Below are 230686 nucleotides of genomic sequence, written 5' to 3' on the forward strand. Positions count from 1 at the left end.
AGTATCGCTTTTGCCCTATGGCGTAGCCAAAAGCCGTTCGATTTAAATCGTTTTTTACTGAAAAAGGCTTGATTAAAACTATAGAATCTCAAACAAAAACAGTTCGAGTCGCTTAGTGGATTCCTTATCCGACAGGCTCGTCCGAGCGTAGCCAACCGGCCAGGCTCCAGCGCGTTTGCTGGCATGGCAGTACGGCGTGCGGAATCAGGCCGCTGTGAAAAACCGCCAACCTCGCTCCCATCGGTGGGATTCGCCGTATTTCCACATTGGGATCATCGGGCTCGTACAGGCAAAGCTCGCCGCCATGCATGGGATTCCACTGCAGGTTTAAATACAGCACGATCGATATTTTCCGGTGATCGCTATCGCGATGCTGGTCGATGTGCTTTATGTAGCCCTTGCCCTTGCCATAACGCGCAAAGTGAAACTCCTGGCTGCGCAGGCCAAGGTGGTAGCGCTCGTTCAGCTCTTGGCGAAACTGCGCCATCCATCTGAAAAAAGGGTGGTTGGCTTGAGGCGAATTGGGGTAGATCCAGCAGATCGTGTCGCCGCGGATGTCGGGTCGCCGTGCATCGCTTGCACTGCGGCCAATCCCCTCCATGTAGAAGTGCCCGGTTTCCCACAGATGCCAGCCCTGCATCAGCAAGGTAATGTGCCACGACAACGGAATGACGGAGTCGGAAATAGCCCAGCCCTGCGTTTCCAGTGACCGGAATATCTCTTCATGGTCGTTCATAAAGCTCACTGCTCCCTGGCCAAAACGGTAGTATGAGCAAAAATTTTACCCCGGGCGGGGGAAGCCCGTTTGTGAGCGCTGAGCAACCGTCTTTACGTGGGCTTAAGACCTTGAAAAGCCTGTACCGTTGGAGTGATTAGTAGTCCTAGCAGTTGCGCAAAAGTTATTTGCGTTTGCGTGACGTGCTCGACGCGCGATAGAAAATTCAGGGTGCCCAGGCATGTGTCTTTGGATACCAGGGGGACATTGATGACAGAGCGTAGGCCCAGGGCAATAATCAGCTCATGGTCGTCGAACGATTTCTTGATGGCGGCTGTTCCTTCGCCCACAAATAGTCGTTTATCCAATAACACATGGCGCCCCCATCCCGTATCGGATTTTGATTTGGTACCGCCAATAGGGTACTTCTTGGTGTCCGAACTATAAAGCCGCGTGAGTTGCATTTTTTGCGCGTCAAAGCGGTTGATGGTGCATTGCGAATGTCTCAAAACAGGGAAGGCACAGGCATCGGCGGCGGCAAACAGCTCCAAGGGAGCCTCATCATTGAAGGATTTTGCCTTGATGCAGATAAAATTTTCGGGCGATTGCATGTTGTTTACCGTCGGTGTTTGCTGGGATGGCATCATTCCACAGTGATCCCTAATTCGTGGATCAATTTGTTGTATTTGTCGGCATCGTGTCGCAGCGTCTTCGCGAACTGTTCGGGGCTGGAGTTGACCAGCACCACGCCGATATCGTTCATGGCCTTTATGACCTCGGGTTGCGCCAGAATTTGGTTGGTTGTCTTGTTTAAACGTGCAACCAGGGCCGGGTCCATACCTTTGGGCCCGAAAAAACCGTACCACACCGTAAGCTCATAGCCGGGGAGGGTTTCACCAACGGTCGGGACTTTCGGGAACAGGGTCGAGCGCGTCCCCTCTGTAACGGCAAGTAGCTTCAATTTTCCAGACCTGACGAAAGGAAGGGACTGAGTCGATGCCGTGAATAATACTTGCGTGCGATCGGCCACCGTGTCGAGCACGGCCGGCGCCCCGCCTCGATAGGGGATATGCATCATCTTTATACCTGCATCCCTGTCGAACAGAGCGGCCGATAGGTAGTTGGTCGATCCAATTCCGGCCGAGGCGAATGCCAGTCGACCCGGGTTGGCTTTCGCATATTGTATGAACTCGGCTACGGTGTTGACCGGCAGAGAGGCATTGACGACCATGGTGTTGGTGACCAGAGCCAGCTCCGCGATGGGAGTGAAGTCATTGACCCCGTCAAATGGCATGTTTGTATATAACGCTTGATTCATCGTGTGGGTGCTCATCGAGCCCACAAGCAGGGTATAGCCATCCGGCTTTGCTCTGGCGACGATTTGTGAACCGATATTTCCAGAGGCACCTGATTTATTTTCGACGATGACGGATTGGTCCAACGCCTTGGTGAGTTTTTGCGAGAGGAGTCGTGCAAGGATATCTGTTGAGCCTCCCGGCGCCCAGGGCACAATGATTGTGATGGGTTTGTCTTTGGGCCATTGCGCGAGCGCCAGCGACGGAGCAAACAGCAGGCTGAGCAGGACGGCACGTAGTGGTTTCCATGTAAGAAAATTCATGTTCAACCCTTCCCTTCATAGGTTTCTTGGTTAAATAAAAAGAAATCGTTAACGGCCGACCGCATAGCCCTGCATGCCGCGGGGGTTTGCCGCCGCGCGCAATAACAAGTGGCCGTTTTTTGTAAATTCACGTGTGCAGGCGCTGATCCGCCCTTCGGACCAGGGATCCCCGATTTTTACGTTGTGACCTGCGGCTCTTAGCTCCGCGATGCAGGCCTCGTTGAATCGGGATTCGAGAGTGATGTGGTTCAAGGTCGTCGCACGCGGCCAGAACGAGCCCGGAAAGTGGTTGATATGCCAGGATGGCGCATCGATTGCTTCTTGCAGATTCATGCCCATGGTGGTGTGACGCAGAAAGAAGGCCAGCGGCCATTGGTCCTGCTGATCTCCGCCTGGTGTGCCAAATACCATATAGGGCTGGTTATCCTTAAGCGCCAGGCTGGGCGAGAGTGTGGTGGTTGGCCTGAACCCGGGCCGTAAGGCTCCAGGGAGGTTTTCTTCCAACCAGGTAATTTGCAAGCGTGTGGTGATCGGGAAGCCGAGCTCGGGTATAACCGGGCTGGAGGACAGCCATCCGCCGGAGGGCGTTGCCGATACCATATTCCCCTGTTTATCGATGACATCCAGATGGCATGTATCACCCACAAAAATCTCTTTGTCAGCCCATGTTTCGACAGGCGGCAGATCCGCAAATGTTGGTTCGCCAACGCCGAAACGTATGTCGGAGCTTGCCAATGTGCGTTCCGATGCTTTCAGGTCGGGTAGAACCGGACTGTGCCCTTCGGGGCTCCCAGGCCGCAATATGTCTGAGGCTTTGTCGCTGATCAGCTTGGCCCGTTTCCTGGAATACTCCTCGGATAGCAGAGCTTGGATCGGGACGCGAACAGCCAGTGGGTCGCCGTACCACGCTAGCCTGTCGGCGTAAGCCAGTTTTGCCGATTCAGCCAAACAATGTATGAATTGTGATGAATAGGGGTCCATTCCCGCAACGTTGAAGTGGCGCAATAGGGATAGTTGTTGGAGGAATACGGGGCCCTGAGACCAGGGCCCGCATTTGGCAACGGTGTATCGACCATATTGCAACGTGACGGGTTCTTCGTAAGCAGGCCTCCATTCCGCCATGTCTTCCAAGCGTAATAAGCCCGAGTTCCGTTCTCCCGTGGTGTCTCGAACCGCGTGGGTTTTGTAATAACGATCGATGGACTGGGCGACAAACCCTTCTTGCCAGATTGACAGTGCCGCATCAATCCGCTCGCGCCGGGTGTCCGCTTTGCTATTGGCTTCGTTGATCAGGCGTGTGTATGTTGCGGCGATCGCGGGCAAACGAAATAGCTCATTCGAGTCTGGGATTTTGCCGTTCGGTAGCCAAGTCGCCGCTGAATCGGGCCATTCCTTGCGAAAGAGATCTTGGACGGCAACAACGGCTTGTACGATTCGAGGAACTAGCGGGAACCCCTGGCTGGCGAGTTCTATGGCTGGGCGTAGGACATCGCCCAGTTCCCATGTTCCGTAATCGCGCAGCAAGGTCAGCCAGGCACTGAATGCGCCTGGCACGCAGGCTGGCAGAAGACCGATTCCAGGCACCAGGTCCAGGCCTTTGTCGCGAAAATACTGCGCATTGGCGAGTTTCGGAGCGGGCCCTTGCCCACATAAGGACAATACCCTTTTTTCTTTTTCGCTCCAGAACAAGATGGGGACTTCACCGCCTGGCCCATTCAGGTGTGGTTCGACGACTTGCAGCGAGAAACCGCCCGCGACCGCCGCGTCGAACGCGTTTCCACCTCGTTCCAATACTCCCATGGCCACCTGGGACGCGATCCAGTGGGTGGAGGATACGACGCCGAACGTCCCCTTGATTTCGGGTCTGGTTGTAAACGAATCAGGCATAGTGGGCCGGTCTAAAAATGATAGCTGTTGAAGGTCAGTATACGGATTTAAAATAACCCAGGCATCGTTATTTTTTATAAATTCATAACCGATTGATTATGGCGATTCAGCATGCAAATAATAAGCGACCGACTCACGTCCAGGCTAAAAATACGGTATCTGGTATTAATACTGCAAATCTCGAAACAGGGCTCCTTGACGCGCGCGGCCGACGCTTTGGGATTCAGCCAGCCCGCTGCCAGCAAGGCGCTGAAAGATATTGAAGAGATATTCGGGTCGCCGCTTTTTTCCCGATCGCCCAGTGGCCTGACGCCGACGCCTTTGGGGGAGCTGGCACTGCGCCGCGCCAGGCACATGCTTCGGGATATGGATAATTGGGGACGTGAAACTGAGGCCGTGCTTGCCGGGCACACGGCGCATTTAAATGTGGGAGCGATTCCATCGGTGTCCGGTCGCCTGCTCTCCAGAGCGATTCAGGAAATATATACGTTGCACCAAGTCACGATTTCACTGCACAGGGCGACAAGTGATCAGTTGGTAAAGCTTATGCGGCAGCGTGAGCTGGATTGCATGATCGGTAGGGCAACTGTTATTGAGGCGGACGATAAACTGGGGCAGGAAGTTTTGTATTCACAGCGTCCGGTGCTGATTGCCAATGTTGAATTGGTTACGCGACTGGAAAAGGAAAATATTTCTTTGAAGACCCTTGCCGCAATGGATTGGATATTGCCGTCTTTTGCGACCCCAACGGGGAAAATGATTACGGGAATCTTTATCAAAGCGAATGTGCCGCCGCCTTTTCCGAAAATTGAAACTTATTCGGCTGATGTCATAGAGGATGTATTGCAGACTTCCGTATCCTTTTTGTCTTTGGTGGCCGAAGATATTGCAGCGGATATTTGCAGAAACCGAAAAATTGCACTTCTACCTTATCAGTTTGAGGAAAGGCTACCGCCCATCAGTCTTATTACGCAAAGACGTGAGGCGGTTATACCCGCTGAGGAAAGCTTTGCGGATATTCTCAAGAGAGTGTGCCTTGATTTTGTTAGGGTATGAACGGTTGAAAGGATAAATATTGGAGGGCGAACGTCGCGCGCGTTTTTGAACGCGGTGCAATGGGCGTAATGATCTTTTTCGCCATGGCCCGACCTTGTAAACAATGAGAAAAAGGGATTGAAATGATAGTAACAAGCGGTGAGGCACACGGTGCGGATGGCAGCTATCCCGTCTCCGAACACGTCGATCATGTGGTCATTCATGTGGGCCAGAGCCTGGACGAGGCCCAGGCGCAGTATGCCCGGCTCGGGTTTCATCTGACGCCACGTGGCCACCATTCGCTGGGTTCCAGCAATCACCTTGCGATATTCGGATCGGACTATTTTGAGCTGATGGGTGTCGAGCCGCGCAACGTGGCCAAATTTGCCAATGGCTGGGGTCATCCTCTTGGGCTGTCCGGGCTGGTGTTCAAGGCATCGGATGCGGCCGCATTGTGGCAACGGCTCGTGGCGCGCCAGGTGCCGTTGGAAGGAAACGGGCCGAACGATTTTTTCCGCCCGGTCGACTTGCCCGATCATGGTACACACGATGCCCGCTTTCGCACGGTGCGCATTGCGGCAGACAGCATCCCCAATGGCCGTGTTTTTTTCTGCGAGCACTTGACGCCGAACCTGGTCTGGCGCACTGAATGGCAGCGGCATGCAAACGGTGTGAATGGAATTTTGGAATACGTGTACGTCACGCAGGACCCGGCGGCGTCAGCCGCGATACTCGATCGGGCTTTTGGCCCGGGTGCTGTGGTGCCGGTCGAACATGGGCTGCGGCTCCAGGCCGGCGGCGTGTCGGTGCTTTATCTGCTTCCCCAAGGAGTCGCCGCGCGGTTCGGCGACGATGCCGGCGCGTTGCCGGAGCAGGGCGAGCGCGCCGTGGCCTTGACGCTGCGCACCGGCTCATTGCAGCGTGCGCGCGATGCGCTGCGTATAGGGCGGATCGAGCACGTTCGGGAAGTCGGCGGGCGGATCATTGTGCCAGCGGCTCAAGCCGCCGGTGTCATTCTGGCGTTCGAAGAGCGTTAGGCAATGCAAGAAAGGCGACAACTGAACCCGTACCAAGACGATATCCTGGCCTATATGACCAGGCTTCGAGAATCTGCTACCGGATAGCCAGAACGTCCCAGATCGCTATGCATGGCTGGCCACGGTCATCTCGATCGTTTCTGCCAGCTGACGCGTAGCGGGGCCGGCCTGGCCCGGACAACCAAAGGTCAAATACAGTGAAGCCCGGCGAACCCGGCCCTCGTTTAACGGCAAAGGCCACAGACTGCCTTCCTCCAGGCGTTTCTGAATCATGTGCCGGGGCAGCCAGGCAAATCCCAACCCGGCCTCTACCATTGCCATCGATGTCTCCACGCTGGTAACCGTCCAGCGCTGCGGCGATCCCAGCCACCCCTCGTTGCGCGGTTGCAGGGTGCCTGAATCGCGGGTCACAATCTGCATATGCCGCTTCAAATCGTCGACCGTGAGTTCGCGCTTCAGGCTGTGTAAGGGATGGCTGGGATGCGCCACCGCTACGAATTCCACATCCAGCAGCAAATTACTGAGATACCCTTCAGGAACGCGGGTACCAATGACAATATCGGCGCTTTGGTTAAGCAGGGCCTCGTCGGCACCGGACAGTACCACTTCGGTAAGCTGCACCCGTGTGTGCCCGGCCAGTTGAGTAAATTGCGTCAGCGCCTGCAGCAGCAACGCCGTGGGAAACGCCACGTCGACGACCAGGCGCACCTCGGCCTCTCGGCCCTGGCCCAGGCTTTGAGCCAGTTGCTCGAGACGCTGGGCGTCATCCAGCAAATCGATCGCCGCGGCCAGCAAGGCCTCGCCATTATCGGTGAGCCTGGCCTTGCGGCCCTCTATGGTCAACAGTTCGACTTCGACCTGTTCCTGCAGCCGCGCAACCGCATAACTGACCGATGACTGGCTGCGATGCAGGGCCTCGGCTGCCTGAGCATAGCCGCCATACTTCACAATGGCCTGCAATACGCGCCATTGCTCGAGTGTTGTTTTGGGAATTCGCATTGTTATCTAAAAATCAGATCAATTAAATCAAATAATAACGCTTTTTTATCTAATTTATAAGAAATAGAATAGGCAAATGGAAGCAAAACTCCCTCATCACTGGAGATCACAATCATGATCGAACTGCGCAAAGCCGCCGATCGCGGACACGCCCAACATGGCTGGTTAAATAGCCATCATACGTTTTCATTTGCAGAGTACTTCGACCCAAAACAAATGGGCTGGGGCGCCTTGCGCGTCATCAATGACGACACCGTACAGCCCGGCGAAGGCTTCGGCACGCACGGCCACCGCGACATGGAAATTATTTCCTATGTTCTGGAAGGCGCCCTGGAACACAAGGACTCCATGGGTTCCGGTTCGTTCATCCGTTCGGGTGACGTACAGGTCATGAGTGCCGGTACCGGCGTACGCCACAGCGAATTCAATCACTCACACTCCGAACCGGTGCATTTTCTGCAGATATGGATCGTGCCCAAGTTCACCGGCATCAAGCCCAACTACCAGGAAAAGTTCTTCGACACCGCCGACAAGCGCGGCAAGCTGTGCCTGGTGGCCTCGCCCGACGGCCGAGACGGTTCGCTGACGGTTGTGCAAGATGCCCTGATGCACGTCGCGCTGCTTGATGGCGACGAGCGCATCGACTACGCGTTGGCGCCAGGGCGGAAGGCTTATGTGCACCTTGCGCGCGGCGCGCTGACGCTAAACGGCCAGCCCATGGCTGCCGGCGACGGCGCCAAGATTGCGGACGAAGCGGCATTGGACTTTTCGAACGGCCATGACGCCGAAGTGTTGCTGTTCGACCTGCCCTGACCAGATTGGCCATCGCAACGATGGCCAATCTGGTCACCTGAAACCGAATCATCTGCGAGGGTATTGCAATGATGCCTCAGGGCATTATTGCAAACCTTCCCGGCCCGGTAATGGCGAGTAGCAGCAGCCCACCCATAATGCTCATGTTCTTGAAGAAATTGATTTGGTTCTCATGGCGCGCTGCGCCTTCGAGAGTCCAATAGCGGTGTCCCACCAACGCAGTCGCCAATACGAAGACCACATACAGCAAGGCCAACTGGCGGGTAAACACGCCTATGATCAGCGCAATGCCGACGAAAAACTCCATGATGATCGAGATGATTGTCGACAGCGTGGGCGCCGGCGCACCGATCGAGCTCATGTAGGTGACCGTGCCCGAGAAGTTGGTGAGCTTTTGCCAGCCGGTAACCAGAAACAATGACATCAGCAATAGGCGCGCCAGCAGAATCAGCACATCGCTATTGGCAACTAGCAGATTACTTGACATAAATCCTCCTTGGGGGGACCCAGGCGTGTTAAAGGCAAGTACTCGCACAATCGATGTTGAGCAATTCTACGTTCGATTTTTACGTTTAACCAGAAGTTTATTGATCCACATTGCAGAAGAGGGTTCGTAATGCCGCCGGCACTGGGCACTGAATGAAAGTATGCGATTCAACTCGGGATCAACTAAAATCGACCGCCAGCGGGTTAATCCAGGAGTAATCCTGCATGCGCGGTCGGATCAGAGAACATAATCGCTATTGCCTCGAAAGAGGAGGTGCACATGGTCAATAACTTTGGTTTTCCCCACCGCTGGGCTTGTTGCTTCCTGGCTGCGGGGCTTTGGATTTCTGTGCCTGCAACCCGGGCGGAATCGGCAAAAGATGTGGGTCAAACCATAGCATCGTCCGGAGCCAGCGGAATTCCTGCCTGCGCCAGTTGTCACGGTGCAAAAGGGGAAGGCATGGCCGCGGCCGGCTTTCCGTATCTGGCCGGACAGGGCGCCGCTTATCTGGTGTTGCAACTGCAGGGCTTTGCAAGCGGAGAGCGGAGCAATCCGATCATGGCGCCAATTGCCAAGGGGCTGAGTGCCGAACAGATAAAAGCGGTTGCAAGCTATTACTCGGCACTGCCTGCGCCGTTCAATACGAAAGCGTTGAGCCGGCTCGTCGACACGTATCCTCAAAAAGATGCGGTGGGTGCGTGGCTGGCCAGCCGCGGTGATTGGGGCCACGATATACCCGCCTGCTTTCAGTGCCACGGGCCGGGTGCCGTAGGCGTGGGCGAGCATTTCCCCGCGCTTGCCGGCTTGTCCGCCAACTATATCCAGGAGCAACTGATAGCCTGGCAAGAAAAGAAGCGCGCTCCGGGCCCTCAGGCCCTGATGGGCGATATTGCCGGCCGCATGAGCAAGGTCCAGATTTCGGCAGTCGCGAGTTATTTGTCGAAACTCCCCGAATCGGCGCCCACCGCCATTGAACCAAAAGGAGCAAAGCAATGATCCCCATCGGCATTCGTTTTGCGCCAGGAGTTGTGGCATTGTCGCTGTTGGGCGTTTCCTTTCCGGCAGGAGCGCAAACGGCTGGCCCTGCGGCCAGGACGGTTGCGAAATCCTCTGCGGCTTCAGAGCCGGAATTTACTCCTCCTGCGGCCGATGCCATTCCGGAGGGCGAGTTTGGAAAAATGGTCCGCAAAGGGCAGGATATTTTTCTGAGAACGTCCGAGCATGCGGGCCAGTATGTGGGAAACGGCATGAACTGCGTCAGTTGCCATATAGATGCGGGCCGTCGCAAGAATGCATCGCCGCTTTGGGCCGCCTATGTGTTGTACCCGGCCTACCGGGCCAAAAATGGTCACGTCAACACTTTGGCGGAGCGCCTTCAGGGCTGTTTCCGTTACAGCATGAATGGCGCCATGCCACCGGCCGACAGCGAAACCATTGTGGCCCTGGAGTCTTATATGTACTGGCTTGCAAAGGGGGCGCCTACCGGTGTGAAGCTTGCCGGACAGGGGTTCAAGAGCCTGCCGCCACCGGCGCAAAAAGCCGATTACACCCGCGGACAGAAGGTTTTCCAGGAAAACTGCGTTCTGTGCCACGCCGCCAACGGCCAGGGTCAAAGTGCTGATGGTCATATGGTGTTTCCGGCGCTATGGGGCGACGACTCGTATAACTGGGGCGCAGGCATGCACAGCGTTGCGACAGCGGCGGCTTTCATCAAGGCCAATATGCCTTTGAGCAAAGGCTATTCCCTGACCGATCAGCAGGCCTGGGATGTGGCTTATTTCATGAATGCCCACGACAGGCCGCAAGACCCTCGATTTGAAGGCTCAGTGGAAGAAACCCGCAAAAAATACCACGACTCGAGTTCCGACCTGTACGGCCAGACGATCAACGGCAAGGTTTTAGGCGCCGGTGCGACTCCAGCGGGAGGCACGTTGCGAAAGCAATAAGGCAATTTGCCGAGCGCCTGCGAGAATCCACCAGAGCCGACTACTGAGGCCGATAGTTTATTGACTTCAGTAGCGCCGCCTGCTTTTGATAAGCCTCTTGCAAATCGGCCGTGAGCTCCTCCGATGTCATCGCACCTCCCGGCTCCATGCCCAGCGCCCTGATACGTTTCTGGACGTCGGGCTGCTGAAAAAACGCAAGCGTGACGTCGCGTAATTTTTGCTGAATTTCGACAGGCGCATCGGGTCGTGACCATACGCCGAACCAGCCCGCTTTGGATAGTTGTGGGTAACCCAGTTCTTTGAAAGTGGGTACATCGGGCAATTCTTGAATCCGTGTCGGGTATAGGACTGCGATCTCGCGCTATTGCAAGCAATATCCGTCTACGAAGCACTGGTCCGTCAAGAGATACAGCCATGACCCCGGAAAATCACCGCGATAAAGCAGAACGTATTGAGCAGTCACTGGCCAGGCTTACTGACTCGGACTGGGAAATCCGGATTGAGGCGGCCATGCTTGCGGGTACGCATTGGGTCAACTTTGTTTTGCATGAAATCGGCGTAAGCGAGGTGTCGGAAGACATGGTGCATGCGTCCATGTGCATGGTCAGCGTACTTCGCAAATACAAGCTTGCCGAGCCTGAGTTGATAGCGCAGCTTGAAGAAATTGAGGAGCTTCGCCCCCTGTTCGTCCGTGGAGACATGGACGGAGGCGCGAAAGCAGCGGATAGAGCGCTCGAATTGCTGAGATCAATAGGAGGGCGGGCGCGAAAATTGGCCTGAGGGGGTCAACTGGAAACCCGGTTGAGCACCCTGGGCTGGGAATTTGGTGGATTAATGCGAAAACAGGATCGGCACGGTCATCGATTGGAGCAGAGTTTTCGAGGTGCCTCCCAGTAACCATTCACGCACTCGGCTGCGGTTATAGATGCCCATGACGACTAGATCGCAGCCATAGTCGGTTGCTGCGTTAAGTATGGAGTTTCCAATACTCGCGTCTTTACTGCTCTTGTGAATTTCTTTGGGTGCAGGATAGCCGTGCTCGGCGCAGTAGGTGCGCAGGTCGTCGGGCTCGACGCCCCGCGAACGCAGCATTTCGGGTTGAGGATCAACGGTAAGGATGGTTAGTTCCGAGGCCATGGAAAGTAGCGGGGCGGCATCGGCCAGTGCTCGCGCGGCACGCCGGCCGTAGTCCCAGCAAAACAGTACGTGCTGACCGATAGGGTGTTGCATGGTTCCGATATACGGAATCATCAGGACTGGCCGGCCCGCTGAGGTAATGACCGATTCGGCGACGCTCGCCTGTATTGCCCATGCCGATTCGGCATTATCGGTTTGGCTCATTATCAGCAAGTCGGAAAAACGCGCCTGCAGAGCCAGAACTTCGTCAACGGGGCCTGTGGGCATACGGCATTGGGCTTTGATGCCGGCCGCCGCGGCTTCTTTCAGGAAATATTCTTGAGTCTCGGTTTTATCTTCCTCGATTCGTTTAAACAGCGGGGTCATGATCTTGTCGGGTACCCCATCCTTGTCGTACATGTAGCGAGGAGTCTGGGGGGTGGTGCAAACCCCGATGAGCTTGGCCTTGTGGTGGGCGGCAAGGAGTATGGCCGTTTGTATGCGAGCCGCCTGGTTAGGGTCTCGGGTTAAATCAAGTGCGATACGTCCAAGCATGGCAATCTCCTGAGGCTAAGCGATTACATATCGATGTTTCAATTTATGCTAATACTGAATCAAAGGATTTGATTTGGCTCAAGATATAGGTGGGCCTCCCGGCTTGCGCTGTTATCAATGCAATTATGAATTTAATTCATAGGCTCATGCTGATTATGGTGACTAGTCAGTTGAATCCATACCCGGTAAATTCTCAAGTGAGAAATTGCCAACTATCGCGTGACGGCAAGCCAAGCCGAAAAACCTTCCCTTGCGTCGAACACTACTAAGCAAGCAATTGATTGCAGACCAACGCAATCGAACTCAACCCATCACGAATAAATATGAGGCCGAAATGACCATGAATGTTCTTGGATACGCCACTCACTCGCCCACCGATGACTTGGCTCCCTATCGATTCGAGCGCCGCGAACCGCGCACGGACGATGTCGTAATCGAAATCCTGTATTGCGGGGTATGCCATTCCGACCTTCACAACGCCCGCAATGACTGGGGTCACGCTGTTTACCCCATGGTGCCGGGTCACGAAATCATTGGCCGCGTCCTGAGCGTCGGGCCTACTGTTACCCGCTTCAAGCAGGGAGATCATGTCGGCGTGGGGTGTATGGTCGATTCCTGCCAGCACTGTGAAGCCTGTGAAAAAGGTCACGAACAGTATTGCGATGAGGGTTCGACCTACACCTATGGCGGCATTGACAGGCATGACCGCATGCCCACCTATGGCGGGTACTCCGAGAATATTGTTGTGTCGGACAAATTCGTATTGAAGGTCCCTGATGGTCTGGATCTGGCGGGCGCCGCGCCTTTGCTGTGCGCGGGCATCACGACCTGGTCGCCGCTACGCCACTGGAAGGTCGGCAAAGGCAGCAAGGTGGCCGTTGTCGGCCTGGGCGGCCTTGGGCACATGGCGCTGAAACTGGCCAATGCCTTGGGCGCCGACGTTACGTTGTTCAGCCGCTCGAAGGGCAAGGAACAGGACGCGGGCCGCCTGGGGGCGCACAAGGTTGTGCTTTCCACGGAGAGCGAACAAATGGAAGCGGTCAAGGGTCGTTTCGACCTGATTATCGACACGGTGCCTTACATCCATGATGTCAATCCTTATCTGTCGACGCTATCGATTGACGGAACGCTGGTTTTGGTCGGATATCTGGGTGGCTTGGAGCCGCTGCTGAACACGATCCCGATGATTATGGGGCGCAAGTCCGTTGCCGGCTCGCTGATCGGCGGCATCGCCGAAACCCAGGAGATGCTGGATTTCTGCGGGCAGCACGGCATTACCTCGGACATCGAAGTGATCAAAATCCAGGAGATCAATGCCGCCTACGAGCGCATGTTGAAAAGCGATGTGAAGTACCGCTTCGTGATTGACATGGCTTCCCTGAAAGGCTGACCACACCACCGCTACAAAACCGCAATCGTCGTTAATGCAGTGGCAGCTCTTGTGGCTGCCAAAACCCCCGACGATCTCCTACCGGCCAACCCGTTTTTGCAAATGCTCCGGATACCGAGCCCCCTGCACCGTCACCTTGGCGAGAACGCCCTCGATGGCGCGTAGATCATCGGGCGTCAATTCCAGGGCCGCACCGCCGAGGTTTTCTTCCAGACGATGCAGCTTGGTGGTACCGGGGATGGGCACGATCCAGGGTTTCTGCGCCAGCAGCCATGCAAGGGCGATCTGCGCCGGCGTAGCCTTCTTTTGGCCTGCGATCTCGCCAAGCAGAGTGACCAGTTCCTGGTTCGCCTTCCGTGCATCTGCTGTGAAACGTGGAACGACATTGCGGAAATCTGTGCTGTCGAACGTCGTGTTCTCGTTGATGGCGCCGGTGAGGAAGCCCTTGCCCAGAGGACTGAAGGGGACGAATCCGATCCCGAGTTCTTCAAGCGTCGGCATGATCTCCTTCTCGGGCTCGCGCCACCACAGCGAATATTCGCTTTGGAGGGCCGTGACCGGTTGGACGGCGTGAGCGCGGCGGATTGTTTGCGCGCCCGCCTCCGAAAGCCCGAAGTGCTTGACCTTGCCTTCCTGAATCAGGTCTTTTACCGCTCCTGCGACGTCTTCAATGGGCACGTCCGGGTCGACGCGGTGCTGATAGAACAGGTCGATCACGTCGGTCTTGAGGCGCTTGAGCGAGGCCTCGGCGACCTGTCTGATGTGCTCCGGACGGCTGTCCATGCCGCTCTGCCCACCCTTTGCGTCGAATTTAAAACCGAATTTTGTTGCGATGACGACTCGGTCGCGAAATGGCGCGAGCGCTTCACCTACGAGTTCTTCGTTGATGTAAGGGCCATATGCCTCGGCGGTGTCGAAAAGCGTGACACCGCGCTCGAAAGCCGAGCGGATCAGCGTGATCGCGTCCTGCTTGTTCGCGGCCGGGCCATAGCCGTAGCTCAGCCCCATGCAACCTAAGCCGAGAGCCGACACTTCCAGACTGCTGTTTCCTAGTTTGCGTTTTTGCATTTCCATTACCCCTTTTTTCGTTCTGGCCACGCGCCGGGCGGTTGTGGCTAGTCGTGCTGACATCACAAGTCCCGCGCAATGATGTCAATTTACTGGGTGGCTGATTATCTGACTAGATAGTAGAATCGGCATGCAGATATGAATTATTTTCATTAATACCGTTGAGGTCCTTCATGCCCCGCGAAAATTTCAACGATCTTTTAGCGTTTGTGACGGTTGCTCGCGAAGGAAGCTTTACCAGGGCTGCCGCGCAGCTTGGTGTGTCCCAATCAGCGTTGAGCCATACCATGCGGGGGCTTGAGACGAGGCTCGGCATTCGGCTTCTGACACGTACCACGCGCAGCGTCTCACCGACTCAGGCGGGAGAACGTCTGCTCAAAACCTTGGCGCCGCGGTTCGAGGAGATCGAAGCCGAGTTGTCGGCCTTGAGTGAGCTTCGGGATAAACCCGCAGGCGTTATTCGGATCACGACGGCCGAACACGCAGCCAATTCCGTCCTGTGGCCCAAACTGGCCAAATTTCTGCCCGACTACCCGGACATCAAGGTAGAGATCACGATCGACTACGGGCTGACCGATATCGTTTCCGACCGGTATGACGTGGGTGTCCGTCTTGGCGATCAGGTCGCAAAAGACATGATCGCCGTGCGCATAGGGCCGGACATGAGGATGGCCGTCGTCGGGTCGCCCGCCTACTTCTTGCGGCGGGCGCGGCCCAAGACGCCTCGAGATCTTGCCGCCCACGACTGCATCAATCTACGGCTCCCGACCTACGGGGGGCTCCTTGCCTGGGATTTTGAGAAAGGAGGAGACGCGCTGAATGTGCGTGTTGAAGGCCAGTTGGTGTTCAACAGCAGCACCCCAATACTTAAGGCGGCGTTGGCTGGATTCGGCCTGGCTTTTTTACCGGAAGATCTGGTGCGAGAGCAGGTTGCGGAGGGACGTCTTAAGCGCGTGCTGGAAGACTGGTGCCCTACCTTTCCCGGCTACCATCTCTACTACCCAAGCCGGCGCCAGTCATCGCCGGCTTTCAATCTGGTGGTCGATGCGTTGCGCCACCGGCTTTGATGCGTTGAGCGGGTAAGTCAGTTCGGCCCATTTCCATCGCGGATGTAGAATGCGCTGCGTCGGCACGCACCACGCCGGCACCTCGTCAACTCCTCACCAATTACCCTCATGAAAAACACGCTCGACTCGCGAGAGTCACCCAATCCCGTCGTCGGATTGGCGGTCTTTGCATTGATTGCCCTGGTTGGCTTGTTCTATGTCAAGTGGTTTCCGTATTACAACCGCGCCTTCGCGGCAGCCGACAGTCACTCGATCGGCACGTCGATCTTGATGGGCCACGCCGCCAACGCGCCCGAGCCATCGTTGTCGGCGGCGCTCGATTATGCACTGGTCTACGGCAAGGCGATCTGGCAGGCGATGGTGTTGGGGCTGCTGCTCGGTTCAGCACTCCAGGCGTTGCTGCCGCGTCATTGGGTTGCAAAGGCGCTGGGCGGAACCGGCTTTGGCAGTGTGGCTGCGGGGGGCCTGATGGCGCTGCCCGCAATGATGTGCACCTGCTGCGCGGCGCCGGTCGTCGCGGGGCTGCGTCAGCGAAATGCGTCGCCCGGAGGTGCACTGGCATTTTGGCTCGGCAACTCGGTGCTCAATCCGGCCACGCTGGTTTTTATGGGGTTCGTTCTGGGTTGGCAGTGGGCCGCCTTGCGCCTGGTTCTGGGCGTCCCGATGGTGTTCGGCATCGGTTATCTGATTAATCGAATGATTAAACCCGCCGAGGTCGATATCGAGCGCGAAGGTGCTGCGTGCGTGCCTGCCGAGGTTGCGCCGCGGGGGGCGTTGTCTTATTGGCATGGCGCTTTCGTACGTTGGGGCCAGATTCTGGCACGCATGGCCTTGCGTCTGGTGCCTGAATATATCGTTCTGGTCCTGTTGCTCGGCGCGGCCCGCGCATGGCTGTTCCCGCAGATCGGTCCGGACATCGGCAACCATATATTCTGGATCGGCGCACTGGCGGTAGCGGGTGCGTTGTTCGTGATTCCCACGGCTGGCGAAATACCGATCATCCAGGCGATGCTGTCGCTGGGCATGGCGGCCGGCCCGGCCGGTGCGCTATTGATGACCTTGCCGCCGATCAGCCTGCCTTCGCTGGCGATGGTCGCTAAATCGTTTCGTCCCCGAGAACTGGTGACGGTGAGCGCGGCTGTGGTGGCTTTTGGGATCGCCGGTGGTGGACTGGCCGTTGCTCTGGGTTTCTAGGAGCAAGGTTGTCGGAAATTAATTTATGCCGGAATAGCGCGTTGGAGTTATCGGTTGTATAAAAACTTGAAGTTTTAAAGCTTCTGTAGATTCCAGTAGGGGCCTCCGCCAAAAGGCCGATGCGGGACAGGTATCTTCAGGCGTACGCTCCCACAATGGCGGCTTGGTTCCGCTAATCGGGAGGAATACGATCATGCGCACACTTGTGAATGTCCACATACCGCACGAGCCGTTCAACACGCTTATGCGCAATGGCAGCGTTGGCGCCGTCATTGAGCAGATAATTCAGGAATGCAAGCCGGAAGTCATCTATTTCACTGAACAAAGCAGGCGGCGCGGCGCCGTGCTGGTGGTTGATATTGCGCAACCCGGCGATCTTCCGTCGATCGCCGAGCCGTGGTTCCTTAAGTTCAATGCCGAATGTGAGTTCCGGATAGCGATGAAGCCGGAAGATCTGCAAAAGGCCGAGCTCGATCGGCTCGGCGCGAAGTGGAAGTAGCGTGCTGCGTGGCCGAGGCTCAGCAGGCCTGAAGAACATTGACCACGCGGTTTGCCAGCAATGGCGCGGTATTGCGTCCATATTCGGCCATGTGCGGAGAAGCCGCGTGCGCTTTCAGTGCTTGGGCGCTTTCCCATTGCTCGATCACGGCAAACGTGTCGTTCCCAAGAGGTGTCTGCAGCTTTCCAAAATCCGGTACGTCAACAACGGCCTCGTAGCTGACACATCCTTTTTCGGCAAGCACCGCCGGGACGTTCTTCTTGAACAGTGCCAGCACGGTGTCGCGCTGGCCGGGTTGTGTGGTAATGGTAGCAATGACATGGATCATTCGGGTTGCCTTTTGGGTGCGGATTGCGAGCCTGTCATCATAATCGAGTCGTGATTCCGGCGTTGACCAGCGCAGCGGTAGTCCATGTGCGGCAGAAGCAGTTGTACGGCCGCGGGGACTGTGACAGCGTGCAAAAACACCAGCGGGTGTCGACGGGCGTTATGCAAATACAGGCGGGCACCGATTTCAGCCAGTTCGCCCAGTGCTTCGAAAATATCCGCGGGTGGGGCAAGACGCTGAACGGCATCGGCAAAATCAGGGCTCGCTTCGGCGAAATTCACAAAGCCTATACCACCCGTCTGCGCACGCTGATCGACAGCGAAAAATCCGTCCAGGCAGTGGCCGGTTCTGTGGATTCGGCTGCCGCCGCGGCACGCCGCAAAACGCTGCGTTGACTACTTCAACTGCTCCCGTAGTTCTCGCTTGAGCACTTTCCCGTAGCTGTTCTTGGGTAATGAGTCGATAAAGATATAGCGCTTGGGGCGTTTGAATCGAGCAATGCTCTCCAGACAGTGCGCACTGAGCGATTCTGCGCTGGGGCTTTTGCCGGGGTTGGCGACGACAAAGGCGACGACGATTTCGCCCCATTCCGCATCGGGTTGGCCCACCACGCAAGCCTCTGCCACATCGGGATGTGAAAGCAGGGCTTCCTCGACTTCGCGCGGGTAGATGTTGGAGCCGCCGCTGATGACGACGTCTTTGGAGCGGTCGCGCAGGGTCAGAAAACCCGTTTCGTCCAGCATGCCCATGTCGCCGGTGTAGAGCCAGCCGTCGCGCAGCGCCTGCGCGGTCTCGTCCGGCTTGCCCCAGTAGCCGGACATGACGGAATCGCTGCGGCAGATGATCTCGCCAATTTCGCCGGTGGGCAGCGGCTCGCCCTGCTTATTCACAATGCGCACCTCGACGCCGGAACGCGGGAATCCGACCGAGCCCAGGATGCCGTCGCCGGCATGGATGTGGTCTTCCTGGCGCAGGCCGGAGATGGTCATGGGGATTTCGCCCTGGCCGTAGATTTGCGCAAAAATCGGGCCGAAAAGGGCCAGCGATTTCTTGATTTCATCGATATACATGGGGCCGCCGCCATAGACGATGCAACGCAGGTTCTTGGGCCGCAGGCCCGATTTCTCGGCTTCCATGCGCAAGCGCTGCACCATGGTCGGCGCCAGAAAAGCGCCGCACGAGGGATGCGTATTGCAAAGCGCCAGGAATTCATCGGGCTCGAACGCGCCGCTGGCGGGGATAACCTGCCGCGCTCCGCGCGACATGTAGGCGGGGATATAAAGCCCCGAGCCGTGGGACATGGGCGCAGCATGGATCTGGCTGGCATTTTCGTCCAGGTGTTCGATATCGGCCAGGTGGCATATGGTCATTGCCATCAGGTTTCGATGCGACAGCATCGCCCCCTTGGGGCGGCCGGTGGTCCCGCTGGTATAGAACAGCCATGCCAGCGTTTCGGGCGTTGTCGTGGCGGGCGGTTCAGGAGCTGCGGCAAATAATTCGGCATAGGTGTTCTGCCCTATGGTTGCAAGACGGCACGATCCGGCTTCCAGTACGCCGCTCAAGTCGCCGGCCAGCCGGGGCGAGGCAAAGACCATGGACGCCCGGGCATCGCCGATGATATGTGCCATTTCCTTGGCATGCAGCTTGTAGTTCAGCGGGACGAAGACCATGCCGGCCGCCCAGATGCCGAACATCAGCTCGACGATTTCCGGCCGGTTCTCGCTGGCAACGGCAATGCGCGCGCCTGCTGGAAACAGATGCCGCAACGCGGTTGACAGGGCCAGGGCACGTTGATGCAGCTCGGCGTAGCTGCGGATTTTCGTGCTGCCTTGGTAGATCGCGCCTCGGTCTGGGAAGCGGCGGGCTGAATGTTCAAGTACAGAAAAAAGGTTCATGTCTCCTACCGTATATTGCGTGCCGGGTGACGTAATGCTAGTCAAAAAACTTTGACAGTGCCATAAACCGAGAATACTCTACCACCCGGAGGTAGACATTTTCGGTTGCTAAGAACAGTATGCCCCCGTCCATCACATCTGTCGGTAAACACTCTCAGGAGGAGATTATGTCTGACATGAAAGATGACAAAAGCATAGGCATTACCCGGCGTGGAATACTCAAGGCCGGCGCGGCTGCAGGACTGTTGAGCGGTATTGCCGGCGTGGGCCCGTTCATTCGGACAGCCCGTGCGGCGGAGGCGATCAAACTGGGTGTGTTGCTGCCCAAGTCGGGCACGTATGCGGTACAGGGCGAACAAGGCCATAACGGCGCCACCATTGCCATAGACGATGTCGGCGGCAAGATTCTGGATCGTCCCGTAGAGCTCGTGTGGCTGGATGAAAATGGGCCGCAGACGACGCAGCAGAACATGCACAAGCTGATTCAGGAACAAAAGGTCGTTGCGGTTCAGGGCGGCGTCTCCAGTGGCGATGTCCTCGCCATCATGCCCGTGGCCGAACGCGAAAAAATTCTGCTGATGGCCACCGGCCCCAACGCGACAGAGATCACCGGCGCCAAATGCGGCCGGCATACTTTTCGCATAGACCTGCCCAATTATGAGACGGTACGCAGTATCTATCCGTCGCTGTCCAAGCATGGCAAGAGCTGGTATTTCCTGTATGCCTCGTACGCCTGGGGCATCGACGGCTACAAGCAGATGAGCGAGGTGCTGCTCAAGGACGGCGGCAAAGTCGTGGGCGCGGATCAAACGCCGCTGGGCACCACCGACTTCAGTTCCTACATCCTCAAGCTCATGGCGGCCAAGCCGGACGTTGTCTTTCTGGGGCTGGGCGGCGGCGATATGACCAACTTCCTCAAGCAGTTCCACCAGATGGGGCTTACGGGCAAGATTCCGATATCGTCCTTGATCTGCAACGACACCGATATGTGGGCGGCCGGACCCGAGGCGGCCTCCGGTGTCTATCCCAAGATCTGGAACTACACAGGAGCCCAGAACACCAGCATCAGCGAGCAGTTCGCCAAGAAATATCAGACCAAGTTCGGCAAACCGCCGGAATCGGAGGCCTGGCAGGATTGGTTTGGGTGCACGGCGATTCTCGCGGCCATCAAGGAAACAGGATCCACCAAGACCGAGAAACTGCTTGATTTTCTGGAGAGCCATAAGTTCGAAGGGTACAAAGATCGTCCGATGTACTTCCGTTCTTGGGATCATCAGTTGATACAGCCCACTCTGGTAGCCCAGATCAAGCCGAAGATCACGAGCCAATACGACTATTTCGATATTATGGCGGTTGCGCCGCCCAAGGATCAGCCGCTGGAGGCCCTGTACGGATCGAAGCCCGAGACTGAGTGCAAGATGGCCTAGGGCCTGATGCATAACCCTGTGTAGCGCAAGCGGCAAGACTGCGTGCGCTACGCTCCGAGTGCGAGGAGATGCCCGGTGGTAGATGTTACGCTGTTCGCGTCACAACTCATGAACGGCTTGGTGCTGGGTTTTCTGTTCGTGCTTATTGCGGTCGGCATGTCGATCATTTTCGGCATGTTGGGGCTGGTGAACTTTGCTCACGGCGCATTTTTTGCCCTGGGTGCTTATCTTGCCCTGACACTGCGGCCTTATATCGGCTTTGTCGGTGCTCTGGTCCTGGCGCCGATTCTGGTGGGCGCTATTGGCCTTGTCGTAGAGCGTTTGCTGCTGCGCCCGCTCTACAACAAGGAACCTCTGTTGAGCCTGTTGTTGACCTTCGGCCTGGCGCTCTTCATCGAAGAACTGCTGCGCACGATATGGGGCGCCATGGGTCACCCGTTCGACACGCCCTCGTTTCTCTCGGGATTTGTGCATTACGGTCCCGTGTTCGTCACACGCTATCGCCTGGCCGTGCTGGTCATCACTATTGGGCTGCTTGCCGCGATCTGGCTGTTTCTGGAGAAAACCCCATTTGGCCGTATCGTTCGCGCAGGCTCGCGCGACCCTGAAATGGTGAGCATGCTGGGCATCAATCTGAAACGTGTGTTCATGTTCATCTTCGGCCTGGGTTGCCTGCTTGCCGGTGCGGCCGGCGTGCTTGCTGCGCCGCTCTGGAGCGTCATGCCCTCGATGTCCGAACAGGCCATCATGCCTGCATTCGTGGTGGTGGTCATCGGCGGCCTGGGTAGTTTGCGCGGGGCCATCGTCGCCGGACTGATGGTGGGCGTCGCGGTGGCCATGACCATTCAGTTTTGGCCGGTAGCGTCAACTTCGATTATGTACGCGCTCATGATTGTGGTGCTTCTGACGCGGCCGCGAGGCCTGTTCGGCGAACAATGGGAGCGTTTCGAGTGAGCCGCCTGCGCCAGACCCTGACTCATCCTCTCGTGGTGCTCGCCGTGGTCTTTGTCGTCCTGCCGACGGTAATGTCGATGGCGGGTTCGACGACCAGCCTTGCCACACAGGTGGTGATCTACACGCTCTACGGCCTTGCCTATAATTTATTGCTTGGCTACACAGGCATGGTGTCCTTCGGTTCGTCGGTCTTCTTCGGCATGGCCAGCTATGCCAGTGCGCTATTCGCCATCCACGTCTTTCAGAATGTCGCGCTGGCCCTGGTTGTGGGCACGGTCTTCGCGGCGCTGCTGGGCCTGGTGCTGGGCCTGCTCATCCTGCGCCGGCGCGGCCTTTACTTCGCTTTGCTGACGTTGGCGTTCACCCAGTTGTTCTACGAGATATGTTTTCGCTGGACCAATCTGACCGGCGGAGAGAACGGTTTGCAGGGCGTGGATCGGCCTGGCCTGGAAAGCGCGTCCAGCTATTACATCTTTTGCGCCGTGCTGGTGCTGGTGTGTGCCTGGCTGCTTTATCGCGTGGCGCATTCTCCCTTCGGGCGAGTGCTTCAAGCCATACGCGACAACGAAAAGCGCGTGCAGTACCTGGGCTATAACCCCTGGGGCTACAGGCTTAGCGCCCTGGTGCTGCATGCGGCCTTTATCGGCCTGGGCGGCGGCTTGCTCTCGTTCCTGATCCACGGCGTGTACGCCGACAACATGAATTGGCAACATGCCGGCGATCCGGTGATGATGACACTGCTGGGCGGCATACATCATTTTCTGGGCCCGTTGTGGGGCGCGATCATTTACATCAACCTCAGCGATCAGCTCAGTTCAGTCACCGAGCACTGGTGGCTGTTCTTCGGTGCGCTGATCATGGGCGTGGTGCTTCTTTCGCCGGAAGGGCTTTGCGGTATCTATGCGCGCCTGCGCGGCAACACCCATTGGGGATTGACGCGCACGCCCCTGCCGCCATGTCCCGCTACGCTGCCGGACCTCTTTTCAGGCCGCGCCGCGTCTTCCGGAGAGGTGCTGCTGCAGGTGCGTAATTTGTGCAAGCGCTTCGGCCGTGTGGTGACCGCGGACGATGTCAGCCTCGATATCCGGCCAGGTACCATTCACAGTCTGATTGGCCCGAACGGCGCCGGAAAAACAACGTTCTTCAATATGCTCACGGGCCTGATCCCCAATGACAGCGGGCAGATTCAGTTCAAAGGCCAGGACATCAGCAAATTGGCTGTGCATGAGCGAGTCCGCCTGGGCATGTCGCGTTCCTTTCAAATTGTCAGCCTGCCCGGCAATCTTACGGTTTTCGAGGCCGTGCGCATCGCCGTCCAGGCGCGCTCGCCCATGCGGCCCTCGTTGTGGCGCGATGCCTATAGCCTGACGGATTTGACGGATCATGCCTGGGCGTTGCTGCATGCCGTGGGTCTGGAAGACCGGGCCGGCGAAATCACGCTTAACCTGCCGCACGGCGAACAGCGCTTGCTCGATATCGCCGTGACCATGGCAACCGGGTCCGAGCTGCTGCTGCTTGACGAGCCGCTGGCCGGCCTGGCGGACGCGGAGCGCGAGCGTATCAGTTCGCTGATCCGCCGCCTGGCGGGCCAGCATACTATTTTGCTGATTGAACACGACATCGACCGCGTGGTTTCCTTGTCCGACCGGATTACCGTACTGCATCAAGGGCGCGTCATCGCCGACGGCACGCCCCAGGCCGTAGTCAATAATCCTCAGGTGGTTGAGGCTTATCTCGGGGAAGTAGTTGAAGATGACAAAGGTGTCGCGCAGCCTGTCATTGCGTCAAGGCAGGCCGGTCAGGCCAAGGTGAGCCGGCCCATCTTGCAGTTGCAGAATGTGGCTTCCGGGTATGTGGGCAGTCGCATTCTCGATGGACTGTCGCTGGAGGTGGGAGAGGGCGAAGCTGTCGCATTGCTGGGCCGCAACGGAGTGGGCAAGACCACCACGCTGCACACCATCATGGGCCAGTTGCAGGCCAGCGCCGGGCACATCCGCTTCGACGGCACGGACATCGCCGGCTGGGCGTCCAATCGTGTCAACCGGCTGGGTTTGTCCATTGTCCCTCAGGGGCGGCGCATTTTCCCCAACCTCGATGTCGTCGACAATCTGCTTATCGCGCGACGGCCGGGCGGCTGGGAGCTGGGTCAGGTGTTCGAATTGTTTCCGAAGCTGGGGGCGCTACGCGATTCCGTTGGTGGGAACCTGAGCGGCGGCGAGTTGCAGATGCTGGCGATTGCTCGCGCGCTCATGGCGCCGACGCGGCTCATTCTTCTGGACGAGCCGTTCGAAGGCCTGGCCCCGTCGGTGGTCAATGAAGTCCTGGATGCGGTGGTTCACCTGCGGGAGCGCACCAGCATTCTGCTGGTGGAGCAGCGTGTGGATCTGGCCTTGCGCATGGTCGACCGCGCTTACATCATGGTCAACGGCCGCATCGCCTACGAAGGCGGCGCCGAAGATCTCAAGGCAAACAAAGAGCTCCAGGTCAAACTATTGGGTGTATAACGCGTTGCGGCCGGCTTGCGGAATGATGCACAAGCCAGGATTCGCATCGTTCTCGAGGAAGGAGGGGTATCCATGTTCGATTTGTCTGGACAGGTCGCGCTCATTACCGGTTCGTCGCGCGGAATCGGGTATGCGGCCGCCCGGGCTCTAGGCGGGCAAGGGGCCGTTGTGGTGATCAACGGCCGCGATCCTGCAGCGCTTGCGCAGGCCGCTACAGAATTGCGCGGCGAGGGCATAACCGTACATGCCCTGCCTTTCGATATGTCGGATATCGACCAGGCTGTCAAAGCCATCGATGAGGTATTGAAAACCGTCGGTAGAATCGATATCTTTTTTGCCAATGCCGGCATCCAGCACCGTGAACTTCTTTTGTCATTTCCCCTGCGGGAATTCGAACGTGTGATATTTGCGAATCTGACCTCGCAGTGGGCGCTGGGGCGGCACATTGCCCAAGGCATGGCAAGTCATGGTTATGGCCGTATTGTCTTCACCGGTTCGGTGACAGCGCTGCTGGGGCGGCAGGGTGTTACGGCCTACACAGCCGCCAAGGCCGCCCTGCACGGCCTGGTCAGGCAGTGGGCGGCCGAGTTGTCGGAGTCGGGCATTACCGTCAATGCTATTGCACCGGGCTACATCAAAACGGAGCTCACCAAGAACCTTTGGGATGACGCAAAGTTCACCGCTTGGCTGCAAGACCGGGTTCCGCAAAAAAGGTGGGGTGTGCCCGATGATCTGGCCTCCGCCCTGGTATTCATGGCCGCTCGCGAATCGGGGTTCGTAACCGGTCAGATCCTGGCTGTGGACGGCGGTATGTCGTCTACCATGTAGCCCGCTTCAAGATAAAGCTGCCGGTAGGCCTGTACGAGATCATCCAGCTTGAATGCGCGGTTCAACCCGCTGGGATTGGGCAGCACCCACGCCTTTGCGCCCGCGAAAGCGGCGGGCTGCGGCCCCCATTCGACCTTTCGCTGACCGGATATCGTCGAATAGGCGGCTTTGCCTAAAAAGGCGATGTGGCGCGGAGCGTACCGTTCAATTTTCTGCCCCAGTGCGGCCGAGGCGGCGAGGAATTCATGCCGGGATAGTTCGTCGGCGCGCACCGTAGGGCGTTCTACTGCCGTCGTCAGGCCGCAGCCATAGGTCAGCAGTGTGCGATCATTCTCGGCGCGTATCTGCTCCGGCGTGAATCCGGCCAGATGAATCACGCGCCAGAAGCGGTTGCTGCGGTTCGCGAAATGATGGCCGGCTGCCGCCGAGCCCAGGCCTGGATTGATGCCGCAAAAAACCACGGTCAGATCTTTTGCGATGATGTCTGGAAGCGTTTGCATTGGCGTGATGGTCACGCAATCCCGGTAACGACCAGTAAAGCCCGTTCCACCGCCCGCATTTTGTCCGCATCCAGGCGCCCGAAGGCCGCCCCGATTTTTGAGCGAGGCAGCGTGGCAACCTTGTCTACCATCACCTGGGAAATCACCTGTAGACCATTAAGCCTGTCGGCCTCGACGGTCACGCGAAACATGGCATCCCGTATTTCACTCGTTACCGGGCAAATCATCACACTATCCAACTCGTTAAGAAGGTCGGACTGGATGACTAGAGCAGGTCGGGGCTTGCCATAATTACCTTGCAATGACACTACAACGAAATCACCTCGATGGATCATTCCCAGCCCTTAATGTCGCTGGCTGCTGCCTCGGTGAAGGCAAGAACGTCAAGCTCGGCCGGGTCATTTTGCAAGGCACGGCACTGGCGTTTGATGCGGCTGGCAAAATCGGATGCACGAGTATCAGGAACCCATAGCTGAATTGGCCTCATGCCATTAGCACGCAATCGGGCACGATGTCGTGTCACTTTATCCGTTGATACATCGCTCATAAGGATTTCTTCCAAACCATAGAAAACATGGTTTCATGTTACCTTACGTGATACCTATAACGCAACTAATGCTTATTAGATATTAATGAACCGACGGTAGCTACCGTTCGAATTACTGGCCGCTACCGTGGGTGAGACGGTGGTATTGCGCGTTCCAGGGCGTTGGTGCCAAGGCCAATCATCGAGCGGAGGCCCCGCGCCGGGCAATCGCCGCGTTCATGGTCTTAATCGTGACGGTTTTCTTGGGTGCTCCAAACATGCCTTTGAGTTCTGTGACATCGCGTGTCGCCGCGACGAATTCATAGCGTCCTGGAGCCACCAGAACGAATTCGACGCGATCTCCTGCATCAACCTTCAGTTCGCGCCGAATATGGGCCGGGATGGTAATCTGGCCTTTGGATGTGAGTGTTGCAGCGGTCATGTCTAGCTCCATTTTCCTTACCACGAGGTAAGGAGTTGCCTGTGTCAAATTTATGCGCATACTTGGTGGACTCAGCCAGGATCGCTAATCCTGAACCACTACCGCCGGCTTACAACCAAGGAGGCGGAATTTCGCGCCACTGGCCGGGCAGCAGCCCATCGAGGCTCCACGGCCCGATCTGGATGCGCACCAAGCGCAAGGTGGGCAAATTCACCGCGGCAGTCATGCGCCGCACCTGGCGATTGCGCCCTTCGTAAATAATCAACTCCAGCCATTGGGTCGGTACACTCTTGCGAAAACGCACAGGAGGGTGGCGCTTCCATAATGGTGGCTCATCAAGCAAGCGGGCTTGGGCGGGCAGCGTGGGGCCGTCCTTGAGTTCGACGCCGGCACGCAGCTGTTGTAGCTGCTCCTCGGTTGGCTCGCCTTCCACCTGAACCCAATAGGTTTTTGCCATCCGGTATTTGGGTTGGGTGATGCGTGCCTGCAAACCGCCATCGTTGGTGAGCAGGACCAGGCCTTCGCTGTCGCGATCGAGCCGCCCGGCGGGATAGACATCGGGCACATCGACGAAATCCTTGAGCGTGGCCCGGCCCTGGTCGTCGTTGAACTGGGTCAGCACGTCGAAGGGCTTGTTCAGCACCAGCAAGCGGGGTTCGGCGGGGGGCGCTTTGGCAACGCGGCGCACAGCAGGTCTGCCAAGGCGAGGAGAGAGCGTTGAACGAGACGGGGACGGCATTCGGTAACCTTTGGTGAATAGGGGGTGAACCATCCCTGTAGATTCCGGTCTGACTGGATTTTGCAGAGAAAAATCCACAGTATGGGCCAGGTTTCGCGCCCAATCTCTGTTTCCATTTATGAACGATGGCCACCTATGTCTGGCCTAAGTGTAGCGGACCATACTTCGTGTTGATGGAAAACGGAATGGCGCAGCAGCCATAAAACGTGGAAATTAAATGGAGTCGATGTGAACAATTCAACTGTACGCGCCTTGAGCAAGGTTCCCGAGGTCACTTTGATTTTCTGGGTCATAAAAATTGCCGCCACCACGCTGGGTGAAACGGGCGGCGATTCGGTGACTATGTCGATGAATCTTGGGTACCTGGTCGGGACGGCGATCTTTGCGGTCATTTTCCTGGCTGCCGTGGCGGCTCAAATCAATGCAAAGGGCTTTCATCCGCTACTTTACTGGGTCACGATTATTGCAACGACAACTGTGGGAACCACGTTGGCCGATTTTGCGGACCGTTCCCTTGGAATTGGCTATGCCGGCGGGTCGTCCTTGTTGTTTATCCTGCTGATAGCGTCACTATTCATCTGGCATCGTTCGCTTGGTACGGTGTCGGTCGATACCGTCAGTTCTCCAAAAGCAGAGATGTTCTATTGGGTGACAGTCATGTTTTCTCAGACCCTGGGGACTGCGTTAGGTGACTGGACCGCCACCACGGCCGGGCTCGGCTACGGAGGCGGCGCCGTGGTATTTAGCGCGTTGCTGGCACTGGTGGCCGTGGCGTACTACCGAACAAAGATATCTCGTACTGCTCTGTTCTGGGCGGCGTTTATTCTTACGCGCCCACTGGGAGCGGTAGTTGGCGATTTTCTTGACAAGCCGCTTAATGCCGGGGGGCTGGCGTTGAGCCGCTATTCCGCTTCGGCTGCCCTGTTTGCATTTATGTTGACTTGCATTTTGTTTTTCAAGCAAAGGGCGGCAGAAAAGGCTCATTGACGTGCCGCGCCAATTGCCGATTTACTCAAGGTCCGCGAGCCAAATGGTTGCCGCTGAATAAATCCCGATCCTGGATTTCTGCCGTTTCAGCCCGCTTCGTCCTCGCGTATCATGGCGGCGGCCTTTTCGCCGATCAGGATGGCGGGCGCGTTGGTGTTGGGGGACACGAGCGACGGCATGATCGAAATGTCGGCCACACGCAGGTTTCGTACGCCTCGCACCCGAAGCCGATCATCCACGACAGCCTGTGGATCCACGCCCATCCTGCACGTGCCGATCGCATGCCAGGCCGTCTGCCCGGTTTGGCGTATGTATTCGATTAGATCGTCATCGGCGACGACTTCCGGGCCTGGCCTGGTTTCGCGCTTGATGAACGGCGCAAGGGACGGGCTGGCAGCAATCTTGCGCATGAGCTTGACGGCGCGCTTGTAGGTTTCGACATCGCCCGGATGGGTCAGGTAATTCACTTTCATGGCTGGGTGGGTCAGGGGATCAGCCTCTTTCATGTGGACACTGCCGCGCGATTCAGGCCGGATCTTGAATGTCCCAATCGAAAACCCCGAAAACGGATCGATACCTGCCGCCTTGCTGCGTGCCAGCCGGTCCTTGCCGCTGATCAGCGCAAGCTGGATTTTCAGATCAGGGCTTTCCAGGGAAGGATCGGAACGTGCCAGGGCATGAACCGTAGAGGAGGTGCCGCTTAGCAGCCCCCTGCGCGTGACGAAATATTTGACGCCCTCCCAGAAGCGCCACACGCGGCTCGTCATGATGTCGTTGATCGTGATCGGCTGGGTGCATTCATAGCTGAAGCGGAATTGCAGATGCTCGCTGAGGTTCTCCCCCACCTTCGGGTTCGCTGCGACGACGGGAATGCCGAATTTTGCCAATAGCGCGGGGTCTCCGACTCCGGACAATTCCAGCAGATGCGGAGATTTGATGGTGCCGCAGGACAGCACCACCTCGCGACGCGCTCTGGCCTGCTTTTTCTGCCCGCCTTGGACGTATTCGACGCCAACCGCCCGCGTTCCGTTAAACAGTACGCGGGTTGCGGTCGAATTTGTCAATATAGTTAGGTTCGGACGCGACGATGCGGGCCGCAGGTAGGCCGTCGCAGCGCTGCAGCGCCAGCCGTTTCGAATACTTTGCTGTAGATAGCCCACGCCTTCGAACTTGCGGCCGTTGTAATCGTCGTTCTCGGGAATGCCGGCCTCTATACAGGCCTTGCGATACGCCTCGGAAAGCGGATCGGGATCCCAGATGCCGCGGTTGATGATTTTCATGGGGCCGCCGCGGCCGCGGACTGTCGGATCGCCAGGGGGGTAATCCTCCAGCTTTTTGTAAAAAGGCAGTACGTCTTCGAAGGCCCATCCGCGGTTACCTTGGGCCCGCCAACGGTCGAATTCTTCGGGCTCCCCGCGTACCCAGGCCAGGCCGTTCACCGAGCCCGATCCACCCAGTACCTTGCCGCGCAGCTGCGAAATCGTCTTGCCGTGCAGTTGTTCTTCCGGCTCGGTGAAGAAGGGCCAAATCAGTTTCTGATTGGGTAGGATCTTGCCCACGCCCAGTGGTATGTGTATCCAGAGATTCCGGGTGTCCGTCGAACCCGCTTCGATAATCAGGACGCGGCAATCCGGTCGTTCGGACAGGCGCGTGGCGAGCACGCAGCCGGAAGATCCGGCACCCACAACGATGTAATCAAATTCCGTAGTATTCATGTGCGAGGGTGTGCGTAAGTTGGGGAATGGCCTGGGCCCGCGCTGACCACGAACCGCAAGACCGCTGGAATCATGATCGTCATGCGCTGTGCAGCGGTTCGGCATCGAGTCGCACGATGCCGTCCACACCGGGCACCGCCAGGGGAAACCGCCGCAGAACCAGGGGATCGTGGCCTGGAATGATGAGGTTCTCCGCGCTGGCCAGTTCCCTGAGCCGCGCATAGGCTTCCAGGCTGTCCGGTACATTGGTCAGGAAGGGGAATGGCCGTCCCTGCTCCATGTTGGCGTAATAGTGGGCGACGTCGGAAGCCAGCACCATGTAGCCGCGCCGCGTATAGACGCGGACACATTGAATGCCGTCGGTATGGCCGCCCATGTGGTGCACGGAAATACCGGGTGCGATTTCGCGCGCGCCGTCGTGAAAGCGCACCCGCCCCGCGAATACGCGGCGCACCATCTGGACCACGTCTCCCTCCTCATAAGGAAGCCGCATGCAGCAATGACACATCGCCCTGCCCGTGGCGTAGGCCATTTCACGGTCCTGCAGATGAAAGGTCGCGTTCGGGAACAGATGATGATTTCCGGCATGGTCGTGATGCAGGTGCGTCACGATGACGTCGCGGACTTTCTCGTGGCTGATGCCGAGGGTCTGCAAGGCGCTTTCGGGCGCAAGAAGGAATTCCCGTCCCCTTTTCTTTGCCATCGCCTGGTCAAAGCCGGTATCCACGATATACACAATATCAGGCCCCTTGATGGCCCAGAGGAAATAATCCATGGGCATGGGGCCGTCGTCCGCATCGCCGCCAAGAAAATTCTGGCTCGCCCGTCGCTCGTGATGCGCATAGCGAATTGCGTAGACCTCGTATGGGTGCATCTTGATCTCCACCTTCGTAATTCATCTAATGATGAAACGAATGATCATCCCGCGCGGCGAAGGGGCGCAAAGTATATCTGTTATTTGCTTGGTTTCAGGGCCGGCTACTTGCCAATGCTCGGGTGTGGTGGCAGATTAGATAACATTGCGGGTCTGCGCATCGGCAAGACATTCGAAGAACCCGGCACCTCTTGGCAAGGCAGCCTTGGCGCAACAACAAAGGACTGCCGTCAACGGCAGCAAGAATCACTACATGAACACTCAAGGATGGAGGCAACATGAGAGTAGGGAGTCATCAGGAAGAGGCAAATAGCCGGCACGAGGCGCACGTGTGCATCCGCGATCTGGAGCATCGTTTTCCCTCCGGTTTGACGGCTGTGAATGATGTGAGCCTGAACGTCGGGGTCGGCGAACTGGTGGTCATCGTCGGGCCGAGCGGCTGTGGCAAGACGACCATACTCAATGTGGTTGCCGGCCTGCTGCCCATTCAGAAAGGCGATGTTCTGATCAAAGGAAGTGTGCCGCTGGCGGGCCGCAAGGATACCGCCTACATGTTTGCCCAGGACGCGCTGCTGCCCTGGCGCACAGTCATGGAGAACGTCGTCTTCGGCGTCGAGGTGCGCGTGGGCAAAAGCAGCATCGATTCGAAAACCAGGGACAAGGCGCGCACCATCATCGCCAACGTTGGGTTGAAGGGGTTCGAGGATGCCTATCCGCGCCAGCTTTCGCATGGCATGCGGCAACGCGTGGCGTTGGCTCGAACCTTCATGATGGACAGCCCGTTGCTGCTCATGGACGAACCGTTCGGCGCCCTGGATGCCCACACCAAACTGACGCTCGAACAGGAACTGCTGCGTTTGTGGGAACAGAGCCGCCGCACAGTCCTTTTCATTACCCACGATCTTGCGGAGGCCATTTTCCTGGCCGACCGCATACTGGTGTGTTCCGCGCGGCCCGGCCATATCGTATCCGAGATCGAAGTTCCCTTTCCGCGCCCGCGCGACCTCAACGCGTTGCAGCAGTGCGAGGAGTACCACCGGCTTTATCAACGCATATGGGTCGATCTCTCCAAGGAAATGGTGAAGCAAGTATGAATGACTCTCTTTCACTGAGCCGGGCTGAATCCCCGCCATCGCCCGCAAAGAAGAAATGCTGCAGGACATTGGGACTCTACGTGGGGCGACTGTGCATTGGCCTCGGGTTTTGCGCACTCTGGTGGGCGCTGGTGTATTTTGGCGTCATTCCGAGGTTTTTCGTCAGCACGCCAGACGCCGTGGTCCGCTATCTGTGGGACAACCTGGGCGGAGAACTGGTGCCCAACGGCCTGGATACCCTGTCCGCCATGCTGATCGCATTTGCCCTGTCGGGCATCACCGGCATCATGGGCGGCTTGCTCCTGGTGGAAGTTCCGCTGCTGCGACGCTTGATCGACCCCTACCTCACGGGGCTCAACAGCATGCCGCGAATCGCGCTCGCACCCATCTTCATCCTGTGGTTCGGCATCGGCATAGGCTCCAAAGTGGCGCTGGCGTTCTCGCTGGGTTTTTTCATCGTGCTCAACAGCACAATCGCCGGCGTGAGGAACATCGACCCGGTCCTCATGCGCCTGAGTCATACGCTGGGTTGTTCGGGCATACAGCGGTTCTGGAAGATCACGCTTCCCTGGGCTGTGCCCAGTGTGTTCGCGGGGCTGAAACTCGCGCTGATCTATTCCTTTCTGGGTGTGGTCACGAGCGAAATGATCGCCTCGCGCTCGGGCCTGGGTTATCTGGTCATGTATTACTCCGGCATCTTCCGGATGGATGCAATTCTGGGGATTCTGTTCATCATGGCCCTGGCTGCAATCGCGATCACCATGATCGCGGATGCGATAGAAGCAAAACTGGTGGGCAACTGGACCGAACCCCTGACGCGCACCGGCGTTTAACTGAAATCACACCAACCAGGAGACACTACAAACATGGCTCATGCTCTCAAAACCAAGGCCACCTTCACGGTGGCGGCCCTTGCACTGTCGTCGCTCAGCGTTGCAACGCACGCCAAGGAAATCAAGATCGGTTATTACGCTGGCGCAGTGATGACGATACCCAGCTGGATCGCCGTAGCCAAAGGGTTCTATGCCGACCAGGGCCTGGAACCCACGCTGATACCTGTTGCCAGCGGCCCGCTGATGTCATCCAATACCGCCAGCGGTGCGATCGACATCGGCTACAACTCGCCCAGCAATGTAGGCCTTACTCGGGAACAGGGTTTCAACCAATCCATCGTGCTGGGCAACATGATCATGCCTATCGTGATCCTGGCGCGCTCTGGCGTGAAAACACCGCATCTAGGCAAGTATCCGGACATTTTCCGGGATATGAAGGGGCTGAATATCGGATCCTACGGGCGTGGCTCCGATATCGAAAACATCATGCGCGTGATGGTGTCCGATGCCGGCCTCAACCCGGGCAAGGACGTGACCTGGATTGGCGTGGGCCCTCCGCCCACAGGTCTGCCCGCTTTGCAGACCGGCCGTGTCGATGTCTATGGAACCACGATGCCGGCTTCCGAAGTAGCCGTCGCCGCCGGTTATGGCAAAATCATCGTGGACATGCGTAAGGGCGAGGGGCCTGGCGACTTCCGCAACTCCGTATACAGCATCCTGCTTGCTTCGAGCAGCCGGCTGCAGAAAGAGCCGGAACTGTTCAAGAAAGTGATCGAAGCCCACAAACGCGCCTTCTGCTGGCTGAAAGATCCCAAGAATCTGATCGAGGCCGAGAAGATCATCAAGTCCAAAATGCCCGTCGCCGGGTTGTCGGACAAGCAATACAGTGACTTGGTGAAAAACGCGATCGGTCTCGTGACCGTGAAGTACCCGGCTTCAGGATTGCAGGGCTGGAACAATGTCATGGTCAAGGGCGGCATTCTGAAGCAGCCCATTCCCGACAGCGTGGTCTGGGATCAGGCACCCAAGGAGGACCCGTCATGTAGCTGAGTTCTCCCTGCCGGGAATAGTCTATTTTCCTATAGGCCGTGTACACTGGCAGGCCGAACCCGCATCGCCTTGTCCCGATCATGTTCAAGTCATCCACCGCGAACTACCTGAATCTGGAACACTTGTTCTGGTTTACCCGGATCGTGGAGGCGGGGGGCCTGCATCGGGCCAGCACCGCGTTCGTTGTCCCATTGAACATCCTGGAGCAGCGGGTACGAGATCTGGGCCGCGAGCTCGGCGTGGAATTGTTCACGATCAAAGGCAGCACCGAGGTTCTTACCGAGGCCGGCACGCGACTCTACGAGCATGCGGTCGATCTGCTGTCTCGAACCCGTACGGCGTGCAACCAGGTCGAGCGGGTTGCACGCAACCCTGCGGAAATGGCCATCGTCGGCCTTCCCCCTACGCTGGCCCTCTCGCTGACGGCTGCCATGTCGCGCGAATTCCGCAAGGCGCTGCCAACCGCCAAGCTGCGATTCGTTGAAGGCATGAGCGGGTATATTCGCGAATGGCTGGCTACCGGGCGGATCGATGTCGGGGTGTTGTACGACTCGCCCAACGTGCTGGGAGAAAAGCTCTGGAAGGAGGCGCTCTATGTTATAGGCGACCCCTCCCTGTTGCCCGAAAACGGCGACTTTCCGTTTACCGGGCTCGGCTCGCTGCCGCTGATCCTGCCCAGCCCGGCGCACGGCCTGCGCCTGCTCATCAATCGCTATGCCGAACAGCACTCGATGAAGCTGAACGTCATCCTGGAGGCGAGCAGCCTCAACATGACGCTGGATCTTGTCGCGCAAAAGCTTGGTTGCACCATACTGCCCCACACCGTTCTGTGCGATACGCATCCGGTCTACGCGGGCCTAAGATGCCGGATGCTGACGAATCCGTCCATTTACCGCGGCATCGTGCTCGCCACGTCCACCAACAAACCTGTATCGCCCGCTATACGCGCCCTGCTCCAGGTGGCACGCGCGGAAATCCGCCGACTGAATTCGGCAAACCAGCTTTTGTGCTGATTGCTGTTCAGCCGGCGGGCTTCACAACGCCGGCCGGGTGCCGCTACCGCATCAATCCGGAGCAAATGGGTTCGGGTCGGTAATCTGCCGGTAGTCAAAGAACACGCGCCGCCATCTCGTTACCTCCATCGTTTCGTACAGGCCGGCCGGAACGAAAGGATCCGCATTCGCAAAAAGCTCGGCCTCTGCCCTGTCTGCAACATTGACGATCAGCAGGCCGCCCTGGACATGCTGGTTCCGGTCGTCGACCTTGCCGCCGGCCGCAAGAATAATATGCTCGTTGTCTTTGAGCCAGGCAATGCGTCGAGCCCGAAGTTCGTCGCGCTTATGTTCCAGCCCGGGTTTGTCGTTGGCGATGATCAGGAAATACAAGGTGCGTCTCCTCAGGATTTTGCGGCCCGGTGCTTGAACGAATCGCTGCGGAAACTCACGATGGAATCGGGGTCAACCTTGACATGGACAATGGAAGGCAGACCCGATTTCAGGGCTTCACGCACGGCGTCTGCGGTTTCGCCCGGCTCGGTAGTGCGCACACCGAAACCGCCGCAACTGCGGGCGAATTCATCATAGGGTGGACTGGTGATATCGGCGCCGATATAGCGCTTGCCATAGAAATCGCGCTGATAGGCTTTTTCCGCGCCCCAACAACCGTTATCCATGACCACGGTAACCGTCGGGATGTCATGCTGTATCGCGGTGGTGAACTCGGTCATGCCGATGCCGAATCCACCATCGCCCATCAAGGAAACCACCGGACGGTCGGGCGCGGCCAGCTTTGCCCCGATGCCGGCGGCAAAAGACATTCCCACAAGCCCGAAATCCAGCGGGGTGATTAGCGAAGGCGGCTCGAAATAACTGAGCTGGTCCGTGGCCTGCATACACAGCGTTCCCGCATCCAGCGTAATGATTGCATCGCGCGGCATCACCGATCGCAGCTCCGCAAACACCTGTGCGGGATTCAGGGGGGTGTTCTTGCTGGCGCCTAGTTCGGCGCGCTTGTCCAGCAAGGCCTTGCGGTCTTTCAAAAAGCGTTCGTTGCGGGCGCGCCACGGCGCCTGTGATGCATCGAACCCTTCGAGTGCCTTCAGCAGGGCGGCGGTCGCCAGGCCGGCGTCTGCGACCACCCCCAGCTCGATGGGATAGTAGCGCCCCACGGCCAGTGGATCGATATCTATATGCACGATCTTCGCGGATGGGCTGAAGTTCTCTTCGAAGAAAGTCGTGTTGAAGCCTAGGCGGGTGCCGATGGCCAGAATCAGGTCTGCGTCGTGCGCCAGGCCGCTGGCCACCGCATTGCCGCGCGGCCCTGCCTGCCCCGCGAACAAGGGGTGGTCATTGGGTACGACGTCTGTGTTGCCGGCCGAAGCCGCAACCGGTATGCCGGTCTTTTCGGACAGCGCGACCAGGTCGGCGCTGGCTCTTGCCGCCTTGATCCCGCCGCCCGAAATGATGAGCGGCGCGTTCGCCTTGCGGATGAGCTGCACGATCTGATCGATCTGTGCGGGGGCGGGCGTGCCCAGATGTATGTTTGGACGCGGATCCCACATCTTCTGCGGCGTCTCCACGGACTGCGCGAATAGATCGCGTGGAATGTTCAGGACCACGGGGCCCTTGCGACCGAGCGATGCATAGCGGAAAGCCTCGCGCACGAATTCCGGAATACGGTCGACCTTGGGCACGTTCCAGGTTCGCTTTGTAATGGGGGAGAACAGTCCATGCTGGTCAAACTCCTGCAAGGTGTCCCGGCCTATGTGCGAACTGGAAACCAGGCCTGTAATGGCGACGACCGGCGAAAACGCCAGGCTTGCCTGTATCAGGCCCGTGACGAGATTCGATGAACCCGGTCCCGCCTGGCCTGCCAGTATCACGCCCGGTTGGCCCGAAATCCGGCCATAGCCGTCTGCCATATGTGTTCCGGAACGTTCGTCCCGCACTCCGATATAGCGGATGGTAGGATGCTCAAAGAGCGCATCGTAGACTTCCATCGTCGAAGAACCGAGAAGCCCGAATACATGCCGGACTCCCGCCTCTTCGAGCGCCGCAACGAGCGCCTCTCCACCTGTATTCATTGCCATGCTTTATTCTCCAATTAAAATGCCTATGGGAAGATTACAGAAAGAGCTTATCGTCAATGGCTTGCCGTATCAGGCCATATCAGTTATACATTGAACAGAACGACAGGACGGACAATGATGACAACCGCAGACGCTCCCGGCTTCGAGACAGTGGATCTGCAATCGCTCGAATACTTCGTATACATCAGCGAGCTTGGGAGCTTTTCCAAAGCGTCCTCAATCGTCAATATTTCCCAGCCCACCCTCAGCCGCCATATCCAGCAGTTGGAACAGCAACTGGGCACGCGGTTGTTCGGGCGGACCGGGCGCGGCGTCGTGTTGACCGAAGCCGGCGATACCCTGTTGCGGCACAGCAGGACCATATTGCGCCAAGCGAAACAGGCATACGCGGAGGTTTCCGATATTGGCGATAGCCCCTCCGGAACGGTGATTCTCGGACTCGCGCCGATCGCCACGAAAATATTGGGCGCGCCCGTGGCCCGGCAATTTTTGCGTGCGGCTCCCGCCGCCCGCCTGCAGATCGAGGAGTATTTCACCGGCTTTGTCCAGGAGTGGCTGAGCAAGGGCCGCATCGACATCGGCATTTTCTATGACGATGGAATGAATACCTCTCCCGAAGGCGAAATCCTCTGGGAAGAAAAATACGTGCTCATTGGCAGGCGCGATGTGAGCTGGGCGGACAGGCCCTCCATCAGGTTCGCCGACCTGACGAGCATACCTCTGGTTCTTCCGAGCGGCCCGCACGGCTTGCGCACCCAGATCGACCGGACTACCATTTCGACCGGCACATCGCTGAACATCGTCCACGAGGTCGACGGGCTGAATGCAATCCTCAAACTGGTGCACGAGGGTATCGGCTCCACAATACTTACGCCTCCCGCCCTGAGCAACTTCAATCATCTCGAGGACATCATCGCGCGGCCTATCATCGAGCCCGGTATATCTTCGACGGTCGTCGCCGTGCCGTGCTCCACCCGCCCCATGACGAACGCAGGCCGGCGACTGCTGCGCATCATACGCGACGAAGCGTGGCGGATACGATCCGCCGACAAGATCAACGATCTACCGCTCGACACGCCGCACAGCTACTAGCGCGGCCTGCGGATCACTACCTGGCCGCACACAGCAAGCTGCTGATTTTCCTGACCTCGTGTTCCTCCAAGGCATTGATCGCGCCGACGATCGCGGGACCGGGCACGTCCATTCCTGCGACGTTGCCGAGAAATTTCTCTTCCAGTGCCGACTGCGACAGCGGGTTGGCGGGTGTGCCCAGATTCTGGTCCATCCGCTCTTCGAGCGTATCGCCATTCTTCAAATGCGCGTATAGCCATCCCGGGAAATACTCAGGGAACGTGGTTTCCCCGGGTGCGGCCGCCCGATATTCCACTTTCGCAGCAAGGCCGAGCACGTCTTTGCGCGCAATGCTTTCTTGGGTGAACGTGTCGTGGCTCACCTTGCCGTCGATCAGGCCGGCCGCCACCATGAACGGCAGGCTGAACTTGGCGGCGTAGGGCGACGTTGGCGAGCGCTTGATATCCTTGGGTTCGCACACCATGGGTATTTCCAGTTCGGGCACCACGCATTCGATCCGCGCGATGTCGTCCGCTTTTACGCCTTGCTCGAACAGCCTGGCTGCGCAGTCGATGAAGGCGTGCGCAAAGTGGCAGCACGAATAGGGTTTGATCGAGATCAGCGCGGTTTCCCAGCGCAGGCCGAGCCCGCCGGTCAGTTGCGCGATATCCGATTGACGGATGTCGCCGTAGGCATTTAAGAACCCGAGCCGACCTTCGAAGATGCTGGCGGGGCCGGTCATGCCTGCGCGAGCCAGATAGGCCGCGGCAATGCCGGCGTGCGCCGCCCAGCCGGTGTGCAGGATTTTGGAAGCGGACCCGTCGGTCTGGTATTCGTTGATTCCCGACGCCTGGCTGCCGGCGAGCGAGATGGCGCACTGCAGTTGGCGCGGCGACAGCCCGAGCAGTTTGCCGGCGGCCGCCGCCGCTCCGAAAACGCCCGCCGTCGACGATGTATGGTACCCGCGGTGATGCATCGTGCCCTTTGCGGCCAGTCCGACGCGGGCGGCTACCTCCCAACCGGCCACGAACGCGGTGATCAGGTCGCTGCCCGACAGATTGAGTTCATCGGCCATGGCGAGGACGGTCGGCGCCAGGATGGCGCTGCCATGGACGATGCCTGCCGTATGGGTGTCGTCGAAATCCAGCACGTGGCAGGCAATGCCGTTGGCCAGCGCCGCGTAGGGCGCGGCTAGCGATACGGAGGTACCCCACACTGTCGTGCGGCCGGCCGAGCCGGGGATGGCGAGGATTCCGTCCAGGGCTTTGCGCGGCATTTCCTGCTCCGAGCCGCGCAGACCGACGCCGATGGTGTCCAGAAGGTGGCGCCGCGCCGCATTGATGACTTGCATGTTGAGCTGCTCGAAGCGCAAATCATCCACGAAGCGGGCCAATGTCTGTGCCGGCGTGCTTTCGGCCGCCGCGAACGGTGGTGCGTGATCGTCGTGATTGGGAGCGCCTTTGGCGCCATGTTGAGGCTTCGCCTCGTTTTGCCGGCCCTGGCGAGCGGGGCTGGCGCTTTGGCCTGTGGTCATCTTGCTCTCCGTTTGGATTGAATCCTTTCTTGACGACAGCCCGCGATCTGATGACCGCAGGCCCATGAGTTCCTGATGCGATTCTGACCCGGGAGAGCGCAATCCGCTGCGAATAACAGATATGTTTTGCATCCATGCCGATAGTAAATAATGATTGGCTCACCAGCATCCGTTTTTTCTTTCCCCACACTTCATCTCCATACGTAGGGGCCGACACAGTCGAAGGAGTCGAATTGGACTTGAAAATTAAAGGTTGTCGCGCGCTCGTCACTGGCGCGAGCGCAGGTATCGGCGCCGGCATTGCCGAGGTGCTGGCCGGCGAGGGGGTGCATTTAGTTCTTGCCGCACGCAATATGGAGCGGCTGCAGCGAGTCGCGGACGTGATTGCATCGCGGTGTCACGCCGCCCCGTATCTGCTGCGGGCCGATCTTGCGAATGAACAGGAGACGGCGCGCCTGGCCGGCACTGCGTGCGAGGTGCTCGGTGGAATAGACATACTCGTGAATTGCGCTGGCGGGTCGCGTCCCTTCAGGGGCGACGCCAGCGAAAACGAGTGGGCCGAAGCCATCACACTGAACTTCACTGCCATGCGCCGACTGGCGCTCGCGGTGCTGCCCGGCATGGTGGAGCGCAGGTATGGGCGCATCATCAATTTGTCGGGGTCCATGGAGCCGCGTGGCGTGAATGGCGCGAACGTGGCCAAGGGGGCTCTGCACTTGTGGTCGAAGGGATTGTCGTGCGAGGTGGCCAGGGACGGTGTAACCATTAATTGCGTTGCACCTGGCCGCATTGAGAGCGACCAGGTGCGCAACAGCTTGCACCCTACACAGGAATCTCGCGATGCCTTCATTCGGCAGCATATACCTGCCGGCAAATTCGGCGATCCCCAGGACGTGGGCCACCTGGTGGCCTTTCTGTGCTCCCCGCTGGCTTGCTATATCACGGGTGCCGTCATTCCCGTCGATGGCGGGATGCATTATTTCGCTCATTAGTGAGGGGTTATCCCATTGAAGTGTCACGGATGGCCCAAAGGAAGATAAACTGGCGTCTTCTTGCGCGGCCTCGACGCGCGTCATTCCAGCCAGGCGGATGATTTGACTGAATTCCAGATTGCGCTGCTAGCGTTCACCGTGTTTGTCGCGGCTGTCACCCAGGGCACCACCAGTATGGGATTCGCGTTGATTTCCGCGCCGGTGGTTGCGTTGATCGATCCCGGTTTGCTGCCGGTCTGGCTGCTGATCATGATGGTGCCTTTGAACCTTTATGTGGTGCTGCGCGAACGGTTCGCCATCGATTACTACGCCACGCAATGGATTTCGCTGGGGCGCATCGCGGGCACATTTGGCGGCGTATGGATTCTTGTCGCGATCCCCCTGTCCTGGCTAAGCGCGCTGATCGGCGTCGCCATTATTCTTGCGTCGCTCGCATCTTTCCTGATTCCCGTCTTCAACCCCGGCAAAAAGGCACTGACAGTTGCCGGGGTCATTACCGGGGTCGTGGAAACGGCAACGGGCATTGGCGGGCCGCCTTTGGCCATTGTTTGCCAGCACATGCCGGTCGCCACTTTGCGTGCGACGGCGGCGCTGTGTTTCCTGATTGGGCAAATCGTGTCGCTGGCCGTTCTGGCGTTAAGCGGCCACACAAGCTTGCATCAATTTACGGCGGCGCTGGCCATGATGCCGGCATTGCTGGCAGGGATGTGGGTCAGCCACCTAATCCATCATCGCGTTAACGCAAGAGTCCTGCGCAAGGCAGTGCTGATCTTTGCGCTGATATCGGGCGCTATTATTTTGCTGCGCGCTTAGGCGCGGCCCACTGGAGTATTTGGAATGAACGAGCCAGTACTGGTTGTAGGAGCGGGTCCTGTGGGTCTGACGATGGCGCTGGCACTCAAGCACCGGGGTGTCGAGGTGCGGATCGTCGACAAGGCGGCGGCGCGAACCGACAAGTCCAAAGCGCTGGTGCTTTGGCCGCGCACACTGGAAATGCTGGATATGCAAGGTTGCGTACAACCCTTTGTGAATGCCGGTACGAAGGCCGTGGGCGCACGCATTCTCGCTCAAAAAAATGTCTTGGTGCATATTCGGCTGGATACGGTTCGCGGCGCTTATCCCTATGCACTGATGATCCCGCAAAGCGACACCGAGCGTTTGCTGGAAGAACAACTGGCGCTGATCGGCGTTCACGTAGAGCGGCGCGTTGAACTCGTCTCGTTCGTCGATAACGGCGATGACATCACAGCGGTTCTGCGCCATGCCGATGGGCACGACGAAACGGTCACTTCCCCTTATCTCGCTGGCTGCGACGGCGCACATAGTACCACCCGGCATACGCTTGCCGCGCAGTTCGAGGGCGACACACTGCCCTCGGGCTGGATGCTGGCCGATGTGGAACTCGATGGCGAAATTTCGCAAGACGAGTTGACGATTTGCTGGACGCCCGATGGCGTTCTCCTCTTCGTCCCGATCAAGGGGACGCGGTTCCGCGTCATTGCCGATGTTGGCCTGACGCCTGCCGTCGATGCGTCGCCATTAACGCTGGAAGAAGTCCAAACGCTGCTTGACTTGCGAGGGCCGTCGGGCCTGCGGGCGCACGATCCGGTGTGGATGAGCCGCTTTCGTATCAATGAGCGCAAGGTCAGGGATTATCGCCAGGGGCGGGTGTTTCTCTGCGGCGATGCGGCGCATGTGCATAGTCCGGCAGGTGGACAGGGCATGAATACCGGGATGCAGGACGCTTTCAATCTGGCGTGGAAGCTTGCGATGGTTTGGCATGGCCAGGCGTCGCCGGCGCTGCTCGACAGTTATTCCCCCGAGCGCAGCGCTATAGGCGATCAGGTTCTGCGTAACGCCGGCAGATTGACCAAAGTGGCGATCTTGCGCAATCCGATCCTGCAGAAGATCCGCAATCTTGCCGTGGGTGTTTTGGGTCGCGTTCCGAAGGTGCGTCAGCGTATGGTGGATCAGTTGGCCGAGATGGATCTGCACTATCGCAATAGTTCATTGACAGTAACGCCTCAGGGGGCGGCGCGGCATCCGGCGCCGGGCGAGCGCGCACCCGATGTCCCTCTTGCCGCCGGGAGCGGCGGGGCGTCGCGGCTGCATGACGTACTCGCCACCGGGAAGTTCGCGGCGCTATCCGTTGCGGCGGCGGCTGTGAATGTGCCCGATGCCTTGCAATCCATCGCCACCGCTGCCGGCGCTGGCGCCGATCAATATTACGAGGCCGGCTACGTCTATCTGATTCGGCCGGATGCGTACGTGGCAATGAGCACGAAGAGCGACAATGCTGCTGCAATCATTTCAGCCCTGGAGCGGCTCGCGGCCGGCGCATAGATATCATTTAACGGGAATGAAATCATTATTGGCCGCTTGGCTAAAGAAAGCGCCGGCATTGCCGTTAACTTGACCGATAAGGCAGGGGTTACCTCTATCACTGCCGTCGCCCCGGTTCCTTTTGGTTGTGTCAAGGGGGGAAAAAGACCGTCGAAGGCCTGCCCCCCCACACGCCGGGACTGGGTCGACAACGCGGTGTCTTAACCTCCACCCCACTTTATAAAAGGGCCATTGGCGATGAAAAAAATCGGATTCCTCTCAAAAATAAAAATTCGCACCAGCCTGATCCTGGTGTTGGCCTTTTTCCTGATCGCGCTTTTGTTGGGCGCTGCGGTGGGCCTGTGGTCGATCTACACGGATAATCAAGTACTGCAGCGCCTGTCGCAGAACCAATCGGCGGATCTGACACTGAACCAGGCGGTGGTGCAGTACAAGAACGCTCAGGTCGCTCTGGGGCGGGCGTATGCGAGCTATATCGCCAATGGGGATGCCTCCAAATATGTCGCGGACAAGGCCGCCGGTGGTGATCGCGCGCAGTATGCCTCGGTGCTGGGGCTTGACACCAAGGGGCATATGGATGACGCCAAGCAGGCCATCCGCACGTCGACGGAGAGCTTTCAGTCTTACATGAAAATGATCCAGGCGGGGCGCGCTTCGGTTCACGACAAACTGGCCAACGCCTATGACACACTCATGAAGCAGGGGGTGGCCCCGCTGGTGGAGGATCTCGAGGCGGGAAAGCCCGCTGCCTTTGTCGATCACCTTTCAAAGGTCACCCGTCCGGCTGAGAACGCTTTTTCCCAGGCATTGGGATTCGTCCATGGGCGGGAGTGGAGCAGCATGAGCCAGATCCGGGAGAATCAAGCGACCTACTACCAGCGATTGATGCTTGGGGTTGGCATCTCCATGGCCATGTGTCTCCTGATGGCGGTGGTGGCGTACTTGTTCCTCGGGCGCGTGGTGCTGCGTCCGTTGCATACAGCCCGCTCGCATTTTGCACGGATTGCCAAGGGCGATCTGACCGATCGCATCGAGGTCTGGTCGAAAAATGAAATTGGGCTGCTCTTTGAAGAACTGCGGCGCATGCAGCAGTCGCTGGTGCACACGGTCTCGACGGTGCGCGAAGGGGTGAGTGAGATCACGCTCGGATCGCGCGAGATTTTCACCGGCAACACGGATTTAAGCAGCCGCACAGAGCAGCAGGCGGCTTCCTTGCAGGAAACCGCGGCCAGCATGGAGGAGCTCTCGAGCACCGTCAAGCAAAATACGGACAACGCAATGCAGGCCGATCAACTCGCCAAGAAGGCCTCTGAGGTCGCGCAGCGTGGCGGTGCGGCAGTAACCGGCGTTGAGGGATCCATGGAAAAAATTTCGGCCAGTGCGAACAAGATTTCCGAAATCGTGAGTGTGATCGATGGCATTGCGTTTCAGACCAATATCCTGGCGCTGAACGCGGCCGTGGAGGCCGCACGAGCGGGCGAGCAGGGCAGAGGCTTTGCGGTGGTTGCCGCCGAGGTTCGCTCGCTGGCGCAACGCAGCGCCCAGGCTGCCAAAGAAGTCAAAGTGCTGATCGAGGAGTCCATGACGTGTGTCAAGGCGGGCTCCGACCAAGTATATCAGGCGAGAGCGATCATGCAGGAGGTGGTCGAATCGGTAGCCGGCGTGACGACTATTATGAACGAGATCGCCTCAGCGTCGCGCGAGCAGTCCGAGGGTATTGGGCAGGTTAACCAGGCGGTTTCGCAAATGGATGCGGTGACGCAACAAAATGCCGCGCTGGTGCAAGAGGCGGCAGCCGCCTCCGGCTCACTTCGGGATCAGGCTGCGCGGCTGCACGAGGCGGTCGAGATTTTCAAGCTGAACGCCGCTCCTGTCCTGGAAGGGGATGGTCCTGGGGTGCGCGCCGAAGTGCCCGCGCAAGCCGCGGTGCCGGCACTAGAGCTTGCGCAAGTGGCGCCGCCGGCACCGCGCCAAAAAGCCGCAGCCTTGCGACCTGCCCTTGCGGCGGCTGGCGCGGCGGGAGACGAGTGGACGGAGTTCTAGGCTACCAGGACTGTTGCTCTTTAGGCGCGTTGAATCCAGGTGGGGGCTATCGAAGTGCCCAACCCGGCGCCGTAGCCTAGATAAATGTTCAGGCCGCCCAGCGGTTCCAGGTAACGGGCATTTTTCAAGCTACCCGCATCCACGGTTTTGAAACCTATGCTCTCGGCCAACTGGCTGGCGGTTTGCCGGGCGCGTTCGTTGTCGCTCGCCACAAACACCGTTACCTTCTGGCCGTTGCCAAAATCGGCGCCTTCAGCCAGGACTTGGGCAAACACCGTGTTGAAGGCCTTGACCACATTGGCCTGCGGTACGGCCTTGGCGATTTCTTCCGCTGCCGACGTGCTGTAGCCCAACGTCAAACCCATGAAGTCGGCGGTTAGCGGGTTGGTAATGTCAATCACGACCTTGTTGGTCAGGTCGCCCACCGATTGCAGTGCGCCGACGGCATCGCCGAAGCCAGTGGCGAGGACGACGACCTCGGCTTGGGCCGCAGCGTTGGCCGTCGCAACGGCTGTGGCGCCCGGATTGGCGGCTGCAACAGCCTGGGCCTTTTCAAGATTGCGGGCGGTCACGGCGACCTTGTGGCCGGCGCGGGTGAGTTGTTTGACGAAGGCTGAGCCCATGTTGCCGGCGCCGATAACGAGGATGTTCATGATGTCCCTTTACGTTGAGTTAAACCGCCTGTTGTCGGGCGGTGTTGCAAATTCGTATTGCACAGGACAAACTATATTAGCTCTTTAATTTGAGATAAATATCATAATCATAGATATATTGTTCCATAAATATGCATAATTAGTGCTGAATTTGCCATAAAGTCGGAAGGAACCGATTAATCGCCGCCTATGGATCAATGAGATACTGAATGGGTGCCATTAGCGCCCAGCAAATTCCTTATCACAACTATCGGCACGTATTTCGCATTCATTTGGCCAATGCGCAAAATGCCGCCTGCGCGGCGCGTACCAAAGAGGGGTGCAGCATGCCAAGCCGGGGTATTTGGCCATGCGGTGCGGTGGGCGGCACGGAGAACCACTCGGTGGTGTAGGGCAGGTCTATGGCCTGCCTCAGATTGAACTTTGTGTCGTAACTTAGCCCGGCCGCCTCGTAGGCGGCCGGATTGCGTTCACGCAGGATCGAAAATTCGCCGCGATACAGCGCCGTGGTTCGTTGGCTGGTGCCGTAGGCGACCTGCACATGAAAGTGGGAAGCGTCATCGTCGAAGACGGCCAGGACTAGAGCGGGCCGCGGTTTTGGTCGTGGATTGATGCGATCAGGAAAATGGCACCAGACAATTTCGCCGGCGCTCGGTTCCATCCACCAGGAGGGCGCCATGCGGATTTATACGTCGAACAGACGTGAACGCACCGAGTGTTTGCTGCCTTGCGGCACGTGTTTTTTGATTTGGCGAACCTGGACGGCGGTTAGCGGGCCGTCGTCAGCGTCATATTGGGGCAACACCTTGATGGCCAGTTCGTGTAGAGCCCGGTGGATGGCCTGGGTTTCGTCCACGCCCAACCGTTCGGCCAGGCGCTTGGCGGTTTCACGTGTGATGCCGGTTGCGCTGTCGACGGTGCGGTAGCGAAAGGCGATTTGATCGGATGTGGTGCGCATATTCGAACCCGTTCTCTATTTGATGGATATCTTTAAGATATCTAATATTTTCGAGCCAGTCAAGCGCAGTGCGGCAAAGTTGCCCATGGCTTCCAACTCCTCCAGCCTGGTGCGGCTTAATAATACAAACGCCCCGTGAAAATCCGCCAATGCGTTGACTTGATACACTCTCTCAACAAACAAATTCAATCAAGTTAAAAGCGTAAGAATGTCGCAATATCTTTTGTCGCTGTGCAGGCGCAGCGGACATATGTTTTGGGCCGTGGCCAAGGTGATGCTTCCGGTCATGCTGGGTGTCGAGATTGCCGAGCGCTGGGGGCTGATACAGGCGGCGGGGCGGGTTATTGCGCCTGGCATGGCATTGTTGAATCTCCCGCCCGAAGCCGGCCTGGTCTGGATTTCCAGTGTCTTTGTCGGGACTTACGGCGGCATTGCCACGTTGGTAGCGGTATCGTCGTCCATACATCTCAGTCTGGGCCAGCTTAACGCCTTGTGCGTCATGCTGCTGATCGCGCATTCGATTCCGGTCGAACAGGCCATTGTGCGGGCGGCCGGTGCCAGTTTTTCCGCCACGGCCGCACTGCGCTTGAGTGTGGCCCTGTTATATGGCGCTGCGGTTGCATGGCTTAGTCGACTGACCGGCTTGATGACCGAACCTGTTTCGTTGACATGGCTTCAGGGTTCGGGATCCGTTCGGGATGCGGCAACGGGCAGCTATTGGGCGTGGGTGCAGTCGACTGCCACAACAATGCTGATGCTGCTGGCCATTATTTTTGTACTGGCCTTGTTGCTCGATACGCTGGAGCGTCTTCGCATTACGCCGCGCATTACGGCTTTGCTTTCGCCCTTGCTTAGGCTGTCCGGGCTCGATTCACGGGTGACGCCGGTGACGACGGTGGGCGTGCTGCTTGGGTTGACTTATGGCGGCGCGCTGATTATCGAGGCAGCCAAAAAGCATCGGCTCGATGCGCGTGCACGGTTTTTGGCGTTGGCGTGGCTTTCGCTTTCCCATGGCCTGATCGAAGACACTATCGTGGTGCTGGCGCTTGGCGCCAATGTCTGGATAGTATTGGTGGGGCGCCTGGCCATAACCATGCTGATCGTGGCCTTGCTGGCAAAATTTACTTATCGCGATTTAATCCCCCGTTTCGCTCCTTAGCTGCGTGGGCTTTGCGGGTCCGGCGCCTGGTAGTATTTGAATGAACCCACGGCTGTTGCCAGCAGCAGCGCGTCGTCCAGCCATACCTCGGCGCGCGAGAAGTAAATACTGCGCCCTTTGCGCTCGACGCGGCCCTTGGCGATCAGCACGGCGCCCGCGCCGCTATCGATGAAATTGGTTGTCAGCGACAGGGTCACGCCGCGTAAAGGGAGTTCTCCGGGGGGTGAGTAAAGCCCGCAATAACCCGCTACAGAGTCGAGCAGGGTGCAAAGGACTCCGCCGTGAACCCGGTTGGTTCGATTCTCCAGCTTTGGCGTTACCGGCAGCCGCATTTCGGCGTAGCCCGGCGACCAGTCGGTGAGGGTGACTCCGAGCCATTCAAGAAAGGGGTTTTGGATGGGTAGCTGCGCCATGATTGATAGGTAGTCTTAGGGCTGAAAAGACTGTATCGTACTTGAAAGCACGGGTTCCACGGTATGAGAAACGCAATGAACGACGCCAAAAGACGAAAGGAACACAAGAGAAAACCGCCTCTTTATATTCGCTTTTATCTAGGCGGGATTGTGATTCTGGTCGTTGGCTTAATAAGCGCTGTCCTGACGTATGTGCTGGCGACAGACGATAAGGCCTATGAAATTGCGGGCGGCAAACAGTACAATTTTCAGGTGGAGCGCATAGGCGGAAAATTGGCGGTCTGGGCGGTTCATTTCAATCAATGGTTTGGTAGTTTGTGGCACGGAAAGCCGCTGGCGTTTACGCTGGCTTTTATTTCTATCGGAGCCGCCCTGGTGTGTTTTCTGATAGCCCGAAGTCTGTCTTTTAATATGTCGTTCAAACAAGATGATTCCTGATCCTCATGGACAAATTCTGATGAGGGCCGTCCAGGCCCCCGCATTCTCGCTCGATCAATTGCGTATCGTTCAACGGCCGGTTCCTGTGCCGCGGCGCGGCGAAATTTTGTTGCGCGTGAAGGCGGCAAGCCTTAATTATCGAGACCTGGCCATACTCGCGGGCACCTATCTCCCCAATTTACCTTTGCCTTTCACCCCTGCGTCTGACGCCTGCGGGGTTGTTGAGGCGGTCGGAGAAGGCGTGAGCAGGTTTGCGGTGGGGGATCGGGCGATCCCGTGCTATATCCAGGGCTGGCACGATGGCGCACTGACGTTCGAACAGCGTTCCGGGGGGACGTTGGGCGGTCCTTTGCCAGGCGTATTGCAGGAATATGTGGTGGTGCCTGCCGAAGATGCCGTCGCCGCGCCGGCGTACTTAAGCAATGAGGAAGCCAGCACGCTTCCCATCGCTGCGCTGACGGCATGGTCTTGCCTGATGGAGGGTGGAGTGAAAGCGGGCGATACCGTGCTTGTCCAGGGTACGGGGGGCGTGGCCTTGTTCGCCTTGCAATTTGCACTGGCCTGCGGCGCGCGCGTTGTCGCCCTGACCTCAAGCGATGCGAAGTCCAATGTACTCCGTCAAATGGGGGCCGATGCCGTCATTAATTATCGCCGGACGCCCGAATGGGCATCGGCGGTGCGTGAGGCCACCGAAGGCCGCGGCGTGGATATCGTGGTGGAAACCACGGGCACCAGCCTGGCCCAATCCCTTGCGGCCGTCGCCTTTGGCGGGTTTGTGGGCGTAATAGGCTTTGTCGGCGGATACGAAACCCCGCTTAATATTCGCCAGCTTATCGGGCCCATGGTTCGCATGCAGGGCATTGTCGTGGGTTCTCGAGCACGCCTTGAAGGCTTGATCCGCGCCATGTCCAGGCATAACATCAAGCCGGTTGTCGACTCTGTTTTTGCGCTCGACGATATCACCACGGCTTTTCATCATATAAAGAGCGGGGCGCATGTAGGGAAGGTTGTCATTACGCTATAAACCCAAGCGCACCCAGTCCACTGGAAACCCCATTATGCAACGCACCATTGAAACCATCCTTCCCTCCCAGCGCGTCATCGATGATGGCGATATGCGCTTGTGGCGCGCCTTGCCCCTGCCGGCCCGGACGTCGCTCGGGCCGTTCGTGTTCATTGATCATTACCGGCACCACAGCCGACGCGGCATCGGCGACTCGCCCCATCCTCATGCGGGCATCGAAGTCATCAGCTATCTGCTGGAGGGTGGAGTCGAGCATCGCGACAGCCTGGGCTTTAAAGATCGTCTGGAAGCGGGCGACGCCCAATGGATCCGTGCCGGACGCGGCATGCTGCACGCCGAACAGCCCAGCGGCGGGCGCCATGGCCTGCAACTCTGGACGAGCCTGCCGCCTGAGCAAAAACTCGCGGAGCCGGCGTACGCCTCGTTTCGCGCCGCGGACATTCCCGAGATCAAACGTGCAGGTGTGCAGGTTCGGGTGGTTGCGGGCAGGCTGGAAGGTGTGGAAGGCCCAATGAAAACCACCAGCCCGACTCTTTTCGCTCATGTACGACTGGACCCGGGAGCGAGTATTACGTTGCCGGTGGGTGACGTGGCGGAACTGGGCCTGTATGTGCTGGACGGCCGCCTCGATCGGGAGGGCGACTCCCCGCTTGGCCCAAGCGCCCTGGCGGTGCTGACATCGGGTGAGCAAATCACCTTGACGGCCACGAAGGACCAACGCGCCGATGTCGCCTTGCTGGGCGGTGCTCCGGTCCAGGGAGCCGTCCTGTTCGGCGGCCCGTTCGTTATGGATACACCCGAACGCCTGGCCCAAGCCAAGCGGGACTTTGCCAGCGGCAAAATGGGGCGGCTTGATGGCGTTCCGTTCTAATCCGGCGGTGTCTACATTAGCCCTTCGCAGTTTTTTAAATTTCACTTCGTAAACGGGAAACCATGCTCCGCGTCATCTCAGCCAATCTTAACGGAATCCGTTCCGCCGTCAACAAAGGCTTTCTTGAATGGCTTCCGAAGCAGGAAGCCGATTTTGTCTGCCTGCAGGAACTGAAGGCGCAGGCCGACAACATGTCCGACGGCATGCTGAACCTGCCGGGCTACGACAGTTATTTCCACTATGCTGAAAAAAAGGGCTATAGCGGCGTTGGCTTGTATGCCCGCCACAAGCCGCTGCGGGTGATCGAAGGCCTGGGCGTCCCCGAAATCGATGCCGAAGGCCGCTACCTGGAGCTGGTGTACGACAAGCTTTCGATCATTTCCCTGTACTTGCCGTCGGGTTCCAGTGGTGATCACCGCCAAGCGGCAAAGTACGTTTTCATGGAGCATTTTTTCGGGCATCTTGAAGAACTTGCTCGTTGCGGGCGGCAAGTCATCCTGTGCGGCGACTGGAACATCGCCCATAAGGAAATCGATCTGAAAAACTGGAAAGGCAATCTCAAAAACAGCGGGTTTCTGCCTGAAGAACGAGCGTGGCTCACACGCGTATTCGATGACATAGGCTGGGTAGACGTCTATCGCCATCTTTATCCCGACGCGACCAGCGAAGCGTATACGTGGTGGAGCAATCGCGGCCAGGCCCGCGCCAAAAATGTCGGCTGGCGTATCGATTATCAGATTGCAACCAAAGAGATTGCCGCCACGGCGAAAGCGGCTTCAATTTATAAGGAGGCCTGGTTTAGCGACCATGCGCCGCTGACGATAGATTACGGTTGGGAGCTTTAATTCGCGAGGCATGCCATGTCGAAACTTCGTGTCAATAGTTTTGCGGTTTCAATCGATGGTTACGGTGCCGGACCGAACCAGGATCTTCAACATCCGCTTGGTGTAAGAGGGCCTGAATTGATGGAATGGTTTTTCCACACTCGAGTATGGCGCCAGATGCACGGCGGGGAGGGTGGAGAGACCGGGGTCGATAACGGCATGGCAGAACAAGGCTTTGCTGGAATCGGTGCCTGGATTCTTGGACGCAACATGTTCGGCCCCGTGCGCGGCCCCTGGCCGGATGACAGCTGGAAAGGCTGGTGGGGTGATGAGCCGCCCTACCACACGCCGGTTTTTGTGCTGACGCATCACCCGCGGCCTGTGCTCGCCATGGCTGGCGGTACGGAATTCCATTTTGTCACAGGGGGCATTCATGCCGCTCTGAAGCTGGCTACCGCCGCAGCGAATGGCCGAGATGTTCGCCTTGGAGGAGGCGTATCCACCGTTCGGCAGTATTTGCGCGCCGGTTTGATTGACGAGCTGCATCTGGCCGTCAGGCCAGTCTTCCTCGGCTGCGGCGAATCTCTATGGGAGGGTATCGATATGCCGGCACTGGGCTATGAATGTGCGGACTCTGTCGTCGGAGAGCGTGCAACCCACGTCTTTTTGCGCAAACGGGCATGATCTTTACACCAAAGTACTATCAACTCCAGATAGATACTTAGTGTTAATTATTGCAAATATTTCCTATGAAAGATTACACTACAAAACCTTGGACTGCATAATTCGAAAAACATGTGGCAAGTGCCTGACAAACGCACTACTGCGATCTTCGGCTGCGGTACGAGCATGGGGAAACAGGAATGGATCGTGCGTACAGGCTGGTGTTCAACCAGGCACGCGGTGTATGGCAGGCGGTCAGTGAATTGGCGCGAGGATGGGGAAAGTCGGGCACGCGAGCGGGTCGGCGCGCGAAGGTGTCCGGCGCTGCGACAGGCGCACTGGCGGTTTGCGGCGTATTGATGCTTTGCGTCAGCCCGGCGTCGGCTCAAAGCCTGGGTGGCGACGGTGGCGTGCACGGCGACAGCCCGCCCATAAACGGAGGGGCGGGCGGCGTTGGATCTCCCTATGTGGGCGGTGGCGGTGGCGGTGGTGGCGGCACCAATGCCACCGGCGCAGGCGGCGGATCCGATACCGGCTTGGGCGGGACCGGCGGCAGCGGCAAGCATGCTCATGGCGGCGGTGCGGGCGGGGCGCCTGGGTTCGGTTCGCCCGGACAGGGGGGAGGCATTGGCGACAATGGCGCCAATGGTGGGGGGAAAGGCTGGGAACCGTCTCCCGGCAACTTCGGCCATGACGGAGGCAGCGGCGGAGGCGGAGGGGGCGGCAGCACCGGGATGGTCCAGGTATCCGGCCAGATTGTCAACTTGGCGGCTTTCACCAGTGTCCTTGGCGATGGCGGCGGCGGCGGCGGCGGTGGCGGGACCGGCGGCATTGGTTATTCAGCGGCCTGCTACCCCTTCGACTGTGCCTACCTGGTGGGACAGGGCGGTGGGGGCGGCGGCGGAGGTGGTGGGGGTGGCGGCGGTGCAGGTTTGGCGTTCGTCACTGGGCCCGGCTCCCAATTGCCCGCCGGCAGCATTGCCGTGAATTTCTGGAACGGCGTCGTGGTCAAGGGAGGAGCCGGCGGCACGGGTGGTAATGGCGGCCAGGGTGGCGACGGCAAAGTGGGGGCCAGCGACGCTGCGGCCTTGGGCAACAACGGCGGTGCGGGCGGCAATGGCGGCGAAGGCGGTGCTGCGGTCGATACGCAAGGCTACATCGCGACCTTGTATTTTGGCCAAAATACGGCCGTTTCCGGCGGCTCTGGCGGCTCGGGCGGCTCGGGCGGCAATGGTGGCAATACCGGCAACCCTGGCAACTCTGGCGCGGGCTGGCAAACGGGCAACGGCGGCAATGGCGGTCATGGCGGCGACGGCGGCGCGGGCGTATCTGGGGCCAATGGCACCCTCTATCTTGACTCCGGCGGCTCGATCCGCGGCGGCGCGGGTGGCGCGGGCGGGTACTTGGGCGGCTTCGGTTTCGTGGAGGGGAGCGGCGGCACCGTATCGGTTAATGGCAACAGCGGCAACGGAGGCAATGGCGGCTCCGGAATCCGGGTTTCTTCCGGAGGTACTACCCAAATCTCGGTTGTCGCCGGCGCGACCGTGTCCGGCGGCGATGCCGGTCCGGCGGGCCAGGATGATCCAAGCGCGCTCCCGGGCCAGGCCGGCAGCGGCATCGGTGGTTCGATCAGTAATTCCACCATCATCAATGCCGGCCTCATCGAGGGCGGTTTGAACGCCGACAATACGCGCGCGGCGGCCATCAACTGGCTCGGAACCGGCAATGTGCTGGAGCTGCGCAACGGCGCTCAACTGATCGGTTCGGTCACCGTGGGCAATAACGGCACCCTGGCGCTGGGCGGAAGCACCAACGGTGCCTTTGACCTGACGACGTTGAGCCCCCAATACCAGAATTTCGCCACACTGGCCAAGACCGGCACATCCACCTGGGCGGCCACCTCCCCCGTCGGCAGCTCATTCAATGGCCTGGTTCGTGTTGATTCGGGCACGCTCGCCTTCAGCGGCCCGGGTACATTTTCCAGCGCTTCGACCGAGGTTGACGCGGGTACGCTGAGTATCGATTCGCAAAGCACGCCCGGCGCCGCGTGGCGGACTGGGAGCATGACCGTGGGCAACCAGGGTTCCGGCACGCTTGAAGTGACAAACGGCGGCAGCTTGTTCGTGAATCAGGATTTGACCGTCGGCGGCATGCAATCGGGCACGTTCAATCTTGATGGTGTGAACTCACGAGTGAGCGCACTCAACATCGATGTGGGGGCCGGGGCTGTCGGCGTCATGAATGTCAGCGGCGGCGCCTCGGTCTATGGCGGCCTTACGATGGGCGACTCAGGCATGGGCAGCGTCACGCTCGATGGCAGCGGTACTCGCTGGTCCATGCCCGCAGGTGTGCAGACGCGTATCGGCTGGAGCGGCACAGGCCAGTTGCTGATAAGGAATGGCGCGCGCCTGGATTCCGTCGCGGCCTCCATCGGGGGCCGCGACGGGGGTAGCGGCACGGTCGCCGTCTCGGGCGCCGGCTCGATCTGGAACAACGCCGGGGTTTATATCGGCAGGCCGGTCGATACGGCTGTTGATGGCGGAACGGGGGCGCTGACGGTTTCCGACGGCGCAATCGTGAACGCTGGACAGGGCGCCATTACCCTGGGGGGCAACCAGGTGATCAACACCAACGTGCCTGTCCTTAATATCGGCTCGGCCGCCGGGGCGCCGGCAAGCAATCCCGGCATCGTGAAGGCGAGCGCCATCGATCTGGAGGTTCCCTCTGCTTCGGCGGTATTCAATCACCTGAGCAGCAGCTATGACTTCGCGGTGCCCTTTACCGGTACTGGCCAGTTGTCGTTCCTGGGGGGAACTACGCAGTTGACCGGCGATAGTGCAGCGTTCAGCGGGGCCTCCACCGTATCCAACAGCACACTGGTGCTGGCGAACACCGGCAAGCTTGGCGGCTCGCTTGCCATTAATGGCGGGGGCCGGCTGCAAGGCTTCGGCAGTGCAGGGGCCACTGCCGTTAACTCCGGTGGGGTGATTGCCGCCAGGCAAACCGGCGGCCTGACCATTGATGGCGCGCTGAGCCTCAACACCAACTCAGCCTTCGAATACAATTTTGGCCAGGCAAGCAGCCCGTTTTCGCTTGCCTCGACGGCGCTGACAGTCAATGGCAACTTGACCCTCGATGGCGCCAAGCTCAATCTGCCCAGCAGCGCCGCGCCGGAGGATATCGGCTACAACCGCCTGATCAACTACACGGGAGCGCTGTCGCTAACGGGTGCTGGCTTGACGCTGGGTACAGTCGCGTCGGGTTCACCTCTTGCGTACACATATTCAATTGATACCACCCCGGCGCACGCGGTCGATTTGCTCGTTCAGCCCAACGGCATCGATGTGCTGCAGCGTTGGGGGGCAGGCATTGGCTACGGTAGCGGCACATGGAACGCGGCCAACACGAACTGGGGCAACCTGGACGGCACAAGCCCTGTTATCTGGGGGAAGGCTTATGGTGTTTTTCGCGGGCCAGGCGGCACGGTTGCGGTGCAGGGCCAGCAGACGCTGGTGGGCTTGCAGTTCGCCGGCGGCAGCTACACGCTGAATTCCTCTGGCGGCGCGGACTCGCTGCTTTTGAAGAGTTATACCTACCCAAGTCCTCCCCCCGTTTTCAGTATCACGACCCCCGATATTCGCGTATTGGCCGGCGAAACGGCCACGATCAACCTGCCAATGCAGGGCACCAGCGGTTTCGCCAAGACCGGCGACGGTATCCTGATCCTAGGCGACGCCAATAGTTACACGGGCGGAACCCAGATCAACGGCGGCACCTTGCAGGTGTCCGGCGATAGCAATCTTGGCGATTCTTCGGGCTTCGTATCGTTGAACAATGGGGCCTTGAGCACGGTGGGCACGTTCAACTCGAACCGTGCCATATCGTTGCTGGGTGCGGCTGGGTTCGATGTAGCCACGGGCACGACATTTGGCGCCGCCGGCAATATCATCGGCGCGGGCGGGCTGATCAAGCTCGGCCCGGGCCGGTTGGAGTTAAGCGGCGTCAACGCCTGGTCCGGCGGCACCCTCGTAGCTGACGGCACCTTGGCGGCGTTAAGCAGTACCGCACTGCCAGCGGGGAAAGATTATCTGCTGACGGGGGGCACGCTCGACCTGAACGGCAATGGCCTGACCATGAGTTCGCTCGTGGGGACCGGCGGTAATATTGCATTGGGATCGGCGGCTCTTAATATCGACCAGGCTGTGGACACCTTTTATGCGGGTACCCTTTCTGGACCGGGTAGTTTCGTGAAAGCGGGCACGGGCACTTTGCTGCTGACCGGTACGAACTCCTACCAGTCGGGCACGACGATTCAGGGTGGGACCTTGGCCATCATTGCCGACAACAATCTCGGTTCGGCGGCGTCGGCCATCACCTTCAGCGGCGGCACGCTCGCCACCCTGACCGATATGGCCAGCCAGCGGCCGCTCATATTCAATGCTGCGGGCACGATCGACACGCTGACTGGGACGACGTTCAGCGTTTCTGCTCCGACCTCGGGCTCCGGTTCGCTGATCAAGGAAGGGGGCGGCACGCTGGCGCTTGGCCAGGATGGCTTGCATAGCGGCGGCACGACGATCAACGCAGGCACCTTGCGTATCGGTACAGTGGGTGCACTGGGCACTGGAAGCGTGTCCATAGGCGCGAACGGTACGCTTGCCTTCGCGCCGACAGCAAGTGCCAATCAGACCTTCTCTAATGCGCTAAGTGGTGCGGGTACCTTGACGGCCAATCTCAACAGCGGCGGCGATAGCCTCGCCTTTGCCAATTCGGTGGGGTCGGCCTTCAGCGGTACGTTCGACATGGGACAAGGACGTTTCGACGTCGCGGGGGCGAGCACACAGGCGTTGACGAACGCGCACCTGCGCGCCGATGTGGGGTCCTTGATCAGCGTAGGCGCCGGCACACAGGCCATAGGCGGCCTGGTCTATAACGGCGGCACCACGGTATTTAGCACGACGGTGCCGGCCGATGGCAGCGCGGACGGCATTCTGTCGGTGGGTACGCTGGACGTCTCCGGCAGCGGTACGCTGCGGGTCGCCTTGCCCTCTTTGCCGGTACCCAATCCTGGGCCACCCGGCTCGGTGAATCTTCTAGGTCAGGACGATACCGTTCTGGTCAAGGCGGTGCAGAGCGCCGGCGGCGCTGTCGGGAGCGCGGGCAATATGCTCTTGCAGGACATGAACGGCCAGACTATCTCTTCAGCACAGCAGTTCGCCATTGCGGAGCAGGGTCGGACTGTGGCTACCGGCACCTACGATTACCGCTTGACCACTGGCACGGGCGACGGGCTGTACGTCGGCTATGGGTTGACGCAGCTTGCCATTGCCAGTGGCAAGACCCTTACCTTGACGCCCGATGCGGGCGCAACAGGTACTGCACGAGACTTTTCAGCAAGGCTTACCGGCGGCGGCACACTCGGGGTCGATGCCGGCGCCGGCCGGAAAGTGTCTCTGTCCAATGCGTCCAACGACTACACCGGCGGCACACTCGTCAAGAGCGGCACGCTGGCGGTGGCGGCTGGCGGGCGCCTTGCGAGTACCGGTGCGGTGACGCTGAACGCCAATACGGGCTTAGATATCAGCGCGGCCTCTAGTGACCAGACCATAGGTGCGCTGACCTCCAGCGCCAGCTCGACCGTCGTGAATCTTGGCGCACGCACGCTCGCTTTCGGCGACAGCACCGACCAGGTTTACGCTGGCAGTGTTTCTGGCGGCGGCAGCCTGATAAAGCAAGGCACGGGCAAGCAGGTGCTTGATGGCCTGACTTCGGTAGGCAGCGTCACGGTGGCCGCCGGGACGCTCATCGTAGGCGCCAACGCCGGCAGCCTCGCGCAGCTTGCCAGCGATGTGGGCGTAGCGCAAGGAGCCACGCTGGGCGGTCACGGCTTGGTGGCCGGCAATGTGAATGTAGCGGGCGGCGGCACGCTGTCCCCAGGCAATTCCATCGGCACGTTTACTGTGACCGGCGATGTCAGCTTCGCGGCGGGTTCGACGCTTGCCATCGAGGCCCAAGCCAATGGCGCCAGCGATAAGCTGGTGGTCAGCGGCGCAGCCAGCCTGGGCGGCGCCACGCTGCAGGTGACGGCCGACCAGGGCAACTGGGCTCCGGTAACCAGCTACACCGTGGTGCAGGCCGGCGCGCTGACCGGAACTTTTGGCACGGTGACGTCCAGCCTTGCTTTCCTCTCCCCACATGTGGCGTACACGGGCACGACCGCCAATCTCAGCCTGCTGCGCAACGACCTGAATTTCGCCAGCGTTGCAAGTACGCCCAACCAGCGCGCCAGCGCCGGCGGCATCGAATCGCTGGGCGTGGGCAGTTCGATCTACGACGCCATCCTGGGCATGAGCGCCGGCCAGGCCCGCGATGCCTACGACAATCTGTCGGGCGAGATGCACGCCAGCACCACTACCGCCTTGTTCGATGACAGCCGCTACCTGCGACAGGCGATCAACCAGCACTTGGGCAGCGACGCGGGGCGGGACGTTGGGCTCACCCCGGGCGGTGCTACGGTCTGGGCGCAGGCATACGGCGGCTGGGGCCGGCACGGCGACACGGGTAATACCGCTACGCTTTCGCACGACACCGCCGGCGTGGTGCTGGGCGTGGATGTGCCGGTGAGCGAACGTTGGCGCGTGGGCCTCGCCGGCGCCTATGGCTATAGCCGGCTGGCGGCGGATGCGCGCAACGCCCAGGCCGCTATCGGGAGCCGCTCGCTGTCGGCCTATCTGGGAGGCCGCTTCGGCCAGTGGCGCCTACGGGTGGGATCGGCCTATTCCTGGAACTCGATCAACACGACCCGGCATATCCAGGCGGGTTCCGTGGGCGGCTCGGCCAAGGCCCAATACGACGCGAGCACCATGCAGGTCTTCGGCGAGGCCGGCTACGAAATCGCGGCGGGTGGCTTTCGGATTGAACCCTATGTAGGGCTGGCGCATGTACGTGTCTCAAGCGATGGCTTTGCCGAAGACGGCAGTGTGGCTGCGCTGACGGGTGAGCGCGCACGTGGGCACATAACCTATAGCACGTTGGGCGTTCATATCGCTACACCCGCGTTCGGCGTGGGCAAGGCCGAGGTGGTCGGGCGCGTCAGCGTTGGCTGGCAGCACGCGTTGGGCAACGTGAATCCTGTTCGAACGCTTGCCTTCGCCGGCGGCGACCGCTATTCGGTCGACGGCGCACCGCTGGCGCGCGACAGCATGCTCCTGCGCGTGGGCGTGCAAGCCCAGTTGACGAAGTACAGTAGCCTGAGTCTGGACTATGCCGGCCAGTACGGCGGCGGCTATCTGGACAACGGCGTGCGTTTGAACCTTCGGGTGGCTTTTTGAATTCTTGAGCGGCCGTTTTAGCCAAGCTGATTTTGCTCGGGTCGCTGCGGCGTCAAGGCTCAATTGATGGCTGGGCAGCGAGACCTTTATTTCGTTCGGCAAGCAGCTTACGCGGCGAATTTTTTTGCGCCGCCAACGCAAATCACTGCGCCAAGAGTCGCGACCAGCATTGTCCCGCTCACCGTCTCGTGGAGAAACAGCGATGCAAGGCCGAAACCGAAAAATGGCTGTAGCAACTGAAGCTGGCCGACCGCCGCGATGCCGCCCAGCGCCAAACCCCGGTACCAGAACACGAAACCAATCAACATACTGAACACCGAGACATAGGCCAGTCCAAGCCACGCTGGCGCACCGACATGATCGAACGACGCCGGCATGGTGAGCAGGGCAATAGGAAGCATGATGGGCAAGGACAGCACTAGCGCCCAACTGATGACCTGCCAGCCACCAAGCTTGCGCGATAGACGTGCGCCTTCGGCGTAACCAAGGCCACACACCACCACTGCGGCCAGCATCAGCAGGTCGCCCTGAAGAGACGCCTTGATTCCGCCCTGAACGGCATAGCCGACGACAAAAGCGCTTCCAAAAATCGAGAACGGCCAAAAGAGCGGCCGGGGATGGTCGCCGCCGCGGAGCACGCCAAAAATCGCCGTGCACAGCGGCAAAAGCCCAAGAAAGACCATTGAATGCGCTGAGGACACATATTGCAGCGCCAGTGCACTCAGCAGTGGAAAGCCGACCACTACGCACAAGGCGACGACCGCAAGCAAAGGGAGGTCACGCCGGTCCGGGCGGCGCTGACGAAGTACCAGCAGAAGCGCCAGCCCCAGCAGGGCGGCAATGCTTGCCCGTGCGCACGTCAGAAACGTCGGGCTCAAATCGATGACCGCAGCACGCGTGGCCGGCAGCGAGCCAGCGAAGATCACCACTCCAATAAAGCCATTAATCCAGCCATTCGCTGCTTTGTCCACCGTATTTCCTCCTTGTGTGCCGTCAAGAATCGCCTCACGCTCCTATGTGCCTGGGATACGGCTTCCTTCCGTGCGGGTACAGGCGATGATTAAATCCGTCACTCGACTTGAAGCGCTGGGAATCACCCCTTGACTTGTGCCGCAGGCAGGCGTGTTCCTTTGGTGCCGGCTGCCGCAGGGCATGGATGCGGCCATCATTGTCCGTGCCGCCAAACGATCCAGGACCCCACCCAACTTTGTCCTGTTTTCCGTTATCTAGTGCGCGAGCACCGTGCCGAGATCGAGTTCATCGGCAACTTTCTTCAATCGTTTATCGCGCGTCCATATGGTGATGCCGGGTTGTAGGCGTGCGGACGCCAGCAGTGACGTGTCGACATATCCGATTCCACGATTGAACAAACCTTCGTGTTCGATCAGATAAAACGTTTCCTCCGGTGTTGCAAGTGGCGCGCGCGGCAGATCGAGCAACGCGCCAAGCACGATGTCACGGTCACGCAGGCTACCGAGTGAAATCTCGCCTATCACATATGGATGAGCCAGTACACGCTCTTTGGCAAGCAGGCTAATCAGTGTCGGATCAGAAGCATTGATGTGGTCAATCCAGACCGACGTGTCGACAAGAATCATTCGATATCCTGTCGGCGACGTGGCGCCCCTGTGATGCCCGGTTGGCTACCGCCAAGATTCGCGAGTCGTTTCGCGGCTTCACGCTGAATCAAGGCCTTTAGCGCTTCGCGCACGAGCGCTGTTTTCTCCTCCACGCCCGTATAGGCTTGAGCCTTGGCGACCAAGTCGTTGTCAAGCGCAATCGTTGTACGCATAGGTGCCTCCGTAAGCATAGGCACTAATTATAGCATCGTTTGATGCGTATAATAGTGTATTCCGCCATCGCGTAATAAGCGCATTTTGCCCCCAACCTTCCGATACCGTTACACGTGAGAGCAGCGAAAACCGCCCGCGAACACAGATTTTGTCTGAAGAAGTAGAAGAGATAAATCGACGGTTCATCGACGGTGAATTGTCGGGCGATGAACATATGGCAACCATCAAGGCTCTGTATTTTGAAAGAGGCACACACCATGCACAAAAAAGTGCAAATGACGTTCCGTGTTGGCTGCGTTGACACTCGGTCGACACTTGCACCGGGCACAGACGAAAAAAAAGACCGATCAATTAAGACAGGTCTTTGATTTTCAGACTAATTCACTGGTGGCCTGGGGCGGAATCGAACCACCGACACAAGGATTTTCAATCCTCTGCTCTACCGACTGAGCTACCAGGCCAACAAGAAGGCGAAATGATACACGAAAATCCCAAGGCGTGCGTTGCCGCAACGCTCGCGCCCCGCTGGTTTTGCCTGGAATTTCTATAAAATTCAAGGGGGGCTTATAATCTTATGCTGTCTGGATTGTGCCATTTCGGCTCTGTAAATAGAGTGGCCTGCTAACTATACATGTCTGTTGATGTCCTAACCTTCGGTCTGAATCACGTTTCCGCTCCGGTAGCGGTAAGAGAACGTGTGTCCATGCCGCTTGACCTGCTAAAGCCCGCGCTCGATGGCCTGCGTTCGGCGTTTGGGTCTTCGGTCAAGGAAGCAGCCATTCTGTCTACCTGTAATCGCACCGAAATCTACTGTGCGGCGGAGCCGCAGGTGTCCGAGCGCCTGCCGTCCTGGATGGCCGAATTCAATCGGCTCGAGGCGGGCAGCCTGCAGCCGCATTTATATCGGTATCAGAAAAATGAGGCGGTTCGCCATGCGTTTCGCGTAGCCAGCGGCCTGGATTCAATGGTGCTGGGCGAACCGCAAATTCTTGGGCAGATGAAGGATGCGGTGCGCGTGGCCAACGAGGCGGGCGCGCTGGGCACGACGCTGCATCAGCTGTTTCAACGCACCTTTTCGGTAGCCAAAGAGGTGCGGTCGCAAACGGCCATCGGGGCGCATTCGGTATCGATGGCGGCGGCGGCCGTGCGTTTGGCCGAGCGCGTGTTTGGTGATTTGTCGCAAGCCAGTGTGCTGTTTATTGGCGCGGGTGAAATGATCGAGCTTTGTGCGACGCATTTCGCCGCGCTTAACCCGAAGCAAATCATGGTGGCCAATCGCACGCTGGAACGGGCCGATTTGCTGGCGGCGCATTTCATGGCTAAAACCATGAAACTGTCCGAGCTACCCGACAAGCTGGCCGATTTCGATGTCATTGTGTCCTGTACGGCAAGCTCCTTGCCCATCCTCGGTCTGGGGATGGTGGAAAGGGCTACGCGTCTGCGCCGCCATCGCCCCATGGTGATGGTCGATCTGGCCGTGCCGCGCGATATCGAAAATGAGGTCGGGCGTCTTGCGGACGTTTATTTGTATTCGGTCGACGATTTGGGCCGCATGGTGCAAAGCGGTACGGACGCGCGCCGGGCGGCCGTGGTACAGGCCGAGGCGATCATCGAGACACGGGTGCAGAATTTTATGCACTGGCTGGAAAATCGTGAAATTGTGCCGGCCATTATCGACATGCAGCAGGCTGCCGATCGGGTTCGCCTGGCCGAGCTCGATCATGCGCGTCGCCTGCTGGCGCGCGGCGAATCGCCCGAGGTGGTGTTGGAGCAGCTTGCTTATGGGCTGACCCAAAAATACTTGCATGGCCCTCTGGCGGCGCTGAATCAGAGCGAGGCCGCCGAGCGCGAACAACTGCTGGCGCTGTTGCCTCGCCTGATGCCCGGCGTCAGCCGTCGGCGTTAGCGGCGCTGTCGCCGCGTTTATCGGCGCGCTCTTTCGCGCCAGCCCTCTAATCCCATTCCCCCTCCCTACGTTATGAAAAGTTCCATGCGCAATCGGTTGGAGCAGTTTGCCCGCCGTCTAGTCGAAGTTGATGCCCTGTTGGCCGAGCCCGAGATCGCCCACGATATGGATCGGTTCCGCAAGCTGTCGCGCGAGCGTGCCGAGCTCGATCCGGTGGTCGAGGTGTTTGGCGCTTATACGGCGGTTGAACGCGATATCGAGACGGCGCAAGAAATGCTGAGCGACCCGGACATGAAGCTTTTGGGAGAAGAGGAAATCAAGACGGGCAGGGCGCGGCTGGAAGAGCTGGACGGCGAGTTGCAGTTGCTTTTGCTGCCGCGCGACCCGGATGATAGCCGCAGTGTATTTCTGGAAATCCGTGCAGGTACGGGGGGCGATGAAAGCGCGCTGTTTTCGGCCGATTTGTTGCGCATGTATACGCGCTACGCCGAGCAGGAACGCTGGAAGGTCGAGCTGATGTCCGAAAGCGTCTCGGAGCTGGGCGGGTATAAGGAAGTGATTGCGCGCATCGAGGGCGATGGCGTGTATGGGCAACTGAAGTTCGAGTCCGGTGCTCATCGCGTGCAGCGCGTGCCGGCCACTGAAACGCAAGGGCGGATCCATACCTCGGCGTGTACGGTGGCGGTGTTGCCCGAGGCCGATGCGCAAAGCGATATTGTGATTAATCCGGCGGATTTGCGCATCGACACCTTCCGCGCAAGCGGCGCCGGTGGGCAGCATATCAACAAGACGGATTCGGCGGTGCGCATCACTCATTTGCCGACCGGCCTGGTGGTGGAATGCCAGGATGACCGCTCGCAGCACCGCAATAAGGACAAGGCCATGCAGGTGCTGGCAGCTCGTTTGAAGGACAAGCAGCAGCAGGAGCGTCATAGCAAAGAGGCGGCGCAGCGCAAAAGCCTGGTGGGGTCGGGCGACCGGTCGGAACGGATACGCACGTATAACTATCCGCAAGGACGGGTGACTGATCATCGCATTAATCTGACGCTCTACAAGTTGCAGCAAATCATGGAGGGCGGCCTGGATGAACTGACGGGCGCTTTGCGTGCCGAGCATCAGGCTGAACTGTTGGCTGCGCTGGGCGACGAGTAACGTGATCAGCGTACGTGACCTGCTGGCCGAAAACCGTTTGCCGCGGCTGGAGGTCCAGATGATTTTGCAGCACGTGCTGCGCGTCGCACGCACTTGGCTAATCTCGCACGACACCGAGCCTTTGCCGCCCGAGGCGGTGGCTCAGTGTCAAGGTTTGATCGATCAGCGCGTGGCAGGGCAGCCCATGGCCTATTTGATGGGAACGCGCGAGTTCATGGGGCACGAATTTACCGTGTCGCCGGCGGTATTGATTCCGCGCCCGGATACGGAGTTGCTGGTGGAAACGGCCATTCAATATCTGCAGGGGTTCGGGTCTGCACGGGTTCTGGATCTGGGTGTGGGTAGCGGCGCGATTGCGGTATCGGTGGCGCTGGCTTGCCCGCAGGCAACAGTGGTGGCTACCGATCTGAGCCCCGTGGCGCTGCAGTTGGCGCAGGACAATGCGCAGCGTTTGTCCGCGGCGGTCGAGTTTTTATGCGGAAGTTGGTACGATGCCTTATCGGGTCAAGCCCCTTTTGACTTGATTTTGTCCAATCCGCCTTATATTGCCACCAACGACCCCCACCTGGCCCAGGGCGATTTGCGCTTCGAACCGGCAATGGCACTGACCGATGGCGCCGATGGCCTGCAGTCCTTGCGGCAGATTGTGGCGGGCGCCGGGCGCTGGCTCAGGCCCGGCGGTGCTTTATGGATGGAGCATGGCTGGGATCAGGCGGGCGCCGTACGGGGTTTGCTGCAGCGCGCCGGGTTCGACAAAGTGACGAGCAAGCCGGATTTGGCGGGCATTGAACGGATATCCGGCGGAATTATCTATAATTAACTATCTTTCCAGACAACGAGAGCATCATGAGCGAAGTTCAAGAGTTTATCCGTCAAACCGTGACCGGCAACCCGGTCGTATTGTTTATGAAGGGCACCGCCCAAATGCCCCAGTGCGGCTTCTCCGGGCGTGCGATTCAGATATTGAAGGCGGCCGGGGTGACCAAACTGGTCACCGTCAATGTGCTGGACGATGATGAAGTGCGCCAGGGGATCAAAGAGTTCTCCAATTGGCCGACAATTCCTCAGCTTTATGTGTCGGGTCAGTTCGTGGGTGGCTCGGACATCATCGCCGAAATGAACGAAAGCGGCGAGCTGCTTACAACGCTTAAAGACGCCGGCGCCCTTGCCTAAGCGTATCGGCTTGCGGCTAATGCGGCCGGACGTGCCCCATGAGCGGTAAACGCCGTTTTGTCATTGGCATTACCGGCGCCACGGGCGCGACCTACGCGCTGCGCATGTTGCAGGCCCTGCGCGGCGTGCCCGATGTAGAGTCGCACCTGGTCGTGACGCCTTCGGGCCTGCTTAATATCAAGTACGAACTGGGCCTGTCGCGCCAGGACGTGCAGGCGCTGGCCGACCGGGTATACAGTTTTCGCGATGTCGGCGCAACGCTGGCCAGCGGCGGTTTTGCCACGGTTGGCATGGTGGTGGTGCCGTGCTCCATGCGCACATTGGCCGCAGTGGCCCATGGCCTGTCCGACAATCTGGTGACGCGCGCTGCCGATGTGACGCTCAAAGAGCGCCGGCGCCTGGTGCTGATGGTGCGCGAAACACCTTTGAACCTGGCGCATTTGCGCAATATGACGGCGGTGACCGAAATGGGCGGAATAATCTTCCCGCCGCTGCCGGCGTTCTATCATCATCCGAAAACCCTCGACGAAATGGTCGACCATACCGTCGCCAGGGTGCTGGAGCTATTCGATATCCACGTTCCCGGCCCTCACTGGGAAGGTGCGTCGGGGTCGGATTAAAACGACTGGCGGGGGCAGGATATCGGTGGCACCCACAAGGGGTGCCGCTACATTATTCACAGGTACGTATTTGTAGCGCCACCCCTTGTGGGTGGCACCCGCACCCCTAAATCACCCGCTACAAATTAATATCGCGCAAATCCGTCACAAGGGTAGCTTTTCTACCCGCCCCAAACGATTCATCGCCATCAGCGTCGCCATTGTCGTCATTCCTCACATCAACCGGCGCGTGGGGTTCAAAAACTTCCCCATCAAAGGCCCGGTCGCCGTCGGCGTCGGCCACACCGGTGGTTTGCAGGCCCATAAAGTCGAACAATTGGCTGTCCATCAGGTGGCTGGGCACCACGCGCGACAAGGCGCCGAACACATTCCAGGATCGGCCGGGGAATTTCTTGTCCCATTCGGCAATCATCCGGCTGACTTCCTTGCGCTTGAGGTTTTCCTGCGAGCCGCAAAGATTGCAGGGGATAATCGGAAACTGTTTAAGCGCGGCATAAGCGATCAGGTCTTTTTCGGGCACATAGGCCAAAGGGCGGATAACGATATGCCGGCCGTCGTCGGACATCAGCTTGGGCGGCATGGCCTTCATGCGCCCGCCGTAGAACAGGTTCAGGAAAAAGGTACCCAGGATGTCGTCGCGATGGTGCCCTAGCGCTATTTTGGTGGCGCCCAGTTCGCTGGCGACCCGGTACAAAATGCCGCGGCGCAGGCGTGAGCACAGCGAGCACATGGTCTTGCCTTCGGGAATGACACGCGTCACGATCGAGTAGGTGTCGCGCGTTTCGATATGAAATGGCACCCCTAGCGAACTCAAGTATGCGGGCAGGATATCGGCCGGAAAGCCGGGTTGCTTTTGATCCAGATTGACCGCAATAATGTCAAAGTGAATGGGTGCGCGGCTTTTCAGCGTAAGCAGGATGTCGAGCAGGCTGTAGGAATCTTTGCCGCCCGATAGGCAAACCATGACCTTGTCGCCGTCCTCGATCATGTTGAAGTCGCTGATGGCTCGCCCGGTTTCGCGAACCAGGCGTTTGCCCAGTTTATTATCGTCCACGCGTTGCTTGGCTGAACGAGGGTTGGAAGTATCGGTTTGCATGATTATTGGCGTTTGCGCTCGACCTCGATGCCCACGGCTTCGCAGTCGGAAAAGGCAAGCGGCTTGCTGATTCGAATCTTGACCCGGCACACATCCGGAAAGTCGCGCAGCAGCCGGTCTACGACTTGCTCGCTGAGAGTTTCGAGCAGATTGACGTGAGTTTGGGTGCATTCCTCGACGATGGCGTTGCGCAGCAGGCGATAGTCCAGGACGGTGTACAGCCGCTGGTCGTGTACTTGTTGGGTGACGTTGACGTCGAATTCGGCGTCAACGTGCAGAGGCTGCGTGGTGCGCAGTTCGTGTTCCAGGATGCCGATGTGGGCGTCCATGGCGAGCCGCGAAAAGAAAATACGACGAGTGGCCATGAGGTCAACCTTATTCAAGTACTTGAATTGTAGTGCCAGAACGTTCATGGCTCGCTACAATTTGCGCTGATAAATCGGGGAGCAGGCATGGGGGCGGAAAAGCACGAGGTCGATGCGATCATCGTCGGGGGTGGTCCGGCGGGCGTATCGTGCGCGGTCTGGCTGGCGCGTTTGGGCCTGGCGCCCGTTCTGCTCGAGGCCGGTGCGCAGGTGGGTGGCTTGTGTCGCCAGAACCCGTTTTACGACGAATGGAATGCAACCTTGCCCGGCATGACAGGCGCGCAGGTGGCTGACAACATGGCAATAAGCCTGGAGAGGGCAAACGTGCCGGTGCGGCTGTCTTCTCCCGTGGGCCGGATACAGCACGACTCAGACGGTTTTACCGTCGTGTATAGCGATGGCAGCGCGTCGCTGTCGGCGCCGTATCTGGTGTTGGCGACCGGAGTGACGGCGCGCTCCTTGCCTGAGCTCGACCCCTTGTTTCCTCGTTTGGCTTCGGCCGGGCAGATATTGATTGGCCCGGGCGAACATATTGTGGCTCACGATTTCCGCTATAAACGTGTAGCGGTGCTGGGTGGCGGCGACAACGCGTTTGAAAATGCGCTGTATGCGGCGGCGCACGGGGCATCGCTGGTGCATGTTTATGCGCGGCATGTGCGCGCCCAACAGCAGTTCGTGCGCCAGGTGTCGCCGGTCAACATCGCCATGGGCCATTACAAGGTGGACGCGGCGACCATGACGATCAACGACCGATTCTACGACACGTTTCTGGTTTTTTACGGTTGGGAGCCCTGCGTGGGTTTTGCCGAAAGCCTTGATCTGCAACGCTCCAGCCTGGGCTTTATCGCCACGCATGCCCTGACGGCCGAAACCAGCCGTGCGGGGGTTTACGCCATCGGCGAGGTGGCGCAGCGCCAGCATCCTTGCGTGGTGACGGCGCTGGCCGACGGCATCGCAGCCGCCAAAGCCATCCAGGTCCGGATCGAGAACCAGCTGGATCCCGATGTGCCTGCCGAACAAGACCTTATCGTTGATAACTGGCGGCATTAGGGGGGCGGTAGGTTTCAGGTGCCGCCGGGTGCCGGTTGGTTGCCGATATGGCACCCACAAGGGGTGCCGCTACAAAAACGTACCCGCCGCTCATGTGGCGGCACCCCTTGTGGGTGCCATTCCCTCAAAATCCTCAAACCCCGTCAAATAACCGCCAGCGTACACTCGCTTTCCGTCTGCGCTGCCAGCGTTACCCGGAATACCCTCAGTTCGTCGCGCCGGAATACATGGATCAGCACCGCGTCGCCGGCTTTATAACGATGCAGCAGCTTGTCCAGGCCGCCGGGTTCGGTCACGCGCAAACTGTCTACCGCTACCAGAATGTCGCCCGCCGACAGGCCTCCGGCATGCGCCGCGCCGCCTTCGAATACATTGGCGATCTGCGTCTCGCCCGGTGCCCCGCGAGTGCGGATATTCAAGGTGGGGTCGCTCGATGCCGGCTTCCACGTCATCGCGATGCCTTGTTGCGGCAACAGGCGGTCTAGCGGTATGTCTTCGCAACCCTCGACGTGGCGTTCGATAAACGTGGCAACATCGACTCCGGTTGCCTCGCGTATCAGGCGAACCATCGAGGCCTCGCCTATACCCGTGCCCGCTCCCTGATAAAAATCGCGACCGAAGCGCTCCCAAAGCAAACGCATCACGTCGTCGAGCGACCGCGTGCCTTGCGAACCCTGGCGGATAACGATATCCAGGCCCAGTGCGATAAGCGAACCCTTGGTGTAGTAGCTGACCAGCGTATTGGGCGAATTTTCGTCTTGCTTGTAATAGCGCGTCCATGCGTCAAACGAGCTCTCGGCCACCGATTGCTTATGCCGGCCGGCGCTTCTGTGTACCGTGCTGATGGTTTTACCCAAAAGGCGCAGATAATCGTTTTGCCCGATGACCCCCGAGCGCAGCAGCATCAGGTCGTCATAGTAAGAGGTAAAGCCTTCGAAGACCCATAGCAGGCGCGTGTGGTTTTCACGGCTCAGGTTGTAGGGCGCGAAGGCGGCCGGTTTGATGCGCTTGACATTCCAGGTGTGAAAATATTCGTGGCTGACAAGGCCCAGAAAGGTCTGGTAGCCTTCTCCGGGCTCGACACCCAGGCTGGGAAGGTCGTGCCTGGAAGCCACCAGCGCGGTCGACGCACGATGTTCCAGGCCGCCGTAGCCGTCGCCGGTGACCATCACCATGAACACATAGCGCTCTGCCGAGTCCGGAAACGGCGCTTGTTTGCGGGTTGGTTCGAAGAGTGCAATTTGCGCGGCACAGATTTTCTGTACATCGTGCGCAATTCTGGCCATATCCAGTTTGGGCGCGACACCGGTAAAGACCATTTCGTGCGGGGCGCCGTGGGCCTTGAATCGCAGCACCTGCGGGGTGCCCATCTCCACCGGGTGGTCGATGAGCGCATCGTAATTGGGCGCCGCGTAGACACCGAAGCCGTATTGTTTTGCCGCGTCCGGATGCCCGCTGGCAGTGGGCAGGCTGGTGTAAACCTTCCAGCCGCGCGCGTGGGCGGGCGGGACAAGCCTTACGTGGCACGGTTCGTGCGTTTGGCCCGTGACGCTCAGGAATACGCTGGCGCCGTTGAAAAACGCATGGGATTCATCGAAATGCGCGCCACGCACCGAAAGATCCCAGGCATAAACGGTGTATTCGACGACCAACGGGCCATTGCACGGGGCGCACCGCCACGTATGGTTGCCCGTTTTGCGCATCGCTATGGTTTTGCCTTTGCACCGCGCCTGCACGGTGTCGAGCTGGCGCGAGAAATCTCGAATAAGATAGCTACCTGGAATCCAGGCGGGCAGGGCCAGTTCCTGGCCTTTCGGATCGGGCTGGGCGATGTTTAGTTGGACCTGGAATCGATGCCCGGCGGGGTCGACGGGATTTAGGCAGTAAAGTATAAGTTCTTTTTTCATCTTCATATCTTAAGCGCAGGAGACAAAATGAGTGTACCGCTCGTAAAAGTAGAGACTCGCGGCCGGGTAGGCCTGCTGACCCTGGATCGTCCCAAGGCCTTGAATGCCCTGAGCAACGAGATCATCGACGAACTGGCTGCCGCCTTGCGTGCTTTCGATGCCGATGACAACATTGGCGCCATCGTGCTGACAGGCAGCGAAAAGGCCTTTGCCGCAGGCGCCGATATCGGCGCCATGAAAGACTGGACCTTTCAGGATGTCTACAGCCAGGATTATCTGGGCCACAATTGGGAATCATTAAAGCGGATCCGCAAGCCCATTATCGCGGCGGTGGCGGGCTATGCGTTGGGCGGCGGGTGCGAGCTGGCCATGTCGTGCGACTTTATTATCGCCGCCGAGAATGCACGCTTCGGGCAACCGGAAATCAAGCTGGGAGTGATCCCCGGCTATGGCGGCACGCAGCGTTTGCCGCGAGCCGTGGGCAAGGCCAAGGCGATGGATTTGGTCTTGACGGCACGCATGATGGACGCCGCCGAGGCCGAACGCGCCGGCCTGGTATCGCGCGTGGTGCCTCTTGATCGGGTGCTCGACGAAGCGCTGGAAGCCGCAGCGGTTATCGCCTCCATGTCGCTGTCTTCGGTCATGATGGCTAAAGAGTGCATCAATCGTGCTTATGAGGCGTCGCTGGATGAAGGCATGCTGTTCGAACGGCGCAATTTCCACGCGCTGTTTGCAACAGAAGACCAGAAGGAAGGCATGTCGGCGTTCATCGAGAAGCGCAAGCCTGATTTCAAGCATCGTTAGATGTAGTATTCGCGACGATGGCACCCACACGGGGTGCCGCTACAAACATGACAGGCACAAGGCCTGTCGCTACAAACTTTACGGATACGTACTTGTAGCGGCAGCCCTTGTGGCTGCCATCCCTCAACGCAACCCCCCTATTACGCCACTCCCTCCAGCCATTTTTCATGTAAGCGTTGCATAGACGCGAATTTATGCCGCGCCCATCTCCTCTACCTACCTTACAACTTGCTTAGTATTTTAAAATCACGCTATACTCCATGGGTTTGACGCAGGTGAAATAAAACGTGCATGAAACGCACAGCCGGGGTGCAGGGTTAGAGGGGGTGCCGAAAGTGCCACAGTCCCCTGTGCCCAGTCCTTGCGGGCTGCCTGAAACACCCAAATCCGGGGCCGGGCTACAATGCGGCGCCGGGCCAAAATCTGATGCCGGGACCGATGCAGAATCGCCACTTGATGGGGCGCAGCTTGCTACCCTGATTGCGGGGGCCGGGCGCGGTGTGTTGCGGATTTTGGCGGCCCAGGCGGCGATGGGTGTGTTGGCAGTGTTGCTTTCATGGGTTGTGGCAGGGTTTGCCGCCGGGGTTTCGGCCCTGATTGGGGCGGGCGCTTATTTCATACCCAATGTCTTGTTTGCCGTGCGTGTGTTGGCCGGGCTTTACAGCCCAAAGATTTCGAACCCGCTCACCTTTTTTCTGGGTGAAGCGTTCAAGCTTGGGTCGACAGTGCTGTTGTTGCTGTTGGCGGCCTATCTGGGGCGCGGTTGGCTGGTTTGGCCCGCTTTGTTGTTGGGCCTGGTGTGTGTATTGAAAGGTTATGTGCTGTTATTTATGGTGCGCAGGCCGCGGTAGAGTCAGGTAATTAATTTGTGAGGGCGTCCTGCGTTCTCGGTAGAAGCTAACAGGATAAGGGTTCAGATGGCGGCTAGTGACGTTTCACCTCAGTCTGAGTATATTCAGCACCACTTGGTTCACTTAAATAATCTCGGCGTTAAACAAACCATTGTCGCAGACTTCAACGTCGTCAATTACGATTCGTTGTTCTGGTCGATTCTAATGGGCCTGATTGTCGTGTACTTGTTGTGGCGCGTCGCCAAGTCCGCCACTTCGGGTGTGCCGGGCCGGTTTCAGGTTTCGGTCGAGATGTTGGCCGACATGGTCGACGAAGAAGCTAAAAGCATTGTTCCCAGCGAAGTGTCGCGCCGTTTCATGTCGCCTCTGGCGCTGACCGTGTTCTTGTGGATTGTGCTCATGAACACGCTCGATCTGGTGCCCATCGACATGTTGAACTGGATCTTCAGAATGACAGGCCTGGGCACCCACCATGGCGATGTGCTGTACTACCATCGCATATTGCCCACCGCCGACCTTAACGTGCCTATGGGCATGTCCCTGGGCGTGTTGCTTCTGATGTTCTACTACGGCATCAAAATCAAGAACCTCGGCGGCTTTGTCAAAGATTTATTTGTTGCGCCCTTCCATGCTCACGGCCTTCTGGGTGTGGTGCTCATGCCGTTCAACTTGCTGTTGAACGTGATCGAGTACGCGGCCAAGTCGCTTTCGCTGGGCATGCGGTTGTTTGGCAATATGTTTGCCGGCGAATTGATTTTCATGCTGATTGCCCTGTTGGGCGGCGCATGGACCGGATTTAATGGCTTTAGCCTGGGCGTAGGCCTGGGCCAGGTGATCGCAGGATCGGTATGGGCTATTTTCCATATCCTGATTGTGTTGTTGCAGGCGTTTATTTTCATGATGCTGACCCTCGTCTATGTAGGTCAGGCTCACGAAAGCCATTAATCGTTTGCTTGGCCGGGCTGTCGACCCGGCCGGGGTGCAAGGGTGTCTTGCAAAGTGCAGTTTCTTTTTGACTTTTTGATTACAAGGTTTTTAACCAAGGAGTTGTTATGACCAACGTTGCTTTCGTTGCTCTGGCTTGCGGTCTTATTATTGGTCTGGGTGCTATTGGTGCATGTATCGGTATTGGCATGATGGGTGGTAAATATCTGGAAGCTTCGGCTCGCCAGCCCGAGTTGATGAACGCCTTGCAAACCAAGATGTTCCTGCTGGTCGGCCTGATCGACGCGGCCTTCCTGATTGGTGTTGGTATTGCCATGTTGTTTGCGTTTTCCAATCCGTTTGTCGGGTAAGAAGTGGTTGCCCGCAATCAGGCGGGTGAAGCACCGTTTGTTGTACTTGGCTCTAATATAGGTAAGTATGCGGCGGTCTGGACACCAGCGGTTTTAGGGTGTTTACGTTGAACAATAGTGGTGTTAAAGGGAAACGACCGTGAATTTAAACGCGACTCTCTTTTTTCAGATGCTCGTGTTTTTCGTTTTGGGTTGGTTCACGATGAAATTCATCTGGCCGCCCCTGACAAAAGCAATGGACGATCGTCGTCAGAAAATTGCCGATGGTTTGGCGGCCGCCGAAAAGGGCAAGGCCGACCTGGCCCAGGCTCAGGCGCGTATCAGTCTTATTGAAGCATCTGCGAAAACGGATAACCATGCCCGCATGGCAGAGGCCGAGAAACAAGCGGCTGTTCTGATCGATCAGGCGCGCCGTGAAGGTGAAGCCGAGAAGGCCCGGATTATTGCGCAGGCCAAGCAAGATGCCGGGCAAGAAGTGCAGCGTGCTCGCGAAAGCCTGCGCGCCGATGTGGCGGTGCTGGCTGTCAAGGGCGCCGAACAGATTCTTAAACGAGAAGTTGATGCACACGTGCACGCCGAGCTGCTAGATCAGCTCAAGGCGCAACTTTAACCAGGGCAGGCCATGGCTGAATTATCGACTATCGCTAGACCCTACGCCGAAGCGCTGTTTGAGTCGGTCTGCGACGACCCGGCTGGTTTGGCGTCGTGGTCGGAGCTGTTGTCCGAGCTTGCCCAAGTGGCGAGCGTCGAAAGCGTGCGCGAGGCAATGACCGATCCCCGCCTGGACGACGCTCAGCGCGTCGGGCTGTTTTCGGGTCTGGTCAAGACGCCGCTTTCGGCCCAGGCGCGTAACTTTATCGAGCTGCTGGTTGGCAATGATCGTTTGCTGGTCTTGCCGCAAATTGCCTGGCAGTTCGATACCTTGAAAAACCGCCGCGAAGGAACTGCGCTGGCTGAAATCACCAGCGCGTTTGCGCTCGATGACAAGCAGGTCGGGCAAATCGTGGTTGGTCTAGAAAAGAAGTTTGGTCTCAAGCTCAAGCCGGTGGTCACCGTTGATGCTGCACTGATCGGCGGCGTACGCGTCGTGGTCGGCGACCAAGTACTTGATGCATCTGTGCAGGCCCAATTGGCCCGCATGCGCGACACGCTGGCTGCTTAGTGCAAGCCGGATAACAGGATTCCAGGAGTCTGAACATGCAACTTAACCCGTCAGAGATCAGCGAACTGCTCAAGAGCCGCATCGAAGGCTTGGGCGCGTCGACCGACGTTCGCACACAAGGCACGGTCGTTTCCGTGACCGACGGCATTACCCGCATCCACGGCTTGTCCGACGTGATGCAAGGCGAAATGCTTGAATTCCCCAATAACGTGTTTGGCCTGGCGCTTAACCTAGAGCGCGATTCCGTGGGCGCCGTTATTCTGGGCGACTATACCGGTGTGTCGGAAGGCGATCCGGTCAAAACCACCGGCCGTATTCTTGAAGTACCGGTAGGCCCCGAGTTGCGCGGCCGCGTCGTCGATGCGCTGGGCATCCCTATCGACGGTAAAGGCCCGGTCAACGCCAAGGCGACCGACATCATCGAAAAAGTGGCGCCAGGCGTGATTGCCCGCCAATCGGTGTCGCAACCTTTGCAAACCGGTATCAAGGCTATCGATTCCATGGTGCCTATCGGCCGCGGTCAGCGCGAACTGATCATCGGGGATCGCCAGACAGGTAAGACGGCTGTTGCGATCGACACCATCATCAGCCAGAAAGGCAAGGACGTTACTTGCGTTTATGTGGCTATCGGCCAAAAAGCCTCCACGGTCAACAACGTGGTGCGCAAGCTCGAAGAGCACGGCGCGCTTGCCTACACGATTGTGGTGGTTGCGACGGCATCCGATTCCGCGGCCATGCAATATCTGTCGGCCTACTCGGGCTGCACCATGGGCGAATATTTCCGCGATCGTGGCGAAGACGCCCTGATCGTGTACGACGATCTGACCAAGCAGGCTTGGGCCTATCGTCAGGTTTCGCTATTGCTGCGCCGTCCTCCCGGCCGCGAAGCCTACCCTGGCGACGTGTTTTATCTGCACTCGCGTCTGCTCGAGCGCGCTGCTCGCGTCAATGCCGCTTATGTGGAAAAATTCACCAAGGGTGAAGTAAAAGGCCGCACGGGGTCACTGACCGCCTTGCCGATTATTGAAACTCAGGCCGGCGACGTTTCGGCGTTCGTTCCGACCAACGTCATTTCAATTACCGACGGCCAGATCTTCCTTGAAACCGACTTGTTCAACGCCGGTGTGCGTCCTGCCATCAACGCCGGTATTTCGGTGTCGCGTGTGGGCGGTTCTGCGCAAACCAAGGTCATCAAGAAGCTGTCGGGCGGTATTCGTACCGACTTGGCGCAGTATCGTGAATTGGCGGCGTTTGCGCAGTTTGCCTCCGATCTCGACGACGCTACCCGTCGTCAGCTCGAGCGCGGCAAGCGCGTGGTTGAACTGTTAAAGCAGCCGCAGTACCAGCCTTTGCAGGTTTGGGAACTGGCCGTTACCTTGTTTGCCGTCAATAACGGCTACCTCGATGATGTGGCGGTAGAGCAGGTGCTGGGTTTCGAAAAGGCCTTGAAAGACCATCTCAAGACCACGCATGAAGCGATGTTGAAACGTATTGAAGACACCAAACAGCTGTCCAAGGACGACGAGACCGAATTGGTTGGCGCCGTTCAGGAGTTCAAGAAGCACGGTGCTTTTTAAGTTTGACCGGCGAGGGTTGATGTAGCGGATCGCTACACTTATCCGAACGTAGGGTGGGGCTGCAAACGCATCTCCACAACACCGCCCTGACAGGAAATGCAATGCCCGGAATCAAGGAAATCCGAACCAAGATCAAGAGCGTGCAAAACACGCGCAAGATCACCAAAGCCATGGAGATGGTGGCGGCTTCTAAAATGCGCAAGGCGCAGGAAAGAATGCGCGCCGGCCGTCCCTATGCGACAAAAGTGCGCGAGGTTGCCGCCCACTTGATGCAGGCGCATCCCGATTACCGCCATCCTTATACGGTGGAGCCCGGCAGTTTGAGGGCGGTCGGCATCGTGGTTGTGTCGACCGACAAGGGTCTGTGCGGCGGCTTGAACACCAACATCATGCGTTTGGTGCTGGCCCGCATGCGCGAGTTCGAGCACAAGGGCGTGAAGGTACAAGTGACGGCCCTGGGTAGTAAAAGCGCCGGGCTTTTGTCGCGCGTCAATGCAAATCTGGTGTCGCAAGAGGTGCAGTTGGGCGACGCACCCAACCTCGAACGCCTGATAGGCGCTGTCAAGGTTCAGATCGATGCGTTTGTCGACGGCAAGGTCGATGCGGTTTATCTTGCGACGAATCGTTTCGTCAACACCATGAAGCAAGATCCCAGCTTTATCCGGCTCTTGCCTTTGCCCAGCGTGCTCGCAGACCCCTTCCAGACCGAAGTCGTCGCCAGCGAAGACGAGCAAAACGTGGTGAAGTCGACGTTCGGCTGGGACTATCTGTACGAGCCCGACGCCAGAACCGTCATCGACGAATTGTTGATGCGCTACGTAGAAGGCCTGGTGTATCAGGCTGTCGCGGAAAACATGGCCTCCGAGCAATCGGCTCGCATGGTCGCCATGAAGGCGGCCTCGGACAATGCCAAGAAAGTCATCGGCGATCTGCAACTGGTTTACAACAAAACCCGCCAGGCCGCCATTACCAAAGAAATTTCAGAAATCGTGGGGGGCGCTGCCGCTGTTTAATGTTTAAAACAGCAGCATCCCGTCAAAGACATATAGCAAGGACTAGACATGAGTAACGGTACCATCGTTCAGTGCATCGGCGCCGTGGTGGACATTCAGTTCCCCCGCGATCATATGCCCAAAATCTATGCCGCTCTTACGCTGGCTGACGAGAGTTCGGCGTTTGCCGAAAAAGGGCTTACCTTTGAAGTGCAGCAACAATTGGGCGATGGCGTCGTGCGCACCATTGCCATGGGTTCATCGGACGGCTTGCGCCGTGGGATGGCCGTAACCGATACGGGCGCGCCGATTTCGGTGCCCGTGGGCATGGGCACTTTGGGCCGCATCATGGATGTGCTGGGTCGCCCCATCGACGACGCCGGCCCGATCGATTCGACCGAGCTTCGTTCCATTCACCAGCATGCGCCGCGTTTCGAAGATCTTTCGCCCTCGGTCGAGCTGCTTGAAACCGGGATCAAGGTGATCGATCTGGTATGCCCCTTTGCCAAAGGCGGCAAGGTGGGCCTGTTCGGTGGCGCCGGGGTCGGCAAGACCGTCAACATGCTCGAACTGATCAACAACATCGCCAAACAGCACAGCGGCTTGTCGGTGTTTGCCGGCGTGGGTGAGCGCACTCGCGAAGGTAATGACTTCTATCACGAGATGGCCGAAGCCGGCGTCATCAAGCTCGATAACCTGGCCGAATCCAAGGTGGCCATGGTGTTCGGTCAAATGAACGAGCCCCCGGGCAATCGTCTGCGTGTGGCCTTGTCGGGTCTGACCATGGCCGAGAAGTTCCGCGACGAAGGGCGCGACATCCTGTTCTTTGTCGATAATATTTATCGCTACACGTTGGCCGGGACCGAAGTATCGGCGCTGCTGGGCCGTATGCCGTCAGCCGTGGGTTATCAGCCTACACTGGCCGAAGAAATGGGCAAGCTGCAAGAGCGCATTACTTCGACCAAGACAGGTTCTATCACGTCCATCCAGGCCGTTTACGTGCCCGCCGATGACTTGACCGATCCGTCGCCTGCGACCACTTTCCAGCATCTGGATTCCACCGTTGTGTTGTCGCGCGACATCGCCGCCCTGGGTATTTACCCTGCGGTCGATCCGCTGGACTCCACCAGCCGTCAGCTTGATCCCCAAGTGGTGGGCGAAGAGCACTACAACGTGGCTCGCGGTGTGCAGCAAACATTGCAACGCTATAAAGAGTTGCGCGACATTATTGCGATTCTGGGTATGGACGAGTTGTCGCCTGACGACAAGCAGGCGGTGGCTCGCGCTCGTAAAATTCAGCGCTTCCTGTCGCAGCCTTTCCACGTGGCCGAAGTGTTTACCGGCGCACCGGGCAAGTTTGTGCCGCTGGCGGAAACCTTGCGCGGCTTCAAGATGATTGTCGAAGGCGAGTGCGATGCACTGCCCGAGCAGGCGTTCTACATGGTCGGGTCTATCGACGAAGCCTTCGAGAAAGCCAAAAAACTGCAATAAGGATTACACATGGCCAATTTGCACGTTGACGTCGTCAGTGCCGAGCGCACGATCTTTACCGGTGAGGCGAAATTTGTCGTCTTGCCCGGCGAGTCGGGCGAGCTGGGCATTTTGCCCGGCCACGCTCCGCTTATCTCGCGCATCAATCACGGTATCATCAAGATCGTGTTGGCTGACGATAAGGGCGAAGAAAGCATCTTCGTCGCGGGCGGCATTCTCGAGGTTCAGCCAGGGCTGGTTACGGTCTTGTCCGACACGGCAATCCGTGCCGCCGATCTCGACGAAGCCAAGGCGCTCGAGGCGCGCAACCGTGCCGAAGATACCTTGCGCAATACCAAGGACAAGGCCGACATGGCCGTCGTCGAGGCCGAGCTCGCCATGCTGGCCGCCCAGGCCGCTGCTGCACGCAAGCTTCGTCAAGGACGCCAATCGCATTAATTGGTACCGTGTGGCGGCACCCTTTGGTAGCGGCACCCCTAGTGGGTGCCGTTTTTCTATAACCTCAGCGCTCATGGCAGCCACAAGGGCTGCCACTACAAGCGGCGGATATGTTGTAGCGGCGACCCTTGTGGTCGCCATCCCCCTATCTTGTTTTGCATCCACCGAATATGCGTACTTCCCGAGAGGTGGATTTCACTAATTGCCGCGCCTGGCGCCTCTTGCTTATCCTTCGCCTATCGGTCTCATCACCCCAAGAAAAGGAGAAAGTCATGAGAGAGCGGTTAGATTGCGCTGTGCTGAGCACACCCGAAGCATACGAATGGGCGAGCTCCTGGATAGGCTGCCATGCAGGCGGCCGTCTGTACATACAAGCGCTCGATGGTCAGCCTGATTCGGCCCGCCTAGATTCCTGTCGCGCGCTGGCCGATGCGGCCATGCACTTGCGCCGCTACGACGTATGCCTGGTGCCGGTGTCCGAGTCCAATCTGGCCTGGGTCCGCACTGCCTTGCAGGCCGCGCAAACTGTTTTGCAAACACCCGTCATGGCTCTGGTGCGCCAGTTGAAGGCCGCCGCCCTGAACGATTTGTACACCCTTGGCCTGGCCGATTTCGTGCGCGACCCCATCTGCCCTGAGGAGCTACGGGTGCGCATTGAACAGTTGCTCGACGAACGCCGTTATCCCGTACGCGACTCTCCGGCAAGCGCCCTCAGAGAGACGCAAGCCCCTTATCCGGTCGGTGTCAGGCCGGACGAAACACCGCAGGAAAAAGCGCTGTGCGCAACCATCCTGGGCCGCAGCGGGCACGAGCTCGAGGCCTATGCCATTGCGACGGCATCACGCTGCGCTACATCGAAAGAATCGTTTCGGGCGGCGAAAAGCAAGGTAGTCGAACGATTCGAACGCGCCTATATCGCTGCCGCTCTGGGGCGGCATTCGGGCAATATTGCCATGGCGGCACGCGCGGCGCAAAAGCACCGGCGTGCTTTCTGGGCCCTGATGCGCAAGCACGAGATCGACGCCGCGCCCTATCGCACCGAATCGCCACCCCCGCTGCGCGCGCCAGACGGGTAAAATCAGGCCTGTTTTCAAATAAGGATAGCCGGTGTCTTTGCCTACTCTGAAAAACGATGTGTTCTTGCGCGCGCTTATGCGCGAACCTGTACCGTATACGCCGTTATGGCTGATGCGCCAGGCGGGCCGTTATTTGCCCGAATACAATCAGACCCGGGCACGGGCAGGCTCCTTCATGGCGCTGGCGCAAAATCCCGAGCTGGCCTGTGAGGTCACGCTGCAACCTTTGCAGCGCTTCGATCTTGACGCCGCCATTTTGTTTTCCGACATTTTGACCGTGCCCCACGCCATGGGGCTCGGGCTGGATTTTCTGGAAGGGGAAGGCCCGCGCTTTGCCCGTCCTTTGCGAACCGAAGGCGATGTCGAAAAACTGGCCGTACCCGACATGTCGCGCTTGCAGTATGTGTTTGATGCGGTCGCGCTAATACGTCGCGAACTGGCTGGCAAGGCGCCTCTTATAGGCTTTGCCGGCAGCCCGTGGACCATAGGCTGTTATATGGTCGAGGGGCAGGGGAGCGATGATTATCGGCTGATTAAAGGCATGTTGTATAGTCGGCCCGATTTGCTGCATCGCGTACTCGAAATCAATGCGCAGGCGACCACCCTGTACCTGAATGCCCAGATCGACGCGGGCGCCCAGGCGGTGATGGTTTTCGATAGTTGGGGCGGGGTGCTTGCCGATGGCCTTTTCCAGGAGTTCTCGCTGGCTTATACCCGTAAGGTGGTGCAAGGCCTTACACGCTGGCATGACGGCCGGGCCGTTCCTGTTATTGTGTTCACCAAGGGCGGTGGCCAATGGCTCGAAGAAATAGCGGCCTGTGGCTGCGATGCGGTCGGGCTCGACTGGACGGTCAACCTGGGTCGGGCTCGTCAGCGCACAGCCGATAGCGTTGCGTTTCAGGGCAACCTTGATCCGATGGCGCTATTTGGCGGCGAATCGGCGATTCGCGCCCAGGCGCGCCGGGTCATGGACGATTTCGGGCCTGTGCAACAAGGTGGCCATGTGTTCAACCTGGGGCACGGTATTTCTCGTTACACGCCGCCCGAGGCCGTGTCGATTCTGACCGACGAGGTTCACCGCTACAGCGTATCCAAACACTCAGCGCCTCTATAGCCGTCGATCAAGGCAACTATTTTGCACGGTGACCCCGAAGGTTGTACACATAATTTTATTGCCCTGCACAAATTGCGGCGGCTTGTTAGTTACCCTTTTGCTTTGCTCCGTAAATAGTTGTTTTGTATACGTAAATCGTTATTTTCACTTATTTTTGGCCGGGTTTGATATTTACGGTGATTGACTTTTTAAAAGTAGTTGCTCCGATTTTCCACAAAGTTATCCACAGGCTTGGGTCTGAATATGGAGGATGGCGTATTTACAAGTGTTCCGCGCTTTACTTAATAAGTCACTTTAAGTTTGGCGCTCCGGCATGACAATAAACGAGCACGAGCCCGATGTTTTCGAGGCCGGCGTCGCCACGGTATGCTGGCTGCGCGTGGCGCTCGATGTCCCTCTGCCGGGTCTGTTTGATTATTCCTCCGATCACGCAGTGGCCGTCGGCACGCGGGTCATTGTGTCGTTTGGGCGTCGCAACATGGTGGGAATCGTGGTTGAAACGCCGCATGCGCCCACGATCGATGCGAGTCGGGTGAAAGCCATTGCTCAGGTACTGGATGATTTACCGCCCCTGCCCGCCGACTGGATGCGGTTGGCTAAATTTGCCTCTCAGTATTACCAGCGGCCCTTGGGGGAGGTGATGCTGCCTGCCTTGCCGGCGGGTCTGCGCAAGGTCGCAGCCTATCAGGGCAAACGTGCGGCCGGCGGGCCGGTGCACCGTATAGATAAACGTGCGGCGTCCGTAGTGGAGGCGATCGCAGCCGATCACATCCCGCCCTTGAACGCGCAGCAAGCCGATGCCGTGCGCATCATTAACGAGCAGCGGGGCCACCAAACGCTGTTGTTGCACGGCGTCACGGGTAGCGGCAAGACTGAAGTCTATATGCATGCGGCCCAGGCGGTATTGGCGCAGGGGCTGCAGGTTTTGCTCATGGTGCCCGAAATCAATTTGACTCCGCAGCTCGAGCATTCCCTGCGTGCCCGCCTGGCGGCGCTGGCCGGCGTTGATGCCCTGGCGGTTTTGCACAGCGGGCTGGCCGAGGGCGAGCGTCTGCGGGCCTGGCTCAGTGTTCAGCGCGGCCATGCCCAGGTGTTGTTGGGCACGCGTCTGGCGATCTTTACGCCCATGCCCAAGCTTGGGCTGATTATTGTCGACGAAGAGCACGATGCCTCATACAAACAACAGGATGGCTTGCGGTATTCGGCCCGCGATCTGGCCGTCTGGCGCGCGCACGACAGGCAGGTGCCGGTCATTCTGGGGTCGGCCACGCCGTCGCTGGAGTCCTGGTACCACACCGAGCGCGGCCATTACCTGAAACTGTCCCTGCCGCATCGCGCTCGTCCCGTCGATTTGCCCGTGGTGAAGCTGGTCGATACTCGCCGGTTGGCCTTGCAGCAAGGTTTTTCCCCACAATTGCTCGAGGCCATTGGCGAGCGCCTTGACCGCGGCGAGCAGGCGCTGGTTTTCCTGAATCGGCGCGGCTATGCCCCGGTTTTGAATTGCGGTTCTTGCGGCTGGGTAAGCCAGTGTCCGCGATGCAGCGCATACACGGTGCTGCATCGCGGCGGCGGGCGCAACTACCGTTTGCAGTGTCATCATTGCGGCCATCAGGAGCAGGCGCCGCGGGCGTGTCCCGAATGCGGCGACCAGGATCTGCACCCCATGGGGCGCGGCACGCAACGCGTTGAAGAACATTTGGCTCAATGGTTTCCAAAGGCGCGGATAGCCCGCATCGACGCCGACAGCACTCGTCTCAAAGGCAGTGCGGCGGCCTTGTTTGCCCGCGTGCATGCCGGGGAGTTTGATTTACTGGTAGGAACCCAGATGGTTGCCAAAGGTCACGACTTTGCCAATTTGGGTCTGGTCGGCGTATTGAACGCCGATGCCATGCTGTTTGCCCAGGATTTTCGGGCACCGGAGCGTTTGTTTGCACAACTGATGCAAGTGGCGGGCCGCGCCGGCCGTCATGTGCAGGGAGGCCAGGTGATCATCCAGACCGATTATCCCGAGCAGCCTGTCTATCAGGCCCTGGTACGGCACGATTACGCGGGGTTTGCCCAGTACAGTTTGGCCGAGCGCGAGTCGATAGGTCTGCCGCCCTATGCCTTTCAGGCCTTGCTGACGGCCGAAGCCCGCGAGCTGAATCAGGCGCTGGCATTTCTGGCGCAAGCCCGTACGCTGTTGCAGGAACAGGCCGGTGCAGACGCCTCGGGCTTGACGCTGTACGACCCGGTGCCTTTGCGTGTGGTGCGCGTGGCCGATATCGAGCGTGCTCAATTACTGGTTGAGAGCCGCCGCCGCCCGGTCTTGCAAGTTTTCCTGGCTCAGTGGTCGGCCGCCTTGCCGGCGCTTGCCGCACAAGCGCGCGTGCGTTATCAGCTGGAAGTCGATCCTCTGGAAATCTAGCCAACATGTCTCCTGGTCATACACTCGCTACGGATTTGAATGCGGTGCAGCGCGAAGCGGTGCTGTATTTGAATGGCCCCTGCCTGGTGCTGGCAGGCGCGGGCAGCGGCAAGACGCGAGTGATCACGCAAAAGATCGCCTACCTCTTGCGCGAGTGCGGCTATATGGGGCGGCATGTCGTGGCGCTGACCTTTACCAACAAGGCCGCCCGCGAAATGGCCGAGCGGGTTAAGACCCTGGTCGACGGCAAGCTGGCCAAAGGCCTGACGGTCAGCACCTTTCATTCGCTGGGCGTACGTTTTCTGCGTGAAGAGGCCAAGTACCTGGGGCTCAAGCCCCAGTTTTCCATCCTCGACGCTCACGACGCATTGGCGATCATCCAGGAGATGCTGGCCACAACCGACAAGGGGCGATTGCGCGCGGTGCAGCAAACGATTTCGCTGTGGAAGAACGCGCTCATGGATCCGGACGCGGCCGCGCTGGCGGCGTTGACCCCGGGCGAGATCGAAGCCGCCAATATCTATCGAAGTTACAACGCGACCCTGGCGGCTTATCAATCGGTGGATTTTGATGACCTGATTCGCTTGCCTGCGCTGTTGCTGGCAGAAAATGCCCAGGTGCGCGAGCGCTGGCAGGCGCGCGTCCAGTATCTGTTGGTCGATGAATACCAGGACACGAATTTGTGTCAGTATCGGCTGGTGCAGTGCTTAAGCGGCCAGCGCGCCATGTTTACGGCAGTGGGTGACGATGATCAGGCCATTTATGCCTGGCGCGGCGCCACTGTCGAAAATCTGGCTAAACTCACCACCGATTATCCGGCGCTCAAAATCATCAAGCTGGAACAGAATTACCGCTCGGTGCAGCGGATTTTATCGGCGGCCAATCAGGTCATCAGCAAAAATCCGAATCTGTTCGGCAAGAAGCTATGGTCCGATCTGGGTGTGGGCGAACCCATACAAGTAACTTCCATGGACAACGAAGAGACCGAGGCCGAGTCGATTGCCGTGCGTATTTCGGCGGCGCGTTTCGAGCGGCATGCCCAATGGCGCGATTTTGCGGTGCTGTATCGCAGCAACCACCAGGCGCGTGCGCTGGAACAGGCGCTGCGAAATCTGCGGATTCCCTACACGATTTCGGGCGGCCAGAGCTTTTTTGAAAAGGCTGAGATCCGCGATATTCTGGCCTATCTGCGGTTGGTGGCCAATGACGATGACGATCCGGCGTTCATTCGCGCCGTGACGACACCGCGGCGCGGAATTGGCCAGGCTACCTTGCAAACGCTGGGGCAGTTTGCCGTGGAGCGCCAGACCTCCTTGTTTACGGCGTTGTTTGAAATCGGCGCGACAGAGCGTTTGGCCGTCAAGCAACTGGAGCCTTTGCAGGTTTTTGGCGCTTTCATTCAGCGCATTCAGTGGCGAGCCGGGCGCGGCCAGGATAACGCGCCGTCGAAGGCTGCAAAGCCGGCCGAGGCGGCCGGCCCGATCCTGGATGATCTGCTGGGTGCAATCCAGTACGAACGTTATTTGTATGACACCCTGGAAGAACGGCCCGCGCAGACCCGCTGGCAGAACGTGCTGGAGCTGCTGGGCTGGCTCAAGCGCAAGGCCGACGAAGATGGTTTAAGTCTGCTTGAACTGGTGCAGCATGTGGCCCTGGTGACGATGCTCGAGCGTAGCGACGACGAGGACCCCGACGCGGTCAAGCTGTCGACGATGCATGCATCCAAGGGCCTCGAATATCCGCATGTCTATATTGCGGGTGTGGAAGAGGGGCTGTTGCCGCATATGGGCCGCGACGAAGAAGATGGCGACCCCGCCCGGGCGGCCGAGTCGCTGGCGCAGCGCATCCAGGAAGAACGGCGTTTGATGTACGTGGGCATTACCCGTGCGCAACGCAGCTTGCATCTGACCTGGTGCAAAAAACGCCGCCGGGCGCGGGAAGACGTGGTGCGCGAGCCCTCGCGCTTTATTGAAGAGATGGGCCTGGGTGAAGTGAAGCTACAAGAGGATCCGGCCACGCAGGCGCTAAGCCCGAGGCAGCGCCTGGGGATGCTCAAGGAGCTGTTGAGCAAGGCGGGTTCGGCTTAAGGACGTTTTTGTAGCGGCACCAACATTTGTGGCGACACCAACGTTTGTAGCGACACCAACATTTGTAGCGACACCAACATTTGTAGCGACACCCCTTGTGGGTGTCATCGGCGCAATAACCACCTGCACCCCGTTCAGCAAAAATGGCAGCCACGAGGGCTGCCACTACACCATGAACGAAATGGCAGCCACAAGGGCTGCCACTACGTTATTCACGATCTGTTTTTGTCGTATTTACGCCAAGCCGGTTCCGGGACGGACGTCGCGGTTTTCCCATTGGGGGCTGGTGTAGTAACCATTGCGTGCGCGTACTTCGGCCATGAGCATGCTCACTTCCGAGCAGAAGTCCATATAGCTGATGACGCCGGCCTTGATTTTGGAGAACACGGATTTGCTCGTGGCAAATACCGATTTGGCCATGTCGACAATCGAAAACGGCTCGCCGCAGCTCAGTGCGTCGCGCATAAGATTGCGCTCGAGCGAATCGCTTAAACGTGTGTATTGGTAATAAGTAATGCTGGGCATTTGAATACCTGACTCATGATTTGTTCTGACAGGTGTCATTATAGGGTTAACCCCTAATTTAAATCAAGGGTTAACCCTTAATATCTTTATTCTGTTGTGTTTACCCTATGGGCTGGCCTTAAACATCAGCGGCGAGATAAGGCACAATAGGCCTTTTATCTGAATGGCCCGCGAATTGTTATGGCAATACGTCCCGCTCCATTAACTGGCATACGTGTGCTGGACCTGACCCGGGTTCTGGCCGGGCCATGGTGTACCCAGAATCTGGCTGACCTGGGGGCCGAAGTCATCAAGATCGAGCGCCCGGGTTCGGGCGACGACACTCGCGGCTGGGGGCCCCCGTACGTCAAGGACCAAAATGGTCACGACACGACGGAAGCGGCCTATTACGCGTCGGCCAATCGCAACAAGCTGTCGGTGGCGCTTGATATTGCAAGCGAGCAGGGCGCCGGCCTGATCCGCGAACTGGCCCGGCAGTGCGATATCCTGGTCGAAAATTTCAAGGTTGGAGGCTTGCGCAAGTATGGCCTCGATTATGAAAGCATCAAGGAGATTAATCCGGCCTTGATCTACTGCTCCATTACAGGCTTTGGGCAGACGGGCCCCTATGCCGGCCGGCCCGGCTACGACTTCATGATCCAGGGCATGGGCGGGCTCATGAGCATTACCGGCGAACGCGACGATCTGCCCGGCGGCGGGCCGCAAAAAGCGGGTGTGGCGGTCGCCGACTTGATGACCGGCATGTATTCCACGGTGGGGATTCTGGCCGCCTTGCACGAACGCACGCGTAGCGGCCTGGGTCAATACATCGATATGGCCTTGCTGGATTGCCAGGTGGCCATGCTGGCCAATCAGAATCTGAATTACATGACCACCGGGGTGGCGCCCAAGCGGGCCGGCAATGCCCATCAGAACCTGGTGCCGTATCAGGTCTTTACCGCCGCCGACGGCCACCTGATTGTGGCGGTCGGCAATGATTCCCAGTTCAGGGCGTATAGCCGGGTGATAGGCCGTCCGGGCCTGGCCGAAGATGTGCGTTTCATGACGAATTCGAATCGGGTGATCAATCGCGAGGTACTGGTGCCCATGCTGGTCGAGGCCATGAAGACACAGGCGCGTGATTACTGGCTGGCCGAGCTTGAGAAGGCGGGCGTTCCCGCCGGGCCCATCAACACGATGGACCAGGTTTACCAGGATCCGCAGGTGCAGTCGCGCGGCATGCAGATATCGCTGCCTCATGGCAGCGCAGGGCAAGCCCCCGTCGGGGCCAGCCCATTGCGGCTGTCGGGCAGCCCCGTCAATTACCGTCATGCGGCACCCCTGCTGGGCGAGCATACCGAGCAGGTGCTGCGTGAGCGCCTGGGTTTGTCGGAAGCAGAAATTCAACAATTAGTCGGCCGGCGGTAGAACGTCAGGAGCAGATTTAAATGAAAAGCATCAGAACCATCGGCATTGTGGGCGCGGGCGCCATGGGGCGCGGCATTGCGCAAATTGCCGCCCAGGCCGGCCATACGGTCTTGTTGTTCGACCTGAATGCCGAGGCCGTGGCCGCTGCGCGGGAAAACCTGCGAGAAATCTGGAACAAATTGTCGGCCAAAGGCAAAATCGCGCCGGATGTGGCGCTTGCATCCTTGGAGCGAGTGCGCGCGTGCACGGATTTGCAAGCATTGAGTCAGGCCGATTTGGTGATCGAGGCAGTGGTCGAACGGCTGGACGTCAAGCGCGAATTGTTTGAGAAGCTCGAGAGCATCGTGTCTGAAGACTGCCTGCTCGCCTCCAACACCTCATCTCTGTCCATTACCTCGATTGCCGCCGCCTGCGTGCGTCCGCAGCGTGTGGTGGGTTACCATTTTTTCAACCCCGTGCCGCTGATGAAAGTGGTCGAGGTCATTGATGGCCTGCGCACCGAGCGCGAAGCGGGCGACGCGTTAATGGCCCTGGCACGCGATATGGGGCATACGCCCGTGCGTGCCAAAGATATGCCGGGGTTTGTGGTGAACCACGCCGGGCGCGGCATGAATATCGAAGGCTTGCGCCTGGCCCAGGAGTCCGTCGCGCCGTTTTATCAGATCGATGCCATCATGCGCGACCAGGCGGGTTTTCGTATGGGGCCTTTTGAACTGCTTGACCTGACTGCCCTGGATGTTTCGCATCCGGTCATGGAGTCGATTTACCGGCAGTTCTATGATGAACCCCGTTTTCGCCCGTCGCCGATTACCGCCGTGCGGTATGCCGGCAAAATGCTCGGCCGCAAGGTCGGAGAAGGTTTTTATCGCTATGCCGATGGGCACAAGCAAGTGCCCGATGAGCCGGCGGTGCCGCCCCTGCCGGCAGGGCTGAAAGTATGGCTGGCCCCGTATCATCCGGTGGGGCACAAGCGCGCGGCCGCTTTGTTGAAGGCCTTGAATGTTGATCTGGTGGCCAGCAACGAGGCGCCCGACGATGCCTTGATTATGGTGACGCCTTTTGGCGAAGATACCGCAACCGTGGTGGGCGCCTATCAGCTCGATGGTCGCCGCACGGTAGCGCTGGACACCTTTTTTGGCCTGGCGCCCGGCAAGCGGCGTGTGCTGATGTGTTCGCCCGCCACCGAACCCAGGTGGCGCGACGCGGCGCACGCCTTGTTTGCATCGGATGGCACGGCGGTATCGGTGATCGACGATTCGGCCGGGTTCGTCGGGCAACGCATGGTGGCTACCATCATCAATGTAGCCGCCGATATCGCCCAACAATCGATCGCCACGCCCCACGACATCGATCTGGCCGTGTCCTTGGGGCTGGGCTACCCCAAAGGGCCATTGTCCATGGGCGATGGCCTGGGCGCAGCGCATATCCTGGATATACTGCGCGCCATGTACCGCGTCACCGGCGACGATCGCTACCGGGCCAGCCTGTGGCTGCAACGGCGCGTTCAACTGGGTATGTCACTGCTGGCGAATGCCTCCTGCTCTGCCTCGTGATGATGAGTGGTGCCGATGAACATGTACATGGCGGGCACCATAAGTAGAGTCAATATGGTGCCGATCGAGAGGCCCGCGAAAATGACCAGGCCCATGTCGTGACGCCCGGCCGCACCGGCGCCGGACGCCCACACGAGCGGCACGACGCCCAAGACCATTGCCGCTGTCGTCATCAGGATTGGCCGTAGGCGCACCGACGCCGCTTCTTCAATGGCCTCGCGCTTGCTGCGGCCCGAGCGTTGCAGTTCGTTGGCAAACTGAACGATCAGGATCCCGTGTTTCGTGATGAGCCCAAGGAGTGTCACGAGACCCACCTGTGTGTACACGTTGATGGAAGCGAAGCCCATTGTGATGAATGCCAGCGCGCCAAAGAGCGCCGGTGGCACAGAAAACAGGATCACGATAGGGTCCCGGAAGCTCTCGAACTGGAAAGCCAGCGCAAGATAGACGATGAGAATCGAGAACAGGAGGAGGCCGACGAATCCGCCGGACTCCTGCATGAACTGACGCGACTCGCCCGCGTAGTCGGCCGTGTATCCCGACGGGGCGACCTTTTGCAGAATCGTGTTCAGTTTCGTCAGCAGCTCGCCTTGGGACAATCCGCTAACCCCTGCAATGGTGGCCGAGTTGAGTTGCTGGAAGTGGTTGATCGATTCCGGCTGCACCGATGTTTCAATATGCGCCACCGTACGAGCGGGAATCATCGTCCCCGATGGAGTCCGGATGTAGTAGTTCAGAACTTGGTCGGGGTTGAGGCGGTCGACCTGCAGCACCTGCGGGATCACTTTGTATGACCGTCCGGCGGTCGAGAAGTAGTTGACGTAGTTGCCGCCCAGCGCGGCCGACAGCGCCGCGCCGACATCCGCCTCGGTCATCCCCAGGGCGGCGATCTTCTCCCGGTCGACGACGAGCTTGGCTTGCGGCTTGTCGAGCTTCAAGTCGACATCCGCGAACCAGAAAAGTTGTTCTTTTAGAGCCTCGGCCAAGACCGCCTGGGCGACTTCATTCAAGTTCTGGATGGGTTCTGTCGTGGTAATGACGAACTGGACCGGCAAGCCCTGGGAACCCGGCAACGACGGCAGGGGAAAGGCGGCAATCTTCGCGCCTGCCACCTGGTTCCATTTTTGCTGAAGGTCCATGATCACTTCTGCCTGGGATCGGCTGCGCTCTCCCCAGGGCTTGAGCAGAACCCCGCCCAGCCCTTGATTGAGCGATGGCACGCCCGTCAGCTGGAACATCTGCTCATATTCAGGCTCCTTGCGCGCGATCTTGAATGCCTGGTCGGCAAGCGTCTCCATCTGCTGGGGCGAGGCGGTGGGTGCTCCCTTGATCTGCATGAACACCAGCCCTTGGTCCTCGGTCGGAGAGAGCTCGCTCTTGGCAGTCATGCCGCTGGCTGCCACGAGAATGAACAGAACAAAGCCAAAGGTCACCAGCACCGGCCATACATTCAGCCCCCTCGAAAGCACCCGGCGGTACCGGCTGCGTAGCCAGTCAAAGTAGTGATCGAGCCGGCGCGCGAATCGCCCCTCTTCCTTCCCTGGCCTGAATAGCCGCGAGGTCATCATGGGAGAGAGGGTCAGCGCCACCACGCCCGACACGGTCACAGCGCCGGCCAGCGAGAAGCAGAACTCCTTGAAGAGTGCGCCGGTGAGGCCGCTGCGCAGCCCAATGGGCACATACGCGGCAATCAGCACGGCGGTCATGGCGACGATGGGTCCGCCGAGTTCCCGTGCCGCGATGAGCGCAGCCTCCAGCACCCCTTTGCCTTCTTCCTTGATGTGGCGGTCGACGTTTTCGACCACAATAATGGCGTCGTCAACGACAAGGCCGATTGCAAGCACCAGTGCGAGAAGCGTGAGGAGGTTAATGGAGTATCCGAGCAGGAACATGATGAAGAATGTTCCAACGAGCGAAAGCGGTATCGCTACCAGCGGGACAATCACGGCTCGAAACGAGCCGAGGAACAGGTAGATGACGATCGAGACGATGAGCATGGCCTCGGCCAGCGTCTTGACGACTTCGTAGATCGAAGTATTGATGAATTCCGTGGAGTCGTAGACGATATTGCCGCGAACGCCTGCCGGCAATTGAGACTGCAGATCGGGAAACGCTTTGCGTACGCTTTCGGCGACGGTCAGGATATTGGCATTGGGCGCTACTTTGATACCGATGAACACGGAGCGTTTGCCGGAGAAGGCAACGCTGGTGTTGTAGTCCTCCGCACCCAGTGTGACATTGGCGACATCTTCCAGATGCACAAGCGCGTCGCCGTTGTGCTTGACGACGAGCCGCTTGAACTCGACCACACTGTGCAGATCGGTTCCGGCGGTCAGATCGACCGTCACCATCTGCCCTTTTGTCGAGCCGACTGCGGATAAATAGTTGTTGTTCGTCAAGGCCGTGGAAACGTCCTGTGCCGTAACGTTGTGGGCGGCCAGCTTGCTCGGGTCCAGCCAGGCGCGAAGGGCGAATTGACGCCCCCCGAGAATCTCCGCGGTCTGCACGCCTTCGATCGAATCGAGTTTGGGCTTGACGACCCGCACAAGGTAATCGGTGATGTTGTTCGTGGGGATGACATCGCTGAAGAAACCCAGATACATCGCGTCCGTGGTCTGCCCAACCGCTACGGTCAGCACCGGTTGCTGGGCCTGCGCCGGGAGCTGATTCTTCACCGAGTTGATCTGAGTGTTGATCTCGGTCAGTGCCTTGCTGGAGTCGTAGTTGAGCCGCAGCGTCGCCGTAATTATCGAGACCCCTGTGATACTGGATGAGGACAGGTAATCGATGCCCTGCGCCTGTGCAATGGCCGATTCGAGTGGTTGTGTGATAAAGCCGGCAACCGTGGCCGCGTCCGCGCCGTAGTAGCTGGTCGTAATGGTGACCACCGTATTTTCGGTGCGTGGCCACTGATTGACGGGCAGCTCGGAGATCGATCGCAAACCCAGTATCAGGATAAGCATCGAGATAACGATGGCCCAGACCGGTCGCTTGATGAAGGTATCGGTAAATTTCATGGGAGACCTATTGTTCTTGCGGCGTCGGGGATACGGCGTTCAAGGGAACGCTTCGGTTATCGACCTTTACCGGCGAGCCATTCTTGAGTTTCATCTGGCCGCTCGTGACGATCACGTCGCCTTCCTTGACGCCGGAGACGATGGCCACTTGGTCACCACGGGTCGGGCCCGTTTGAATGAACGTTTGCTGTGCCGTGAGGACATCCTTGCCTTGGCCGTTCTTCTTATGCGCCACGATGAAAACGGTCGTTCCATAAGGGTTGTAGGTGACGGCGGTTTGTGGAACGGTGAGGTAGGGCTGCTTCGCCCCCGACTCGACGACGGCGCGGGCGAACATTCCGGGCATTAATCTTTGCTTGGGATTGTCGATGGTCGCTTCAATCGTGACGTTTCGCGTGGCCGGGTCGAACTTCGCATCGATGGCACTCACTTTCCCGGTGAAGGTTTGCTTGGGCAGGCCGGCCGCGGTGACCGAGACGGCTTGGCCGGTGGCGATCGCCTCCAGCTGCGACTGGGGTACGTTGAAATCGATGTATATGGGATCGAACGTCTGCAACGTCGCGATTTTGTCGCCGGGATTGAGAAATTGACCGGGATTGACACTGGTAATCCCGATCCGCCCGGCAAACGGTGCGCGGATCGTTTTCTTCGCGACCAAAGCCTGTTGTTGCTCCGCCGCCGCGCGTTTCGCTTTCAAGTCGGCGTCGTCAGCGTCGACTTGCGCCTGCGACACCGCGTTCACCTTAAGTTGAGCCTTGTCGCGCTTGAGAACCGTTGCGGCCAGGTTCGCGGTCGCCTCGAGCGAGTGCAACTGCGCAATGTCGGCATCCGCATTCAACTGGACGAGAAGGTCGCCGGCCGAGACATCCAGCCCCGGCTTGAACGCAATGGTGCGGACGATGCCGCCAACTTCTGTCGTCACATCGACCCCGCGAACCGCCTTCATCGATCCCACGGCAGAGACGCTCGGTTGCCAATCGGCAAACTGCGCGTTGATGGTCGTCACCACGGCGGGCGGCTGGGGAACCTTTGATTGTGCGATCAGTTTCGATATCTGGATGAACTTCACGCCACCGATGATCAGGACAATGATCACGACCATCCCGATCATGGCAACCATCGGCCGAAGCAGTCGTCGTTTGTGCGTGCCGCCGGGTTCGGCCGGCTGGGTGGACGGGAACGAGGCGGTCTTAGTTTCGGCCATGAGTCTTCTCACTAGTTCTATTGTTCAAATCGGTCGAACTGCCTGAAGTGGCGGGAGCCACATCGGTGCGATTCCACCATCCGCCGCCCAGTGCCTGGAACAGCGCAGTCGTATCGCTATAGCGGGCGGCCTGCGCCCGCACGCGCGTAAGCACGGCGTTTTGATAGGTTTGTTGCGCGGTAAGCAGATTGAGATAGCCAACCGCGCCGAGCCGGAACTGAGCCTGCGCGAGGTCCAGACTTTCGCGCGCGGCGCGTTCGGCCGCCACCTGCTGGGTGAGCGCGTCGGCATCGGCTTCCAGTGCCCGCAGCGCGTTGGACACATCCTGGAATGCAGTGACCACGGTGCCGCGATACCGTGCGGCCGATTCGTCATACGCCGCCACGGCTGCGCGCTTGCGATGTTCGAGTGCCCCGGCATCGAAGATCGACTGTGTGATCGACCCAACGAGACCCCAGACCCCTGTGCCTGACGTAAACAATTTGCTCACGCTCGACGCGCTGGAGCCTAGCGATGCGGTGAGGTTGAACTGCGGCAGTTGATTGGCCACGGCAACGCCAATATTGGCACTGGCCTGATGCAGTTGAGCCTCGGCGGAACGCACGTCTGGCCGCTGCCGCACGATGGCCGAGGGAAGGCTGACCGGCAGCTCCTCGGGCAGATGGAGGGACGCCAGATCGAAACTCTCGCCGCGATCCTGGTTGGGAAAGCGGCCGAGATAGGCCATCAGTTGGTTGCGGGTTTGCGCGAGCTGCTTTTGCAGGGCGGGCAGCGTGGCGCGCGTTTGTGCGAGCGCCGCCTCCTGAGCGAGTACGCCGGTGTTGGCGATCGCCCCAAGTTGCCGCTGAGACTTCAGAACAGTGAGCTGATCGTTCTGAAGCCCAATGATTTTTTCGGTTGCAGCCACCTGCTCGCGCACGGACGCCAAATTGATGGCCGTGTTGACGACATTCGAGCTTAGCGTCAGGTAAGTCGCCTCCAGTTGGTAGCGCTCGAACTCGGCCTGCGCGGAGGACGATTCAATCCGGCGGCGGGTGCCGCCGAAAACGTCCGGGGCGTAGGAAACATTCAACGATGCTGAGTGGACGGTCAGAATCTGGGAAAACGAGCTATTGGAGCTGGCCGGGCCGGTCGAGCTCACCCCTGATATCTTCTCCCGGGTGCTGGACGCCGTGGCGCCGAGGGATGGAAACAGCGATGCCTGATCGGCGTAGACAAGTTCGTTGGCCTGGCGAAGCGCGGCCTGAGCGGCGGCAACATCCGGATTGGCCCGAAGCACCTCTTCGACCAGCGCGTTCAGCGTCGGTGAGCGAAAGAGCGTCCACCATTGCCCGGGAATATCCATCCCGGCGACAAGCCGCTGCGCGGCGCCTCCTGCCGCCACGTCAGCCGAAGCTGTCGTCGGCGCTAGCTTGTCCCGCGAGTAGCCGGCGTTTTGAGCCACATCGGGCCGAACGAAGTTGGGCCCCACGGCACAGCCGGCGAGCGCCGTGAGGCAAAGCAGACTGAGGGGAGCAAGAACCTGCGATAGCCGGGAGGAGGAGGCGCTCATTTTCGCCCCCCGTTGAGTTCTTCCGGGCGAATCGCAGGCCCCGCCAAACCCCTCATCAAAAGTGCAACAGCGTGGCGCCGAATCTGCTCGCGGCCGAGGCTCATCGTGGTATTGTCCTCGTGCCAGACGCAAGAGGTCGTCGCCTGCGGCAACATCACTTGGGCCAGCATCGAGGTGAACAACAGAGTGGGTTCGATCTCCGGATTGACCTCGCCGCGGGACTGCGCCTCGACGATTTTCTGGCGGAAGGCATTGCTGCGGTCGCGTGGGATACGGCGAAGCAGGCGTTCGCGCAGCAGGCCGCCGACCTGGACGATCTCTCGCAGCCAGAGCGACGGTACCCAAGGTGCGACGTCCGTAACCTCGAACATCCGCGTCAACAGCCCTCGGATCAGTTCGATAGCGCTTTCGTGCTCGATGTCGGCAGGTTCCCAGATCGCCTGTATCAGTGGCCCGAGACGTTCCTCGACCACGGCATCGTAGAGCTTCTCGCGCGTCTCGAACCAGTAATGCACCATCGCCGAGGTCACTTTCCCCTCCTTCGCGATCTGCGCAATGGTCGTGTTGGCGATGCCGCGATCCGAGAACAGCAGGATTGCGGTGTCCAGCAGGCGCTCACGTCCAGGCGTGTCGTCTTTATGCAATCGCCGACCGCCAGGCGTCGGTTGTTCGGGCTTCTGTTCCATATCGATTCTCTAATTAACTAATTAGTTAGGTATTGGCTCTAAAAAAATGGGCTAAACCTTCTCACTTCGCGGCGGCACGCATCGACCTGAGGTCTGAGGGTGCCAGGTGTTACCGTTTTGTAGCGGCAACCCTTGTGGCTGCCATGCCTGGACCATACAGGTAGCTCTCGCAGCTTGCGACGGCAACGCCCTACGGAACCAAATGCCGCCAGCCGAATTTTGAGTACCTGTGATTGAGCGTGGTATGTTAATTGATTAGTTAGTTAGCTGCAAGCCGACGAATCCTGGCAGAGCTGGAAGCCGATGAATTGTCCGATTCTTGGAGGATATCGTGATGCAAGCGAACGGTGGGAGGCAGCATGAAATAAAAAAAGGCCGCTTCGAAAATGTAGTGGCCTTTTTGTGCGCGGATGGCAGCCACAAGGGCTGCCGCTACACACATATCCGTGAATCATGTAGCGGCACCCCTTGTGGGTGCCACATTTTTGCGACAAACGTATTCGGGCGGTCTCGCAGTGGAAGGAATTACTTGGCGGCGTGCACCATGTATTCCACTGCGGCGTGCATTTCGGCGTCGGTGGCTTGCGAGCCGCCGCGAGGAGGCATGGCGCCGACGCCGTGTATGGCGTTTTTAACCATGGTTTCGATGCCGGTTGCAATAAACGGCGCCCAGGCGGCTTTGTCGCCGTATTTGGGAGAGCCGGCAGCACCAACCGCGTGGCAGGCAAAGCACACGGCTTTATAGAGTTTTTCGCCGGCCGGGTCGATGGCCGCTTCGGCGGCTGGCGCGGCAGCTTTCGCGACCGGTTGGGCCGCTGGGGCCGGCGCTGCGGCGGGGGCAGGCGCGGCAGCAACAGGGGCCGCCGCCGCTACAGCGGTTGCCGCCTCGGGTTTGGCTGCCGATTGCTTGGCTTCGGGGGCGGGTGCGGCGGGTTCTTTGAACGAGGCGCCCGATTTGTTGGCCATATAGGCGACGGCGCGAGCAACTTCGTAGTCGCTAAGCGAGGGGTTGCCGCCTTTGGGAGGCATGGCACCAACACCATGCAAGGCATTCTTGATCATTTCGTCGTAGCCCGTTTTGATGAACGGCGCCCACTCGGCGCTATTGCCAATCTTGGGAGCACCCGCCACGCCGGCCGTGTGGCAGGCGGTACAGGTCGATTCGAAAACTTGCTGTCCCGTTTTGTACACCTTGGGTGCATTGGCATCGACCAGGTCGAAGCTTGCAACAGGCTTGATGCGTTCGGCGATCGCTTGGGGCGTAAGCGCATTGGAGCCGGCGCCAACGCGGTCGCCCACGTTCACCAGGTTGGCCAGCATGATAATGGTGAAAATGGGGATCAGGAACGCCAGGACAATCGTGACAATAAGCTGTTTGGGGGTTTTAATAAGGCCAGCGTGTTCTTCGATGTGTTCTGAATTGTTTTCTTCTGTGTGGTCCATGATCGAATCCTGCGTGTTCCGTGATTCAGCGCCTTGGCGCCTGAGATTGTGCGACGATTATTCTGGTTGGCGCGCGAAGACACCCCTCGTGTTTACGCGTTCGGCAACCATCCAAGTCCATGATTATAGCGAGAGTGCCGCCCAAGCGCAGAAATGGCCGTTGCCGTTTCGGTTATGGCCTTGGGGCAGGAACGGGGCAAGGAAAAATAAATCGCGGTAAACACGCTACAATGGCGGCCCTTGCGCCCGTAGTTCAATGGATAGAATGAGAGTTTCCGAAACTCTTGATACAGGTTCGATTCCTGTCGGGCGCACCACCGATCACATAAAGCCCGGATTGCGCGGCAGATATTGCGTCCAGGCACCATAGCCGGGCGACGCCATCAGCAGCATCGGAACCGTGATGCGCATGCCGCAATTGACTGCAACGCGGAGTGCACTGTCGCATGTGCCTGGCACGAACGCCGATACTTTCTCTGAGGACTTATCGGCCGCCATTTTCAACGCCGTTGTGAAGGCGCTCCCGAGGATGTCGGCCCGCGTGACTGCAAGCGGCCCGATATGCCCGTTGGGGCCAATATAAGCGTAGCCGACGCACTCGTTGCCGGCGCAGAGCATGACACCTGTAGTTCCCGGGTCATTGAGCAGGTAGCGGTGATGCTTCTCGCGCGCGACGCCTACAGCGCGAACGTCGATCTCGGCGAGTTTTTCCATGTGCTCGGCTGTGTCGTCGATCGCGATGCCACGCAGTGGAGGTTCCGGCAAACCGGTCTTCACCTGTTCGCGCGCGGCGCCGAAAAAATAAACCGGCATCCTGGGAAAGAGGCCGTGCCGGATGTAGAGGCCCTGCGAGACACGGTTGAAGGCAAAAGTAATCAACGCCTTATGATCCGCTCTTGATTTCTGGGCATGCTCCAAGGCCAATTTCAATAGCTCGTTCCCGATGCCACGACCCTGTTGGGAGGGATCGACGAATAACTGGGCGAGAAACCAGACATTTCCGCACACCCAACTCCAGGCAAAACCGAGAATGTCGCCGCCGTCCTCCGCGATCCATAGGCCGCCGGGGTCGTCCTTGAGCGAGAACAGCTGAAAGTTGGGAGGGCTCGGAGTCGCCATCGAGCCAAAGCCATGGCGTTCGGTAAGGTCGTTGATGCTGGCAACAACCAGCGCCTCGGCTGTTGCCAAATCTTGCGCTTGAGCGGGCCTGTAGACGAGTGACATTGGGCAACTCCGGCAGAGGAACCTTTTAGACAAGTTTTGGCGTCTTTTGGCGTCGAGCCGTCCGTCGTCCCTCAAGCGTCAGGCCGCGATGTCAATAATATTATGGCACTTTATCTCCGGCTGAAAAACTTCATGGCGAGGTTCGCCTTTGGTCACATCCGGGCCCTGCTTTTCGGGTCAAGCAGGGCTGACGCTCGCCACACGGTCCAGTTCCCTGAAGGCACCTTGTGCCTGCACTCTTGCGTGCGTTCATCGATTTCGTCAAGGGTACGCTTCTGGAGCAAACGCGTCTTTGATCAGTCGAGTGGCCAGTTGGATATCCTGTTGCGGGATGCCTGCCAGTCGTTGATCCTTGACCCGATTCTTCAATAAGGAAAAATCGCCGTCGACCACCCACTTGATCAACAGATTGATGGCGCGATCGGGCCAATCGAACTCCGTGTTGATGGCCTGAAAGGCGTCATCGTAGTGTCGCAAGTATAGTGACTCGCCAATGAGGCTTTTGTTCAGCGCATATTCGGCGCATTCGACCATGAATCGGCTTTGCTCGGTGGCGTCCCAAGAGGCATAGCTGGCTTGATGACCGCGATATTGCATCTGGAATTCGCCATCGCCCATTACATGAACATCCCACAGCGCACGCATTGGTGTGCTGAACCGCTCCAGTGTCGCCAGATAGCGCGCCTCGTGGCTGACCATGGCCACGGACAAGGGCAATATGGCGGCCGTATTGATCCCGGTATGCCGGGTCAGGGCGGGAATGAGGGTATGTTGAGCCAGTAGACGAGATACGCGTCCATTGCCGTCCATGAACGGGTGCAGGTATACAAAGCCGAACGATGCAAGGGCCGCTTGGTGGAAGATCGGCAGGTTGCTATCGGCAAATGCGTTAACCATGGCCATGAAGCCGCCCATTAGCGAGCGCAGGTCGGCGACAGGGGGTGGGACATACCGTACCGCAAGTGCTCCGCGGCCGGCGCGCTGCAACCAATTCTGTTCGGTGCGGAAATGAAACTCCTGGTTCAGGGGACTGGTGACGACCGTCTGCTGCAACTCGGTCAGATAGGTCTCGGTCAATGGTTGTTGTTCGCGCATGGCCTGCAAGGCCTGGACAAATCCTTCGGCTTTGGCTGGCTGGGCGACTTCACGCTCGATTTGAAACGAGCTTTGCGTCTCCGCCAGATAGGCCCAGTTCAGTACGCGGTTCAGCTGGGGCAGGTCTGGCTCGTGCTGCACCCAACTCGTGAGCGCTGCCAGGACCGCATGTGTGCGCGCCTCCAATGTCGTGTCACGGCGCACGACGGGGCAATAGTCGATGGGTCCCAGTCCGTTGAAATTAAGCCGCCAGCGCCGATTTTTTTCCCAAAGCCGTCCAGTGTAGTAGCGTCCGACGTCGAACACGTCCATGTAGCGCCCTCTATCCAGATCAGAAACCGGTAACGCGCTCTGAGTGGTGTGTTCCCAGAAGTACCCCAATTGGCGCAAGAATTGGCTAGTGGGCTTGGCCCGGATCTCGTGCGCGAGCCGTTCGGCATTCAGGTCGGCCAATGCTGCCAGTAGCAGGGGTAGGTTCATGGTTTCGTGACGCAGTGCAAATACCAGATGGCCGATGAGGTCATCTGGTGCGGGCGCGCTGCTATACGGTACCTGGATGCGTTCCGGCAGGTATTGGATGGCCTTGACCGGGCCAATGTAAGCAGGTTGTCCCAGCGCGGGCATCGGCCATGAGTTCAGTGTGGCCAAGCGGGCATAGCCAACAGGCGCAGAAGTCGTAACACTCATTGGGTGGCCTTTTTTACCGGAAAATTGTTATCCGATACGGAATTTTGTTATTTTACCTATATTTATCCGGGAAATTGTTTTTTTCTGGTAATTTAAACATCTTTGCTCGTCCATGAGAAGCAAAGGCGCGCAGACGGTCCCCTCGTTCCGGAAAATTGTTATTCCGTTCGAATTATTGTTATTTGGGCATTATTGTGCGGAAAATAATTATCTCGGCTGTGTGATGTACGCGGGCTGCCTACCGCGCTGGGGGGCATGGCCTCCCGTTAAATCGAAAAAGGAGACTCCGGCACCTGTTTTCGCGCCCAGTCCATCAAGGCTTGGTCGACATGCACGGCCGAATCCAGCGGAAGCACCCATGTCCGCTGTTCCGAGCGGCCGAGCTTTGCAAAAGTACTCCGAATAATCGCTTCTTCCACATTCGTGGCAAATCCGATGGCAACCATATGGGCGCCGCCTTCGACATAGATCATGCGCGAGCCCGCTACAGACTTGATCGCGGCGGCGACTTCCTTGCCATAGGTACTGATGTCCTCGGGTTTCGCGAACATTAAAGCCACATACGTTTTCATCGTCAGCCCTTTTGTTGGATTTGAAGTGTCGGACTCGACATCTTAGAGCAAAGTCCGTGTCCGCCAAGCCATGAGCGATATCAAGAGATCGTCTCGACCACTCCACCATCCACACGAAGCGCCGCGCGGCCCCGGCGACGTTGCATCATGCCGCGCAGACAGCGGGTAACCAGTACTGCGCCTCGAACGCGGGCCTTGCAAGGGTTTACCCGTGGTGCCAGTCGCAATCTATTTGTTATGCCAAAACGAATCTTTAAAAATAGGGCGGATATAAATAAAAATTATATTTATCAATCCATTATGGATGGAATCCAGATAAAAGGAGTTCAAAAAGCCGAGGTAAAAATTTCATCCATTAATAAAAAAGCAAGCGCCTCCATCTGGAGCGCCTTCACCAAACACGGCATACTTCAGGCGACGCAACGATTTATTTCAATAAAAATGGCATAAATAAGGAGCGAGGCAAATGCGGGTAGATAACTTTTTACAAAAGCTAAAAAGCGGTTTTGTTTTTTGTTTCCTGACCGGCTTGATTATCATTGGCGCGTGCGGCTCGAGCGCTTACGCCGCTTACCCGGACAGACCCATCCGCTTGGTGGTTGGTTTTGCGCCTGGCGGGGCCAACGACATCATAGGCCGCCTAATAGCAAAAGAATTGACTACGGACTTGGGTGTTTCGGTTGTCGTCGAGAACAAGCCTGGGGCAAGCAGCAATATTGGAACGGCGTTTGTGGCCCATTCCGCGGCGGATGGATACACCTTGTTCCTGGCATCATTGAACAATGCCATTAACCAAAGCCTGTATCACAACCTGCCTTTCAATTTCGTATCCGATTTTTCACCTGTCGCTTTGATAGCGACCATGCCCAACATCCTGGTTGTCAATAGCGCGTCGCCTTATCATTCAGTCAAAGAACTTGTTGCTTACGGAAAAGCGCATCCGGGTCGATTGACTTTTGCATCATCGGGCACGGGCACATCATTGCACTTGGCGGGGGAGCTATTTAAAATTCAGGCGGGAATTAAAATTGTGCACATTCCTTATAAAGGCAGTGCATTGGCAATGACGGATTTGCTCGGGGGACGGGTCGATCTCATGTTTGATAATTTAATATCTTCAATATCAAATATAAAGTCAGGGAAGTTAAGGGCTTTGGCGATAGCGTCTCCTCAGCGATCCCCTTCTCTTCCCGACATTCCGACCATGGCGGAGTCCGGGTATCCCAAATTTGATGTTTCCTCATGGTTTGGGGTTCTTGCCCCTCGCAATACGCCACCCGACATTATTCAAAAGATCAATGCTTCGGTCGGAAAAGCGTTGAAGAATCCGGAAATGACGAAAAAGCTCGAACAATTGGGCGCCACACCGCAGGCCATGACGCCGCAAGCCTTTGGTGATTTCATCAAATCTCAAGTGGACAAATGGGGTACCGTTATTCGAGCAGCGGGGGTCACTGCCGCTTCGTAGCAATAAGTTTCCTTCCAAGGAGAACTCATTATGCAACTCGAAGGCTCTTGCCATTGTGGCGCCGTGCGATTCAGCCTGGACAGCTCCACTCCTTATCCTTACCAGCGATGCTACTGTTCCATCTGTCGCAAAACGCAAGGCGGCGGGGGTTACGCGATCAACTTGGGGGGCGACGCACGGACGATGAAGGTGACGGGCAGCGACGATATTTCGATTTATCACGCCAAAATCAAGCGCTCGGGCCGTACGCATACCAGCACGGCCGAGCGTCATTTTTGCAGGCGTTGCGGCAGCGCGTTATGGTTGTTCAGCCCGGAGTGGCCGGATCTGATTCATCCGTTTGCCTCGGCCATCGACACGCCTTTGCCCATCCCCCCTGAGAATACCCACCTGTTTATGGATTCCAAGGCCCCCTGGGTGGTCGTTGACAAGCAGCGTCGCGACAAGGTATTTGAGGGCTACCCCGAAGAATCGATTGCCCAGTGGCATGAACGTCTGGGATTGACGCAGGGTTAGCCGGCGTCAGCCCCATTGCCAGAAGTCGCTGCCTTCGGCCAGCAGGTTCTTGGACAAAACCATTTTGTGAACCTCCGAGGCGCCGTCCACCAGGCGCGCCTGGCGGGCATAGCGGTACATCCATTCAAGCGGCGTGTCTTTGGAATAGCCTCGCGCTCCGCAAAGCTGGATGGCCGTATCGACCGCCTTGTGCAGGGTTTCGGACACAACGACCTTGGCCATGGAGACTTCCTTGCGCGCGAAATCGCCCTGGTCCAGCTTCCAGGCGGCATGCATGGTCAGCAGGCGCCCGATCTGGATATTCATGGCGGCCTCGCCCAGCAGCCATTGCACGCCTTCGTGGTCGGCCATCTTCGAGCCGAACGATTCGCGGTGCGAGACATAGTCGTTGGCGATTTCGAGGGCCCGTTTGGACAAGCCCAGCCAGCGCATGCAATGCGTCAGGCGGGCCGTGCCCAGGCGGATCTGCGTCAGCTTCAGACCGTCGCCCACGTTCATCACGCGGTTCTCGTCGGGGATGCGCAAATTCGTAAAGCGCAGTTCGCAATGGCCGCCGTGCTCTTCGGGCCCCATGATGGGAATGCGCCGCACGATTTCCCAACCGGGGTCGTCTTTATGGAACATGAAGGCCGTCAAGCCTTTGCGGCTGTCGTCCGATGTGCGGGCGATAAGAATGAAGTGGGCGGCAACTCCGGCCCCCGTGATGAAATGCTTGGTTCCGTTGATAAGCCAGTGGTCGCCCTGGCGTTGGGCGCGAGTCTGCATCATGGAGGGATCGGAGCCGCAACCGGGGGGCGGCTCGGTCATGGCAAAGGAAGAGCGCACCGCGCCATCGATAATCGGTTGCAGCCAGCGGTCTTTTTGCGCTGTCGTCGCCATTTTGTTAAGGATGATCATGTTGCCGTCGTCGGGTGCGGCCGAATTGAAGACGACCGGCCCGAAGATCGAACGATTCATTTCCTCGTAGCAAGGCGCCATGTCGGCCACATGAAGGCCTTGGCCGCCACGTTCGCGCGGCATCTGCAGGCTCCACAGGCCTTGCTGGCGGGCCTTGCCTCTGAGCGCCTGCAGCAGGGTTTCGTTGATGTTCTCATGCTCATCAAAGGAGTCCGGGTTTTTCTCCAGAGGAATGAGCTCTTTATCGACGAACTCTTTGATGCGCTTGCGGTATATTTCGCCGATGTCGGAAAGGGTGAAGTCCATGGAGGGTTATTCCTTAAAGAGTGGATTGCAGATGCCCGCCGTCAACGACGATGGAGCTGCCCGTCATGTAGGCCGAGGCGTCGGAGGCCAGCAACAAGAGCGCGCCGTCCAGGTCGCTCGCCTGCCCCAGCCGCCGCTGCGGGATGCGCTTGATCATGGCCTGCCCGGCCTCCGAGGCAAAGAAATCGCGGTTGAGATTCGTTTCAACGTAGCCTGGCGCCAGAGCGTTGACGCGGATGCCGTAACGAGCCCATTCCAGAGCCAGGGCTTTGGTCATTTGCTCAAGCCCCGCTTTAGAGACGGTGTAGGGCAGTACGTTGCCCGCCACGCGGTAGCCCAGTATGGACGAGACATTGATGATGGAGCCGGGTTGCCCGGCGGCCACCAGTTCTCGCGCGGCCTCGTTGGCAACCAGCCAGCAGCCCTTCAGGTTGACGTCGATCACCTGGTCCCATTCGTCGGAGGATAGCGCCAGCGAATTCTTGTTGACGGCGACTCCGGCCGTGCACACAACGATGTCGATCAGGCCGCACAAGGATTGCGCCTCGCGCAGGCCCGATCGAACGCTGGATGCGTCGGTGACGTCGATGACGACGGCATGGGCATCGAGGCCAAGGCCTTTGAGCTTGTCGGCGAGCCTGTCCAGAGGCGCTTGGCGGCGCCCGGCGACAACGACTTTGGCCCCCGCCTCGCCCAAGGTTTGTGCGAAATGTTCTCCCAGACAACCCGCGGCTCCGGTCACCAATGCGGTTTTCCCGGCGAGGCTGAATTTGTCGTGCACAGAATACCTCTCAGTAGTTATATAAAATGGGTTTTCTATAGGTAAAAATCATAGAGCAATCGTTCTATATGCGCAATAATTCCAGAGTCTGGCAAATTAGCGGGTTAATTGTCCTGATTTGTTGCTCGGAGCCGCCTTTCTTGCGGTTTTTAGCTGTTTTCGCAGGCCCGGCTGGGTTTTCTTGATGCTTTCTTGGTCGTTTGCGCACAAAAAGGCATAATTAAACTAGACTTTCAGCCTTGATAAGGCTACATTGCCGCTAAGATTTTCAAGTTCGTTGAAATTAGCACAATCCAGTACCAGTACAGTACTTTTTTGCTTAAATCTCCACACCTTGACGGTCTGCTAGAGCATGGTGCTCGTCTTTTTATGGATAGCAAGAAATGAAAACAGAAACTGGTATTGTTAAGTGGTTCAACAACGAAAAAGGTTTTGGCTTTATTACGCCTGAATCGGGCGGCAAGGATTTGTTCGCGCATCACACCGACATCGTCGGAACCGGCTTTAAATCACTCGAAGAAAACCAACGCGTTTCTTTCGAAGTGGCCGAGGGTCCTAAGGGTCCTCAAGCCAAAAATATTAAAGCTGTGTAAGCTTTGCGTATTTGAAAAAGCCCACTTCGGTGGGCTTTTTTTGTAGCGGCAGCCGTAGCGCCACCCCTTGTGGCTGCCAAATCGTTGAGGGCTGGCCCCATGGTCTCGTGCGCACAAGTCCCGTACAATGTACGGTCACCCAGGCGAATCAGGAACCCCGGCGCCATTGCGGCAATCACTATGAAAACACCGAAAAGAATCCAGCCGCTGGTTGAAGAAGGTTTGATCGACGACGTCGTGCGCCAACTCATGAGCGGCAAGGAAGCCACGGTATATGTGGTGCGTTGTGGTGACGATATCCGGTGCGCCAAGGTGTACAAAGAGGCCACGCAACGCAGCTTTCATCAGGCCGTGGCGTATCAGGAAGGCCGGCGGGTAAAGAATAGCCGGCAGGCGCGCGCCATGGAAAAGGGCACGCGTTATGGGCGCAAGATGGCCGAAGAGGTTTGGCAAAATGCCGAGGTGGATGCTCTGTATCGCCTGGCCGCCGCCGGCGTGCGTGTGCCCAAGCCGTATCTGTGCTTTGAGGGTGTGCTGTTGATGGAGTTGGTGCAAGACGCCGATGGCAATGTAGCGCCGCGCTTAAGCGATGTGGAGCTTAACCGCGAGCGGGCGCTGGAGTTCCATGCGGCGCTGTTGCGTCAGGTGGTGTTGATGCTGTGCGCCGGCGTCATCCATGGCGACTTGTCCGAATACAACATTCTGGTCGATGAGCACGGCCCTGTGATTATCGATTTGCCGCAGGCCATCGATGCGGCAGGCAATAGTGTGGCGCCCGCCATGCTGGAACGCGACGTAACGAATCTGGCTAATTTCTTTGGCGTTTTCGTACCTGAACTGCTGGGCAGTCAGTACGGCAAAGAAATATGGAATCTATACGAGGCTGGCCTGTTAACGCCCGATACGCCATTAACGGGTCGTGTGGTGGCATCGGATGCGCCTGCCGATGTAGAGGCTGTCATTCGCGAGATCGAGTTGGCGCGTCAGGAAAAAGAAGAGCAGCGCCGCCAGCAGATGGAACTGCTGGCCTGATCCTAATGCGTGGTGCTGCGAGCGCGGTTAACGACCATGCGGTCGTAGAGTCGCGCAATGATGGTGCTGCCGGTTTTCAGGAACAGGAACGGGAATATCCCGTGTATGAGCGCGGCAAACGATGCCATCAGCATGGGAACGCCAAATGAAAATGACGCCGCCATGTGTTGAAGGTAGCTTTCTCCGACCGAGGTCGGATGTTCCTTGAAGAGTTCAAGCAGTTTGCTCATGGCCGTTCTCCGTTTTGGTTGCCGTCCCGCCGTCCGGCGATTCCCTCCTCGATATTGTATTTTCTTATGCCGGAAAAAGGCTTTCAAAATTAACCACTATTTCTCCTATAATTAGAAAAATATTCTATTTATATGAGCTGTATGGACAAAAAAGACGCTCAACTTCTGTCCCTCCTGCAAGAGGATGCCTCTATGGGCTTGAATGATCTGGCTAAAGCGGTCAGTCTTTCGCCTACGCCTTGCTGGCGGCGGATCCAGAAATTGCGGGCCGAGGGGGTGATTCGGCAGCAAGTCGTTTTGTGCGACCCGGCGAAACTCAACTTAGGTTTGACGGCGTTCGTGTCGATTCGCGTAAATCAGCACAACGACGTGTGGACCGAACGCTTTGTCCAAGGTATTCGCGACATTCGGGAGATCGTCGAAATTTACCGGATGGCGGGCGACGTGGATTACTTGCTTAAAGTGGTTGTCCCCGATGTCGCGGCCTACGACCAGGTCTACAAGCGATTGATCAAGGTCGCGGAACTGTTCGATGTCAGCGCCGGGTTTGCCATGGAGGTGGTCAAATATACGACCGCATTGCCGCTGGATTATGTGGGAGATTTGTAGCGGCACCCCTTGTGGGTGCCACCTGCCCGCGTCGCTCCGCCCATCACGCGCAAGTCACCAATCCCGGGTGATCGATATTTTCAAATATCTTCCGCACGCGCTCTTGCCAGCCGACGGCGAAATCACGTCGATCGTTATCCTGGGCCGCGCCGGCCAGTATTTTTTGCAATCCCTGCATGACGCCGGGCGAGGAGGGCACCAGATCGGGGTGGTAGCTAACCGTCACTGCGGCGCCGGTGTCGGTTCGCTGGAACCGGATGTCGCCATTGACGGGCACATTGAAGAACAGCAGGTTGCGGCGATCGTAATTGCCCCCGAGGCCTTTGAAACCGGTGTCGGTCGTTGCTCCTGTAATCTGGCTGACCACGTTTGCAATGACGCCGGTGACGCCACTGGCGTGGTCGTTGCGAAACTCCACCCGGATGCCGCCGCGTTGCGGCAGGCCGTCGCCGTACAGGCTTTTTAAAGCCTTGAGCGTCATCAGATAGGCGCCTGCGACGGTCGGGCACGAGTGTCCGGCCAGCTTGACCGCGTCAAGGTAGGAATATTCAATAATTCCTTGATCGGCCGCGCCCAGCAGTTCGGTAAGCGGGTCGTATAGGGTAATGGTTTTGACCTTGTCAAAAAAAGAGGGGTAGCTCATAAGTGCTCCGGGTATGGCGAAAGAGGGTCGGAATCGTGTCCGAAACCGCTCGTTTCACTATACCGCTCAACTTTCCCGGGCGAGGCAGTGGCCGGATTGCCAGTGGGGGCAATGTCGAATTCGTTATGCCTTCACAATAGGGCCGGTGCGAGGCAGAATACAACCTTGGGCGCCGGCAAGCGTACCTGTTGTTCATGTAGTGGCAGCCCTTGTGGCTGCCATTCCCCCTGCTGTTGCGGACTTTCCCCGAAGCAACCCGCCAAGTTTTGTCTGGAGATATTATGAATATGATTACCTGGTTGATGCTGGCGGCGGCGGTGCTGCCTTTTGTGGCGGCCGCGTCATCGAAGGCGGGTGGACAGGGTTACGATCACAACAACCCTCGCCCGTGGCTGGCCAAGCAGGCCGGTTGGCGTGCAAGGGCCAACGCGGCGCAGACCAATTTGTTTGAAAGCCTGCCGTTTTTCTATGCGGCGGTTTTGTTCGCCTTGCATGGCAATGCCGATTTGGGCTATTTGGGTAAATTAATGCTGGCCTGGGTCGTCTTGCGGCTTGTTTATATCGCTGTGTATGCCGGTGGCTATGGCACCGTGCGCTCGCTGATCTGGGGCGTATGTCTGGCCTTGAATATTGCGATATTGTTCTCGCCTTAAAATGAAGGTTTTCACCGCGGGTAAAGCACGTGTCAATTGAAGACCGTTTAATCGAGATTGAAGTCAAGCTTACGCGTCAGGAAGACCTGACGCAGGAGCTAAGCCAATTGGTGTATCGGCAGCAGAAAAGGCTCGATGAATTGCAGGCATTCTGCGTGTCCCTGGCCAAGCGGTCCGCGGAGGCCTCCGATGAGGGGTCTGACCGCCCGTACGGGAACGAAAAGCCGCCTCACTATTGATTGCCGCCATGCCAGACATGCTGTCGAAACTTCCCTTATTGCCTGATTTCAAGATCCGGTCGCGCGCGGGTGTCGTCGAGTTTCCCGTTCATCATATGCGCGGGGGCACTTCCACGGGTTTAGTGATCTGGGAACCCTATGCGCCGCCCGATATGGGGTTGCGCGAGGAATTGCTTCGACACCTGATGGGCGTGCCGCTGGTCGGCGAGCGCCCGGGCAACCGGCAGATTGGCGGCCTGGGCCGCGGCCCGGCGACCAGCAACAAGGTATTCTTTGCCGACATGGAATTCGTCGACGGTGCGCCCCGCATAGTCAGCACCCTGGCGCAGTTGGCCTCGTATACCTCCGCCATTGACTGGAGCGTCAATTGCGGCAATATGTCGGCGGCCTTGCCGTTCTGGGCGCTGGATACGGGCCTGGCTTCTTGCGAAGGCAGCGGCCCCTGGTCCATCGACATACGCAATACCAATACCGGTGTGATCACGAGCGCCCGTTTGCAGGTTCGGGCCGATGCGACTGTTGCCGCCAGCGAAATTCCCGGCGTGGACGGCGCGTTTCCCGGAGTGGATTTATTTCTTCATGCTCCCGTTGGCGCGAAAACAGGCAAGCTGCTTCCCACTGGCAACGTCAGGGACGAGGTGGGCGGCTACACCGTATCGTGTGTCGACGTGGCGGTGCCCATGGTGATCGCCGACGCGCGGCAATTCGGCAAAACGGCGCATGAACCTATCGGAGAGCTCGAAGCAGACCTTCGTTTCATGAGTGAGCTAAAACGCGTCTGGATCGAAGCGGGATTGCGCATGGCGCTGAAAACCCGCGATGGCGCATTGATGGCAGCCGAGCAACTGGCCAAAAGCGAAACTGTCCCCAAAGTGTGCATCGTTGGCGCTTCGCAGAGCGGCGGGCATTTGAGTGTGCGGTATTTCACTCCGCAGACGGGGCATGCCTCCTTGGCGGTCTCGGGTGGATGTTGTCTGGCCGCCGCAGCCTTGATCCCGGGTACGGTCGCATACGATGTGGCGCAACGCATCCCGCAGGTGTCCGCACGGTTCGAAGATTGTCAGGTGGATATTGAGAACCCGGCGGGCATTCTGACCGCGACGATCGTCGCGCGGCAGGCTGAACATGGCATGGAAATCAAGAGCGCCGCGTATCGCCGAAGCGCGCAAATACTTCTGCGCGGCCATGTGCCGCTGTATCGTGCGTCGGCCCCGTTGCGGTCCTGGCTGGCACTCGGTTCATAACGTGTTGCATCTGAATCTGGACAGGCCTCATCATGCAAATGCACAACATCCCCTTCGGAACCACCGACTGGTCCACGGTCGAGCAAACCGAGCACAAAGGCGATACCGGAATGGCTTATTGGCGCACACGCCAATTCGGCGACATTCGCGTGCGCATGGTCCAATACAGTGCGGGTTATCTGGCCGATCACTGGTGCTCGAAAGGCCATATTCTGTTTTGTATCGAGGGCGAATTGCACACCGAGCTCGCCGATGGCAGAACGTTTGTTCTCAAGCCCGGCATGAGCTACCAGGTCGCCGATAACGCCGAGGCGCATCGCTCCTCCACCCGGTTTGGCGCCAGCTTGTTTATTGTCGATTAGGGTGTCGGCGTTTACCGCTACGATCGCTGCAACCTCGCAATCCGCTCATACTCATCTTCCAGCTTCATCGGAATGCTCGCAAAAATCGGCAGCAACCGCGCATAAATCGCGGCATTCCCGGGCTCAGGCCTATGGTGGGCGCTTATGCCGACCATCCCGGACGCTGCGCTTAGCGAATCGATTCGCCCCAGCGCATAAAGCCCCAGGACGGCCGCGCCCAGGCACGAGCTTTCGTGGCTATGCGGGACGTCAATGTCGCGGTTGAAAATATCGGACATCATCTGGCACCACAGTTCCGAGCGCGCAAACCCGCCGGTTGCATGGATTTTCCGGGCGGTGCCAGCCAGGCTTTCAAGCACAGCCAGCACGCTATAAAGATTGTAGATAACGCCCTCCAGCGCGGCCCGGATCATGTGTTCCTTGCGGTGATGCAGGGCCAGGCCGAAGAACGAGCCGCGTGCATTCGCGTTCCAAAGCGGGGCGCGCTCGCCGGTCAGGTAGGGATGAAAAATCAGGCCCTCGCTGCCTGCGGGTATCTGTGCGGCGAGCCCTATTAATGAATCATAAGGGTCGCGCTCGGGCTGTCCGGCTCGGCGGCTGTCCTCTGGAGCAAAATTCTCCCGTATCCAGCGCAGCACGATGCCGCCGTTGTTGACCGGCCCGCCGATGACCCAGTGCTTTTCGGTAAGCGCATAGCAGAATGTGCGGCCTTGCGGGTCGGTTTGCGGGCGGTCGACGACCGCACGTACGGCGCCGCTCGTGCCTATGGTCACAGCCACAACGCCCGGGTCGATCGCGTTGACGCCCAGGTTCGACAGCACGCCATCGCTTGCGCCGATGACAAAGGGCGTGTCCAGGCGTAGCCCGGTCGCTTGGGCGGCTTCGGATTTGAGGCCGCTAAGTGTATAGGTGGTGGCGACCGGCAGCGACAACTGATCGGCGCTCACGCCGGCCAGCCTGAGCGCCTCCGCATCCCAGGCAAGCTCGGCAAGATTGAATAAACCCGTCGCCGACGCAATGGAGTAATCCACCACATAACGGCCAAAGAGGCGGTGAAAAACGTATTCCTTGATGGAGATAAAGCGCGCGGCCCGCGCAAAGAGATCGGGCTCGGAATCGCGCAGCCAGCATAGTTTCGATAACGGCGACATGGGGTGGATGGGTGTGCCCGTGCGCAAATAGATGGCATGGCCGCCCAGCTCGCGCTTGATCCGTTGCGCCCAAGGTTCGCTGCGGTTGTCCGCCCAGGTAATGCACTGCGTCAGCGGCTTGCCGTCTTTGTCGACGGCGATCAGGCTGTGCATGGCCGAGCTGAACGAAACGCACGTGATGCGCGCCGCATCCAGGCCGCCCGATTCCATCGCCGTCTTGATGCAGGTGATGACCGCGCGATAGATTTGTTCGGGATCCTGTTCCGCAGCCATGGGTTGCGGAGCCAGCAAAGGGTATTCCACGTGGTGGCCGGCTGCTTCTCGTCCGTTTTCGTCGAAGGCCAGCGCTTTGGTGCTGGTCGTTCCGATGTCGACTCCGATGACATAGTTGCGCGGCAGGTTCATGCCTCATCCATTTTGCGGGAATGCCGATCACTAAATGTTTGCTTCTTGAAGCCGTACTTCTCGCTATCTGTTTTGCTGCCTTCGCGTATAAGCTCAATAAGCAAAATGGCGAATAAATTGGCGCTTGGGGTTAAGGTGCGATGCTTGATTCGAACCAGGCCCCAGTCTCCAAAACGGTTTTGAGTCATGGGGATATTCAGTCTCACAACTTGTCCGGCCTGCAACTCGCTCTCCATCATCAGGTTGCTGCTGGAAAAAATAATGTCCGATCCGGGAAGGATCTTTTTGATCAGTGCGATATCGTCGCATTCAATACGCACTTCAAATATGTCGTTGTGCTCCAAACCGATGCTGCGCTTCAATTCGTGAAATACCACCGTGGGCAGGCTGACAGAGGCAAGCGCGTAGCCAAGGAGTTCCTGGGGTTTGATCAGGCGGCCCGGGTTGCCGGCCACGAGAGGGTGCAGGCGATCGCAGAAAAAGGCGACGGTCAGCCCGCCTATAGGGGAAATGGTCAACATCGCATCATCTGCAATGTCGCGGGTGTCGGCTATAAAAAAATCAAGCCGCCCCTCCTTCAAGTCTATAAGCAGATTTTTCCAGTGATCGATGCGTATGTGCAGCGAAACCTGAGGGTAGCGCTTGTGGAATTCCCGGATGCCGGCATCCAGGAAGGAGGCGGCGGGAAATGGGCCGGTGCCAAGCGCGACGCTGCCTGAAGAGCCCGTTTTTAAATAATCAATGTTTTTGTTAAAGCTCTTGGCTTCCGACAGCAGGTTTTTGGCGTGGTCAATGACGAATTGGCCGGTCGGGGTGATGGAAACATTGCCGGGGGCGCGATCGAAGATTTGTATGTCGAACTCTTCTTCGAGAGCGGCAATGCTCTTGCTTAGCGCCGATTGGCTTAAGTGCACGCGCTCAGCCGCCTTGCTGAAGCTAAGGGTTTCGGATAGCACCAGCAGATGGTCGAGCTGTTTCAGGTTCATTATGAATCGAATTCATGGGATGCCATCGAATTATTCATTTTACACGTGCACTTTACGTGTGGCATATTAGTTTCAGCCCATAAACATCATTTATTAAATCTTAAGAAATAGATAAATGACTAAAACAGACAATCAGAAAGCGTAGTCGCAGACTATTCGGAGACCCATTCGTGATTCGATATACAGCCCGCTTATTCGCAAGCGGATGGAACGCTATTGCCCGCAATAACGTCGACAAAGTTGGTTGGCAGTTGGCGTGGGATCTGAAATGCACCGCACCCGCTTGCCTGATTGAAGTTGTTGCCCGGGCGGCAAGAAAATGACGCAAAACCTCATGGAAAAGACAACGATAATCGGAGCCGGCATAGTCGGCATGTGCACGGCGGTGGCTCTTCAGCAGCGGGGCATCGCCGTGCAGGTCATCGACGAGCGAGAGCCGGGCACCGGTACGTCGTTTGGCAATGCCGGGTTAGTCAGTGTGGACAGCTGCGTCCCCATTGCGTTACCAGGAATGATTAGGCATGTGCCCCGCTGGTTATCCGACCCCATGGGCCCTTTAAGCGTAAAGCCGGCGTATTTACCCCGTGCCTTGCCTTGGCTGATCAGGTGGTTGAAATCGGGAGCCAATGAACAACGAGCATTCAAGCACAGCTATGCCTTGCGTCAATTGCATAAAGAGGCGGTGAGTAAATATAGCGAATTGCTCGGGCCGGAATATTTCGCTGAGATCATTAGAGTTACCGGGCAGCTATATGTGTGGGAGAGCGTCCCGAAAAGCCGGGTAGACCTGCTATCTGAGCGGATTCGCGAGCAGAACGGCGTTGTTGCCCAAGAGTTGGCGGGCAGTGAAATATTCGATGTCGTTCCCAGTTTGAGCCGGCTCGTAAAACGTGCCGAGTTTTACGAAAAAAATGGCCATGTTGCAAATCCTTATTTGTTGGTACAGCGACTATTCAAGATTTTTACTGATAACGGTGGCCAGTTCCTGAGGCAGAAAGTCGTTAGCGTCACCAGGCAGGCCGACAGCAATACCTATCGCATACTGACCACGTCCGACGACATATCTGTCAGGCGCTTGGTGATGTGTTCGGGCGCCTGGTCGAAAAAAATACTGAAAGGGTTGGGTGTCAGCATTCCCCTTGATACTGAGCGGGGCTATCACGTTTCCTTTGATCGCAACGCCCTGGATTTGAAAATCCCGGTATTGCACAAAGAGCGTGCGTTTGGCGTGACACCTATGGTTGACAATATTCGCGTTGCGGGCTTTGTTGAAATAGCCGGACTGGATGCATTGCCGAACATGAAGAAAGAGCAGGTATTGATAGGCCATGTCAAACATCTGTTTCCCAGCATAGACATCAGCCTGAAAAAGAATTTCTGGCTCGGCTTTCGGCCATCGACGCCCGATAGCCTGCCGGTACTAGGCCAGTTGGAGATCCTGCCGAACCTGTATTTTGGATTCGGTCACGGTCACACTGGCATTACGGGAGCTCCAATGTCCGCTGAGATCCTGGCGAACATGGTTACGGGAATTCCCAACACCATTGATGTAAAACCGTACGACATAAAGAGATTTTAGGAGGCTGTATCATGAGTGGAAATGTTTTTAAATCGAGTGCCAAGGTATCGCGGCGCTCCATGCTGAAATTAACAGGTGCGGCGTTGATTGCACCCGCGTTTTGGGTGAAGAATTCCCAGGCTGCGCAGGAGCGTGTGATTATCCGCTCGCCGGGCGGCGCGTATGACGAGATACGCAAAAAGCTGATTTACGAGCCTTTTACCAAGCAAACCGGGATTCGCGTTATTCCGGTCGCCACGACCACAGCTAAGCTCGAAGCAATGATCCGCTCTGGCAATCTTGAAATTGATATTATCGACAACGATGACAGCGTGCTGTTGCAATGGGAAAAAGAACTGGCGCCGTTGGCTTACGATAAATTCAAATTTACCAACCCGGTAGATATCCTGTCTGAATACAAGCATGCGAATTACGTTGGCAATTTCACTTATGCCACTGTAATGGGGTACAACACCGGCAAATATAATAAAGGTACCGTGCCATCAACCTGGGTGGATTTCTGGGACTATAAAAAAATACCCGGATCACGTGCGTTGGCCGATATGGATACGGGCGTTCCTGATCTTGAATTTGCGCTCATTGCCGATGGGGTGCCGGTAGATAAGTTGTATCCCCTGGACTTGCCGCGCGCGTTCAAGTCCTTATCCAGGATCAAACCCGGGATATCCAAATTCTGGACGTCGGGAGCCTTGTCGGTGCAAATGCTGTCCACGGGTGACGCCGATCTCAGTTCCATTTGGAGCACTCGCATTTTGAAAGGCATCGAAAGCGGTGCGCCGTTGGCCATTAATTGGAACCAGCATGCAGTTCATTTACAGGCTTATGCCATTTTCAAGAAGGCAAAAAATATTGAGAACGCTCAAAAATTGATCGATTTTTGCTTGAGTAAAGAAGTCCAAAGCAAGTTCAGCTCATTATGGAATAGTGGACCTGTTACCAAAACAGCGTATGAGTCGTTAACCCCCGATATCCGTGAAAAAATCCCTGGCGGAGATCGCACTCGTCAGCATGGCTTCTTGCTGGACGCTAGTTGGTGGGCAACGAATCGGACCACAGTGGCTAAGGAGTGGGGAAAATGGGCGCTGCAGTCGTAAATCAGAACGGAAGCCTTTGCTTTCGCAACATCACCAAAAAATACGGCGACTTAACGGTCGTCGACGATATCAATCTGGATATTAAATCGGGCGAGTTTTTTTCCTTGCTTGGCCCGAGCGGCTCGGGCAAGACCACGACCCTGATGATGCTGGCCGGGTTTGCTACGCCCGACGCTGGCCAAATATTGCTTAACGAAAAGGACATCAGCCAGTTAAGCCCACAGCAGCGAAATTTAGGCATGGTGTTTCAAAACTATGCCTTGTTTCCCCACATGACCGTGCTGGATAACGTGATGTTTCCGCTTAAGGTTCGCAAATACTCGGCTAAAGAATGCCAGGAGCGCGCTCAGTGGGCGATTGACCTGGTGCGCTTGTCGAAGTATTCGAAGCGCTTGCCCAAAGAACTCTCCGGGGGTCAACAACAGCGCGTTGCGCTGGCGCGTGCGGTCGTGTTTCATCCGGAAGTCGTTTTGATGGATGAGCCTTTGGGCGCTCTGGACAAAAATTTGCGATATCAAATGCAAATGGAAATCAAGGAGCTGCAGCGCAAGCTGAACATGACGGTGGTGTTTGTCACGCACGATCAGGAAGAGGCGATGAATATGTCTGATCGGATCGCCATCATGAACAATGGGAAAGTTGAGCAGCTGGGCGGCCCTAAAGAGGTTTATGAGTCACCGCGCAATGTTTTTGCGGCCGGGTTTTTGGGCGAAGCGAATATATTGCCCTATGCGGATCTTGACCCACATTACCGACAGAGCATGACTATGCAGCCGGGCGATTGCCTGTTCATGCGCCCGGAAAGGGTAGTGTTATCGGCCTTGTCGGGCAGTAATGGCGTTGCCAAAGGGGCTTTGACAGGGCGGATATCGAATATTTCGTTCCTGGGACACATCATCCGCTATCAAATCAAGATCAATAGTGCGATCAATGTCTATGCGGATTCAACCAATGTGTCGTCGGCCCGGCAGTTTCCCATTGAAGAGGGTGTCGTTGTGGGGTGGGAGCGGCCTGAGGATATAAGGATTATTCGTCATGAATGACCTCGTCTTGCGGCCGCAGAAGGACTCCATATTTCTGAAAAACGAGAATCTGATTTATCCGGTTCTGTTTTTTCTATTGGTTTTTTTTATCTGCCCGATTATCTGGTTTTTTATCAAGGCGGCCCTTGATTACGACGGTAGCTTTGCGGTAAAGCTCTACCAGACGTTTACGTCTTCGGTGTTCATAACGGTAGCCTGGAAGACTGTCTGGATATCTCTGTTAGTCACGGTGCTGGCTCTACTTGGGGCTTATCCAATCGCCTATACCTTAAGCAGAGCAAGTTCCGTCTCGTTTACCTTGATTATCATTAGCGTAATCGTTCCCTATTTCACGTCGATTATCGTCAGAACCTATTCGTGGATGATTATCCTTGGCACGCATGGCATCGTTAACAGGTTTCTGATTTCGGTAGGCTTAATTGATAAGCCCATAACGCTCATGTACAACATGCTGGGGGTTGTCATAGGTATGACCTATGTGCTGCTTCCCTATTTCGTACTGACGTTGTATTCGTCTATGAAAAGTATCGACCATTGGCTGATACAGGCCGGGCGCAGCATGGGGGCATCGAACTTCTATGTTTTTCGCAAAATATTCTTGCCTTTAAGCATGCCTGGCGTGATTTCCGGCTTTCTCATTGTTTATATTTTGGCGGTTGGGTTTTTTATTACTCCGGCTCTCATGGGCGGGCCTAAAGACGTGATGATGGCGATGTTGATCCAACGCAATATCGAAATCACCATGGATTGGCCTTTGGCCTCGGCGTTGTCCCTGGTTCTGTTGGCGATTACCTTAATTATTTATGTTGTTTATTGCAAATATACCGACCTGGACAAGATGCTGGGTAAATAATTACGGGAGCATGGAATGCTTAACAGAATAAAATTTGCAAATATCCTGACGACGATTTTGTGCGTGGTGTTGATTGCCCCGATTGTGATTGTGGTGATCGTTTCGTTTGGGAAAAGCAGCTATATGGTTTTCCCGCCGACGAGCTTTTCAAGTAAATGGTATGAGGATTTTTTCACCAGCTCCGAATGGATGAATTCGCTGTTGATCAGCTTGGCAATAGCCCTGGTCTCGAGTCTGATTTCTACCACCTTGGGATTTTTCGGGGCCTATTCATTAGTTCGAGGAAAGTATCGGAATAAAAAACTGCTTATTTCCTTCTGCCTGCTGCCACTTATTATTCCAAGCATCATCACGGCCGTGGCGCTTTACTTCGTGTCGGTTCCGCTGGATTTGGTAGGGTCAAAAATATGGATCGCCATTTGCCACGCAACGTTGTCGATTCCCGTCGTCTTGCTTATTTTGGTCAGCTCGCTGCAAGGCGTGGACGAGTCGGTGGAACGCGCGGCCCAGAGTTTGGGGGCGAGCAAGTTTTACACCTTTACTCGCATTGTTATTCCTCTGGCGGCGCCCGGCATCATATCGGCTGCCTTTTTCAGCTTTTTGATTTCATTCGACGAGCTGCTCATTTCACTATTTCTTTCTGGTGTGGACACCGAGACCCTGCCCGTCAGGATCTGGAATAGCCTGCTGATGGACATGGAGCCCGTTATAGCGGCTATTAGTTCGTTCCTGATTCTGTTGACGATAAGCTTGTTGCTTCTTGAATTGATAGTCAGGAAGTTCAAGGCGTAAAAATGGCAGCCAGACAGTTCAGGGCGTGAAGATGGCAGCCACAAGGGCTGCCGCTACATTAGCAGCGGGTAGTTATTTGCAGCGGCACCCCTTGTAGTTGCCATACATGCTTTCCATATGACCACCATTTCTCCTCAAGACCATCTCACGGATTCTTTTAAAAGTCCTAAACTAGGCCATTGTCCTGCGACCAGGACGCCACGTGAATCAGGAGTTAAAAATGGAATCTCGTCTCGATTACCGTACAGCCAGCCCAGGCGCCGTCAAGGCGATGGTTGGGCTTGAGCAGCACATGGCAAAGTGTGGTTTGGAAAAGCCGCTATTGGAGCTGGTGCGCCTGCGCGCCTCGCAGATCAACGGCTGTGCGTTTTGCGTCGACATGCATGCCACGGACGCGCGCAAGGCCGGTGAAACCGAAAGGCGCCTGGCGGCGGTTGCCGTGTGGCGGGAAACCCCATTTTTTACCGATCGCGAACGGGCCGCGCTGGAATGGACCGAGTCCTTAACTCTAGTGGCGCAAAACCATGTTCCCGACGAAGTCTGGGACGCCGTCAAGACGCATTTTACGCAGAATGAAATCGTCGATCTGACCCTGATGGTCGTCGCCATCAATGGCTGGAACCGTTTCGGCGTAGCGTTTCGGCATATGCCTGTATAAGGTTTTTGTAGCGGCAGCCCTTGTGGCTGCCATCTCCCCACCACCCCTACTTCGTCTCCAGCACCGCCTGCTGTGTACCCCACGGCATCAGCGGCACCGTTGACACGCTATTGAACGGCGAACCGTCAATGATTTTTTCACTGACCACCAGGTAGACCAGTGTATTGTTGACCTGATCCCAAAGCCTTGATACGTTCAAGCCCTTGAACAGAAAACTCATTCTGTGGGTAAAGACCTTTTCCTCAACCTTGGGAATTTTCTTTTTCCCCACGATCGGCCCAACTTGGCGGCACGACAGCGAAAATCGCGATGGGTTTTCCGCAAAACCTAAAGCGCCCGAAATCCCGCCGGTTTGGGCATACGACACGTGGCACACCACGCCGTCAATGTCCGGGTCTTTAAACGACTGGACACACACCTTGTCGTTATTGACAACCCGCCAGGTGGTGCTGACGCAACCCACCGTTCCGGCATGGGCGGCGCTGCCAAATGCGCTGGCGGCCGTCAGGGTAATAAGAGCAATCGTTTTATTCATCAGAACTCCCGAATGTAGCTGTAGCGGCAGCCCTTGTGGCTGCCATCTTCGCGCGCACCCAACCTCACCTACCGTTTCGCCAACACCTCTTCTAGCGCCAACCCCACGTTTAAAATATGCCGATCGCAGTTGGCCGCACCCGCAATCATCAAACCGGCGGGGGCGGTGCCCGCGGCGTGACACGGGATGGAAAGCGCGCAGCCATTCAGGAAATTGATCAAGGTCGGGTTGCGCAGAATGAGACCGTTGGAGGCAAAATACGCATCATCGGATTCTTGCAAATCTTTAATAGCCGGCGCGACCACCGGCACGGTCGGCATCAATAGCGCATCGTACGGCTCGAGCCGCCGTTCGACCGATGCAATCCATTGGGGACGAATTTGCAGCAGCTCGATATAGTCGGCGGCGTTCGTGTTTTTGCCCCGCGCGATGCGTGACGAGACGCGGGGATCATATTCCTGTGCGCGATCGGCCAGAATCTTCCGGTGCCAGGCCCAGGCTTCCGCACCAGCAAACCCGCCGTGACGATTGATGTGGGCCAATTGTTCAAACTCGGGCAGTTCGACTTCTTCAATGTGTGCGCCGTGAGCTTTGAATGCGTTCAGTGCATTTTGAAAGCTCGTGCGCACATGCTCGTCGACGCCCTCGAGCACCAACGACGCGGGGAGGGCCAAGCGTAGGTGTCGCAGGGGTGGGGCCGCCAGGTCCGGGCAATTTTCGCCGGCCAGGATAGCATCCAGAGTGGCGCAGCATCTGACCGACGCAGCCAACGGCCCAATCGAGTCCAGAGTCCACGACAAGGGCAGGGCGCCTTGCGTGGAAACGCGCGCCGCAGTGGGCTTGAAGCCTGTGACGCCGCAAAAGGCCGAAGGAATACGCACTGATCCGCCCGTGTCGGTGCCGATTGCCGCCGCGGCCATCTGATCGGCTACCGAGACGCCCGCCCCCGACGATGAACCACCCGGGATGCGGCCCGTGGCGCGATCCCAGGGGCTGCTGGGCGTGCCGTAATGCGGGTTTAATCCCAGGCCCGAGAACGCGAATTCGGTCATATTGGTGCGCCCCACAATAACCGCACCGGCATCCATCAGGTGTTGGACAATCGCCGCGTTTCGGGTGGCGGGGGCCGAGCCCTTCAGCACCACCGAGCCGGCCAGCGTCGTCTCGCCCGCCACGTCGAAGAGATCCTTGATCGAAATCGGCAAACCGTCAATGGGCGAACGGGCGAGGCCCGCAGCACGCAGGAGGTCCGACGCTTGCGCCGCCGCCAGCGCCTGTGCGCGGTAAACCTTGGTGAATGCCCGGCTGCCTTCGCCGGCCGGGTCGGCAATCCGCGCCAGTGCTGCTTCGGTTAATTCGACGGAGGTGGTCTGGCCGGCCGTTAATGCATTTTGTAGATCGAGCAGGGTGGGTAGCATGCTATTTCTTCACCCCGAAACAATTTTCCAACCCCGGAAACGAACCATCGCGCACGCCGTTGGCGTACTGTTCGACGGCGCCGCGTATGACCGCCCCGACGTCGGCAAACTGGCGCGCGAATTTCGGGATACGGGCGCCGCTTAGGCCCAGGATATCTTCAGTGACCAGAATCTGGCCATCGCAATCGGGCGAGGCGCCTATCCCTATGGTGGGGATCTTGAGCGTTTTGGTAATGCGCCGCGCAAGGGCCTCGGCCACGCCTTCGAGCACAACGCCGAAGGCGCCCGCCTGTTCGTGCGCCAGGGCGTCGTGCAAAATGCGTTCGGCCGCCTCGTCGGTCATGCCCTGGGCTTTGAATCCGCCCATGGTGTGTACATATTGCGGCATCAACCCGACGTGGGCCAGCACCGGCACGCCGCGCTCGACCAAAAACCGTGTGGTGTCGGCCATGACCGCGCCGCCTTCCATTTTGATGCCGTCGGCGCCGCTGGCCGCCAGCACTTTGGCCGCGTTGGCGAAAGCCTGTTGTGTCGATTCCTGATAACTGCCAAAAGGCATGTCTACGATAATGCAGGCCTTTTGCGTGGAACGCACTACCGCTGCGGCGTGAGCAGCCATTTGATCCACGGTAATCGACAGCGTATTGGGCAGGCCGTATCCCACCATGGCGGTCGAATCGCCGATCAATATCATGTCCAGATAGTCGTCGAGCAGCCGGGCAAACGGCGCGGTGTATGCGGTCAGCGAGGCGATTTTCCGCTGGCCTTTGCAGGCCATCAGTTGCGGCACGCTAATGCGTTTCAAGTCGGTATGCACACTCACGGAAGTCTCCTGATAGCGATGGCGGCCAATGGCCCCAAGAACGATGCTTAGCATCGTTTGTAACATACGTATAATCAAATCATCGTTTCAAGGAGGCCCATCATGTCCAATACGCAAAATCACGTCAAGTTTCATGACGGTCACAGCGCCCCGCAGCTGGGCTATGGCACCTGGCAGACGGGCAATGACGTGGCCGCGGCGGTGGTCGGTGCCGCCCTCAAGGAAGGCTATCGTCTGATCGACACGGCGGCCATTTACGGTAATGAAACGGGGGTGGGTCAGGGCATTGCCGAATCAGGCGTCGCGCGCGAAGAATTATTCATTACCACCAAGCTCTGGAATGATCGCCACGACTACGATAGCGCCATGGCGGCTTTTGGTGAAAGCGTGAAAAAGCTTGACCTGGAATACGTCGATCTGTACCTGATTCATTGGCCCGTGCCGGCGGAAGATAAATACATCGATGCCTGGAAGGCGCTCATCCAGTTGCATCACGAAGGGCGGGTCAAATCGATCGGCGTATGCAACTTCAACATCAGCCATCTGCAGCGCCTGCTGGATGAAACGGGTGTTTTACCGGTGGTGAATCAGATCGAACTGCACCCGCGCTTTCAGCAAGCGGCGCTGCGTGATTTCCATGCCGAATACAATATCGTGACCGAAGCCTGGAGCCCCTTGGGGCGCGGGGCCTTGTGGGAAGACCCCACTCTGGTCCGCATCGCCCACAAACATAGCCGCTCGGTGGCTCAGGTGATGATCCGCTGGCATATCCAGTTGGGAAACATGGTCATCCCGAAATCGGTGACCCCCAGCCGCATCCAGGAAAATTTTCACATCTACGATTTCACGCTGGACGACGACGACATGGCGGCCATAAACCGCATGGATCGAGCCGATGGTCGCTGCGGCCCCGATCCCGAAGTGTTTCGGATGCCTAAATAGGTTTTGATTTTGGGGATTTTGGCAGCCACAAGGGCTGCCACTACATGATCCGCCGGCAGGTATTTGTAGCGGCACCCCTTGTGGGTGCCATTCCCCAAACCAGACCCATCATCCCCTCACTGACGCACCACGCGCCCGGTCAAAAACGCTGCGAAACCTGGCGCGCAGGCAAATATGGCAAACAAGGCAACCGCGGCCTGTTGCGCCCCCACCAACCCTCCGGGATGCGTAAAGCCGGCCGCGTTGGTCACAACCCCGGCTAGGGTCGAACCCATGGCCATGGAATACAGCTGCAGGGTTGTAATGGCCGAAGCGGCAATATTTTCCTGGCCGGCGGGCGCGGCCTTGAATATTCGGGTCGACATTTGCGGCCAACACAGGCCTATCCCCATGCCCACGCCCAAAAGCGGGGCCACCAGCCACCAGCTGCCTGCATTTGCCTGGGTCAAAGAAGACCATGGCATCAGCACCGCCAGAGTCAGCAGCGACAGGGCGGACAGAACCGGGCCGATGCGGATCAACCGGTTGGCCGCCGTTTGCGTGCGTCCGGAACTCACGATCGACCCCATCGTCCAGCCCGCGGCCATAAGCGCCGTCATATATCCTGCAATTAATGGCGTATGCCCATGAATCAGCTGCAAGAAATAGGCTACAAAGATTTCCGTCGTCACGCCTATGCTAAGCAGGGACAGGCAGGCATAAAGGCTGCCGATACGGGTTCTGATTGAATAGCCCCCGGCGGGCATGAGCTTGACGGCGGCGTGCTCGTCGGCCCGCGCCACGCCCACGCCTATCCCCAGCCCCGTAACGATCCCGACCACATTCCAGGCAAGGTTGGTGGACAAGCTGCCTAGCGATATCACCAGCACCGAAGCGGCCAGTGCCGTAATCTTGCCCAGTGGCGCCTTGATGCGGCTCCCGCTGGAGGCCTTGGCGCTGCGATCTATCTGTGTATTGACCAGCCATGCAAGCAACGCCGCAATCGGCAGAACCACCCAGAACGCCAGGCGCCAGTGGCCCGTTTGGGCGAAAATTCCGCCTATCGCCGGCCCCAGCAAAGTCGCCACGCCCCACATGCTGGAAACCAGGGCCATGGCACGCGGCCACAATCGATCTTCGAACACCAGGCGGATCGACGCGTAGCTCAACCCCAGCAGAATTCCACCGCCAAAACCCTGTGCCGTGCGCCCCACCAATAGCCATGGCATGGATGGCGCGCTCGCACATGCGGTCGTGCCCACGGCGAAAATCAGAATGGCGATCAAATAGGCCACGCGCGGCCCGAATGCATCCAGGGCCTTGGGCGAAAGCGCCGAGCCGAGTATGGACGCCACCACAAAAAGTGTGGTGTTCCAGGCGTAGTAATCCAGGCCGCCTATATCCTTCACCACAGAAGGCAAAATCGTGGCAACGATATAGACATTGATTGCGTGCAAGGCTACGCCGCCTGCCAGTACGGTGGAGCGCAGGCCATTGCGGCCCTGAAATAGCTCGGACCAGGAGGCGACGTCTCTATGGGGCATATAAATTTTTTTGCTCTTGGCTTGTAGCGCGCCAAAAGTCACGGACCCTGTGTAATGGAATGGCCGCAGTATAGTTTGCCTTGGCGTTTCGTACCCGGACGCCCGGTATCTCCTTCCTATGCCGCCTTCCGATGCTTGTTCAAACGCGCCGCCAGGATTAGCATTTGCGCATCACTACAATAGATAGGGAGTCATCATGCGCCGATCGCTTGTTTCGCTACTGTTGTTCGCAATTGTTTCGTATGGGGGGACAGCCTGGGCAGCCGACCAGATGAAGCCGGGTCTGTGGGAAATGGCGATCAAATCGGGCCTGTTGAAATCAATGCCCACCCTGACTCCCCAACAGATCAAAAAAATGCAGGATATGGGTATCAAGGTGCCGAAGATGTCTGATGGCGGCATGGTCTCCGAAGTGTGCATCACTAAAGAGATGGCCGCGCGCGACACGCCTCCCACGGCAGGGATCAAGTCCATGGGCTGTGAATCCAAAGATTACCGGCATAACGGCACGAAGTATTCGCTGGACATCGTCTGCAATGGTCCCGACATGAAAGGCCAGGGCAGGATGGAAGGCACCTTTTCCAGCGATGAAGCCTTCACCTCCACCTACCAGTTCAAAGGCCTAGCGCACGGCCAGCCTATTGACCAAAGTAGCGAAACCACCGGCAAATGGATAAGCGACGATTGCGGCAGCGTCCAGCCGATGGATATGGAGGGTCAGAAGTAATAGGTAGATACGTTTTGCTCATGTAGCGGCAGCCCTCGTGGCTGCCACCCACCCCCCACACCGCGCCAGACTCCATACGATATTTTCAAGGTGCCTGCAGACTGCAGGATACAACTAAGTTTCTGCGCCTGAATCGGTGCGCCATAATATGGGTAAATAAGGACGACACCCATGACTGAATCTCTTCCCGCAATCACGACCATCTTGCTGACTTTACTGGGCCTGCTGTTAGGTTTTGGCATCGCAGCCTTTTACGCAAGGCGTCGCGTGGCGGCAGCCCATGAAGAGTTCATGCTGCTCCAGGCCACCGCCACGCAGCGCGGCGAGGCCCTGATTGCGCTGCGTGTCGAACTGGATCAGGCTAAAACTCAAAATATCACCCTGGACGCCGAAAAAGGCCAGATTGGACGCCAGCTTGCGCGCCGCGACTCCGACGCCGACAGCTTGCGCGAACGCTTGGAAGAAGCCAAAACGAGCCTCATCGAAAAAGAACGACTGCTGCGCGCCGCCAGCGAACGTCTGGCCGCCGTCGATAAAGAACTGACCGAACTGCGCGTCACCCACACCGAGAAACTCGCCAACTTCGAAGAAATGAAGCTGTCGTTCGAGCAGTCCAGACAGCAACTGAAAACCGAGTTTCAAAATCTGGCCGGCCAAATTCTGGAAGAAAAAGGCAAAACCTTCGCTGAGAACAGCCAGATCTCGCTCAATGCCATGCTCAAACCCTTTCGCGAACAAATCAGCGGCTTTCAACTGCGTGTGAACCAAGTCCACGACGAAGCCGTCAAGGGGCACGTTTCACTGGAAGGGCAGATCAAGCACGTGCTCGAGATCGGCCTGAAAATGAGCCAGGAAGCCAATACCCTTGCCTCCGCGCTGAAAGGCGATAAGAAAACCACCGGCAACTGGGGCGAAATCCAGCTGGAAAACGCCCTGCAACAAGCCGGCCTGGTCGAGGGCGACCATTACGAAACCCAGCCGCGCTTCAAAGACGAACAGGGTCAGGCGCGCCAGCCCGATTTCGTCGTCAAACTGCCCGACCAGAAACACATGGTGCTCGACAGCAAAGTGTCCCTGGTCGATTACGACCGCGCCATCGCTGCCGAAACCGACACCGAGCGACACACCGCGCTGGATGCGCACGTTAAAGCCGTCAAGAACCATATCGATGATTTAAGCGGCAAAGACTATAGCAACCTGATCGGCATGCACAGCCCCAGCTTTGTACTGATGTTCATGCCCATCGAGCCCGCCTACATCGAAGCCATGAAGCACAACAAAGAACTGTTCAACTACGGCTATCAGCGCAACGTCATCATGGTTTCGTACACCACGCTAATGCCCATACTGAAAACAGTCGCCAACCTGTGGATGGTTGCGCGCAGCAACGAACAGGCCCAGGAACTGAGCAACCGCGCCGGCGACATCTACAACCAGGTCGCAGTCGTGGCCGAACGCCTGGAAAGGCTGGGCAATACTCTGGGTACCGCCAGCAAGCATTACAACGATACTGTTACCGCTGTTGCCGGACAGCAAGGCCTATATGGCAAGGTGTCGAGGTTTAACGAACTGTCGTCCAAGGCGAATAAGACCATGCCGAATCTGGAGCCGGTGCATAAGGATTTTGAGGTGGAGAAGCTGGGGTTGGTGGTGGGGGCGGGTGGTGGAGAGAAGCCTGCTCTGCTGGACGAAGGATCGAGCATAAAGGCTACCAATAACACAGTGTGAGGGTTTTGCCGATCCGGAATATAAGTGCCCTATGGCAGGCTATGGCCCGTGCGTACGGGGGAAAAGCGTGAGCATACGAGGATCGTATTATCGCTACTGGGGCGTAAGATCCAGCTATCCGTGGATGGTCAAGCGGTAGCTTTAACGAAATTTGAGTTTTCATATAGCCTCGACCCAAAGCGGACATAGACTGCCGATCAGGCCGCTTGTTTGCCAGGGCCTCAATAGCGATGAACTCTGGTACCAGTTTTCACGGGCCCTTCCGCTTTTTCATGAGGGTGCAGAGTGTTGGTTGACGCTAATTTTTCTCTAGCCAAGGTGGCCAAACATCAGCATAGCGCGGCAGAAGCAACAAGCTTAAGACAACGCCATACTGCTCCGCATAAATCTTCATTTCGCGAAGTGGTGTGTCGCCACTGGCATGCGGAAACCAGGTAGAGGCGGGAATTTGAGCGCCTGCGCGATCCAGTTTGACGTCGGGATTGGATGCAAGAGCTCCAGCAGGTATCGGGATCACGTTATTGCGTGTTCGGAAGAAAGCCCCCGCCTTGGCTGCCGCTTCGCTAGACCACGCCCAGTCGATGAAACCATCATTGGACATTACCAACACCGCCTTCTCATCGGTGTACTGCAACCATTTCAAGATTGCCGCCGTGAGTGACACACCATAGCGGTCGGCGCAATGCCCAAGCAAGTCCAAATCGACGGTAGCGGTGACCTGCTTGCGATAGTCATCGAGCGGCATTAAGAGATAAGAAGCGAACAGGTCAGCTTGCCCTTCGATATCGCTGTCGTCTTTAGACCAGTTCAGCATGTCGGCGTCGCTGCACTGAAACGACTCTCTGAGCTGTCGGTGCAGGATGTAATGTCCAAGTTCATGAGCTTGCGTGAACCGTACTCGACCAGGTGAAGACACTGCTTCGTTGTAAAGCAGCAGCCACTCCTTTCGGTTATCCCCTGGGAATAGTGCGCCGTCGAAACCCTTGATGCTGGCTGCCTGGACCCGGGTGATTGGATCGGCCCAACCAAAGATGCGAGCCGCCTCCATCGCGAGCGGCGATACCTCGACAGGGAAGCGGTCCCCCCCATGGGCCACGCTGAACACCTCAGCCAATTTCACCAGTCGGTTGGCTGCACGCTGTGGGGTCCAAACATCAGTCATTGCGAGGACTTTTTGAAGGTGCTCAGTATTTTTCGGAGTTGCTCCTTCGCTTCAGGCTCTAGCTTTTGATAGCCGCGAAAGAACGCCTCATCCAGATGCCGTTCCTCTGGTGCCCGAACATCTTCTTCTAAAAAGTAGGTAGCCGCGACGCCCAGCGCGTCGGCCAGTGCCGTTAGTTTCTCTGCCGACGGCCGCTGGGACTCGCGGTTCTCAAGTTCCCAGAGGTAGCTCTTGCTGAGCCCCGCAAGATCAGCCAGCTTTTCAAGTGTCAGCCCGCGCTCTTTGCGAAGCTCGCGTAGCTTCTCGCCGAGACGTGTCGCCATGGTCCGTCTCCTATCCAAAATGCGTATATGAAGAATATCACGATACCGAACTTTTTGTTTGACATCGGAGGAAACAGGTGTAATATGCCCTTATGTTCACGATTCCGAACTTTTTATCATGATTCGCTGGTGCGAACCAGATTGCCTCACAAGGAGCTGTTCAGATGTCCCGTACCCATATCGACCATCGCGACCTTGTGCGGTTCGCGGAAGATAAGGTCAATCTGCCCAAAGACAAGGCAGATGAATACCGCGCCCAAGCGCGGCGGCTACGCGAGAAGTTAGAGGGCTACCTCTCGGAGCATCCGGACTTTTCGCTTAAGCGGATTCAACTGTCGGGTAGCCTCGCCAAGGGCACCGCACTGCGCTCGATCAACGACATCGATATGGCCGTCTACGTCAGTGGCTCCGATGCCCCATACGACACCCAAGCGCTATTGGATTACTTGGTGGAAAGGTTGCGCAAGGCTTTCCCCAACTTCCGCCCGGATCAGGTCAAGCCTCAGACCTACTCGGTCACCGTATCCTTTCTGGGATCGGGCTTGGACGTGGATGTGGTCCCGATTCTGTATGCGGGGCTGCCTGACTGGCGTGGCAATCTGATCAGCCAGGACGATGGCTCTTTCTTGGAGACCAGTATCCCGCTGCACTTGGAGTTCGCACGCAAGCGCAAGCAGGCTCAGCAGACTTATTTTGCGCAGGTCGCCCGGTTCGTGAAGTTCTGGGCACGACGCATGAAGCAGGAACGAGATGGCTTTCGATTCAAATCTTTCATGATTGAGATGATCCTGGCAAAGCTGTGCGATGACGGTGTGGACTTCTCCGACTACCCAGAAGCGTTGCAGTCGTTCTTTACATACGTTGCGAAATCAAATCTTCGCGAACGCATCGTCTTCGAGGATCATTACGCGGCATCTAGCGTGGCCAAGCTCGACGACCTAGTGCAGATCATCGACCCAATTAACGCCAGCAACAACGTGGCGCGGCTCTATACCGCCGGAAACGCCGACGCCATTGTTGATGCCGCCCTGGATGCGGGCGACGCAATCGATGCAGCCCTAACCGCGCCCAACAAAGAGCTGACGCTGCGCTACTGGCAGAAAGTCTTTGGCCCCTCTTTCCAAGGTTGAACACTATGAGTTACAGCTTCACCGCGACCGAAACCAAGACCTTCACGCTGACACATGCCAGGCACCTTGCAGCCAAAGTAGCTGCAGACCTTAAACGCTTGCAGCGCCTATATGGGCACATCACCGACCAACGCATTGCAGAGTTCGAGGGTGAGGCCACCGAGTTGTTGCGCCAGGGCTATTTGGAAACTGTCACGTATGGTTTCAGGCGTGAAGGAAGTTGGACTGAACCCACACTGCGTTACACGGCTAGCGAGCTTGAGAATGGCGGCACGGATGATGACCCGGGTCGCGTCCGCCCAGGCATCGACATCAGCGGTGCGAGTTTTCACAGCTACCTGACCTACAACAGTGCCTGGTGGGCGTTGACGCCCGACCAGCGCGCAGCCATCGAAGGACAACTGCCGCTACAGCGGACGGGTCAGGCAGAGCCGCTGGTCAACGGCTACTTCGTCGATGACAAGACCTATTCATCCGGCGGCCGCTCGCTTGGCCGCTCCAGCGTAAGGAGCTATTGATATGAGCCAGCAACCTGGCCTCCAGGGTCTGTTCGAGCGCCCGACGACGCTGCCTGACCCTGACGCACAAAAGCGCCTCGCACGCCTTGTTGGGATGGATGAAAAGATCAGGCGCCTGGCCAACATCCTGGGCGTCTTGATCAATCCAACAGGACTTCGGAAATGGCAAGACAAGCACCATGCGGAAGCTCGCAACCTGCTCGATGCTGTCATCCGTCGCCCGCCACTGGTAGTTCTCTCTGGCGATGTCGGCTCTGGCAAGACGGAACTTGCGGAGACCATCGGCGACAAGGTGGCCCGCCAAGAGGGTATCGACATCACGCTACTGCCTCTAAGCCTGTCTTCGCGCGGCCAGGGCCGAGTTGGAGAAATGACCCAGCTTGTCTCTGCTGCGTTCGAACACACGTTCAATGAAGCTAGCAAATTCAAATCGGCTAAAGGGGCTGCACGCGGCGGTGTCATCCTGCTGGTCGACGAGGCTGATGCACTGGCCCAGTCGCGTGAATCTGATCAAATGCACCATGAAGACCGAGCAGGCGTAAACGCCTTTATCCGTGGCATCGATCGACTCGCGAATGGCGGACTTCCGGCTGTGGTTCTGACGTGTACTAATCGACTGAACGCGTTGGACCCGGCAGTGCGCCGACGCGCTGCAGACATCCTCGTGTTCGAACGTCCTGATGCCGCGCAGCGGCTTGATGTTCTTTCACGCCAACTCGGGAGCGCTGGGTTCGGCAAGGCCGACTTGGAAGCGCTCGTGGCCGCAACGGGTGAGCAGCCAAAGCGCGCCTATGGGTTCACTTATTCGGATATCACGCAGCGGTTGCTACCCACCATCGTGTTGGACGCGTATCCCGATGGCCCGATTAAGCCATTGCGAGCCATTGAGCTAGCTCGGTCGATATTGCCGACGCCACCGTTTCGGGATGCGTAACACCTACGCCCGGGATGCACTTAGGTACGCCAACCATTCGTACTGCCAAGGAATCAACATGACTCAAGCCGTTGCCGTGCGCAGAGACGGGGATGCTTTCCAAGCCAGAATCTTCTGGCGCAAAGCCGCTTGTCTGCTCGATCCGACGAGTCCTGTGACTCTCGTAGGGTTTGAGTCGGGGCCGAAGGGCTTCGATGATGTGTGGGTCGCTTACGCAGCCGACCGCGCACCCGGTGATCATGAAGGCAGGCCTATTCTGCGAGAGCACATCCAATGCAAGTGGCATGTCTCCATCAACGATTTCGGCTACGCCGACTTGATTGATCCGGAATGGATCAACGCAAACAAGTTCTCGCTGCTGCAGCGAGCCCGCGCAGCGCAGGTTGCTCATGCGCGTGATGGTATCGGCGCCCGGTTCAAGCTTCTCACCAACTGGCGTATCGGCCAGGCCGATCCACTGCACGCATATATCAATCAGAAATCGAAGACGCTGCGTTTAAAAGATCTATTCGATGGTACAACGGACCGTTCCAGGGCCGGCAGGATTAGGAAACTCTGGCGTGATCATCTGGGCATCAATGACCGAGAACTCATGCTCCTTGCGCGAACGCTGTCGTTGGACACAGATTCCACTTCCTTGGACGATCATCGGGATAATCTGGACCTGTTGTTCGAGAACCGGGGCCTGCGACGCGTACCCATCAATGAGAGCAGTTTTGTCTACGATGATGTTGCATTCCAGTGGCTCGCACAGGGTCGGCTGGAGTTCGATCGACAGACGTTCAAGGAAGCATGCAAACGGGAAGGCCTGCTAGCTGGTGACGGTCGGGCGCATGTGGTGTTCGGAGTGAAATCCTTCGAGCACCCTTTTGATCGGCTGGAGGATCGCTGTACGGTAGTGCTTAATCTGATCCCCCATTTCGACGAGCGCGCAATTCGCGGCCAAGCGGATTGGGCATCGACACTTTATCCTAAGCTCAAAGGCTTTCTGCAAACTGCGGCAAGGGATAATCAGCATTTACGCCTGATTCTCGATGCACACATCACGCTGGCTTTCGCTGCCGGGTCGGTACTAAACATCAAGTCAGGCCGAAACGTCGAGATCGATCAAAGAACGGTTCATCGGAATGTTTGGCATTCAAACGACATGTCGCGCGATTCGTCGTGGCCCGGATGGAAATTCGATCTGGAAAACTTGAACCAATCTGCGGGAGACATAGCTGTCGCGGTATGCCTTACCCACGATGTGGTCCCCGCCGTGAAATTGCATCTCGCAGCTTCTTTACCAGAGGTGAATTCGTTGCTGATTGCGCGGCCGACCTGCGGCGCTGGCGCACGGTCTGTCGTGTGTGGTCAGCATGCATTCGATTTGGCCGAAGCATTGGCTTTGAAAATCAACCAGAGTCGCATTGGGAATAGGCCATCAATACACCTTTTTATCGCAGCACCGAACGCCTTCACATTTTTTCTGGGGCAAAGGCAACCCGGTCTTGGGAAGATAATGCTATATGAATACGACTTTGAAGGCTTGAATGATGGTGGCTACAAGCCTTCTCTATCACTGCCCATTTGACGCGTTAGAACTAGACTATGGGCTCATCTGAAAAGGCATTTTTTGGATTAGTTTTTAATGCTTGCCAGAACACGGGGATTGCATGGGTGTTGTGCTCCCCCCTAAGGGTTGAAAATTATGATCGATGCGGATAACCGTGGCGCTGTCTTTATCTCATATGCATGGGGAGCCGAGCTAGAAAATAAGGAATGGGTGCGACAGCAAATAGCCGATCCTCTAGATTGGAATTATCAAGTATTTTGGGACCGTGACAGCATTGGCTTCGGCGAGTCGATCGATGGACGAATTGCTTCGGCCTTGGCGCAACGTCCAATACTGGTACTGTGCCTGTGTGATCCAGACTATATAGACGCAGCTCGACGAGTTGACTCGGGGCTACATCGTGAGTTGCAAGTTCTGACCCGCATAGCCGATGAACCAGGAGTGAGGATAGTCCCACTGATTTTGGGACGATGTGTGGAACGTCTTCCCGAACCCTTAGTAGGCCGTGCCTATCTCGACCTACAGCCATTACATAATCGCGGTCTTGGCCTAGAGACTGCCTTGCTTTGTGTGGCCGAGGGCCTCAGCCAAGCACAGGTAAGGGCTAGCATTAACGCTCAAATGGCGATGGCTAACTTGCGCCAACGCGCCCGCGCCTATCTGCAGCTGCAGTCATTGGTCTTTTGGGGAAATGGGAATACTCATGAGGTCACGGTACACCCGGATGGTCAGCTTTCCTACCCGCTCCGGGCACCTCAATGGATGTGGGACAGCGAAATGTGGAGCTTCATGCTGGGTGATGAAGTGCCAACTTATTGTCCGATTAAGGGGCGCTGGCATTGGGACCGATTTTCACCTTCACGAGGCATGCAAGCGTTGGGCACTGCAGTTTTGTCGGCGTTCTTTCCTCAGTTGGTCGGAGAGGATGAGCAACGAGCATTGTCCGATGGAGGTGTTGTGTTGGCGCAAAATTTCTTTAGTACTGTCTATGTGGCTGAGCCATTCCGCTTCGATATGAATGATGTAGTCACTTTCATGATCAATCACCCTGAGGGCTATCGTGTGTTGGAGACACTTTTGGATGCGGTGGATAGTTGAGAGGGAGCGAGTTGGAAAGGTGACACTGGCAGCCATTGGGCAAGGTGTAGAAGCTAGTCTTGGGGTAATTCACTTATTTTGGTTCCCTAGTTCGGCCAGTTAAGCGTTCGCTCTTGGCCTATTGCGTTGAAAAACTCGGTTCTTGATGATCGAGTTCGGAGCGAGAAAAAATCAACCTTCCAGAATTGCGCATATGCCACGATTAGACCTCAGGCAAGAGGTCAAGTACCCCTTTATATAGTTTAGAAACTGTTAGTTTGGAGTTTTTCGACACAATAGGCCGATAGCCGCTGTTTCCTCATGCGAACCATAATGAGGAAGATGTTTGGCGACGGCGGGTGGGCCGTATCGCATAAAGTAGAGTTCAAGTTCCCAGCGACTCTCAAGTTGTGCGATTATCTGAGGAGCCTTATGCGACTGGCTCTTCGCCTGCGTGACGCATTAGGCACCAGCGCAGAACTCTGGATGCAACATGCAAGCTCAGTATGGCCTGTGGCAAGCTGAGAAAAAACCGCGTCCTGCTGTCCTGTAAACCATTGCCCGCTAGCCTTTACTGCGGCACCCACTTATCCGCCAGCTTGGCGTATTCGCCGCTGGCTTTGGCCAGGTGCAGCCACTGGTCTACGAACAGTTTGAAGCGCATGTCGCCGCTCGGCAGCAGGTAGCCCATTTCGGCATATTGCAAAGGTTTGTCGGGGTTGACGGGGCAAAGTGTTGGGTTGAGTTTGCTTTGCACTTTGGCTTCGGCCGCTTCGGTCACGAAGACGTCGGCCCGGCCTTCGGCTACTTCTTTGAAAATGCCGATGTTGTTCTCATGAGTGATGATGTGGGCTTTGGTCAAATTGGTTTTGGCGAATTTCTCGTTGCTGCCGCCTGGGTTCACGATGACGCGGACATCGGGCTTGTTGATGTCGGCGATGGTTTGGAATTTTTTAACGTTGGTGCACAGCGTAATGGGCGTTTTGCCGTTGATCATGTAGGGGATGCTGAAATAGGCTCTTTTCTGGCGTTCGAGCGACACCGAGATGCCGCCCGCGCCGATGTCGCAATTGCCCGAGGTGAAATCGTCCATCAGCTTGGCCCAGGTGGTTTTCACAAATTGCGTTTTGGCTCCCAGGGCGCTGGCCAGTGAGGCCATGAGGTCCACATCCAGGCCTTCGAAGTTGCCGTCTGTTTTTTGGAAGCTGAAGGGCTTGTAGTCGCCTGGGCTGCAAACGCGCAAGGTGTGGCTTTCCATGACGTGGCTCAAGGTGTCTGCAGGAACCGGGCTTTGGGCCAGGGCTAGCGCAGGCGCGGCCAGCAGGGTTGCGGCAAGTAGGTGTTTCATGACTGTTCCCTTGGTTTAACGTTGACGAATTTCTTGTTATGGTTGTATCCCGCCCTGATCGGGGGCGGATATCTGGCGTATTCTCACTGTACGTCAGTGGTCATGCAATGCGTGATTACGCGCAGTATAGGTATTTTCCCTATGTTGCTTGTGGGGCGCCGCCCAGGTTGGAACCTATGTCATCGATTCGAAATCTTAGAACGTTTTTAGCCGTGGTGCGTTACGGGACTTTTGCGGCCGCGGGCACGGAAATAGGCTTGAGCGCGGCGGCCGTCGGCTTGCAGATCAAGGCGCTGGAAGGCGAATTGAACTGTGAGCTGTTTGTGCGAACCGGGCGTTCGGTTGCGCTCAGCCCGCAGGGCCAGGTCAAGGTGGCGGGAATCGAAGCGGTCGTCAGGGCCTATGACAGTTTGGTCGACAGTGATGTAAGCGGCGAGCTGTCGGGTTCGGTCATGGTGGGTGCGTTGGTTTCGGCGTTGATGGGGGCGTTTTCGGATGCACTGCGTGCCATCAAGAAGAAGCACCCGCGGCTTAATGTCAAGCTGTATGCGGGCTTGTCCAATGAGTTTGCGCGTAAGGTGCAAAAGGGCGAGCTCGATGCGGCGGTGGTGACGCAGTCTCCGGTGCTGTTAAGTTCGGAGCTGGTCTGGACGCCGTTATACACCGAGCCTATGGTTCTGATTGTGCCCAGCCAGGCGTCGATGCCGGTCAATGTAAAACTTACGCCTGATGAGGTGTTGGCTAAGCTGCCTTTTTTGCGTTTTGACCGCCGCACCTGGACGGGTCAACTGGTCCAGAATGTATTGGACTCGTTTACGGTAACGCCTGTGGAAGAAATGGAGCTCAACTCGATTGAAACGATTATTGAACTGGTAAAACAGGGTTTCGGCGGTTCGATTGTTCCCCGGCTGGCCAATGTCGATTGGGCCAACGATAGCCGCTTGCGGGTTATTGAGTTGCCCGAGGTGAAAATATGCCGGCGCGTTGGCCTGCTCGAACGGCAAAACCATTTCAGGCTAGGCTTTACTCATGAAATAAAGTCCTACTTCTCGGCCACGGCGCGAACTTATTGAGCCACTTTGGGGAAGTATTCGTAGTGCTCTGTATTGATGTGCGACACGCGGTATTCGACGGGTTGGTTGTTATACGAGAATGCGGTCCGGTGTACTTGCAACAGGGGGTGGCCGGGCTCTATTTTTAACAGTGGGGCGTGTGCGTCGCTGGCCAGGGTGGCGCGCACACGCTCTTCGATGCGGATAACGTTCAGGCCGAATACGACTTGGTACAGGCTGTACAGGGTGCTCGCGCGATTGCGTAATTGCGCTTCGCTCAAGCCGGCAAACAGCGCTTCGGGCAATATGATTTCGTCAACCTGCACCGGCGTGTTGTTTAGCGCGAGTATGTTGGTGAACTGAAACGTTTTGGCACTGCGGGCAATGCCCAGCCGTTCACCGATCTCTTTAGGCGCTTTGGCCTTCGCAAACTGCACCAGGCTTACTTTTGGCAGTGTTCGTTGGCCATCGTGGCGCACCACATTGAAAAAATGGAACATGTGCTGGTCGCGGCTATGCATGGCAACAAACGTGCCGCGGCCCTGGTGTCGGATCAGGATGTTTTCGGCGACCAGTTCGTCAATGGCTTTGCGCAAGGTGCCGATCGATACGCTAAAGCGCAGGCTAAGCTGCTTTTCGGCCGGTATGGCTTCACCTGGCTTCCATTCACCCTTCGAAAGTCCGGCCAGCATCTGGCGCTTAACCGACTTATATAAGGTCAAACCGATGTTGGGCGAAGCAATGTATTCTTGCATGATTTAGAAGGGTGTATTACGGTTGAGGAAGTCGGCAATTTGAGCGGTAGCGCGGATTTCTTCGGATTATAGTGGCAATCAGATGGCCTATTGATACAAGTCATATAGTTGACATTGATGAATTCGCTCCCTATTATGCCTAAGTCGACACTAAAGCGATACTTTTAATCAGGAAGGAGACTACATAAGTTCTGGCAGGGCTTCCAACAGGGCGCCATGGGCGCTATCTTACGAAGTAAAAAGGAGACAAAATGAGACTTAAAAAAATCGGATTACCGCTCTTGGTTGGCGCATCCTTCTGGCTTGCGGCAAGCACGAGTGCATTGGCAGAAATCAAAACCGTAAACATCGCGCAGCAATACGGAATCAGCTATTTGCCGTTAATGGTCATGCAGGATAAGGGCCTGCTTAAAATAGAGGCCAAGGCGGCAGGCTTGGGCGACATCAAGGTGAATTGGGCCAAGTTCGCCGGCGGCAACGTCATGAACGACGCCATATTGTCGGGCGATTTGCAGTTCGCTTCGGGCGGTGTGGGGCCATTTGTTACCCTTTGGGCCAAGACAAGAAGCAATGTGGTCGTCAAAGGTGTGACGGCCATGAATTCCATGCCCTTGTTGCTTACTACCCGCAATCCGGCCGTGAAAACGATTAAAGATTTCACGTCCAAAGATCGGATTGCGCTGCCGGCCGTGAAGGTTTCCATTCAGGCCATTACGCTGCAGATGGCCGCCGAGAAAGCGTTTGGGCCAGGCCAGCAAAACAAGCTCGACGCCATCACGGTGACGCAATCGCATCCCGACGGGATGGCGGCCTTGCTGTCCGGCAGTAGCGAAATCAACAGCCATTTCACTTCACCGCCGTTTCAGTACATCGAGCTTAGCAAGCCGGGCATTCACACGGTTCTGAATTCGTACGATGTCACAGGTGGTCCGCATACCTTTAACGTCGTTTGGGCCACACAAAAGTTTGCCGATGCCAATCCCAAGACCTATGCGGCATTCGTCAAGGCGTTCGACAAGGCTGTTGCCTTTGTCAATAACGACAAACAGGCGGCCGCCGAGCTGTATATCCGGGTCACCAAGTCCAAAGAGCCGGCGTCCTTCTTTGTGAAAATCCTCAACGACCCTAATGTCAAATTCACCACCACACCGCAAAACGTCATGAAATACGTCGACTTCATGTACCGCATCGGGTTCATCAAGGCCAAGCCGGCATCGTGGAAAGACATGTTCTTCCCCAATATGCACAACCTGCCTGGCAGTTAAGAAGAGGTTGGCCAGACAGTGGTAGTGGCACCCCTTGTGGGTGCCATGTTACCCAGGTTGTAGCGGCAGCCCTTGTGGCTGCCATTTTTCCAAAAGATGGATCACCTTGTTACGGGAATTGTGCCACCCACAAGGGGTGGCGCTACAACCTACAATAACGATGCCACTACAAAGGCACCGATACCGTGAATATTAATAATCTTGACCTGAATCTGCTCAAGGTTTTCGACGCGCTGTTTCGCGAAAGAAACCTGACGCGGGCGTCTGTCAAGCTTTGCCTGAGCCAGTCGGCGGTAAGCAATGCGTTGTCGCGCTTGCGCATTGCGCTCGATGATCCCTTGTTCCAGCGATCCAGCCAGGGCATGAGTCCTACGCCTCGGGCCAAGCAGTTGATGGCGCCGATTCAGCAGGCGCTCGATTTGATTCAGAACAGCCTTCGGGAAAATACCCCGTTCGACTATGGCACGTCGTCGCGTACTTTTGTCATCGGGGTTGGGGATTACGGCGAGGCGGTCATTTTGCCGCGCCTGACCGATTGGATCATGAAGGTTGCACCGCATATCCGGATTGATATTCGCGCTGAACACGGCAGCCAGATCAGGGAAGAGGTGAAGGAAGGGCGCATCGATTTCGCGCTGGACTACTTCAAAATTCCGGATGACAAGTTCACCAGCCGGCATTTGATGAACGACTCGCTCGTCTCCCTGGTCAGACGGGATCATCCCAGTGTGGGCGAGCATCTGAGCCTGAGCGATTATCTGACGCTTCCGCATGTGGTCATGACGCAAAGAAATGCCTGGATAGACATGGCCTTGAAAAAAGAAGGCATGAAACGGAATATCGCGATGCGGGTGCCGCATTTCTTGTCGATGCCGCTGATTGTGCAAAAGACGGATTTGATCTGCACCTTGCCCAAGCGTATGGCTCATGTGTATGCCGACTCCTTTCGTGTCAGGGTATTGAAAACGCCGCTCGTGCTTCAACCCTTTCCGATCTATAGCATTTGGCATGAGTCGATGGAAAACGATCCGGGCCATCGGTGGTTGCGCGAGGCTTTCTACGACTTGTGCCAGAGGCTGTAGCGCCGCGGCGCACCGGTGCTGCATCGGCACTTATCCTCATCATTGACGACATCAATGATGAACATCATGAATCTAAATTAGATAAATGTTTTGGGTGCTTCTATCATGGCATCACTCAGAACGATTCGGGATGGACATGTCCACAGTTGCTGCCGTTGCTACTTCAGTGTCTATTGTTGGTGCAGGCGCCATGGGTCAGGGGATAGCCCAGGTATTCGCCGCAGCAGGGTTTGATGTCGTTCTCTGTGATAGCCAGGCCGGCGTTGCCGCCGCTGCCAAGGACAGGATTGCCAAGCAGTTTGTTCGTTCGGTGCAAAAAGGCAAGTTGGACGCGGTCGCCGCTCAAGCGGCCATAAGCCGCATCGCCGTCACCGACTCCCTGGAAGCGATCGGCAAGACGAGCCTGGTGATTGAAGCGATTATCGAAAACCTGCAGGCCAAGCAATCGCTCCTGGAAAAAATTGAAGGCTTGGTCGGCGACGATTGCATCATTGCATCGAACACGTCCTCTTTATCGATTACCACGCTGGCCTCGCGCTGCCGCAGGCCGCAAAGAGTGGCGGGGTTTCATTTCTTTAATCCGGTTCCGCTCATGCGTCTCATCGAGGTGATCGATGGCTTGCGCACGGATGCCGCGGTGGTCCAGAAGCTGGCCGAAGTGGGGGCGAAATTAGGCAAAGAGGTCGTTCGGGTCAAGGACACTCCAGGTTTTCTGGTCAATCAGATCGGCCGCGGTTTCACGCTTGAAGCCATGCATCTGGTTTCCGAAGGGGTCGGCTCCTGCGCCGACGTTGATCGTGTGATGCGCGATGCGGCGGGCTTTCGCATGGGCCCGTTCGAATTGCTGGATATGGTCGGCCTGGACGTCAACCACCCGGCGAGCGAGGCGATTTATACCCAGTTTTATCAGGAGCCGCGCTATCGCCCATCCGTGTTGATGGAAAATCGGGTCAATGCGGGCTTGCTTGGCCGCAAAAGCAATGCGGGTTTCTATGCGTACACGGATGGCCTGCCTTTAACCGAACCCGAGGCCGCAGCCCCCAACCCGGCGACAGTGCTTTCCCCGGTCTGGGTCAGCCGCGACGAGCCCGACGAAGCCGATGCGGTGATTTCCTTGCTGAGTGGCCTGGGAGCGGCGATAGAACTTGCAGGGAAGCCTTCGGCTCAGGCACTGTGCGTCGTTACCCCGTTAGGCGAAGACGCCTCGCGTTGTGCGGCCCGCCAGGGCCTTGATCCGGTACGCACGGTGGCTATCGACACTCTGTTCGGCCTGGACAAGCGGCGTACCCTGATGAGCACCTGTGTAACCGGCCCGCAGTGGCGCGATGCGGCGCATGCCTTGTTTGCTCGCGATGGCGTGCCGGTGACGGTCATCCGCGATAGTCCCGGGTTTATTGCACAACGGATCATCGCGATGATCGTGAATGTCGCCACCGCACTGGCACAGTCGCGCACGGCGCTGCCGGCCGATATCGACAAGGCGGTCAAGCTGGCCCTGTCGTATCCGCTAGGCCCGTTGGCCTTTGGCGACAGCCTGGGCATCGGCCGCATCGGCAAGGTGCTGAACAATCTTTACAACAGCTATGGCGATCCGCGCTATCGCGTCAATCTGTGGCTCGCGCGGCGTGTCGCGCTGGGTATCGGCCTGCACGAAGGCGAATAAGACTTAACGGGAATCATCATGCTCAATGCTTATTTGTACGGTGGTATCCGAACCGCTTTTGGTAAACGAGGCGGCGGCTTGGCGCATATCCGGCCAGATGATCTTTTGGCCGTGGCGTTCAAAAGCTTGATGGGGTCGACCGGTATCGATCCGGCAATGCTGGAAGACGTCATCATAGGGTGCGCCAATCAGGCGGGCGAAGATAGCCGCACGGTGGCGCGCCAGGCCAGTTTGCTGGCGGGTTTGCCGATTGAGTTGGGCGGCACGGTGATCAATCGCAATTGCGGCAGCGGCCTTGGCGCCATTGCCGGCGCGGCGCACATGATCACCGCGGGCGAAGGCGAAATGATTTTGGCCGGTGGTGTCGAAAGCATGAGCCGTGGGCCTTTTGTCATGGCCAAGGCCGAAGCGGCATTCAGCCGTGAAATGCGGATATTTGATTCCGCCGTGGGTGCGCGCTTTCCGAATCCGAAAATTGAAAAGGCCTTTGGCAGTGATTCCATGCCTCAGACCGCGGACAATCTGGCGGTTGAATATGCGCTGACCCGCGAGCAGGTCGACACCTTCGCCGCGGCGTCGCAAGAAAAATACGCAACCGCGCTGGCCGCGGGTTTTTTCGAGGGCGAGATCTGCGCGGTCACTGTACCGGGTAGGAAAAAAGGCGAGACCCTTGATATCGACCGGGACGAGCAGCCCCGGGCGCAAACGACGGTGGCGTCTCTGTCCGGCCTGCGTGCCCTGAATGCGGGTGGCGTCACCACGGCGGCCAGCTCGTCCAGTATCAACGACGGCGCCGTGGCGATGCTGATCGGAAGCTCTGCCGCCGGTGAGCGTGCCGGCCTCAAGCCCATGGCGCGTATTCTGGCGTCTGCCGTGGTTGGGGTGGCGCCGCGCCTGATGGGCATCGGCCCGGTGCCGGCGTCGCAGAAAGTGTTGGCGCGTGCCGGGCTTGCATTAAGCGATATGGACGTGATTGAAATCAACGAAGCCTTTTCGGCCCAGGCGCTGGCCTGCATCAAAGGGCTGGGGCTGAAGCTTGACGATGCGCGGGTCAATCGCAATGGCGGCGCTATTGCGATCGGGCATCCGTTGGGTGCATCGGGCCCGCGCATTTTACTGACGGCCGCACGCCAGCTGCAAAAAAACGGCGGGCGCTACGCACTGGCCACGATGTGCATCGGCATGGGCCAGGGTATTGCCGTGGTGATCGAACGTCTATGACAGCGCCCGTCCAGGAACAATACAGCACACCCTCCGCCGAGCAATTGCGCAAGGCCGGCATGGTGGGCGGCCAGTTTGACTGGCAGGACGCCCTGCGCCTGGACGATTTGCTGACCGAGGAAGAGCGCATGGTGCGCGATAGCGCGCGCCAGTATGCCGAAGAAAAACTGGCGCCGCGAATTATCCAGGCCAATCGTACAGAAAGTTTCGATGTGAGCGTCATGCGCGAAATGGGCGAGCTGGGTTTTCTGGGCGCAACCATTGAGGGTTTTGGCTGTGCGGGCATTGGTTATGTCTCGTATGGTTTGATTTCGCGTGAATTTGAACGCATCGATACGAGCTTTCGTTCCGCCCTGGGTGTGCAAACCACCTTGTCGATGACACCCATCTACCTGTTCGGAAGCCAGGAGCAGCGCGTGCGCTATTTGCCGCGCATGGCGACAGCCGAGCTGCTCGGTTGCTTTGGCCTGACCGAGCCGGATCATGGCTCGGATCCGGGCGGCATGAAAAGCCGTGCGCGCAAAGTCGACGGCGGTTATTGCTTAAGTGGCGTCAAAACCTGGATTAGCCACGCGTCCATTGCCGACATCATGGTGGTATGGGCCAAGGACGATGCCGGCGTGGTTCGCGGCTTTATTCTCGAGCGGGGGATGAAGGGGCTGGAGACGGCCAAGATCGAAGGCAAGTTTTCGGTGCGCGCGTCGCCGACCGGGCAAATCTTCATGGATGAGGTATTTGTTCCCGACGAGCAAATGCTGCCCGGCGCCGCCGGCCTGAAAGCGCCGTTTTCATGCCTGAACAATGCCCGGTTCGGCATCTGCTGGGGCGCGATGGGCGCAGCGGAATTCTGCTGGCAGGCGGCGCGCCGGTACACCATGGAACGCACGCAGTTCGGCCGCCCGCTTGCCGCAAACCAGCTGGTGCAAAAAAAGCTTGCCGACATGCAAACCGAAATCACCCTGGGCCTGTTGGCCACGCTGCGTGTCAGCCGCCTGCGCGATGCGGGCATGGCGACGCCCGAAATGCTTTCGCTGCTCAAGCGCAATTGCGCGGGCAAGGCCCTGGAGATTGCACGCATGGCGCGCGATATGCACGGGGGCAACGGCATTGCCGATGAATATCACGTGATACGGCACTTGATGAATCTGGAAACAGTCAATACGCTTGAGGGCACGCATGATATCCATGCTTTGGTTCTGGGCCGGGCGCAAACCGGCATATCGGCATTTAATTAGTTGAAACAGCTGGGCGGGTATGACAGACATGAACCGTGTTTTAGCCTTAACCCCAAATGATCAGGCGCTTGACGCAATGCTGGCGCCGCGTTCGATCGCCATTTTGGGTGCGTCCGCGCAGTTGTCGAAAATCAATGGCAGGCCGCTCAAGTTTCTTCTTGAGAAGGGCTATGCCGGGACCATCTATCCCGTCAATCCCAAATATCCGCAGATCGCCGGCTTGACCTGTTACCCCAACGTAGAGGCTTTGCCGACGATTCCCGACCTGGCCGTTGTTGTGGTGCCTGCCAATGATGTCTGTCCGGTCATCGAGGCGCTGGGCCGAAAAGGCGTGCGCGCCGCGGTGGTCTTTAGCTCGGGCTTTGGTGAAATGGGTGCGGCAGGTAAAGAACGCGAGGCGGCGTTGCTCGCAATGGCACGTGCAAATGGGGTACGGATTTGCGGGCCCAATTGCCTGGGCCTGATCAATGCGTTCGACAAGGTGTACGCCACCTTCAGTCAGTATGCCGATGGCGATACCGCGCCGGGTCCGGTGGGCTTTGTCACCCAGTCGGGCGCCTTCGGTACGGCGATTGCGGCCCTGGCGCGCCGGCGTGGCTTAGGGCTAGGGTATTTCGTGAACACCGGCAACGAAATGGATGTGGGTTTCGCCGACATCATGTCCCGGGTCGTGGATGACCCTCGCATCAAGGTGGCGGCGGGCTATCTGGAAGGCATCAAGGACGGCCCGGGGCTTGTGGAGCTTGCCGACCATTGCCGGCGGATCGACAAACCGCTGGTCCTGACCAAGGTAGGCCGGCTGGGCGCCGGTGTGCGGGCGGCGGCGTCGCATACCGGTTCGCTCGCGGTTGAAGATGATTTGTTCGATGCGGTTGCACGCCAGTACGGCATTGTGCGCGCGCGCAACGAAGAGCAAATGCTGGATATTCTCGAGGCCTTTGTCTACACCGCGCCGCCCGCTGGAGGCCGCCTGGGCATTGTGACCCAGTCTGGCGGTGCGGGCGTGATGATGGCGGACCGCGCCGAGGAAGTCGGGTTGACCGTGCCGCGCCTGAGCGCTCAAACCGAGGCGGAGCTTTGCAAAATCGTACCCGGATTCGGCGCCAGCGCCAACCCGGTGGACGTGACAGGGCAGTTCGTCGCAGAGCCGGCGATTTTGCGTAATTCAGTGCTGACACTGCTCGCCGACCCGGGAATCGATATCGGCATAGTCTGGCTGCAGCTGATGGCCGCACACGTGGACTTGCTGGTTACGTTATTTACCGATCTGAAAAAAAGCAGCACCAAGCCATTTATTGTGTGTTGGGTTGCCGCGCCGCAAGAGGCGGTCGAGGGTCTGCATCGCGCCGGCATCGCGGTGTTGCGGGGTGCGGAACCTGCCGTGGATGCGGCCGCCGCGCTGGTGCGTCATGCCGCGGCGCGACGTGCCTGGCTGGCCGCCAAGCCCGATGCGGTGCCGATCGCCGACACCGGCTCCGTAGCCAAAAGGCCGGCCCCGCGGGCGGGTGGCCCGCCGTGGGCCGGCGTGGTCCCCACACTGCAAGCAGTGCAATGGCTGGCCGCTGCTGGGGTACCAATGGCCGATGTTGAGCTGGCCGAATCGGAAGACGGTGCCGTGTCTGCATGGCAGCGTTTTGGGGGACCCGTCGCATTAAAAATTGAATCGCCCGCCATCACGCACAAGACAGAGGCCGGTGGCGTGCGGCTTAATCTCAAAGACGAAGCGGCCGTGCGTCAGGCCTATCGGGAGATTATCCAGAGTGCGCGCAAATACGACCCGCAGGCAACGCTGACAGGCGTGATGGTGCAGCCGATGGCCACCGGCGATATTGAACTGGTGGTCGGCGTCAAGCGGGATCCAACCTTCGGCATGATGGTGATGCTTGGCATGGGTGGAATTCTTGTCGAAGTCTTGCGCGATGTGGTGTGGCGGCAAGCGCCATTTGGCGTTGACGAGGCCCGCCGCATGCTTGATGAATTGCGCATGCGCGCCGTTTTCGATGGCGTACGCGGCAGGCCGCCCGTCGACAAGCACATTCTGGCCGTGTTGTTGTCCCGCGTGGCGTACTTCGCCGACGCGATGAAAGAACACTTGCTGGAACTGGATCTTAATCCGGTCCTGATCGGTGAGAAGGGGGTTGTGGCGGTTGATTGCGTCATGGTTTTAATGGGACAGCGCCATTCCGCTGTAGTGTAAACGAGGCACGAGCTTGAATATATAAATAGATCTGCGGGCGAAGAGCTCGTGCCGGTTCTACAGGAGGTGACAAAATGCATTTCATTTTAAAAACGATATTCGCTGTTGGTGTGGCTGTTTCAACCGTGGGAATGACCGGAGTGGCGGTTGCGCAGTCAGGCTCGTATCCCGATCATCCCGTCACGCTCATCGCACCTTACAGCGCAGGGGGCGACTCCGACCTCGCGGCACGGGCGTTTGCCGCCTACGCCTACAAGGCCCTGGGGCAAACCATCGTCGTGGTCAATCGGCCCGGAGCCAGCGGGATTATCGGCTCCGATCAGGTGCGCCAGGCCGCGCCCGACGGCTATACCATTTTGCTCGCCCGCCCGGGCTCGCAATCCATTCTGCCGGCATTGGCGCCGACCACGACGAAATACAAATGGGATGACTTCACCTTTATCGGCTTGCTCGAGCTCAACCCGTACGGTTGCGCGGTGCGTGCCGACTCACCTTATAAAACGTATGCCGATCTGGTCAAAGCACTGAAAACCAACGCTGGCAAGCTCAATTACGCCAGTGCCGGCGTCGCCACGACCAATGACATGGGTCCGCGCCTGTTGTTCAGCCTTCTGAATCTGGGCGATAAAATACCGCAGCAGATTCCCTACAAGGGTTCAGGCGATGCAACAGCCGCCTTGCTTGGCGGACACGTCGATTTTTCCTGCGCCAGCATCGGCACCATGCTGGGTATGGTCAAAGCCGGCAAGTTGCGCGTACTGCTGGTCACCACGCCTACCCGCTACAAAGATTTGCCCGATGTCCCGACGGCAGCCGAACTGGGAATACCCAAGCTGGGCCAGGTCATTGGCTGGAGCGGCATCTATGCGCCACGCGGAACCCCCAAGCCGATCGTCGATAAATTGGTCCACGCGTTGCTAAGTTTGAAAAAATCGCCGGGCTGGAACAATGCGACCGAAAAGGTAGGCTCGATTCCCTACATACAAGGCCCCAAGGAAACCGCCAAATTTGCCAAGGATCAGTACGAAACCTATTTGCACCTGGGTAAAACACTGAACATCATCGATAAGATATTCAAGTAGGCGTTTTCAACTCTTTCTCGACGGAGCCCCATGATGCAAACAGTCCTGCTGGAAAGGCCGCTCGAACATATCGCGCTTTTGCGGCTAAATCGCCCCGAGGCCAAAAATGCGCTCAATACCGGCCTCAGAAGCCGGCTGGCCGAGCATTTCCAGCAACTGGGGGATGACCCGACGGTACGTTGCATTGTCCTGACAGGCAATTCCAGCGTGTTTGCTGCCGGGGCCGACCTGAAGGAAATTGCCGATGCCGATCCCATCAACATGATGCAGCGGCGCATCCTGTACTTCTGGAAAGTGATAGCCGGTTGCCCAAAGCCGGTCATCGCAGCGGTCAACGGCCCCGCGCTGGGCGGCGGATGCGAACTGGCCCTGCACGCCGACATTATCATCGCCGGAGAAAACGCCAGGTTCGGGCAACCCGAAGTCTGCGTGGGCGTCATGGCGGGCGGCGGCGGCACGCAGCGATTGGTGCGTGCCATAGGAAAATACCGTGCCATGAAAATGCTCCTCACCGGCGAACTGGTCAGCGCCAAGGAGGCCCTGGAAATGGGCTTCATCAGCATGGTCGTGGCCGACGACGAAGTGCTCGATACCGCCCTCAAAATGGCAGCGCGAATCGCCACCATGCCACCGTTGGCCATCATGCAAACCAAGGAAGTCGTCCTCGCCGGGGCCGACGTTTCGCTCGACACCGGCCTCATGCTGGAGCGCAAGGCGTTCGAATTACTGTTCGCCTCGCGGGATCAGAAAGAAGGGATGGCGGCGTTTATAGAAAAGAGAAAGCCGGTGTTTGAGGGGCGTTGATCCGCCGCTACAAAAACAACATATCCGTTGCTTGTAGCGGCAGCCCTTGTGGCTGCCAAAATCGTTGATAACCAAGGCGGTATTTTAGAACGCCATGGCACCCACAAGGGGTGCCGCTACATTAATGACGACCTCATCATCACTCACCAATCGAGCGTCGTGGGCGGTTAAGGTGGGGCGGGCGACTTGGGCACGCCCCGAAGCCGGCCCTGCCCGCGGGGAGTCATGGCGCAGCCATGACCGTGCCCGTCGGAGCCCGACCCGCCTTAACCGCCCACGGCGCGGGGCAAGAAGGTTCTATGCCGTATAGGGTGTATAAAAAGAATGCTACCTGCAGCGAATGCCACCCACAAGGGGTGGCGCTACACACTAAAGAAATAATTTATCTCAAACAAACAAATACTAGCTTTCTCTTTTGGATCGCAAGGCTAATAATATAGGTCTATCAGGTACCTTTTCACTCACAAACCATGCGTTCGATAAGGCGTGATCGCGGCCTCAACCATACGCCAAAAATCGGGAAAAACCTTATGACTGAAAACCTCAAAGTGAAGGTTTGGCGCGGCAAAGAGCACGGCAGCTTTACCACCTACGACGTACCCCGCCGCCAAAGCCAAACCGTCCTCGACGTAGTCACCTACATCCAGCGCCACCTCGACCACACCCTTAGCTACCGTTACGCCTGTCGTGTCGGAATGTGCGGATCCTGCGCCATGACCGTCAACGGCGTCGCGCGGTGGACCTGTCGAACCCACGTCGCCAAAGTCATCAAGAACGATCAGCTCGAAGTCGCGCCGCTGGCTAACCTGCCCATCGTCAAAGACCTCGCCGCCGACATGACCGAATTCTTCGATAAATGGGCGCGTGCCAAAGGCCAATTCAAAGGCGACAAAACCCGGCACGATGACTTCGCCGTCGTCGATCCCGCGTCCAAAGAACGGCTCGCCGCCGACGCCGGCATGGAATGCATCGGTTGCGGCGTCTGTTATTCGTCTTGCGACGTGGTGTCCTGGCGGCCCGACTTTCTGGGCCCGGCGGCGCTCAATCGGGCCTGGACGCTGGTCAACGATGTGCGCGACGTTCAGCAGCACGAACGTTTGGAGGCTGTAGCGGGCGATGCCGGCTGTCACTCCTGCCACACCCAGGGTTCGTGTACCGAGCGGTGTCCCAAAGGGCTCTCGCCCACATTCAGCATTGCCGGCCTGAAGCGGACCACCGCTCGGGCGGCGATCGGAGGCGACCTATGAGTCTGGTTTCACAGCAAGCCAAACGCTGGTATTGGCAACGCATCAGCGCAATGGTTCTGGCCATTTGCGTGATGGTGCATATCGCCGTCATGATTTACGCGGTGCGCGGCGGCCTGACCGCAGCCGAAATCCTCGGGCGCACGCATGGCAGTATATGGGTTGGCCTGTTTTATGGCGTCTTTGTCGTTGCCTGTGCCGTGCATGTGCCCATTGGGCTGGCCAAGATCGCCGAAGAGTGGCTGCATTGGCGCCAATCCGCCGCAAACATCGCCGCCAATGTCTTTGGCGCCGCGATTCTGTTCATGGGTTTGCGTGCGGTTTACGCGTTGGTGGCATCATGAAACGCACGAATGACTTCCGCGCCCGCAATCATCCGGCCTATTGGGCGTTTTTGCTTCATCGCCTTTCGGGATTGGTTCTTGGGCTATTCCTGCCGCTGCATTTCTGGGCACTAAGCCTGGCCATACATGGCGAAGCGGCGCTCGATGGCTTTCTTAAACTCACCGACAACGCCTTCTTCAAGTTTAGCGAATGGGGGCTGGTGGTGTTGCTGTCGCTGCACATGATGGGCGGCCTGCGACTGTTGCTGATCGAATTTTCTTCCCAGCGTGGCCTGCGAAAAAATTGGATAGCCGGCGCGGGCGGCTTCAGTATTGCCGTTGGGCTGGCCTTTGCCCTGGCATTGATTGGATAAATCTGGATCTCGCGAAGGAGATAAACATGAAAATTGATTTGCACGCCGTCGAAGAGGCGTCTAAAGAGCTGTACATACGTGCTTTGAAAATGCTGCCGCCCGATATCAAGGAGGGGTTTGCCACCTTGGCGGGCGCCGAAACCGTGCCGGTTGCGAAGCGCGTTCTGGGCACCATGATCACCAATATCAGCGTGGCCGAGCGCACCAACAACCTGCTGTGCCAGGACACGGGCGTGCCCGTCTACAAGGTTGCCATTGGCAATAATGTAGACGTCAATGGCTATGCCTTGAAGCAGGCCATCCGAAAAGGTTGTGAGCGCGCCACCACCGAGCATCCGTTTCGTTCGTCGATTGTGCACCCGCTAACCCGCAAGAACGAAAACACCTCCTGCGGGATCGAGGTGCCTGTCATCACGATCGATTTCGTCGACCAGCCCGACTACTTGAAAATAACCATGATCCCCAAGGGGAGCGGCTCGGAAAACAATTCCTTCCTGAAAATGGCGATCCCGGCCGAAGGTATCGACGCTATCAAAACCTTTACCATCGACTGCGTGCTGGCCGCAGGTGGCAAGACCTGTCCGCCCACCATCGTGGGCGTGGGCATCGGCGGCAGTTCCGATTTGTGCATGGCCTTGGCCAAGCGCGCCGCGACGCGGGCATTGGGCACCCATTGCGCCGATCCGGATGGCGCCAGGCTCGAGCAGGAACTATCGGCGGCCGTCAACCAGTTGGGCGTGGGGCCGCAGGGCCTGGGAGGCGATGGGACCGCGTTTGCCGTGCATATCGAACTGGCGGCCACGCACATTACCCTGAATCCGGTAGCCGTCAATATGCAGTGCCACTCTGCCCGCCGGGCCACGGCTACGTTTACGCCCGCTGATATTGTTTACGGATATTAATCATGGCTCATTACGAACTGAATACTCCCGTGACCGAAGCGCAGGTGCGCCAGCTTCGGATCAACGACACCGTGACGCTTCAAACCACGCTTTACGGCATCCGCGATGCGACCCAGATCCATATGTTCGATCGCCAGCGCCGCACGCGCTTCGACCTGCGCGGCCACGCCGTGATCCATACCGCGCCCAACGTGAAAAAAGTCCCGATAGACGCGGCGCACCCTTGCGGCTACGAGTCCATCTGCATCGGCACCACCACGTCCGACCGCATGGAACGTTTCACCCGGCCGCTCATGACTGAAAACGGCGTGCGCATCATTATCGGCAAGGGCGGTTTGCGAGAAGATTCTTTATCCGCGTTTAAAGAACTCGGTGGCGTCTATCTGGCCATTGTGGGGGGGACGGCGGCATTGGAAACCACCTGGATCGAACAGATCGAGGATGTCGACCTGGATGACCTGAATCCCGAATCCCTGTGGAAATTCCGCATCAAGGATTTCGGCCCGTTGCTGGTCGCGATGGATAGCCATGGCGCCAGCCTGTACAGTGAAGTGCGCGATGACGCCGCCGCTCGCAGGGCGAAGGTGCTGGCTTCTCTTGGGGTGAAATCCGCATGACCGTCAAACGCATACAAACAGATGTCTTGATTCTTGGCTCGGGCGGTGCGGGTTTGTTCGCGGCTTTGCATGCGCACACGGCGAATCCGGCATTATCGATTACGGTGGCGGTCAAAGGCTTGCTTGGAAAATGCGGCTGTACCCGCATGGTGCAAGGCGGCTACAACGTGGCCTTGGCGGTGGGCGATTCGGTCGAGCGTCATTTCATGGACACCATCGAGGGCGGCAAGTGGCTATCCAACCAGGATCTGGCCTGGACGCTCGTGACCAAAGGGGTCGAACGCGTGCACGAGCTCGAAAACGAGCTGGGCTGCTTCTTCGACCGCAACCCCGACGGCACCGTGCACCAGAAAGCGTTTGCCGGCCAGACTTTTGACCGGACGGTGCACAAAGGCGACCTGACCGGCATTGAAATTATTAACCGGCTGTCCGAACAGGTGTGGGCGCGCGGCATAGGCCGGCTGGAAGAGCACCGAGCGGTCGACCTGATCAAGACGGCAGACGGCACGGCCCTGGCGGGCGTGCTGATGATCGACATGCACAGTGGCGAATTTGTTTTCGTACAGGCTCGTGCGGTATTGTTGGCGACGGGCGGTGGCCCGACCATGTACAAATTCCATACGCCTTCGGGCGACAAGAGCTGTGATGGCCTGGCGATGGCGCTGCGCGCCGGACTGCCGCTGCGGGATATGGAAATGGTGCAGTTCCATCCCACCGGCCTGCTGGCCGGAACGGATACCCGCATGACGGGCACGGTTCTTGAAGAAGGCCTGCGCGGCGCGGGCGGCTATTTGTTGAATGGAGCGAAAGAGCGCTTCATGGACAAGTACGATCCGCGCGGCGAGCGGGCCACGCGCGACATTGTCTCGCGCTCCATTTACATGGAAATGCGCGAAGGCCACGGCTCGCCGCATGGCGGCGTCTACATACAGATGCACCATCTGGGGCCCGACAAGGTACGCAAGCAGTTCAAAGGCATGGTAGAGCGCTGCGCCGATTGCGGCTTCGACCTGGCAGGCGACCTGGTCGAGGTGGTGCCGACGGCCCACTATATGATGGGCGGTGTGGTGTTCCAGCCTGATTGCACGACGCCGTTGAAGGGCCTTTTTGCGGCAGGCGAAGATACGGGTGGCGTGCATGGCGCCAATCGCCTGGGTGGAAATGGCGTGGCGAATTCAACGGTCTTTGGCGGTATCGCCGGGGAAACCATGGCAGCCTGGCTTGCCCGGGGCGACGCACAAGAAACCGCCTTGCGTGCGCCCGATGAAGCGGCCATCGACGCCAGCGTGGCGATGCACAGTGCGCCATTCAAACAGGCGGCGGGCAATCTGGAAGCGATACGCGAGGCGCTGTACGAATGCATGTGGAACGATGTCGGTATTCTTCGCACCGAGCAAGGCCTGAAGCGTGGCCTGCAGACGTTGTCGGAGCTTGACAGCGCGCTGTCCGGCATAGGCGTGTCGGGAGAAGACCCTGAATTCAATCTGACGTGGCACGATTGGTTGAATTTGAAGAGCCTGATTGCGGTCAGCCAGGCGATCGCCACCGCCGCGCTGGCGCGCGAAAATTCGCGCGGTGCCCATTTTCGTGAAGACTTTCCCGCAGCGGGCGATTTGCCCGGCTCGACCTATACTGTGGTGCGCCAGGCCGGAAAATCCATCGAGCTGTCTCGCGAGCCGGTGCACTTCACGCGGGTCGTTCCGGGGGAAACCATTTTGGAGCCGTAGCGCCCGATCTGCCATTTAAAGGGTATGACAGCCCATTTCATCAGGAACATGCCATGCCGGAAAAAGAACGCATTCGAGGTGCCGACATTATCGCCCAGACGCTGACGCGCCTGGGTGTCGAGAAGGTGTTTTCCCTTTCGGGAAACCATATCATGCCGGTCTATGATGCGCTGATTGATACGCCTGTCGACATCATTCATGTGCGCCATGAAGCCGCTTGCGTGCATATGGCCGATGCCTATGCCCGTACGACAGGCCAAGTGGGAATCGCGATGGTCACCGCGGGCCAGGGGCATACGAATGGTGCCGCGGCGCTGGTTACCGCGCTGGCCTCCGAGGCCCCGATGGTACTGTTGTCGGGCCATGCGGGCTTAAGTGAGCTGGGCAAGGGTGCTTTTCAGGAACTGCGCCAGGCCGAATCGGCAGCCCCCGTTACCAAAGCCTCGTGGATGGTCCAGTCTGCCGCGGTGTTGGGGCATGACCTGGCGAAGGCCATGCAAATAGCCCGCAGCGGCCGCCCCGGCCCGGTTCACCTTAGCCTCCCGGCCGATCTTTTAGAGCAGAGCATCGATTCGAGTCAGGAGCTCTGGCCCGACGTGTCCGCGTCCCATGCCGTTCGCATGCCTCTTGCAGAGCACACGGCCAAACAGATTCTGGCGCAAATCGAGAGCGCCCAGCGTCCTTTGGTTTTGTGCGGTCCGACCCTTTGCCGCACGCATGGCCGCGTGCTGATGGCGCAATTGCAGCAGGCGATACAGGTGCCTGTCATTGGCATGGAAAGCCCGCGCGGCATCAACGATCCAAGCCTTGGCGCCTTTGCCGAAATGCTGGCTCAGGCCGACCTGATCGTCCTGCTGGGCAAGCCGCTCGATTTCACCTTGCGCTTTGCCAATGCGCCCTTCGTGCATCCCGACTGCCGTTTTATCGTGATCGACCCCGATCAGGACCTCGTCGCCCGCGTCGTTAAATACCAGAAAGACAGGCTGGTTCTGTCCACGCTGGCCGATCCGGTTAGCGCCATAGAGGCGTTGTCCAAAAACGAGAGATCCGATCAGAAGCATGCAGGTGCGTGGCTGGATCAGGTAAACGCGGCGATTGTCTATCGTCCGCCGCAATGGCAAAGCGTGCGGTCGGCAGACAGCGGGCCGGTTCATCCCGTGGAGTTCTGCAACGCGGTGCAAGCCTTTTTCGTGCGGCACCCGCAGGCAACGTTGGTATGCGACGGCGGCGAAATAGGCCAGTGGCCGCAAGCCGTCGTCACGGCGGCAAAGAAGCGGTTAATCAATGGCGTGGCCGGTGCCATAGGGCCGTCGCTACCCTTTGCGCTCGCAGCCCAGGTTGCAGATCCGGGTTCACCGGTGGTGGCCGTCATGGGCGATGGCACATTTGGCTTTCACATGGCCGAAATCGACACCGCCGTGCGTTACGGCTTGCCGGTCATCGTCGTCATAGGCAATGACGCCCGATGGAATGCCGAATACCAGATCCAGTTGCGTACCTACGGCAAGGCGCGGGCCCAGGGATGCGAATTGCTGCCCGCCCGCTACGACAAGGTCGTCGAAGCCCTGGGTGGCCACGGCGAATACGTGACCGCCGCCGCCGACCTGCCCGCCGCGCTCGAGCGTGCCTTCAATAGCGGCAAGCCCGCGTGCATCAACGTCCTGATCGAATCCGTGGCGGCGCCCACGATAAAAAGGTAGATGTAGCGGGTACGTCTTTGTAGCGGCACCCCTTGTGGGTGCCATCGATTTGTGGAAACTTTATTTCGTGCAAATCCTACTTATGGATATGATTGTTTTCCTGGGGGGTAGCACGACGGCTATGCGAAAAATAGTTGCGTGCCAACGCTGTGAACTGATCCAGTATCGGTAAATTTTGCCCCCTAAGCCAAGCGAGCCCAACGGATAAACGAGGTGCTTCTTCGGAAAAGTTTCGATAGGAAACGCCGTTTATTTTCATCAAAGTTTGCGATTCCGGTACCGGAGAGAACCCGCGGCCCGCGGCGACAAGAGCAAGCGCAGAATACGTCGTTGTGACTTCCTCGTACCCCGCCGGCGTTACTCCAAATTGGGCAAAAAAATCCCTGAAGAGATTTCGGGTGCTCCTTTTGTTGTCGTGGCTTGGGTAGCCTATCATAGGCAAGTTGATTAAGTCCTTAATTGAAATTTTCTTCTTCCTGGCTTGTGGCGAAGATGTCGGTAGGGCGATGCAATATCGCTCTTGGAATAAGCTGACGGTTTCAAGGTCTGGATGATATACAGGCTCCCGAACAATTCCTATATTGACGCCGCCATCGACAAGAGTAGCGGCCTGTTGTTGTGTAGAGTATTCGACCAGCTTGATTCGGACGTCTGGAATTTTGTCAAAACAGTGTTTTAGGAAACCGGGCAAAAACGTATATGTATGTGCGTGAAGGACGCCTAATGTCAGCAGTGTGGCCCTTTCGTACTTTGCGTCGGCGACGACTGCCCTGCATCGATCAATGTCGAGCAGAATAGTTCGCACATGCTCCATCAATGCTTTCCCTTCGTTGGTCAGTTGCACCGAGCGTGTAGTGCGCCTGAACAGCTGCGCCTGAAGATCTTGTTCCAATGCCTGAATATGCTCGGTCAGCGGTGGCTGACTTATCCCCAATCTGTTGGCGGCCCGCCCATAGTGTTCTTCTTCTGCAACCGCCAAGAAATATCGTAGCTGCTTGAGGTTTAGCATTATTCGATTTTTCCTAATAATGAGCCGGCACAAATGTATTAGACCATTATCAAATAAAGACCTAAATTGTCAATTGATCTGTTCGGTAAATCAAGATAACCAGCTACGAGATATTAATAATGGAAATTAGGCCTTTAACAGGAACCATAGGTGCCGAGTTATTTGGGGTAGATATTGCAGGTGGCTGTACTGATTCGGCAATAGCCGACATTAGAGGTGCGCTGTTGAAATATCACGTTATTTTTTTACGTGATCAAAAAATAGCTCCTGAACAGCAAATAAAATTCGCCGAACAGTTTGGGCCGATAAGCAAGACGCCAGTCTATCAGACGCTAAATGATTATCCGCAGATTATGCCTGTCGTAAAAGAGCCGAATGAAAAAGACATAATAGGGGACACTTGGCACACTGATGAAACGTACCAGCGGACGCCGCCATTAGGCTCAATTCTTTATGCGCGTGAGGTGCCCAAAGTGGGGGGCGATACTCTGTGGTCCAATTTATATCTTGCTTACGATGGCTTGTCTGATGGATTAAAAGAACAGCTGGGAAGCCTGAAGGCAATACATTCCAACGATTTCTTGTCGAAAAATGCCAAAGCCCGTAATGCCACTCGATCGACAAAATTGCAGGAGGATGTGGGGCGCATCGATAGCATCCATCCGGTGGTACGTACGCACGAAGAAAGCGGTAAAAAATGCCTGTTTGTGAACCGCCCTTTTACATATGCCTTTGCAGGTATGTCGCGTGAAGAAAGCCTGCCTCTCTTGGAATATTTATATAAAGAAAGCATCAAGCCTGAAAATACCTGCCGCTTTAGATGGAAAGAAGGGTCTTTAGCCTTTTGGGATAATCGTTGCACTATGCACTACGCCATTAACGATTACCCGGGGCAAAGAAGGGAAATGCATCGAATTACGATACAAGGCACCGAGCCGATATAACTACTGTTACCGCCAAATAGAGGAGGATAGGCTTTCATGTATCAATTTCCATTGATGGATGAATGCCTAGATCAAAAAATGAAATACAAGAAATTTGCACTGACGCTAACACTCACGCTATCCACTATTAGCCTTGCTCTTCCGACGATGTCTTGCGCCGCTGAAAATACATGGCCAGACCATCAAGTCACCCTGGTGGTGGGATACGCGGCAGGCGGCACGACAGATATCATTGCCCGGCTTATGGCGAAAACATTGACAGCGGCTACCGGGCAACCTTTTGTAGTCGAGAATAGGTCAGGTGCCAATAGTAATATTGGTGCCGAGAACGTGAAGCGGGCGCGTGCCGATGGGTACACCTACTTTGTAGGGTCGACAGCAAATGCTATTAATCATTCGTTATACAAAAATCTGAACTACAACATATATAGCGATTTCGAGTCGGTAGCCTTGCTGGGTACTGTCCCAAATCTGTTGGTTGTGAATCCCAAATTGCCGGTCAAGACGGTCCAGGAATATATTGACTTTGCCAAACAAAACCCAGGAAAGTTAAGCTGTGCATCTTCTGGGACAGGGTCGGGCATACACATGTCGTGCGAGTTATTTAAACTCAAAACCGGTACAAACATATTGCATGTGCCATTCAGAGGCAGCGGGCCTGCTGACGCGGCGGTCATTGGAAACCAAGTAGACTCTATATTCGACAATTTGCCCAGTATATTGGGCCAAGTGAAGGCGGGGAGCTTGCGAGCGCTCGGAATCACAACTCTACAACGATCGCCCTCTGTTCCCAATGTTCCTACGCTGGACGAAGCCGGAGTCAAAGGCTTTTCTGTCCAGTCTTGGTTCGGCTTGTTCGCCCCCAAGAACACAGACCCGCAAATCGTCCAGAAAATAAATGCTTTGCTTAACCAATCCTTTAAAACCAAAGAAATGATTGCCAGTTATTCAAGCTTGGGGATCGTAGTGCCAAGCGAGAAAAATACTCCGCGAGATTTTAACGAATTTGTAAAAGGCGAGGTTGATCGATGGGCTACGGTTGTAAAGGAAGCTAACCTGCCGCCACTTTGAATGTTCGACTAGAGGGCCTGACCAAGATGCGATCGACCATACTTATAACGGGCGCCAGTAAAGGCATAGGTAGAGCCATTGCACATCGGATGTCCAGCGAAGGCCATATTGTTATCGGTATAGCGAGGGCCAAGCCAGAGGGCGACTTTCCAGGGGAATTTTTTGTAGCTGACTTATCGCAACGAAACGAAACGCAGGATGTCCTTAGCGAAATTACCAAGCGTCATCAGATAGATTGCCTTGTCAATAATGCTGGTCGAACAACTTCGAGCTCCGTCCTTAATACAACACCAGCAGAGTTAGAGCAAATCGTCCAGATCAATTTGTTGGCCCCATTGCTGTGCGCTCAAGCTTGCATTCCACATATGGTAGAACAAGGAAAAGGCCGAATCGTTAATATTGCAAGCCGTGCTGTTTTGGGAATGCAAAATAGATCTGCTTATGCGGCGACAAAAAACGGACTAATTGGGTTTACTAAAACATGGGCGTTAGAGCTTGGGCCTAAAGGGATAACCGTTAATACAGTGGCCCCTGGGCCTATTCTGACCGATTTATATATCAATAATAACCCTAAAGATTTCGCTGACATGCATACTCTGGAAGAAAGAATACCGCTTCGTCATATAGGCAGGCCCGAAGATATAGCGGGAGCGGTACGATTTTTCTTATCTGACGATGCTGGCTTTGTCACCGGGCAAACATTGTTTGTATGTGGTGGCCTGTCGTTGGGTTGTAGTCAATAAACTCTGATCATCTACTACCTGGAGAGAATGTGAGTCTGAATGACAGGGTGGCATTAGTAACCGGTGCGGCGCGTGGAATTGGGATGGCGATTGCGGCAAGGCTCGCAAGCGAGGGTCACAAGGTAATAATGCTTGATCTGAATCCCGAAGTTGGACAAGCGGCTAGATCGTTGCAGGATGCTGGCTATTCAGTCCGGTCTGTGTGCCTTGATATTACTGATGAAGCCGCTGTACTTACCTTACCTCATCAACTGGGAGAGTGGTGGCCGAAATTGGCCATCCTTGTCAACAACGCCGGAATCTCTCCAAAGCATGAAGGTAAAAAGTGTGATGTGGCTGATATGCCTCTGAGTGAGTGGCGTCGCGTACTGGATGTAAATCTGACTGGCGCATTTCTTGTCACGAAGACTTGCTTGCCTGTGCTGAAGTCGCATGGTTGGGGAAGGATAATAATGATAACGAGTCAGGCGGCTCGCACGAGAACTCCTGTCCCAGGGGCACACTATGCCGCAACCAAATCTGGAATGACAGGATTTTCGCGGGTGCTTGCGGCCGAGGTCGCCGATTTTGGCATTACGGTCAATTGTGTAGCGCCAGGCCGGATAGAGTCGACCATGACGGCGGCGGTCGGTAGTGACGTAAATGCCAGGCATGCAGCGTCGATACCGGCAGGAAGATTAGGGCGAGCGGAGGAAGTGGCCGCTACGGTCGCCTTTCTGGCCTCGTACGATGCGGGTTACTCCACAGGCGCAATTATTGATGTAAATGGTGGGAGTTTCATGCCGTAGGCAGGTATTCGATCTCAGGAGCGCCTCAATATTTTTCAGGGATCGATCTATTGAGGCTTAGCAATCCAGATTGCGTCTTGTCCACGTTCTCGCCGGTACGTTTTGTAGGGGCGCGTGATTTGTAGCAGCGGGTACGTTTTTGTAGCGGCACCCCTTGTGGGTGCCACCATCCACGCTCACAGCCCTTTGACAATGGCGCTTATGCCGCCCAGCAGCAAAATGGCCCAGACCAGCTTCTTTGCGGTGACCGACGATATTTTTTCGTGCAGGCGGCTACCCAGAAAGAAGCCGGCCAGGGCGCTGGGGAACAGGATGGCCGCAATAACGTAAATGTGCGGATCAAGCAGCAGCCCTGTCACCAGAAACATGCAAAGGCGGATGAGGGCGGTGGTGCCTATCAACGTCCCCAATGTCGACCGCAATATCTTCTTGTCGTCGATGCGCCCGTTCAGGTAAATGGTGTAGAGCGGCCCGCCGGTTCCAAACAGGGTGGTAAACATGCCACCGATAAACCCCAGTGGCGCGGCCAGCCTTGGGCTGATCTTGTAGGCCTTCTTGTTGATGAAGTTGCTCCACACAAACATCAACAGGATAAATGCGCCCAACAAGAAAAACAGCGGTTTTTTGGGGGCATGGACCAGCAGGGAAATCCCGACAACCGCTCCGACCAGCAGGTAGGGCAACAGCCGTTTCAATTCGGTTTTGTTGATGTTGCGCCATTCGCGTGAATTGAGCACCGTGCAGACGACCAGGTCGAACAACAACATCACCGATACGGCGGTATGCAGGGGTAAGACCAGTATCAGGAACGGTATGGCGGTGATGGACGAGCCAAAGCCGGTTAGCCCAAACACCGAGTAGGCGATCAATAGCGTGAATGACGCAAAGGCTATGTGAGCGAGCGGGATGATGGAACTTAAGTTAATCAGAAATTCATGCATCGCCGGGTGGCCTTTAGTGTCTTCGGCAAGGTTTTAATTATTGGCTCGAAATCAAGGGTGGCCGGCGAGTGCGGCAATTTGCTGGTGCAAGGCATCGGGTATGGTTATGCCTTCTCGCTCGGCTTTCTCAAGCAGGGCATGGCGCCGGTCGCCCGGCAGCCGCACGCCTTCGTCTTGCAGCATGAGTTCTATCAGTTTTTCGGTGCGTGAAAAATACATGTCGGCGCCAGCCATGGCACCCGGGTCGATAGCCAGAAACAGTTGCCCGAGGCGCGGCTGATTGCCCGCCTCCACAAAGAACGAATCGGCCTCAAAACCAAAGGCGGCGCCTGTTAGCGCACAGGCCAATAGTTCGACCACCAGTGCCAGCATGGCGCCTTTTACGCCACCCGTGGGTAGCATGCTGCCTGCCAGCGCGGCCTTGGCATCAGTGGTGGGCTTGCCGTCTTTATCAACCGCCCAGCCCAGCGGTATGGGTTTACCTTCTTTGGCCGCTACCATGATTTTGCCGCGGGCCGCTTCACTAAGCGCCAGGTCGATCAGCAGGGCCTGCGCATCGTGCCGTGGGAATATGGCCGCGATAGGGTTCGTGCCGAACAGGGGAGTTTTGCCGCCCCAGGCGGGCATGGCGGCGGGCGAGTTGCCGAAGGCCATGCCGACCAGACCGGCTTTTCCGATGGGGCCCAGGTGGCCCGCCGCCGCGCCAAAGTGATTGCTGTTGGTGACGCCGACGCAGGCTATCCCGAATTCCCGTGCGCGTTCAATGGCCTGTTCCACCGCCATGGCGCAGGCTTCATAGGCCATGCCGCATTGCGCGTCGATCAGGCAGGCGCCGCCTTTGGATTGCACAACGCGAGGGCTGGCTTGGCCATTGCTGCGGCCGTTGCGCAGGAATGCAGCGTATTGCGGCACACGCGAAACGCCGTGCGAGGCAAGCCCTTGGGCGTCGGCGGCCGTCAGGGCCCGTGCCGCCGCCAGCGCGGCGCTGCGGCTGGCTCCGGCGGAGGTGAGGGCGTCGGCGGCGAGAGTCGTTAGTGTGTCAATTGAAAGCACAGGCATGAAATGCAATCCCTAAAAAATATGGCTTTATTTAAGCTGGGCGGCCACACGTTCGGCTATCAGCGCACTGACGCGCACGTTCGATTCGGTGGTGACCCCGGCAATATGAGGGGTAAGTATAAGATTCGGAGCATCGGACAATGCGCTGCCGGCCGCAAGCGGCTCGTGCGCAAAAACATCGATTGCAGCGCCGCCCAACTGACCTAGTCGCAATGCATTGCCTAGCGCCGTTTCATCGACAATGCCGCCGCGCGCCGTATTGATAAGAATGGCGCTGGTTCGCATCTTGGCCAACGCATTCTGGTCGATAAGATGGCGGGTCTGCTCGGTTAACGGAACATGCAGCGATACGATATCGGCTTGCGCCAATAAGTCGTCCAGCTTGGCCGGTGTGGCCTTGGTGTTCTTCCACACGGGCGCGTCGGCGGCGATTAACGGGTCGTAGGCGATAACCTTGATGTCCAGGCTTTGCGCCAGGCGGGCGGTCAACTGGCCGATTCCGCCGAATCCGATCAACCCCAGAGTCTTGCCGGCAATCTCGCACCCGTCGGACAGAGCGGCGCGGGGCCAGTTGCCCGCGGCCGTATCGGCGCTGCGGGTATAAGCCCGGCGCAGCAAGGCCATGGCCGTGCCAATCACATATTCGGCCACGGCCCTTGCGTTGGCGCCGGTGGCGGGAATAACCGCTACCTGACGAGCTTCGCAGGCGGGCACGTCGATATTGTCCAGCCCTACGCCCAGGCGGCCCACTACGCGCAAGCGCGTAGCGGCTTCAAGTAACGCCCGGTCAACCTGCGTTCGATTGCGCACGATCAGGCCATCGGCATCGGCCAGCGCCGCCAACAGTTCCGGGCGGCGGTCGACCAGGGTGGGGTCGTAGAGTGTGTCGAATTGCGCCGCAAGCGTTGCAACGGAAGCGTTATCCATAAATTCGCAAATCACCAGCTTCATTGCAAGCCCTTTTGTGTGTGGTGGCACCCACAAGGGGTGCCGCTACGAAGCTGTATCCGTACACGATGTAGCGCCACCCCTTGTGGGTGGCACAAAACCTTGACCATCAAGACGGTAGCTACATTATCCGTTTTACGATGGTAGCCACAAGGGCTGCCGCTACAACTATTCCTGCATCCCCCATTTACGTATGGTGCGCTGCTCGATAATGCGGAAAATAAAGTTTTCGACGAACAGACCGATGAGAATTACCGTTAGCAAACCGGCAAATACGCTGGGGATCTCCAGCTGGTTTTTGTTCTCGTAGATGAACCAGCCCAATCCGCCGCTGCCCGAGCTTACGCCAAATACCAGTTCGGCCGCAATCAAGGTGCGCCAGGCGAAGGCCCAGCCGATTTTCAGGCCGGCCAAAATGGCGGGAAACGCGGCTGGGATCAGTATGCCGAATACATAGCGAAGGCCGGTCAGGCCGTAGTTTCTGCCGACCATCCGCAGCGTCGTGCTGACCGACTGGAATCCCGAGTGTGTATTGAGCGCAACGGCCCACAACACGGAATGGATCAATACAAATACCAGGCTGCCGGAGCCCAGGCCGAACCACAGCAGCGCCAGAGGCAGCAATGCGATAGCCGGCAGCGGGTTGAACATGGAAGTGACGGTTTCCAGGAAATCCCGCCCGATGCGCGAGGTAATGGCAAATATCGTTAAAAGGGCCGCCAGCGCCAGGCCTGCGGAATAGCCCATCAGCAATATCCTGATGGAGAACCACGATTTACCTAGCAGACCCCCGCTGACAATACCCGTGACAAGCGCCTTTACCGTTGCCGTAAAGGTTGGGAACAAGAGTTCGTTATGCAAAAGAGTGGCGTAAATTTGCCAGGCCAGTGCCAGAACCACCAAAATAAACATCTTTCGGGCGACGTTGTTGTCGTAGAGCTTTTCCCACCGGGTCAAGGGCTTTTCGATAACGCCGAAATCCTCGCTTGCCGATCGAGTGCGAAAAATCTCGTCGCGTTCGACATTGCTTCTTGCCGGTTTCTGGGGGGCTTGGTTACTTTCGGGGTTAGACATGAACAACCTCCTCCTCTTCTTCTACATTTTCCTCGAACAGCATGGTGTTGATGCGCTCCGACAGGCTCTTGCCGCTGGCATCGCGCGTATCTTCGCCTGTGCTGTTGAGCTCGGCAGTCACCTGGCCCGGATGGGGCGAAAGCAGCAAAATCCGGTTGCCGACTTTCACGGCTTCTTCGATGGAGTGGGTGACGAACAGCACGGTGAACCGTGTGTCGTCCCACAGCAGCAGCAGTTCATCCTGCATTTTTTTGCGGGTCAGTGCGTCCAGAGCCGCATAGGGCTCATCCATAAGCAGGATGTCGGGTTCCATGGCCATGCCGCGCGCAATGGCAACCCGCTGCTTCATGCCGCCCGACAACTGGTGCGGATAGTGGTTGGCAAATGCGGCGAGCTTCACCTTTTCGATGTACTGCATGGCCTTTTCTTCGGCCGCCCGGCCTTTTAGCTTGCCGCTGGCAATCAGCGGAAACATCACGTTTTGTTTAACGGTTTTCCAGGGCGGCAACTGGTCGAATTCCTGGAACACCATCATGCGATCGGGCCCCGGCATGGTAACGATCTTGTCCTTCAGCCGGATCTCGCCCTCGGTGGGCGTGAGGTATCCGCCAACGGCTTTCAATAAGGTGGACTTGCCACAGCCTGACGGCCCCAGCAATACGAACCGGTCTGATTGGTATACCTTGAAATCCACCCGATAGGTGGCGGTAATTAAATACTCTTTGGTCTTGTACTGCAGGGTCACCCCATTTACTTCCAGCAAGGGCTTTGAAGTCGTACTCATTCTTGTATCCTCCATAACGAACTGCGTCGTTTACGGACCTGGTCGTCGTGCCGCTACGAGCGGCAACGCGCCAGTGTCATTCGTGAATATCGTCCGGGTTCAACTGCCCGGCTGGCTGTATGCATTGGAAAAGAACATGTCTTTCCAGGTTGCCGGCTGATGTTTTAGCCGGCCGATCTTGTGTAGGTACGTAGCAAGCTTCAAGACATTTTGCGGCGTCGTCGTGAACTTGATATTTGGGTCGTTCAACATTGCAAGGATATCATCGACTGATGTTTTGTCTTTGGAGACTTTAAGGTAAATCTCGGCGGCGCCTTTCTTGTCGGTGTTGATGTAGTTGATGGCTTCGGCCAGCGCCTTGGTGAAGGCTTCGTAGGTCTTGGGGTTGGCATCCCTGAATTTGGTCGTGGTAAATACCAAGTTGAAGGTGTGAGGGCCGCCCAGCACGTCATACGAATTCAGGACCGTATGTATGGTCGGATTTTTCAGTTCCTGATATTGGAAGGGCGGCGCGGTGAAATGGCTATTGATTTCGCTCATGCCCGAGAGCAATTGCGCCTGGGCGTCCGGGTGCGACATGGATACGGTCAGCCGGTCCAGTTTGCTTTGCTGGCCGGGCCCGAAGACTTGTTCGGCGGCCATTTGCAAGTAGATGGCCTGATTGGAAACCTTGACCGCAGGCAGTGCGATCTTGTCTTTGTCGGTGAAATCTTTAATCGTTTTGATATTGGGATTGCGGGTGTTCAGGTAAAGCGGCATCGAGTTCATGGCGCCTACGCCCTTGACGGCAATCGAGCCCTGGGTTTTGTCCCATAGCGTAAGCAGTACGCCAACGCCTCCCGAGCCGAAGTGCAGGTCTCCCGAAATCAGCGCATCCGTCATGACGTTGCCGCCGGCAAATTTGGCCCAGCCTACCTTCAGGTCTTTAATACCCAAGGCGCTGGCCTGTTTCTCGATGAGCTTTTGCTGCTCCATCACCATCAAGGGCAAATAGCTGATGCCGTATTGCTGTGCGACTTTGATTTCGCTGACTTCTGCCCGGGCCACTCCGGACACAATGACTGACGCAGCCAAAAGGGCCATCACCCAATTGCGCTTTTTCATAGTGTTACCCCATAATGAATCTGACTATCGAGCCAATCTGGATGTGTGCATTGCGGGTCGGCTCGAAGATAGACGTTCGGGCCGACCCGACCCCTGTGTCGGGCGCACACTGAAGGGCTCGCTTATAGCGAGCCCTGTCGTTTAAGCGCTTTCGTACAGGCGCGTCATCACAAATTCACGATGGCCCAGCGCTTCGGCGTTGGTCAGGCGGCCGTTGGCGGTTGCCAGCATGACGTCGAGCAATTGGTCGCCGGCTTCGTCCAGGTTCATTTCGCGCTGCAACAGCGGCGAGCAGTCGAAGTCGATGTGTTCGCTCATGGTGCGGACCGTGCGCGGGTTGGCGCTAAGCTTGATGACCGGCAGAATCGGGTTGCCGATGATGTTGCCCTGGCCGGTGGGGAAGAAGTGCACGACATAGCCCGCGGCCGCGCACAAGGTCACCATTTCGGCTGCTGCCGAAGAGGAGTCCATGAACCAGAGCCCGGGGTGCGTGGGGGTCTCGGCTTTGTCGAGTACGCCATCAACCGAGCATTTCTTGCCGATTTTCTGGATGTTGCCCATGGCTTTTTCTTCGATCGTTGTCAGCCCGCCTTCGATATTGCCTTTGGTGGGTTGCGAATCGGACAAGTCCGATGTCTTGTGGCGATCGATGACTTCTTGATAGCGGTCGAACATGAACATGAATTTGGCGCGCACTTCGTCGTTCGCGCAGCGGGCGGCCACAAATTTTTCGCCGCCGGTTATTTCGGTTGTTTCGCCAAATACCATGGTCGCGCCGAGGGGGTGCAATTTGTCAAACGCATTGCCCACCGTGGGGTTGGAGCCGCAGCCCGACGTGGTGTCGCTTTCGCCGCACTTGGTGGACACCCACAGTTCCTTGATATTGCAGACTTCGCGTTGTTTTTCCGAGGCCCATTGCACGTATTCGCGAGCAACTTTGGAGGCCTTCATAATCGTTTCGTGATCGCCGTGGCGCTCGATGCCAAAGCCGGTAACGGGTTTGCCGGTGGCCTTGATGCCGTCCACGACTTTTTTGGTCCAGCCGTCTTCAATGCCTATCACCACCACCGCGGCGACGTTGGGGTTGGAACCTGCGCCGATCAGCGTGCGGAAATGCAGTTCCAGGTCGGCGCCGAATTGCAGCCGGCCATAGGGGTGGGAGATGACCATCGCGCCCTTGATGTTGTGGGCAACGGCCTCGCAGGCGGCATTGGACAAATCATCGAGCGGCAGGATGATGACGTGGTTACGCACGCCGACGCGGCCGTTTTCACGGCGATAGCCTAGGAAAGTAGTGTCTTTAGTAATCATGATTGGGTCTATAGAAGTTAGAGACGTTCAGGGGGCTGAACAAACAGAAAGCAACGAATGGGCTGTGCGCATCGACGGTGTGGCCACCGGTGCTGCTGCGATTCGTTTACCAGCGTTTGGTCTTGATGTTTTGAGTGTGGGCGTGCTGGCCTTTCTTGATCGGTGCAACGACCTTGCCGATATCAACGCCGTACTTGATGACGGTGTCGCCCACTGCCATGTCTTTCATGGCGATTTTGTGGCCGATGGGGATGTCTTGCTCCGCCTTGATTTTGATCATGCGGTCATCGTCCATGATCCACGCTGTTAATTCCGTACCCGCTGTAACGCCTTCCACGACCGCGACCGCGACCATGTCGTTGGCATCGTGTAACACAAGATGAATCATTCGAAGCTCCTTAAATTCTGTTGGTAGATATTCGACAATCGACTAGAACCGGGTTCATCTTAAAGGCGAAATTCATCAAAGTCAACCATATGACCTATATCTATTTTGTAGTGACGGAATGTGGCCATAGGCTGTAGCGACAGGCCTTGTGCCTGTCATCTACGCAAGACACAATCTTGCCTATCAACGTTTTGCCACCCACAAGAGGTGGCGCTACATAACGTTCCGGCTGGTATTTGTAGCGGCACCCCTTGTGTGTAGCGGCACCCCTTGTGGGTGCCACCTCGGCTTTATCACCCCCCACCCGCCTCCCGCCGCAGTAACATACAACCTCGCACCCGTCCCACCCCAAGGTTTCCCATGCCCAACCCTTTTATAGATCACATAAACGCGCAAATTCAACAATTGCGCGACGATGGCTTCTACAAGGCCGAGCGCGTTATCGCCAGCGCGCAGTCCGCGCAGATAGCGTTGGCCGATGGCGCACAGGTGCTGAATTTCTGCGCCAATAACTACCTGGGCTTGGCCAACGATGCGCGTTTGATCCAGGCATCCAAAAAAGGCCTGGATGAAGCGGGATTCGGGCTGGCGTCGGTGCGATTTATCTGCGGCACGCAAACCGGCCATAAACAATTGGAACAGGCGCTGGCCGGTTTCCTCAAAATGGGCGATTCGATTCTGTATTCCAGTTGCTTCGATGCCAATGGCGGCCTGTTCGAGGTCTTGCTGGATGAGGGCGACGCCATTATTAGCGATGCCCTGAATCACGCCAGCATTATCGATGGGGTGCGCTTGTGCAAGGCGCAGCGCTACCGCTATGCCAACAACGATATGGCCGACCTTGAAGCGCAACTGCAGGCGGCGGATCGGGCGGGCATGCGCTTCAAGCTGATCGCGACCGATGGCGTGTTCTCCATGGATGGCATCGTTGCAAATTTGAAGTCGATTTGCGATTTGGCGGATAAGTATGGGGCGATCGTTATGGTAGATGATTCGCACGCCGTGGGTTTTATGGGCCAACATGGTCGAGGCACCCCCGAATATTGCGGGGTGGAAGGGCGTGTTCACATATTGACAGGCACTCTGGGAAAGGCCCTGGGCGGAGCATCGGGCGGCTATGTGGCGGCGCATGAGTCGGTGGTGGAGCTGTTGCGGCAGCGTTCCCGGCCCTACCTGTTTTCCAATACCTTGGCACCCGGCATTGTGGCGGCTTCGTTGCAAGTGCTGGCGCTTTTGCAAAGCGCCGAGGGCGACGCCTTGCGCGAGCGGGTGCACGCCAACGGCCGGCGGTTTCGCAGTGCGATGGCCGCTCTGGGCTTTGAATTGGTGCCGGGCGAGCATCCAATCATTCCGGTTATGCTGGGCGATGCGCAGCGGGCCAGCCAACTGGCCGATGCGCTTTTGCACGAAGGAATTTATGTTATCGGCTTTTCGTATCCCGTCGTGCCCAAGGGCCGCGCGCGCATACGCACGCAAATGAGCGCTGCGCACACGCCCGACCAGATCGACCGTGCCGTTGCCGCCTTCGAGACCGCCGGCCGGCGGCTGGGTGTGATTTGATTTGTTTTGTTATGTAGCGGCACCCCTTGTGGGTGCCATCGCAGTAAACGGTCGTTGTTTTATAGGCACCTCTTGATCGTTAATCTGGCACCCACAAGGGGTGCCACTACAACAAGGGGTGCCACCCTTTGAATGCATTTTCCTGGAGCGCACAATGCGAGCCCTGGCAAAACTGGAACCGGCGGTAGGCTTGACACTGACCGACGTGCAGCGGCCTGTAGTAGGCCATAACGATGTACTGATACGCATACGCAAGACGGCGATATGCGGCACCGACATCCATATCTGGAAATGGGATGAATGGGCCAGCCAGACGATACCCGTGCCTATGCAGGTCGGCCACGAGTACGTGGGTGAAATCGTTGAAATCGGCCAGGAAGTCAGCGGCTTCAAGATCGGCGACCGGGTGTCGGGCGAAGGGCATATCACCTGCGGCTTCTGTCGCAATTGCCGGGCAGGCCGCCGCCACCTCTGCCGCAACACTCAAGGGGTAGGTGTGAACCGGCCCGGCGCTTTCGCCGAGTATCTGGCGATTCCGGCCTTTAATGCCTTCAAGATACCCGACGATGTGTCCGACGACCTGGCAGCCATCTTTGATCCCTATGGCAACGCCACGCATACGGCGCTGGCCTTCAATCTGGTGGGTGAAGATGTGCTGATTACCGGTGCCGGGCCGATCGGCGCCATGGCCGTGGCGATTGCCCGCCACGTGGGTGCGCGCAACGTGGTGATTACCGACGTGAACGATTACCGGCTCGATCTGGCCAGAAAAATGGGCGCCACCCGCGCCATTAACGTAACGACCGAATCCTTGCCCTCGGTCATGCGCGAGCTGGGCATGACCGAAGGTTTTGACGTTGGCCTGGAAATGTCGGGCGCGCCCAGTGCGTTCACGTCCATGCTCGAGCAGATGAATCATGGCGGCAAAATCGCCATGCTGGGCATACCGCCTGCGGGATTCGGCATCGACTGGACCAAAGTGATTTTCAAGGGGTTGGAGATCAAGGGCATTTATGGCCGCGAGATGTTCGAGACCTGGTACAAAATGGTCGCCATGCTGCAAAGCGGCCTGGACCTGTCGCCCATCATCACCCACCGCTATCCCGTCGACGAATACCGTACCGGTTTTGACGCCATGCTGTCGGGACGAAGCGGCAAAGTCATACTGGACTGGATGCCCGGCAAATGAACGGGTGGGCATGCCCGTGAAAATGAATATGCCCGTGAATGATGGATATAACCGTGAATAATGGATATAACCGTGAATGATGGATATAACCGTGAATGATGGATATAACCGTGAATAATGGATATAACCGTGAATAATGTAGCGCCACCCCTTGTGGGTGGCATCTGGCAGGGAACGCAGTATCGTTTTAATTGACGGGATAATGCCACCCACAAGGGGTGGCGCTACAAGAAACTTGAAAGGCATCGCACATTGAAATCTGGCCGGGCCAAGTTCATGACGCATCCTCCCTTGCCTGTACGCGGCGGGGTGACGCCCAGCCGGGTCTTTTCACCAGCGGGTTCCTGGGCCAGCCTGCTGGAATTTCTGCTGCAACGGTTTCCTTACGTGCCATCCGATGTTTTGCGCCGCCGTCTGGCCGATGGCGATATCGTCGACGAGGCGGGCTGCGCACAAAATTTGGATAGCCCTTACGTGGCGCAGCGCTGGCTCTGGTACTACCGCGAGGTGCCGGACGAACCGATCGTGCCCTTTGACCTACCCGTGCTGCATCGCGACCAACACCTGCTTGTGGTCGACAAACCGCATTTTCTAGCCAGTACGCCGGGCGGCCGCTACTTACGGGAAACGGCGCTGTCGCGCTTGCGCAATATGCTCGATCTACCCTTGCTAAGCCCCATTCACCGCCTGGATCGCGATACGGCAGGTGTGATGTTGTTTTGCGTCGATCCGGAAAGCCGCGGGGCCTATCAGTTCTTGTTCCAATCGCGCCAGGTGCAAAAAGAGTACGAAGCGATTGCGCCTTTTGACGCCGATCTGAATCTGCCTTGCGTGCGCCGCAGCCGCATCCAGCCCAGGCCTTCAGCCTTTACCGTGCAAGAGGTGGAGGGCGAGCCCAATAGCGAAACTCGCATTGAATTGCTGGAACACCATAACGGCCTTGCGCGTTATCGGCTTTTGCCCAGCACCGGACGCAAGCACCAGTTGCGCGTGCATATGAGCGCCTTAGGGGTTCCGATATGCAACGATGGCTTCTATCCGAAGCAGCAGCCTTATCAGGACATCGACGACTTCGATCATCCCTTGCAGCTATTGGCCCGCGCCATAGAGTTTGTCGATCCCTTCAGCGGCGAGCCACGCCGTTTCGAGAGCCCGCGACAGTTGGCGGGGCTGCCGAGTCAGGCTGCGGACCAGGTTCTTATTTCTTGTCGAAGTAACCTGCTTTGATCGAGGCGCCAATCAGGTTGACGATCAGTCGTCCGGCCGTCACGCAGGTGACTTTGCTGGCGTTGTCCTTGCTGGGCTGTATCTCCACAATGTCCATCCCGACAACGCGCCCCTTCTTGACCAAGCCGTGAATAAGTTGCCGCGCCTGGATAAAGCTGACTCCGCCGGGCGCCGGGCCGTCGACTGCGGGCATGATGGTGGGGTCAAGCCCATCGGCGTCGATGCTGAGATAATAATTCCCGCCGTCGGGGATGCGATCCAGCACCGCTTGCATGCCGACTTCGTGCAATTCATAGGCAGAAATCAATTCGGCGCCGTAATTTTTGGCGAATTCGTAGTCTTCAGGTCGGCCGCTTCCTTGCGCACGCAGGCCAATTTGCACTATTTTGGCAACGTGGGTCATTTCCGAAGCACGGCGGATAGGGCTGGAGAGGCCATCCTTGATGCCATTAACGTCATCGCGCCAATCCAGGTGCGCGTCTACGTGAACCAATGTAATAGGGGCCAGGTCGCTGAAGGCTCGCAATACGGGAGTGGTGATCCCATGATCGCCGCCCAGCACAATCGGCAACGCCTTGGTTTTCAAAATTTCGCGGACTGCGATTTCTACACGGCGATAATGGTCGCCCGGCTTGTTCAGGTCGGGCAGGACGTCCCCGCAATCGACGAATCGAATATCGTCGCGACCTTGCAGCAGCGGCCCATCGATGTCAAAGTCATAGTGGTCCGGGTGACGTACGATACGGTCGGATACGTCGCGTATGGCTTGTGGCGCGTTGGTTTGATCGTTGGTATAGGATCGTGGGCCGTAGGCTGACCCGAAGGGCATGCCCAGAATGGCGATGTCGGCTTGCAGGTTCTCTAAATTGGTGACGAGCTCCGAATACAGCAACGTTTTGTGTCCGGTGCGAGGAGCGACGGTTAATTGTTCCATGAATAAGTCCTTAGGCTGGAAATGGATGGATCGCGTTGAGGTTTATCTATGCTTCCAGCGTGCCAGATGGTGTTCGAGGTACTGGCTAGCGAAGTCGAGAGTCGCACTGCAGATCCAATAAATAAGCGCGGCTGATCCGAGAATTTCGACGTAGGCAAAGGTATCTGCCGTTAATAGATTGCTCTGATATGTCAGCTCGGGCAGCGTAATGACGGAAAAAATGGCTGTGTCCTTGAACATCATGATGATCAGGCTGGTAGTAGGAGGGATCAAAAAAGAAAATAGTTGTGGGATCACGATATGGCGCTGAGTGGCCCATGTCGACAGGCCCAATGATTTAGATGCCTGAATCTGCCCCTTGGGCACGCTGTGCAGGGACGCGCGCATAATCTCGCAAAAATAGCCGCCGGAATAGAACGCGGTGGCGCCCACGGCGACATAGAACGCGGAGGTCATTAAGCCGAGAGAGGGAAGGCCGAAATACGATAGGTAAATAATAATCAGGAAGGGAATATTGCGTACCAGCTCGACATAAACCTTGGCGATGATTTGTGCGATTTTCTGTTTGCTTTCGGCCATGTAGGCGAACAGCGTGCCGGCCAGGATGCCCAAGGGGATGCCAATAATGCTAACCAGCATTGTGATCTTGAGCCCTTTCAGCAATACCGGTATGGCGCTCCGGATGATTTCGAAATCAATGGGCATTTGGCAGCACCTTGGCAATACGTCGTTCTATAACCCTTGATAGGGACGAGGCGCAGAACAAAATAATGAAATAGACGACGGCCGTCGCGGCAAATACCTGGAGCGGCAAATTGCTTTGAAGATTGGCGTTGCGAGCCAGCGTTGACAGTTCGGCAACAGAAATAATGGACAATAAAGATGACGCTTTTACCAAGATGGTGAATTCGTTGGTGAGCGGCGGCAAAGAGCGGTGAAATATCTGGGGCAGCAAGATATACCGCCATGTGGTCCAGCCCCGCATCCCCAGCGCCCGTGCGGCGGCAACCTGCCCCCACGAAAGGGTCGACAAGGCGCCTCTTAAAATTTCGCTGATGTAGGCCGCGGTATTCAGGGAAAGCGCCAATATGCCGGCTTCGATGGGGGTTAGCTGAATGTCGAGTACGGAAGGAATGACGTAATAGGCAATAAGTAATTGGATTAGCAACGGGGTGCCGCGCATGGCGCTGACGTAGATTTTTACCAAGGCTTTGAGTGGGGCCGAACAGGTAGCCCTGATAATCAGCAACAACACGCCAAAAACAAGCCCGATCATGAAACCCACCACGCTCGTTAGTATGGTGATGCTGGACGCTTTGAGTACTCCTTCATAAAAAGGGTTCAAAGCTCCGTGAATAGTCAAGAAATCGAGCATGGTCGCGGCTTCCCGGGTTACAGCGCGCCGGGTGGGAGATAGTTGGCGGCTGGCAAGTCCATGGTCTGGCCGAACCATTTTTTCTGCAGCTCGGCCAGTTTTCCGTTGGCTCGCATTTCATCAATGGTTTGATTGATGAACGTGCGGATGTCGGGGTCTTTAGGGTTGACGACCCAGGCCAATAATTTTCGTGCGCCGACTTCGCCGATGATGGTGTAATCATTCGGCCTTTGCCGCATTTCTATGGACAGCACGTTCGAAGGCAGTACTCCTACATCAATGGTTCCGTTTGACAGCGCTACGGATACATCGGGGTAGGACTGATACAGCTTCAGATCCGCATACCCTTTGTGGTCCTTGGCTTCCAATTGCTTGTTGAAGTCTTGAATGGCTGGTTGCGCCAAAGATCCCATTTGCGTGCCCACGACCTTGCCAATAATGTCTTCGGGTTTTGCGATGGCTTTGTTGCTTTTTTTAACCACCAGCATGGATCGCACTTCGCCGATGGGCTCGGTAAACGCGAATTTTGCGGCTCGTTTTTCAGTGATGCCGACACTGGTTGCGACAAAGTCGAATTTGCGGGCTATCAGGCCTGGCAATAGGCCTTGAAACGGTAGATTCAACTGGTTCAGCTTGACGCCGAGTTTTTGCGTCATGTAGCCCAGGATGTCTTTGCCGTAGCCGACAACGTTGCCATCTTTGATAAATTCGTAGGGTTCATAAGCGGCTTCCGTGCCCACGGTAAGCTGACCCCGCGCTTTTATATTGGCGATGGTTCCGCCTTCAGCATAGACACTGCCTGCAGCGACCAGGCCGGCGATTAACGCAAACCCGGCAAACATTTTTTTACTGGAGTGTTTCATTGTCTCGTCCTCTTAGGAAGTTCGATGCAGTTTAGTGATTAAAAATATCCGTGAAAAATGATTTTTTTAATGATATGGTATTGAAAAATGGAACCTTTTTATGGCGGATAAACAGCGTTTATTGACTGAGCGGGACCTCCGGTCTTTGCGGGTTTTTTGCGCCGTAGCTGAAGCAGGGGGGTTTTCCGGCGCCGAGCGGCAGTTGAACATGTCGAAAGCATCAATAAGCCGCCATGTCAGAGAGGTGGAAGAGCGGCTTGGGGTACGGCTTTGCGAACGTGGCCCCGCGGGGTTCAAGCTGACAACGGCTGGGGCCGTAGCTTTGGATGTTTCACTGAACGCCTTGCGTACCCTCGAAAAAATTCGGCCCGAGATCGACGCCGTGCGTGGCGTGCTTTCCGGCGCCGTGACGATTGGCATGGTTGAGCACGTTTTGACCGATCCTCTGTGTCAATTGCCTGAGGCGTTAGCCGAGCTTAACCGCCGTGCGCCGAATATTCGTCCGGAAATCCTGGTCATGACGCATGCGCAGCTGAATCTGGCGCTGCGCGAGCGCCGGGTCCAGCTTGGGATTCGAGGCCAGTACAAAAAAGACCGGGTTTTCAATTATCAACCGCTTTTCGTTGAAAATCATAAGTTTTATGTTTCAGCGCAGGTCAGCGAGGCGCAGGCGGCAGATATGCCGCTGGTGCACCGGTCTCATCCTTTTATTGACGAGGCAATTGGCGCCAATCGATTCAAGCGGGGGCCGGATGCCGGAGGGTTGGAGGCGATTGCCGTGCTTGTTGCCACCGGGAACTACGTAGGGCTATTGCCGGAGCATTATGCCGGCTTGGTTCGTAAACGTTATCCGCTGCGCGAGCTGAAAGCCAGCCCAACTTTTCATAATACGATTTGCGCCATTACCGAAGCGTCGCGCCCTTTGCCCGCCAGTGTTGAGCTGTTGCTGGAAATAATGAGGGAACTACCCTTATCCAGGGCGCATGAAAAGCGGAAGTAGCGCAGGCGGCGGGCTCAGTAACGATCAAAATACGACTGGATCGTTTTCCTGTCTGTTGTGATCCCCAATGCAAGCATAAGCAGTATCCGCGCTTTTTGCGGGTTCAATGAATCGGCCGAAATCAGGTGCCGCCTGGCATCGCTGGCGCTGGCCGAGACCAGCCCTGAGCCCACGCGGCTGGATCGAACAAACATAACCTTGTGTTGTGCGGCCAACCTGGCGCCCTTTTGCGCTTGAGGCGACAAGCTGCCGTTGCCGGATGCGGCGAGGACGATCCCCTGTGCTCCGGCCGCCACCGATGCTTCGTACAGGTGCAGGCCCGCGCTTTGATGATCGTAAATAATATCGACGTGCGGCAAGGCCTTTGCGCCCGATACGTCGAAGTCCGTTTGCATGGTGTGCAGGCGTGTGGCGGTTTGGAACCAATGAACCCGCTGGTCATTGATGTAGCCGACGCACCCCTGGTCGTAAGAGCGGAACGCGTCGACCTGGGTGGTATTGGCCTTGCTGACAAAGCGGGCGGCGTGGATGCGATCGTTAAGCACGACCAGGACGCCTTGGCCGCTGGCTTCGGGGTGGGAGGCCAATAAAACTGCATGATAGAGATTCAAGGGGCCGTCGGCGCTGATGGCCGAGCCGGGCCGCATGGCGCCCACGACGACCACGGGCTTGTGGCTTTTGACGGTCAGGTTAAGAAAATAAGCCGATTCTTCAAGCGTGTCCGTTCCATGGGTGATGACGATACCGTCGACATTCGGATCGGCCAGCAGCGTATTGACCCGCTTTGCCATCTTGAGCAGCATTTTGTTGGTGATGGCATAGCTTTCCACATTGAACAGCTGTTCGCCGCTGACTTTGGCCAGCTTGGCGATTTCAGGGACTGCCTTCAATAAGGATTCAACCCCCTCGGTCACCTCGTAATCGGTCACCGCGGTGGATCCGGACGCTGTCGATGCGATGGTGCCGCCGGTTCCTAATAAAACGATATGAGGCATTTTGGGCTGGGTCATGGCTGTTTGGCTATAGAGAATGTTTAGTTAAACAAGACGGGGCGGCTTTAGCTGTGCGAATGGGTGCTGGTGTCTATCCAATTGCGTCGTCAGCGATTTTACCCGGAGAAGGGCTCCTGATCAGCGCCGGTCGGTTTCCTTTTTGATCAACGCATACAAAACCTTTGCGGCAGGTGACAACGGGTTATTCCTCCTGCACAACAGGCCCAATGTTCTTGAGACTTCGGGGTCGATCAACGGGATGCCCTTCAAGGTAGAGTGGTTCTTGGCGGGCAGGGCAAGCTGTGGTACGGCGGCTACCCCGAGGCCCGCTTCAACCAGCCCCAGTAGCGATGACACGTGGGCCACCTCGAAAAAGCTGGTGGGGCGGCGTGCGCTTTGGGCCAGGGCGGAGTCGATCAGAACCCGGTTGCCGCTGGATTTTCCTACGGTCATGAAGCGTTCGTCGCAAAGCTCTTCCCAGCGAATTTTTCGCCTTCTGGACAGATGATGCCCGGTATGAACAGCCAATACAAAACGTTCGGTGAAGATGGGCTCGAACTCCAGGTCTGCCTCTTGGGTGCCGATGAAGTTGATGCCGAAGTCGGCCTGCCGGTTGATGACCGCATTCAGGACCGTATTGGCGCTTTCGTCCAGGATGCGTACCCGGATTTGTGGATAGCTTTTGGTAAACCTGGCAATGACCGTCGGTAAGAAATAATAGGCGGCTGACGGGACGCAGGCGACAGTCACGACCCCGCGTCGTTGCGATGCCAGATCGGCTATCCCCAGCATGGCGCCTTCCAGTTCATCCAGCGCGCTGCGTGAATGATCCAGAAATATACGCCCCACATTGGTAAGCATGACATGTCGGGTGCTGCGCTCGAACAACTTTACGCCCAGTATCGATTCCAGCTTTTCGATGCGCCGGCTAAGCGCCGGGGCCGAGATATTAAGCTCATCGGCGGCTCCCCTGAATGACAGTTTCTCGGAAACCGCGACGAATGCCTGGAGCTCCTGCAGATCAAAATTGATGCGTGCCATGCAATAGTCCTTGTTAAAGTTGCACTTCACTAATTCATGACGGGATTGCATCATATTCACATGGAAAAAGAAATACCCTGTGTGCTGATGCGTGGCGGGACCTCCAAAGGCCCTTTCTTTTGTGCAGACGCCTTGCCCGCCGATATTGCCGAGCGTGATCGCGTTCTGATTGCGGCCATGGGCTCGCCCAATGACTTGCAAATTAACGGCCTGGGCGGCGGCAATACCTTGAGCAGCAAGGTCGCGATTATTTCACGCTCGACTCGTCCCGATTGCGATGTGGATTACCTGTTTGCGCAAGTGGCCGTCGACCGAGCCTTGGTCGATACCAGGCCTAATTGCGGCAACATGCTTTCGGCCGTGGGGCCGTTTGCGCTGGAACAGGGGATGGTCCTGGCCGGCCAGGGCGAAACCACGGTGCGGGTTTTCAACGTGAATACGCAGACGGTCATCGAAGCCGTCGTCAAGACGCCCAACGGCCGTGTGACCTATGAGGGCAACACGCGTATCGACGGCGTGCCGGGCACCAGCGCTCCCGTGATTCTTAATTTCTTGAATGCCGAAGGCAGTTTGACCGGAACCGTTTTTCCAACAGGGTCTGCGATCGACATGATCGACGGAATTCCCGTAACCTGCATCGACGTGGCCATGCCTCTTATGGTGGTCGCGGCCAGCTCGCTGGGCATAAGAGGCGACGAAACGCCCCATGAACTCGACGTGAATATGGAACTGATGCGGCGCATTGAAAGCTTGCGCCTCGAGGCGGGCCGGCGCATGGGGCTGGGCGATGTGACCAACAGTGTGATCCCTAAACCGGCGCTGGTCAGCGCGGGTGCGAATGGAAATTCGATACGGTCGCGATACTTTACGCCGCACCGCTGCCACACGGCGCATGCTGTAACCGGGGCCATTGGCGTGGCCAGCAGTTTTGTTCTTCCGGGCACGGTTTCTCACGAGTTGGGCGCGACGGCCCCGCCATTGGGCGGAACGGTGACCGTCGAGCATCCTTCAGGCCAGATCGAGATCTCGCTTCAAATGGTTGTAGAGGGTGGGCAGCCGCATATCCGAAGGGCCGGAGTTGTTAGAACGGCAAGAAGAATCATGAAAGGGTCGGTGTCCGTGCCTGAGCTGGCTTCCTAGTTTATATTTTGCAGATAAAAAGGAGTTTGAAATGAAATTTGCCATAGCGGCAACGCTGACCCTGGCATGCACGGTCGCAAATGTTGCATTTGCGTCAGATGCCGGCTTCCCCGACCACCTGCTAACGATAGTCGTGCCGACAGCTCCTGGCGGCGGCAACGACGGCATGGCGCGCATTATTGCTCAAAAGATGTCGAGCGAGCTGGGCCAGTCGGTGGTGGTCGAAAACAAGCCTGGCGCCAGTGGTGCCATTGCATCGGCCTATGTCGCTCACGCCAAGCCCGATGGCTACACGATTCTGTTTGGCTATATTGCGACGCACGCGATTAATCCGGCCATTCAAAAGGTTTCATACGATCCGGTCAACGATTTTTCGCCCATAGGCGAAGTGGCCACTTCGCCGACCCTGTTGGTGGTCAATGACGCCGTGCCGGTTAAAACGGTGCGGGAGCTTATCGCGTATTCCAAAAAGCCCGGTGCCAATTTGAATTATGCTTCGGCGGGCACGGGCACGGCGCCGCACGCGGCGGGTGAATTGTTCAAGCTGGTCACCGGCACAGTCATGCAGGATGTTCCCTACAAGGGTTCGGCTCCCGCAATGATGGACACGATTGCGGGCACTACACAGGTCATGTTTCCCAGCCTGTTTACCGGAGCGCCGCAAATCGAGAGCAAGCGGGTTCGAGGCCTGGCGGTCGTGGGTGAGAAACGTTCCCCCTTGTTTAAAAACTTGCCCACACTAAAGGAGTTGGGTATTGATGTGTCGGTCGATCAGTGGTACGCCCTGTTTGCGCCCGCAAAAACGCCTGCGCCTATCATTGACAAACTGAATGTGGCATTGAACGACGCGTTGAAAGATCCGACAGTCGCGAAGAAATTCGTCGAGCAAGGTGCCACCGTGGAAAGCAGCACCCCGGCCGCGTTGGGTAGCCTGGTGAAGACTGATTTAGCCAAATGGAAAAAAGTCGTGGCGGCGACACATATGAGGCCCAATTAGGGAGAGTGGGTCGGCGGGGGAAAAAAATGGCAGCCACAAGGGCTGCCGCTACATGAGCTGCCGGCACGCCGAGACACCGCAGGCTTATTCACTGCACAGTAAATATTTAAATAATGCTGAATATTTGCTATAATTCAATTATTTACTGAACAGCAAATAGGCCAAAATTACTATGATGCCAGAGTCCTCGATGGCTGAACGGCAATTGGTCGAGGGGTTTCTCGAAGCCCTCCGGGAACTGCCGGAGGTACATGCCGACCTAGATCACCGGGAGCCCGCTGGCTCGGCCGGCAGCCGCAGGCATGACGCCCAGATCGACCTGCGTGTCGGGGGCAAGTCCTTCATCTTGCTGATCGAAGCCAAGAAAGCCGTCTATCCACGAGACGTCCGTCAGGTGCTCTGGCAGTTCAAGGAACCCAGTCACGGCCATCCTAACGGACAGGGCAAGAAATCCCTGTCGCTCTTGGTCGCCGAGTCCATTTCTCCGGGGGCCAAGGAACTGCTCAGAAACGAGCGCGTCGGGTACTATGACAGCGGCGGCAGCCTCTATTTGCCTGCGCCGGGGGCATATTTCTACATCGACAAGCCGCCGCCCAAGACTCTTGCGAAGTCGGTTCGCTCCCTGTTCTCGGGGAGGCGCGCGCAGGTGCTTCATGCTTTGCTGGCCCGGCATCAGGACTGGTTCGGCGTTAAGGAGCTTGCGCAACAGGTGATGGTGTCCCCGGCCACCGCTTCACAGGTACTGACAGGGCTGGAACGTTTCGACTGGTTGGTATCGCGCGGACAAGGGCCCAGCAAGGAGCGCCATCTTCGCGAACCCGCAGCCTTGCTGGATGCCTGGGCGAACCAACTCGCATCCCTTCGTCCACCGGACCTGCGTCGCTACTACGTGCCCGCCGCGAAGACGGACACGTTGCTGGAGCGGGTCGGCGAAGTCTTCGACGCCCATGATGCCGAGTACGCGATCAGTCACGAAGCCGCCGCGCAGCGCTACGCGCCGTTTCTTTCCAGCGTCTCCCAGGTGCGCACCCGGTTGCTGATCGGAGCAAACGCCGACGCAGCAATTGCCGACCTCGGCGCACGCGTCGTCAACGAAGGCGCCAACCTGGCAATCATCGAAGCGAAGTCGTCCGGTGAGTTGCTGTTCCGTGAACAAGTCGGCGGTATCTGGCTGGCCAGTCCGGTCCTGGTCTATCTCGACCTGCTGCGCGGCGAAGGCCGTTTCAAAGAAATGGCCGAGCATCTGCGCAAAGAAAGGATCGGCTTCTGATGGCCAAACCCGCAACCCTCTATGGCTATAGCGACGAGTACACCCTCGACTGCGAACGCGTCCTCGTGACGTTGCTGCGCGGGCTGGGTCCGTGGAAGGACTCGGTCTATCTGATCGGTGGCCTGACGCCGAGGTACCTGGTCACCGCCCGGCCTCCAGTGGTTCCCGCGCATGCCGGCACACTGGATGTCGATATTGTGATCGACCTGCAAATCCTGGCCGACACCGAGGCGTATCACACACTGGAGGACAACCTTAAGAAAATGGGCTTCGAGCGCGCCGAAAACGAGGCCGGGAAAAAACTCTCCTGGCGTTGGCAAGCGCGCACTGAACGCGGTGCGCTGATGGTGCTGGAGTTACTCGCGGATGCGCCGAACATCACCGGTGGTAAGGTGCAGCCTCTGCCGACTGAGGGCACGATTTCTGCGCTGAATATTCCTCATTCGTCCATCGTCTTCGACCTCTACCAGATCACCGAGATTCAGGCCGAATTGTTGGGCGGAAACGGCGTGGCGACCGAGAAGATCAAACACGCCAATCTTGTCAGCTTTACCTGTCTGAAGTCGTTTGCGTTCGACCAGCGTTTTGAGCGCAAGGATGCGCACGACCTGATCTATTGCCTCGAGCATGCGCCCGAGGGGATTGACGAAGTCGCTGAAGTGTTCCGTAAGGAACGCGACGGCAAGCACGGTGCGGTGATCCAGGCCTCGCTGGCGATCCTGCGCAGTCGTTTCGTACAGGACGAAAAAACAGAAGGCTATCGCAAAGATGGCCCGGTGTCGGTCGCCAAATTCGAGCTTGGCGAGGGCGAAGACCCCGAGCAGCGCGAAGCGAGGGCGTTGCGCCAGCGGCAGGCGAGCGACGTTATCGAGCGGCTTCTTGGGCAAATCGGATAGGGGTACATCATGACGTATGGTGAATCCACTTGATTCCTAGGGAAACTCGCTGTGGCGGGCCTCAGCGTGGTTCAGTCAGATTCGATGCTGATGACAGCATGAAATAAAAAATGGCAGCCACAAGGGCTGCCGCTACATGAGCTGCCGGTACGCATTTGTAGTGGCAGCCCTTGTGGCTGCCAAAATCGCCCCCAACCAAGACGGCGTTTATAGAATGCCAATGGCGACCACAAGGGTCGCCCCTACAACATCAAGGATACAAACCGCGCACTTCCCGCGCTTCCAGTATCCGTGAGCAAGCCACAATGAACGCCGCGGTTCGCATAGTGACTTTGTGCTCTTTGGCCACTGCCGAAATGGCGGTGTAGGCCGTGCGCATCATCGCTTCCAGGCGGTGGTTGATCTCTGCCTCGGTCCAGTAGAAGCTTGAAAAATCCTGTACCCACTCAAAGTAGCTGACCGTCACGCCGCCGGCGTTGGCGACCACGTCGGGCACGATGTGCGTGCCTTTGGAGTTGAGGATGTCGTCGGCTTCCGGAGTGGTCGGGCCGTTGGCGCCCTCGACCAGAATTCGGGTCTTGATCGAGTTGGCATTGTGCTTGGTGATCTGGCCTTCCAACGCCGCCGGGATCAGTATCTCGGTTTCGAGCGCCCAGAATTCGGCCGGGGTGAGAGTGTCGCTGTCGGCCGCGCCCGCCACGCCGCCGGTTTGCTCTACGTGATTGAGCAGGGCCAGTACGTTCAGGCCATTTGAGTTATGCACGCAGCCGGTATGGTCTTGCACCGCAATAACCTTGGCGCCCTGTTCGTAGAAAAGGCGTGCGGCGGTACCGCCCACATTGCCGAAGCCCTGCACGCTGACGCGCGCCCCTTTTAGCGGGATGCCCAGGTCGTTCGCCGCTTCGCTGCCCACCACGAATACGCCTCGCCCGGTGGCCTCGACGCGCCCCAGGCTGCCGCCCAAGGACACCGGCTTGCCGGTTACGACGCCGGTTGCGGTGGCACCTTCGTTCATGGAGTAGGTATCCATCATCCACGCCATGGTTTGGGCGTTGGTGTTGACGTCAGGCGCCGGGATATCTTTGTGGGGCCCGATGATGACGCCGATTTCGCTGGTGTAGCGCCGCGTGATCCGTTCGAGTTCGGGCATCGAGTAATTGCGCGGATCGATGCGTACGCCGCCTTTGGCGCCGCCGAACGGCAAGTTGACCGCGGCGTTTTTTACCGACATCCAGGCTGACAGCGCCATGACTTCGGATAGGGTGACGTCTTGGTGGAACCGCACACCGCCTTTGCCGGGGCCGCGCGAGATATTGTGCTGTACGCGATAGCCTTCGAAGTGGGTAATGGTGCCGTTGTCGAGCTCTACTGGAATGTCGACGACAAGAATCCGCTTGGGTCGCTTGAGAGTTTCCAGCCATTTGCCCAGACGTCCCAAGTAAGGCGCAACCCGATCGACCTGCTGAAGATAAATGCCCCACGGACCGGGGTCTTTCTGATCAAGGTAGGAAGGAATGGCATGAGTGGGTTGCGTCGACATGGTGTGGCCTCGCGAGTGGTAGTAACGATGAATTGAAAAGACAAGTTGAAAAAATCCGATGCGGCAGTTTACCGCGGCAAATGTATTCTGTCCCCAATTAAATGCTTTATAAATAAATAGTGACGCATCATACGAACGACCTGTAATAACCGTGTTTCCTGGTGTGTGCCCCCCGTAGCGGCAGCCCTCGTGGCTGCCATTCCTTCTGTCTTATACAGCCCGGCAAAACCCGCCGCCAGCCCGCCCCGCGCATGAACTTATGTGTTTTTGAATTAATGTCCGATAGCGATATGCAGCCAACCAATATGTCGTTCCCTTGCCACATCACTACGTTCAGACTGTACCTTTAAATCGGGCTCTTGCGGCAATCGCCGCAGGCCGAAACCTTGGGCCCGCGGCCGGCACTGGCGCAAGTGCCCCCCAGCAAGGCTCACCGTGACTACTTTTCATTCTACGTTCGACCCCGCAACGTTGCGACAGTGGGACAAGTTGCTGGGCCAGGTGGCGGCCATCGCGGCCGATCACCATGACGCGGTGTTTGCGTCGTCTCTTGCCGCCGAAGACATGCTGCTGCTTCACGCCATTGTGCAGGCTCAGGCTCCGATCGAGGTCTTTACCCTGGACACCGGGCGTTTGCCCGCGCAAACCTTAGGGCTGATAGACACGATTGCCGAGCGTTACGGCGTGGTGGTGAAGGCGATCAAGCCCGATCCGGCCGCGGTGCATGAGCATGTCGCGCAGTTCGGCGAGTTCGCGTTTTACGAAAGCGTGGATTTGCGCAAGGCCTGCTGTGCCATACGCAAGGTGGAGCCCTTGCGGCGCACGCTGCAGGGCCATTCGGCCTGGCTTACCGGGCAGCGGCGCGGCCAGTCTGTTACGCGCGTCGAGCTGGCCGAGTCCGAATTCGATCCGGTGTTCGGTTTGCAAAAGTACAACCCTTTGGCTCTGTGGACCGAAGAGCAGGTTTGGGCGGTCATCCGCGCGCTGAACATCCCCTACAACCCGCTGCATGACCAGCACTATCCGTCGATAGGCTGCGACCCGTGCACCCGGGCGGTCAGGCCCGGCGAAGACGCGCGGGCGGGTCGATGGTGGTGGGAGCAGAGGACATCCAAAGAATGCGGCCTGCATGCCGGCAACCTGAAGGCGATTGACCCGCAAACGGTTTAAGTAAGCGCCAATAGGGTTTAAGTCGACGCGGATAGAGCCTAAGTCGGCGCGGATATTTTAGATACTGAATTCACTGAGGAACACAATGGGCAAGATCGCTGAACGCACGCATCTGGATTGGCTGGAGGCCGAAGCCATTTATATTTTGCGCGAGGTGGCTGCCGAATGCGAGCGGCCGGTGCTGCTCTTTTCGGGCGGCAAAGATTCCGTGGTGCTGCTGCGCCTGGCCGAAAAGGCATTTCATCCGGCGGCCTTTCCGTTTCCCCTGCTGCATATTGACACGGGCCATAACTTTGACGAAGTGATCGAGTTTCGCGATCGCCGGGTGGCCGAACTGCGCGAGCGTTTGATCGTGCGCCGCGTCGAAGACTCCATTGCGCGCGGCACGGTGGTGTTGCGGGGGGCGACCGATTCGCGCAATGCGGCGCAGGCCACGACCCTGCTCGAAGCCATCGAAGAGTTTGGTTTCGATGCGTGCATAGGCGGCGCCCGGCGCGACGAAGAAAAGGCCCGGGCGAAAGAACGTGTGTTCTCGTTTCGCGGCGAATCGGGCCAATGGGATCCCAAGGCGCAACGCCCCGAACTGTGGAACCTGTTCAATACCAAGGTTCACAAGGGGGAAAACATGCGCGTATTCCCGATTTCCAACTGGACCGAGCTGGACATCTGGCAGTACATACAACGCGAAGACTTAAGCCTGCCCTCCATCTATTACGCCCATGAGCGCGAGGTCATCCAGCGCAACGGCCTGTTGGTGCCGCTGACCCCGTTGACCCCTCTTCGGGACGGCGAAACCGCGCAAACCCTGACGGTGCGTTTTCGCACCGTTGGCGATATCTCCTGCACCTGCCCGGTGGCCTCCACGGCCAGCAATGCCGGGGCCATCATTGCCGAAACCGCGGTGACCACCATTACCGAGCGCGGCGCTACGCGCATGGACGATCAAACTTCCGACGCTTCGATGGAGCGTCGCAAAAAACTGGGGTACTTCTAATGAACGCAATCAACGAATCGTGGCTGTCGGCCGCCAACTCCAGCGTGCTGCGCCTGATTACGGCAGGCTCGGTCGACGATGGAAAGTCCACGTTGATCGGGCGCTTGCTGTATGACAGCAAAGGCGTGTTTGCCGACCAGCTTGAGTCCATTACGCGTTCCAAATACAAGCGCGTCGCCGCCAGCGAGATCGACTTGTCGTTGCTGACCGACGGGCTCGAAGCCGAGCGCGAGCAAGGCATTACGATCGACGTGGCGTATCGCTATTTTGCGACGCCGCGGCGCAAATTCATCGTGGCCGATGCCCCAGGGCATGAACAGTACACGCGCAATATGGTAACGGGCGCCTCGACCGCGCAGGTGGCGATCATCCTGATCGACGCGAGCCGTGTGGTGGACGGCGAACTATTGCCGCAGACCAAGCGGCACAGCGCCTTGGCCCAGTTGCTGGGCCTGCGGCACATTGTCGTAGCGGTCAACAAAATGGATCTGGTCGGCTGGGACCCGCAGATTTTCGAACGGATACGCGAAGCCTACGCGGCGCTGGCCCAGAAGCTGGGCATTGCCGGGTTTCATATTATTCCGATGTCGGCCCTCAAGGGCGACAACGTGGTGGAACGCTCGGACAAAACCCCCTGGTATGACGGCCTTCCCTTGTTGTCCCTGCTGGAAAACCTGCCGACGGCCGCGCCTGACACGCAAACCGCCGCGCGATTCTTCGTGCAGTGGGTCATACGTCATGGCGGCCACAACGTAAATGATTTTCGCGGCTTTGCCGGACAGCTTGCGGGCGGCCGGTTGAGTGTGGGCGATGCGGTCAAGGTGCTGCCTTCGGGACAAACGGCCAAAGTCGCGCGCCTCGTGCAATTCGATCGCGATGTCGAGTCGGTGGTGGGCGGCGACAGCGTCGCCATCGTGCTCGATGGCGACATCGACGTGTCGCGCGGAGACCTGATCGTGGCCGCCCATGCGCCAATTCGCGTCAGCCGCGAGTTCGACGCCGATCTTTGCTGGCTCGATCGGCAGGAGCTAAGCCAGGTGCGATCATACTGGCTAAAACAAGGGACGCGAGTCACCCAGGCCAAAATCAAGGCCGTGCATACGCGCCGCGATATCCATGAACTGCAGCATGTCGCCGTCGCGGCCGGAGCCACGCTGGCCCTGAACGATATTGGCCGCGTAACCCTGGTGTCGCGCGACCTGCTTGCCCTGGATCCCTACACCGAGCAGCCGGCCACCGGCTCATTCATCCTGATCGATGCCGCCACACACCAAACCGCCGCCGCGGGCATGGTGCGCTAACATCTACGTAGCGACAGGCCTTGTGCCTGTCACCGACGCAAGATACGATCTTGATTATCAAGGTTTTGCCACCCACAAGGGGTGGCGCTACATAACGCCCCGGCAGGTTTCCGTATAACGCCCCGGCAGGTTTTTGTAGCGGCACCCCTTGTGGGTGCCATCCCCCTTCAAGGCACTAATTAGACATGTCCACAACTGATTCCATGGAAAGCCGCCTGGCCCGGGTGCGCGAACGCATAGCCGGCGCCTGCGCCAAGGCGGGCCGATCGCCCGCCGAGGTAACGCTATTGCCGGTCAGCAAAACCTTCGGAATCGACGAAATACGCCAGGCCATGGCGCTCGGCCTGAATCGTTTCGGCGAAAACAAGACTCAGGAGATCGGCCAGAAAGCGCCGCAGCTCAGCGATTCCGCCGTGTCCTGGGTCATGATAGGGCATCTGCAAACCAACAAAGCCAAAGAAGCCGCGCGGTTCGTGGACGAAGTGCAGTCGCTCGACCGTCTATCGCTGGCGCGCGCGCTGGAGCAGCGGCTGCAGCTTGAAGGCCGGGCCATCGACGTGCTGGTGCAGATCAAAACCTCCACCGAGCCCAGCAAATTCGGCCTGGAGCCCACCGAATTGCCAGGGTTTTTAAAAGAACTGGCGGCGTTCGACTGCCTGCGCGTCAAAGGTTTGATGACGCTGGCCGTCAATTCCCCCGACCAAGCCGCGGTGCGGGCGTGCTTTTCCAGCCTGCGTCTGTGGCGCGACCGGATGCGGGCCGAGGGCGCGCAAGACCTGACCCGCCTGTCCATGGGCATGAGCGGCGATTTCGAATGGGCCATAGCAGAAGGCTCAACCGAAATCCGCGTCGGCTCCGCCATTTTCGGCCAGCGCAATTATGCGGACGCGTAATACCCCACCTACATCCCATACTGCTTCAACCCCTCCAGGCTTAAAACCTGCACCGCCCCGTACTCGATGCGCAGCAATTCTGCGGCCTCCAGAACACGCATCGCCTGGTTGGTGCGCTGGCGCGAAATCCTGGCCAGGTAGCCGACTTCCTCTTGCGTAATATTCAGGCGCATCCCCTGGCCCGGATACAGCAAAGGATTGAATAGCTCCGCCAGGCAGCGCGCCACCCGCGCATCGGGCGCCAGCAGCCGGTCGTACTCCGCCTTCCCTATAAACTGAGCCACCCGCTCGTTAAGCTGGTGCAGCAAATAGCGGTTAAACGGAATACTGTTATCCAGCAGCCAATCGAAGCACGCCGCCGGCAGGCGTGCGATGGTGCAATCGCGCAGCGCCACCACATCGTATTTGCGTGCCTCGCGCTTAAGCAGCGACCCTTCACCGATCCAGCCCCCGGCGGGCACGCCGGTCAAAGAAGCCATTTTGCCGTCGGAATTGCCCACCGACACCTTGATCAGGCCATCCAGAACGCCTATCCACGCGTACGCCATCTCGCCCTTGCGCTCGATCATGGCGCCGGCCGAGAAATGAACCACCGATATATCGCGCAAGACCCGCGCTTGCTGCACGTCTGTTAGCAAGGCGTACCACGCCGCCGCATTTTGCAAGGATTCTTTGAGTTGCATGGGTGTTTACCCTAGGAAATGCATGAATGTCGTATCCGCGACAGTTGTCTGTAGGCCAAGCTTATACCTTTACATCCAATCGCATAAGAATTAAACCAGTCAAACGCCCGAGGCCGCCTTGATTTCAACACTCAAGAGGCCTCGGAGGCCGACTGAAGGAGACATCGTGGCGCAAGATTCACCTACGGCCCAACACAGCAAGCTGCCCGATACTTTTCCGGCGCTGGTGATGCATCACGCACGCGTGCGCGGCCGGCGGCCTGCCCTGCGCGAAAAAGATCTGGGAATATGGCAAACCCTAAGCTGGAGCGAACTGGCGCAGCAAGTGCGTGAACTGGCCAACGGTTTGGCCGCCCTGCAGGTCCAGCCAGGTCAGCATGTGGCGATTGTAGGTGAGAATCGGCCGCGTTTATACCTGGCGATGATGGCGGCGCAGGCCGTGGGCGCCATCCCCGTGCCCCTGTACCAGGATGCCGTCGCGCAAGAAATGTTGTACGTCATGCAGGATGCGGGCGTGCGCGTGGCCGTTGTCGAAGACCAGGAACAGGTCGACAAAATGCTCGAAATTGCCGAGCAGTGCCCCGCGCTGCAGCATATTGTGTACGACGACCCGCGGGGCTTGCGCAATTATCTTCACCCGCAACTTCTGGCGTTTGACGATGTGTTGAACCGGGGGCGCAATTTTGAGCAACAGCACCCTGATTTTGTGGACGCCGCGATGGCGGCTATCGACCCGCACGATCCGGCGGCCATGTTCTACACCTCGGGCACCACCGGCAAGGCCAAAGGCGTGGTGCTCACCCACCACGCGCTTATCGATCGCGCCCGCGCCATCCAGGAGATGGAAAAACTCACCGACGAGGAAGACGTGCTGGCCTACCTGCCGCCGGCCTGGATCGGCCAGAACATGTTTTCGTATACGCAGTTCCTGGTGACCGGGTTTACGGTCAACCATCCTGAATCCCCCGAAACCGTTTCCATTGATATGCACGATATCGGGCCCACCTATTATTTCGCCCCCCCGCGCGTGCTCGAAGGCCTGCTTACCCATGTCACCATTCGCATGGAAGACGCCAGCTCGGTAAAGCGCAAGTTGTACAAAACCTGCATGGCGCTCGCCCGGCGGGTGGGTGTGCGCATTCTCGCCCGGGACACGACCGTGGGCTTTTGGGATCGCATCAAGTACCAGATCGGCAACCTGCTGGTGTATGGGCCCTTGCGCAATACCCTGGGCATGAGCCGGGTGCGCGTGGCCTATACCGCAGGCGAAGCCATCGGCCCCGACCTGTTCATATTTTTCCGGTCCATAGGCATCAATCTGAAGCAGCTATATGGGTCGACCGAAACCTCGGTGTTTGTCTGTGTGCAGGCCGACGGCCAGGTGCGCTCCGATACGGTTGGGCCGCCGGTCGACGGGGTGGAAATCCGCGTGGCCGAAAACGGCGAAATCCAACTTAAAAGCCCGGGCCTTTTCAAAGAGTATTACCGCAATCCTCAGGCCACGGCCGAAGCCTACACCGACGACGGCTGGTATCACACGGGCGACGCGGGGTATCTGGATACCGATGGCCAGTTAAAAATTATCGATCGCGCGCGCGACGTGGGCCGGCTGGCCGATGGCAGCCTGTTTGCGCCCAAGTACATCGAAAACAAGCTGAAGTTTTTTCCGTTCATTAAAGAAGTGGTGGCGTTTGGCGCCGATAGGCCCGAGGTCTGCGCGTTTATCAATATCGATCTGGAAGCCGTCGGTAACTGGGCCGAACGCCGCGGCCTGCCTTATGCCGGCTACACCGACCTGGCGGCCAAGCCGGACGTCCGTGAAATGATCAAAAGCTGCGTCGACGAGGTCAATGCCGACCTGGCCACCGATCCCAAACTGTGCGGCTCGCAAGTGGCGCGGTTTCTGATTTTGCATAAAGAGCTCGACCCGGATGACGATGAACTGACCCGCACGCGCAAGGTGCGCCGCGGCTTTATCGCCCAGAAATACGCGCCGCTGGTCGAGGCGCTGTTCGAAGGCAAGACTCATCAGTTCATCGAAACCGAAGTCAAGTTCGAAGATGGGCGCACGGGCCAGATTTCGGCCGACCTGGTCATTACCTCGGCCCGGGTGTTCCCCGGCAACATCAAAAAGGCTGCGTAACATGACTCAGGCAGCTCGCGACCAGCGAATAGGCGCAACGATTCTGGAACTGCACAATATTTCGCTTGCGTTTGGCGGGGTGAAGGCTTTAAGCGACATTTCCTTTGACGTTAAAGAACACGAAATCCGCGCCATCATCGGCCCCAACGGCGCCGGCAAAAGCTCGATGCTGAATGTGATTAACGGCGTGTACACGCCGCAGCATGGCGACATTACGCTCGATGGCGTGCGTTTCAACAAAATGAACTCGCGCCGCGCCGCCGAGATGGGCATCGCCCGCACCTTTCAGAACCTGGCCCTGTTCAAGGGCATGAGCGTGCTGGACAACATCATGACGGGGCGCAACCTGCACATGAAAAGCGGCCTGCTGGCGCAGGCTTTTCGCCTGGGTTCGGCCGTGCGCGAAGAGATCGCCAACCGCGAGTTTGTGGAAAACATCATCGACTTCCTGGAAATCCAGGCGCATCGCAAGACGCCGGTGGGGCGCCTGCCTTATGGATTGCAAAAGCGGGTCGACCTGGGGCGCGCGCTGGCCATGGAGCCGCGCATGCTGTTGCTCGATGAGCCCATGGCGGGTATGAATATCGAAGAGAAGCAGGACATGAGCCGCTTCATCCTCGATGTCAACGAGGAATTCGGCAGCACCATTGTTCTGATCGAGCACGACATGAGCGTGGTGATGGATATTTCCGATCGTGTAGTGGTGCTGGATTACGGCCGAAAAATTGGCGACGGCGAGCCCGACGCCGTCCGTTCCAACCCCGATGTCATACGCGCCTATTTAGGCGCGGGCCACTAACCCAACGGATAACAATAATGGCATTTTTCCTGGAAACGGTGTTTGGCGGCTTGATGTCCGGCATGATGTATTCGCTGGTGGCGCTGGGTTTTGTGCTGATTTTCAAGGCGTCGGGCGTTTTCAATTTTGCCCAGGGCGCGATGGTGCTGGTGGCCGCCTTGTCGATGGCGCGCTTTGCCGAGTGGCTGCCCAAATGGTTTGGCTTTCATAACCTGCTGCTGGCCAATGTTCTGGCTTTTGCCATCAGCGCGGTGTTGATGTGGGCCATGGCGGTCGTGATCGAACGCTGGGTGTTGCGGCACCTGGTCAATCAGGAAGCCACGACGCTGCTGATGGCCACGCTGGGCATCAGTTATTTCATGGACGGCCTGGGCCAGATCGTGTTTGGCAGCACGGTGTATTCCATTGATGTGGGCATGCCCAAGGATCCGGCCTTTATTCTTAACTCCGTCTTCGAAGGCGGGATTCTGATCAGCATTGAAGACTTGACGGCCGCCGCGGTGGCGGCCTTGCTGGTGGCGGCGCTGGCGTTCTTTTTCCAATACACCTCCACCGGACGCGCCTTGCGCGCCGTGGCCGACGACCACCAGGCGGCGCAGTCGATCGGCATTCCGCTCAACCGCATCTGGATCATCGTCTGGACCGTGGCGGGGCTGGTGGCCTTGGTCACGGGCGTGATCTGGGGTTCGAAATTCGGCGTGCAATTTTCGCTTTCCGTGGCGGCCTTGCGCGCCTTGCCGGTCGTGATTCTGGGAGGGCTCACCTCCATTCCCGGGGCGATCATCGGCGGGCTGATTATCGGTGTAGGAGAGAAATTATCCGAGGTCTATCTGGGGCCGTTTGTGGGTGGCGGTATTGAAATCTGGTTTGCATATGTACTGGCCCTGGTCTTCCTGCTCTTTCGCCCGCAAGGTTTGTTCGGCGAGAAAATCATCGACCGCGTTTGATGCTGTCAATCACCACGGATAACTAATTATGTTTTATCGCGAAAATGGCCAGTTCAAAAGCAGTTATCGCGCTGACCAGCAGATATTTCCCATTCGCCAGGACCGCATCTTCATCGCCGGCCTGCTGGCCGTGGCCTTTATCGCGATTCCGCTGCTGGCTTCCAGCTACTTTTTGCAGGCCATTCTTACGCCGTTCCTGATTTTGTCGCTGGCCTGCGTGGGCTTGAATATTCTGGTGGGCTATTGCGGCCAGATTTCGATGGGCTCGGGCGCGTTCATGGCCGTGGGTGCCTATGCGGCCTGGAACTTCGGGGTGCGCAATCCGGGCATGCCGCTGGTCGCGCAGATTTTGCTGGGCGGCGTATTTGCCACGCTGGTGGGCATTGTGTTCGGCATTCCCAGCTTGCGCATACGCGGGCTTTATCTGGCCGTGACCACCTTGGCCGCGCAGTTTTTTTCCGACTGGGCGTTTTTGCGGATCCCCTACCTGACCGACTATTCGTCTTCGGGCAATGTATCGGTTCCCGCGCTGACGGCCTTTGGCTTGCCCATTCAGACCCCGCTTCAAAAATACCTGTTCGTGCTGATCTTCGCCGTCGTGTTTGCGCTGCTGGCCAAGAACCTGGTGCGCGGCGCCATCGGCCGTCAATGGATGGCGATTCGCGATATGGACGTGGCCGCCTCGGTCATAGGCATACGTCCGGTGTACGCCAAGCTCACGGCGTTCGCTATCAGCTCGTTCATCATCGGCGTGTCGGGCGCGCTGTGGGCCTATGTACACCTGGGTTCGTGGGAGCCTTTGGCTTTTGACCTGAATCGCTCATTCCAGCTGTTGTTCATGGTGATTATCGGCGGGCTGGGTTCGATTCTGGGGAGCTTTTTCGGGGCCGCCTTTATTGTGCTGGTGCCCATTGCGCTAACCAATGTGCCGGGCTGGTTCGACCTGCCCCTGGCCGTCGACACCGCCGCCCATATCGAGCACATGGTGTTTGGCGCACTGATTGTGTTTTTCTTGATAGCCGAGCCGCACGGCCTGGCACGGCTATGGAGCATAGGCAAGGAGAAGCTGCGGATATGGCCGTTCCCGCATTGATGTTGTTGGTTTTTTAAAAAGCGATTGCAACGCTTAACTTTAACGCCGGCCTGGGCTCGTTCGGGCCGAGGCCGGCGCAATACACGGTGCTTAGCAACACCACACGGAGGACTTGGAGATGAAACACACTTTCAAATTGACAGCTGCCCTGTTTGTTGTAGCAGGCACCCTGGGCGCGATGGCCGCGCCCGCCACGGCAGCGGAGGATCAGTTTATTCCCTTGCTGGCGTATCGCACCGGCTCGTTTGCGCCGCTGGGCATTCCCTGGGCCGATGGCAAAATGGATTACCTTAAACTCGTCAACGCGCGCGATGGCGGCGTCAATGGCGTCAAGCTCAGCTACGAAGAGTGCGAAACCGGCTACGCCACCGACAAGGGCGTGGAGTGCTACGAGCGCCTGAAAGCCAAGAACGGCGGGGCGTCTGGGTTCGATCCGCAATCCACCGGCATTACCTTTGCCATTACCGATAAGGCCATCCTGGATAAGGTCTCGGTCGAAACGGTGGGCTACGGCCTGTCGCAATCGGCCGATGGCTCGGTATTCATGTGGAACTTCCCCTTGCTGGGCACCTACTGGACCGCCGCCGATACGATGATCCAGGATATTGCCAAAAAGCTGGGCGGCGAGGCCAAGCTGAAGGGCAAGAAAATTGCGCTGGTCTATCATGACTCGCCGTTCGGCAAAGAGCCCATTCCCTTGCTGGAAGCCCGCGCCAAAGCCGATGGCTTCGAACTGCAGCTTTATCCCGTCACGGCGCCCGGCGTGGAGCAAAAATCCACCTGGCTGCAAATCCGCCAGAAGCGCCCTGATTTTGTGCTGCTCTGGAGCGCCGGCATCATGACGCCCACAGCTATTCGCGAAGCGCAGGGCATCGGCTATCCGCGCGACAAAATGTACGCCATCTGGTGGGCAGGCTCTGAAAACGATGTCCAGGATCTGGGCGAGGTCGCCAAGGGCTATAACGCGGTCACGATTCAAAACAGCGCCGAGCGCGGGAAAGTACACCAGGATATTAAAAAATATCTGTACGACAAAGGCCAGGGCACCGATACCGACGGCAAGTATTTCGGGACCATCAGCTACACACGCGGCCTGATGATTTCCATGCTGCAAGTCGAGGCGATTCGCGCGGCTCAGGAAAAATACGGCAAGGGCCAGCACATGACGCCCGAGCAGGTCCGGTGGGGCTTCGAGCATCTGAACCTGACGCAAGACCGCTTGAATGAGTTGGGCTTCGGCGAAATCATGAAGCCGGTCAAAACCTCGTGCAACGACCATATGGGCACAGACTGGGCTCGCGTCATCCAGTGGGACGGCAAGAAGTTCAAGGTGGTGTCGGACTGGTATCAATCCGACAAGAAATTTGTCGGTCCGCTGGTCAAGGAAATGGCGGCCAAGTACGCCAAGCAGAAGAACATCACGCCTCGCGTCTGCAAGGATTGATGTGTGTCGCCCGCCTGCCGCCTGTGTGGGGCGGGCGGGTTCAATCGACGGCATGAGGTTTTTTATGAATGCAACAGTGGATACGGCTGCGCCCAACATCCTGCTTAACGTCAATGGCATCGAGGTTATCTACAACCACGTGATCCTGGTGTTGAAGGGTGTGTCGTTGTGCGTGCCGCAAGGCAAGATCGTGGCCTTGCTGGGCGCCAACGGCGCGGGCAAAACCACCACTTTGCGAGCGATTTCAAACCTGCTCAAGGCCGAACGCGGCGACGTGACCAAGGGCAGCATCGATTATCGCGGCGAGCGCATCGAGCGCCTGACGCCGTCCGACCTGGTGCGCCGCGGCGTGGTCCAGGTGATGGAGGGCCGGCATTGCTTCGCGCACCTGACCATCGAAGAGAACCTGCTTACCGGCGCCTATACCCGCGCGATTTCACGCGGTGAGTTAAGCGCGGCGCTGGAACGCGTGTACCAGTATTTTCCAAGGTTGAAGCAACGGCGCGGCAGCCAGGCCGGCTACACCTCGGGGGGCGAGCAGCAGATGGCCGCGATTGGGCGCGCCTTGATGGCCAACCCCACCATGATTCTGCTCGACGAGCCGTCCATGGGCCTGGCTCCGCAAATCGTGGAAGAGATTTTCGAAATTGTGCGCGGGCTGAATGAACGGGAAGGCGTGAGCTTTTTGCTGGCCGAGCAAAACACCAGTATTGCCTTGCGCTACGCCGATTATGGTTACATTTTGGAGAGCGGCCGCGTGATGATGGACGGCGCGGCGCAAGACCTGGCCGAAAACGAAGACGTAAAAGAATTCTATCTGGGCGTATCGAGCGGCGAACGCAAAAGCTTTCGCGACACGAAGTTTTATCGACGCCGCAAACGCTGGCTAGCCTGATCGCAGGAGATACCATGACGATGTATTTTGAAGAGCGAGAGGCCGCGCCGCGCGCGCAACGCGAGCGAGGGTTGCTGGCGCGCCTGCCCGATGCGTTAAGGCGGGCCTGCCAGCACGCGCCGGCCATTGCCCGCCAGTTGCAGGGCATCGATCCGGATGCGATTCGTGGGCGCGGCGATTTGGCGCAGATTCCCGTGATCCGCAAAAATCAGCTTTTGCAGGCGCAGCTGGATATGCGCCTGGGCCGTACGGGGCAGGAACTGGCCGCGGTCAGCCGTATCTTTGGCGGGTTTTCGGCGATTGGCTGGGGCGACGCCTTGCGCGTATTCGCTTCGCCCGGGCCGATGTACGAGCCCGAGAGCGCACGCGCGGATTATTGGCGTTTTGCCCGGGCGCTTTTTGCCGCCGGATTTCGGTCGAAGCAGTTGGTCCATAATTGTTTTTCGTATCATTTCACGCCTGCGGGCTCGATGATGGAAACGGCGGCTCACGCGCTGGGCTGCACTGTTTTTCCGGGCGGGATAGGGCAGACCGATCAGCAAGTGCATACCATGGCGGATTTGGCTCCGGCGGGGTATACGGGGACCCCCAGTTTTTTAAAAATCATTCTTGAAAAGGCGGACGAGCTGGGCATTGCACTGCCGTCGCTGCGCCGGGCGTTGTTTTCGGGCGAGGCGTTTCCGCCTTCGCTGCAGCATTGGTTTGCCGAGCGGGGTATTGACGGTTATCAGGCGTATGGCAGCGCGGATTTGGGAATGGTGGCGTACGAGACTGCGGCGCGCGAGGGTTTGGTGGTGAACGAGGATCTTATCCTGGAGATTGTTCAGCCTGGGAGCAATACGCCTTTGGCCGATGGCGAGGTGGGCGAGATCGTGGTGACGACGCTGAATCCCGATTATCCGCTGGTGCGTTTCGGCACGGGCGATTTGTCGGCCGTGATGCCGGGCGTGTCGCCCTGCGGGCGCAGCAATATGCGGATTAAGGGGTGGATGGGGCGGGCGGATCAGACGACGAAGGTGCGGGGTATGTTTGTGCATCCTGAGCAGGTGGCGGAGGTGGTGCGGCGGCATCCGGAGATTCGCAAGGCGCGCTTGCTGGTAAGCGGCGCGGTGGGGGCGGATGAGATGACGCTTAGGGTGGAGACGACGGATTCGAGCGCGGATTTGATGGTGAGGATTACGGAGTCGGTGCGGGATGTGACAAAGCTGCGCGCGACGCTGGAGCCGCTGCCTGTGGGTGCTTTGCCCAACGATGGCAAGGTCATCGACGATTTGCGTTCGTACGAATAGGTAGCCTGTTCTGTAGCGGCAGCCCTTGTGAGAGTGTCCGTAATTTTGTGTTCGGGCCTATGATTATCTTCAAGGAGATTAACCATGGCACGAGAACAGAAAAAAGAACCGGTAGGGATTCCCAAGGGCAAGCTGCCAGCCAGCGCTGAGCAGTTGCTTGATGAGCTAGTCATCGGGCCGATGACGCCCGAGGCGGTGCAGGACACGTTCATGCTGCTTAAGAAGGCGATCATCGAACGCGCCCTGGGTGCAGAGCTGGGTCATCACCTGGGCTACGGCAGTGGCCAGGTGCGGCCCGAACAGAGCACCAATCAACGCAATGGCAGCAGTGCCAAGACGGTGTTAACCGATGCGGGCCCCGTGCGGCTGGATATTCCTCGGGATCGCGACGGCAGCTTTGCGCCGATCCTGATCCCTAAGCATGAGCGGCGTTTTACCGGATTCGACGACAAGATCGTGGCGATGTATGCCCGGGGCATGAGCGTGCGCGAGATTCGGGCCTTTTTGGCCGAGCAGTACGGCACGGATGTCTCGCCCGACTTTATCAGCTCGGTGACGGATGAGGTCATGGACGAGGTGGCCGTCTGGCAGAACCGGGCCCTGGAGCCGATGTATCCGGTGGTGTTCTTTGATGCGCTGCGGGTGAAGATCCGCGATGAAGGGGTGGTGCGCAATAAGGCCGTCTATATGGCGTTGGGCGTGTTGGCTGACGGCACCCGTGAGATTCTGGGGCTCTGGATCGAGAGCACAGAAGGTGCCAAGTTCTGGATGCGCGTCTTCAACGAACTCAAGACGCGTGGCGTCCAGGACATTCTGATCGCGGTGACCGATGGCCTAAAAGGCATGCCCACTGCGCTAGAAACCGTGTTTCCCGCGACCACGCTGCAGACCTGTATCGTGCATCTGGTACGCAATAGCCTCAGTTATGCCGGCTGGAAAGACAGAAGAACGCTGGCATCGGCGCTGCGTCCGATCTATACCGCCACCAACGCTGAGACGGCCCAGCAGGCGCTACAGGCCTTTGCGCGCAGCCCGTGGGGTCTGAAGTATCCGATGATTGCCCCCGCCTGGCACAACGCCTGGGATCAAGTCATCCCCTTCTTTATCTTCCCACCCGATATACGCCGGATTATCTACACGACCAACGCCATCGAGAGTGTGAATGCGCAGTTGCGCAAGATCATCAAAACGCGCGGTCAGTTCCCAACCAATGAGGCCGCCATCAAGCTGCTGTGGTTGGCGATCCGAAACATTACCGTTAAATGGGGCCGGGCAACGCATTATTGGACCGCGGCGATGCAACAATTTGCTATTCTGTATGAAGAGCGATTTACCAGAACCAGTCAGTATCTAGATACTCTTGCTGGTAAGCAGTAGGTCTTTAAATGTTTAACCTAAACTGCCTGAACACAAAAATTCTGACACTCCCGCCCTTGTGGCTGCCATCCCACCTCCCGCCCGAAACCCCTGCTTATGCACGAATAAGCTTATCTATTTTGAGACCCCTTGATATGGCGAGTATCGCGACAAGCCCCGTCCCTTGGGGCGGGGAGGACGGCGTCGTTTAACTATTGAACTCTACATTATCGATCTGCTACCATTTAAACTATGTTTCTCGCCCAACGCTACGCACTCCGTTTAAAACCCGCCCAGGAGGCGCTTTTGCGCCGCTGGTCGGGTGGCGCGCGCTGGCTCTGGAATCAGGCTTTGGCGTGTCAACACGAACGCTATGCCCAAGGTCTCCCTTATGCTAACTACATTGAAATGGCCAAGTGGCTCACGGAATGGCGCCATGCGCCGGCAACGGCGTGGTTAAGTGAAAACCCGGTGCACGTGCAACAGAGCGTATTGAAACGCCTGGACGAGGCATATCGGAGGTTCTTTGCACGGTGTAAAGAGGCCAAGGCACCGGCTTCATCCGGTGCAACGCGCAAGCGCCGCAACAAAGTCGGGCCGCCCCGATTTAAAAGGCGGGGCCAGGAGCCGGGCTTGCGATTTCCTGATAAGGCGCAAATTCATTACGATGCGGCCAACGGCCGGCTCAAATTGTCGAAGATCGGCTTTGTGCGGCTGCGCCACTCCAAGGTCGTGCCCGGTGCTATTGCCAATGCCGCGCTCACGCGCGAGGGCAATAAGTGGTTTGTCTCGGTGCAATATAGCGTACCCGACGTCACGCCTCTGGGGCTTCCTCCCGAGGCCGGCGCCGATGCCGGCGTGAAGGTTTTATGCACGATGAGCAATGGGGTGATGCACGCCGCGCTCAATGCCCTCAAAAAGCAAGCCGGACGTATCAAGCATCAACAACGGGCGGTGTCGCGAAAGACAAAGGGATCGAAAAACCGCCGTAAGGCGGTGAATCGTTTAGGCGCATTGCACCGGCAAGCGGCGCGTCAACGTAAAGACTGGCTTCATAAGCTCTCGACGCTCTTGGCAAATACGTATTCGACGATTGCGATCGAAGATCTGCACGTAGCGTCCATGAGCGCCTCGGCGCGCGGCACGGTCGAGGCGCCTGGCAAGAACGTCAAAGCCAAAGCGGGTTTGAACCGATCAATCTTAGACCAAAGCTGGGCCATGTTTTGGGGCTTTTTAGACTATAAACTCCGGGCGAAAGGCGGAGAACTGATTCGAGTTAACCCCGCTTTCACGTCGCAGCGATGTTATGTGTGCGACCATACGGAAAAGGCCAATCGCCCAACGCAATCTCAGTTTCGGTGTGTGGCCTGCGGCCACACAGATCACGCGGATGTGAATGCCGCGAAGAATATTTTGGCCGCGGGACACGCGGTCTGGTTGACCCGCAAGGGTCAATCGCTGCCTGTGGAGGGAATGTCAGACGTGGCCGAGTTGCTCGGCCCGCAGTTCTCTATGAAGCAGGAACTCTCTCAGACGAGGCCATGTTAGAAATGGCTCTCGTTGTGGGAATCCCCGCCCCTTGGGGCGTGGGAGGATGTCAATGCAGTAATATCCAGCTTGAGTCGTCATGTAAATGCCTTCGAGGGGAATTTTATGCGTTACGCTAACTATGTGACCGGTGCGCTGGTCTTGTTTTCTGCTATGCAGTTGGCTCAGGCCGATACGCTTAGCGTTGTCAAAAACCGCGGCTACGTCGAGTGTGGTGTAACTACGGGCTTTGCCGGTTTTTCGGCGCCCGACGATAAAGGTAACTGGAAGGGGCTGGATGTTGATATGTGCCGCGCGGTGGCGGCGGCCGTTCTGGGCGATGCCAGCAAGTTCAAGGCGGTTCCTTTGAATTCGCAGCAGCGCTTTACTGCTTTGCAGTCCGGCGAAATCGATCTGCTGGCTCGCAACACGACGGTTACTCAGCAGCGCGATACGGCGTTGGGTGCTATCTCCGCCGGCGTTAATTACTATGACGGCCAAGGTTTTCTGGTGCCTAAATCGTTAAAGGTTAAAAGCGCCAAGGAATTGGATGGCGCCACGGTCTGCATGCAAACTGGTACGTCCAACGAAAACACGATGGCTGATTGGGCGCGGGCCAATAATATCCATTACAAGCCGGTGGTGATTGAGCAGTTCAATGAAGTCGTCAATGCATTTGCGTCCGGCCGTTGCGATGTCTTTACCACCGATGCATCGGGTTTGGCGTCGATCCGGATTTCGAAAATGCAAAACCCGGATAATTATGTGGTGTTGCCCGAGATCATTTCCAAAGAGCCGCTGGGGCCTTTTGTTCGCCAGGGGGATGATCCGTGGCTGAATATCGTCAAGTGGTCGCTATACGCCATGATCGGGGCTGAAGAGCTGGGGATTACCTCCAAAAATGTGGATGAAGAGTTGAAAAGCGCCAACCCCAACGTGCAACGCCTGCTGGGTGTTACGCCGGGGGCGGGCAAAAACATGGGCGTAGACGAGAAATGGGCCTATAACATCATCAAACAGGTCGGCAATTACGGCGAAAGCTTCGAGCGTAACGTCGGTATGGGCAGCCCTCTGAAAATCGCTCGCGGCTTGAACGCTCAATGGACTAAGGGCGGCCTGATGTACGCCTTGCCTGTGCGTTGATGTTATAGGTGAATGGCAGCCACAAGGGCTGCCGCTACAAGAACGTACCGGTTGTTCATGTAGCGGCACCCCTTGTGGGTGCCACCACAACGCTGCAATCATCTGCAATCGCAGCAACTACTACTTCCCAAACATCAAACGCGCGTCGCCTGGCCGATTAGCTCGTTCACTCATTGATTAAGGCTTTTTACCTGCTGCCTGTATCGGAATGCATAAAACTAAGGCATGTCATTGTGTTTGGTGTAGGATTTAATCCTACTGAACTTAGTGGAGCTTTGCCATGCGAACAACTCGGCAAATGAGTATTACCTTGCCCAAAGAAATGGCTGAAGTGGTAAAGGCCAAGGTGCGTACCGGGGAGTATGCCTCCGAAAGCGAGGTCATCCGTGATGGGTTGCGTGTTCTTTAAGCGCGTGATCGAGCCGTAGATAATTGGTTGATCGGCCATGTTGGCCCCCGTCTTCGATGCGTTGAAGGAAGATCCGACCAGAGCCGTAGCTATCGAGAACGTACGTGATCGTCTTGCCGCTGAACACAACAAGGTACGATGAACTTCCCCGTATTCCCTGTACTATTTCTCTATGAAAGTTCTGGACACTCGATTACCCGGCGTCAAGCGTATCCAGCCTGCCGTGCATGCTGATGAGCGCGGGTATTTTCTGGAAAGCTTCCAGGCGAGCCGCTATCAGGAATTGCTGGGCCTGACGCAGTCTTTTGTGCAAAGCAACTGTTCGCACTCCAAGTACGGTGTGCTGCGCGGCATGCATTTTCAGGTGCTTCATCCGCAGGGCAAGCTGCTGCATGTGACGCGTGGCGAAATCTTTGACGTGGTGGTGGATTTGCGCAGCACTTCACCCACCTTTGCTCAATGGGAGGGCATTACCTTGTCGGGGCAAAGCCAGGAGCAATTGTGGATTCCACCCGGCTTGGCGCACGGGTTTGTAGTGCTGTCGGAAGAGGCCGATGTGGCCTACCAGTGCACCGATTACTACCGGCCCGGGGATGAGGCCTGCTTGCGCTGGGATGACCCCGGTCTGGCAATTACGTGGCCCATTACTCAACCGCTTATATCCGCTAAAGACCGGCAAGGCCTGTCACTAAAGGCGTTGCAGGCGGCGGAACGCTTGCCGCTTGCGGCATACCACCCATGAAAGTCCTACTTACCGGTGCCGGCGGCCAGTTGGGACGCTGCTTGCAAGATCGCCGCCCCGCCGACTGGCGATTGCTGGCGGCCGATCATAAAACGCTGGACATCACCGACGTGCAGGCGGTAAGCCGGCGTGTGAAGCAATTCCAGCCGCAACTGATCATCAATGCGGCAGCCTATACCAATGTCGATCAGGCCGAGAGTGATCGGGAACGCGCCTATGCCGTCAATGAACATGGGGCACGTTATTTGGCGCAGGCCGCCCGGCATGCGGGTGCGCGGCTGATTCATATTTCTACCGACTATGTGTTCGATGGCGAGGGGTTGCGGCCCTATGTGGAAACGGACCCGGTGAATCCGCTGAATGTCTATGGGCGCAGCAAGTTGGCGGGCGAGCAGGCCGTGCTGCAAGAATGCGCAGAGCAGCCGAATGTGGCCGATCACGCGCAATCCGGCGCAGCTCCGCGACAGCCCCGGCCCGATGCGCCATCGTTTATCGTGCTGCGCACGGCGTGGCTGTACAGCGAGTATGGCCGCAATTTCGTCAAAGCCATCGTCGCAGGAGCCTTGCAAGGCCAAGAGTTAAATGTGGTCAACGATCAGATCGGCGCGCCCACCTACGCCGGCAATCTGGCCCAGGCCATTATTCAGATCGGGCGGATGCCGGATCTACCTGGCGGCGTGTATCACTACAGCGGTTCTGTGGCGTTGACCAGGTACGAGTTTGCGCGCAAGGTGCTTGACGCGCTTGGAGAGGCTCAGCGCTTGGGCGATAGCAGTGAAGCCTTTCGTTTTACCCCGATAGTATCGGGGCAGCATTCTGTCGCGGCATCCAGGCCGAAATATTCGGTACTGGATAACGGAAAAATTCAGAAACTGGGCGTTAAGGAAGGTGATGGGGTGGATGTGTGCTTGCGGCGGATGGTGGCGGCGTTGTTGCGAGGATAATGGGTATTATCAATTGATTGAGAGGCGGATCAATACATCATCGGTGAGGCGGTTGTTATCCTTGACCGCTTGCGAGCTTGACGCGAAGGCACATACGGCCAAGCCAAGCGTCTGGGAATCGGAGGATGAATTCCCGTCCATCAATCTGGTTCCTATCATGGAAACGTTCATGCTGGCCTTTAAGCTCTTTAGCCCGGCCGTAAAGATATTGCCTTGGCACATTTTGGCCCGCAGCCAAGACGAGCGAAGCGCCTTGCTTCGTCTAGGCACGGTGTCCCAGCTCGCAGGCGTTGACGGCCGTCCATGCGTTGTCCATGACTAGGATGACCGGAATCAATCCCAGGTCGTAATCCAGAGGAATTTTTCTGTCTCGTTGAACATTGACTCCGGCGTGTTTAGCGACCCCACATCCACGGGAAATCGGTCGGACTTCCTGGCGGTGGCAGCCACTTGCATGACGATCATTGTCTTGGCTTATCGCTTTTTTAGGAAAAAAAGCGACCAGTCGTACTTTGGAAAGAGGGGTGGGTTTTCGAGATGCCATAAGAATCGCCAAAAGATTGATATGTGAAACCGGCTGACCCGACTTTACTGGGGAAAAGGTTCAGGCCAGCTTTTGCTTGCGGAAGCGATCCTCAAACATGATCGCAAACCGATTCACAACGAATTTGCGATTGAAGGCGGTACGCGCGGACTTTGCCAGTGTATTGCGTAGCACCTCCGTAGCAGCCTGATGGCGGAGTCGTTATTGCGGAAACGGCCCGGGTTTTGATAAGGTGACGCAGTTGCATGTCCAGGCTCGCAATGGCGTCGGTCGTGTAGGTGATGGTTCAGTAAGCTAAATTAGATCTTCATACAGATTGCTCTGATTTTTGCGGTTAATGCGCGATGAGCTCATCGAGCGATCGAATGGTGTCTTCCACCCTAGTGGGCCCGCTACGCACCAGGTGTAAGGCCTGCATGCCTATGGCGCGTGGCCCGACATAATCGTCCTCGACGGTATCGCCTACGAACAGAATGTCCGCAGGTGCGCAGCGCAACGACTGGCAGACAGCCTGGTACATGGCGGGATCCGGTTTGATCGCGCCGACATTAAAGCTCCACACATAGGCATCGAGCCCAAACGGCAGGAGTTCTAACACGGGGATAGCGTAGGGCGCCGCCAGGTTCGAGCACACGGCGATCTGGATACCTGTCTCATGCAGTGAGGTGAGTGCTCGGCGTGCATCCGGGTAGAGTGTCACGCTGGCCAGCTCCGCGAACAGGTCTTGTTTGAGCGAAGCGAGTACGGGTGCGGGCAACGCCATGCCAAACCGTTGTGCCGTCCCTGCCAGTTCCGTCAAATAGCACATCACCTGGGCCGCATCATCGTGGCGAGGCACGCGGCCTGCGTGGGCGAGCCACTGCAGGAGCTGGGCATAGGGGCGGCGCCGGTCTTGAATCTCGACCAGCGTGCCGTAGACATCGAAGACGATGGCTTTGACGCTTCCCAGGGAGGCGGCGAGAGGACTCATACAGGAGGACTCCTTATTGGACGAGGCGCTTAGCATTGAGTTGACAGCCTCAGTCGCCTTTAAATTCACCGTTTCGACTCGGACGGATTCCCTTCAACTCATGCGACAAGGTTTTCAATAACGTCGCGCGTAATCAAATTCACCCGCCACGACCCGCTCTCCTTTCATATCGGTTATCCCACGCAAATCGACACCGTAAGTACGGAACCCCATCTTTGCTTCCCACGCCCCATAGTCGCGGCCATCATGGTGATGGCCATGAAACACCGCCTTCACCCCCATCACCTGTGCCAGCAAATCCATGGCGGGAAACCCGTGCGGATGACAGGACGGCGCTTCATGCGTCACAAGAATATCCGCCTCTTGATCAGCGAGCCGATCAACCACCTCTGGAAAGACCGTCGACAGATGCTTCAGGGCTTTCTCTGTGACGTTGGCGGAGTCGCGAAGCCTGGGCAGTGTTGAGGCCTTGAGCCTGGCAAGATAGTCCCCGTAGCTGCGCACCGCCGGTTTTTGATGGGTCGCCGCCACGCCGTCCGGATACCAGACCTCGCCTCGGAAGATGCCACCCAGTCCGGCCACCCGCACCCCTTCGATCTGAACCACGCGTCCGTCCAGGCAGCGGTGCCAGGAACCCTGTAGATGGTCCCAACTCCGCTGACGATCCGTATCATGATTACCATGGATGAACCACACGCCGATGCCCGCCTCGGTGAGCGGACGGATATCTTCTTCAAAGGGGCACTGCGCCTCGATGTCACCTAGAAAGACCACGGTCGCCGTCGCATCGCCTCTCGGCCTGATAGCGGGCAGCACATGGTCGATGCGCCCGTGCACATCACCCAGAAAATAGATCATGTCGTCGCTCTTTTCGTCGTTTTACCCAAGTTACCGTTTAAGTTCAGATCGTCAAGACTCATCATCACGCCCCCATGGCTCAAGCCACTGTTGGACCTCCTCGTGGCACAGCACCAACAAGCAGGTGGTGGGCTTGCGCGCATAAGCTCCACGGTCAATGAAGAGGTGTGAGGCGTGTAGCACCATCCTTTTCAGCGGCGTGTGGCCCACGTAGGTCAAGGCGAGGCCCAGGTGCATGGGGCGGTGGCTTACCAGCAGCTTGCCCGCGGGGGTGTCGATTGGCGTGGATTGTTTCACCTTGACCTCCCCCACGAGCCGCCGGCCCCACGTCAGCGGCTCGATCATCCCTGACAAAACCTTGTCGGTCAGAAGCTCATCGGTCAAGACCCGCTTAGGCTTCTGATCTGCCGGCAAACCCGTCAACGTGGCCCAGGTGCTTCCTTCCTCCACGCTTCCGGTCATCAGCTCCGCATGCGCCACATGGAATTGAGTGGCTCCTTCGCCCACCGTGATCACGTAAGGCAAGGCCACGACGCGCGGCAGCAGGTCACGGGCCAACTCCCGTTCGGCCTCCACATCCAGATCATGGACCCAGCCTCCGCCATTCTGGAAAAACAGCGTTGCCGCGCTGCTCGACGCGTAGGGCATCACGACCCGATAGTGATAGTCGATCAGCATGTCTTCATGGTTGCCGCGCACGGCGTAAAACCACGGCTCGCGCAGCAGGCGCAGGCACCCCATGGAGTCCGGACCCCGGTCGGCTAGGTCTCCCACGGAAAGCAATCTATCTTTAGCCGTGTCAAACCCCACGCGGGTTAATTCCACGTGCAAAAGATCGAGGCACCCATGCAGGTCCCCCACGATAAAGTCGCGCCCGGCCGCATTGGTCGGCAAGCGTTGGTGAAAAGTAGGCATACGCATTCTTCTTTCGAGTGATACACCGACCTGTCTTCACAGAGACCTTCTGTCGAGACAGGCCGGTGCGGGTTAATGCAACGTGTACAGCACCTCATCGGCATCGCGCCCAAAGACGTCGAGCAACGCGCGGCGCATCTCGCGTGGAGCCAGGCCCCGCAGCAACGCCAATTGGCGTGGCGTGACCGTCAGGGTGCCCGCCGGCAGATTCCAGGATCGTTCCAGGTCCTCCAGGAGGCCCTTGACGATGACCTCGGCATGCTCGGGCCCGGGCGCTGGAAAGAACACCGGTCGCAACCGCGACAGCAAGGGGGCCGCCAGGGCGCTTATCGAATTGCTCGTAGCGATGTACAAGCAATGCGATAGATCGCACTCGGCCATCAGGTAAATATCCTGATATCGGCGGGCGTTACCGGGTTCGAGCAGGTCTAAAAGCGCCTCCTGAGGATCGCCTCCGTTGCCGTAGGCCGCATGCGCTTTGTCCACCTCATCGAGAATAAAAAATGGATTGGCCACCTTCGTCTGCTGGATAAACTCCACCATGCGCGAAGCACGATTGCTCGCCCACCCGCGGGTGACCCCTTTCAGAACCTTGGTGTCGGTTGCACCCGCCAGGTTGATGACGGTGTTGGGGGTCCCGAGTGAGTCGCTCAGGCGTTGTGCAAACCGCGTCTTACCCGTACCCGGCGGACCCACCAACAACACGGGTGCCATGCCCAGGCGCACTACGCCGTGACGCCGGCGCGCGATCAGATCGCTCATCACGACCGAGATTGCTTCGTCTGCCCACGGGAACTCGTCCGTTAGCGTCGCTCGTAGGCTGTAGAGCTTGGCCAGAGCGGGAAACATCGTGAACGCCACGGGCTTGCGCAAGACCTCGTACTGTTTGAGGTACTCGGACTCCCCCCGCTCGCTGGAGTTGGGGATGACGCCGCGCACGATCACCACCTGGTCCTGGCCTGGCTGCACCGAATGCGCTGGCACGGGCTTTGTGCTGGGCGGAACCCGATTCTGCTCCAGATCGTCCAGGCGCACATAGACCGCGAGCTGTTGCTCGATCAACGCCATGCGATAAGCCTCGGGATCCCTCGCGTGTGGGGACGCGGCCTGGATCAGGCGGTTCCAGAGCGGCTTCATCCAGGCGAGCGCCTCGCGGCGTTGGGCGACGGGAGACGTGGACTCGGACATACGTGGGCTGGGCAAAAACGTCAGGTAATTGACCACACAGGCCAAGGCGCACCCAAACGCTTCGGGTCCCCATCCGCTAAAGCCGCGCTGCACGTGGCGTAGCGTCACGCGCGCACCTAAGTACCACGCGTGTGCGACCTCCTGGCCGACCCCGGAGAACAGGCGCGAAGCCGGCCTATCGGGTTCCACTAAACGGGGCAAGGGGTCCTCTTCGAGATTGAACTCGATCTTTTTATCTCGCCGGGCCAAGAGCACATTGGCCAGCGCCAGGGCACCTACAACGCTATTGAGCTGGCGCGCCAGGTGAAACCATTCGTGCGGTTGGCTGCTACCGGCCACGCCGTGGCCGTTGGGGAAACGGTCCTGCACGAACCGTCCTAGTGTCACGGCGGCGGCTGCGCGAACGTGGCGCGCCTCGTGGAGGTCGGCCAGCACCATGAGGGACCGTTTGACCTCCCTCAAAGGAGGTGCGCACGGTTCCTGGCTGCGATAGAGGAGCGTCAAAAAGTCATCGCCAAAGAAATTCTTCAATGGCGCGTCGGGCGGGTTCGCCGCGGGTGCGTCTTCGCCCAAAATACGCGCAGACGTCTCGGCGTCTAGAAATTGGGCCAAATGGGCCGTAAATTCGTCGTGATTCATGATGGTTTTTTCCATTCGTTATTCGTTATGGTGGGTCGGTACGGCACGCACTGCACAGGGTGCTTAACCAGCCGCCTTTGTCCTCTACGGCGCTGCGGCGTCCACAGCGTTCGCAAACGCGGGCACAGGTGGCCGCCGCCAAGTCGACCGCTTCTCGCAGTGCGGCGGCCGTTTCGTCGTCTGCGCCATGGAGCTCGTAGTAAAAGCGCAAGCCGCCAAACTTCTCTTTGGCTTGCAGAACTTCTATCGAAGCCCCCGGAGCATCTTGCAGAATCGTGTCCAGGCGCGCACATAACGCAATGATGATTGGGCTCCAGCCGTCGCCATGCTCAAAGCCCCACGGCAAGGGGCCCTTGGGAAAGAGGCGTGGATAGATAGTGGGCAAAGCGTCCAAACGAGCACGAGCCTCGGACATGATGTTCTCCGATTTGAAAGCGAAAAGGGACAGAGACAGGCGACCGTGATCAGGCGGCCTGGGAAAGCGTTATCGAGGTGGTATTCGCCAACGTAATGAGGTGAAGGTGGATCGCATGAAAACTCCGATAATTTTTAATATTGGCCAAGCGTCTAATGCAAGAAGCCCCGCTGGGAGCGGGGCTTCTTGACGGCCTACCCAATGAAGAGTGGCGTCAGGCCCCCGCGCGCATGAGCGTTATCACCGCGATGGCGGTGGTCGTCATGGTGATAGGTGGATTGAGCCAGCAGCGATTCATGATCGGTCTCGGTGAAGAGTGAAAATACGTTGAGAACCCTTTCTCTACGCATGCTTATAGCCTATCAAAGAGCGGTACGCGCGTGCAAGCGAAAATCGACAAAGGCAGTAGAAAAAAATACACCCGTCGTTAAAAAGAGACGTTTAAGTATTTGAATTTATTAACTATTCATCCCGTAAAGACTCACTTTTCGTCCTGTAGAAGCTCACCTGTGGCAAGTCAGTAAGCAGGGTAGCGAGGCTCTTAGAGCTTATCCCTGCATGCCGGACCTGTCGGTATCTACGCATACCATTCATGGTGCCAACCGCAGCGCAGGTCGCGATGGGTGATCGTAGAACTTTTCGATGACAACACTCAATGCACCGTTGTCGCTGAGCCTAGATGAGTATGAATCGACCACCCATACAGGCTCATGACGAGCTCGTCGCTCGGGGCGTTAACGCTGCGATAGGCGAGACACATGGCAAAGTGAAGAAGCCGGTTGGCGGTGCTTTCTGTCATGCCGTAGTTTGGGCATATTTTGTAGGGTATGCTAATAGTGCGTATGCGGCAACTTAGGGGGAACTTTGAAGGGTTAGGCCTCGCCCGATGCCTTAATCGCGACGAAGTTTCGCTTGAAACTGAGGCTTGACTCGATCGAGTTTTTCCGTGATGATACCTACCGAACGCCGTTGCGGAGGCGTACATGCCCTAGCTAGGTGAAGCACCACAGCACCGCAGTTGTGAATGGATCCTCGGCGAACTTGTAGCCGACGTGTCACTAGGGCGCTGCGTTGGCTGCGAGATACGGCCGATATATGTCGGCCTAGGGATATGGCCATGGATAAATCACTTTCCACCGCTTCGCTGTTGATGTTTAAAGCAGAAGCAAAACGTTTGCATAGATGCGCCCTTAACAATTGTCCGACGGCACTTGGTCGATTGGCGAATACCGCGGGTGCTAACTTACCTGCACCTAGTCACACGGAGTGCCTCAAAACCTTAGCCATAGAGTATGGGTACGACTCATTTCAGCAGCTTGTCCATCTCGAGAGACTCATCCTCAAATTTACACAGATGAATATCATGAGCGGTGCATTGGATAGGGCTTATGGTCGCACATGGAATCTCAAATATTTTGACCGGCAATACGCGGCTATCCGAGAGTCAGCGGAGGGGGGCATACCCTTGGCGCATGTCGCTAAATCAAAGGACGTTGATTTTCGAGGTTTCGAGTTCACTAGCCTACTTTACAGCAGACTCATTGCCGAACTCAAAATGTTGCCACAGTTCGATTTTAGCGAGTTGGACGCGTGCGGTAGCTATATTGAAGACCTTTGGGCTTATAGCGTGACCTCGTTTGAGAGGGTAAAGCTTGCTCACGCCAAGTTTTTTCATATATCCGATGGGGGACTATCAGTGCTTCCGGGTATGAGTGTCTACTGCGGCAATTTCACTGGCGCAGATCTTCGTGGTGCGGATCTCAGAAGTGCTTATTTACGAGGTTCCGAATTTTTTGGCGCTGATTTAGAAGGTGCGGATTTACGTGGGGCGAACATCTTTGAGTGCCACTTCGAAGGCGCCCGGGGTACATTCCAGGCTGGCGGGGCATACTACAACCGGGCATGGATTGTCACATCAAAAGGGCGTCATCAGGTCTGATTGAGAGCGGTCACCTCTATAAAGGTGGCCGCTGCTTGTTTGGTAAGCACTAAATACGGCCGTTTAGTTGGTTAATCCTGTGGCTAAATCAACGGCGTGTCGATTCCATAGCACCAGGCCTCGACCTCTTCAACGCTCGTCGTTGCGGGCCAGGTTGGTGAACGCACATTTGAACCCGTGCGGTGGCATTATCTGTTCGTGCGTGGTGGTAAATTTGGTGGCAGATAGTGATGCCGCGCCATTTTTAAGACATTTAAAGTGATTTTGACGTCGCCCTCGCTGTCTGGGTGGTTTCAGGCCTGAAACTTTAGCCGCCCAGTGTGTTTCCAAAAAAAGGTAATCCCGGCTTTATGTGAGGATTGGCTTGGTACCCTAGCCCGAGTCCTCTTTCACTGTTTTTCTGTCCATAACGCTCGTTGTGTTATGGATATAACGTTGAGTTGGTGGGGTTAGCCTCAAGCAATGCATGAATCATCAACGCTGGCGTGGAATTCCGCCGCCGATGCCTTGATCCAAAGCGCCGGCGCGACGATCAGGACGGGCTATGATCGTGCGGCCTACTTGCCCCAAATGGACATAATCATCATGCCCGACATGCAGCGACTCAAAACACCCGCGAATTATTACGCGACGGTTTTGCATGAGCTAACGCATTGGACTGCCATGAGAGTCACAAAAATAGGACTTTTGGTCGTAAATTTGGGGATGATGCGTATGCCATCGAGGAACTCGTTGCCGAACTCGGCAGCGTCTTCCTATGCGCCTCCCTAGGCTTTGTCGATAGCACAATCGAGTGGCACGCGAGCTACCTTGATTCGTGGATAAAAGTGCTGAAAGCTAATGGCAGCACCGTTTTCTGCGCGGTGTCGGCGGCTCAAAAAGCCTTCGATTTGATCCAGGCAAGCAGTGAGCTGGTGGCCCTGGCTGAGTAGGCAATATAAAAGTTATCCATCCGTAGAAGCCTACCTTCCGATTTGGGGTAGGACACTATGCGGCACACTGCTTCTCACCTTCAACGTCATAGTGAGAGGCATTTTTTGCTGAGTTAAATATATTTTTGTATATGCCCACAATATTTCTAATCAGAGCGATAAAATAGGATAATATTTGTGGGCATACACAATAATTAAGAATGAATCATGAAAATCAAAAATGCAACGAAACTATCGATCAGCAGCCTGGCTTGGGCCTACCACCAGCGAAGCGATTCAATCCGTCACTTAATCGTTCGTCGAGCGCCGGGAGCCGACGAAATTATCGGTCTGCGCTGGCCCACGTCACTGGCGTTCGACAATAGGTTTCGTGGCCCCGTCAAGGCACGCAAAGGCACCTGGAATGGCGAGGTCTGGAAGTTTTCCACGCCGGAACTGGCCAGGGACGCGCTGGACGCCATTCGCGTCAATGTTCCGGGGCTTCCAGAGATTGACGACCGTGCACCGCGCCAGGACCTGGAAGGTATCAATATATCGGTCATTCCTCTTAAGAGCGGACAGACCGTCTGCCTGCTGCCCTGGCCGTTGCCACCCCTTGTTCCGCTGAACCCACCCAGCAGCGCCACACTCGTTAGACTGACGGGGACAAAAAAGGGCGAGGAGGCGCTTTTAGTGCTCGACACCAACACCAACACCAACACCAACACCAACACCAACACCAACACCAACACCAACACCAACACCGGCGACAAGGCCATGACTTTGTTTGCTAGGTCGCTCAAGGAGCGAGGCGCCATCGAGAGCAACGATCTCGCCAAATCGTGGGGGTTTGGTCAACCGGGCGCAAGCCCGATCACCATCAATGTGAATGGGTGGGCCGTTGGGCTGGCTTGCGATCTGAACGACCCGGCACATTACCTTTTTATGCCGGAAACGCAGGTTAAATGGCTGGGCGCCATCCAGATCACGCGTAAAACGTGGAAAACAAAGGAGTGGTGCACGCGAATCGAGGCGGCGGGACTCACGGCACACGGCGATAATCCGGATGATGCAGTCGCACTGCCAGCCGACTTCGACACCCTTCACGTGCCAGGATGGAGCGCCCCCGCGTCCAACGGTTACCTCCTCCATGAATACCAGCGCGAGGGAGCACTTTTTTGCGGCACCCGAGGCATGCGGGCGCTCATTGGTGATGAGATGGGTATCGGAAAAACAGCCCAGGCCATCGCCGCCGCCGAGGCGGTGAGCGCCCCGCGCATTGTAGTTATATGCCCAGCGAACGCGCGATACGTGTGGGACCGCGAGATCAAGGGGTGGGGTAGAGGTGGTGAAATACAGCACATTGCAAGCCAGCTCGACACGATCAACTTGGGAGCGCGTTGGCACATCATTACATACGACCAGGTCACACCTAAACAAGCGGTATGGCAAATCAAGGACGAGGATGAGCTTGCCGCCATCAAAGCGGTGGCGACGGCCAAAGAAATTCGAGTGGGGGGTGAGAAGGGGAAATGGCCGCGTAAAGCCACCATCATCACCGCCCCGACGAATACCCCCGCGTTTGCGAGCGAAAAGCGGCGGATGCGATGGAAACGCGATATGCAGCGAGCAGACGGCGCGCTGCTAAAGCAAATTGTAGGCCTCGGTCCGATTTTGCTTATTGCGGACGAGGCGCATCGAGCAAAAAATCGGGAGGCAAAACGCACTCAGGTGATTAAGCGGGTCACGGACAACAAGGGCGTGCAAGCGCTGCTATTGACCGGCACGCCCCTGCGCAACAACGAGCACGAAGCGGCCGTATTATTGAGTCTGCTAGACGCCGATGCAAAGGAGGATCTGAGCAAAGAAAAAGGTTACTCAATCCAGGACGTCAAGGACTACCTCGATTACTTCATGATTCGGCGCACAAAAAAGGAGGTGCTGCCACAGCTACCGCCAAAAACGCGGCAGCGAATCGATATTGAAGACCTCGATACCGATCAGATGGAAATATACGGCTCGTGCATGGAGGCGGCGCGGGACAAGTACCAGGCTGCCCTCGATCGGGGGCAGTTAGAAAAAGCCGCAAAAGAGGGAGTTCGTGGATATGTCGAAAAGGCGCGTACAGCGCTCGGAGCCGCGAAAGTGCTGGGCGGTGAGGTCGCACGGGTTGTCGAGGAGGTGGTGGAAAACAAGGGGTGTTGTGTCGTCTTTTGCACCCACCACGGCGCCAGCGATGAGTTAGCCCAGCAATTGCGCAAAGCGGGGCTGGGCGCCGCGATTGTGGACGGACGCACGCCGCAGGACGGGCGGGCACGCATCGTGGCGGAGTTCCAGGCGGGAACCATCCAGGTATTCATCGGGGGCCTCAACTCAGCAGGGGAAGCGATCACTCTTACACGTGCTGACACCGCCGTTTTCGTCGAACTCGATTGGGTGCCCGCCGCAATGCTACAGGCGGAGGACCGGATTCACCGAGTGGGGCAGGAAAGCAACTGTCTTATCCTGCATCTCATTGCGCGCGGGGTTGAGCTGGATGAAGCAATGATAGAAACAATCGGCAGCAAGATCGAGCGCATCGGAAAGGTACTGGACGAGGGCACCGAGAATATCGTTGAAAGTGAGGGGGAATCGGTAAATGCCTCAATCCTGGCGAGGCTCTTTGACAAGAACGGCCAGACCAAAAAAGAGGAGATCAAGGTGAAAGCGCCGTCCGTCGTGCTTACCCCCGCCCCCGCCGGGCGAGTGATAAGGAGAGGCGGGGACACTAAAAATGATGCGCCAGAGCCTGGCGCGAGCGTCCGGCGTAGCCGCCCAGGCCGCCCGAAGGTTTATCTCGATAGTCCAGCCCCCACGCCCACCGAGAGGTCGAAACGGTCGATTCAACAACTTGCAGAAAAGGGCGGCAAGCGTATTATGCTGCGCCTGACGCCGGACGGCATGGAGGCGCTGCGAGCCATCATGGCCACGAGCGGCACGAAGGGTGAGACGGAGGCGATCAACCGGGCACTGATCAGTCTGAGCAAAAATATTTAGAGCGTATGTGCACAATAAATAAGGCGCGCTCGCTGACATCTAAAAAGTGCCTTGGGGCTAGCCGGTCATCTGATCGTTGAGGGCACCTGTCGCCGTAGCCATGTTTTCGCGCGTTGCCCCGTGCTGGATCTGCTCGTCTGGGAGCTTAAGTGGCCCGCGAATTGAAGGCTGACCTCGCCAGGGCGGCGTCAGCCCTTCGGGCTGGAGGTGGGGCTTCTCTTCTTTAGCCGTCGCCCGCTTCTAAACAACGCTTCCGGTTTTCTCCGTTTTCAAAACCGCACATTGAATAAAATAGGAGAGGGGAGCAACGCGGTGGAGAATCGGTGCATCAGGAAGCCCTACAGGTGGCGGACACGGCTCAGCCAACGTTCATTCCAAACGTGCTCTAAATGCCTATATAGGCGCAAATTCGCTCGCTGGTCTAATTCCTGGAATTCCAGGAATTAGAAACGAGAGTTGATCACCCGGCGCTATTTGCAAGGTATTACGTTCCTGAAAACGTCCCTGGCGATCATAAAGGTAAAAGGTAGAAATTTAGTGGCGCAAACATGGGATAAAATTCAATTACGAGGTAAAAATGGTAAAGGGCTTACGATGAATGATCATGTCAGCCCTTGACTCTTATGGTTGGGGCGAAAGGATTCGAACCTTCGACCCTCTGGTCTCAAAGATTAATTTGTAGTATTCGCTGATGCGTTTGACGTACGTGAAGCCAATAAAATCAAGCTTCGACGCAAATACGGTTCCCGCCGATGTGTTTTGACGCGCGGGTAACTATCGGAGGTAGGTAACTTGTAACGTTATACCTATTTGGGCATGATCTACAGATGGAACAGCGCATAAAAGGGCTCTTTTTGCTTGGATCGACCAAGAAGGATCTATGCCTATGCGGTTGGCACCCAAAGACACTGCCTATAGTGGTTAAAGTTTTTTCGGCGCAGGCGAATCCTGCATGGCGTAAAACTCATCGTAGGTCAGCGCGGTAACGCGAACTGCAACCCCCCGCGCCGAGGCGAACGCGGTCATTGGGTAAAACCGTCGGTTAAAGCGGAACACGAATTCGTTGAGGTAGGCAGGCAGGTGCTGCGCACTCACGCCGTGGTGCGTACCGAGCAGCCACGTCTTCAGATTGGAGAAGACCAGATGAATCATTGGCAGTGACTTCTTGACCTTCTCTATGTCGCTGTGCAGGACAACCGATTCGTGACCATACCCCATGGCTGCTAAGTTGCTGTAGCCGTGCCAGCCATGCCGACGTGGATCCGCGAATGCTAAGCTTCAAGCACACCTTGCAACTGTGGATCCACTGGCACGGGCTCGGATTGGCGCTCGACACCGAACTCTTTGGCCTCATCGCCCAGTCAAGGGTCGGACACCGGCCCGGCCGGGTCGAGACGCGACAGCGAAAACGAAGGCCCAAACCCTACCCGTGGTTGAAGAAGCATCTCGGCCTTGCTCGCGACGACATCCTCCTCGATGGGGGGGCGCAGCGGCCAAAGTAAGTGCCATTCGTTCTAAGGGGCATACCGGACGGTGTTCAAGATACCTTTGATTTTGCGCTGCATGGCTTTCAGAAAAAATCAATCATGACGGATGCTCCTCTTTGTTTAGTGTGGGTTTAACACTCCCACTTTGGCACAATCGATGTTGTTGGGGGTGGAGGCTTCCAATCCGCCATAAAGCCGCAATCCTAAAAGTGAGGGGCGCTGGGCGACCTTGCCGAGCGTGGCGGCAAGGTCGCCCCTGTGCGCAAGAAGATCAGTGATGCCGATCAGGTTGGGGCCTGAAGAAGCTGTTGTCTCTTGTGGCGACATGCGTGGAGGCCGAATTGGCCCGCTAGATCCTGTCGCCAGATAATTCCCAAAAAACACAGACGCGAACCGGTAAACGGGGGGCGGTCATGTTGCGGTTGGGCCAGTTCAAGTAGGTTTGAGTCGAGTAAAGGCTTCAAATCCATACGAGATGCCCACATTATTTAACGTGGATAGGCAGAATAAGATGGTAAGCCCATTACCGTCATACGATGAATATGCATTGCAAAGCGAAGATTATCTGTTAAAGGTGATTTGGAGTCATTGTTAATCATACTGAGTGATTTTCAATCTATAAAAATGTCTTTTTGGTACATTTAATCATTTTATATAAATGAAGTTTTTTATTGATAATGATTCATATTGAATACAATTAAATTCCGAACAATAATTGGCAATCTTGTTGAAAGTAAATCAATCATGCTGCCTATGGCAGTACTCAATCGGCCCCCTCAAGCAGCCAAATTAAATTGAATTGAATTAAATTGATTTTGATGTAACGCAATATAGTTTCCATAAGATCGACAAACGCATTGTGCCGTATGCCTCTTTAGAATTGGCTTTTAAGAAATGACTGTATGTTGTGATTCTAATAACATTACATTCTTTGATTATATTTTTGCAAATTACATTGCACTAGTTTAAGACTAAGAAGGAACTTTATATAAAAGCGTCAGACTAATTCTTCGATGCCTATGTGGCCAACGAAAATTGATAAAATTTCTTGGATTAATTATGTCAACGTCATCCAACATTGATTCAAATACCGATAAATCTTCTCCCGGAAACATTAATGAGCACACGTGTCATTATGAGCGAGCAATCGGGACAGTAGGTCATCCGAGGGAGATTTCGTCCGCGACAGTTACACAATACCGTGGTTATGTGAAGACGCTTCTTCGTAAGTATGCTAACGAGCACCCAGGAGGGAGCGTGCGAGACACGCCGCTTGTGGGGCTGGCCGAGATGTTACTTAGGATGGCACCGAATTTGCGTCCGAAGACTTTTATCAATTATCGCTGCGGCCTACTGTACGTGTTAAACATGTTTCCCGCGACGCAGACTATTCTTGATGCCACGCGTTTGTTGCGAGAGGGTGCGCCGGCTTCTGGTTATAAGGGCCACAAGCCCGGTCTAACCGCTAGTTTGTATAGCTCGAGATCCAGCCACTCACGGACTTTTAATAGGAGGGCGTTCGGAACATTGATGGCTGAGTTGAGTAGCCGACAGGGCCATGCTGCCGATCGGCGTAGGAATCATCGAGCGTCGCAATTGCTCATCTGGTTGCAAGCGGGACTTGCGACAGGTCTGCGTCCCGTGGAATGGGCTACGGCCTGCTGGGCCTCTGATAAGCACGAGGCGCTTTTCGTTCAAACCGCCAAAACTAAACGTAGTTACGCCCTTCCTTCGTTGTCAACGGCGCTAGCGCCTGAGAGGAGAACCCGTATCGTAAAGGTGGCTCCCGATGAGCGCTTTTGGGTCGATACGCAATTGGCGCTCATCCAGCGGCATTTACAGTCCGGGAAGTTGTTTTCTGCCTACTACAACAATAATCGCGTGTATCTTTGGTCATTGTGCCGGAGTGTTTTCGGCAAGAGCAGACCCCCATTTACCCTGTATTTGATGCGAGGCCAGTATGCGTCCAACCGGAAAAGAGCTGGGTTGACCTCAGAGGAAGTTGGTGTGGAAATAGGCTGCTCGGGCAATGTTGCGAGCACTTACTACGGCAAAAAGGTTCATGGGCATCGGTCAATAGTGACGCCTGTAAGAACCCAGAAGAGCAAACCCACCCCGCAAGCCGGGATGGATCGACGGCCACGTGATCGCTTTTAAATTTCCATTGAGACGATTATCACAAAGAGATTGAGCCGCCGCATTCCCCGCAAATAGTCCCTCTTGCCAATGATCCTGTAACTAAACCCCCAACGATTTCGCAAATGCTTTCACCCAATGCGCCGTAGACGCATCATGGTGGCTGGCCCTATTCTCTGCCGCATTATCCGCCGAGAGCTCTTTCATAATGCCCTTGGCCAGCACTTTCCCATACTCCACTCCCCATTGATCAAAGGGGTTAATGCCCCACACCACCGCCTGCACAAACACTTTGTGCTCGTACAAGGCCAGCAAAGATCCCAAGGTGTAGGGAGTAAGGCTGGGCAGCACGATCAGGTTGGAAGGGCGCCCGCCCGTATGCACACGATGCCGGGCCAGCCACCTGGCCCTATCCATAGGCATGCCTTCGGCCACGCACTCGTCTAACGCCGTTTCGTAGGTTTTACCGCGCAGCAGGGCCTCGCGCTGCGCCAGGCAATTGGCCAGCAGGCTTTTATGATGCTCCGGCCAGTCGTGCTCGGCTTCCTGGCACACGATGAAATCCACCGGCGCGCCGTCGCTGCCTTGATGCAGCCACTGAAAGAAGGTGTGCTGCGCATCGGTTCCCGGCATGCCCCATACGGCGGGGCCCGTAGGCACCGATGCGGGTTGGCCATCCAGGCCGGTCGATTTACCCAATGACTCCATTTCCAGCTGTTGAATGTAGGGCACCAGATTCGCCAGCCGGAAATCATAGGGCGCAATATTCAAAGACCCATAACCCAGCACGCTGCGGTTCACAATGCCGGCCATGGCCATCTGGATGGGGGCGTTTTCCGCGGCGGGTGCCTGCGCAAAGTGCGCATCCATCGCGGCCGCGCCGGCCAGCATGCCTGCCACGACTTCAGAACCCACTGCCAGCGACGTCGTCAGACTGACCGATGACCACACCGAAAAACGGCCTCCCACCCAATCCCATAGTTTGAAAATATGCGCGTCCGGCACTCCCCAGGCACGCGCGACTTCCGGCCTGGCGGTAATCGCCACCACTTGGCCCATGGGATTCGCCACGCCCGCAGCACGCAGCCATTCCACAGCCCGTTGGCCGTTTTGCAGCGTTTCGGCCGTGGTAAACGATTTTGAGGCCAGCACAATCAGAGTGTCGCGCGGATCCAGTCCGGCTAGCCCACCCGCAATGGCATGGCCATCGATATTGGCCACAAAGCGCACGTTGCGCCACATGCCCTGGTAGCCGAAGGCGCTGACGGCCAGCCTCACGCCCCAGTCGCTGCCGCCGATGCCGATGTGCACGATATTGCGCCAGCGGCGCTCGGAATCGGCCAGGCGTACGAATTCGTTCATGCGCCGCCGTTCGGCCGCGACTTCGTCAATGGGCGCCGGCTCGCGCAAGGCGGTATGCCAGGCGGCACGGTTCTCCGTGGCATTGGCGACCTGGCCGGCCAATAGCTGCGTGCGCAGGGAGTCGAAGTGCCGTGTGTTCAATAAAGCTTTGGCGCAGGCGCTCATCGCAGGAGACTGGCTCTGGCCGCTTAAATCCAGCTGCAGGCCCGCCGCCGTCACAAGCCGCAGATCGTTCACCCGAATAGACGCCGCCTTCGCCGCCGCCACAAAAGCCGCCCATTCGGGTAGCTGCGGCAAGGGCAGGGGAAGGGGCGGGTGATCGGATGTGGTGATTGGCATGTTGGCGTTTGCTTGAGTTTGGGGCAGCGGCCATTATCGCTGAAATGGCAGCCACAAGGGCGGCCACTATAAAGACGTGCTCGTAGATTCTGTAGGGCCAGCCCTTGTGGCTGGCATTTTTTTGCAAGCCAGGAATGGCACCCACAACGGCACCTACGAAACGCACCCGCCGCTAACGTAGTGGCAGCCCTCGTGGCTGCCATCTTGTTAAACTAAACCCCTTTCCCACCAAACCCCCACGCGCGCATTCTGAAAAAACCCATATGAAAATCCTCATCACCGGCGGGGCAGGTTTTATCGGCTCGGCGCTTATCCGTCACATTATTCGCGACACTCCAGATTCTGTTGTCAACGTCGACAAACTAACCTATGCCGGCAACCTGGAATCCCTGACCCAGGTCGCGAACAACCCACGCTACGCTTTCGAGCACATCGATATCTGCAACAGCCAGGAACTAGACCGGGTGTTTCGCCAACATCGGCCCGACGCGGTGATGCACTTGGCCGCCGAATCGCATGTCGATCGATCCATCGACGGCCCGGCCGAATTCATCCACACCAATATCGTAGGCACCTACACTTTGCTGCAAGCGGCGCGGGCGTATTGGCAGGATCTGGCAGACACACACAAAGCCGCCTTTCGCCTGCATCATATTTCCACCGACGAGGTGTTTGGCGACCTGGAGGGCCCCGCGGCGCTATTCACCGAAACCACCGCGTATGCCCCCAGCTCGCCATATTCGGCCAGCAAGGCCAGTTCCGACCATCTGGTGCGCGCCTGGCATCGCACCTACGGGCTGCCTACCTTAATCACCAACTGCTCAAACAACTACGGCCCGTATCATTTTCCTGAAAAGCTGATCCCGTTGATGATACTGAATGCGCTGGAAGGCAAGCCCTTGCCGGTGTATGGCCAGGGGCAGCAGGTGCGCGATTGGCTATATGTGGAAGACCACGCGCGGGCGCTGTATGCGGTGATGTCCAAAGGCAAGGTAAGTGAAACCTACAATATCGGCGGCCATAACGAGAAGAAGAATATCGATGTGGTTCAGACGCTATGCGCTTTGCTGGAAGAGCTGGCCCCCAACAAACCTGCAGGGGTTGCCCACTACAGCGACCTGATCACCTACGTAAAAGACCGCCCGGGGCATGATCTGCGGTACGCGATCGATGCAAGCAAAATTCAAAAAGAACTAGGCTGGACGCCGCAAGAAACTTTTGACACCGGGATCCGCAAAACTGTGCAATGGTATCTGGATAACCAGGAATGGTGCCGCCGCGTGCAAGATGGAAGCTATAGACGGGAACGGCTGGGTGCGGAAATTTAAACTACCGAGTCGTTTTTTTTTGTTGGGTTGAGGGTTAAAAATGGCACCCACGAGGGGTGCCGCTACAACACGTACCCATGAGTCTTGTAGCGGCACCCCTTGTGGGTGCCATCATGTTATTTTTGACTTCAGTCTACCAATCGGCTGAGCGCAAGCCTAAATGCTCTACGAATGGTTCGAAGTCCCGGTCGCTGAACAAGAGCGCAAAATCACTTTCAATGCATCGGGTTGCAATGAGCGTATCCATGGTTTTTCTTACCGTTACACCATGTGTTCGCAAAATCCGGAAATTGCGTGCCGCCTGAATGGCAATGTGTTGTCCGCCCAACTCCACCACCGCCAAGGAAGTCAGGAGTGTGCGCGCCTGGTTAAAGTCTCGATCGCTATTGAACCCCTGAAGCACCTCGGCCAGGACCAAGTCGCCCACTGCCAAGGGCTCGCTTCCCAATAAAGCGTCCAGTCTGTCGGTTTGTGGTGTAGCGGTACCTCGAAAGAAGTCGATCCAGACGCTGGAATCTACCAAAATCATTTGTCGAGCCTCATCGCGTCAAGGTCGCCCTGCCAGTTAAGCTTGCCGCGGAAACGCCGGATTTCTTCCTGCTGGCGCAAGCGCAACAATGTACGCAAGCCCAATTCGACGGCCTCTCGCTTTGTCCTCAACCCGGTCAAGCGCAATGCATCTTCCATTAACGTATCGTCGATCACAATATTTGTGCGCATAATGTGTATCCTAATTATGTTTAATACACATTATAGCGGGTCGCCAAGCCGCTGACCAACGGTAAGCCATGTCAACGATTTTGGCAGCCACAAGGGCTGCCACTACATAGTGACGGGCACGTTTTTAGATACCGTCCTGGATGGCCAAGGCTGTTGTAGCGGCACCCCTTGTGGGTGTCACAATCGCCCCAATCAATACACCCCCCAAATGCCGAACCATGATGGCCTCACCTGGATCCGGCAACCATGGTTCGGCCTTGTGCTGTGAGGCGATATTTTTGCAAACGGCTGTTGGGCTTATCGGGGAGTGTCATCTCAATCAGCTTCTGATCCAGCAGTCGACGAATCTGTTTGTGCAGCTCCCCCGAAACCGTTTTGTGGCCCAGCGCTTCGGCCAGTAAAGCCTTACCCGCCTCAGCCTCCGCAAGCAAAGTAATGACCCTAGCCGCCAGTTTCGACTCTAGCCGTGACTCTAGCCGTGACTCTAGCCGTGACTCTAGCTCAGGCTCGTATTGGGGGGCGACTTGTTCCAATACCATCGGTTTGGCCAGGAAAACGGTTAGCCGCAAGCGCATGCCTATTTCCGTAATATCAGGCGTCGGCAATCCCAGCGCTTCTGCTTCGCTAAAAATCCGGCGCACGCCACTACCCCATTGTTCGATCAGGTTTAGTTCGCGAAAGACGCGAGCAATGACACGGTTGCGTAGCCGTGACACACCTTGCCTCATGTCTTCAATAGTCATGCCCGGCAGCAGGATGCCGGGGCTTTCCACTTCGATACGGTCATCGTAAAAGGCAACACGGATTGGAGCGCCTGTTTGTGAATAGTCAGTGTGCACCAAGGCATTGATGATGGCCTCGCGTAGCATCACGAGGGGGATGCTCCACACGTCCTTGCGGCGGATCTCTGAAATTTCCGCACCGCGCATAGCGTGCTTTTTTAAAAAGCCCATTACCTCTTCCACGGCAAGCGGCAGATGAGTATTAATTTCGATATGGTCGAAGATATGAGTTTTGTCTTTGCCCAGAAAACGCCCGCACTGTATCCATGCATCTGGAAAGTATCTTTGGCGATTCTTCCCAAACAGTAACAGGGCGCCTTTCGTGGGCACCAGCCGGCCCTGCTCTCGGGTTAGCAGCCGAAGCGTGAGCAGTTCCTGCTCTGTCAGAGTACGCTGAGCTGAAAATAGCTTGGAAGCAGCAGCCAGGTCCAAATCATTTGTGCTGAGCTCCGTCATGGGTAGCTCATCGAACACGATACCTTCGGCGGAACGGCGCAGCTCGGCAATTAATTCTCGATCTGCCCGACGATTGCTGGAGCCTAGCCGTACGTATACGCCTTGGGTGTCACCTTCGGACTTTAGGTAGTGTGGGCGCAGGCCGCTAGAGAAAACTTCAACCATTAGAAGATTGCTATTCTGATAGGTAATCATCTCGATATTGGGCACCAGGCGCGGAGCAATGGAATCCGCGATCAAACTTCCCAGTCGCTCCTCTTCGTTAAGCGGATCTGCTATGCCAGGTATCTGGCGATTGTCGGCCATACCAATAACCAATCGCCCGCCCGCTGTATTGGCGAAAGCGATAAGTGTTTTCAGCACATTTTTAGGCGACGAAAGGTCGCGTTTGAATTCCAGCGTTTTTCCTTCAGCCAAACGCAACAACACGTCTAGAGGCTCGATCATCTCAGTCCTCGTGCAGATAACGCGGCATAACGTTGCCGATAAACTCGGTGAGCAAGTTGACTGTGGTCATTGGCGATCCTTCCAGTTGATACGGACTTGCATGGGCTCACCTCTGGCGGTCTGATCAGTTCGCTGGCGGCTTGTTGTCAAAATACGAAACCCTATGGTCTTTGAAATGGGCTCGGCCTGATTGTGTTTGCGCCGCAACTCAATAATGCCATCCCGTATGCATGGTGATTTAAGCCGCCATGCTGTCGTTAACGAAATTACGCACTTTTCGACGATAGCCATGATTGCAATACATAGTTCAGGTAGGCGACGCCTTCATCTATGGTCATAGGGTTTGTGGGCGGCCGGGCAAGTTCCTTGCCGTGGCGTGCAGAATCACCCGCCACAGTGACAGAATTGGCTGAATGCTTGAAGCGACTCAAGTCTTGTACTGAACCCCACCCACGCGTTTTGAGTCTGTGCTCACCCCCTGTATCTGCCTCTATCACTTCGTGAATTCGGTACATACTAACCCAGGACTTGTGGTCGGGTGCTGCAAACAGTCTCATTACTTTTGCGACTGCAGCGTCGGCGGCGGCAAGTTGAGCGATTGCGACTGTCCTTGGTGGGGGAATTGGCCTAGTGATGGTGTTCCCATGGTGGTCGATGCTCGTGATTGTGACCTCATCGACTTCATCGTGGACGTGTAATGTCTCGGAGATGTAGATAAAGGCATCCTTTCCGCCGGAAGCGTTTTTCTTATACACGCCGCCTGTGCGGAGTGGTTCGGGTGAGTTTCGCGTAACTTTTAGTACGCCAGAGAGAACATGTAGTTCTTCGTTTGCAAGCTTTAACACCTGGTCGGGCTGGTCGTAACCTTCAAAGGTATCGGACTCGTAGAGGAAGCTGGCATCGCGTTCATCTTTAACGATTCTACGAGGAGTCGATACAAAATATTGAGCAAGATGCTCTAAATCGGATCCCCATCCGTAAATCTGAACCTGCCATGGATTCGCTATCATGTTTGTATGACCTCTACCCTCACTTGTGGGCAGAAACGGCCCGAGACTCGAAAACTATACGTGGAGGACGCTAGAAGTTCAACAAATACTGCGCGGCTTTGATCCGTCGACAACGTAAAAACTGAGCGTGGACACGGCGAAGGGATTCAGCAGTAAGGCTGGCATCACAATAGGGCGCCCGAAAATTCCACAAGACACAGAACCTCATGCGAAAATACCCCGTTCGATCACCGCCACCAGCAAAAACATAGCCAATGAGCCTGATTCTTACTAAAGTTATTTCGCAAGCTTTACTATTGCCGCTGAATTTTCTGATTCTGCTGGTGATCAGTTATTTCCTGCTCAAAGGCAAATACAAAAAATCCGGCCAGATGCTTTTTGCGCTCAGCATCGCCGCACTGTCTGTTTTAAGTATGCCGGTAGTTTCTGATAAGCTGGTTCAATCGCTTGAAATTTATCCCGCCATACAGGGCTCTGAAACCCATGGTGCCCAAGCAATGGTGGTTTTGGGAGGCGGAATCAATCTTGACCAGCCTGAATACCAGGCAAGTTCGTTAAGCCCCGAAGGGCTACAGCGAGTCACTTACGCGGCTTACCTATATCAGAAAACCCATCTTCCGATCTTGGTTACAGGAGGCAGCCCCTTTGGCGGGGAAGCAGAAGCAGACGTCATGCAACGTGAGTTGACGCAGATTTTCAACGTTCCGGTCAAATGGGTCGAATCGAAGTCGGACAATACAATGCAAAACGCGCAGATGTCGTGGGGGTTGGTTCATAAAGAGGGGATCACCCAAATTCTTCTAATTACCCACGCTTGGCATATGCGGCGGGCAAAGACGAGTTTCGAGCGCGCGGGGTTTACCGTGATTCCGGCTCCGACCGTTTTCCAGAACGTACCGCGTAATTCCGTGTTGAAGTTTATTCCGCAAGCGCGCGCGTTAAACAAATCAAACATCGCTCTTCACGAATGGATCGGAATCGCCTGGTATAAATTATCAGGCAGTTAAAAGCTGGCTGAGAGTGTCTGAAATTTTGTGTTCGGGCCTATTATTATCTTCAAGGAGAAGAGCCATGGCACGAGAACAGAAGAAAGAACCGATTGGGATCGTCAATGGACGGGCGCAATGGCTTTGGTTCGCGGGGTAATGGCGGCTTCGATTAAGCGTTCGTCAATGTTGAGCGTATCTTCTCTAATATCGACGAACACGGGTACACCGTTCATCCCCTTAATTTGCGGGTCTCGTCCGCTACGGTCACCAAATATTCCCGATACTGGCATTTGGGCATCTGCTGTACCAAGGCGTCAAATTTGGCCAGGCTTAAAAAGCCGCGCACCAGCGCCGCCTCTTCCGGGCAACCGATTTTTATTCCCTGGCGGCGCTCGATGGCTTCTATATAGGACGATGCTTCTTGCAAAGAGGTGCTTGTGCCGGCATCTAGCCACGCAAAACCGCGGCTTAAGCGATGCACCTGCAACTGCCCCTGTTCCATATAGGCCCGATTGATATCCGTAATTTCTAGCTCGCCGCGAGCGGAAGGGTGGAGAGATTTTGCGATTTCAAGAACGCGATTGTCGTAGATATAAATACCCGGTACGGCAAAATTGCTGCGCGGAGCGGCCGGCTTTTCTTCAATCGATAGCGCCTTGCCATCACGGTCAAACTCCACCACCCCGTAACGCTCCGGGTCTTTGACTCGGTACGCGAAAATGGTGGCGCCACCCTGAAACTCGGCCATGGATCGGGGGAAGTCGTCGCCGCCCGAGAAAATGTTGTCGCCCAGCATTAGCACGACATTGTCGTTGCCGACAAAGTCTTCGGCAATTAAAAACGCTTGGCCGATGCCTTCGGGACGAGCCTGTTCACGATACTGAATAGAGACGCCCCAGTGAGCGCCGTCGCCCAGTAGTTGCTGGAACCGTGGAAGGTCAAGAGGAGTGGAGATTAGACAAATCTCACGCACACCCGCCGCTATCAAGATAGTGAGCGGGTAGTAAATCATGGGCTTGTCGAAAACCGCTTGCAACTGTTTGCTGGAAACCTGTGTAAGCGGATAGAGGCGAGAGCCGCTGCCGCCGGCGAGAATGATAGCTTTCAAGGGTGCTTCCTGTTTTTAAGCCGAAGCTTTATTTTGTACATTTCATAAAACAATGAGTATAAGGAGTCCACGCTTGGTGTCGAATTTCCAGTCGGAGCAGTCGAAGGCCTGGCTTGATATCGGCTCGTAATCTGCGGTATCGGTATATTTTGTTCTAGCTCATTAGGGATTAGAAGCGGGCAATGGGGTTTTGCGATTAGTCCCCAAGCATGATCTATGTATAGTCAGCAAACAGTTGCTTGGTTTAAGCGCCTCAGACGCAAGTTACATTACATTTATAGCTTGGGCGCCATCAAGATGATGAATCAGGTCTAGCGCAAGCACTATATCAAAGACTGGTACTGGGAATCCAGTTTTCAACGTAACCGCTTTCTATTCAGTGCCCTGGTTCGGTATTATATTTCTATTGGTCATAATATTTTAACTTAAAATAAAAAGCAGTAATATTTGGCTAATGTTGTGGTGCATACTACCGATTGAGGCGTTTATTGCTAGTTAAATCCATTCAAGCTAGCATTTTTAATCCGCAACGCGTTACGGCGGACATGCTCCAGCAATTGGCTACTACGGATGCGGGGTTTCCCTGAAAAACGTTAAAGCTAGACATGCGAACATTGGAACGGTGATTCACGTGGGCCGGCGGTTATAGGATTCCATACTGTTTATGGAAGCAGGGATGCAACAAATAGGAGTCGACGCGATGTTGCGCCTACGACGGTGCTGCCATTTTAAATGATTTGGACACTACAATGTGAATGGCCCAGTTTTTTAGAAAAAATAGCCGCGAAAATTACCTGTTGTTATTAATCGAGAAAGTGTTATGGGCGATAAGCCGATTTATGTTACTCAGCCCTATCTTCCACCTCTGGAAGAGTTTATGCCTTACTTGGAGCAAATCTGGGCTAGCAAAATTCTTACTAACAGTGGACCCATGCACCAGCAACTGGAACAGGCTCTGTGCGATTATCTTGGCGTTGAACATATTTCTTTATTTAACAACGGGACCATTGCGCTCCTCACCGCCTTGCAGGCATTGCGTATAACTGGTGAAGTAATTACTACACCCTATTCTTTCGTTGCTACTACTCATTCGTTGTTGTGGAATGGGATAAAACCTGTTTTTGTAGATATTGATTCGAGGACTCTCAACCTTGATCCAGCAAAAATTGAAGCTGCTATTACCCCGCAAACAACCGCCATTATGCCAGTGCACTGCTACGGGCATCCGTGTGAAGTCGAAGCCATCCAGAAAATTGCGGATAACTACAATTTGCGGGTAATTTACGATGCTGCTCATGCGTTTGGAGTACAGGATGACAATGGAAGCATACTGAGACATGGCGATTTAAGTGTATTGAGCTTTCATGCAACGAAAGTGTTTAATACGTTTGAAGGCGGAGCTATCATTTGCCCGGATGAGAAAACGAAAATACGAATAGACCAACTCAAGAATTTTGGCCATGTTGGTGAAACTAATGTAGTTGCCCCAGGTATTAATGGGAAAATGAGCGAATTTAATGCTGCATTGGGGCTTTTGCAACTGAAGCATGTAGATTATGCCATTGACTGTCGCAAAGAAATCGACTCGCGCTATCGTGAACTGTTAGCTGGTATAAAAGGCATACATTGCTTGAATGATGCTGGCGAAAAACGGGCGAACTATGCATATTTTCCTATTCTCGTGGATGAGAACTACTCGATTACTCGAGACGGTTTATATCAAAAACTGAAAGATCATGGAATCCACCCTCGGCGATATTTTTACCCACTAATCTCAGGTTTTTCTATGTATCGTGGCTTACCTTCTGCGCAGCACGGCAATTTAGTGGCTGCCGCCGTCGCCGCATGTCAAGTTCTTTGCCTGCCAATTTATCCAGGCCTTGCTACATCGCTTATAGAAGAGATTGCTTGTTTGATTAAGGCGTAATAGAGATGAGTAGTCAGGTACAAACAAATTACTTTTCCTTGAGGCCCGAATGAAACTGGCCATCATGCAGCCGTATTTCCTACCTTATATTGGGTATTTTCAGCTAATCGCAGCTGTTGACCTATTCATTGTGTACGACAACATTAAATACACAAAGAAAGGTTGGATTAATCGTAATCGAATGTTGCGCGATGGGAAAGATGTGGTATTTTCACTGCCATTAAAGAATGATTCAGATTACTTAGATGTATGCGCACGAGAATTGGCAGCAAGCTTTGATCGTACAAAATTACTTAAGCAACTAGAGGGTGCATATTCTCGTGCACCTCACTTTACCCGCACACGTTCGCTTCTCGAAGAAATTATGTTGTATCAGGATGCCAACCTGTTTCGTTATTTACACCATTCTATTATAAAAGTATGTGAGCATTTGGGAATCAAAACTGAAATAAAAATTTCTTCGGATATCGATATTGACCACAGTTTGAAAGGTCAAGATAAGGTCATAGCTCTGTGTGATGCTATCGGCGCGAGTGGATATATTAATGCAATTGGTGGCATAGAGCTCTATTCGAAGGAAGCTTTTCGAGACAGGGGCATTGATTTGGCATTTCTTCAAACAAACCCGATTAATTACACACAGTTAGATAATACATTTGTCCCCTGGCTTTCAATTATCGATGTGATAATGTTTAATTCTCCGGAAGAGATAGGCCGTATTTTAACTAACTATAAGTTGATTTAAATAATGTTTAAGTGGAAAAAGCTTGGTAGGGTTTTCTCACCGCTAGATGTGGAAGGGCGCAGTTGGCTGAAAGAGTTCGCGCAAGCGCCAGCCGTGTTGATATTCGATGATTTTGTCCGTGTCTATTTCTCGTGTCGCCCTCCAGCCGATAAAAATGGTCAGTACGTGAGTTACTCCGCTTATGTTGATTTGGATCGGTCAAATCTATTCCAAGTGCGTCGCGTGAGCGATCGGCCTATCCTAGACCTTGGAGGGTTGGGCGAGTTTGACGAATTTGGCACCTATCCGGTCTCGGTGATTCGTCATGTGGACGAGGTGCGCGCCTACTATGCGGGTTGGACTCGCTGCGAATCCGTCCCTTTCAACGTGGCAATCGGTATGGCGATAAGTCAGGATGGTGGGATATCTTTTTCAAAAATTGGAAAAGGGCCAGTTCTATCGTACTCACCGGACGAACCGTTTGTACTTAGCGGGCCAAAGGTTCGGTATTTCAATGGTAGTTGGTACTTGTGGTACATAGCAGGACGTAAATGGAAGATTGTCGATGGCCGACCTGAGCCAGTTTATAAGATTCGCATGGCGTCGTCCACGGATGGAATTCATTGGACTAAGCTTAACAAAGACCTAATTGAGAGTCGTGTGGAAGAGGATGAGGCGCAAGCAAGTCCTGATGTTTTTTACGCTAACGGTAAATATCACATGTTTTTTAGTTATCGCTATAGTGGCCATTATCGAAGCAAGAAATATGGGTATCGGATTGGTTATGCTTCAAGTACCAATTTGATTAATTGGGTACGTAACGATTCTAAAGTGGGTATTGATGTGTCCGAAGACGGGTGGGACGCCGAGATGATCAGCTACCCTCACGTGTTTGAATTGGACGGAAAAACTTATATGGCCTATCTTGGCAATGAGGTTGGGCGGTATGGTTTTGGTCTCGCCGAGCTGGACGGGGAACTCGAATAAGGTGTGAAGCTATGAAATGGAAAAAGCTCGGCAAAATATTCGACCCTACTCAGCACAAGCTGCCAAATGACTGCCATTTGTTTGCGCAAGGGCCGCAAGCGCTAGTATTACGTGATTTCGTTCGTATCTATTTCTCGACACGTGCGGTAGACAAAGCCAATGGGAAATATATTAGCCATATTGCTTTTGTTGACATGCGAAAAAATCTACATGATGTACTTCGTGTGTCTGAAAAGACAGTCGTACCGCTTGGTGAGTTAGGTTGCTTCGATGAACATGGCATATTTCCCATGAATGTCATGCAGCATGGTGACGCTGTATACGGCTACACCTGTGGTTGGAATCGTCGAGTTTCGGTATCGGTTGACACCGCGATAGGATTAGTGATCAGCCATGATAACGGTCTTACCTTTCAACGGACCGGTGATGGCCCGGTTATGGCTGCGTCGCCACACGAGCCTTGTTTGGTCGGTGACGGCTTTGTGAAGGTTATTGGTGGTCAGTTCCATATGTGGTATATCTTTGGAACTGGGTGGAAGCGCTTTGCGCAGGATACGCCACCAGACCGGACCTATAAGATAGGGCACGCTGTTTCCGCCGACGGGATCAATTGGATTAAAGAAGAGGCACGGCAAATTATTCCAGATCGGTTGGGAGTAGATGAAAGCCAAGCATTGCCGACAGTAGTCGAGATTGACGGTAGCTATCATTTGTTTTTTTGTTATCGCTACTCATCTGACTTTCGTACTAATAAAAATCGAGGCTATCGTATCGGCCACGCCTGGTCGGACGACCTGGTGAAGTGGACGCGGGATGATGATACTTTCCTTCTTGATGTGACTGCCGGTGGCTGGGATTCGGATATGGTGTGCTATCCACACGTGTTCAAGTGTGATGGCGACGTGTACATGTTATACAACGGTAATGAGTTTGGTCGGTATGGTTTCGGACTTGCAGTATTAGAACGATGACTGCCGCACTCCAATTCATATCCAATTTGGCTACTGCTGATCAGATTGCGGACCATCTGAAACGTTGTGATGCACGCTTTATTCCGTCGTTGAGCATTCGGGTAAACATTGATGATTATGCCAAGAAGATAGTGAGCAAAGCTACTCGATTCGAAGCCTACTCTGGCGGTAGTTTGGTCGGCGTAGTGGCAGTCTATGCTAACCAAGCAGGCGGGGTGGCATATATTACCAACGTTAGCGTGCTACAAGCATGGTCAGGCATCGGAGTTGCTACTAGATTGATGGATCTATGCATCGCGCATGCCAAAGCAGCACATATTCAGCGAATATGTCTAGAGGTCGGGGCAGGAAATGCGTCGGCTTTGAGATTTTACGAGAGAATAGGATTTACAAGAGATCAATTGAAGGACGGCTCCGTCTTCATGCATTTTTGTTTATAAAGTGAAAAACATGGCTAATGAACGAGACTATAACGTAGAAATTAAAGACGCTGAGGATCATAGGTACGCTTATGGCTTTGACTTTGACGTAATGCATCCCTACATGATCAAATCATTCGCGCCATTTTTC

The 230686-nt window shown here is 57.1% G+C and carries 217 protein-coding genes, 2 tRNA genes and 4 pseudogenes (1 of these 223 cut by a window edge); 137 read left to right on the forward strand and 86 right to left on the reverse strand.

Annotated features, from left to right (window positions below):
- Positions 1-124: 124 nt before the first annotated feature.
- From EDC26_RS06760 to EDC26_RS06775, 4 genes are all read right to left on the reverse strand, one after another.
- Entirely contained in the window at positions 125-736 is a 612-nt protein-coding gene (locus EDC26_RS06760; RefSeq protein WP_132580832.1) for a 2OG-Fe(II) oxygenase, read from the reverse strand.
- 92 nt (positions 737-828) lie between these two features.
- Positions 829-1326, reverse strand: coding sequence for a GAF domain-containing protein (locus EDC26_RS06765; protein ID WP_132580834.1), 498 nt, complete (start codon positions 1324-1326; stop codon positions 829-831).
- Between the two features lie 32 nt (positions 1327-1358).
- Complete coding sequence (locus tag EDC26_RS06770) at positions 1359-2333, reverse strand: Bug family tripartite tricarboxylate transporter substrate binding protein (RefSeq protein WP_132581425.1); 975 nt, start codon at positions 2331-2333, stop codon at positions 1359-1361.
- Positions 2334-2381: 48 nt separating this feature from the next.
- Complete coding sequence (locus tag EDC26_RS06775) at positions 2382-4220, reverse strand: gamma-glutamyltransferase family protein (protein ID WP_132580836.1); 1839 nt, start codon at positions 4218-4220, stop codon at positions 2382-2384.
- Between the two features lie 111 nt (positions 4221-4331).
- Between EDC26_RS06775 and EDC26_RS06780 the strand changes: the two genes are divergently transcribed.
- The gene (locus EDC26_RS06780) at positions 4332-5276 is read left to right on the forward strand and encodes a LysR family transcriptional regulator (RefSeq protein WP_132580838.1); all 945 of its coding nucleotides are present in this window, start codon (positions 4332-4334) and stop codon (positions 5274-5276) included.
- Positions 5277-5398: 122 nt separating this feature from the next.
- Positions 5399-6292 carry a VOC family protein gene (locus EDC26_RS06785; RefSeq protein WP_132580840.1) on the forward strand — a complete coding sequence of 298 codons (894 nt, stop codon included), beginning with the start codon at positions 5399-5401 and terminating at the stop codon, positions 6290-6292.
- Between the two features lie 105 nt (positions 6293-6397).
- Here the strand turns inward: EDC26_RS06785 and EDC26_RS06790 are convergent, their stop codons facing one another.
- Positions 6398-7291 (reverse strand): LysR family transcriptional regulator, encoded by an 894-nt coding sequence (locus EDC26_RS06790; RefSeq protein ID WP_132580842.1) that lies wholly within the window; start codon positions 7289-7291, stop codon positions 6398-6400.
- Positions 7292-7405: 114 nt separating this feature from the next.
- Here EDC26_RS06790 and EDC26_RS06795 point away from each other — a divergent pair, with 114 nt between their 5' ends.
- Positions 7406-8104 (forward strand): pirin family protein, encoded by a 699-nt coding sequence (locus tag EDC26_RS06795; protein ID WP_132580844.1) that lies wholly within the window; start codon positions 7406-7408, stop codon positions 8102-8104.
- 76 nt (positions 8105-8180) lie between these two features.
- On the opposite strand, the gene EDC26_RS06800 is transcribed toward EDC26_RS06795, so the two are convergent.
- Positions 8181-8591 carry a DoxX family protein gene (locus EDC26_RS06800; protein ID WP_132580846.1) on the reverse strand — a complete coding sequence of 137 codons (411 nt, stop codon included), beginning with the start codon at positions 8589-8591 and terminating at the stop codon, positions 8181-8183.
- Positions 8592-8972: 381 nt separating this feature from the next.
- Between EDC26_RS06800 and EDC26_RS06805 the strand changes: the two genes are divergently transcribed.
- Together EDC26_RS06805 and EDC26_RS06810 are read left to right on the forward strand one after the other, a co-directional pair.
- Positions 8973-9587, forward strand: coding sequence for a c-type cytochrome (locus EDC26_RS06805; RefSeq protein ID WP_243700823.1), 615 nt, complete (start codon positions 8973-8975; stop codon positions 9585-9587).
- Positions 9584-10537 (forward strand): c-type cytochrome, encoded by a 954-nt coding sequence (locus EDC26_RS06810; protein ID WP_132580850.1) that lies wholly within the window; start codon positions 9584-9586, stop codon positions 10535-10537. Before EDC26_RS06805 ends, EDC26_RS06810 begins: the two co-directional genes overlap by 4 nt.
- 40 nt (positions 10538-10577) lie before the next feature.
- On the opposite strand, the gene EDC26_RS06815 is transcribed toward EDC26_RS06810, so the two are convergent.
- Positions 10578-10892, reverse strand: coding sequence for a tripartite tricarboxylate transporter substrate-binding protein (locus EDC26_RS06815; protein WP_132580852.1), 315 nt, complete (start codon positions 10890-10892; stop codon positions 10578-10580).
- Positions 10893-10951: 59 nt separating this feature from the next.
- Here EDC26_RS06815 and EDC26_RS06820 point away from each other — a divergent pair, with 59 nt between their 5' ends.
- On the forward strand, positions 10952-11317 hold the full coding sequence (locus EDC26_RS06820; protein WP_132580854.1) for a thiamine pyrophosphate-dependent enzyme: 366 nt from the start codon (positions 10952-10954) through the stop codon (positions 11315-11317).
- Positions 11318-11368: 51 nt separating this feature from the next.
- On the opposite strand, the gene EDC26_RS06825 is transcribed toward EDC26_RS06820, so the two are convergent.
- Positions 11369-12208, reverse strand: coding sequence for a universal stress protein (locus tag EDC26_RS06825; RefSeq protein ID WP_132580856.1), 840 nt, complete (start codon positions 12206-12208; stop codon positions 11369-11371).
- Between the two features lie 340 nt (positions 12209-12548).
- On the opposite strand from EDC26_RS06825, the gene EDC26_RS06830 reads away from it, so the two are divergent.
- Complete coding sequence (locus EDC26_RS06830) at positions 12549-13598, forward strand: NAD(P)-dependent alcohol dehydrogenase (protein WP_207915085.1); 1050 nt, start codon at positions 12549-12551, stop codon at positions 13596-13598.
- Positions 13599-13676: 78 nt separating this feature from the next.
- On the opposite strand, the gene EDC26_RS06835 is transcribed toward EDC26_RS06830, so the two are convergent.
- A complete protein-coding gene (locus EDC26_RS06835; RefSeq protein ID WP_132580860.1) occupies positions 13677-14666 on the reverse strand; it encodes an aldo/keto reductase in 990 nt (329 codons plus the stop codon).
- Positions 14667-14839: 173 nt separating this feature from the next.
- On the opposite strand from EDC26_RS06835, the gene EDC26_RS06840 reads away from it, so the two are divergent.
- From EDC26_RS06840 to EDC26_RS06850, 3 genes are all read left to right on the forward strand, one after another.
- Positions 14840-15733 (forward strand): LysR family transcriptional regulator, encoded by an 894-nt coding sequence (locus EDC26_RS06840; RefSeq protein ID WP_132580862.1) that lies wholly within the window; start codon positions 14840-14842, stop codon positions 15731-15733.
- Between the two features lie 108 nt (positions 15734-15841).
- Entirely contained in the window at positions 15842-16927 is a 1086-nt protein-coding gene (locus EDC26_RS06845) for a permease (RefSeq protein ID WP_132580864.1), read from the forward strand.
- A 193-nt stretch (positions 16928-17120) separates the two neighbouring features.
- A complete protein-coding gene (locus tag EDC26_RS06850; RefSeq protein ID WP_132580866.1) occupies positions 17121-17426 on the forward strand; it encodes a panthothenate synthetase in 306 nt (101 codons plus the stop codon).
- 19 nt (positions 17427-17445) lie between these two features.
- Here the strand turns inward: EDC26_RS06850 and EDC26_RS06855 are convergent, their stop codons facing one another.
- Positions 17446-17754, reverse strand: a complete 309-nt coding sequence (locus tag EDC26_RS06855) for a putative quinol monooxygenase (protein ID WP_132580868.1) — start codon at positions 17752-17754, stop codon at positions 17446-17448.
- Between the two features lie 50 nt (positions 17755-17804).
- Between EDC26_RS06855 and EDC26_RS06860 the strand changes: the two genes are divergently transcribed.
- On the forward strand, positions 17805-18149 hold the full coding sequence (locus EDC26_RS06860) for a hypothetical protein (RefSeq protein ID WP_132580870.1): 345 nt from the start codon (positions 17805-17807) through the stop codon (positions 18147-18149).
- Here EDC26_RS06860 and EDC26_RS06865 read toward each other — a convergent pair whose 3' ends face one another.
- Positions 18150-19649, reverse strand: coding sequence for an acyl-CoA synthetase (locus EDC26_RS06865; protein WP_132580872.1), 1500 nt, complete (start codon positions 19647-19649; stop codon positions 18150-18152).
- 167 nt (positions 19650-19816) lie between these two features.
- On the opposite strand from EDC26_RS06865, the gene EDC26_RS06870 reads away from it, so the two are divergent.
- From EDC26_RS06870 to EDC26_RS06885, 4 genes are all read left to right on the forward strand, one after another.
- Positions 19817-21076: an ABC transporter substrate-binding protein gene (locus tag EDC26_RS06870; RefSeq protein WP_165930942.1), complete on the forward strand. Its 1260-nt coding sequence runs from the start codon at positions 19817-19819 to the stop codon at positions 21074-21076.
- A 75-nt stretch (positions 21077-21151) separates the two neighbouring features.
- Entirely contained in the window at positions 21152-22030 is an 879-nt protein-coding gene (locus EDC26_RS06875) for a branched-chain amino acid ABC transporter permease (protein WP_425012383.1), read from the forward strand.
- Positions 22027-24534: a branched-chain amino acid ABC transporter ATP-binding protein/permease gene (locus EDC26_RS06880; RefSeq protein ID WP_243700825.1), complete on the forward strand. Its 2508-nt coding sequence runs from the start codon at positions 22027-22029 to the stop codon at positions 24532-24534. The genes EDC26_RS06875 and EDC26_RS06880 overlap by 4 nt, the downstream gene beginning before the upstream one ends.
- A 72-nt stretch (positions 24535-24606) precedes the next feature.
- Positions 24607-25362, forward strand: a complete 756-nt coding sequence (locus tag EDC26_RS06885) for an SDR family NAD(P)-dependent oxidoreductase (RefSeq protein ID WP_132580878.1) — start codon at positions 24607-24609, stop codon at positions 25360-25362.
- On the opposite strand, the gene mug is transcribed toward EDC26_RS06885, so the two are convergent.
- From mug to EDC26_RS06910, 5 genes are all read right to left on the reverse strand, one after another.
- Positions 25320-25862, reverse strand: coding sequence for a G/U mismatch-specific DNA glycosylase (mug, locus tag EDC26_RS06890; protein WP_132580880.1), 543 nt, complete (start codon positions 25860-25862; stop codon positions 25320-25322). The two genes, EDC26_RS06885 and mug, sit on opposite strands and share 43 nt — an antisense overlap.
- Before the next feature lie 11 nt (positions 25863-25873).
- Positions 25874-26197: a type II toxin-antitoxin system PemK/MazF family toxin gene (locus EDC26_RS06895; protein ID WP_207915082.1), complete on the reverse strand. Its 324-nt coding sequence runs from the start codon at positions 26195-26197 to the stop codon at positions 25874-25876.
- Entirely contained in the window at positions 26194-26409 is a 216-nt protein-coding gene (locus EDC26_RS06900; protein WP_132580882.1) for an antitoxin MazE family protein, read from the reverse strand. Before EDC26_RS06900 ends, EDC26_RS06895 begins: the two co-directional genes overlap by 4 nt.
- 178 nt (positions 26410-26587) lie before the next feature.
- On the reverse strand, positions 26588-26830 hold the full coding sequence (locus EDC26_RS06905; protein ID WP_132580884.1) for an AbrB/MazE/SpoVT family DNA-binding domain-containing protein: 243 nt from the start codon (positions 26828-26830) through the stop codon (positions 26588-26590).
- A gap of 109 nt (positions 26831-26939) precedes the next feature.
- Positions 26940-27569: a pseudouridine synthase gene (locus tag EDC26_RS06910; protein ID WP_132580886.1), complete on the reverse strand. Its 630-nt coding sequence runs from the start codon at positions 27567-27569 to the stop codon at positions 26940-26942.
- Positions 27570-27797: 228 nt separating this feature from the next.
- Between EDC26_RS06910 and EDC26_RS06915 the strand changes: the two genes are divergently transcribed.
- Positions 27798-28556, forward strand: coding sequence for a COG4705 family protein (locus EDC26_RS06915; RefSeq protein ID WP_132580888.1), 759 nt, complete (start codon positions 27798-27800; stop codon positions 28554-28556).
- Between the two features lie 86 nt (positions 28557-28642).
- Here EDC26_RS06915 and EDC26_RS06920 read toward each other — a convergent pair whose 3' ends face one another.
- Positions 28643-30271 carry a GMC family oxidoreductase gene (locus EDC26_RS06920; protein WP_132580890.1) on the reverse strand — a complete coding sequence of 543 codons (1629 nt, stop codon included), beginning with the start codon at positions 30269-30271 and terminating at the stop codon, positions 28643-28645.
- Between the two features lie 79 nt (positions 30272-30350).
- Positions 30351-31145, reverse strand: coding sequence for an N-acyl homoserine lactonase family protein (locus EDC26_RS06925; RefSeq protein ID WP_132580892.1), 795 nt, complete (start codon positions 31143-31145; stop codon positions 30351-30353).
- Between the two features lie 278 nt (positions 31146-31423).
- Here EDC26_RS06925 and EDC26_RS06930 point away from each other — a divergent pair, with 278 nt between their 5' ends.
- The 4 genes from EDC26_RS06930 (at position 31424) to EDC26_RS06945 (ending at position 35135) form a co-directional block, all read left to right on the forward strand.
- Complete coding sequence (locus EDC26_RS06930; RefSeq protein ID WP_132580894.1) at positions 31424-32239, forward strand: ABC transporter ATP-binding protein; 816 nt, start codon at positions 31424-31426, stop codon at positions 32237-32239.
- On the forward strand, positions 32236-33072 hold the full coding sequence (locus EDC26_RS06935; protein WP_165930943.1) for an ABC transporter permease: 837 nt from the start codon (positions 32236-32238) through the stop codon (positions 33070-33072). Before EDC26_RS06930 ends, EDC26_RS06935 begins: the two co-directional genes overlap by 4 nt.
- A 33-nt stretch (positions 33073-33105) precedes the next feature.
- The gene (locus tag EDC26_RS06940; protein WP_132580898.1) at positions 33106-34122 is read left to right on the forward strand and encodes an ABC transporter substrate-binding protein; all 1017 of its coding nucleotides are present in this window, start codon (positions 33106-33108) and stop codon (positions 34120-34122) included.
- A gap of 80 nt (positions 34123-34202) precedes the next feature.
- Positions 34203-35135, forward strand: a complete 933-nt coding sequence (locus tag EDC26_RS06945; protein WP_132580900.1) for a LysR substrate-binding domain-containing protein — start codon at positions 34203-34205, stop codon at positions 35133-35135.
- Between the two features lie 51 nt (positions 35136-35186).
- Here the strand turns inward: EDC26_RS06945 and EDC26_RS06950 are convergent, their stop codons facing one another.
- Positions 35187-35507, reverse strand: a complete 321-nt coding sequence (locus EDC26_RS06950) for a YciI family protein (protein ID WP_165930944.1) — start codon at positions 35505-35507, stop codon at positions 35187-35189.
- An 11-nt stretch (positions 35508-35518) separates the two neighbouring features.
- Positions 35519-37210: a thiamine pyrophosphate-binding protein gene (locus EDC26_RS06955; protein WP_132580904.1), complete on the reverse strand. Its 1692-nt coding sequence runs from the start codon at positions 37208-37210 to the stop codon at positions 35519-35521.
- A gap of 114 nt (positions 37211-37324) precedes the next feature.
- On the opposite strand from EDC26_RS06955, the gene EDC26_RS06960 reads away from it, so the two are divergent.
- Entirely contained in the window at positions 37325-38302 is a 978-nt protein-coding gene (locus EDC26_RS06960) for a LysR family transcriptional regulator (RefSeq protein WP_132580906.1), read from the forward strand.
- A 16-nt stretch (positions 38303-38318) separates the two neighbouring features.
- Here the strand turns inward: EDC26_RS06960 and EDC26_RS06965 are convergent, their stop codons facing one another.
- Complete coding sequence (locus EDC26_RS06965; protein WP_165930945.1) at positions 38319-39815, reverse strand: MmgE/PrpD family protein; 1497 nt, start codon at positions 39813-39815, stop codon at positions 38319-38321.
- A gap of 233 nt (positions 39816-40048) precedes the next feature.
- Between EDC26_RS06965 and EDC26_RS06970 the strand changes: the two genes are divergently transcribed.
- The 4 genes from EDC26_RS06970 to EDC26_RS20450 all read left to right on the forward strand — a co-directional run bounded on the left by EDC26_RS06970 (position 40049) and on the right by EDC26_RS20450 (position 45193).
- On the forward strand, positions 40049-40807 hold the full coding sequence (locus tag EDC26_RS06970; protein WP_132580910.1) for an SDR family NAD(P)-dependent oxidoreductase: 759 nt from the start codon (positions 40049-40051) through the stop codon (positions 40805-40807).
- A 60-nt stretch (positions 40808-40867) separates the two neighbouring features.
- Positions 40868-41620, forward strand: coding sequence for a sulfite exporter TauE/SafE family protein (locus tag EDC26_RS06975; RefSeq protein ID WP_341802608.1), 753 nt, complete (start codon positions 40868-40870; stop codon positions 41618-41620).
- Between the two features lie 24 nt (positions 41621-41644).
- Entirely contained in the window at positions 41645-43150 is a 1506-nt protein-coding gene (locus EDC26_RS06980; protein ID WP_132580912.1) for an FAD-dependent monooxygenase, read from the forward strand.
- A gap of 237 nt (positions 43151-43387) precedes the next feature.
- Positions 43388-45193 carry a methyl-accepting chemotaxis protein gene (locus EDC26_RS20450; RefSeq protein ID WP_132580914.1) on the forward strand — a complete coding sequence of 602 codons (1806 nt, stop codon included), beginning with the start codon at positions 43388-43390 and terminating at the stop codon, positions 45191-45193.
- 20 nt (positions 45194-45213) lie between these two features.
- Here the strand turns inward: EDC26_RS20450 and EDC26_RS06990 are convergent, their stop codons facing one another.
- From EDC26_RS06990 to EDC26_RS07000, 3 genes are all read right to left on the reverse strand, one after another.
- Positions 45214-45846: an NADPH-dependent F420 reductase gene (locus EDC26_RS06990; RefSeq protein ID WP_132580916.1), complete on the reverse strand. Its 633-nt coding sequence runs from the start codon at positions 45844-45846 to the stop codon at positions 45214-45216.
- 268 nt (positions 45847-46114) lie between these two features.
- A complete protein-coding gene (locus EDC26_RS06995) occupies positions 46115-46525 on the reverse strand; it encodes a hypothetical protein (RefSeq protein ID WP_132580918.1) in 411 nt (136 codons plus the stop codon).
- A 6-nt stretch (positions 46526-46531) separates the two neighbouring features.
- On the reverse strand, positions 46532-46804 hold the full coding sequence (locus EDC26_RS07000) for a hypothetical protein (protein WP_132580920.1): 273 nt from the start codon (positions 46802-46804) through the stop codon (positions 46532-46534).
- Positions 46805-47012: 208 nt separating this feature from the next.
- On the opposite strand from EDC26_RS07000, the gene EDC26_RS07005 reads away from it, so the two are divergent.
- Positions 47013-47963 carry a nucleoside recognition domain-containing protein gene (locus EDC26_RS07005; protein WP_132580922.1) on the forward strand — a complete coding sequence of 317 codons (951 nt, stop codon included), beginning with the start codon at positions 47013-47015 and terminating at the stop codon, positions 47961-47963.
- On the opposite strand, the gene EDC26_RS07010 is transcribed toward EDC26_RS07005, so the two are convergent.
- Positions 47960-48376: a PaaI family thioesterase gene (locus EDC26_RS07010; RefSeq protein ID WP_132580924.1), complete on the reverse strand. Its 417-nt coding sequence runs from the start codon at positions 48374-48376 to the stop codon at positions 47960-47962. The two genes, EDC26_RS07005 and EDC26_RS07010, sit on opposite strands and share 4 nt — an antisense overlap.
- Before the next feature lie 75 nt (positions 48377-48451).
- On the opposite strand from EDC26_RS07010, the gene EDC26_RS07015 reads away from it, so the two are divergent.
- From EDC26_RS07015 to EDC26_RS20455, 6 genes are all read left to right on the forward strand, one after another.
- A complete protein-coding gene (locus EDC26_RS07015) occupies positions 48452-48814 on the forward strand; it encodes a hypothetical protein (RefSeq protein WP_132580926.1) in 363 nt (120 codons plus the stop codon).
- 19 nt (positions 48815-48833) lie between these two features.
- The gene (locus EDC26_RS07020) at positions 48834-49838 is read left to right on the forward strand and encodes a zinc-dependent alcohol dehydrogenase family protein (RefSeq protein ID WP_207915083.1); all 1005 of its coding nucleotides are present in this window, start codon (positions 48834-48836) and stop codon (positions 49836-49838) included.
- 34 nt (positions 49839-49872) lie between these two features.
- Positions 49873-50709 (forward strand): pirin family protein, encoded by an 837-nt coding sequence (locus EDC26_RS07025; RefSeq protein ID WP_132580930.1) that lies wholly within the window; start codon positions 49873-49875, stop codon positions 50707-50709.
- 62 nt (positions 50710-50771) lie between these two features.
- Positions 50772-51554 carry an exodeoxyribonuclease III gene (locus tag EDC26_RS07030; protein ID WP_132580932.1) on the forward strand — a complete coding sequence of 261 codons (783 nt, stop codon included), beginning with the start codon at positions 50772-50774 and terminating at the stop codon, positions 51552-51554.
- A gap of 15 nt (positions 51555-51569) precedes the next feature.
- Positions 51570-52217, forward strand: coding sequence for a dihydrofolate reductase family protein (locus tag EDC26_RS07035; RefSeq protein WP_132580934.1), 648 nt, complete (start codon positions 51570-51572; stop codon positions 52215-52217).
- 179 nt (positions 52218-52396) lie between these two features.
- Positions 52397-59527 (forward strand): autotransporter domain-containing protein, encoded by a 7131-nt coding sequence (locus EDC26_RS20455; protein ID WP_165930946.1) that lies wholly within the window; start codon positions 52397-52399, stop codon positions 59525-59527.
- A gap of 107 nt (positions 59528-59634) precedes the next feature.
- On the opposite strand, the gene EDC26_RS07080 is transcribed toward EDC26_RS20455, so the two are convergent.
- From EDC26_RS07080 to EDC26_RS07095, 4 genes are all read right to left on the reverse strand, one after another.
- A complete protein-coding gene (locus EDC26_RS07080; protein WP_132580936.1) occupies positions 59635-60498 on the reverse strand; it encodes a DMT family transporter in 864 nt (287 codons plus the stop codon).
- A gap of 255 nt (positions 60499-60753) precedes the next feature.
- Entirely contained in the window at positions 60754-61125 is a 372-nt protein-coding gene (locus EDC26_RS07085; RefSeq protein ID WP_132580938.1) for a type II toxin-antitoxin system VapC family toxin, read from the reverse strand.
- On the reverse strand, positions 61122-61319 hold the full coding sequence (locus EDC26_RS07090; RefSeq protein WP_132580940.1) for a type II toxin-antitoxin system VapB family antitoxin: 198 nt from the start codon (positions 61317-61319) through the stop codon (positions 61122-61124). Before EDC26_RS07090 ends, EDC26_RS07085 begins: the two co-directional genes overlap by 4 nt.
- A gap of 386 nt (positions 61320-61705) precedes the next feature.
- A tRNA-Phe gene (locus EDC26_RS07095) sits at positions 61706-61781 on the reverse strand.
- Between the two features lie 170 nt (positions 61782-61951).
- On the opposite strand from EDC26_RS07095, the gene hemA reads away from it, so the two are divergent.
- The 5 genes from hemA (at position 61952) to EDC26_RS07120 (ending at position 66171) form a co-directional block, all read left to right on the forward strand.
- Complete coding sequence (hemA, locus tag EDC26_RS07100; protein WP_132580942.1) at positions 61952-63226, forward strand: glutamyl-tRNA reductase; 1275 nt, start codon at positions 61952-61954, stop codon at positions 63224-63226.
- A gap of 72 nt (positions 63227-63298) precedes the next feature.
- Positions 63299-64378: a peptide chain release factor 1 gene (prfA, locus tag EDC26_RS07105; RefSeq protein ID WP_132580944.1), complete on the forward strand. Its 1080-nt coding sequence runs from the start codon at positions 63299-63301 to the stop codon at positions 64376-64378.
- Between the two features lies 1 nt (position 64379).
- On the forward strand, positions 64380-65198 hold the full coding sequence (gene prmC / locus EDC26_RS07110; RefSeq protein ID WP_132580946.1) for a peptide chain release factor N(5)-glutamine methyltransferase: 819 nt from the start codon (positions 64380-64382) through the stop codon (positions 65196-65198).
- Between the two features lie 26 nt (positions 65199-65224).
- Positions 65225-65551 carry a Grx4 family monothiol glutaredoxin gene (grxD, locus tag EDC26_RS07115; protein WP_132580948.1) on the forward strand — a complete coding sequence of 109 codons (327 nt, stop codon included), beginning with the start codon at positions 65225-65227 and terminating at the stop codon, positions 65549-65551.
- A gap of 38 nt (positions 65552-65589) precedes the next feature.
- On the forward strand, positions 65590-66171 hold the full coding sequence (locus EDC26_RS07120) for a UbiX family flavin prenyltransferase (protein WP_132580950.1): 582 nt from the start codon (positions 65590-65592) through the stop codon (positions 66169-66171).
- A 118-nt stretch (positions 66172-66289) separates the two neighbouring features.
- On the opposite strand, the gene ttcA is transcribed toward EDC26_RS07120, so the two are convergent.
- Both ttcA and folB read right to left on the reverse strand, forming a co-directional pair.
- On the reverse strand, positions 66290-67267 hold the full coding sequence (ttcA, locus tag EDC26_RS07125) for a tRNA 2-thiocytidine(32) synthetase TtcA (RefSeq protein WP_132580952.1): 978 nt from the start codon (positions 67265-67267) through the stop codon (positions 66290-66292).
- A gap of 2 nt (positions 67268-67269) precedes the next feature.
- Positions 67270-67632 carry a dihydroneopterin aldolase gene (gene folB, locus EDC26_RS07130; RefSeq protein ID WP_132580954.1) on the reverse strand — a complete coding sequence of 121 codons (363 nt, stop codon included), beginning with the start codon at positions 67630-67632 and terminating at the stop codon, positions 67270-67272.
- 87 nt (positions 67633-67719) lie between these two features.
- Between folB and EDC26_RS07135 the strand changes: the two genes are divergently transcribed.
- Complete coding sequence (locus EDC26_RS07135) at positions 67720-68682, forward strand: NAD(P)/FAD-dependent oxidoreductase (protein WP_132580956.1); 963 nt, start codon at positions 67720-67722, stop codon at positions 68680-68682.
- Between the two features lie 143 nt (positions 68683-68825).
- Here EDC26_RS07135 and EDC26_RS07140 read toward each other — a convergent pair whose 3' ends face one another.
- Entirely contained in the window at positions 68826-70595 is a 1770-nt protein-coding gene (locus tag EDC26_RS07140) for a M61 family metallopeptidase (protein WP_425012394.1), read from the reverse strand.
- A 21-nt stretch (positions 70596-70616) separates the two neighbouring features.
- Between EDC26_RS07140 and EDC26_RS07145 the strand changes: the two genes are divergently transcribed.
- The 14 genes from EDC26_RS07145 (at position 70617) to EDC26_RS07210 (ending at position 85883) form a co-directional block, all read left to right on the forward strand.
- Entirely contained in the window at positions 70617-71393 is a 777-nt protein-coding gene (locus EDC26_RS07145; RefSeq protein WP_132580960.1) for an enoyl-CoA hydratase, read from the forward strand.
- Positions 71394-71869: 476 nt separating this feature from the next.
- Positions 71870-72244 (forward strand): ATP synthase subunit I, encoded by a 375-nt coding sequence (locus EDC26_RS07150; protein WP_132581435.1) that lies wholly within the window; start codon positions 71870-71872, stop codon positions 72242-72244.
- A 66-nt stretch (positions 72245-72310) separates the two neighbouring features.
- The gene (gene atpB, locus EDC26_RS07155; protein ID WP_132580962.1) at positions 72311-73189 is read left to right on the forward strand and encodes a F0F1 ATP synthase subunit A; all 879 of its coding nucleotides are present in this window, start codon (positions 72311-72313) and stop codon (positions 73187-73189) included.
- Between the two features lie 107 nt (positions 73190-73296).
- Positions 73297-73539, forward strand: coding sequence for a F0F1 ATP synthase subunit C (gene atpE / locus EDC26_RS07160; protein ID WP_132580964.1), 243 nt, complete (start codon positions 73297-73299; stop codon positions 73537-73539).
- A gap of 139 nt (positions 73540-73678) precedes the next feature.
- Positions 73679-74149, forward strand: a complete 471-nt coding sequence (locus EDC26_RS07165) for a F0F1 ATP synthase subunit B (protein WP_132580966.1) — start codon at positions 73679-73681, stop codon at positions 74147-74149.
- 12 nt (positions 74150-74161) lie between these two features.
- On the forward strand, positions 74162-74701 hold the full coding sequence (locus EDC26_RS07170; RefSeq protein ID WP_132580968.1) for a F0F1 ATP synthase subunit delta: 540 nt from the start codon (positions 74162-74164) through the stop codon (positions 74699-74701).
- A gap of 35 nt (positions 74702-74736) precedes the next feature.
- Positions 74737-76278 (forward strand): F0F1 ATP synthase subunit alpha, encoded by a 1542-nt coding sequence (atpA, locus tag EDC26_RS07175; protein WP_132580970.1) that lies wholly within the window; start codon positions 74737-74739, stop codon positions 76276-76278.
- 101 nt (positions 76279-76379) lie between these two features.
- Positions 76380-77291: a F0F1 ATP synthase subunit gamma gene (gene atpG / locus EDC26_RS07180; RefSeq protein WP_132580972.1), complete on the forward strand. Its 912-nt coding sequence runs from the start codon at positions 76380-76382 to the stop codon at positions 77289-77291.
- Between the two features lie 48 nt (positions 77292-77339).
- Entirely contained in the window at positions 77340-78761 is a 1422-nt protein-coding gene (atpD, locus tag EDC26_RS07185; RefSeq protein ID WP_132580974.1) for a F0F1 ATP synthase subunit beta, read from the forward strand.
- Positions 78762-78770: 9 nt separating this feature from the next.
- The gene (locus EDC26_RS07190) at positions 78771-79199 is read left to right on the forward strand and encodes a F0F1 ATP synthase subunit epsilon (protein ID WP_132580976.1); all 429 of its coding nucleotides are present in this window, start codon (positions 78771-78773) and stop codon (positions 79197-79199) included.
- 272 nt (positions 79200-79471) lie between these two features.
- Positions 79472-80275, forward strand: coding sequence for a hypothetical protein (locus EDC26_RS07195; protein WP_243700827.1), 804 nt, complete (start codon positions 79472-79474; stop codon positions 80273-80275).
- A gap of 31 nt (positions 80276-80306) precedes the next feature.
- Complete coding sequence (gene hemE, locus EDC26_RS07200; protein WP_132580978.1) at positions 80307-81389, forward strand: uroporphyrinogen decarboxylase; 1083 nt, start codon at positions 80307-80309, stop codon at positions 81387-81389.
- A 313-nt stretch (positions 81390-81702) separates the two neighbouring features.
- Positions 81703-83796 (forward strand): primosomal protein N', encoded by a 2094-nt coding sequence (locus tag EDC26_RS07205; RefSeq protein WP_132580980.1) that lies wholly within the window; start codon positions 81703-81705, stop codon positions 83794-83796.
- Between the two features lie 5 nt (positions 83797-83801).
- Positions 83802-85883 carry a UvrD-helicase domain-containing protein gene (locus EDC26_RS07210; RefSeq protein ID WP_132580982.1) on the forward strand — a complete coding sequence of 694 codons (2082 nt, stop codon included), beginning with the start codon at positions 83802-83804 and terminating at the stop codon, positions 85881-85883.
- Between the two features lie 234 nt (positions 85884-86117).
- Here EDC26_RS07210 and EDC26_RS07215 read toward each other — a convergent pair whose 3' ends face one another.
- Positions 86118-86408, reverse strand: coding sequence for a hypothetical protein (locus tag EDC26_RS07215; RefSeq protein ID WP_132580984.1), 291 nt, complete (start codon positions 86406-86408; stop codon positions 86118-86120).
- Positions 86409-86588: 180 nt separating this feature from the next.
- Between EDC26_RS07215 and EDC26_RS07220 the strand changes: the two genes are divergently transcribed.
- Positions 86589-87815 carry a CaiB/BaiF CoA transferase family protein gene (locus EDC26_RS07220; protein ID WP_132580986.1) on the forward strand — a complete coding sequence of 409 codons (1227 nt, stop codon included), beginning with the start codon at positions 86589-86591 and terminating at the stop codon, positions 87813-87815.
- Positions 87816-87835: 20 nt separating this feature from the next.
- A complete protein-coding gene (locus tag EDC26_RS07225) occupies positions 87836-89368 on the forward strand; it encodes a 3-hydroxyacyl-CoA dehydrogenase (RefSeq protein ID WP_132580988.1) in 1533 nt (510 codons plus the stop codon).
- Here the strand turns inward: EDC26_RS07225 and EDC26_RS07230 are convergent.
- The 5 genes from EDC26_RS07230 to EDC26_RS07250 form a co-directional block, all read right to left on the reverse strand.
- On the reverse strand, positions 89320-92385 hold the full coding sequence (locus EDC26_RS07230) for an efflux RND transporter permease subunit (protein WP_132580990.1): 3066 nt from the start codon (positions 92383-92385) through the stop codon (positions 89320-89322). The genes EDC26_RS07225 and EDC26_RS07230 overlap by 49 nt on opposite strands.
- A 7-nt stretch (positions 92386-92392) precedes the next feature.
- Complete coding sequence (locus tag EDC26_RS07235; RefSeq protein ID WP_132580992.1) at positions 92393-93589, reverse strand: efflux RND transporter periplasmic adaptor subunit; 1197 nt, start codon at positions 93587-93589, stop codon at positions 92393-92395.
- Positions 93576-95141, reverse strand: a complete 1566-nt coding sequence (locus tag EDC26_RS07240) for an efflux transporter outer membrane subunit (protein ID WP_165930947.1) — start codon at positions 95139-95141, stop codon at positions 93576-93578. Before EDC26_RS07240 ends, EDC26_RS07235 begins: the two co-directional genes overlap by 14 nt.
- Entirely contained in the window at positions 95138-95827 is a 690-nt protein-coding gene (locus EDC26_RS07245; protein WP_132580994.1) for a TetR/AcrR family transcriptional regulator, read from the reverse strand. The genes EDC26_RS07240 and EDC26_RS07245 overlap by 4 nt, the downstream gene beginning before the upstream one ends.
- Positions 95828-96352: 525 nt before the next feature.
- The gene (locus EDC26_RS07250; RefSeq protein WP_132580996.1) at positions 96353-97270 is read right to left on the reverse strand and encodes a c-type cytochrome; all 918 of its coding nucleotides are present in this window, start codon (positions 97268-97270) and stop codon (positions 96353-96355) included.
- Positions 97271-97512: 242 nt separating this feature from the next.
- Here EDC26_RS07250 and EDC26_RS07255 point away from each other — a divergent pair.
- Positions 97513-97587, forward strand: a tRNA-Arg gene (locus EDC26_RS07255).
- 4 nt (positions 97588-97591) lie between these two features.
- Here the strand turns inward: EDC26_RS07255 and EDC26_RS07260 are convergent.
- The 3 genes from EDC26_RS07260 to EDC26_RS07270 form a co-directional block, all read right to left on the reverse strand.
- Positions 97592-98494: a GNAT family N-acetyltransferase gene (locus tag EDC26_RS07260; RefSeq protein ID WP_132580998.1), complete on the reverse strand. Its 903-nt coding sequence runs from the start codon at positions 98492-98494 to the stop codon at positions 97592-97594.
- A 261-nt stretch (positions 98495-98755) separates the two neighbouring features.
- The gene (locus EDC26_RS07265) at positions 98756-100276 is read right to left on the reverse strand and encodes a Fic family protein (protein WP_132581000.1); all 1521 of its coding nucleotides are present in this window, start codon (positions 100274-100276) and stop codon (positions 98756-98758) included.
- Between the two features lie 266 nt (positions 100277-100542).
- On the reverse strand, positions 100543-100827 hold the full coding sequence (locus EDC26_RS07270) for a hypothetical protein (protein WP_132581002.1): 285 nt from the start codon (positions 100825-100827) through the stop codon (positions 100543-100545).
- Positions 100828-100995: 168 nt separating this feature from the next.
- Here EDC26_RS07270 and EDC26_RS07275 point away from each other — a divergent pair, with 168 nt between their 5' ends.
- From EDC26_RS07275 to EDC26_RS07285, 3 genes are read left to right on the forward strand one after another with little or no spacing between them, the layout of a single operon-like run.
- Positions 100996-101298, forward strand: a complete 303-nt coding sequence (locus EDC26_RS07275) for a hypothetical protein (RefSeq protein WP_132581004.1) — start codon at positions 100996-100998, stop codon at positions 101296-101298.
- A 16-nt stretch (positions 101299-101314) separates the two neighbouring features.
- A complete protein-coding gene (locus tag EDC26_RS07280) occupies positions 101315-102316 on the forward strand; it encodes a tripartite tricarboxylate transporter substrate binding protein (RefSeq protein WP_132581006.1) in 1002 nt (333 codons plus the stop codon).
- Positions 102317-102346: 30 nt separating this feature from the next.
- Positions 102347-102832 carry a GFA family protein gene (locus EDC26_RS07285; RefSeq protein WP_132581008.1) on the forward strand — a complete coding sequence of 162 codons (486 nt, stop codon included), beginning with the start codon at positions 102347-102349 and terminating at the stop codon, positions 102830-102832.
- 6 nt (positions 102833-102838) lie between these two features.
- On the opposite strand, the gene EDC26_RS07290 is transcribed toward EDC26_RS07285, so the two are convergent.
- Both EDC26_RS07290 and EDC26_RS07295 read right to left on the reverse strand, forming a co-directional pair.
- Positions 102839-104035 (reverse strand): acyl-CoA dehydrogenase family protein, encoded by a 1197-nt coding sequence (locus EDC26_RS07290; RefSeq protein ID WP_132581010.1) that lies wholly within the window; start codon positions 104033-104035, stop codon positions 102839-102841.
- Between the two features lie 13 nt (positions 104036-104048).
- Positions 104049-104816 (reverse strand): SDR family NAD(P)-dependent oxidoreductase, encoded by a 768-nt coding sequence (locus EDC26_RS07295; RefSeq protein ID WP_132581012.1) that lies wholly within the window; start codon positions 104814-104816, stop codon positions 104049-104051.
- A gap of 383 nt (positions 104817-105199) precedes the next feature.
- On the opposite strand from EDC26_RS07295, the gene EDC26_RS07300 reads away from it, so the two are divergent.
- Both EDC26_RS07300 and EDC26_RS07305 read left to right on the forward strand, forming a co-directional pair.
- Positions 105200-105409, forward strand: coding sequence for a cold-shock protein (locus EDC26_RS07300; protein WP_132581015.1), 210 nt, complete (start codon positions 105200-105202; stop codon positions 105407-105409).
- 180 nt (positions 105410-105589) lie between these two features.
- Positions 105590-106441, forward strand: a complete 852-nt coding sequence (locus tag EDC26_RS07305; protein WP_132581017.1) for a PA4780 family RIO1-like protein kinase — start codon at positions 105590-105592, stop codon at positions 106439-106441.
- A 2-nt stretch (positions 106442-106443) separates the two neighbouring features.
- On the opposite strand, the gene EDC26_RS07310 is transcribed toward EDC26_RS07305, so the two are convergent.
- On the reverse strand, positions 106444-106671 hold the full coding sequence (locus EDC26_RS07310; protein WP_132581019.1) for a DUF6356 family protein: 228 nt from the start codon (positions 106669-106671) through the stop codon (positions 106444-106446).
- Positions 106672-106812: 141 nt separating this feature from the next.
- On the opposite strand from EDC26_RS07310, the gene EDC26_RS07315 reads away from it, so the two are divergent.
- Positions 106813-107280: an Lrp/AsnC family transcriptional regulator gene (locus EDC26_RS07315; RefSeq protein WP_132581021.1), complete on the forward strand. Its 468-nt coding sequence runs from the start codon at positions 106813-106815 to the stop codon at positions 107278-107280.
- 43 nt (positions 107281-107323) lie between these two features.
- On the opposite strand, the gene EDC26_RS07320 is transcribed toward EDC26_RS07315, so the two are convergent.
- Positions 107324-107923, reverse strand: a complete 600-nt coding sequence (locus EDC26_RS07320) for a hypothetical protein (protein WP_132581023.1) — start codon at positions 107921-107923, stop codon at positions 107324-107326.
- A 281-nt stretch (positions 107924-108204) separates the two neighbouring features.
- Here EDC26_RS07320 and EDC26_RS07325 point away from each other — a divergent pair, with 281 nt between their 5' ends.
- The 4 genes from EDC26_RS07325 to EDC26_RS07340 are packed head-to-tail and all read left to right on the forward strand — an operon-like array spanning position 108205 to position 110421.
- A complete protein-coding gene (locus EDC26_RS07325) occupies positions 108205-108576 on the forward strand; it encodes an MAPEG family protein (RefSeq protein WP_132581025.1) in 372 nt (123 codons plus the stop codon).
- 29 nt (positions 108577-108605) lie between these two features.
- Positions 108606-108815 (forward strand): SlyX family protein, encoded by a 210-nt coding sequence (locus EDC26_RS07330; protein WP_132581027.1) that lies wholly within the window; start codon positions 108606-108608, stop codon positions 108813-108815.
- Between the two features lie 8 nt (positions 108816-108823).
- Positions 108824-110059: a PrpF domain-containing protein gene (locus EDC26_RS07335; RefSeq protein WP_243700828.1), complete on the forward strand. Its 1236-nt coding sequence runs from the start codon at positions 108824-108826 to the stop codon at positions 110057-110059.
- A gap of 32 nt (positions 110060-110091) precedes the next feature.
- Positions 110092-110421: a DHCW motif cupin fold protein gene (locus EDC26_RS07340; RefSeq protein WP_132581029.1), complete on the forward strand. Its 330-nt coding sequence runs from the start codon at positions 110092-110094 to the stop codon at positions 110419-110421.
- 17 nt (positions 110422-110438) lie between these two features.
- On the opposite strand, the gene gntK is transcribed toward EDC26_RS07340, so the two are convergent.
- Positions 110439-111977, reverse strand: coding sequence for a gluconokinase (gntK, locus tag EDC26_RS07345; protein WP_207915084.1), 1539 nt, complete (start codon positions 111975-111977; stop codon positions 110439-110441).
- Positions 111974-112963: a LysR family transcriptional regulator gene (locus tag EDC26_RS07350; RefSeq protein ID WP_132581031.1), complete on the reverse strand. Its 990-nt coding sequence runs from the start codon at positions 112961-112963 to the stop codon at positions 111974-111976. Before EDC26_RS07350 ends, gntK begins: the two co-directional genes overlap by 4 nt.
- A gap of 319 nt (positions 112964-113282) precedes the next feature.
- On the opposite strand from EDC26_RS07350, the gene EDC26_RS07355 reads away from it, so the two are divergent.
- The 6 genes from EDC26_RS07355 (at position 113283) to EDC26_RS07380 (ending at position 118982) form a co-directional block, all read left to right on the forward strand.
- Positions 113283-114542, forward strand: coding sequence for an NAD(P)/FAD-dependent oxidoreductase (locus tag EDC26_RS07355; protein WP_132581033.1), 1260 nt, complete (start codon positions 113283-113285; stop codon positions 114540-114542).
- Positions 114543-114553: 11 nt separating this feature from the next.
- Complete coding sequence (locus EDC26_RS07360) at positions 114554-115636, forward strand: ABC transporter substrate-binding protein (protein ID WP_132581035.1); 1083 nt, start codon at positions 114554-114556, stop codon at positions 115634-115636.
- Entirely contained in the window at positions 115618-116679 is a 1062-nt protein-coding gene (locus EDC26_RS07365; RefSeq protein ID WP_132581036.1) for an ABC transporter ATP-binding protein, read from the forward strand. Before EDC26_RS07360 ends, EDC26_RS07365 begins: the two co-directional genes overlap by 19 nt.
- Complete coding sequence (locus tag EDC26_RS07370) at positions 116672-117532, forward strand: ABC transporter permease (RefSeq protein ID WP_132581038.1); 861 nt, start codon at positions 116672-116674, stop codon at positions 117530-117532. The genes EDC26_RS07365 and EDC26_RS07370 overlap by 8 nt, the downstream gene beginning before the upstream one ends.
- Before the next feature lie 15 nt (positions 117533-117547).
- Positions 117548-118324 carry an ABC transporter permease gene (locus EDC26_RS07375; RefSeq protein ID WP_132581040.1) on the forward strand — a complete coding sequence of 259 codons (777 nt, stop codon included), beginning with the start codon at positions 117548-117550 and terminating at the stop codon, positions 118322-118324.
- A 220-nt stretch (positions 118325-118544) separates the two neighbouring features.
- A complete protein-coding gene (locus EDC26_RS07380) occupies positions 118545-118982 on the forward strand; it encodes a carboxymuconolactone decarboxylase family protein (protein WP_132581042.1) in 438 nt (145 codons plus the stop codon).
- Between the two features lie 46 nt (positions 118983-119028).
- Here EDC26_RS07380 and EDC26_RS07385 read toward each other — a convergent pair whose 3' ends face one another.
- The 3 genes from EDC26_RS07385 to panB all read right to left on the reverse strand — a co-directional run bounded on the left by EDC26_RS07385 (position 119029) and on the right by panB (position 121758).
- Complete coding sequence (locus tag EDC26_RS07385) at positions 119029-119517, reverse strand: CreA family protein (RefSeq protein ID WP_132581044.1); 489 nt, start codon at positions 119515-119517, stop codon at positions 119029-119031.
- A 68-nt stretch (positions 119518-119585) separates the two neighbouring features.
- Entirely contained in the window at positions 119586-120935 is a 1350-nt protein-coding gene (locus EDC26_RS07390) for an amidase (protein ID WP_132581046.1), read from the reverse strand.
- Position 120936: 1 nt separating this feature from the next.
- Complete coding sequence (gene panB, locus EDC26_RS07395; RefSeq protein WP_132581048.1) at positions 120937-121758, reverse strand: 3-methyl-2-oxobutanoate hydroxymethyltransferase; 822 nt, start codon at positions 121756-121758, stop codon at positions 120937-120939.
- Between the two features lie 102 nt (positions 121759-121860).
- Between panB and EDC26_RS07400 the strand changes: the two genes are divergently transcribed.
- Positions 121861-122700 carry an aldo/keto reductase gene (locus tag EDC26_RS07400; protein ID WP_132581050.1) on the forward strand — a complete coding sequence of 280 codons (840 nt, stop codon included), beginning with the start codon at positions 121861-121863 and terminating at the stop codon, positions 122698-122700.
- Between the two features lie 116 nt (positions 122701-122816).
- On the opposite strand, the gene EDC26_RS07405 is transcribed toward EDC26_RS07400, so the two are convergent.
- Entirely contained in the window at positions 122817-124223 is a 1407-nt protein-coding gene (locus EDC26_RS07405; protein ID WP_132581052.1) for an MFS transporter, read from the reverse strand.
- A 196-nt stretch (positions 124224-124419) separates the two neighbouring features.
- Between EDC26_RS07405 and EDC26_RS07410 the strand changes: the two genes are divergently transcribed.
- Together EDC26_RS07410 and EDC26_RS07415 are read left to right on the forward strand one after the other, a co-directional pair.
- Positions 124420-124950, forward strand: a complete 531-nt coding sequence (locus tag EDC26_RS07410; RefSeq protein ID WP_132581054.1) for a DUF3617 domain-containing protein — start codon at positions 124420-124422, stop codon at positions 124948-124950.
- 171 nt (positions 124951-125121) lie between these two features.
- A complete protein-coding gene (locus tag EDC26_RS07415; RefSeq protein ID WP_132581056.1) occupies positions 125122-126678 on the forward strand; it encodes a DNA recombination protein RmuC in 1557 nt (518 codons plus the stop codon).
- Between the two features lie 298 nt (positions 126679-126976).
- Here EDC26_RS07415 and EDC26_RS07420 read toward each other — a convergent pair whose 3' ends face one another.
- Positions 126977-127840: an ImmA/IrrE family metallo-endopeptidase gene (locus tag EDC26_RS07420; protein ID WP_132581058.1), complete on the reverse strand. Its 864-nt coding sequence runs from the start codon at positions 127838-127840 to the stop codon at positions 126977-126979.
- Positions 127837-128163: a helix-turn-helix domain-containing protein gene (locus tag EDC26_RS07425; protein WP_132581060.1), complete on the reverse strand. Its 327-nt coding sequence runs from the start codon at positions 128161-128163 to the stop codon at positions 127837-127839. Before EDC26_RS07425 ends, EDC26_RS07420 begins: the two co-directional genes overlap by 4 nt.
- 164 nt (positions 128164-128327) lie before the next feature.
- Here EDC26_RS07425 and EDC26_RS07430 point away from each other — a divergent pair, with 164 nt between their 5' ends.
- The 5 genes from EDC26_RS07430 (at position 128328) to EDC26_RS07450 (ending at position 133398) form a co-directional block, all read left to right on the forward strand.
- Positions 128328-129293 carry a CBASS oligonucleotide cyclase gene (locus EDC26_RS07430; protein ID WP_132581062.1) on the forward strand — a complete coding sequence of 322 codons (966 nt, stop codon included), beginning with the start codon at positions 128328-128330 and terminating at the stop codon, positions 129291-129293.
- A gap of 5 nt (positions 129294-129298) precedes the next feature.
- On the forward strand, positions 129299-129811 hold the full coding sequence (locus EDC26_RS07435; protein ID WP_132581064.1) for an HORMA-1 domain-containing protein: 513 nt from the start codon (positions 129299-129301) through the stop codon (positions 129809-129811).
- A gap of 1 nt (position 129812) precedes the next feature.
- Positions 129813-130745: an AAA family ATPase gene (locus EDC26_RS07440; protein WP_132581066.1), complete on the forward strand. Its 933-nt coding sequence runs from the start codon at positions 129813-129815 to the stop codon at positions 130743-130745.
- Positions 130746-130803: 58 nt separating this feature from the next.
- Positions 130804-132318 carry an SAVED domain-containing protein gene (locus tag EDC26_RS07445; protein WP_132581068.1) on the forward strand — a complete coding sequence of 505 codons (1515 nt, stop codon included), beginning with the start codon at positions 130804-130806 and terminating at the stop codon, positions 132316-132318.
- 117 nt (positions 132319-132435) lie between these two features.
- Positions 132436-133398, forward strand: coding sequence for a toll/interleukin-1 receptor domain-containing protein (locus tag EDC26_RS07450; protein ID WP_132581070.1), 963 nt, complete (start codon positions 132436-132438; stop codon positions 133396-133398).
- Positions 133399-133948: 550 nt separating this feature from the next.
- Here the strand turns inward: EDC26_RS07450 and EDC26_RS07455 are convergent.
- Complete coding sequence (locus tag EDC26_RS07455; RefSeq protein ID WP_132581072.1) at positions 133949-134725, reverse strand: transporter substrate-binding domain-containing protein; 777 nt, start codon at positions 134723-134725, stop codon at positions 133949-133951.
- A 176-nt stretch (positions 134726-134901) separates the two neighbouring features.
- Here EDC26_RS07455 and EDC26_RS07460 point away from each other — a divergent pair, with 176 nt between their 5' ends.
- Positions 134902-135798, forward strand: coding sequence for a LysR family transcriptional regulator (locus EDC26_RS07460; protein WP_132581074.1), 897 nt, complete (start codon positions 134902-134904; stop codon positions 135796-135798).
- Here EDC26_RS07460 and EDC26_RS07465 read toward each other — a convergent pair.
- Positions 135792-136532 (reverse strand): GntR family transcriptional regulator, encoded by a 741-nt coding sequence (locus tag EDC26_RS07465; RefSeq protein WP_132581076.1) that lies wholly within the window; start codon positions 136530-136532, stop codon positions 135792-135794. The genes EDC26_RS07460 and EDC26_RS07465 overlap by 7 nt on opposite strands.
- Positions 136533-136783: 251 nt before the next feature.
- Here EDC26_RS07465 and EDC26_RS07470 point away from each other — a divergent pair, with 251 nt between their 5' ends.
- The 15 genes from EDC26_RS07470 to EDC26_RS07540 all read left to right on the forward strand — a co-directional run bounded on the left by EDC26_RS07470 (position 136784) and on the right by EDC26_RS07540 (position 153968).
- Positions 136784-137797 carry an ABC transporter substrate-binding protein gene (locus tag EDC26_RS07470; RefSeq protein ID WP_132581078.1) on the forward strand — a complete coding sequence of 338 codons (1014 nt, stop codon included), beginning with the start codon at positions 136784-136786 and terminating at the stop codon, positions 137795-137797.
- Between the two features lie 185 nt (positions 137798-137982).
- Positions 137983-138879: a LysR family transcriptional regulator gene (locus tag EDC26_RS07475; protein ID WP_132581080.1), complete on the forward strand. Its 897-nt coding sequence runs from the start codon at positions 137983-137985 to the stop codon at positions 138877-138879.
- Between the two features lie 136 nt (positions 138880-139015).
- Positions 139016-140542, forward strand: a complete 1527-nt coding sequence (locus tag EDC26_RS07480; protein WP_132581082.1) for a 3-hydroxyacyl-CoA dehydrogenase — start codon at positions 139016-139018, stop codon at positions 140540-140542.
- An 18-nt stretch (positions 140543-140560) separates the two neighbouring features.
- Positions 140561-141763 (forward strand): acetyl-CoA C-acyltransferase, encoded by a 1203-nt coding sequence (locus EDC26_RS07485; protein ID WP_132581084.1) that lies wholly within the window; start codon positions 140561-140563, stop codon positions 141761-141763.
- A 59-nt stretch (positions 141764-141822) separates the two neighbouring features.
- Positions 141823-142998 (forward strand): acyl-CoA dehydrogenase, encoded by a 1176-nt coding sequence (locus EDC26_RS07490; protein ID WP_132581443.1) that lies wholly within the window; start codon positions 141823-141825, stop codon positions 142996-142998.
- Between the two features lie 28 nt (positions 142999-143026).
- Entirely contained in the window at positions 143027-145195 is a 2169-nt protein-coding gene (locus tag EDC26_RS07495; RefSeq protein ID WP_243700829.1) for an acetate--CoA ligase family protein, read from the forward strand.
- 74 nt (positions 145196-145269) lie between these two features.
- The gene (locus tag EDC26_RS07500; protein WP_132581088.1) at positions 145270-146277 is read left to right on the forward strand and encodes a Bug family tripartite tricarboxylate transporter substrate binding protein; all 1008 of its coding nucleotides are present in this window, start codon (positions 145270-145272) and stop codon (positions 146275-146277) included.
- 33 nt (positions 146278-146310) lie between these two features.
- The gene (locus tag EDC26_RS07505) at positions 146311-147081 is read left to right on the forward strand and encodes an enoyl-CoA hydratase (protein WP_132581445.1); all 771 of its coding nucleotides are present in this window, start codon (positions 146311-146313) and stop codon (positions 147079-147081) included.
- Positions 147082-147611: 530 nt separating this feature from the next.
- Positions 147612-148328 (forward strand): succinate dehydrogenase/fumarate reductase iron-sulfur subunit, encoded by a 717-nt coding sequence (locus EDC26_RS07510; protein ID WP_132581090.1) that lies wholly within the window; start codon positions 147612-147614, stop codon positions 148326-148328.
- On the forward strand, positions 148325-148669 hold the full coding sequence (locus EDC26_RS07515; RefSeq protein WP_132581092.1) for a succinate dehydrogenase/fumarate reductase transmembrane subunit: 345 nt from the start codon (positions 148325-148327) through the stop codon (positions 148667-148669). The genes EDC26_RS07510 and EDC26_RS07515 overlap by 4 nt, the downstream gene beginning before the upstream one ends.
- Complete coding sequence (gene sdhC, locus EDC26_RS07520) at positions 148666-149022, forward strand: succinate dehydrogenase, cytochrome b556 subunit (protein ID WP_132581094.1); 357 nt, start codon at positions 148666-148668, stop codon at positions 149020-149022. The genes EDC26_RS07515 and sdhC overlap by 4 nt, the downstream gene beginning before the upstream one ends.
- 26 nt (positions 149023-149048) lie before the next feature.
- Positions 149049-149924, forward strand: a complete 876-nt coding sequence (locus EDC26_RS07525; RefSeq protein WP_132581096.1) for a fumarate hydratase — start codon at positions 149049-149051, stop codon at positions 149922-149924.
- 2 nt (positions 149925-149926) lie between these two features.
- Positions 149927-150541 carry a fumarate hydratase C-terminal domain-containing protein gene (locus tag EDC26_RS07530; RefSeq protein WP_132581098.1) on the forward strand — a complete coding sequence of 205 codons (615 nt, stop codon included), beginning with the start codon at positions 149927-149929 and terminating at the stop codon, positions 150539-150541.
- On the forward strand, positions 150538-152268 hold the full coding sequence (locus tag EDC26_RS07535) for an L-aspartate oxidase (RefSeq protein WP_132581100.1): 1731 nt from the start codon (positions 150538-150540) through the stop codon (positions 152266-152268). Before EDC26_RS07530 ends, EDC26_RS07535 begins: the two co-directional genes overlap by 4 nt.
- 53 nt (positions 152269-152321) lie before the next feature.
- Positions 152322-153968: a thiamine pyrophosphate-binding protein gene (locus tag EDC26_RS07540; protein ID WP_132581101.1), complete on the forward strand. Its 1647-nt coding sequence runs from the start codon at positions 152322-152324 to the stop codon at positions 153966-153968.
- A 76-nt stretch (positions 153969-154044) separates the two neighbouring features.
- Here the strand turns inward: EDC26_RS07540 and EDC26_RS07545 are convergent, their stop codons facing one another.
- Positions 154045-154977 carry a LysR family transcriptional regulator gene (locus EDC26_RS07545; RefSeq protein ID WP_132581103.1) on the reverse strand — a complete coding sequence of 311 codons (933 nt, stop codon included), beginning with the start codon at positions 154975-154977 and terminating at the stop codon, positions 154045-154047.
- A 119-nt stretch (positions 154978-155096) separates the two neighbouring features.
- Between EDC26_RS07545 and EDC26_RS07550 the strand changes: the two genes are divergently transcribed.
- The 4 genes from EDC26_RS07550 to EDC26_RS07565 are packed head-to-tail and all read left to right on the forward strand — an operon-like array spanning position 155097 to position 158523.
- Entirely contained in the window at positions 155097-155921 is an 825-nt protein-coding gene (locus EDC26_RS07550) for a TauD/TfdA dioxygenase family protein (RefSeq protein WP_132581105.1), read from the forward strand.
- A gap of 36 nt (positions 155922-155957) precedes the next feature.
- Positions 155958-156992, forward strand: a complete 1035-nt coding sequence (locus EDC26_RS07555) for a Bug family tripartite tricarboxylate transporter substrate binding protein (protein ID WP_243700830.1) — start codon at positions 155958-155960, stop codon at positions 156990-156992.
- A 26-nt stretch (positions 156993-157018) separates the two neighbouring features.
- Positions 157019-157735 (forward strand): SDR family NAD(P)-dependent oxidoreductase, encoded by a 717-nt coding sequence (locus EDC26_RS07560; protein WP_132581107.1) that lies wholly within the window; start codon positions 157019-157021, stop codon positions 157733-157735.
- A 47-nt stretch (positions 157736-157782) separates the two neighbouring features.
- Positions 157783-158523 carry an SDR family oxidoreductase gene (locus EDC26_RS07565; protein WP_279432679.1) on the forward strand — a complete coding sequence of 247 codons (741 nt, stop codon included), beginning with the start codon at positions 157783-157785 and terminating at the stop codon, positions 158521-158523.
- 176 nt (positions 158524-158699) lie between these two features.
- Here the strand turns inward: EDC26_RS07565 and EDC26_RS07570 are convergent, their stop codons facing one another.
- The 8 genes from EDC26_RS07570 to EDC26_RS07605 form a co-directional block, all read right to left on the reverse strand.
- Positions 158700-159464, reverse strand: coding sequence for a sulfite exporter TauE/SafE family protein (locus tag EDC26_RS07570; RefSeq protein ID WP_132581111.1), 765 nt, complete (start codon positions 159462-159464; stop codon positions 158700-158702).
- A gap of 51 nt (positions 159465-159515) precedes the next feature.
- Complete coding sequence (locus EDC26_RS07575; RefSeq protein WP_132581113.1) at positions 159516-160523, reverse strand: Ldh family oxidoreductase; 1008 nt, start codon at positions 160521-160523, stop codon at positions 159516-159518.
- A gap of 27 nt (positions 160524-160550) precedes the next feature.
- Entirely contained in the window at positions 160551-161474 is a 924-nt protein-coding gene (locus EDC26_RS07580) for a hydroxyacid dehydrogenase (protein WP_132581115.1), read from the reverse strand.
- Between the two features lie 165 nt (positions 161475-161639).
- Complete coding sequence (locus EDC26_RS07585) at positions 161640-162545, reverse strand: ABC transporter permease (RefSeq protein WP_132581117.1); 906 nt, start codon at positions 162543-162545, stop codon at positions 161640-161642.
- The gene (locus tag EDC26_RS07590) at positions 162538-163329 is read right to left on the reverse strand and encodes an ABC transporter ATP-binding protein (RefSeq protein ID WP_132581119.1); all 792 of its coding nucleotides are present in this window, start codon (positions 163327-163329) and stop codon (positions 162538-162540) included. The genes EDC26_RS07585 and EDC26_RS07590 overlap by 8 nt, the downstream gene beginning before the upstream one ends.
- A gap of 99 nt (positions 163330-163428) precedes the next feature.
- Positions 163429-164433, reverse strand: a complete 1005-nt coding sequence (locus EDC26_RS07595; RefSeq protein WP_132581121.1) for an ABC transporter substrate-binding protein — start codon at positions 164431-164433, stop codon at positions 163429-163431.
- A 141-nt stretch (positions 164434-164574) separates the two neighbouring features.
- On the reverse strand, positions 164575-165744 hold the full coding sequence (locus EDC26_RS07600; RefSeq protein ID WP_132581123.1) for a UxaA family hydrolase: 1170 nt from the start codon (positions 165742-165744) through the stop codon (positions 164575-164577).
- A gap of 106 nt (positions 165745-165850) precedes the next feature.
- Complete coding sequence (locus EDC26_RS07605) at positions 165851-166132, reverse strand: UxaA family hydrolase (protein WP_132581135.1); 282 nt, start codon at positions 166130-166132, stop codon at positions 165851-165853.
- Between the two features lie 360 nt (positions 166133-166492).
- On the opposite strand from EDC26_RS07605, the gene EDC26_RS07610 reads away from it, so the two are divergent.
- The 3 genes from EDC26_RS07610 (at position 166493) to EDC26_RS07620 (ending at position 170108) form a co-directional block, all read left to right on the forward strand.
- Positions 166493-167692: a glycine C-acetyltransferase gene (locus EDC26_RS07610; protein WP_132581137.1), complete on the forward strand. Its 1200-nt coding sequence runs from the start codon at positions 166493-166495 to the stop codon at positions 167690-167692.
- Positions 167693-167846: 154 nt separating this feature from the next.
- Complete coding sequence (gene tdh / locus EDC26_RS07615; protein WP_132581139.1) at positions 167847-168881, forward strand: L-threonine 3-dehydrogenase; 1035 nt, start codon at positions 167847-167849, stop codon at positions 168879-168881.
- Between the two features lie 276 nt (positions 168882-169157).
- Positions 169158-170108, forward strand: coding sequence for a pseudouridine synthase (locus EDC26_RS07620; RefSeq protein WP_132581141.1), 951 nt, complete (start codon positions 169158-169160; stop codon positions 170106-170108).
- Here EDC26_RS07620 and EDC26_RS07625 read toward each other — a convergent pair.
- The 4 genes from EDC26_RS07625 to EDC26_RS07640 are packed head-to-tail and all read right to left on the reverse strand — an operon-like array spanning position 170080 to position 173280.
- A complete protein-coding gene (locus EDC26_RS07625; protein ID WP_132581143.1) occupies positions 170080-171042 on the reverse strand; it encodes an agmatinase in 963 nt (320 codons plus the stop codon). The two genes, EDC26_RS07620 and EDC26_RS07625, sit on opposite strands and share 29 nt — an antisense overlap.
- 42 nt (positions 171043-171084) lie before the next feature.
- A complete protein-coding gene (locus tag EDC26_RS07630) occupies positions 171085-171747 on the reverse strand; it encodes an amino acid ABC transporter permease (protein WP_132581145.1) in 663 nt (220 codons plus the stop codon).
- Positions 171737-172417 (reverse strand): amino acid ABC transporter permease, encoded by a 681-nt coding sequence (locus tag EDC26_RS07635; protein ID WP_132581147.1) that lies wholly within the window; start codon positions 172415-172417, stop codon positions 171737-171739. The genes EDC26_RS07630 and EDC26_RS07635 overlap by 11 nt, the downstream gene beginning before the upstream one ends.
- 17 nt (positions 172418-172434) lie before the next feature.
- Positions 172435-173280 (reverse strand): transporter substrate-binding domain-containing protein, encoded by an 846-nt coding sequence (locus EDC26_RS07640; RefSeq protein ID WP_132581149.1) that lies wholly within the window; start codon positions 173278-173280, stop codon positions 172435-172437.
- Positions 173281-173380: 100 nt separating this feature from the next.
- Between EDC26_RS07640 and EDC26_RS07645 the strand changes: the two genes are divergently transcribed.
- Positions 173381-174280, forward strand: coding sequence for a LysR family transcriptional regulator (locus tag EDC26_RS07645; RefSeq protein ID WP_132581151.1), 900 nt, complete (start codon positions 173381-173383; stop codon positions 174278-174280).
- A gap of 14 nt (positions 174281-174294) precedes the next feature.
- On the opposite strand, the gene EDC26_RS07650 is transcribed toward EDC26_RS07645, so the two are convergent.
- Positions 174295-175311, reverse strand: coding sequence for an asparaginase (locus tag EDC26_RS07650; protein ID WP_341802611.1), 1017 nt, complete (start codon positions 175309-175311; stop codon positions 174295-174297).
- Positions 175312-175410: 99 nt separating this feature from the next.
- A complete protein-coding gene (locus EDC26_RS07655) occupies positions 175411-176313 on the reverse strand; it encodes a LysR family transcriptional regulator (RefSeq protein ID WP_132581155.1) in 903 nt (300 codons plus the stop codon).
- 60 nt (positions 176314-176373) lie between these two features.
- Between EDC26_RS07655 and EDC26_RS07660 the strand changes: the two genes are divergently transcribed.
- From EDC26_RS07660 to EDC26_RS07675, 4 genes are all read left to right on the forward strand, one after another.
- Positions 176374-177453 carry a 4-oxalomesaconate tautomerase gene (locus EDC26_RS07660; RefSeq protein ID WP_132581157.1) on the forward strand — a complete coding sequence of 360 codons (1080 nt, stop codon included), beginning with the start codon at positions 176374-176376 and terminating at the stop codon, positions 177451-177453.
- 31 nt (positions 177454-177484) lie between these two features.
- Positions 177485-178450, forward strand: a complete 966-nt coding sequence (locus EDC26_RS07665) for a Bug family tripartite tricarboxylate transporter substrate binding protein (RefSeq protein WP_132581159.1) — start codon at positions 177485-177487, stop codon at positions 178448-178450.
- A gap of 190 nt (positions 178451-178640) precedes the next feature.
- A complete protein-coding gene (locus tag EDC26_RS07670) occupies positions 178641-179720 on the forward strand; it encodes a type IV toxin-antitoxin system AbiEi family antitoxin (RefSeq protein WP_243700831.1) in 1080 nt (359 codons plus the stop codon).
- Positions 179720-180616 (forward strand): antitoxin, encoded by an 897-nt coding sequence (locus EDC26_RS07675; RefSeq protein WP_132581161.1) that lies wholly within the window; start codon positions 179720-179722, stop codon positions 180614-180616. Before EDC26_RS07670 ends, EDC26_RS07675 begins: the two co-directional genes overlap by 1 nt.
- Before the next feature lie 250 nt (positions 180617-180866).
- Here EDC26_RS07675 and EDC26_RS07680 read toward each other — a convergent pair whose 3' ends face one another.
- Positions 180867-182156: a Glu/Leu/Phe/Val family dehydrogenase gene (locus EDC26_RS07680; RefSeq protein ID WP_132581163.1), complete on the reverse strand. Its 1290-nt coding sequence runs from the start codon at positions 182154-182156 to the stop codon at positions 180867-180869.
- Between the two features lie 435 nt (positions 182157-182591).
- On the opposite strand from EDC26_RS07680, the gene EDC26_RS07685 reads away from it, so the two are divergent.
- From EDC26_RS07685 to EDC26_RS07700, 4 genes are all read left to right on the forward strand, one after another.
- The gene (locus tag EDC26_RS07685) at positions 182592-183326 is read left to right on the forward strand and encodes a phosphoadenylyl-sulfate reductase (RefSeq protein WP_132581165.1); all 735 of its coding nucleotides are present in this window, start codon (positions 182592-182594) and stop codon (positions 183324-183326) included.
- Between the two features lie 85 nt (positions 183327-183411).
- A complete protein-coding gene (cysD, locus tag EDC26_RS07690; RefSeq protein WP_132581167.1) occupies positions 183412-184320 on the forward strand; it encodes a sulfate adenylyltransferase subunit CysD in 909 nt (302 codons plus the stop codon).
- Positions 184320-185621: a sulfate adenylyltransferase subunit 1 gene (locus EDC26_RS07695; protein ID WP_132581169.1), complete on the forward strand. Its 1302-nt coding sequence runs from the start codon at positions 184320-184322 to the stop codon at positions 185619-185621. Before cysD ends, EDC26_RS07695 begins: the two co-directional genes overlap by 1 nt.
- 185 nt (positions 185622-185806) lie before the next feature.
- Positions 185807-186514 carry a YggS family pyridoxal phosphate-dependent enzyme gene (locus tag EDC26_RS07700; RefSeq protein ID WP_132581171.1) on the forward strand — a complete coding sequence of 236 codons (708 nt, stop codon included), beginning with the start codon at positions 185807-185809 and terminating at the stop codon, positions 186512-186514.
- A gap of 8 nt (positions 186515-186522) precedes the next feature.
- Here the strand turns inward: EDC26_RS07700 and EDC26_RS07705 are convergent, their stop codons facing one another.
- Positions 186523-187197 carry a Crp/Fnr family transcriptional regulator gene (locus tag EDC26_RS07705; RefSeq protein WP_132581173.1) on the reverse strand — a complete coding sequence of 225 codons (675 nt, stop codon included), beginning with the start codon at positions 187195-187197 and terminating at the stop codon, positions 186523-186525.
- Positions 187198-187363: 166 nt separating this feature from the next.
- Between EDC26_RS07705 and EDC26_RS07710 the strand changes: the two genes are divergently transcribed.
- The 13 genes and pseudogenes from EDC26_RS07710 to EDC26_RS07770 all read left to right on the forward strand — a co-directional run bounded on the left by EDC26_RS07710 (position 187364) and on the right by EDC26_RS07770 (position 201928).
- Positions 187364-189340: an AMP-dependent synthetase/ligase gene (locus tag EDC26_RS07710; protein ID WP_425012420.1), complete on the forward strand. Its 1977-nt coding sequence runs from the start codon at positions 187364-187366 to the stop codon at positions 189338-189340.
- A gap of 1 nt (position 189341) precedes the next feature.
- Positions 189342-190139, forward strand: coding sequence for an ABC transporter ATP-binding protein (locus tag EDC26_RS07715; RefSeq protein ID WP_132581175.1), 798 nt, complete (start codon positions 189342-189344; stop codon positions 190137-190139).
- A gap of 17 nt (positions 190140-190156) precedes the next feature.
- Positions 190157-191086, forward strand: a complete 930-nt coding sequence (locus EDC26_RS07720) for a branched-chain amino acid ABC transporter permease (RefSeq protein ID WP_132581177.1) — start codon at positions 190157-190159, stop codon at positions 191084-191086.
- A gap of 28 nt (positions 191087-191114) precedes the next feature.
- The gene (locus EDC26_RS07725) at positions 191115-192179 is read left to right on the forward strand and encodes a branched-chain amino acid ABC transporter permease (protein WP_132581179.1); all 1065 of its coding nucleotides are present in this window, start codon (positions 191115-191117) and stop codon (positions 192177-192179) included.
- A gap of 118 nt (positions 192180-192297) precedes the next feature.
- Complete coding sequence (locus EDC26_RS07730) at positions 192298-193623, forward strand: ABC transporter substrate-binding protein (RefSeq protein ID WP_165930950.1); 1326 nt, start codon at positions 192298-192300, stop codon at positions 193621-193623.
- Between the two features lie 64 nt (positions 193624-193687).
- Complete coding sequence (locus EDC26_RS07735) at positions 193688-194518, forward strand: ABC transporter ATP-binding protein (RefSeq protein ID WP_132581183.1); 831 nt, start codon at positions 193688-193690, stop codon at positions 194516-194518.
- 14 nt (positions 194519-194532) lie between these two features.
- The gene (locus tag EDC26_RS07740; RefSeq protein WP_132581185.1) at positions 194533-195807 is read left to right on the forward strand and encodes a phenylacetate--CoA ligase family protein; all 1275 of its coding nucleotides are present in this window, start codon (positions 194533-194535) and stop codon (positions 195805-195807) included.
- 84 nt (positions 195808-195891) lie between these two features.
- Entirely contained in the window at positions 195892-197184 is a 1293-nt protein-coding gene (locus EDC26_RS07745) for an IS256 family transposase (RefSeq protein ID WP_132581187.1), read from the forward strand.
- Positions 197185-197415: 231 nt separating this feature from the next.
- The gene (locus EDC26_RS07750) at positions 197416-198711 is read left to right on the forward strand and encodes an RNA-guided endonuclease InsQ/TnpB family protein (RefSeq protein ID WP_132581189.1); all 1296 of its coding nucleotides are present in this window, start codon (positions 197416-197418) and stop codon (positions 198709-198711) included.
- 105 nt (positions 198712-198816) lie between these two features.
- Positions 198817-199833 (forward strand): amino acid ABC transporter substrate-binding protein, encoded by a 1017-nt coding sequence (locus EDC26_RS07755; protein WP_132581191.1) that lies wholly within the window; start codon positions 198817-198819, stop codon positions 199831-199833.
- Between the two features lie 280 nt (positions 199834-200113).
- Positions 200114-200384, forward strand: a pseudogene (locus tag EDC26_RS07760) (ribbon-helix-helix domain-containing protein).
- A gap of 30 nt (positions 200385-200414) precedes the next feature.
- Complete coding sequence (gene rfbC, locus EDC26_RS07765; RefSeq protein ID WP_132581193.1) at positions 200415-200984, forward strand: dTDP-4-dehydrorhamnose 3,5-epimerase; 570 nt, start codon at positions 200415-200417, stop codon at positions 200982-200984.
- Complete coding sequence (locus tag EDC26_RS07770; protein ID WP_132581195.1) at positions 200981-201928, forward strand: SDR family oxidoreductase; 948 nt, start codon at positions 200981-200983, stop codon at positions 201926-201928. The genes rfbC and EDC26_RS07770 overlap by 4 nt, the downstream gene beginning before the upstream one ends.
- Positions 201929-202806: 878 nt before the next feature.
- On the opposite strand, the gene EDC26_RS07775 is transcribed toward EDC26_RS07770, so the two are convergent.
- The 5 genes from EDC26_RS07775 to EDC26_RS07795 all read right to left on the reverse strand — a co-directional run bounded on the left by EDC26_RS07775 (position 202807) and on the right by EDC26_RS07795 (position 207457).
- The gene (locus tag EDC26_RS07775; protein WP_165930951.1) at positions 202807-203442 is read right to left on the reverse strand and encodes an HAD family hydrolase; all 636 of its coding nucleotides are present in this window, start codon (positions 203440-203442) and stop codon (positions 202807-202809) included.
- Positions 203443-203556: 114 nt separating this feature from the next.
- Positions 203557-204300 (reverse strand): metallophosphoesterase family protein, encoded by a 744-nt coding sequence (locus tag EDC26_RS07780; RefSeq protein ID WP_132581199.1) that lies wholly within the window; start codon positions 204298-204300, stop codon positions 203557-203559.
- Positions 204301-204351: 51 nt separating this feature from the next.
- A complete protein-coding gene (locus EDC26_RS07785; protein ID WP_165930952.1) occupies positions 204352-205215 on the reverse strand; it encodes a metallophosphoesterase in 864 nt (287 codons plus the stop codon).
- 72 nt (positions 205216-205287) lie between these two features.
- Positions 205288-207057: an AAA family ATPase gene (locus tag EDC26_RS07790; RefSeq protein ID WP_132581203.1), complete on the reverse strand. Its 1770-nt coding sequence runs from the start codon at positions 207055-207057 to the stop codon at positions 205288-205290.
- A gap of 10 nt (positions 207058-207067) precedes the next feature.
- Entirely contained in the window at positions 207068-207457 is a 390-nt protein-coding gene (locus EDC26_RS07795) for a hypothetical protein (RefSeq protein WP_132581205.1), read from the reverse strand.
- A gap of 155 nt (positions 207458-207612) precedes the next feature.
- On the opposite strand from EDC26_RS07795, the gene EDC26_RS20110 reads away from it, so the two are divergent.
- The 4 genes and pseudogenes from EDC26_RS20110 (at position 207613) to EDC26_RS20465 (ending at position 213343) form a co-directional block, all read left to right on the forward strand.
- A complete protein-coding gene (locus tag EDC26_RS20110; protein WP_165930953.1) occupies positions 207613-207777 on the forward strand; it encodes a hypothetical protein in 165 nt (54 codons plus the stop codon).
- A 797-nt stretch (positions 207778-208574) separates the two neighbouring features.
- Entirely contained in the window at positions 208575-209396 is an 822-nt protein-coding gene (locus tag EDC26_RS07800; protein ID WP_243700832.1) for a pentapeptide repeat-containing protein, read from the forward strand.
- Between the two features lie 462 nt (positions 209397-209858).
- Positions 209859-210328 (forward strand): annotated as a pseudogene (locus EDC26_RS20570) (zincin-like metallopeptidase domain-containing protein).
- 207 nt (positions 210329-210535) lie between these two features.
- Positions 210536-213343: a DEAD/DEAH box helicase gene (locus tag EDC26_RS20465; RefSeq protein ID WP_132581209.1), complete on the forward strand. Its 2808-nt coding sequence runs from the start codon at positions 210536-210538 to the stop codon at positions 213341-213343.
- 921 nt (positions 213344-214264) lie between these two features.
- Here EDC26_RS20465 and EDC26_RS07815 read toward each other — a convergent pair.
- Positions 214265-214588, reverse strand: a pseudogene (locus EDC26_RS07815) (transposase); the annotation flags it as partial.
- Between the two features lie 23 nt (positions 214589-214611).
- Between EDC26_RS07815 and EDC26_RS07820 the strand changes: the two are divergent.
- Complete coding sequence (locus EDC26_RS07820) at positions 214612-214845, forward strand: hypothetical protein (RefSeq protein WP_132581213.1); 234 nt, start codon at positions 214612-214614, stop codon at positions 214843-214845.
- 105 nt (positions 214846-214950) lie between these two features.
- Here the strand turns inward: EDC26_RS07820 and EDC26_RS07825 are convergent, their stop codons facing one another.
- Together EDC26_RS07825 and pgi are read right to left on the reverse strand one after the other, a co-directional pair.
- Positions 214951-215157: a hypothetical protein gene (locus EDC26_RS07825; RefSeq protein WP_132581215.1), complete on the reverse strand. Its 207-nt coding sequence runs from the start codon at positions 215155-215157 to the stop codon at positions 214951-214953.
- Positions 215158-217068: 1911 nt separating this feature from the next.
- On the reverse strand, positions 217069-218667 hold the full coding sequence (gene pgi, locus EDC26_RS07830; protein ID WP_132581217.1) for a glucose-6-phosphate isomerase: 1599 nt from the start codon (positions 218665-218667) through the stop codon (positions 217069-217071).
- 263 nt (positions 218668-218930) lie between these two features.
- Between pgi and rfbB the strand changes: the two genes are divergently transcribed.
- On the forward strand, positions 218931-219995 hold the full coding sequence (gene rfbB / locus EDC26_RS07835; RefSeq protein ID WP_132581219.1) for a dTDP-glucose 4,6-dehydratase: 1065 nt from the start codon (positions 218931-218933) through the stop codon (positions 219993-219995).
- Between the two features lie 133 nt (positions 219996-220128).
- On the opposite strand, the gene vapC is transcribed toward rfbB, so the two are convergent.
- From vapC to EDC26_RS07855, 4 genes are all read right to left on the reverse strand, one after another.
- Positions 220129-220524 (reverse strand): type II toxin-antitoxin system VapC family toxin, encoded by a 396-nt coding sequence (gene vapC, locus EDC26_RS07840; protein ID WP_132581221.1) that lies wholly within the window; start codon positions 220522-220524, stop codon positions 220129-220131.
- Complete coding sequence (locus tag EDC26_RS07845) at positions 220521-220715, reverse strand: type II toxin-antitoxin system VapB family antitoxin (RefSeq protein ID WP_132581223.1); 195 nt, start codon at positions 220713-220715, stop codon at positions 220521-220523. The genes vapC and EDC26_RS07845 overlap by 4 nt, the downstream gene beginning before the upstream one ends.
- A 227-nt stretch (positions 220716-220942) precedes the next feature.
- Positions 220943-222400: an AlbA family DNA-binding domain-containing protein gene (locus tag EDC26_RS07850; protein WP_132581225.1), complete on the reverse strand. Its 1458-nt coding sequence runs from the start codon at positions 222398-222400 to the stop codon at positions 220943-220945.
- Positions 222401-222666: 266 nt separating this feature from the next.
- Positions 222667-223410, reverse strand: coding sequence for a hypothetical protein (locus EDC26_RS07855; protein WP_132581227.1), 744 nt, complete (start codon positions 223408-223410; stop codon positions 222667-222669).
- A 254-nt stretch (positions 223411-223664) separates the two neighbouring features.
- Between EDC26_RS07855 and EDC26_RS07865 the strand changes: the two genes are divergently transcribed.
- Entirely contained in the window at positions 223665-224417 is a 753-nt protein-coding gene (locus EDC26_RS07865; protein WP_132581231.1) for a YdcF family protein, read from the forward strand.
- A 104-nt stretch (positions 224418-224521) separates the two neighbouring features.
- Here EDC26_RS07865 and EDC26_RS07870 read toward each other — a convergent pair.
- Both EDC26_RS07870 and rfbA read right to left on the reverse strand, forming a co-directional pair.
- Positions 224522-224626 (reverse strand): annotated as a pseudogene (locus tag EDC26_RS07870) (DegT/DnrJ/EryC1/StrS family aminotransferase); the annotation flags it as partial.
- A 2-nt stretch (positions 224627-224628) separates the two neighbouring features.
- A complete protein-coding gene (rfbA, locus tag EDC26_RS07875) occupies positions 224629-225507 on the reverse strand; it encodes a glucose-1-phosphate thymidylyltransferase RfbA (protein WP_132581233.1) in 879 nt (292 codons plus the stop codon).
- 820 nt (positions 225508-226327) lie between these two features.
- On the opposite strand from rfbA, the gene EDC26_RS07880 reads away from it, so the two are divergent.
- The 6 genes in view from EDC26_RS07880 to EDC26_RS07905 are tightly spaced (at most 49 nt apart) and all read left to right on the forward strand, a layout consistent with a single transcriptional unit that may run on beyond the window.
- Positions 226328-227434: a DegT/DnrJ/EryC1/StrS family aminotransferase gene (locus tag EDC26_RS07880; protein WP_132581235.1), complete on the forward strand. Its 1107-nt coding sequence runs from the start codon at positions 226328-226330 to the stop codon at positions 227432-227434.
- Positions 227435-227483: 49 nt separating this feature from the next.
- Positions 227484-228179, forward strand: a complete 696-nt coding sequence (locus EDC26_RS07885; protein WP_132581237.1) for a WbqC family protein — start codon at positions 227484-227486, stop codon at positions 228177-228179.
- A gap of 3 nt (positions 228180-228182) precedes the next feature.
- Positions 228183-229145 carry a glycoside hydrolase family protein gene (locus tag EDC26_RS07890; RefSeq protein WP_132581239.1) on the forward strand — a complete coding sequence of 321 codons (963 nt, stop codon included), beginning with the start codon at positions 228183-228185 and terminating at the stop codon, positions 229143-229145.
- A gap of 11 nt (positions 229146-229156) precedes the next feature.
- A complete protein-coding gene (locus tag EDC26_RS07895) occupies positions 229157-230116 on the forward strand; it encodes a glycoside hydrolase family protein (RefSeq protein WP_132581241.1) in 960 nt (319 codons plus the stop codon).
- The gene (locus tag EDC26_RS07900) at positions 230113-230556 is read left to right on the forward strand and encodes a GNAT family N-acetyltransferase (protein ID WP_132581243.1); all 444 of its coding nucleotides are present in this window, start codon (positions 230113-230115) and stop codon (positions 230554-230556) included. The genes EDC26_RS07895 and EDC26_RS07900 overlap by 4 nt, the downstream gene beginning before the upstream one ends.
- A 10-nt stretch (positions 230557-230566) precedes the next feature.
- On the forward strand, positions 230567-230686 hold the beginning of the coding sequence (locus EDC26_RS07905; protein ID WP_132581245.1) for a class I SAM-dependent methyltransferase. Its footprint extends 630 nt past the window's final position; the window shows 120 of its 750 coding nt (coding positions 1-120); the start codon lies at positions 230567-230569; the stop codon falls past the right edge of the window.

The organism is Paralcaligenes ureilyticus (assembly GCF_004346225.1).
Taxonomy (GTDB): Bacteria; Pseudomonadota; Gammaproteobacteria; order Burkholderiales; family Burkholderiaceae_B; genus Paralcaligenes; species Paralcaligenes ureilyticus.

Coding starts and splice junctions, on each gene's coding strand:
- EDC26_RS07305 (WP_132581017.1), top strand. CDS start 105,590: ATGAAAACACCGAAAAGAATCCAGCCGCTGGTTGAAGAAGGTTTGATC.
- sdhC (WP_132581094.1), top strand. CDS start 148,666: ATGAAACGCACGAATGACTTCCGCGCCCGCAATCATCCGGCCTATTGG.
- EDC26_RS07490 (WP_132581443.1), top strand. CDS start 141,823: ATGGTGGGCGGCCAGTTTGACTGGCAGGACGCCCTGCGCCTGGACGAT.
- EDC26_RS07270 (WP_132581002.1), bottom strand. CDS start 100,827: ATGTTCGCGAAACCCGAGGACATCAGTACCTATGGCAAGGAAGTCGCC.
- EDC26_RS07290 (WP_132581010.1), bottom strand. CDS start 104,035: ATGGACTTCACCCTTTCCGACATCGGCGAAATATACCGCAAGCGCATC.
- EDC26_RS07515 (WP_132581092.1), top strand. CDS start 148,325: ATGAGTCTGGTTTCACAGCAAGCCAAACGCTGGTATTGGCAACGCATC.
- EDC26_RS06900 (WP_132580882.1), bottom strand. CDS start 26,409: ATGAGCGATGTATCAACGGATAAAGTGACACGACATCGTGCCCGATTG.
- EDC26_RS07730 (WP_165930950.1), top strand. CDS start 192,298: ATGAAACACACTTTCAAATTGACAGCTGCCCTGTTTGTTGTAGCAGGC.
- atpG (WP_132580972.1), top strand. CDS start 76,380: ATGCCCGGAATCAAGGAAATCCGAACCAAGATCAAGAGCGTGCAAAAC.
- tdh (WP_132581139.1), top strand. CDS start 167,847: ATGCGAGCCCTGGCAAAACTGGAACCGGCGGTAGGCTTGACACTGACC.
- EDC26_RS07320 (WP_132581023.1), bottom strand. CDS start 107,923: ATGAGCTACCCCTCTTTTTTTGACAAGGTCAAAACCATTACCCTATAC.
- EDC26_RS07450 (WP_132581070.1), top strand. CDS start 132,436: ATGATCGATGCGGATAACCGTGGCGCTGTCTTTATCTCATATGCATGG.
- EDC26_RS06850 (WP_132580866.1), top strand. CDS start 17,121: ATGCGCACACTTGTGAATGTCCACATACCGCACGAGCCGTTCAACACG.
- EDC26_RS07775 (WP_165930951.1), bottom strand. CDS start 203,442: ATGAGTCCTCTCGCCGCCTCCCTGGGAAGCGTCAAAGCCATCGTCTTC.
- EDC26_RS07215 (WP_132580984.1), bottom strand. CDS start 86,408: ATGCCCAGCATTACTTATTACCAATACACACGTTTAAGCGATTCGCTC.
- EDC26_RS07170 (WP_132580968.1), top strand. CDS start 74,162: ATGGCTGAATTATCGACTATCGCTAGACCCTACGCCGAAGCGCTGTTT.
- EDC26_RS07335 (WP_243700828.1), top strand. CDS start 108,824: ATGCCAGACATGCTGTCGAAACTTCCCTTATTGCCTGATTTCAAGATC.
- EDC26_RS07445 (WP_132581068.1), top strand. CDS start 130,804: ATGACTCAAGCCGTTGCCGTGCGCAGAGACGGGGATGCTTTCCAAGCC.
- EDC26_RS07825 (WP_132581215.1), bottom strand. CDS start 215,157: ATGTCGCCACAAGAGACAACAGCTTCTTCAGGCCCCAACCTGATCGGC.
- EDC26_RS07505 (WP_132581445.1), top strand. CDS start 146,311: ATGCAAACAGTCCTGCTGGAAAGGCCGCTCGAACATATCGCGCTTTTG.
- EDC26_RS07090 (WP_132580940.1), bottom strand. CDS start 61,319: ATGCGTACAACGATTGCGCTTGACAACGACTTGGTCGCCAAGGCTCAA.
- EDC26_RS07865 (WP_132581231.1), top strand. CDS start 223,665: ATGAGCCTGATTCTTACTAAAGTTATTTCGCAAGCTTTACTATTGCCG.
- EDC26_RS07785 (WP_165930952.1), bottom strand. CDS start 205,215: ATGCCTACTTTTCACCAACGCTTGCCGACCAATGCGGCCGGGCGCGAC.
- gntK (WP_207915084.1), bottom strand. CDS start 111,977: ATGAACCTGCCGCGCAACTATGTCATCGGAGTCGACATCGGAACGACC.
- EDC26_RS07605 (WP_132581135.1), bottom strand. CDS start 166,132: ATGATTCATCTTGTGTTACACGATGCCAACGACATGGTCGCGGTCGCG.
- EDC26_RS07780 (WP_132581199.1), bottom strand. CDS start 204,300: ATGATCTATTTTCTGGGTGATGTGCACGGGCGCATCGACCATGTGCTG.
- EDC26_RS07460 (WP_132581074.1), top strand. CDS start 134,902: ATGTCATCGATTCGAAATCTTAGAACGTTTTTAGCCGTGGTGCGTTAC.
- EDC26_RS20450 (WP_132580914.1), top strand. CDS start 43,388: ATGAAAAAAATCGGATTCCTCTCAAAAATAAAAATTCGCACCAGCCTG.
- mug (WP_132580880.1), bottom strand. CDS start 25,862: ATGCAAACGCTTCCAGACATCATCGCAAAAGATCTGACCGTGGTTTTT.
- EDC26_RS07245 (WP_132580994.1), bottom strand. CDS start 95,827: ATGGAACAGAAGCCCGAACAACCGACGCCTGGCGGTCGGCGATTGCAT.
- EDC26_RS07235 (WP_132580992.1), bottom strand. CDS start 93,589: ATGGCCGAAACTAAGACCGCCTCGTTCCCGTCCACCCAGCCGGCCGAA.
- EDC26_RS07415 (WP_132581056.1), top strand. CDS start 125,122: ATGACTGAATCTCTTCCCGCAATCACGACCATCTTGCTGACTTTACTG.
- EDC26_RS07750 (WP_132581189.1), top strand. CDS start 197,416: ATGTTTCTCGCCCAACGCTACGCACTCCGTTTAAAACCCGCCCAGGAG.
- EDC26_RS07315 (WP_132581021.1), top strand. CDS start 106,813: ATGGACAAAAAAGACGCTCAACTTCTGTCCCTCCTGCAAGAGGATGCC.
- EDC26_RS07440 (WP_132581066.1), top strand. CDS start 129,813: ATGAGCCAGCAACCTGGCCTCCAGGGTCTGTTCGAGCGCCCGACGACG.
- EDC26_RS07265 (WP_132581000.1), bottom strand. CDS start 100,276: ATGAGTGTTACGACTTCTGCGCCTGTTGGCTATGCCCGCTTGGCCACA.
- vapC (WP_132581221.1), bottom strand. CDS start 220,524: ATGATTTTGGTAGATTCCAGCGTCTGGATCGACTTCTTTCGAGGTACC.
- EDC26_RS07620 (WP_132581141.1), top strand. CDS start 169,158: ATGACGCATCCTCCCTTGCCTGTACGCGGCGGGGTGACGCCCAGCCGG.
- EDC26_RS07375 (WP_132581040.1), top strand. CDS start 117,548: ATGCTTAACAGAATAAAATTTGCAAATATCCTGACGACGATTTTGTGC.
- EDC26_RS07590 (WP_132581119.1), bottom strand. CDS start 163,329: ATGAGTACGACTTCAAAGCCCTTGCTGGAAGTAAATGGGGTGACCCTG.
- EDC26_RS07845 (WP_132581223.1), bottom strand. CDS start 220,715: ATGCGCACAAATATTGTGATCGACGATACGTTAATGGAAGATGCATTG.
- rfbC (WP_132581193.1), top strand. CDS start 200,415: ATGAAAGTTCTGGACACTCGATTACCCGGCGTCAAGCGTATCCAGCCT.
- EDC26_RS06825 (WP_132580856.1), bottom strand. CDS start 12,208: ATGCTTGGACGTATCGCACTTGATTTAACCCGAGACCCTAACCAGGCG.
- EDC26_RS07640 (WP_132581149.1), bottom strand. CDS start 173,280: ATGAAACACTCCAGTAAAAAAATGTTTGCCGGGTTTGCGTTAATCGCC.
- EDC26_RS07540 (WP_132581101.1), top strand. CDS start 152,322: ATGCCGGAAAAAGAACGCATTCGAGGTGCCGACATTATCGCCCAGACG.
- EDC26_RS06945 (WP_132580900.1), top strand. CDS start 34,203: ATGTTCAAGTCATCCACCGCGAACTACCTGAATCTGGAACACTTGTTC.
- EDC26_RS07720 (WP_132581177.1), top strand. CDS start 190,157: ATGGCATTTTTCCTGGAAACGGTGTTTGGCGGCTTGATGTCCGGCATG.
- EDC26_RS06760 (WP_132580832.1), bottom strand. CDS start 736: ATGAACGACCATGAAGAGATATTCCGGTCACTGGAAACGCAGGGCTGG.
- EDC26_RS07470 (WP_132581078.1), top strand. CDS start 136,784: ATGAGACTTAAAAAAATCGGATTACCGCTCTTGGTTGGCGCATCCTTC.
- EDC26_RS07880 (WP_132581235.1), top strand. CDS start 226,328: ATGGGCGATAAGCCGATTTATGTTACTCAGCCCTATCTTCCACCTCTG.
- EDC26_RS07715 (WP_132581175.1), top strand. CDS start 189,342: ATGACTCAGGCAGCTCGCGACCAGCGAATAGGCGCAACGATTCTGGAA.
- EDC26_RS07630 (WP_132581145.1), bottom strand. CDS start 171,747: ATGCCCATTGATTTCGAAATCATCCGGAGCGCCATACCGGTATTGCTG.
- EDC26_RS07370 (WP_132581038.1), top strand. CDS start 116,672: ATGAATGACCTCGTCTTGCGGCCGCAGAAGGACTCCATATTTCTGAAA.
- EDC26_RS06770 (WP_132581425.1), bottom strand. CDS start 2,333: ATGAATTTTCTTACATGGAAACCACTACGTGCCGTCCTGCTCAGCCTG.
- EDC26_RS07665 (WP_132581159.1), top strand. CDS start 177,485: ATGAAATTTGCCATAGCGGCAACGCTGACCCTGGCATGCACGGTCGCA.
- EDC26_RS07405 (WP_132581052.1), bottom strand. CDS start 124,223: ATGCCCCATAGAGACGTCGCCTCCTGGTCCGAGCTATTTCAGGGCCGC.
- EDC26_RS06965 (WP_165930945.1), bottom strand. CDS start 39,815: ATGACCACAGGCCAAAGCGCCAGCCCCGCTCGCCAGGGCCGGCAAAAC.
- EDC26_RS07275 (WP_132581004.1), top strand. CDS start 100,996: ATGCCGCGCAGACAGCGGGTAACCAGTACTGCGCCTCGAACGCGGGCC.
- EDC26_RS07390 (WP_132581046.1), bottom strand. CDS start 120,935: ATGCTACCCACCCTGCTCGATCTACAAAATGCATTAACGGCCGGCCAG.
- EDC26_RS07890 (WP_132581239.1), top strand. CDS start 228,183: ATGTTTAAGTGGAAAAAGCTTGGTAGGGTTTTCTCACCGCTAGATGTG.
- EDC26_RS20465 (WP_132581209.1), top strand. CDS start 210,536: ATGAAAATCAAAAATGCAACGAAACTATCGATCAGCAGCCTGGCTTGG.
- EDC26_RS07035 (WP_132580934.1), top strand. CDS start 51,570: ATGTCGAAACTTCGTGTCAATAGTTTTGCGGTTTCAATCGATGGTTAC.
- EDC26_RS07480 (WP_132581082.1), top strand. CDS start 139,016: ATGTCCACAGTTGCTGCCGTTGCTACTTCAGTGTCTATTGTTGGTGCA.
- EDC26_RS07385 (WP_132581044.1), bottom strand. CDS start 119,517: ATGAATAAAACGATTGCTCTTATTACCCTGACGGCCGCCAGCGCATTT.
- EDC26_RS06990 (WP_132580916.1), bottom strand. CDS start 45,846: ATGAACATCCTCGTTATCGGCGCCGGCAACATGGGCTCAGCCTTCGTC.
- EDC26_RS07340 (WP_132581029.1), top strand. CDS start 110,092: ATGCAAATGCACAACATCCCCTTCGGAACCACCGACTGGTCCACGGTC.
- EDC26_RS06765 (WP_132580834.1), bottom strand. CDS start 1,326: ATGCAATCGCCCGAAAATTTTATCTGCATCAAGGCAAAATCCTTCAAT.
- atpB (WP_132580962.1), top strand. CDS start 72,311: ATGGCGGCTAGTGACGTTTCACCTCAGTCTGAGTATATTCAGCACCAC.
- atpD (WP_132580974.1), top strand. CDS start 77,340: ATGAGTAACGGTACCATCGTTCAGTGCATCGGCGCCGTGGTGGACATT.
- EDC26_RS07350 (WP_132581031.1), bottom strand. CDS start 112,963: ATGAACCTGAAACAGCTCGACCATCTGCTGGTGCTATCCGAAACCCTT.
- EDC26_RS06930 (WP_132580894.1), top strand. CDS start 31,424: ATGAGAGTAGGGAGTCATCAGGAAGAGGCAAATAGCCGGCACGAGGCG.
- EDC26_RS07525 (WP_132581096.1), top strand. CDS start 149,049: ATGAAAATTGATTTGCACGCCGTCGAAGAGGCGTCTAAAGAGCTGTAC.
- EDC26_RS07820 (WP_132581213.1), top strand. CDS start 214,612: ATGCTAAGCTTCAAGCACACCTTGCAACTGTGGATCCACTGGCACGGG.
- EDC26_RS06980 (WP_132580912.1), top strand. CDS start 41,645: ATGAACGAGCCAGTACTGGTTGTAGGAGCGGGTCCTGTGGGTCTGACG.
- EDC26_RS07535 (WP_132581100.1), top strand. CDS start 150,538: ATGACCGTCAAACGCATACAAACAGATGTCTTGATTCTTGGCTCGGGC.
- EDC26_RS07635 (WP_132581147.1), bottom strand. CDS start 172,417: ATGCTCGATTTCTTGACTATTCACGGAGCTTTGAACCCTTTTTATGAA.
- grxD (WP_132580948.1), top strand. CDS start 65,225: ATGAGCGAAGTTCAAGAGTTTATCCGTCAAACCGTGACCGGCAACCCG.
- EDC26_RS07725 (WP_132581179.1), top strand. CDS start 191,115: ATGTTTTATCGCGAAAATGGCCAGTTCAAAAGCAGTTATCGCGCTGAC.
- EDC26_RS06960 (WP_132580906.1), top strand. CDS start 37,325: ATGATGACAACCGCAGACGCTCCCGGCTTCGAGACAGTGGATCTGCAA.
- EDC26_RS07855 (WP_132581227.1), bottom strand. CDS start 223,410: ATGATAGCGAATCCATGGCAGGTTCAGATTTACGGATGGGGATCCGAT.
- EDC26_RS07325 (WP_132581025.1), top strand. CDS start 108,205: ATGAATATGATTACCTGGTTGATGCTGGCGGCGGCGGTGCTGCCTTTT.
- EDC26_RS07360 (WP_132581035.1), top strand. CDS start 114,554: ATGAGTGGAAATGTTTTTAAATCGAGTGCCAAGGTATCGCGGCGCTCC.
- EDC26_RS06885 (WP_132580878.1), top strand. CDS start 24,607: ATGTTCGATTTGTCTGGACAGGTCGCGCTCATTACCGGTTCGTCGCGC.
- EDC26_RS07580 (WP_132581115.1), bottom strand. CDS start 161,474: ATGAAGCTGGTGATTTGCGAATTTATGGATAACGCTTCCGTTGCAACG.
- EDC26_RS07225 (WP_132580988.1), top strand. CDS start 87,836: ATGAAAAGCATCAGAACCATCGGCATTGTGGGCGCGGGCGCCATGGGG.
- EDC26_RS07755 (WP_132581191.1), top strand. CDS start 198,817: ATGCGTTACGCTAACTATGTGACCGGTGCGCTGGTCTTGTTTTCTGCT.
- EDC26_RS06840 (WP_132580862.1), top strand. CDS start 14,840: ATGCCCCGCGAAAATTTCAACGATCTTTTAGCGTTTGTGACGGTTGCT.
- EDC26_RS07740 (WP_132581185.1), top strand. CDS start 194,533: ATGACGATGTATTTTGAAGAGCGAGAGGCCGCGCCGCGCGCGCAACGC.
- EDC26_RS07000 (WP_132580920.1), bottom strand. CDS start 46,804: ATGCGCACCACATCCGATCAAATCGCCTTTCGCTACCGCACCGTCGAC.
- EDC26_RS07670 (WP_243700831.1), top strand. CDS start 178,641: ATGGCTGAACGGCAATTGGTCGAGGGGTTTCTCGAAGCCCTCCGGGAA.
- EDC26_RS07530 (WP_132581098.1), top strand. CDS start 149,927: ATGGCTCATTACGAACTGAATACTCCCGTGACCGAAGCGCAGGTGCGC.
- EDC26_RS07550 (WP_132581105.1), top strand. CDS start 155,097: ATGGAAATTAGGCCTTTAACAGGAACCATAGGTGCCGAGTTATTTGGG.
- EDC26_RS07425 (WP_132581060.1), bottom strand. CDS start 128,163: ATGGCGACACGTCTCGGCGAGAAGCTACGCGAGCTTCGCAAAGAGCGC.
- atpA (WP_132580970.1), top strand. CDS start 74,737: ATGCAACTTAACCCGTCAGAGATCAGCGAACTGCTCAAGAGCCGCATC.
- EDC26_RS06810 (WP_132580850.1), top strand. CDS start 9,584: ATGATCCCCATCGGCATTCGTTTTGCGCCAGGAGTTGTGGCATTGTCG.
- EDC26_RS07495 (WP_243700829.1), top strand. CDS start 143,027: ATGAACCGTGTTTTAGCCTTAACCCCAAATGATCAGGCGCTTGACGCA.
- EDC26_RS07885 (WP_132581237.1), top strand. CDS start 227,484: ATGAAACTGGCCATCATGCAGCCGTATTTCCTACCTTATATTGGGTAT.
- EDC26_RS06905 (WP_132580884.1), bottom strand. CDS start 26,830: ATGACCGCTGCAACACTCACATCCAAAGGCCAGATTACCATCCCGGCC.
- EDC26_RS07790 (WP_132581203.1), bottom strand. CDS start 207,057: ATGGAAAAAACCATCATGAATCACGACGAATTTACGGCCCATTTGGCC.
- EDC26_RS07610 (WP_132581137.1), top strand. CDS start 166,493: ATGCCCAACCCTTTTATAGATCACATAAACGCGCAAATTCAACAATTG.
- EDC26_RS06775 (WP_132580836.1), bottom strand. CDS start 4,220: ATGCCTGATTCGTTTACAACCAGACCCGAAATCAAGGGGACGTTCGGC.
- EDC26_RS07005 (WP_132580922.1), top strand. CDS start 47,013: ATGTCGCAATATCTTTTGTCGCTGTGCAGGCGCAGCGGACATATGTTT.
- EDC26_RS07770 (WP_132581195.1), top strand. CDS start 200,981: ATGAAAGTCCTACTTACCGGTGCCGGCGGCCAGTTGGGACGCTGCTTG.
- pgi (WP_132581217.1), bottom strand. CDS start 218,667: ATGCCAATCACCACATCCGATCACCCGCCCCTTCCCCTGCCCTTGCCG.
- EDC26_RS07250 (WP_132580996.1), bottom strand. CDS start 97,270: ATGGACCACACAGAAGAAAACAATTCAGAACACATCGAAGAACACGCT.
- cysD (WP_132581167.1), top strand. CDS start 183,412: ATGGGCAAGATCGCTGAACGCACGCATCTGGATTGGCTGGAGGCCGAA.
- EDC26_RS07400 (WP_132581050.1), top strand. CDS start 121,861: ATGTCCAATACGCAAAATCACGTCAAGTTTCATGACGGTCACAGCGCC.
- EDC26_RS07485 (WP_132581084.1), top strand. CDS start 140,561: ATGCTCAATGCTTATTTGTACGGTGGTATCCGAACCGCTTTTGGTAAA.
- EDC26_RS06790 (WP_132580842.1), bottom strand. CDS start 7,291: ATGCGAATTCCCAAAACAACACTCGAGCAATGGCGCGTATTGCAGGCC.
- EDC26_RS06835 (WP_132580860.1), bottom strand. CDS start 14,666: ATGCAAAAACGCAAACTAGGAAACAGCAGTCTGGAAGTGTCGGCTCTC.
- EDC26_RS07560 (WP_132581107.1), top strand. CDS start 157,019: ATGCGATCGACCATACTTATAACGGGCGCCAGTAAAGGCATAGGTAGA.
- EDC26_RS07795 (WP_132581205.1), bottom strand. CDS start 207,457: ATGTCCGAGGCTCGTGCTCGTTTGGACGCTTTGCCCACTATCTATCCA.
- atpE (WP_132580964.1), top strand. CDS start 73,297: ATGACCAACGTTGCTTTCGTTGCTCTGGCTTGCGGTCTTATTATTGGT.
- EDC26_RS06845 (WP_132580864.1), top strand. CDS start 15,842: ATGAAAAACACGCTCGACTCGCGAGAGTCACCCAATCCCGTCGTCGGA.
- EDC26_RS07430 (WP_132581062.1), top strand. CDS start 128,328: ATGTCCCGTACCCATATCGACCATCGCGACCTTGTGCGGTTCGCGGAA.
- EDC26_RS07145 (WP_132580960.1), top strand. CDS start 70,617: ATGAGTGTACCGCTCGTAAAAGTAGAGACTCGCGGCCGGGTAGGCCTG.
- EDC26_RS06865 (WP_132580872.1), bottom strand. CDS start 19,649: ATGAACCTTTTTTCTGTACTTGAACATTCAGCCCGCCGCTTCCCAGAC.
- EDC26_RS06895 (WP_207915082.1), bottom strand. CDS start 26,197: ATGATCCATCGAGGTGATTTCGTTGTAGTGTCATTGCAAGGTAATTAT.
- EDC26_RS07300 (WP_132581015.1), top strand. CDS start 105,200: ATGAAAACAGAAACTGGTATTGTTAAGTGGTTCAACAACGAAAAAGGT.
- EDC26_RS07895 (WP_132581241.1), top strand. CDS start 229,157: ATGAAATGGAAAAAGCTCGGCAAAATATTCGACCCTACTCAGCACAAG.
- EDC26_RS07355 (WP_132581033.1), top strand. CDS start 113,283: ATGACGCAAAACCTCATGGAAAAGACAACGATAATCGGAGCCGGCATA.
- EDC26_RS07120 (WP_132580950.1), top strand. CDS start 65,590: ATGAGCGGTAAACGCCGTTTTGTCATTGGCATTACCGGCGCCACGGGC.
- rfbB (WP_132581219.1), top strand. CDS start 218,931: ATGAAAATCCTCATCACCGGCGGGGCAGGTTTTATCGGCTCGGCGCTT.
- EDC26_RS07570 (WP_132581111.1), bottom strand. CDS start 159,464: ATGCATGAATTTCTGATTAACTTAAGTTCCATCATCCCGCTCGCTCAC.
- EDC26_RS07435 (WP_132581064.1), top strand. CDS start 129,299: ATGAGTTACAGCTTCACCGCGACCGAAACCAAGACCTTCACGCTGACA.
- EDC26_RS07140 (WP_425012394.1), bottom strand. CDS start 70,595: ATGAAGATGAAAAAAGAACTTATACTTTACTGCCTAAATCCCGTCGAC.
- EDC26_RS07655 (WP_132581155.1), bottom strand. CDS start 176,313: ATGGCACGCATCAATTTTGATCTGCAGGAGCTCCAGGCATTCGTCGCG.
- EDC26_RS07135 (WP_132580956.1), top strand. CDS start 67,720: ATGGGGGCGGAAAAGCACGAGGTCGATGCGATCATCGTCGGGGGTGGT.
- EDC26_RS06925 (WP_132580892.1), bottom strand. CDS start 31,145: ATGCACCCATACGAGGTCTACGCAATTCGCTATGCGCATCACGAGCGA.
- ttcA (WP_132580952.1), bottom strand. CDS start 67,267: ATGCAAACCGATACTTCCAACCCTCGTTCAGCCAAGCAACGCGTGGAC.
- EDC26_RS06830 (WP_207915085.1), top strand. CDS start 12,549: ATGAATGTTCTTGGATACGCCACTCACTCGCCCACCGATGACTTGGCT.
- EDC26_RS07735 (WP_132581183.1), top strand. CDS start 193,688: ATGAATGCAACAGTGGATACGGCTGCGCCCAACATCCTGCTTAACGTC.
- EDC26_RS07800 (WP_243700832.1), top strand. CDS start 208,575: ATGGATAAATCACTTTCCACCGCTTCGCTGTTGATGTTTAAAGCAGAA.
- EDC26_RS07850 (WP_132581225.1), bottom strand. CDS start 222,400: ATGATCGAGCCTCTAGACGTGTTGTTGCGTTTGGCTGAAGGAAAAACG.
- EDC26_RS07195 (WP_243700827.1), top strand. CDS start 79,472: ATGAGAGAGCGGTTAGATTGCGCTGTGCTGAGCACACCCGAAGCATAC.
- EDC26_RS07510 (WP_132581090.1), top strand. CDS start 147,612: ATGACTGAAAACCTCAAAGTGAAGGTTTGGCGCGGCAAAGAGCACGGC.
- EDC26_RS07205 (WP_132580980.1), top strand. CDS start 81,703: ATGACAATAAACGAGCACGAGCCCGATGTTTTCGAGGCCGGCGTCGCC.
- EDC26_RS07555 (WP_243700830.1), top strand. CDS start 155,958: ATGTATCAATTTCCATTGATGGATGAATGCCTAGATCAAAAAATGAAA.
- EDC26_RS06910 (WP_132580886.1), bottom strand. CDS start 27,569: ATGCCGTCCCCGTCTCGTTCAACGCTCTCTCCTCGCCTTGGCAGACCT.
- EDC26_RS06920 (WP_132580890.1), bottom strand. CDS start 30,271: ATGAATACTACGGAATTTGATTACATCGTTGTGGGTGCCGGATCTTCC.
- EDC26_RS06995 (WP_132580918.1), bottom strand. CDS start 46,525: ATGGCGCCCTCCTGGTGGATGGAACCGAGCGCCGGCGAAATTGTCTGG.
- EDC26_RS07680 (WP_132581163.1), bottom strand. CDS start 182,156: ATGTCGACGCAACCCACTCATGCCATTCCTTCCTACCTTGATCAGAAA.
- EDC26_RS07020 (WP_207915083.1), top strand. CDS start 48,834: ATGAGGGCCGTCCAGGCCCCCGCATTCTCGCTCGATCAATTGCGTATC.
- EDC26_RS07030 (WP_132580932.1), top strand. CDS start 50,772: ATGCTCCGCGTCATCTCAGCCAATCTTAACGGAATCCGTTCCGCCGTC.
- EDC26_RS06940 (WP_132580898.1), top strand. CDS start 33,106: ATGGCTCATGCTCTCAAAACCAAGGCCACCTTCACGGTGGCGGCCCTT.
- EDC26_RS07675 (WP_132581161.1), top strand. CDS start 179,720: ATGGCCAAACCCGCAACCCTCTATGGCTATAGCGACGAGTACACCCTC.
- EDC26_RS06800 (WP_132580846.1), bottom strand. CDS start 8,591: ATGTCAAGTAATCTGCTAGTTGCCAATAGCGATGTGCTGATTCTGCTG.
- EDC26_RS07220 (WP_132580986.1), top strand. CDS start 86,589: ATGGCAATACGTCCCGCTCCATTAACTGGCATACGTGTGCTGGACCTG.
- EDC26_RS07660 (WP_132581157.1), top strand. CDS start 176,374: ATGGAAAAAGAAATACCCTGTGTGCTGATGCGTGGCGGGACCTCCAAA.
- EDC26_RS07465 (WP_132581076.1), bottom strand. CDS start 136,532: ATGCAAGAATACATTGCTTCGCCCAACATCGGTTTGACCTTATATAAG.
- EDC26_RS07625 (WP_132581143.1), bottom strand. CDS start 171,042: ATGGAACAATTAACCGTCGCTCCTCGCACCGGACACAAAACGTTGCTG.
- EDC26_RS07230 (WP_132580990.1), bottom strand. CDS start 92,385: ATGAAATTTACCGATACCTTCATCAAGCGACCGGTCTGGGCCATCGTT.
- EDC26_RS07085 (WP_132580938.1), bottom strand. CDS start 61,125: ATGATTCTTGTCGACACGTCGGTCTGGATTGACCACATCAATGCTTCT.
- EDC26_RS07695 (WP_132581169.1), top strand. CDS start 184,320: ATGAACGCAATCAACGAATCGTGGCTGTCGGCCGCCAACTCCAGCGTG.
- EDC26_RS07595 (WP_132581121.1), bottom strand. CDS start 164,433: ATGAAAAAGCGCAATTGGGTGATGGCCCTTTTGGCTGCGTCAGTCATT.
- EDC26_RS06820 (WP_132580854.1), top strand. CDS start 10,952: ATGACCCCGGAAAATCACCGCGATAAAGCAGAACGTATTGAGCAGTCA.
- EDC26_RS06785 (WP_132580840.1), top strand. CDS start 5,399: ATGATAGTAACAAGCGGTGAGGCACACGGTGCGGATGGCAGCTATCCC.
- EDC26_RS07015 (WP_132580926.1), top strand. CDS start 48,452: ATGAACGACGCCAAAAGACGAAAGGAACACAAGAGAAAACCGCCTCTT.
- EDC26_RS20110 (WP_165930953.1), top strand. CDS start 207,613: ATGCAAGAAGCCCCGCTGGGAGCGGGGCTTCTTGACGGCCTACCCAAT.
- EDC26_RS07260 (WP_132580998.1), bottom strand. CDS start 98,494: ATGTCACTCGTCTACAGGCCCGCTCAAGCGCAAGATTTGGCAACAGCC.
- EDC26_RS06935 (WP_165930943.1), top strand. CDS start 32,236: ATGAATGACTCTCTTTCACTGAGCCGGGCTGAATCCCCGCCATCGCCC.
- EDC26_RS20455 (WP_165930946.1), top strand. CDS start 52,397: ATGGATCGTGCGTACAGGCTGGTGTTCAACCAGGCACGCGGTGTATGG.
- EDC26_RS07745 (WP_132581187.1), top strand. CDS start 195,892: ATGGCACGAGAACAGAAAAAAGAACCGGTAGGGATTCCCAAGGGCAAG.
- EDC26_RS06870 (WP_165930942.1), top strand. CDS start 19,817: ATGTCTGACATGAAAGATGACAAAAGCATAGGCATTACCCGGCGTGGA.
- EDC26_RS07310 (WP_132581019.1), bottom strand. CDS start 106,671: ATGAGCAAACTGCTTGAACTCTTCAAGGAACATCCGACCTCGGTCGGA.
- prfA (WP_132580944.1), top strand. CDS start 63,299: ATGAAAAGTTCCATGCGCAATCGGTTGGAGCAGTTTGCCCGCCGTCTA.
- EDC26_RS07500 (WP_132581088.1), top strand. CDS start 145,270: ATGCATTTCATTTTAAAAACGATATTCGCTGTTGGTGTGGCTGTTTCA.
- EDC26_RS07280 (WP_132581006.1), top strand. CDS start 101,315: ATGCGGGTAGATAACTTTTTACAAAAGCTAAAAAGCGGTTTTGTTTTT.
- EDC26_RS06855 (WP_132580868.1), bottom strand. CDS start 17,754: ATGATCCATGTCATTGCTACCATTACCACACAACCCGGCCAGCGCGAC.
- EDC26_RS07410 (WP_132581054.1), top strand. CDS start 124,420: ATGCGCCGATCGCTTGTTTCGCTACTGTTGTTCGCAATTGTTTCGTAT.
- EDC26_RS07600 (WP_132581123.1), bottom strand. CDS start 165,744: ATGATTACTAAAGACACTACTTTCCTAGGCTATCGCCGTGAAAACGGC.
- EDC26_RS07545 (WP_132581103.1), bottom strand. CDS start 154,977: ATGCTAAACCTCAAGCAGCTACGATATTTCTTGGCGGTTGCAGAAGAA.
- EDC26_RS06795 (WP_132580844.1), top strand. CDS start 7,406: ATGATCGAACTGCGCAAAGCCGCCGATCGCGGACACGCCCAACATGGC.
- EDC26_RS07645 (WP_132581151.1), top strand. CDS start 173,381: ATGGCGGATAAACAGCGTTTATTGACTGAGCGGGACCTCCGGTCTTTG.
- EDC26_RS06955 (WP_132580904.1), bottom strand. CDS start 37,210: ATGGCAATGAATACAGGTGGAGAGGCGCTCGTTGCGGCGCTCGAAGAG.
- EDC26_RS07575 (WP_132581113.1), bottom strand. CDS start 160,523: ATGCCTGTGCTTTCAATTGACACACTAACGACTCTCGCCGCCGACGCC.
- EDC26_RS07700 (WP_132581171.1), top strand. CDS start 185,807: ATGTCCACAACTGATTCCATGGAAAGCCGCCTGGCCCGGGTGCGCGAA.
- EDC26_RS07420 (WP_132581058.1), bottom strand. CDS start 127,840: ATGACTGATGTTTGGACCCCACAGCGTGCAGCCAACCGACTGGTGAAA.
- EDC26_RS07380 (WP_132581042.1), top strand. CDS start 118,545: ATGGAATCTCGTCTCGATTACCGTACAGCCAGCCCAGGCGCCGTCAAG.
- folB (WP_132580954.1), bottom strand. CDS start 67,632: ATGGCCACTCGTCGTATTTTCTTTTCGCGGCTCGCCATGGACGCCCAC.
- EDC26_RS07455 (WP_132581072.1), bottom strand. CDS start 134,725: ATGAAACACCTACTTGCCGCAACCCTGCTGGCCGCGCCTGCGCTAGCC.
- EDC26_RS07010 (WP_132580924.1), bottom strand. CDS start 48,376: ATGGCGCAGCTACCCATCCAAAACCCCTTTCTTGAATGGCTCGGAGTC.
- hemA (WP_132580942.1), top strand. CDS start 61,952: ATGTCTGTTGATGTCCTAACCTTCGGTCTGAATCACGTTTCCGCTCCG.
- EDC26_RS07900 (WP_132581243.1), top strand. CDS start 230,113: ATGACTGCCGCACTCCAATTCATATCCAATTTGGCTACTGCTGATCAG.
- EDC26_RS07585 (WP_132581117.1), bottom strand. CDS start 162,545: ATGTCTAACCCCGAAAGTAACCAAGCCCCCCAGAAACCGGCAAGAAGC.
- EDC26_RS07190 (WP_132580976.1), top strand. CDS start 78,771: ATGGCCAATTTGCACGTTGACGTCGTCAGTGCCGAGCGCACGATCTTT.
- EDC26_RS07025 (WP_132580930.1), top strand. CDS start 49,873: ATGCAACGCACCATTGAAACCATCCTTCCCTCCCAGCGCGTCATCGAT.
- EDC26_RS07285 (WP_132581008.1), top strand. CDS start 102,347: ATGCAACTCGAAGGCTCTTGCCATTGTGGCGCCGTGCGATTCAGCCTG.
- EDC26_RS07210 (WP_132580982.1), top strand. CDS start 83,802: ATGTCTCCTGGTCATACACTCGCTACGGATTTGAATGCGGTGCAGCGC.
- EDC26_RS06780 (WP_132580838.1), top strand. CDS start 4,332: ATGCAAATAATAAGCGACCGACTCACGTCCAGGCTAAAAATACGGTAT.
- EDC26_RS07705 (WP_132581173.1), bottom strand. CDS start 187,197: ATGCAACTCAAAGAATCCTTGCAAAATGCGGCGGCGTGGTACGCCTTG.
- EDC26_RS07365 (WP_132581036.1), top strand. CDS start 115,618: ATGGGCGCTGCAGTCGTAAATCAGAACGGAAGCCTTTGCTTTCGCAAC.
- EDC26_RS07240 (WP_165930947.1), bottom strand. CDS start 95,141: ATGAGCGCCTCCTCCTCCCGGCTATCGCAGGTTCTTGCTCCCCTCAGT.